We start from the raw sequence: 230,686 nt of genomic DNA, 5'->3' as shown, positions 1-230,686 counted from the left end.
GCCACCCGGCGATGATCCGACCGCTGGTCGCCCCGATGTCAGTCGGCGCCGCCGAACGTGATCTCCCCGAAGAGGCTCTGAGCTCGCCACGCTTCAAGGCCCTGAGCCAGCGCATACGCGTTCTGAATGCCGTCAGCGAGAACTTCGGCAACTTCTTCAGTCAGCTGATCTTCGTGGCTTCCGGCGGGTTGTTGCTGATCAAGAGCGTGCTCGACAAGAGCGGCGCCAGCGTCAGCCTGGCCGACATGGCGCTGTATGCCATTCCTACCGCGCTGGTGTCGCTGGTGGTGGTCTTCGTGCTCTGCCGCCGGCTGGACGCGCGCATTCGCCGTGAACATCAACTGCTGCGCGAGGAATACCCTCAGCCCTCCGGCCAGGCCAACGCGACACCGGGCAAGGATACCTTCACCACTTCTGCGACGGAGAGCCACTCATGAACGGTATCGACGCTCTCTACCTGATTACCGGCTTCGCCATCATGGCCTTTGCCGTCCTGACGCTCACCGATCGTGATCATCCGCGCCGACTCGGCACCAGTGCCTTCTGGATGATCTTCGGCATCAGCCTGGCATTTGGCCAGTGGCTACCCGATGTCGTGGTCGGTATTGCCATGCTGGCGCTGGCTCTGCTGGCCGCCACCGGCCAGCTCGGGTTCGGCAACTACGGCCAGTTGAGCGATGAGGCGCGTCAGGCACGCCGCAAGCGTCTCGGGTCACGCCTGTTCATCCCCGCGCTGGTGATTCCGGTCGGTACCTTCCTTTACACCCTCACGACAGGCCAGAGTGCGCTGGTCGGCCTGGGCGTCGCGACGGTACTGGCCTTTGCTGTGGCATTGCTGCTGCTGCGCGAGAGCCCGGCGACCGGCATGCAGGAAGGTCGCCGTCTGGCAGATGCCATCGGCTGGGCCGCCATCCTGCCGCAATTCCTGGCCGCCCTTGGCCTGCTGTTCGATCAGGCCGGCGTCGGCCAGACCATCGCCGGGCTGGTCTCGAGCGTGGTGCCGGACACCAGCCTGATCGCCTGCGTGATTGCCTACTGCGTCGGCATGGCCGTGTTCACCATGCTGATGGGCAACGGCTTCGCGGCCTTTGCGGTCATCACCTCCGGCATCGGCTATCCGCTGGTCATCGCGCTGCATGGCGGCAATCCGGCCATCGTCGGCGTGCTGGGCATGCTGTCCGGCTACTGCGGCACGCTGATGACGCCCATGGCCGCCAACTTCAACATCGTGCCGGCCGCCCTGCTGGAACTGGATGACCGCTACCACATCATTCGCGCACAGATACTGCCTGCGCTGGTCATGCTGGCCGCCAACATCAGCCTGATGCTGCTGCTGGCCTTCTGATCTCCCACTCTTACCCGCGCATCGATCACCGCCAGCAGCGACCCGCGGAGATCGATGCCAGCCAAGGAATTTCATCATGCGTCGTCTGCTACTCTGCGGCTTCGAGCCCTTCGGCACGGATAGCGTCAATCCTGCCCTCAAGATCATCGAGCAACTGGATGGCCAGACACTGGCCATGCACGACCAGCCCGATGAGCGCTTCGAGATCATCACCTGCCGGGTGCCGGTGACACGCTACGCCGCGATTGACAGCGTCATCGAGGCCATCGGCCAGCACGCCCCTGACACCGTGATCATGCTCGGCCAGGCCAGTGGTCGCTGCGCCATCACCCCGGAGCGGGTCGCCATCAACCTGGATGACTATCGCATCAAGGACAACGGCGGCCACCAACCGGTGGATGAGCCCATCGAAGCTGGCGGACCGGATGGCTGCTTCACCACCCTGCCGATCAAGGCGATGGTCAACGACCTCCAGGCAGCGGGTCTTCCCGCCAGCGTCTCCTACACGGCAGGCACCTTCGTCTGCAACCATCTGTTCTATGGGGTGCAGCGTCATCTGGCGGATAGCCCCGTCCGCTCCGGCTTCGTGCATATCCCGGCGCTGCCCGAGCAGAGTGTCGATGGCCGCCTGCCGACCATGAGTCTTGAAAGCATGCTCGAAGGCGTACGGGTGATGTGCATCAGCGCCATGTCCCATCAGGAGGATGCGCGCATCGGCGGTGGCAATATCAGCTGAGCCCCCCCGCACATCGCGGCTGAACGCCCGACTTCGACAGCTCCCCTGCAAGCCGGCATGCGTTACAATGCCGGCTTTCCCATTTCTGGCAGGTGGATACGATGACTCCCGAGACGCACATCCTGGTGCTGTATACCGGCGGCACGCTGGGCATGGTGGAAAGTGAGCAAGGACTGGTACCTGCCGGTGACTTCGATGCACGCCTGCGCGCAGCATTGGAACAACTGCCCCCCAGCCGTCGTGGCCGCCTGCCCGCCTTCACCCTGCGCGAGTTTCCGCAGCTGATCGACTCCTCTTCCGCGACACCGGCGGACTGGCACACCATCGCCAGCCAGATCGCGGATGCCTACGACAGCTTCGATGGCTTCGTCGTGCTGCAGGGCACCGACACTCTGGCCTGGACGGCCTCCAGCCTCGCCTTCCAGCTCAAGGGCACCGCGCGTCCGGTGATCGTCAGTGGTGCACAGTTGCCGCTGGAAGCCGAGCACAGTGACGCGCTGGGCAATGTCGAGCTGGCGCTCACCGCCGCCGCCCAGCCGACCCTCAATGAAGTCGTGGTCGCCTTCGGCGGACAGTTGCTGCGTGGCGTGTGCACCCGCAAGTGGTACACCCAGGACCACCGCGGCTTCACCACGCCCAATGCGCCACTGCTGGGCGAATGGGTCGATGACCGTGTCGTGCTCTACCCCGGCCGCCTGATGGATGACCAAGGCCCCGCCTTCGAGCTGCCCGACTATGCCCGCCTCGGCAAGGACAGCATCATTCGCCTGCCGCTCTACCCCGGCATCAGCGCCGAGAGCGTGCGTGTGCAGTTGATGCGCCCGGAGGTCAAGGGCGCCGTGCTGGAGCTGTGGGGCAGCGGCAATCTGCCGGAAGACAGCGGGCTGTTGGAGGTATTGGCCGATGCACGCGGCGAAGGCAAGTTGCTGGCCGGTATCAGTCAATGTCCGCATGGGCCGGTCACTATCGGTCACTATGCGGCCGGTGCAGGACTGGCCACCGTGGGCGTGCTGTCAGGCGATGACATGACGCTGGAAGCGGCCTTCACCAAACTGCTGCATCTGGTGGCGCTCGATCAGGATGAGGACTGGCAGCGCGAACGCTTCCTGATGCCCCTGGTGGGCGAACGCGCCAGCGGCCTGCTGTGAGTCATGGCAGCCCCGCATGTCGCTGTACTCGTGTCACTGACGGCTGAACTCATGTCACTGACAGCTGAACTCTGATCGCTGATCAGCGCACACCCCTTAGTTGGCCAGAAGATAACAGAAAGCCCCGTCAGGCATGCCTGACGGGGCTTTCTAGTTTTAGCGATAGGCTCTGGCTAACCCTTCACACCAAGGCGCCAATCGACAGAGCCAGCCGGATCAACCGGTGTTGCGCAGACCGGCGGAGATACCGGCCATGGTCACCATCAGCGCGCGTGACAGCTCGGCGGAGATGGCACCATCGGCGTCGCGGTTACGCTGCAGCAGCTCGGCCTGCAGACCATGCAACGGGTCGATATAGGGGTTGCGCACATCGATGGCCTGACGGATCAACGGCATATGCTCAAGCAGTGCCTGCTGATCACGGATCTCCAGCACCACCTTCTCCAGGCGCTCGAGACGATCACGCAATGATTGTCCCAGCTCTTTCAGGGCCGGCTCATCGACCAGTCGCTGCTCGTAGTAGGCCGCCGTCGAGAGATCGGCCTTGGAGAGCAGCATTTCCAGCATGTCGACGTAGGTGGAGAAGAACGGCCAGTCATTCATCATCTCGCGCAGCACTTCCAGGCCGCCCTCTTCCTGCATGCGCGTGGCGAAGGCCTCGCCACTGCCCAGCCAGGCGGGCAGCATCAGACGAATCTGGGTCCAGGCGAAGATCCACGGGATCGCACGCAGCGTCTCGACGCCACCATCCTGACGACGCTTGGCGGGGCGCGAACCCAGCGGCAGGCGTGCCAGTGCGGTTTCCGGCGTTACCGAGCGGAAGTACGGCACGAAGTTCGGGTCTTCACGCACCACGCCCACATAGGCCTTGTGCGCGATACCGGCCAGGCGATCCATCTCGTCGCGCCATTGCTGCTTGGGCGCCGGCGGCGGCAGCATGCTGGCTTCCAGCACCGCGCAAACATAGATCTCCATCGAGCGACTGGCGATGTCCGGCAGGCCGAACTTGAAGCGAATCATCTCGCCCTGCTCGGTGACGCGCAGCGAGCCGGTCACCGAGCCCGGTGGCTGGGACAGGATCGCCGCATGCGCCGGGCCGCCGCCACGACCGACCGTACCACCGCGGCCATGGAACAGGGTCAGTTCGACACCGTGGCGCTTGGTGACTTCCACCAGCGTTTCCTGGGCGCGGTACTGTGCCCAGGCGGCCGCCAGCTGACCGGCGTCCTTGGCGGAGTCGGAGTAACCGATCATCACTTCCTGACGGTCACCGGCCTGCTCGCGATAGATCGGCATGCCCAGCAGCGTGTCGATGACCGGACCGGAGCGGTCCAGATCATCCAGCGTCTCGAACAGCGGCGCGATCGGCAGGCGCACATCACCGCCGATCTCCTTCATCAACAGTGCCACCGCCAGCACATCGGAGGCCTGACCGGCCATCGAGATGATGTAGGTGCCCAGCGCCTCGCGATGCTCGCGCGCGATGACCTTGAAGGTATCCAGCACCTCACGCGTGTCGGTGGAGCATTCCCAATGGCGCGGGATCAGCGGGCGACGGCCAGCCAACTCCTTGGTGAGGAAGTCACAGCGCTGCTGCTCGTCCCATTCGAAATAGCTGCCCAGCCCCAGCGTCTGGCTCAGTTCATCGAAGACCTGCGCGTGGCGCGTGCTTTCCTGACGGATATCGAGCTTGGTCAGGGTGACACCGAAACAGGCCACGCGACGCAGGGTGTCGAGCAGTGCACCATTGGCGATGGTGTCCAGCCCCACGTCGCACAGTGAGCGGTAGCAGGCCAGCAGCGGCGTATACAGCTGCTCACGAGTCTCGATGATGTCGACACCTTCGTGGCGCTTGCCGTCCAGGCCCGCCTTGGCCCAGTCACGGGTGCTTTCCATGCGCAGGATCAGGCGGCGCAGGATCTCGCGATAGGGCTCAGCCACATCGCCGGCCTCGGCACGCAGGGCGGCCGTGCACTTCCACATCGACAACTCCGACTTGAGCTGTTCGAGATCGCGCAGATAGAGGTCCGCTGCCATCCAGCGACCCAGCAGCAACACGGTCCGCGTCACGCTGGCGGTGACGTTGGGGTTGCCGTCGCGGTCACCCCCCATCCAGGAGGCGAAGCAGATCGGCGCAGCGTCCAGCGGCAGACGCTCACCGGCGGCGTCCAGCGTCATCTCGTCAAGCTGACGGTGGAAGTCCGGTACCGCTTGCCACAGCGAGTTCTCGATGGTGGCAAAGCCCCACTTGGCCTCATCCACCGGCGTAGGACGCTCGTGGCGAATCTCATCGGTGTGCCAGGCCTGACTGATCAGCTCGGTCAGGCGTGCACGCGCGAGGGTCGCCTGTTCCGGGCGATCACAGGCGCCTTCCATCTGGGTCAGACAGCCCTCGATGGCATCGTATTTCTGAATCAGGGTGCGGCGGATGACTTCCGTCGGGTGCGCCGTCAGCACCAGCTCGACACGCATCGCCGAGAGCTCCTCGACGATCTTCTGCGCGCTGAAGCCCCGCTCGCGAATGCGCGTGATCAGCTCGCCGAGGTCCGGCTGGCTGCCGGGACGATAATCCTCGACGCGCTTGAAGCGGCCACGATAGTGCTGCTCGGCGATGTTGGAAAGATTCAGAAACTGGTTGAACGCCCGGGTGACGGGCAGCAGATCGCCATCCGGCAGATCACGCAGATAGTCGATCAGCTCATGACGGGCGGCCTGATCGCCCTGCTGGCCCTGTTTGGCCAGGGCGCGGATGCGCTCGATGCGTGCGACGAAGTCATCGCCGAGGTCGGCCGCGATGGTCTGGCCGAGGTTGTCACCGAGAATACGCACATTATCGCGCAACGATTCATGCAAGTCGTGACTCATGAAACCCTCCTTGGGAGTGACGGTGCTGCCGCGGTCATCTTCCCCTGTCGCCAGGGGCACACAGTCAGATAGCTGACAACAGATTCCCTCATTGCGCAAAGACACCTGATGACAACCGGCTGAGGGAAGGCACCGGACTGGCGCTGGTGAAGACACTGGCGCAAAACGGAAAGACCCGCGGCGCAGCAGACCGGAAAGCAGGACAAGACTCGCGTCCTGATCGCTTCCCCTCAGCATACGACCGCGGGCCTCGGCTCCACAATCCGACTATCGCGTAAACTTACTACATTTTTCCAAATGCCCTTTGCCAAATACGCTGCGACGCTCCATCACCGAACCAGCGGCGTCACCGGGCGCGCGGCTGACAGCGCACCATTGCCCTGCCGCCCCTGCTCAGCCGCGCGCTCCTGGCGTTTGGCCTCATCCCAATGCGCATCCATCTCGGCAAGCGACGCCTCACCCAGTGTGCGCCCTTGCCCGGCGATCGCGGCTTCCACATGGCGGAAGCGTGATTCGAAGCGCGCATTGGTAGCGCGCAGCATCTGCTCCGGGTCCGCCTTGAGGGTACGCGCGAGATTGACCACCGCGAACAGCAGGTCCCCGACCTCCTCTCGCGCATGGGCCGTATCACCCTCGGCCAGCGCTTCCTCGACTTCGCCGAGCTCCTCACGGATCTTGGCCAGCACGCCACTCGTGTCCGGCCAGTCAAAGCCTGAACGCGCGGCCTTCTTCGAGAGCTTGGCCGCCCGCGTCAGCGCCGGCAGGCCAAGTGGCACGCCATCCAGCACGCTGTCGCCGGCAGTCTGGCTGGCAGGCGCTTCAGCGGACTCCTGCTGCTTGAGCGACTCCCACTGGGCATTGAGCGAGCCTTCATCGACCTCATGAGTGGCGATGCCCTCACGGCGCGACGCGAGGGTGCCACCCGGGAAGACATGAGGATGGCGGTGCAGCATCTTCTCGGTCAGCACATGGATCACGTCGTGGAAATCGAAGCGTTGCTGCTCACTGGCGATCTGGGCGTAGAAGACGCCCTGAAACAGCAGGTCACCCAGTTCAGCCGGCAGCTCCTCGAGCACGCTGGCATCGGCCGCGGCGCGCTCGATGACATCGGCGACCTCATAGGCCTCCTCCAGGGTGTGCGGCACCAGACTCGCGTAATCCTGGCGGCTGTCCCACGGGCAGCCGTACTGCGGGTCACGCAGCACGGCCATCAGGGTCAGCAGGTCATCGAGGGTGTAGCGCGTATCGGCGTGCCTGCCTGCAGCGACATCGACACTGGCATCAAATCGGCGACTCATGCCTTGTCGCCCCCGACCCGCAGCCGCTTGACGTCGATGATGTTGGGCAGCTGCTGGATTCGGGCGAATACGCGCCCCAGCACGTCGAGATTCTCGACTTCCAGCGTGATCTTGAGCGTGGCGATGTTGTCGAGCTGATCAGTGCGCGTGTTCACCGACAGCACATTGACCTTGTCACCGCTCAGCACGTTGGTGACATCACGCAGCAGGCCGGAGCGGTCCCAGGCCTGGATCTCGATATCCACCGGATATTGGTTGCGCGAACGTTGACCCCAGTCGACATCGACGATGCGACGCGGCTCATCCGAGCGCAGCTGGATCAGGTTCGGGCAGTCCTGACGGTGCACGGTCACGCCGCGCCCCTGGGTGATGAAACCGGCGATCTGATCGCCCGGTACCGGGTGACAGCAGTTGGCCATGGTGGTCTTCAGATTGCCGACCCCCAGAACCATGACGGCGTCAGGCTTTTCCTTGCCCTGCGGCTTGCGCTGGCGCAGCAGACGCTCGAGTTGCTCCTGATCATCGGTATCGCCGAACAGCTGCTGGGCCTGATGCAGTACCTGGCCGACGCGCAGATCGCCTGCGCCGATGGCGGCATACATGTCATCACGCGTCGGGTAATTGACGGCGTTGGCCAGCTTGTCACGGTCGAGATTCTCCAGCGCCAGCCGCGAGAATTCCTTCTCGAGCAGCGCCTTGCCCTCATCGACGTTCTGGTCACGTGCCTGCAGCTTGAACCAGGTCTGGATCTTGGCGCGGGCCCGCGAGGTGCGCACATAGCCCAGATTCGGGTTGAGCCAGTCACGGCTCGGGCCGCCCTTGGTGGCCGTCAGGATCTCGACCTGCTGGCCGGTCTTGAGCTTGTAGGTCAGCGGCACGATGCGACCGTCGACCTTGGCCCCCCGACAGCGATGGCCGACCTCGGTATGCACGCGGTAGGCGAAGTCGATCGGCGTGGCGATCTTGGGCAGGTCGATGACATGCCCCTCCGGTGTGAAGACGTAGATGCGGTCCGGCGCGACGTCGGAGCTAAGCCCCTGACGGATCGCCTCCTGGCCGCCGTTCTCGCCGACTTCGTCCTGCCATTCGAGCACCTGACGCAACCAGGCGATCTTGTCTTCGTAACTGCGACTCTTGTGACCGACATCGTGGCCCTTGTAACGCCAGTGGGCGCATACGCCCAGCTCCGCCTCCTCGTGCATGTCGAAGGTACGGATCTGGATCTCGATGACCTTGTTGCTCGGCCCCACCACCGCAGTGTGCAGCGACTGGTAGCCATTCTTCTTGGGGTTGGCGATATAGTCGTCAAACTCATGCGGCACGTGGTGCCAGCGCGAGTGGACGATCCCCAGCGCCGTGTAGCAATCGCTGACGGTGCCGACCAGAATCCGCACCGCGCGCACGTCATACACCTGGGAGAAGGCGATGCGCTTGATCTTCATCTTCCGCCAGATGGAGTAGATGTGCTTGGCGCGGCCCGCGACATCGAAGTGCTTGATGCCCTGCTCGCTCATCAGAGTGCGCAACTCGACCAGCAGATCGGCGATGTAGTGCTCACGCTCCAGGCGCTTCTCGGACAGCTGCCTGGCGATGGTCTTGTATTCATCCTCCTCGCGGTAGCGGAAGGACAGGTCCTCCAGCTCCCACTTGAGCTGACCGATGCCCAGACGGTGCGCCAGCGGCCCGTAGATGTCGAAGACTTCGCTGGCCACGCGCATGCGCTTCTCGCGCGGAGCATCCTTGACGTGACGCAGGGCAACGGTACGTTCGGCGATCTTGATCAGCGCGATGCGCACGTCATCGATCATCGACACCAGCATCTTGCGCAGGTTGTCCTGCTGGTCATGCTGCGCCATGCCATGACTCGGCGCCTGCAGCTGACTGATGGCGGCCATGTTGAGCACGCCATCGATCAGGCGGGCCACTTCCTTGCCGAAATGCTTCTCGATGGCCTCAAGCCCCAGATGCCCTTCACGTACCGCGCGATAGAGCACGGCCGCGACCAGCGCCGGTTGGTCAAGCTTGAGTTCCGACAGGATGTCGGCCATCTCGAGACTGAAACGGAAACTGCGCAGCGGCTCGCGCCACGGCTTGTCACCGCGGGCGTCCGCCTCGCGTGCCACCTTGAGCGCCACTTCACAGGCCTGCACCATGACCTCGGCATTCACCGACGGGACTTCCTCGCGCAGTCGCGCGACCCACACCGGGATGTCCACACCACCGCTATCGGTCAGCGGCTGATCTTCGCGCACCTTGACCATGACCCTATGTCCTTGAATATCTTGCTATCTTGATGACAGTGCCCGAGGGCACCGCCTCAGTCTTCCGCCCGTTCCAGCAGCAACATCGATTCCAGATGTGCCGTGTGAACGAACATGTCCGCCATCAGGGCACGCGTGACGCGATAACCGGCGTCCTGCAACAGCCGTGCATCACGCATCAGCGTGGTCGGGTCACAGGCGATGTACAGCACACGCTGCGGCACTCGGCTGACCCTCCCAGCATGCAGATCACGTGCCAGCTCCTCGCAGAGAGGCTGAGCGCCATCACGCGGCGGGTCTAGTACCAGAAGGTCGATACCCTCGAGTGATGGCAGGGCCTTGCTCAGGTCCGCTCGACGTGCGCTCACCTGAGCCAGTCCGTTGGCTTCAGCATTGACCCTCAGCTGATCGACCATGCCCTGACTGCCCTCGATGCCTGTCACCTCACTGGCGCCGGCCGCGGCAGCCGCCAGGGTCAGGTTGCCGACACCGGCGTAGAGATCCATCACCTCGAGACCACTGACATCGCCCAGCCATTTGAAGGCGGTGTCGATCAGACGCTGATTGAGCGCCGCGTTGACCTGCACGAAGTCGCCCGGCGAGAAGGCAAGGCGCAGCGTCGTTGCGCCGACACTCAGTGAATACAAGGCATTCGGCGTACCCGACAGCCACTCCAGCACCACCGGATCACGCCCGACCCGCCAGCCGACCACCAGGCCGTGCTGCTCGGCGAAGGCCTGCCAGCGCTCGGCATCACGCGGCACCGCCTTGAGCTGGCGCACCACCACGATGACCTGCCCTTCGGCAGCGGTCAGCTCCAGATGGCCCAGACGCTTGGGCGCCTCGAGGCTTTCGATCAGCTCACGCAGCGGCGCGAGCAGGCGGTCCAGCTCCGGTACCAGCACGCTGCAGGAGGTGATGTCGACCAGCTGGTTGCTGCCGCGCCCCCGGAAGCCGAACTGCAATTCGCCGGCATCGGTCACGCGAACGCCGATACGCGCGCGGCGGCGATAACGGCTCTCATCGTTGCCCAGCGGCTGAATCTCGGGCAGCGTCACGCCATTGCGTGTCGCATGTTCGCCCAGCACCTGCACCTTATGGGTGCGTTGGGCATCCAGCGCCATATGCTGCAGGTCACAGCCACCACAGCTGCCGAAATAGGCGCAGGGCGGCGTCACGCGACTGTCAGCCGCGTTGTCACGTGCACGCACATGCGCCTCATTGAAGCGCTTGTGCGTGCGGTGGATGGCCAGCGTCACACGCTCGCCGGGCAGGGCCTGATCGATGAACTGGGTCTTGCCGCTCTCGTCATGGGCAATGCCGCGCCCGTCATGGGCGAGGCGGTCGACCGTCAGCCACTGGCTGTCGGCGTCGCTGGCATTGCGAGTGCCACGACTGGCCACTTCCTTCTCGCGACGGGTCGGCTTGCGCGCCGGTCGCTTCTGTCCGAGCAGCGCCATCAGGAACACTCCCCTGCGACGGCTTCATTGTGGGGCGTGCCCTGCTGAGTCATGTCGTCGTCCTGGGTATAGAGGCCTGTCGAGAGATAGCGGTCTCCCCGGTCACAGACGATGAACACGATGACCGCATTCTCGACCTGCTCGGCAAGCTTGAGCGCGCCTGCCAGCGCACCACCGGAGGAGACACCGGCCAGAATGCCTTCTTCCCGTGCCAGACGACGCATGCAGACTTCGGCTTCGTGCTGACCGATATCCAGCGTGCGGTCGATGCGTGAGGCATCGAAGATCCGCGGCAGATATTCGGCAGGCCAGCGGCGGATACCCGCGATATTGGCGCCTTCGGCAGGCTGCAGGCCGACGATCTCGATGGTCGGATTCTGCTCCTTCAGATAGCGCGAGGTGCCCATGATGGTGCCGGTGGTGCCCATCGAGGACACGAAGTGCGTGATGCGTCCGTGGGTCTGCTGCCAGAGTTCCGGCCCGGTGGTGCGGTAATGCGACAGCGGATTGTCCTGGTTGGCGAACTGATCCAGCGCCTTGCCCTCGCCACGCGCGATCATCCCCTCGGCCAGGTCCCGCGCATGCTCCATGCCATCGGCTTCGATCAGCGTGGCCCCGTAGGCACCCATCGCCTGCTTGCGCTCGCTGGAGGCACTGGCCGGCATCACCAGCACCATGCGGTAGCCCTTGATGGCCGCCGTCATGGCCAGCGCGATGCCGGTATTGCCGGAGGTCGCTTCGATCAGGGTATCGCCGGGCGCGATCTCGCCGCGCGCTTCCGCCTCCTCGAACATGGAAAGCGCCGGACGATCCTTGACCGAGCCGGCGGGGTTGTGACCCTCCAGCTTGGCCAGCAGCACATTGTTGCGGCCCGCGGTGATGCGCGTCAGGCGCACCAGCGGCGTGTTGCCGACGACATCTGCAAGACTGGGATAATCGGACGCGCCAGGGATGGCGTCACCGGGGGTTTCACTGAGATGAGACATGAGAGGCAGACTCCAGAGACGCCGCGCCCGGACAGCCGAATGACAGCGGTCAGGCGCTGGCATCGGGACCAAGGACGAACGGGGGGCCGCGTCGGGGTGTAGATGATGCGCGCAGTATATCGCTCCCGCCCAGCCCTGTCAGGGCGCTCGCCATCGCTTCGCTCATGAGCGCGAGGTATGCTTGCCGCTGATGCTCGTTCGCCCTTTGACGATGGATTGCCATGCTGCTTCGTACCCGATTCCAGCTTGCCCTCTTGCTGCTGCCCCTCGCCACCAGCCTGATGTTCAGCCTGTATGCGGTGGACCGCGAGATCAGCGGTGAGCGCCTGGCCATGATGGAGCGCCTGCAGGCCAGCATGCAGGCCATCATGCCGGGCATGGCCAACGCCGCCCTCGCCGCTGACGACCAGCGTCTGCATGAGCAGGCCCAGATGCTGATCGACCAGCGCGACGTGCGCGCCCTGACGCTGCGCACCGCCAACGGCGGCGCCCTGTTGCATCTCGGCCCCAGCCAGCGCCCGGAAACCAGCGCGCTGGTCGAGAGTCAGACCTACCCCTCGGATCCGGACTCGCTGGTGATGGTGATGCCGGTCATCGACCCGTGGCGCGAGACACAACGCGGCGAGCAGATGTCGTGGCTGGTGCTGGAGGCCTCCGACACCCGCCTGGTGCTGCACCGCTACCAGCTGCTTGTCGGCTACGGGCTGGCCAACCTGGTCTTCGGACTGGCGCTGCTGCTGCTGGCCTTCCATGGCTCGCGCCGCATGCTGCAGCCGCTGCATGAGCTGGGCGAGGCCATGACCTGTCTGGCGCGCGGCGAGACTCACCGCCAGCTGCCGGTGGCAGGCAATGACGACCTCAGCGAGCTGGCCGAGAACTACAATCGCAGCGTCGAGCAGCTCAAGCGTGCCCGCGAGGACATGCAGGACCAGATCGAACAGACCACCCAGGACCTGCACGAATCAATGGAAACCGTCGAGATCAAGAACATCGAGCTCGACATGGCGCGCCGCAAGGCGTTGGAAGCCAACCGCATCAAGTCGGAATTCCTGGCCAACATGAGCCATGAGATCCGCACGCCGCTCAACGGCATCATCGGCTTCAGCAACCTGCTGGGGCGCAGTGATCTGGACAACCGCCAGCGCGACTGGCTGGGCCACATGCAGAATGCCTCCTCGAGCCTGATGTCATTGATCAATGACATTCTCGACTTCTCCAAGATCGAAGCCGGCAAGCTTGAGCTCGAGAAGGTACAGATGGACATCGAGCCGCTGATCGAGGAAGTGCTCGCCATGCACGCCCCGGAGGCTCATCGCAAGCATCTGCATCTGCTCGGGCTTGTCTATGACGACGTGCCGCAGCGCTTCGAGGGCGACCCGCTGCGCATCAAGCAGGTCGTGACGAATCTGGTCGCCAATGCCGTCAAGTTCACCGAGCGCGGCGAAGTCATCGTGCGCGTGATGGTGGACGACCTGTCCGGCAGCAACACCCGCCTCAAGATCGCGGTGGCAGACACCGGCATCGGCATGGATAGCGCCCAGCGCAATCGTCTGTTCCAGGCCTTCTCGCAGGGAGATCCTTCACGGGCACGCCAGTTCGGCGGCACAGGCCTCGGGCTGATGATCTCCAAGCGACTGGTCGAGCAGATGGGCGGCGAGATCCAGGTCGACAGCCTGCCCGGCCACGGCTCCACCTTCCTGTTCAGCGTCCCCGTAGCGGTCAGCAGCATCGAGGAGCGCCCGCGCGAAGTCGTGTTCGATCATCAACGCATCTGTCTGATCGAGCCACACTCGGCCACCCGTCGCGCCCTGAGTTACCTGCTGACCCGCTGGTCACTGACGCTGGTCGGCATCGAAGAGCAGCCGGACCTGGTGGTAGTCGCGCTGGAGAGCCGTGATCTCAAGCGGCTGGATGAATGGAGCGCGCGTCTCAAGCATCTGCCGTGTCGCGTGCTGGGCCTGTTGAATGCCCCTTTGCCCGCCGACGCCGAGAACCTGCAGCAGTACGGTATCGATGAGGTGGTCAGCAAGCCGGTCACACGCCTGCAGATGCGCCACAAGCTGGCCAATCTGCTGCATTCACCTCACCGCGACCCGACTCAGGCGCCGCGCAGCGACACCTTCACCTCCTTCGAGCCGACCACACGCGAGCAGAACTCAAGCACGGCGCAAGCCGCCAAGCCGACCGCCACGCCTGCCAAGACGCCACCGGCCGGCTCGGGGCCTGAGCTCACCGCACAGCCTGCGAGTCAGGGAACGTCCGCACAGCCTCGCAAGTGCGTGATGGTGGTCGATGACAACCCCTCCAACCGACTGTTGGCCGAGGAGCTGTTGACCGACATGGGGCTGGACACCCTGGCGGCCCAGAGTGGCGAAGAGGCGCTGGCCCTGGCTCAGGAGCAGGTCGTGGATGCCGTCCTGATGGATATCCAGATGCCGGGCATGAACGGACTGGAAGCCACCAAGGCACTGCGTCATCAACAGCGCGAGGGCAACCGTCACCTGCCGGTGATCGCCCTCACCGCCCATGCATTGGCACACGAGCGGCGAGAGCTGCTGGCGGAAGGCATGGATGACTACCTGATCAAGCCCATCGACGAGGGCCTGCTGGCCAACCTGCTCAGTCGTCATCTGGGCATTTCGCTGAACCCGCCACCGCAGGCAGCGCGCACGTCCAGCCAATCGCATAGCTCTGCCCGCAGCCAAACGCGCAGCCCTGCTCGCAGTCCGGCGACGTCTGCCTTGCCGCCGGGAGTGAAAGACGCTGCCAGCCAGGCCGAGCCCTCATCGTCGGTAGCGCCGCTGCCCCACTCTGCCGCAAAGCACCAGCTCAGCCTGGAACAGGACGCCGACCTGCCGGTGGTCGACATGGCACTGGGCGTGGAGATGGCCGGCGGCCGCGAGGCCCTGGCGCTGGAGATGCTGGGGCTGTTGATCGAGAGTCTGCCGGAGAGCGAGGCCAGGATCCGTCGCGCCTGGCAGGCGCGTGACAACGAGGCGATGATCGATGGCGTGCATTATCTCAACGGCGCCTGCCGCTACTGTGGCGTGCCGCGTCTGGCACTGCTGGTGGAAGCGCTGGAGACCCGCATCCGCGTCAGCGGCCTGTCGCGGCTGGAAGAGGATGTCGAGGCCCTGTTCGCGGCCATCGACAGCCTAATCCAGTGGTCACACAGCGATGAAGCCAAGGCCCTGCTCGCCGCGCCGCTTGAGCCGGCTAGCCCCGCGGGTGAGACGCCTGAGACGCCGACAGCGTCTCCTGTCGAGACCTCCCCCTCGTCCTCCTCCGCGCCCTCGAATGCACCCGCTGAGCCATCCGCCACAGGCTCGTCATCGGTAAACAATCCACAGACAAGCAAGCCACAGACAAGCGAGCCCCAGCCCAAAAACCAGCGCTGAAAAACCAGTCCTGCACAGACGACAACGCCACCCGCCGCCGCAAGGCAGGGGTGGCGTTGTCGTTGCGAGCGCCGTATTCAGAATAGGCGATTCAGCGCGAGAGCAATGAGGCTAACGCTCCAAGACCACGAAGGCGATGGCCTGATCACGCTCATCACTGATCGACAGGTGCAGATGGCGGATACCCGCCCGCGCGGTCAGGGCTTCCGCCTCGTCAGACAGCTTGAGCGAGGGCTTGCCCAGGGCGTCGTTGACCACCTGAATCTGGGTGAAGCGCATGCCCTGGCGCAGGCCGGTGCCCAGCGCCTTGACGAAGGCTTCCTTGGCCGCGAAACGCTTGGCCAGAAAGGCCGCCGGATGAGAGTGATCGGCAAAGCGCGCCAGCTCCTCTTCCCCCAGCAATCGGCGTGCAAAACGCTCGCCATGGCGTGCCATGCCTGCCTCGAAGCGCTCGATACGCGCGATGTCCGTGCCTATGCCGACGATCATCCGCAGCAGCCTGAGCCCTGCACATGCTCATGGTCATCACCGTGTTCGTGGTCATGGTCATGATCGTGCGCATCCAGCGCGGCCATCAGGCCCGCTTCCTGGCCTGCGATACACAGACGCTTCATCTCGATGACGGCCTCCTTCAGACCGACGAACATGGCGCGCGCGATGATCGCGTGACCGATGTTCAGCTCATTGAGCCCCGAGATACCCGCGATCGCCTCGACGTTGTGATAGTTGAGGCCGTGCCCGGCATTGACCACCAGCCCCAGCTCGTTGGCCAGCTCCGCGGCGGCCGCGATACGCTCGAACTCGACACGCGCCGTCTCGCCCATGGCATCGGCATAGGCACCGGTATGCAGCTCGATGACCGGCGCACCGGCCTCGAAGGCGGCACGGATCTGCTCAGGCTCCGGGTCGATGAACAGCGAGACTTCACAGCCCGCCGCTGCCAGACGCTCGCAAGCGGCGGTGATGCGCGCCAGATCACCGGCGACATCCAGCCCGCCTTCAGTGGTCAGCTCTTCGCGCTTTTCCGGCACCAGACACACATTGGCCGGCTGGACTTCCTCGGCCAGCGCCAGCATCTCTTCGCTGACGGCCATCTCGAGGTTCATGCGCGTGTTGAGCACCTCGGCCAGAATGCGCACGTCGCGCTCCTGGATGTGGCGACGATCTTCACGCAGGTGCACGGTGATGCCGTCGGCACCCGCCTCTTCCGCGACCAGCGCGGCCTGGACCGGGTCCGGATAGCGGGTACCACGCGCCTGACGCAGTGTGGCGATGTGGTCGATGTTGACCCCGAGCAGGATGCGCAGCGGATGCATGATCAGCTCCTAACGATGAACAAGAGAACAGGCATGGCGACGAAGGCCATGCCGAAGACATGTCGCGCAATACTATCATGCGTCACCCCGCAGCCGGACAGTGCCGGCACGCCTGATGGCATCAGTCGGACTCGCGACTCTGACGCCGCCTGGCCGTCAGCTGCATCATCAACTCGCGCGAACGCAGCGGACGATCCCCCAGCAGCGGCGCCAGCGCACGCCGCGCCAGCCACAGGCTCTCGCGGGCGAGTCCTGCGTGGCCCCAGTCTTCGCTGGCCAGCAACTTCAGGGCCCGCCCTTCGATGCCCGCGGCGCCTGGCGGCTGCGCCTGAAAGCGTCGTTCACTGACCACATAGTCATAGCGCACGTCCGGCATCAAGGGGCTGTCATCCAGAGCGCGAAACTGTGGCAGTTGCTCCAGCGCTTCCAGCAAGCTGTATTCCAGTCGCCTGAGCGCGGGCGCGCGCCTGGCGGGCAGAGCCACCTCGTCCAACGTCAACGAGTAGAGCGCGAACAGCTCCGGCACCGGCATTTCCACCGGCAGGGTGCGGGTCAAAAGCTCATTGGCGTAGAACCCGCACAGCAGCCCCTCGCCCGCCAGCAGGCTGGCGCTGCCGCCGGTCTCCATCAGGTTGAGGGTCTTGAGATCACTCTCGCCACGCCAGGTGACATGCAGAGGAGTGAACGGTTGAAGGCGCGCCCGCGCCTTGCTGCCCGGACGCTGAACGCCGCGCGCCACCGCGCGCACCCGTCCGTGTTCGAGGGTCAGCAATTCGATGATGGCACTGGTTTCACGGTAAGGCTTGCGATGCAGCAGGAAGGCCGGTTGCGGCGTCATCAGGCAGGCTCACGTCAGACGGTGGCTTGGCAAAAAAAGCTGGCAGAAGGACTGGCAGAGGGGCTGGCAAGAAACGAGACCGCCTGGACAGGGCCAGGCGGTGCGCGGCAGAGACCGCGAGGACATCGGATCAGCGGCGAGCGGCACACGGCAGTCGCGAACCTTCTGGATCGCCACCACCCGTACCGCTCGCGCGGCATCGTCAGTCCTTGTCGTGGGTGTAACCCAGACTCTTCAGGGCACGCTCGTCATCCGACCAGCCACGCTTGACCTTGACCCACAGGTTCAGCATGACCTTGGCGTCGAAGGCACGCTCCATCTCGAGGCGCGCTTCACGCCCGATGTTCTTGATGCGCTCACCGTTCTCGCCGATCAGGATCTTCTTCTGGCCCTGACGCTCGACCATCATCAGCGCGCTGATGTGCAGGGTGCCGCGCTGATCGGTCTTGAATTCCTCGATCTCGACGGTCATCTGGTAGGGCAGTTCGTCGCCCAGCTGACGCATCACCTTCTCGCGCACCAGCTCGGAGGCCAGGAAGCGAGAGCTCTTGTTGGTGATCTGGTCGTCCGCGAACATGTGCTCGCCCTGCGGCAGACGCTTCATCACGTTCTCGAGCAGCAGATCGATGTTGGTGCCGTTCTTGGCCGACATCGGAATGATGGCCGCGAAGTCGCGACGTTCCTGCAGGCTCTGCAGCCAGGGCGCGAGGGTGGTCTTGTCCTTGAGCCAATCGATCTTGTTGACCACCAGGATCACCGGCGCCTTCACGTGGGCCAGCTTCTCGAGCACGATCTGGTCTTCTTCCATCCAGCGGGTGCGGTCGACGATGAAGACGACGGCATCGACGTCACGCAGCGCCTGGGTGGCGGCCTGGTTCATGAAGCGATTGATCGCCTTGTTGCGATCGCGCTGCATGATGTGGATTCCCGGGGTGTCGACGAAGACACACTGGGTGCCCTCTTCGGTGTGGATACCCATCACCTGGTGACGCGTGGTCTGCGGGCGACGCGAGGTGATCGAGACCTTCTGGCCCAGGATGTGGTTCATCAGCGTCGACTTGCCGACATTCGGGCGACCGACGATGGCGACGAAGCCACAGCGGGTGTCCGGCAGCGGCTGATCGCTGACACCGGCGGCCGCCAGCATGCCCTCGAGCGCATCCGGCGTGCCGGCGCCGTTATCAGTGGAGTGATCAGGGGCGTCGCCGCTCGGGGTGACGTTGTCTTCTGGGGTATGGCTCATGAGCGGCCTCCGCGGGCAGGTTCGAGCAGTTGCAGCGCGAACTCGGCCGCCTGCTGTTCAGCATGACGACGGCTGGAGCCGACGCCTGTGGTCTTGGTGTCGATCATCTCGACGTGGCAATCGACGCTGAAGGTCTGCGAATGCGCTTCGCCTTCGACGCTGGTCACCTCATAACGCGGCAGTGCCGCCTGACGCGATTGCAGGAATTCCTGCAGACGCGTCTTGGGGTCTTTCTGGGTGTCCTGAAGATTCAGCGCTTCAAGACGGGTGGCGTACCAGCGCAGTACGTGTTCACGCGCCACCTGCATGCCGGCGTCCAGGTAGATGGCACCGATCACGGCTTCCACGGCATCGGCCAGAATGGACTCGCGACGGTGACCGCCGCTTTTCATCTCGCCGGAGCCAAGACGCAGGTTCTCGCCGAGATTGAATTCACGCGCCAGCTCCGCGAGGGTCTGACCCTTGACCAGGCGCGCACGCAGGCGTGACAGCTGGCCTTCGCGGGCCTGGGGGAAGCGCAGGAACAGCGCTTCGGCGATCACGAAGTTGACGATGGAATCGCCAAGGAATTCGAGACGCTCATTGTTCTGGCCACCATAGCTTCGATGGGTCAGAGCCAGTTCCAGCAGGCTCGCATCCTCGAAGGTGTGGCCGATACGCTTTACAAAGGCATTCAGCGGGCTACTCACAGGTCTCCCTACTCTCTTTTTGTCGCTGACGCCCGCGGGCGTCCTGTCGAATGGTGCATCAGTCATGCTGGCTGATGCCTGTCGTCTTCGACATGTCTCGCGATGCCCGAAGCCTACGCGGCTTGAGGAGTTGCCGATTGCCACCATCCCAATCCGATATTCGTCAGCCGCGCTGCCCGCAGGCTTGTGGCCGCGGGTCCGACATGATGAACAGCAGGTTGACATGGCAGGCACGACGCATCGTCCCATGTCGAAAATCCGCACTGATGAGGCCGGCGGACCAATGCGGCCCTGCCAGATACGACCGGGCCGCCTCTCGGCGGCCCGGTCAATGCACTGATCAATGAATCAGGCGTACCGAGGAAAAGTCAGGGAACCCTTCTTTCCAGTGCATCCACACCGCCACCGCCTTGCCGACGATGTTCTCTTCCGGCACGAAGCCCCAGTAGCGGCTGTCGTTGGAGTGATCACGATTGTCACCCATCACGAAGTACATGCCTTCCGGCACCCGGACCTCACGCATCTGCGGACCGGGGTCCTGAGGGTTATTGTAGATTTGATGCGCGTGTTTCCCCAGTGTCTCATCCAGCAGGTCTTCACCGGACTGTTCACTGGAGTTGCGCGCATTCAATGTCTTGTCGATGGCCTCACCATTCACGTAGAGCTGCTTGCCCTCATAGCGAATGGTATCGCCCGGCAGGCCGACGACGCGCTTGATGAAGTTGGTGGACGGATCTTCCGGGAAACGGAACACCATCACATCGCCACGCTCCGGCTCGCCGACTTCCAGCACCTTGGTGTCGACCACCGGCAGGCGCAGGCCATAGTCATACTTGTTGACCAGGATGAAGTCGCCGATCTTGAGCGTCGGCAGCATCGAGCCGGACGGGATCTGGAACGGCTCGAACGCGAAGGAGCGCACCACCAGCACCAGCAGCAGCACCGGAAAGAAGGACTTGGCATAGTCCACCGGCCACGGGTCACGAGCCAGCTTCTCACGCGTGCCAGCGTCCAGTTCTCCTTCGACGGAGGCCTCGGCCTTGGCCACACGCGCCTTGCGCGCACTGCGCAGGGCAACCAGGTCTATCAACCACACCACGCCGGCTACCGCTACGGCAATCACCAATACTAGCGAGAAATCCATCGTTGTCCCTGTCTGCCCTGGATCTTGGTGGCAAGCCGCCAGACGGCGGCCTGCCTCAGTCGTTCATCTTGAGCACGGCAAGGAAGGCGTCCTGGGGGATTTCCACCCGGCCGACCTGCTTCATGCGCTTCTTGCCCGCTTTCTGCTTCTCGAGCAGCTTCTTCTTGCGGCTGACGTCGCCGCCGTAACATTTGGCTGTCACGTTCTTGCGCAGCGCCTTGACGGTGGAGCGTGCCACGACCTGCCCACCGACGGCAGCCTGGATCGCCACATCGAACATCTGACGCGGAATCAGCTCTTTCATCTTCTCGACCAGCAGACGGCCGCGACCATGGGCGTGATCACGGTGGATGATCGCCGCCAGTGCATCGACGCGATCGCCGTTGATCAACACGTCCAGACGCACCAGCTTGGCCGCCTCGAAGCGCTCGAAACTGTAATCCAGTGACGCATAGCCCTTGGAAATGGACTTGAGGCGATCGAAGAAGTCCATCACCACTTCTGCCATCGGCAGTTCATAGATCAGCTGGATCTGGCTACCCAGGAACTGCATGTCGAGCTGAACGCCACGACGATTGACGCACTCGGTGATGACGTTGCCGACGTATTCCTGTGGCACGAGGATGGTAGCGCGGCAGATCGGCTCGCGCAGCTCATCGACGTTGGCCATGTCCGGAAGCTTGGAAGGGTTGGACACCGGCAGCACATCGCCGTTGTCCATCAGCACCTCATAGATCACCGTCGGCGCGGTGGTCAGCAGGTCGAGATTGTACTCGCGCTCCAGACGTTCCTGGATGATCTCCATGTGCAGGGTACCGAGGAAACCGACACGGAAACCGAAGCCCAGCGCGTCGGAGTTCTCCGGCTCGTAGTCCAGCGAGGCATCGTTGAGCGCCAGCTTCTGCAGCGCGTCACGGAAGTCCTCGTAGTCATCGGAGCTGATCGGGAACATGCCGGCATAGACCTGCGGCTTGACCTTCTGGAAGCCCGGCAGGCGCTCGACCTTGTCAGCCGTCTTGGTGTGCACGATGGTATCCCCCACCGGCGCGCCCAAGATGTCCTTGATACCGGCGACGATGAAGCCGACCTCGCCGGCGCGCAGCACGCCGGTCTCCTTGCGCTTGGGCGTGAAGATACCGATCGCGCCGGTCTCCCAGTCACGGCCAGTGGACTTCAGACGGATCTTCTCGCCCTTCTTCAGGGTGCCATCGAAGATACGCACCAGCGAGACGACGCCGAGGTAGTTGTCGAACCAGGAATCGATGATCAACGCCTGCAGCGGCGCTTCCGGATCTCCCTTGGGGGGCGGAATGTCACGCACCAGACGCTCGAGCAGCGCCTCCATGCCCATGCCGGACTTGGCGGACACCTGACAGGCATCCGTCGCGTCCAGACCGATGATCTCCTCGATCTCCTGGGAGACCTTCTCCGGGTCCGCCTGCGGCAGATCCATCTTGTTGAGGACCGGCAGCACCTCGAGGCCCTGCTCGATGGCGGTGTAGCAGTTGGCCACCGACTGGGCTTCGACACCCTGGCCGGCATCGACCACCAGCAACGCCCCTTCACAGGCATACAGCGAGCGCGAGACTTCATAGGAGAAGTCGACGTGCCCCGGTGTATCGATGAAGTTCAGCTGATAGGTGTTGCCATCGTCAGCGTGGTAGTCGAGGGTCACCGACTGCGCCTTGATGGTGATGCCGCGCTCACGCTCGATGTCCATCGAGTCAAGCACCTGCTCCTTGAGCTCACGGTCGCTCAAGCCTTCGCACAGCTGGATGATGCGGTCAGCCAGCGTGGACTTGCCGTGGTCGATGTGGGCGATGATTGAGAAGTTGCGGATATGCTTCAAGGACGGCGGCGTTACGCGTTCGGTCATGGATCACTGCTCTGTATTTGTGCCCGTCTCCGTGAAAATCACACGGCCAACACGGGAGACGACGGAAATCGAATTGCACGCATTGTACAGTCCGACCACAAGCGATGATAGAAGGCGTTGCCTTTTGCGCCCGTCCGAGTCCTATCACAGCTCGCCTGAACTCGGGTGAACGCAGGACCGCCCGGTAGCAGACGGGGCGCACAGTCGCCCGTACGCCCCGTCTGCTACCGGAGTGACCGCCTACATGCCGGTGGCGGTCACCTTCTGTTGCCTGCGCGCTCGTCAATCCAGTCCTCGTCACTATTCCCAGACGCTGGCTGGATCACTTGTCGCTGTCGGCACGCATGCGCAGTGCGATGTACAACGGGCGACCGTTGCGCACCAGGCGCAGCGAGACCGGACGGTTGGTCGGCAGCTTGGCGACCACATCGCGCAACGCCTGCACGCTGGTCAACGGCTGCTGGTTGAGCTCGACCAGCACATCGCCAGCGCTGATGCCTGCCTCGGCAGCCACGCCCTGCGGGTCGACTTCCATCACGCGCACCCCGTGATCGAGATTGAGCTCGTTCAAGCTGGCCTTGTCGAGCTCTGTCACCGCAACACCCAGCCCCTGCTTGTCATCACTGGCCTTGCCGGCATGCGCCTGCTCACTGCCCGGCCAATGGCCGACCTTGGCAGTCAACGTCTGACTCTTGCCATCGCGCAGGATCGAGAGCTTGAGCGAATCGCCCGGCGAGCTGGCACCGACCATGCGTGGCAGGTAAGCCGAGCTCTCGACCGCCTTGCCATCGACATCGGTGATGATGTCACCACTCTTGAGGCCAGCGGCGGCGGCAGGGCCATCCGGATCAAGATCGGCGATCAGCGCACCACGCGCACGGTCCAGCCCGAAGGATTCGGCCAGATCCTTGGAAACCGGCTGAATGACGACGCCCAGCCAGCCGCGGTCCACGCGCCCATCGGTCTTGAGCTTGTCGGCGACATCCATCGCCACATTGATCGGGATCGCGAAGCTCACGCCCATGAAGCCGCCGGAGCGGGTATAGATCTGGGAATTGATGCCCACCACATCGCCATCGAGATCGAACAGCGGCCCACCGGAGTTGCCCGGGTTGATCGCCACATCCGTCTGGATGAACGGCACATAGGCGTCCGACGGCAGGGTGCGATCGATGGCGCTGACGATGCCGGCGGTGACGGAATGGTCGAAGCCGAACGGTGAGCCGATCGCGGCCACCCATTCACCGACTTCCAGCGCATCGCTGTCGCCCATCGGCAAGGTCGGCAGGTCTTCCGCCTTGACCTTGAGCAGCGCGATATCGGTCTTCTTGTCCTCACCGACCACCTGCGCCTTGAGTTCGCGACGGTCATTGAGGCGCACCATCACCTCATCGGCACCGTCGATGACATGGGCATTGGTCATGATGTAGCCATCATCGGAGATGATGAAGCCAGACCCGAGACTGGAGCGCTTCTCGATACCCCCGCGGCCCGGTCCGGGCAGCTGATCACCGAAGAAGCGCTTGAAGAATTCGGGCATCTCTTCGCCATTGGGCCCTCGGAACACCGGCCCCGAGCTGCGCTGGATCTCGGTGGTGGTCGCGATATTGACCACCGCGGGCGCCGAGTCCTTGACCAGCTGGGTGAAGTCGGGCAATTCACGAGCCTGGACCAGCTGGGAGCCCATCAGGGCAGCCATGGCCAGAGCAGGTACCATCAGGCGGGAAAGGGATTTCATCAGTGCGGCTCCTGGTACGTCCTGTCATCACTTGTTATCAGGCGTGCAATCACGCAACTACTGACGATGGCAGCGTCACATCGCTGGCGGCGTCCTTCTCATTGACGTCGAAGCGTCGTTGAAGTTCAGCGATTGGTGCCGCGCTGGACGCAACCATGCGTCGCCAACATCCGACAGGTGCCGATGCCAGCCCGATGCAGGCTGACGACGCCACCTGCCGACTACGCAAGTCATTCCCCTATCTACCGGGAGAGTCGACTACCGCTATCACTTGAACACGTCATCACTTGAGCACGACGACTACAGCGCCTTGATCGCCATCGCATCCATGCCGAGACGACGCATCAAGCGCGGTCGATAGAGCGCCTGGCGCTCAGGGCGCGCGGCATGCCAGCGCACGGCCATCAGGCCCGCCGCCAACGAGAGCGCGAAGCCCAACGGCACCGCCAGGGTGCCGGCGCCCGCCAGCTGCTCGGCCACGATCCCCCCCAGCATGCCGCTGACCAGCGGCAGGCCATACAGCAGGCCCGCACTGCGCAGAAACGCCGACTCATCGATGCCGATCACCACCCGCTCGCCCACCATCGGCAAGTCTTCGCCTGCCGGCACATGGATCAGCACGCGATGCGGCTTGCGACGGGAAAACTGGCTCAACAGGCCGCTGCCACAGCTACTGCGTGCATTGCAGGCACCACAGGTGGAGCGACGCTGGGTCTCGACCCAGACGCCTTCCTTGCCATGCCCCGTGACCTGCCCCTCTTCCTGCATCATCTTGCTGACTCCTGCAAAAACTCGCCGCGCACTGGCGACACATACGCGTAGAATAGCGTCATTCACGGCGGCACTTCACGCGCCTCAGGCCCGACAAGCGCCCACGATACCAACAACAGGAGCCCGCATGAGCGACGCACCCCCATCCACTTCCCGCCTGGACCCGCTGCACGGCGTCACCCTCAAGGCACTGCTGACCTGGCTGGTGGACCACTACGGCTTCGAGACCCTGGGCGAGCTGATTCCCATCAACTGCTTCCTCAGCGACCCGAGCATCAACTCGAGCCTCAAGTTCCTGCGCCGCACGCCCTGGGCACGCGCCAAGGTCGAGGCGCTCTACATCCAGACGGCAGATCGCTATCTGCATGACTGAGGCCGATCGTGGTCACACCGGCGAGTGACGGCGCTGGCCGGACGCGACCAGCTCATGTGGGCGCAACTAGGATATACAGACAAGAAAAGAGGGGCAGCCAATGGCTGCCCCTCTTTTCTTGTCCATCCCTGCTGCTTTCCTCTGGCTTGGCAATGACGCCAGCGCAAGCCAGTCATCCAGAAAATGTTACTGGGCAACATCCTGCAGGCTGATCCACTCACTGCGCTCCGGCACCGGGCCACGCGAGGAATGCTGGCTCAGGTAGGCCTCGAGCAGACGACGCTGGGCGAGATCCGCCGCGGCGACATTGCTGGACGACATGCCGGAGTCGTAGCTGCCATTCTGCGGCGCCATGAACATCGGGCGCGAGCTGGAGGGCGTCACGCCGACCTGCATCAAGCCGCTGTTGGTGCCGGGCTGTACCCACTGAGACGCCTCGGCATTCACCGACGGCTGGCTGACCTGACGTACGGTACCGCCCTGGATGGCTGAACCGCCCTGATTGGCGGAAGAACCACTGGCAAGCTCTGCACCGCTGTTCACGCCGCCGGGCACCCCATTGTCACCGCCATTGAAGACCTGCACGCCGGTGATCACCATCACCGCCACGCCTGCCGCGATGGCCGCGGAACCGGCAAAGGAGAACAGGCTGCGACGCTCGGCCACGGGCGGTGCGCTCGCAGGAGCCTCGCGAGAGATCAGCTCTACCTCAGCGCTGACCGCCGACGCGATATCCAGAGTGAAGGTGCTTTCCCGCTCACGATGCATGGCACTGCGCGCAAGGTGATAGCGGCGCCAGGTGTCTGCAGCCTCAGGAGACTCATCGAGCCCCTTGAGGACACGACGCAGATCCAGCTCGTCACCCTCCGCATCCATCAGCGCGGACAGCGACTCCTTCACGGATTCGGTGGTCTTCAGATTCATGCGTAAATACCCTCACACTCGTCAGATTGAACGACGACTTCAATCTGCTCTCCTGGCAACAAATGGCGTCATTCACCATGGCGGCTGATGGCCCGAGCAGACCAACGGCAAACAGCGTTACTGCGCCGTGGAAGAGGGGCTTTCGTGCCCTGCCCCTCGCCACTCGCCTTCCAGCGCTCATGCACGCAGTCGCTGAGCTACATGACTACTGAACAATAAGAACACGCGCTGCACGGATTGTTCCGCCATTCATTCAGAAAACATTCACTTTAGATGCAAGATTTCGCCAAGCCACTGAGTTGATTGGATTTAATCAACAAGATTTTTGTGGCTCTTCTCTCACAGGGGCGACGCAGAACAGCGACGTCACTCGACGGCAGACGCCGCCGAGGCGGGACTGACCAGCCCCTGAATCGCCTTGTCGACCGCTTCACGTGCCCGGAAGATACGCGAACGTACCGTGCCCACCGGGCACTGCATCACTTCGGCGATATCCTCATAGGACAGACCATCGAATTCGCGCAGCGTGATGGCGGTGCGCAGATCTTCGGGCAGCTTCTCGATGGCCTCGAATACGACCCTCTCCAGCTCATCACGCGCCATGGCAGCTTCCGGCGTCTCGATGTCCGACAGGCGACCGGATTGATCAACCACCTCGGCATCGCCGACATCCATATCGGTGCCGGGCGGACGACGGCCACGCGAGACCAGATGATTCTTGGCCGTATTGATGGCGATCCGGTACATCCAGGTGTAGAAGGCGCTCTCGGCACGAAAGTTGGGCAACGCACGATAGGCCTTGATGAAGGCTTCCTGGGCGACATCCTGAACTTCTGAATGATCGTGTACGTAACGGCTGATCAGGCCGAGAATCTTGTGCTGATATTTCCTGACCAGCAGATCAAAGGCGCGGTTATCCCCTTTCTGGGCGCGCTCGACCAACTGCTGGTCCGTTTCATTGACACTCATTCACTCGCTCCCTCCGCGGGAGTGGAGGCACCGCTTGCGGACTCCACATCAGGAATCCCCGGGGCATCAGCACCTGACAGGAATTGCGACTCGCGCATGCGTTATCCGGCCCCTTTGATATTCGTTGTGATGGATGCGATGCCTGGCGCGGGGCGAAAAAGCGCCCGGCGGCCCGCTGACGCGACCAAAATCAACGCACAGTGTTCCTGTTTATCATTTGTACGGCAAGACGCCATGCCGTCAAAGCCTCAGGTTTTGCGTGTTCACTCCCGTCATGACAGCGTTTGGCGACGCTGACACGTCAAAGCGTAACGATTTCTTTACGATTTACGCTCATCTTGATTCACACGAGCCTCAAGTCAGCGCCAGTCAACTTGACAGTTGATTAAATTTGACCCAATGACGCTGACAAGCCGGCATGCAGCAGATACCATGGGCGTCATTCAGTACGCACAACACGGATGGCGGGCGCAAAGACGCCCGTCTGACTCTGCCAGCCGCCATGCAGACCGCACACCGCTCAGGACACTGTCATGTCAGAACAACACGTCAACAACCTCAACGTCCTGTCCCAGGACGTGCTGATCACCCCCGAAGCGCTCAAGCAGGACATCCCGCTGACCGCCAAGGCCGAAGAGACCGTCATCGAAGGCCGTCGCATCATCCAGCGCATTCTGGACGGTGAAGACCCGCGCCTGCTGGTCGTGGTCGGCCCCTGCTCCATCCATGACCTGGACGCCGCCCGTGATTACGCGCGCCGCCTGAAGGTGCTGGCCGAAGAAGTGAAGGACAGCCTCTATATCGTGATGCGCGTCTACTTCGAGAAGCCGCGTACCACCGTCGGCTGGAAAGGCCTGATCAACGACCCGCACCTCAATGACACCTTCGAGATCGAGGAAGGCCTGCACATCGCGCGCGGCCTGCTGGTCGAGCTGGCCGAGATGGGCCTGCCGCTGGCCACCGAAGCCCTCGACCCGATCTCTCCGCAGTACCTGCAGGACTGCATCAGCTGGTCCGCCATCGGCGCCCGCACCACCGAATCCCAGACCCACCGCGAGATGGCCTCTGGCCTGTCGTGCCCGGTCGGCTTCAAGAACGGCACCGATGGCTCGCTGGATGTCGCCGTCAATGCCCTGCAGTCCGTGTCCCACGGCCATAACTTCTTGGGCATCAACCAGGCCGGCCAGGTCGCGATCATCCGCACCCGTGGCAACGCCTACGGCCACGTCGTGCTGCGTGGCGGCAACGGCAAGCCGAACTACGACAGCGTCAGCGTCGCGCTGGCCGAGCAGGAACTGGCCAAGGCCGGCGTCACCGCCAACTTGATGGTCGACTGCTCCCACGCCAACTCCAACAAGGACCCGGGCCTGCAGCCGCTGGTGCTGGAGAACGTCACCCAGCAGATCCTCGAGGGCAATCGCTCCATCATGGGCCTGATGGTCGAGTCGCACATCAACTGGGGCGCACAGAAGATCAATGCCGACCGCAGCAAGATGGAATACGGCGTTTCCATCACCGATGCCTGCATCGACTGGGCGACCACCGAAGACACCTTCAAGACCATGGACGCCAAGCTCAAGGATGCACTGCGCGCTCGCCTCCAGCAGCCTGCCGAAGCCTGAGCCAGAAGTCTGAGCCAGAAACCTGAGGCCACTGGCTTCAGACTGGCAGCATTGGGTGTCTAGTCCTGAAAAAGCCCCGCCGATTGGCGGGGCTTTTTCATGGCTACTGCCTGGGCAGCTGACGAATCAGCTCTGAGCGTTCAGCCCTGATCCATCAGTTCTGGCCCATCAATTCTGGCGCACGCCATCGATCTCGCGCACGAAGGGCGGCAGCGCCTCGATCAACTGCTGACCGTAACGCTTGGTGAGGATGCGTCGATCCAGAATCGTGATACGCCCTTCATCGGCTTCCTTGCGGATCAGGCGCCCGCAGGCCTGCACCAGCTTGATGGAGACATCCGGCACCGCGATACGCATGAACGGGTTGCCGCCCCGCGACTCGATCCACTCCGCCAGCGTCGCACCGACCGGGTCATCCGGCACCGCGAACGGCAGCCGCGTGATTACCACGTGGGTCAGATACTTGCCGGGCAGGTCAATACCCTCGGCGAAGCTCGCCAGCCCGAAGATGATGCTGCCGCGCCCGCCATCCACCGCTTTGCGGTGCTGACTGAGCAGCTCGTGCTTGGGCAGACGACTCTGCGCCAGTACCCGCTTGCGGGTCTCGCCGTCCAGCGCCTTGTTGACCGCCGCCAGCTGCTTGCGCGAACTGAACAGCACCAGCACCGCCTCGCGTACATCCAGCGCATTGACGAAGTTGACGATCGCCTGCTCGTGCGGGCCGGGCGGCGACGGCTCCACCGCCTCACGCGGAATGGCCAGTACCGCCTTGCCATAATCGAACGGGCTGGGCAGACGCTGATAGCGATAGCGATTGGCCAGGCCTGCGCGCTCCTGCAGGCGCTCGAAACGATTGAGCGCCGTCAGGGTCGCCGACGTCAGCACCGCGCCGAAACAGGCGCCCCACAGATGGCGTGCCAGCGTTTCCGCGGCCGACACCGGGCTTGCCGAGACGGTCATCTCCGGCTCGCCATTGAAGCGCTCGAAGGTCAGCCAGCGCGCATGCGGCGGCCCATCGGCAGGATCACTCAGGCCGATGGCCTCCCACAGCGCATGGGCTTCCAGCGCACGTCCGTGCAGCAGGGCCACCAGCGGCAGCCAGTCCTCGGCATTCTCCTTGGGCAAGCCGGTGGCCTTCTCCGGGTCCAGGCTCTCACGCAGGATGTCGGCGATCTGCTCCAGCGCCCGCGACAGCTCCGCGAAGCCCTTGAGCAGGTTGTGGCCCAGCTCCTTGAGCGCCTCCGGTGCCTGACCGCGCTCGAAGCGATGATTGGTGACGTCCTCGCCGGCCCCATTGGGCAGATCCGCCAGCTGATGCCCCAGCCCGAACACCTCGCCCAGACGCGGTTCGATATCCGCCAGCAACTCGGGCATGCGTGCCAGCAGGCGGCCGATGGTCGGCTGACTGCCCAGCGCCGCATTCAGCTCGGTGAGCGACTTCTTGAGGTTGCCCAGCCAGCGCAGCGTCTGATTGATCGGCGTGCGATGATGGAAATGATCCAGCGCCTTGTCGGGCAGATGGTGTGCTTCGTCGAAGACGTAGATGCAGTCGCTGGGCGATGGCAATACCAGGCCGCCGCCCAGCGAGAGGTCCGCCAGCACCAGGTCATGGTTGGCGACGATGATGTCGGCCTGCTCCAGCTGACGACGCGCACGGAAGAAGGCACACGCCGAGAAGTGGCTGCAGCGGCGGTTGGTACACTGACGATGGTCAGTGGTCAGACGCGCCCAGTCGCGGTCCTCGACCTGCAACGGCCAGCTGTCGCGGTCCCCCGCCCACTCGCCGCTGGCATAGTCCTCGGCCATCTTGCCGGCCAGCTCCACGAAGCCGCCGCCATCACTGGCAATCATGTCGCGCTCGAACAGCGCCATGGTCGGGTTGTCCTCGACACCTTCCAGCGCCTGATCCAGCTTCTGCACGCACAGATAACGGCGACGGCCCTTGGCCAGCGCATAGTCGAAGTTCAGCCCCGAATGCTTCTTGAGCGCCGGCAGGTCTTGATGCATGACCTGTTCCTGCAGCGCGATGGTCGCGGTCGAGACCACCAGCCGCTTGCCGCGCGCCTTGGCCACCGGCAGCGCGGAGAGCAGATAGGCCAGCGTCTTGCCGGTACCGGTACCGGCCTCCAGCACGCAGACATGCTCGTTGCCGAGGCGATAGCCTTCCGGATTCTGCTCGATGTTGCCCAGGGTGCGCGCGATCTCGGCGATCATCAGCCGCTGCCCATAGCGCGGCGTCAGCTCAAGACCCTCGAGCAACTTGCGATAGGCGCCCTGAATCTCGCCCTTGAGGCTATCTTCCAGCATTGCGTGTCTCTCTCCTCAACTGGCCATCCCCCCCTGCCCCACGACAGCCGGTCACGGTCAACAACAACTGGCGACTGGCCGCTTGCCAGAAGATCACTTGCCGTCAGCTCGCTTCTCGTCAACTCGGTGGGTCATGGAGCGCAAGACGGCGAACAGCCTGAGCTGTCCGCCGTCTTTGCGTGCTACTGCCATCTACCTCGACTGCCGTGCGCGACCGGCCACCTTCTCGCTACCGGCCAGGTGCAAGCAGGTGTTACAGCAGGCCCTGAGGCGGCTGCTGACGCGGAAGCGTTTCCTGCAGGTAGTCCTCGATCTCCGGCAGTGAGAAGACATCTTCCTCACCGACGAAGCTGATCAAGGTCACTTCGCTGAAGCTTGCACGGTGAACGTAGTCTTCCGGCACTTCCGGCAGCGTGAAGTTGATCGCATGGGTCGCGTCTTCGAGTGCGAAGCCACGCCCGGCGACATCGCTGACCACCAGCACCTTGAGCTTGCCGTTGCGGAAGGCCTCATGGGCTTCCAGGCGCTCGGTCTGGGTCTCGGCGCCGGACATCACCGCCGATTCGATACCGGCCTCCTTGAGCGCGGCGTTGATCTTGCGCACCAGCCCACGACTGTTGCCGAAGACCACGGAGCGCTCCATCTCACCCTGATTCACCAGATTGATCAACAGACGCAGCTTGTCATCATCGCTCACGGTGTAGGTCTGCACGGCGTCGTTGTCCGCCGCGATGGCAGCCGTCGCTTCGTGCTCGACCGCGACCTGAGTCGCCTCATGCGTCCACTGCTCAGCCAGCCCCAGCACATCGGAAGACAACTCGGCGGAGAACAGCAGCGTCTGGCGCTCTTCGGGACGTGGCGTGGCGCGGATGATGCGCTTGACGTCAGGAATGAAGCCCATCGACAGCATGCGGTCCGCTTCGTCGACCACCAGCACCTCGGTCTCGGAGAGATCGACATCGCGCTTGGTGTGGAAATCGAGCAGTCGGCCTGGCGTTGCAACCAGCAGGTCGACCTTGCGCTCGAGGCGTTCACGCTGCTTCTGGTAGTCCATGCCACCCACCACGCAGGCCACCGAGATGCGCGCGAATTCGGAGAACGCCTTGGCGTCCTTCTCTATCTGCAGCGCAAGCTCACGGGTCGGCGCGATGATGACGGCACGCGGTGCACCCGGCTTCTGGCCTTCCGGCGCCTTCTCTTCCAGGAAGTAGGCCAGGGTGGCGATCAGGAAGGCGGCGGTCTTGCCGCTGCCAGTCTGGGCACGGCCGACCACGTCACCCCCTAGCAGTGCCTTCTCGAAGGTCTGGGCCTGGATCGGGGTGCAGTATTCAAAACCGGCCTTCTGGATGGCACGCATCAGCGGCAGCGGCAGATCGAAATCATGGAAGCGCCACTGACCGGCGACCGGCGCGACCGGAAACTGATCGAGGTTCCACTTGGACTGGGAGCGACGCGGCTTGCGACGACGACGCTTGGGCTTTCTCGGCTTCTGGTTCGGGTCCTGCGGCTCTTGCTGAGTCTGCTCAGCGGCTGGCTGGGTCTGATCCGTCTCGCTCATGTAATCCGTTCTTTTCAAGGGTTCATATGCGACAGGCGCGGGTCGTTCTCGGAATCTCGCCGTGACAGGCCACACCCGGCTGGTTCGTCATGCCCAGTCGTCTCACCTGGTTCGCCTGACTCGCGCCTGATGCGCGGTAGTCTCGGGCTGCATGCGCCTTTACCGGATTGGGAGCCATTCCCTGCACTTCTGCGGCAACCCCCCCTGGGTGTGCGTCTTCGAGGCCACGCAGGCCTCGGGTGCAGAAGGGCACGAATGCTCTCGCCTGTTCTTGACGGATTCACGCATCCAGCACTCCCCTGCCCGAATGTTCGGCAAGGGACTGGAGCGGACGTCTGCCATGAGGGTCTGCTCACGTTGCACCGGTCATGTCATCGCCGGGCTCACGCAACGGACAGGCTCATGGGTCGCCACAAGGACGGCCGATACTGCGTGTCGGTCGAAAGGGCTTCTTCATCGGGCAGGCATCGGGTTGCCGGGCAACCTTGGCCACGCCACGCGACAGTTCGCCGTCGCCCGTCTGTCTTACTGTGTGGGCCGGGGCAGCGTACCTGCCAGAGTCATTCAGGTAACACTCATATGTTGCATGTCGCTGGCACGGGCAATGGCAGCAAGACTGGCGCATCCGGCAAGCCGTTGTCTCTGACATGCGTGAGGGGAAGCGCGCCCCGAGGGGCAGGCGACCCGCCATCGTGCATGAGGCACAAGGCGCCGGTTCAAGCGGCCAGCCACGCACCTCACCTGCGGGCAGCGACGATAACGCCGACATATTGTACCAGCCCGCCGGCGTCTTCGCGCCCCTGCATCATGACGCACTCGATACGAGACAACCTCGTGTGCACGACACGCGATGCTTCTCACCACGACGCCCCTCATGGCACCCGCCCCACGCAGGCTGGTAGAATGACCGTCAACTGATGCGGTTGCCCGCGTGCCGCGGCCTTGCCGTGCGACTCAAGGCTGGCGACTGCCGACACCGAACAGGAAAGCCCGAAGATGACACGTAGAAAGAAGAGCCGTTCCATCGCCGACAAGGTGCAGATTCGTACCGGCCGCCGCAAGGACTTCAAGAAGTGGCGCGCCGAGAACCCGGACCAGGTGCATTCCGGCCCGCGTTACGTGGCCAAGAAGAAGGACCAGCGCAAGTCCCAGGCTGCCGCCAAGCTGGAGCGCATGAACGCCGCGCCGCTGTTGCCGCTGCACCCTGAGACACCGGCAAAGGAAGACAGCTCCTCCAAGGATGATGGTGGAGGCCAAGCGTGATGCGTCTGATTTCCTTCAACATCAACGGCATCCGTGCCCGCCCGCATCAGCTGGAAGCGCTGATAGAAGCGCACCAGCCGGAAGTCATTGGCCTGCAGGAAACCAAGGTGCAGGACAGTGAATTTCCCCACGCGCACATCGAGGCGCTGGGCTATCACGTGGTGTGGCACGGCCAGAAGGGCCACTACGGCGTCGCGATGCTGACACGTCAGGTGCCGAAGAAGGTGCACTACGGCATGCCGGATGACGGCGAGGATGCCCAGAAGCGCATGATCGGCGTCGAGATCGACGGCCCGAACGGCGAGCCGCTGATCGTCTACAACGGCTACTTCCCCCAGGGCGAGAATATCGAGCACCCGGTGAAGTTCCCCTACAAGACGCGCTTCTATCAACAGCTGTTCCGCCTGCTGGAAGAAGACCACCAGCCCGAGCAGCATGTGGTGGTGATGGGCGACTACAACATCTCGGCCACCGACCGCGACATCGGCATCGGCGAGCCCAACCGCAAGCGCTGGCTGCGCGAAGGCAAGACCAGTTTCCAGCCCATCGAGCGCGAGTGGATGGAGCGCCTCTACGCCTGGGGGCTGACCGACAGCTTCCGCCACGTGCACCCGGAAGTCGACGACCAGTTCAGCTGGTTCGACTACCGCTCACGCGGCTTCGAGCGTGAGCCCAGGCGCGGCCTGCGCATCGACCTGATCATGACCAGCCCCGGCCTGACCCCGCTGATCAAGGATTCCGGTATCGACTACGCGCTGCGCGGCATGGAAAAGCCGTCAGATCACGCCCCAGTGTGGACCGATATCGGCTGATACGCTGAGCGACACCAGCGCGAACGCGATCGCCAGACACGCAAACGCCGCCTTTCCCGTCTCAGGACGATCAGGAAAGGCGGCGTTTTCGTTGCAGTGATGCTCAGACAGCGCTGGATCGCCAGCGCCTCACGTCATCAGCGTTGCGCGACGGACTTCAGCCAGGCATCGGCTCCTTCGGCGCCACGCGCCTGAGCCTTCTTGAAGGCTTCACGCGCAGGGTCGAACTGCTCCAGCTGACTGGCGACCACGCCGGAGAGCAGCCAATGACGCGCCGAGTCATCGCCACGCTCACCGGCCGCGGCCAGCGCCTGCTGGGCCGTTTCCCAGCGGCCCCAATCATAGGCAAGCTCGGCATACTGCCGGGCATCCTCGAGTGACTGACTCTGCTGCGAGACGGCTGCCCATGCCTTGAGCGCATGCTCGACATCGCGCGCCGCCGTCCAGGCCTGCGCCAGCTGGCGACGCAGCGCCGGGGTATCGTCAAGCAGCGGCTGCCCCTCGGGTGTCGCGGATTTCGAGAGCCCCGCCTCGATCAGCTCCGCCGCCCGCGCCGGCGCACCGGCCGCAAGCTGGAGGTCGATCCGCTGCTGGTAGGCGTCGCTGCCGCTGACGATCCCCGCCGCCCACGCCGCTTCCCAGGTACTGGCGGCGCGGGTGTTCTGGTTGAGGCGCTGATAGAGCGCCACGGCACGCTGCCAGTCCTGTGGGTCACGTGACTCGCCCAGTCCCTGCTCGACCAGCGCCACCGCCGCGCCATGGCGGCCGGTCTGCTGATAGACACTGACGGCCAGCTTCAGGCGATCACCGCTCGGCGCACTCGCCTTGCTGGCACGCTCAAGCCAGTCCTCGGCGCGCGCCCAGTCACCTCGATTGGCTTCAAGACTGACTGCGAGCCACAGGTCCTCGGCACTTGCCGAGCCGCCGTGCAGATATTCCGCCAGGCGAGCGATACCGCTATCGCGCTCCCCGGCGCGCAGGCGCAGCATCGCTTCACGACGCAGCCACTCGCGAGCCTGGGAGGCATTGACGCCCGGCAGGCGACGCGCCTCGGCATACAGACGCGCCGCCTGGGCCTGATCGCCCTGGCGCGCTCGCGCACTGGCCGCCAATGACAGATACAGCGCACGCACCTCGCCGCGCTGGCGCTTGGCCTCACGTTCGGCGCGCTCGCCAACCGCGTCATAATCGCCTTCATCCAGCCGTGACTGCAGCGTGCGCAACTGCCCCGCCACTTCGGCGGAAACGCGGGTCGCCGCATGGGCCGCACTGATGCCACCGACTTCCATCATCAGCATCAGGCAGGTCGAGACCAGCGTCACGCGGGTGAGTCGGCGCCCGCCGCGTGCCAGCAGCTGGCGCGCCCGCGCCATCAGGCCTCGCGATCGCTCAGCACTGTCGGCGTCCTGCGGCGGTGTGGATTTCGCTACCATGAGTCTTTCCTCTTGCGTTCATCCGCTGCCATGACTCGGCGCATTGCCGATAAGTCCACGGCATCAGAGATGACGACATATGACACACATCAGACACCCGATGAAAGCCCGCGCCATGGGGTCATGGGTTGCCTCAACGCAACTGGAACTCGAGCCGCTGGCGCGCCTGGCGCGCATTGCCCGCGGCCGGGAATTCCCAGCGCGCGATCGCCTTCATCGCCGCCCTGTCAAACACGCCCGACGGCTCGGCACGCACCACCCGCAGCGAGCCGCCATCGACATTGCCGTCCGGGCGAATCACGAACGCCACCTCGACGAAGCCCTCGATGCCGCGGCGACGCGCACGACTCGGATATTCGGGAGCAGTGCGCACGGTGGGTCGCGGTGAACCACCCTGTGCCGCCGGGGCTGCCTTGGGCTTTGACGGCTTCGCCGCGGCCTGTGATGACGTGTCAGACGCCGACTGCGCCGATGAAGAGGCCTCGGCCTGCCTGGCGACCGCCTTGGGTTCTGGCTTGGCCTTGGGTGCTGGCTTGGGCGTCGGTTTCGGCTTGGGGGTCGGTTTGGGCGGACGCTCGACTTCCAGCGGCGGCAGGCTGTCATCCATGGTCAGCTCTGGCGTCGGCGGCAATGGCGTCTTGACCTCGGGAATCGCCACCGGGCTTGTCGCCTTGGGTGCCGGCATCGGCGCTGCCTTGGGTGGCGGTGGTGGCTCGGCCGGCGGCGTGGGCAGACTTTCACTCGCCGCCGGTGCAGGCTCCGGTGCCTCTTCAGGCGCCTGAACGGTGGAGACCGATAGCGGCTCCGGTGGCGGCGTGTCGTTCACCGGCGGCGCGACCAGCAGCGCCAGCGCATAGAACAGCACCAGCGCCAGCAAGGCGCCGCCGACAAGCCCGACGAGTCGATTGGCATACAGGCGTCGCGTCATGTCATTCGCCCTTCGAGGCGGCGACCGCGATGTCCTGCACACCCGCGTTGCGCAGCGCATCCATCGTCTCGACCAGTAGGCCGGTCTGTGAGCGACTATCAGCCTGGATCACCACCGGCTGACCATCGGCAAGATCGGCCACGGCGTCGCCGACACGATGGGCATCCACCGGCTTGCCATCGACCCACACCGCGCCCTCGGCGGTGATGGCGACCATGACCGCCGCGTCAGGGCGCGCCGTGGCGTTGGAGGCTTCCGGACGCTGGATCTCGACCCCGGACTCCTTGACGAAGCTGGTGGTGACGATGAAGAAGATCAACATGATGAAGACGACATCCAGCATCGGCGTCAGATTGATCTCGCCGCTGTCTTCCGCGGCCTCCATGCGACGTCTACGCATGTGGTGTCTCGCTTGTATCAGAGGAGGAATCAAAGCCGTTCGCAGCGGACATGCCGGAACGTGCATCGTCGACGGCGCGCGCCAGACGGTCGTGCAGGCGCTGGTCTTCACGACGCACCACGCGCTCGAAGCGCGTGACGAACATCAGGCCCACCACCGCGACCGCCATGCCGGCCAGCGTCGGCAGCGTGGCGCGAGCCACACCGTCGGCCATGGCACGCGCCTGGCCGGTGCCGGCGATCGCCAACGAATCAAAGACATGGATCATGCCGGTCACGGTGCCCAACAGGCCGGCCAGCGGGCAGATCAGCACCAGCAGCTTTAGCCACGGCAGCGGCGCGCGCAGACGTGACAGCAGCTCACGGGTCAGCACTTCGCGATGGGTGAGCGCCGACCAGCTGTGGTGCTCGCTGCGCGCCACCCAGTCGTGGATCAACTGCTGACGCGCCGGACGATGCACGAGCCGCCAGTAGAGGCCGCGCTCCAGCGCCAGCCCGAACAGCACCATGGCGATCAGGCAGATCACCACGATCAGCGGGCCACCGCTTTCCACCAGCCGCATCACTGGCGCGAAGCCACCGCTCAGCAGGGAAGAGGCAGCCAACGAATCAGGCATGCTCGGTATCCCGCTGACGCGCCGCCGCGCTGGCAGCCTTGCTCGGAGCGCGCTTCTCGAGGTGGTCGGCCAGACGGGCACTGGCGCGGCCCTCGAGGCGGCCCATCAGGCCCTTGGACAGGCTGGAAAGCCCGGTCTGGGCAAACAGCAGCGGCACGGCGGTCACCAGACCCAGCACGGTGGTCACCAGCGCCTGGGAGATACCGCCGGCCATCAATTTGGGGTCGCCGGTACCGAAGACGGTGATCGACTGGAAGGTGCCGATCATGCCGGTCACGGTACCCAGCAGACCCAGCAGCGGCGCGATGGCAGCCAGCAGCTTGACCAGCGCCTGCCCACGCTCGAGCCTGGGCTGCTCGGCCAGCAACGCCTCGTCGAGACGGGCTTCGAGCGCTTCAGGCTCGTGATCATGGCGCATGCCTTCAAAGCGATGCAGCACACGGCCCAGCGGGTTGTCGTCACTGAGCTGGCTCAGGTCGGCCTCCTGACGCTTGACCGCCCGACGGGTCAGCGACAGACGCACCAGCTGGATCAACGCGATGATAAGGCCCAGCACACCAAGACCGACGATGACATAACCGACGGCGCCGCCTTGCTTGAGGCGCTCACCGAGACGCGGCGCCCGCGCCAGTGCCTGGGTGACATCGCCACCGGTGGGGTCGAAGCTCAGGCGATCACTGTCGCCGGCATCGAAGGCCGCCAGCTGCTTGCGAATGCGCATCGGCGTGGTACCCGCAAGGCCGAGGGTGTCCAGCGCCGAGGGGCCATCCACGGCCTTGTCTTCCGACAGCGGCGCCAGCAGGTGACGACCACTGAAGGCCATCTGCTCGCCGACGCGCACGATCTCACGCGGCTTGATGCTGCCATCAGGCCCGGCCAGCGGTGCCTGGAAGCGCAGTGCGCGACCGCTTTCGGTGGCGATGCTGCGGATGTCCGCGGTCAGGGCGGCGAGTCGCTCGCGGCCCGGCACCTCGTCGCGCGGTCCCAGGTCCGGCAGACGCGCCTGGCCGCCGACCAGCAGCCAGTTGCCCGCCAGTGCTTCACGCGTCTCACGTGCATGCTTGCGCGCCACCTCGAACACCTGGCCGAGATCGCCCTGCTGGGCCTGGCGCTCTTCGTCCAGACCGCTGAGAGTCGCCTGTTGCTCCTGCGCTTCGGCCTCGAGGGTCGCGCGCGTCTCGCGCAGGCTGTCACGCCGCGCCTCGGCCTCGCTGACCGCCGCTTGCAGCGCCTCGCGATCCGACAACAGGGTGTCAAGACGCGCCTGATCGCGGCCTTCGGCCTGACTGGCGGCCTGTTCGAACTGCTCGACGCTCAATGACTGCTCGGCACTGCCGGTCGCCGCCAGCACGGCGGGAGACGACAACGTCAGCAGCCCCAGGGTGCCGGCCGTCAGCAGCAGGCGTGACAGAGACGCACGTGGCGCTTGTGAATTCGTCGCCATCAGCTGGACTCCTGCGCGGTACGGGTAGTGGTAGTGCGTGTGCTGGTGACTGCCGCGGCAGCCTGATCGGCGCTCTTGAGCGCGGACTGTGACAGGCGCCCCTTCGGGGCCAACTCGACGTCCTCGACCGGCACCGACAGCGGCAGGGTCACCAGTGACGGTGCCTGCTGGTCACGCGCCATGCTGATGCCCTTGCGCAGCGCCTCCAGGCCGCTGTCATCCAGCACCTGCCAGCTGCCATTTCTGGCCTGCCAGGCGCCACCATGCTGACCGTCCAGCGCCAGGTAATAGAGACCGACGCGGCCGACACGCAGATACTGCACCTCGGTGTCTTCCCCGCCGACAAGCCCTGCGCGCCAGGTATCGAAGCCCTGACCGTAACTCAGCTCCTGCTGCCAGGCGTTGAGCAGCTGATCGAGGCGCTCATCATTGCTCAGGCTGGCATTGGAGAGGTTGTCACGCAGACGCTGGACGCGCGCGAGACGCTCGTCCTTGAGAAACGGCAGATCCTGCTCGATGAAGTCCTCAAGCTCCTCGACCTGCTGACGCAGCAGACCCGGCAGCGACTCGCGCGTGGCCTCGAGATTCTCCAGCGCCCTACGCTGGCGCTCGATTCGCGCCGCGCGGTCAGCATTCAGCGGCGTCAGTTCCGCGGTGTAGCTTTCCAGACGCGCGGCTTCCTGACGCGCTTCGCGCAGGCGCACCAGCAGCGCACGCGTCTCGTCATCGGCGGCGTCGATGCGCGCCTGCAGCTCACGCTGGGTTTCCTGATGAGTGGCGGCACTGTCACGCAGTGTCTCGGCATGCGCCGGCAATGCGGTAGCTGTCAGCGGTGCAAGCAGCACCAGCGCCGGGAGCAGGCCGCCAAGGGCTCGCACGCACGGGAAGGGGAAAGAAGTCGAACGCCGCACGGACATCTCCTGAAGAACTAGGCTTGGTTGCATCCTCGGTCGCCTGCCAGGCCGATAGTGGCTTCCGAGTGGAAATGCAAATCACTGGCATGGACGGTATTACAAACAAGAACAATTATCAATTGATCTTGACTCGCTCTACTCCCTCAGCAGGCCCTGATACCTGCAATGCCGCGTTGCGCTTCTCTCTTCAAGCGCACATTCCTGACCTGCCCCGACCCTTGCCCGCAGACACAAAAAAACGCGACCCGCCGAAGCGGGTCGCGTTGGTTGGCCAGGGCACCTTGCGGTGTCTCGGGCTCAGCCTTGCGGGGCGTGGCTCAGAGCTTGCCTTCCAGCTCCGGCAGCACCTCGAACAGATCGCCGACCAGGCCGTAATCCGCGACCTGGAAGATCGGCGCTTCATCGTCCTTGTTGATCGCGACGATGACCTTGGAGTCCTTCATCCCCGCCAGGTGCTGGATCGCCCCGGAGATGCCGACGGCGATGTAGAGATCCGGCGCGACGATCTTGCCGGTCTGGCCGACCTGCATGTCGTTGGGCACGAAGCCGGCATCGACGGCAGCGCGAGAGGCACCGATGGCGGCGCCCAGCTTGTCGGCGATACCGTTGAGCAGCGCGAAGTTCTCACCGTTGCCCATGCCGCGGCCACCGGAGATCACCACCTTGGCGGAGCCAAGCTCAGGGCGCTCGCTTTCGGCCAGGGTTTCCTCGACGAAGCTCGAGACGCCTGCCTCCTCGACCACATCCACGGCCTCGATGGCCGCCTGTCCGTCGAGCGCGACCGGATCGAAGCCGGTGGCACGCACGGTGATGACCTTGAGCACATCGTCGCTCTTGACGGTGGCGATGGCGTTGCCGGCGTAGATCGGGCGCTGGAAGGTATCGGCGCTCTCGACGGCGATGATCTCGGAGATCTGCGCCACGTCCTTCAGTGCCGCGACACGCGGCATGAAGTTCTTGGCGGTGGTGGAGGCGCTGGACAGTACGTGGCTGTAGTCATCAGCCAGCACCACGACCAGTGCCGACAGATTCTCGGCCAGCTGATGGGCGTAGACGGCATTGTCGGCGACACGGACACGCGCGATACCGGCAAGCCTGGCGGCCTGCTCGGCGACGGCGCCTACGCCCTCACCGGCGACCAGCACGTCGATATCGCCACCGATGGCGGTTGCAGCTGCCACGACACTCGCGGTGCTGCTGGTCAGCTGGCCATCATGATGATCGGCAATGACGAGAATGCTCATGAGATCACCTTTGCTTCATTCTTGAGTTTGTCCACCAGCTCATCGACGGAGCCGACCTTGATGCCGCCCTGACGCTCGGCCGGCGGCGTGACCTTGACCAGCGACACCTTGGAGGCCGTGGAGACACCCAGCTCTTCCGGCGTCTTGACGTCCAGCGGCTTCTTCTTGGCCTTCATGATGTCCGGCAGCTTGGCGTAGCGCGGCTCGTTGAGGCGCAGGTCAGTGGTGACCACCGCCGGCAGGTTCAGCTTGACGGTCTGCAGACCACCATCGATCTCGCGGGTGACGTTGACGCTCTCACCATCGACCACCACCTCGGAGGCGAAGGTGCCCTGCCCCATGCCGGTGAGTGCCGCCAGCATCTGGCCGGTCTGGTTGTTGTCGGCATCGATGGACTGCTTGCCGAGAATCACCAGCCCGGGCTGTTCCTCCTCGACCACCTTGGCCAGCAGCTTGGCCACGGCCAGCGAGTCGACGGCATCATCGGTCATCACCTGCACGGCGCGATCGGCGCCCAGCGCCAGCGCGGTACGCAGCTGCTCCTGGGCGGCCTTCGGGCCGATGGTGACGGCCACGACTTCGGTCGCCACGCCCTTTTCCTTCAGGCGTACCGCTTCTTCCACGGCGATCTCGCAGAAGGGGTTCATGGCCATCTTGACGTTGGTCAGATCGACGTCAGACTGGTCAGCCTTGACGCGAATCTTGACGTTGTAATCGATGACGCGTTTCACCGCGACGAGTACTTTCATGGTGTCCTCGCTGATTTCTCATGGAGTACCAGTGACCGTGAGGCCGCCAGCACTCGATTCATGCAAGCGTTTGATAGGTGAATATCTTTCACAGATGACCGTGGTGACAAGTGTCTCGCCACGATATCCGCTGGCACCCGAAGGATGAAGTCAGCCAGATCGGCGTGGTTTTCACTGTCCGGGAGCCGCCATTCTCATGCGGGCATCTTGCGCAGAATTGGCTGCCGGGGTCAAACCTGACAATCACTCTCAACACGCCCGGGCGTGAAACCCATCGGGCGATTCCCTGCAACGCCCCCGGTGGCTATTACGTCAGACCCAAGCATAATAAACAAACGGTCGTTTTAAATGCTACTGTTGCGGCATGCTATGCGGCTGCTTCGCGCCAGCGCCTCGTGTCGAGCGGCCAAACGTCCGTGCAGGACATGGCGCGCCAGCGTGAGTCGCCCCCTATTTTCACTCCGGCGAGCCGTGCCCTGACGCACGCCACGTCGGAGGTTCACTGCCCAGCGAACGGCCATGGTCGTTCGTGACACGCCCGCCCCGCCGGATCCGCGGGGCCCTGACGGCGCAAAGATTGAGGAGACGGGTCATGGAACGCGAATTCATGGATTTCGACGTGGTCATCGTCGGTGCCGGCCTTTCCGGCCTGGCGGCGGCCTGCCGACTGATGCAGCAGGCCAACGCGGCCGAGAAGGAGCTGACAGTCTGCGTGGTCGAGAAAGGCTCTGAAGTCGGCGCACACATCCTGTCCGGCGCCGTGCTCGAACCGCGCGCACTGACCGAGCTGTTCCCCGACTGGGCCGAGCGCGGCGCCCCGCTCAAGACGGCCGTCACCCGTGACGAGGTCGTGCTGCTCAAGGATGACCAGAAAGCGCAGGTCATCCCCAATGCACTGGTCCCCAGGACCATGCACAACGACGGCAACTACATCATCAGCGCCGGCAACCTGACGCGCTGGCTGGGCGAGCAGGCCGAGGAGCTGGGCGTCGAGATCTTCCCGGGCTTCGCCGCCCAGGAAGTGCTGCATGGTGAGGATGGCACGGTGCGCGGCATCGTGGTCGGTGACATGGGCGTGGCTGCCGATGGCAGCGAAAAGGATGGCCACATGCCGGGCATGGAGCTGCGCGGCAAGTACACCCTGTTCGCCGAGGGCTGCCGTGGCCACCTGGGCAAGCAGCTGATCTCGCGCTTCTCGCTCGATAGCGAAGCGGATGCCCAGCATTACGGCATCGGCCTGAAGGAGCTGTGGGATGTGCCCGCCGAACAGCACCAGCCGGGGCTGGTGGTGCATGGCAGCGGCTGGCCGCTCAAGGGCAACGCCGAAGGCGGCTTCTTCCTCTATCACACCGATGACCAGCAGGTGGTGGTGGGCCTGATCGTCGATCTCGCCTACGACAATCCGTACCTGTCGCCCTTCGATGAATTCCAGCGCATGAAGCAGCACCCGACCCTGGCCCGCCATCTCGAGGGCGGCAAGCGGGTCTCCTACGGGGCGCGCGCCATCGCCAAGGGCGGCCTCAACTGTCTGCCGAAGATGAGCTTCCCGGGTGGTCTGCTGATCGGCTGTGACGCCGGTACCCTCAACTTCGCCAAGATCAAGGGTCTGCATACCGCGATGAAGTCCGGCATGCTGGCGGCGGAAAGCGTGTTCGACGCCATCAAGGGGGGAGACGAAGGCGGTGAAGACCTGGTCGACTTCGGCAAGCGCTTCAAGGACAGCTGGGCCTATGAGGAGCTGGATGCCTCGCGCAGCTTCGGCCCGGCCATGCACAAGTACGGCACCTTCCTCGGTGGCGCCTACAACTTCCTCGACCAGCTGACGGGTGGCCGCCTGCCGACCCTGCATGACACCACGCCGGACTACGCACGCATGCGCCCGGCGGCTGAGTGCACGAAGATCGAGTACCCCAAGCCGGACGGCAAGCTGTCCTTCGACAAGCTGTCCTCGGTGTTCCTCTCCAACACCAATCACGAGGAAGACCAGCCGTGTCACCTGCGCCTGTCCGACCCGGAACTGCCGGTGCGTGACAACCTGCCGCGCTACGCCGAGCCCGCCCAGCGCTACTGCCCGGCCGGGGTTTACGAGATCATCGAGGAGGCCGGAGAGCCGCAGTTCCAGATCAACTTCCAGAACTGCGTGCACTGCAAGACCTGTGACATCAAGGACCCGGCGCAGAACATCACCTGGATCGCGCCGGAAGGCGGCGGTGGCCCCAACTACCCCAACATGTAAGCCTCTGCTGCCCGCCAGCTGACAACGCCGCCGCGGCCCTGCCGTGGCGGCGTTGTCGTGTCTGGCCCTCAATATCTCCCAGCGCCGCGGGCGCGAACGCCTTTCACTCCTTAAGCGCTTCTTGTGTTATTCCAAAACATTCTCAAAGCGATTGTTGATATAACAGCTTCCCGGTAGCACATTAGCCTTCCTCGAATTCAGACTCATGCCATCGCTTCGGAGCCATCATGTCCGTCACACGCCAGATACTGCTCGCCCTGGGGCTGGGCATTCTCAGCGGCCTTGCCCTGAACGCCGGGGCAGGCGCTCTGCCCGAGGGCAGCGTTGCCTGGCTCGACAGCCACCTGCTGACACCGGTGGGCCAGATCTTCCTGCGCCTGCTGCAATTCGTGGTGGTGCCGATGGTGTTCGGCGCCCTGATCATGAGCCTGACCAACCGCGAAGGCGGCGCCGATGTCGGTCGCCATGCCGGGCGCCTGCTGGGCAGCTATGTGGTCACCAGCGCCGTGGCGCTGACGCTGGGCATGCTGGTTGCGCATTGGCTGACGCCGGGCAGCGGCGCCGAGAGTCTGGTGGATTCGGCGCCTGAAGGCCGCAACGCTGACAGCATCGCCCAGTGGCTGGTGGGCCTGGTGCCCAACAACCCCTTCACCGCGCTGGGTGGCGGCGGCCTGCTGCAGGTCATCTTCGCGGCCGCCCTGATCGGGCTGGCAATGCGCGCCCTGCCAGAGGAAAGCGCGCCGCTGCATCGCGTGATCGAGAGCGGTTACACCGTCAGCCTCAAGGTACTGTCCTTCGTGCTCAAGCTGGCGCCGGTGGGGGTCTTCGCACTGATCACCTCGGTGATCGCCACCCAGGGGCTGGACCTGCTGATGCGCTTGGGCATGTACGTGATCGGCCTGATCATCGCGCTTACGCTGATGGCGCTGCTCTATCTGGTGCTGCTGGCCGTCACCGGTGCCCGCCCGTTGGCCTTCGTGCGCCACTTCGGCCAGAGCCTGGGCTTCGCCTTCGGTACCGCAAGCTCCGGCGCGACCCTGCCGCTGGCGCTGGGCAATGCCCGTGATTACGGCATGAATGAATCCCTGGCCAGCTTCGCGCTGCCCTTCGGGACTGCCCTCAAGCGCGATGGTGCCGCCGTGCTGCAGGGCTTCAATGCGCTGTTCGTGGCGCAGCTGTTCGGCATCGATGTCACCACCTCGCTGGTGATCACCGTGTTCACCACCGGCCTGCTGGTCAGCTTCTCGACGGCTGGCGTGCCGGGTGCGGGTCTGGTCGCGATGACCACCGTGCTGGGTGCGGCAGGTCTGCCGCTGGAAGGCGTGGCCGTGGTCGCCGGGGTGGACCGCTTCACCGATGGCCTGCGCACCGCCCTCAACGTGATGGGCAACTGCGCCAACGCCGCCCTGCTGGAGCGCTTCGATTCACGCAAGCCCACCGCCGAGCCCAAGACGCAAGCGTAAGCACGCACGCGAAGAGTCAGACAAAGCGCCCCACGAACGACAACGCCCGCCAGAGAAACCTCTGGCGGGCGTTGTCATGTCTGAGCAGCCCTCATCGCGCTGGCGCTTGCGACTACTTCTCGCTGGCCTCACCGGTGGCAACCGGACGTGCGGGATCACTGGTCCAGTCACTCCAGGAGCCGGCATACAGGCGCGGCAGCGGCAGCCCCGCAATCGCGAAGGCCAGGATGTTCTGACAGGCACTGATGCCGGAACCACAGTAGGCGATCACCCCACTCTCTGCCGGCAACAGGCTGCGCAATTCACGCACCAGGCTCATGCGGTCCTTGAAGCGACCATTGGCCTCGAGATTGCTGGGGGTCGGTCGGCAGAATGCGCCGGGAATGTGGCCTGCCACCGGATCGACCGGCTCCTGCTCACCGCGAAAACGCGCCTCGCCTCGGGCGTCCAGCAAGCTGTCATCCGTGGCGGCCACCTCCTGGGCGCTGACCAGCAGGCTGTCATCAAAGCTCGGCTGCCAGTCGCTCGGTGTGGGGGCCACCGGTTGGGCAGGCGCACGTTTGAGCTCGCCCATGGCCTGATTCCAGGCCTGGATGCCGCCATCCAGCACCCGCACATCCGGATGCCCTGCCCAGGTCAGCATCCACCACAGCCGCGCCGCCGCCATCTGCCCGCCCATGTCGTCATAGACCACCACCTGTTGCTCGGGCGTGATGCCGAGGCGGCGGAACAGCTCGGCCGTCGCCTGATGTGACGGCAGCGGATGCCGCCCGCCCACGCCGTCCTCGCGCACAGCGGCCGACAGATCGCGGTCCATATCGACATGGATGGCACCCGGCAGATGGCCTTCACGCCACAGACGCTCGCCGGCTTCCCCATCGTCGAGACGCGCACGGCAATCCAGCACCACGGGGGACTTGAGGCCCGCCATCGCCAGCTGGGTCACCAGCTGGCTGGCATCGATCAGGGGCGCCTGGCGCTGGTCCGGCACCAGCAGCGATGAGGCGGAGACGGAGGCTGCCGCCAATGCGGCAGGATCAGGATACTGAGCCATGGGAACTCCTTTTCGGGCAGACGAAGATACGCTGCAGGCATGATGGTGCTCGGCGCAAGGCTTGGCAATCGCGCGGCCTTGTCGCCCGAGTCTCAAGTCCATTGTCACAAGGGACACAAGGGTCACAAGGCTGTCAGCGGGGCACGCGTGGCGATCAGGCGGCGCTTGTTGCCATCGTCGAAGCGCACCTCGATCAGTGGATTGGCCTCATTGCCGGAGACCTCTTCGATCACCCCCTCACCGAAGCTCTCGTGACGCAAGCGCTGACCGACTTCCCAATCACCGACGCGTCGCAGCACCGCCGGCTCGCCGCGTGGAGAGCGATTACTCTGACGAGCCCCGCGAGCATGGGTGCCGCCCGAGCTGGACTGGCCTTGCGCAGTCGACTTGCTGGCCGACCTGCCCGGGGACCTGGCGACCTTCTTCGGCAGCGCTTCCAGCGTCGGCGGCGTGATGCCGTGACGTGCCAGAGGCAGCCGCGCCAGATAGGCCTCGCCAAGCGCCGGCGCCGCCACACGCAGGCGCTCGTCGCTTCCGGTCGCTGACTCGCGGGCGGCCTCATCACCACCCTCGGCCTGCTGACGGGCGAGCCTGGCGCGCTTGCCGGCACCGTGAATCCAGTCGCCGAGGCGGGTGCAGTCCTCCACACACAGCTCCGCCAGGAAGCGGCTTGGCGTATGCGTGCCACCGTCGCGCCACAGGTGCAGCTGCTCGCGGGCACGCGTCACGCCGACGTAGCACAGCCGACGCTCCTCCTCGAGGCGCTCCGGCGACAGCGGGTTGTCGCGCGAGTAGGCCGGGAAGTCTTCCTCGTTCATGCCCCACAGCCCCACCAGCGGCCACTCCAGCCCCTTGGCCCCGTGCACCGTGGTGATCAGCACGCCGTCGGCGGCGTCCTCGACCGGGTTGCGCAAAAGATTGATGAAGGCATCGGGGTCATTGGCAAGCTCCCCTGCCTGCTCGATCAGCACATCCAGCAGGCGCACATCCTCCTCGCCCTTGTCACGCCGGGCCGCGGCGCGGCGCAGCACCTTGTCGGCCTCCAGCTCATCGACCACATGACGCAGCAGCCGCGCGGGCGCCCAGTCACCCAGCGAAGGCAGATCACACAACAGCTTCCAGCGCTTGTGCAGGTTGCGGCGTTGCAGCGGCTTGAGCCCCTCGAGAATAGGGTCTTCCTTGCGTGGCCAGCGCTGGCTGTCGGCCAGTTGCTGGCACAGGCGCTCGAGGCGCTCGCGCGCGACGAAGGCGGTGGGCTGGGTGAACAGCAGCAGCAGGTGCGCCGGGTCGCGCAGACGCGTGGCATCACGTGCCAGCTCCAGATAACCCGCCAGCGCCCGCACCAGCGGCAGACGGAACACGAAGCGATCCCCCTGCCCCAGCCGGAAGGGAATGCCGGCCTTGAGCAGCTGCAACTGCACCGGCACCGACAGCGCCCAACTGCGCACCAGCACGGCGGCCTCGGCGCCACTGCGCCCTGACTCTCGCCAGGCCGTGAGCGCCGCGACCAAACTGGCTGCGCCCTGACCTTCGAACAAGCGCGTCGCCGGCGTACCGGGCGCAGCCAGGCACAGCTGGTCCGGGCGGCGCGCATTGGCGGCGATGGCGTGATTGGCCGCCAGCGCCAGACGATGACCGTGACGGAAGGTGTAGCTGAGCGGGAAATCCAGCGGCGCGGCAAAGCTCTCGGCAAAGCGCGTCAGCATGTAGTCAGGCCGCGCGCCACGCCACTCGTAGATGCACTGGTTGGCATCCCCCACGGCCATGACTTCTGCCATGGCGCCGGAGGCTGCGGGCGACGCTTCGCCGGGCGAGGAAGCTTCGTCGGGCGACGCCTCGCCGGACGACGACTTGCTGGACGGTACACCCGCCAGCAGCGCCAGCATGCGCTGCTGCGCCTCATTGATGTCCTGATACTCATCGATGATCACGTGCTGCAGGTGCCCCTGGATGCGCGCGCGGGTCTCGGGCTCCCTCTCCAGCTGACGCAGCGGACGGTAGAGCAGGTCGGCATAGGTCATCTGGCCGTACTGCTCGAGCAGCTGTTCAAGCTGGGTAAAGGACTCGACAAAGTGGCCGGTGTGCTCGCCGAGGTTCATGCGCTCGTACAGCAGCGTCGGCTCGCACATCTCGGCCTTGACCAGATCACAGAACTGGGCGAGCGCTTCGAGGCGCTCGCCTTCCAGCGCTGCCTCACGATCGGCGCGATCGGCATCGCCCAGCGCACGCTGGGCGGCCTGCTTGAGCAGACGCTCCAGCGCCCAGTCCTGCTGGATGAGCTCGCGCGGCTCGAGGCTGCCCCAGCGTACCAGAGTGGTGGTCAGGCGATGGCCGATAGAGTGGAAGGTGCGGATATCGGGCAGCCGTGTGCCCGGCGGGGCCGACTGCGCCAGCTTGGCGACGAAGTCCTCGCGCGCCGAGCGGTTGAACATCAGCACCAGAATCCGCTGCGCCGGAATGTCTGCCGCCAGCAGGCTCAGCACCCGCGCCACCAGCGTCGTGGTCTTGCCGGAGCCCGCCACCGCCGCCACCCGCGCATGCCTCCCACGATGCGCCACCACGGCGCGCTGCTGATCCGTCAGCCGTTGCGTCAGCTGATCGACGGCCAGCGCCAGTGGCGATGCTGCAACGTCTGGCCCGGAGGTTGCGGTGCTGTCGGGCTCGATGGGAGGAAGTGGTGACGACATGAAGACCTGCAATGGCTGACGGCGAGAGAAAAGGGACGAAGCAGAACGTGAGGGGCATACGGAAGAGAGAGCAGAAGGCGGCAGGCTCAAACAAGTTCAGACAAGCTCAGACAGGTTCAGGCCTCGACCTCATCGGCCGCCAGCTGTCCCAGAATCTGGAAGCGCCCGCCGCTCATGAAGCCGAGTGTCAGGCTGCCGTCTTCCTGCTCGTGCGTCTCGGCGCTCTCGAGCAGCCGATAGTAGAGATTGCGGTGCAGGCGCGCGGCAAGGCCGAAGCGCACCGGCACTTCCGGCAACCACAGGCCGTCCGGCGTCTCGCTCAACGTCAGGCAGGCCTCCCCTTCCAGTCGTACGACATCGCCCTGATCGGTGACCAGTTGCCAGACGTCCGGCTGAGGCTCTGTCTGTCCAAGCTCAGTCTGTCCAAGCCCAGTCTGTCCAAGCCCAGTCTGTCCAAGCCCAGTCTGTCCAAGCCCAGTCTGTCCAAGCTCAGTCTGCACAGAATCACTCTCGGCCCGGGAGCAGTCCACCGCCAGGAAGGGGCGGTCCTCGACCTGGATGGTGACCTTCTCCGCCGGCGTGACCAGGCAGTAGCTGCCATCGGGCTCGCGGCGCAGGACACGTGACAGCATGTGCACCAGTCGCGCACGGCCGATGGGCGTGCCCTCGTGCATCCAGCGCCCATCGGCGCAGATGACGAGGTCCATCTCGCCACAATGCGCCGGGTGCCATTGATCCACCGGCGGCAATGCCTTGCCGCTGGTGGCCTTGTCGCCCAGCTGGGTGAGGATGGCGGCTGGATTCATGACATTCCCTCCCTGGTGGTCAGATCATGCGGGATACCACGCTCAATCGATGAGCATACCGCTGCTGGCCAGCGCTTCGCGAACGTTGTCCGGCGCTTCCGGCGCAGCGGCACGGAACAGGCGATAGAAGTTGGCGGTGGTCTGCATCGCCAGCTCATCGACGGTGATGCCGCGCTCGGCGGCGATGCATTCGGCGACCTCGACCACATTGCCCGGCACATTGGAGGTACCACGGTACGGTACCGGTGCCAGATAGGGGCTGTCGGTCTCGATCAGCAGGCGGTCCAGCGGGATGGCGCGCGCCAGCTCGCGGACGTGTTCGGCGTTGCGGAAGGTGACGATACCGGAGATGGAGACCATGAAACCGTGGCCCACCGCGATGCGCGCCATGTCGAGATCTTCGGTGAAGCAGTGCAGCACGCCACCGACAGCGGGGTCCGTGTGCTGCTTGATCAGCGCCAGGGTGTCTTCCCGCGCCTCACGGGTGTGGATGATCACCGGCAGCTCGAGCTCACGCGCGGCGATCAGATGGCGCGTGAAGCGCTCGTACTGCAGTTCGCGGCTGACGCTCTCGTAGTGATAGTCGAGGCCGGTCTCGCCGATGGCCACCGCGCCGAAGCGCTCGGCGCACTTCTTGATGTCCTCGACCGTGGGTTCCGGGTCGACCTGATGCAGCGGATGCACACCGGCGGAAATCACCACATCTTCATGCTGCTGGGCGATGGCCGAGATCTCGGGCACATCGTCAAGCGTGACGGCAATGGCGAGAAACTGGTGCACGTGACGGGCGCGCGCGGCGTCCAGCACGGCATCGAGGCTGCCGCCATGCTCTTCCAGTTTCAGACGATCAAGGTGGCAATGCGAATCGACAAACATCCGGAAACTCTCACTACTGATGGCCACGCGGAGCGCGGCGAAAAACGTGCTCGACCGGCGGGCGCCCATGGCACTGCCGGTCGAGATGATGAAACGACGCTGCACTCGCGCTACAGCGTATAGGTCGCGTGCCCCTTGCCGAGCATGCCGGCCAGGTGGTTCTCGATATGATCGCGCACCTGGCGGTCCTCTTCACTGAAGTGGATGCCGATCCCGGCAGTGCGCCGGCCACTGACGCCCTGCGGGGAGATCCATACCACGCGCCCGGTGACCGGAATGCGCTCGGATTCCTCAGGCAGGGTCAGCAGCAGATAGACCTCCTGGCCCATGGTGTAGCGCTCGGTGGTCGGCACGAAGATGCCGCCGCGCACGAGGGTCGACATGTAGGCGGCCAGCAGGGTCTTCTGATCACGAATGGTCAGCGAGAGCGCCTTCTGGCCTTGCTGTGGAGCGGTATTCATCCTTCACCTCCGGCCGGTTTCCCGGCACATGCAGTCCCGTGACGAGCGTCAACGCCCACATGAGGGCTCACGCTGCGAATCAATGCGTATTCTTCGGCCATTGCCTGCTGTCATCTGACGCAAGGCGAGCAAGCGGCCTGTCGGCTTCAGTCTAGCCTGCCCGCCTTGCCTCACGCAGCCTCGTGGTTTTCCACGCGGGCCTTTGCTCAGCCCCTTCCTCAGCTCTTCGCTCCGACCCTCACTCGGGCCTTCACGCCAGAAGCTCAGACCTTCATTCGGGCCTTTACGCCAGAATAAAGCCAGCTGCGCATTCAGGAGCGCAGCAAGGCGGCCCAACGCACCAGCCAGGCCTCCAGCACCAGCTGAGGGTTGGGGTTGCCGCCCGCGGCCAGCAGGCGGCGCTGCTCGCGCGCGAAATCCAGCAGCTTGAACCAGTCCTGGGTGCGCCCATTCTTGACCGCCTGTCTCAGCAGCGGCTCGAGACTGGGGTCACGCAGGTCGCCGGCATTGCCGGACAGGCCCATGCGAATCAGGTCTTCCAGCCAGGCAATACCGTACCACAGCACCTGCGCCAGCGGTTGGCGCTCCAGGCGCCACGCCTCGGCCACCGGCTCGCCGCCGCGCACCAGCGCATCGAACAGCTCGCGCAAGGCCTGACGCAGCTGACGCTGCTCCGCCTCGCCAAGACGCACCGCCAGCTGCGGCAGACCGCCTGCCATGCGCAGCAGGGCCTGAGCATCCTCGCCCAGCTGCTGCGTGAGCCATGGCAGGCTCTCTTCGGCCGGCGGTATCACCAGCGGCCATTGCTGACAGCGCGAGCGGATGGTCGGCAGCACCCGCGACGGCATGTCACTGAGCAGAATGAACAGCGTATTGGCGCCGGGTTCCTCGAGGCTCTTGAGCAAGGCGTTGGCCGAGGCGATGTTCATCGACTCCGCCGGTTGCAGACGAATGACGCGGTAGCCGCCCTGCTGGGCCGTCTGGGAGACGAAGCGGTTGACCTCACGGATCGGGTCGATGCGGATCATCTTGCCGACATCCTGCGGCGCGACCGCCATCAGATCAGGGTGATGCCCGGCCGCCAGCATATGGCAGCCATGACATTCACCGCAGGCCGCTGCGCCGGGCTTGCCCTGGGCGGTACGACACAGCACCCGAGCGATCATCGCATCGGCCAGCTCATGCTTGCCAAGCCCCGACGGCCCACTGAGCATCACCGCATGCGGCAGGCGACCGTTGTCATGCACCGCGGTGAAGTGTTGCCACAGCGAGTGCTGCCACGGCAGCGGCGAGAAGCTCGAAAGCGTGACACCATTGCTGACGTCTGAAGCACTCATGGCTGCACATCCTTGGGAGTGTCCGCCTGCCAGGCCGCCACGCGAGCCGCCAGCACCGCCGCGATATCGGCCTGCACGGCTTCAAGCGACTGACCGGCATCGATGGTGGCAAAGCGCTCGGGGTCGGCGTCACGACGCATGTGATAGCCGACACGCACCGCCTCGAAGAACTGCTCAGCTTCCTGCTCGATGCGGTCGGCGCCTTCGCCGGTCTCGGCGCGGCGAGCGGCCAGACGGCCACGTGCCGCCTCGACCGGCATGTCCAGCAGCAGGGTCAGGTCCGGCTGCAAGCCTTTCTGCACCAGGGATTCCAACGTCGAGATATCCGCCAGCGGCAGGTTGCGGCCACCGCCCTGGTAGGCAAAGGTCGCGTCGGTGAAACGATCACACACCACCCAGGCTCCGCGCGCCAACGCCGGGCGAATGGTCGCGGCCAGATGCTGGGCACGCGCGGCGAACATCAACAGCAGTTCGGCATCATCACTCAGCGACTCGGCCGGTACCGGGTCCAGCAGCAACTGGCGAATGGCTTCCGCTCGCTCGCTGCCACCCGGCTCACGCGTGCGCACGACCTCGAGGCCATGCGCCTCTAGCTCGGCGACCACGAAGGCGACATTGGTGCTCTTGCCGACGCCTTCACCGCCTTCCAAGGTGATGAAGCGACCTGCAGGCGAAGCCTGGGTGGCCGCCGCGCTGGCGGCGCGGCGAGAAGACGTCGTGCTTGATGCGCTCGGACGTGAAGACATGATGTTTCCTGATTCAGACAGCAGATGACTCGCGACGACAGCCCCGTGCAGCGCATGGCAGACCTGTTCGCCACACGGGTTTCAGCTCATTCGCCACGCATTACCGATTGAGAATATAACGGCGCACGGCATTGTTGTGCTCGCGCAGCGTGCGCGAGAAATGATGCTTGCCCTCACCCTTGGCGACGAAGTAGTAGGTATCGCCCTCCTTGGGATGCACCGCCGCTTCCAGCGCGGCGCGCCCGGGCATCGCGATCGGCGTCGGCGGCAGGCCGGTGATCACGTAGGTATTCCAGGGCGTCGGCTTGCGCAGGTCGGCGCGCGACAGCGAGCCGTCATAGTCCTTGCCCAGGCCATAGATGACGGTCGGGTCGGTCTGCAGGCGCATGCCGCGCTCCATGCGACGCTTGAAGACGCCGGCGATCTCGTCGCGCTCTTCCGGCGCGCCGGTCTCGCGCTCGATCAGTGACGCCATGATCAGCGCCTCGTAGGCGCTGGTGATCGGCAGGTCGTCGTCTCGCCCGGCCCAGACTTCCTCCAGCGTCCTGTTCATGCGGGCATAGGCCTGCTTGTAGAGCGAGAGGTCGCTGACGCCCTTGTGATAGCGGTAGGTGTCCGGGAAGAAGCGCCCTTCCGGCTTCTCGCCCTCTGCACCGACAGCCGCCATCAGCTCTTCATCACTCATGTCGCGAGTCGTGTGCTCAAGCTTGGGCGAGGCATCCATGGCAGTGCGCATCTGGGCGAAGGTCCAGCCCTCCGGCACGGTCAAGGTATAGCTGACCACATCGTCACTGGACAGCAGCGCCACCAGCTCACGACCGTTCAAGCCCGGCGTGAGACGGAATTCACCGGCGCGCAGACCATTGACGGCCTCAGGCTCGAGGCGCGACCATACCTTGTACGGCCAGCTCGCTTCGATGATGCCCTGTGACTCGAGCTCGCCCACGACCCTGGTCAGACTGGCGCCCTTGGGCACCTCGAACAGCTGTTCCTTCTCGATCGCCAACGGTGACAGCAACTGCGCCTGCCAATAACGAAAGCCCACCACACCCGCAGCCACGGCCAGCACTACCAGCATCAGGAGGATCTTGAACACTCGCATAATCAGGTTTCCAGTCTTCATGGCGAAGGCGACGACCGCACAGGCATGCCTGCTGACACTCGTCGTCTTCCGTCAGTTCGCGGGCTCGCCCAGCAAGCGCGCGACAGTGTGATTCAACTCGTCCAGCGCCGGATGCGCCGCATCCTTCCACTCAGCCAGAATCGCGCCATCGGGCTTGAGCAAGGTGCGCAGCGGCCAGACGCCCTGCACGGAATTCATGACGACGACCTGCTCGGCCCATGCGAGTGACTCAAGCCCCTCACGGACTCGCACGAAAGTCATCTCGGCCTCAAGCGCCGCCAGCAGCGTGCCCTCGACACCGGCACGATCAAGACACGGCGTGAACCAGCGCCCGTCATGATACCAGGCCAGATTCATGCTGGTGGCTTCAACCAGCTCGCCCTGCGCATTGAGCAACAGGCCTTCGCTGATGGCCGTGTCACTCCACTCGCGGCGCGCCAGCACGTTCTCGAGCCGGTTGAGGTGCTTGAGCCCGGCCAGTGCCGGTTGCTCGGCCACACGCAGCTCGCAGACCCGCGCCGTGATACCACGCCGCGCCTGCTGATTGACCGCAAAAGGCGTCGCGCGTGCCCGCAAGCGTGCCTCCGGTGACTCAGGTGCTCTGTAGCCCCGCCCACCGGAGCCGCCGGTGACAATCAGCTTGAGCACTTCCAGCCCCTCGCCCTGACAGACCGCCAGACAGCTCGCCAGCTCAGCTGACGAAGGCGCCGCAATTCCCAGACGCTGACAACCGCGCGTCAGGCGCGCCTCATGCCAGGACCACAACTGCGGTTGGCCATCACGCACCAGAATCGTCTCGAACACGCCCTCGCCATAGGCGAGGCCGCGGTCATCACTGGGCAGATCGGCAGCTAGCGCCGCAAGGGAGTGCTTGTCGTCAGCGCTTTTTTCATCAGAGGCCCGGTCATCTGAGCTCTCGTTGCCAGAGGCATCAGTCGTCATCGATACAGCCCTCCAGAGAACGGTTGCGGACACGACACGCAAGGCAGAGGTGACGCCCCACAGACAAACGCGCCCCCGGATGGGAGCGCGTCTGAGGAGAGAGAACACGAAAGCGTGTGATCAGTCCTTGAGCTTGCCGAACACCAGCGAGCCGTTGGTGCCACCGAAACCGAACGAGTTGGACAGGGTGTACTCGATCTTCATGTCACGTGCGACGTTCGGCACGTAATCGAGATTGCAGCCCTCGGCCGGGTTGTCCAGGTTGATGGTCGGCGGCGCGATCTGGTCACGCATCGCCAGCACGCAGAACACGGCCTCGACCGCACCGGCAGCACCCAGCAGGTGACCGATCATCGACTTGGTGGAGCTGACCGCCACATCACGTGCCGCATCACCCAGTACCGATTCGACGGCGAGACTTTCTGCCTTGTCGCCGGCATTGGTGGAGGTGCCATGGGCATTGATGTAGTCGATCTGGCTCGGCTCGAGCTTGGCGTCACGGATGGCGTTGCGCATCGACGCGGCCGCACCACGGCCGTCTTCGGGCGGCGCCGTCATGTGGTGAGCGTCATCGGACATGCCGAACCCGAGCACCTCGGCGTAGATGGTCGCACCACGTGCCTTGGCATGCTCGTACTCTTCCAGCACGACGACACCGGCGCCGTCGGACAGCACGAAGCCATCGCGGTCGCGGTCCCACGGACGGCTGGCCGCCTGCGGATCATCGTTGCGGGTCGACAGCGCACGCGCCGCGGAGAAGCCACCCAGGCCCAGCGGCGTGGTCGCCATCTCGGCACCACCGGCCACCATCACGTCGGCATCACCATAGGCGATGGTGCGTGCGCTGTAACCGATGTTGTGCGTCCCGGTGGTACAGGCGGTGGTGATCGCGATGTTCGGACCACGATAACCGAACTGGATCGCCAGATTGCCGGAGATCATGTTGATGATGGAGCCCGGCACGAAGAACGGCGAGATGCGACGCGCACCGCCCTTCTCCAGCGCCTTGTGGTTGTGCTCGATCATCGGCAGGCCGCCGATACCGGAACCGATGGCGACACCGATACGCTCGGCGTTGTCTTCGGTGCATTCAATGCCGGAGTCGGTGATGGCCTGGTGGGCCGCCGCGATACCGTATTGGATGAAGAGGTCCATCTTGCGGGCCTCTTTCGGGTTCAGGTACTGACTCACATCGAAGTCCTTGATGGAGCCACCGAAACGGGTATTGAAACCGCTGACATCGAAATGCTCGATGGCCGCGATGCCACTCTTGCCCGCCTTGATGTTGCTCCAGCTTTCCTCGACGGTATTCCCGACCGGGGTCACCAGGCCAAGACCTGTTACCACTACCCTTCTGCGAGGCATCGTGTCTCCTCCAAAACTATCGAATTGGCACGCCAGGGCCATGGACGCCCGGACGGTAATTGAGCGCATTATACAGAAACCTGGCCATGCGTGGGCAGTCGGTTTTCAAGCGCTTTTCTGGCCACTTTCACGAAGGAATTCCGACACTTGCCACAAGGGGGCATTTGTCACGAAGCCCACCGCCTACCACCATGCAATTCACGCTCTTTCGGCGCGGTATTGCGCAGCATACCCCTGAATGACAAGAGCCGCACTGAGGAACAGTGCGGCTCTTGAACGTACAGACAATTGCATCACGACCATGAGCAACAGGTTGCTCCGTGATCGCTTCAACACACCTTACTGGTGGTTGACGATGTAATCGATAGCTTCCTGCACGGTGGTGATCTTCTCTGCTTCTTCGTCAGGAATTTCAGTATCGAATTCCTCTTCCAGAGCCATCACCAGCTCGACGGTGTCCAGGGAATCGGCGCCCAGGTCTTCAGTGAAAGAGGAAGAGTTCTGGATTTCTTCTTCTTTGGCGTTCAGGCGCTCAGCCACAACCTTCTTGACGCGTTCTTCAATGGTGCTCATTTAACAATCACTCCTAGTGGTACGGAATCCGCAGCTCGAAAAAGCTGGGCGTAGTTTATAGGCCACCCCAAAAGGACGCAACCACGTCCCTGAGTGGGGTTCAGCGCATGTTCATGCCACCGTTCACCTGCAACGTCTCACCGGTAATGTAGCCTGCTGCATCACTGGTCAGGAAGCCGACTGCCGCAGCAATCTCTTCCGGCTGGCCAAGGCGCGCCAGCGGGATGTTGCCGAGCAACGCTTCGTGCTGCGCCTCCGGCAATGCTTCAGTCATGTCAGTGGCAATGAAGCCCGGCGCCACTGAGTTGACGGTAATATTGCGTGACGCGACTTCGCGCGCCAGCGAGCGGGCAAAGCCTTCCATGCCTGCCTTGGCGGCAGCATAGTTGACCTGACCGAGATTGCCCATGGTCGCGACCACGGACGAGATGTTGACGATGCGGCCGAAGCGCGCCTTGGTCATGCCGCGCAGGCAGCTCTTGCTGACACGGAAGACCGACTTGAGATTGGTGTCGAGCACCGCGTCCCAATCGTCTTCCTTCAAACGCATCAACAGGTTGTCACGCGTGATGCCGGCATTGTTGACCAGAATGGTCGGGGCGCCGAAGCGCTCGCCGATTTCCTTGATCACGGCGTCGACGCTGTCCTGATCGGTGACGTTGAGCAGCATGCCCGCGCCTTCGATACCGTGCGCCTCGAGGTCAGCGCCAATGGCCGCTGCTCCTTTCTCGCTGGTGGCGGTACCGATCACGATACGGCCCTGACGGCCGAGTTCACGGGAGATGGCTTGGCCGATGCCACGACTGGCACCGGTCACCAGTGCGATTCTGCGTTCGCTCGTCATCTTGAGTCCTGAGTTGGCTGATCCAAGTCACATGGCCGGCCTGATGGGCCAGCCACGAGCTTACTGATTCTGTTCGGCAGCGGTCTCGCGGGCAAGTTCCAGCGCCGCTTCCAGGCTATCCGGATCATTCACGGCCAGGCCACGTGCCTGACGCTGAATGCGCTTGCCAAGGCCGGTCAACACCTTGCCCGGGCCGCATTCGATGAAGCTGCGCGCGCCACTGTCGAACATGGCATTGACGCAGTCAGTCCAGCGCACCGGCTGATAGAGCTGCTCGATCAGACGCTGACGCAGTGTCTCGACATCGTCATGCGCCTTGGCATCGACGTTCTGGATGACGGTATAGCGCGGCGCACGGAAATCGATGGCATTCATCGCCTCTGCCAGCTTGTCGGCCGCCGGACGCATCAGATCACAATGCGATGGCACTGACACCGGCAGCGGCATGGCGCGCTTGGCCCCCGCTTCCTGACATGCCGCGATGGCACGCTCGACGGCAGCAGTACCACCGGCGATGACGACCTGTCCCGGCGCATTGTAGTTGACTGCCGCGACCACTTCACCCTGCGCTGCGCTGGCACAGGCGGCTTCGACCTGGGCATTCTCGAGACCGAGAATAGCCGCCATCGCGCCCTGGCCCTGCGGCACGGCAGTCTGCATGGCTTCGCCGCGCAGATTGACCAGCTTGACGCCCTCGGCGAAGCCGATCACGCCAGCGCAGACCATGGCGCTGTATTCACCCAGGGAGTGACCTGCCATGCGCGCCGGGCGCGGGCCTTCCAGCTCCTGCCAGACACGCCAGATGGCGACACTGGCGGTCAGAAGCGCCGGCTGGGTCAGCTCGGTACGATTGAGCTCCTCCGCCGGGCCTTCCTGTGTCAGGTGCCAGAGATCGCGCTCCAGCGCGTCAGAGGCTTCCTCGAAGGTGGTGCGGACCACGCTATAGCGCTCCGCCAGCTCCCGCAGCATGCCGACCTGCTGGGAGCCCTGTCCCGGGAAGATGAGGGCCAGGGAATCTGTCATTGCTGTCACCATTTCCATCTGTTCAGGTGGGACTGACACGGGTCAAGAAACCCGATTTCCACTGGCTCGCAAGCGAGACGATCACTGCCGTGTCTCACGCTTCTGCCAGGGGAAAGCCTGCTTCCTGTCATTTACATCATGCTGCTGTCCTGCGGAGGGCTTCCTGTGCGGGCTGCCTGCCCCTGATTCCCGTCCGCCTTCACCGCCCGGCCGCGAAGCGCTGGCATTGTCGCACCGTGTGCGCCGAAGCTCGACCCCAACAGGAACAAATCAGACCAATTTACTCATTCAGCGTGAGTATGTGCCTTCCAGGGCCTGCGCCAGGCGGGAGGGCAACTGCTCGCGAGCCTCGCTGGCCGCGCGCGTGACGGCAAAGGCAAAGCCTTCCGCCGCCGCGCCGCCGTGGCTTTTCACCACCACGTTCGCCAGGCCCAGCAGGCTGGCGCCGTTGTAGCGCACCGGATCAAGCTCACGCGAGAGTCGTGTCAGCGCCGGACGCGCCAGCCAAGCCATCAGGCGCGTGCGCCAGCTGGCCGCCAGGGTCGCCCCCAGCTGTGCCGACAGCATCTGCGCAAGTCCTTCACTGCTCTTGAGCACGACATTGCCGACGAAGCCGTCACAGACCACCACATCCACCTCGCCGGAGAAGAGGTCGCCGCCCTCGACAAAGCCAAGGTAGTCGAAATCCGACTCACTGCCAGCCAGCAGGGCGTGCGCTTCCTGCACCTGCGCAGTCCCCTTGACCGACTCGACTCCCACGTTGAGCAGCCCCACTCGTGGACACTCGACCGCGTCGATGAGGCGACTGCGCATCGCTCCCATGCGGGCGAACGTCAGCAGGTGGTGCGGTGCGACATCGACATTGGCGCCGAGATCCAGCAGGCTGCAGGCGCGCGGGCCACGCGTGGGCACCGCGGCACAGATGGCAGGTCGCTCCACCCCTTTCACTCTTCCCACTTCACGCATGCCCAGCGCCATCAGGGCGCCGGTATTGCCGGCACTGACACAGGCATCCGCCTGGCCCTTCGCCACCAGGCCCAGGGCCTGAGACATGCTGCTGGGCTCGCGGCTGCGCAAGACGCGGGACGGGCGAGCATCAGACGCGACAATACCGTCGACAGCGAGTGTCTGAAGGCGATCACGAACACGGGAGAGTGAAGCAGGGAGGGAGTCTAACTCGGCATCCAGTAGATGCTGCGGGCCGACCAGGATGGCGCTGAGTTGCGAGTCTCGCAACAGCGCACTGGCCGTGCCCCGTAACGTAGCGCGGGGACCGAAGTCCCCGCCCATCGTATCGATGGCGATACGCACGGCGTTACGCCGCGCGCTGCATCAATGCCTTATGCATCAACGACTTTGCGGCCACGGTAGAAACCGTCGGCAGAGACGTGGTGACGCAGGTGAACTGTACCGGTTTCCTTGTCCTGGGACAGGGTCGGTGCAGTCAGGGCATCGTGGCTACGACGCATGCCACGCTTGGAACGAGTTTTGCGGTTCTGCTGAACTGCCATGGGGATTACTCCAATCTTGTCGACAAATTGAGTTCAGTGCTTGTCCTTCAGGGTGCGAAGCACACTGAATGGATTCACAGCGGGTGCGTCCGAGGCCTCGGGTTCCACACCGCTGGCCAGCTGGTCGCGAGAGACGGCACAATCGGCCTCCTCGTGGTAGACCACCTGCGGCAGGACCAGGAGCACTTCATCCTCGATCACTGTCAGGAGATCCAGCTGTTCGTTTTCCACCACTACCGGCTCGTACTCACCGGGCAGCTGCGCCGCCAGCGCATCGCTGGTCACCAGACCCAACAGAAACTCGCTGGAAAGCGGCTCCGGCTCGGTGGGTCCCAGACAACGTTGGCATAGCAGACTTGCCTCGAAGGCGATGGAGCCTTCGATGAAGCTGCGACGTTGAGTGTCGATATCAAAGGTCATGGAGACGCTGACATCCCCTTCCTGAGCACCGATGGCCTCAACAACACGGGGCATGTTCGCCAGTGGAATCACGCCTTCAAGGCGTTTACCCGCTGACGCCAGCCGGTAGGGCTCGACCTTGGTCGGCAGTCTTGTGGTCAACATAGGCGCGCCATAATAGGGATTCCCCCTCCCGGTGTCAAAATGCATGAGCAACTTGTTGCTTTTGCCAGCCCCCTCACCATCACGCTTTCACGTCGATATGCGGCAACTGACACTGGGCTACACGTCCAGCGCGCGATTGTACGCGCCTGACGCTTCAATGCCGAGAGGATTTACGGCATCCTGCCACCCTTGTTTTTCAAATACTTGCCGCGCGCCGCCCAGCCAATGCTCGCAACGCGCCCCGACGGGAGAGCCATGATGACTCCACTGGTCCTGGCGTCCAGCTCACGCTGGCGTCATGAACTGCTTGAACGCCTCGGGCTGCCCTTCACCTGGACAGCCCCCAGCATCGATGAGACGCCGCGCCACGGAGAAAGTGCCGAGACACTGGTCCATCGCCTGGCACTCGGCAAGGCCGACGCCGTGGCGGATGCCTACTCCCATCACCTGATCATCGGCAGTGACCAGGTCGCCGTCTTCGAAGGCGAGATACTGGGCAAGCCGGCGGACCTGTCAGCCGCACGCGCCCAGCTGGCGCGCTTTTCCGGACGTCGCGTGCGCTTCGTGACCGGCCTCGCCCTGATCGACACGCACTCCGCGCGTCACTGGGTCTGTCATGACGACTACGAAGTCGTCTTCCGCTCCCTGACCAGCGCCGAGATCGAGCGCTACGTCGAGCGCGAACGTCCCCTCGACAGCGCCGGCAGCTTCCGCATGGAAGGCCTGGGCATCACGCTCTTCGAGCGTCTCGAGGGGCGTGACCCCAACAGCCTGATCGGACTGCCGCTGATTCGCCTGTGCGAACTGCTGCGTGAAGCCGGCGTCAACCCTCTGCTGGATGCGCCGCGCCCCTGAGAGACACCGCAGCCCCGACCGACGAGGGCTGCGGCCCTGGCTCGCCTACCAGGGCAGGCGGTAACTGACCGGCGATACCGTCGTCTCGAGCCCCATCGCACTGGCCATCACACCGGCGAAGCGCCGCGTGAAGCGCTCGAAGGGGTCCTGACGCGGCGTGTAATCGTGCAATTCCGCCTCTGGCGTCAGCTCAGTCGCCAGCTCTTCCAGCGTACCGGTACGATCGACCAGCCCCAGCCCCCGGGCCTGCTCGCCGGTCCAGATCAGCCCCGAGAACAGTTCGGGGTCATCCTTGAGGCGCTCACCACGCCCGGCCTTGACCGCTGCGATGAACTGCTGATGCGTCGTGGCCAGCACGCTCTGCCAGAAGGCACGCTGGTCCGGCGAGATTTCCGAGAACGGATCAAGAAACGCCTTGTTGTCTCCCGCCGTGAACACGCGACGCTCGATATCCAGCTTCTCCATCGGCCCCTTGAGCCCGAAGCTTGAGGAAATCACGCCGATCGAGCCCACCAGGCTCGAGGGTGCCGCGATGATCTCGCCGGCGCCGGCCGCCATGTAATAGGCACCACTGGCGCCGAGGTCTTCAATCACCGCGATCACCGGCTTGTCGCCCCGCTCTCGCAACCGCATCAGCTCGTCATAGACGCGCTGGGACTGCACCGGACTGCCACCGGGCGAGTTGATGTCGAGCACCACCGCCACGGAGGCCGGTGACTCCCAGGCCGCACGCAGCCCCTTGATGATGCGTTCGGCATTGGCTTCACCGTCCGCTTCGATCACGCCCTTCAGGCGCACCACGCCAAGATGCTGCTCGCCGGGCAGCGCCGCTGGCTGGCTGCCGAGCGTGAACAGAGTCACCGAGGTCGCGATCGAGGCGATGAACAGCAAGGCGAACAGGAAGCGGAAGAACAGCTTCCAGCGCCGCGAACGACGCTGCTCGGTGACCACGCCCTGCACCCAGCGGTCGATCATCTCGAGCTGCGCGGTGCGCTCGCGCGCCTGCCAGTCCACCTCTCGCTCGGGGGCGGCAGCCGCGCTCTGTCCACTCATGCCCTGCCCACTCATGCCCTGCCCGCTCAAGCCCGCTTCGCTCTCGTCCTTGCCACCCGCGCCTTCACGCCAGGGATCATGCGGCCTGTCACTCATCGATTGCTGCTCCTGTGCTGGGCGATCGCGACCATTACCTGGCCACGTACAGCCAATCCATCAATTCGTCGAAATGCGAGACGATGCGCTGCGGCGCACAGGCCTCAAGACGCGGCACACTGTGTACGCCGTAGTCGACACCGACACTGTGCATGCCAAGGGCACGCGCCATTTCCAGATCATATTCGGTATCGCCGACCATCAGCGCCTCATGCGCCTCAACGTTCAGCTCGGCCAGCAATTCCTCGAGCATGCGGGGATGCGGCTTGGACAGCGTCAGGTCCGCGGTGCGCGAGGCATGGAACCAGTCACCACAGTCATGGGCCGTGAACATGCGGTCCAGCCCGCGGCGGCTCTTGCCCGTCGCGACGGCCAGTAGCTGCTCGGGATGGCGACGCAGACGCTGGATGCCGGCCTCGACACCGGGGAAGAAATCCAGCGGCGTGGTATCGACCGCCACGAAATGCGCCTTGTAAGCCGCCACCAGCGCCTCGCACTGCTCGGCCGTCGCCCCCGGGAACAGGCGTTCCATGGCTTCGGGAAGCCCGAGACCGATGATGTCGCGCGCGGCATGGGCAGGCAGCTCACCCATGCCCGTCGCCAATGAGGCCGCCTGCAGGCAGTCGACGATACGCGCCTCGGAATCCATCAGGGTGCCATCCCAATCGAAGATGACCAGGCGATAGCGCGGTTGCGGCAGTCCTGCCGTGAGATCAGTCATGACGAGCTCCCAGCTCTCTGGCAGTGGCAAGAACGCGCTTCATCCGCTTGTCCAGTGGTGCGCACACGGTGACGGTTCGCCCGTCGATCGGGTCAGGAAAGCTGAGCTGGGCGGCATGCAGGAACAGACGTTCCAGCCCGACCTTCTTCGCCAGGGCATTGCCGCGCTCGGTGCCGTACTTGGTATCACCGAGCAGCGGATGCCCGGCATGCACCGAGTGCACGCGGATCTGGTGGGTACGCCCGGTGATCGGCTCGGCCTCGACCAGCGTCATGCTCGGATAGGCTTCACGCACCGCGTAACGGGTGCTGGCCGTCTTGCCGGACTCATCGACGCGCACCCGACGCTCACCATTGCCGCCGTCATAGCGCTCCAGCGGCGCATTGACGTAATCGCGACGTGAATCCCAGCGCCCCTCGACCAGCGCCAGATACAGCTTGGTCATCTTGTGGGCCTTGAGGTCGGCATTGAGCTGCAACAGCGCAGCCCGCGACTTGGCCAGCAGAATGCAGCCGGAGGTATCACGGTCCAGGCGGTGCACCAGCTCCAGGAACGGCAGGTCGGCGCGAATCTGGCGCATGGCCTCGATAAGGCCGATCTTGACGCCACTGCCGCCGTGCACGGCAAGCCCCGAGGGCTTGTTGATGACCATGAAGTCATCCGTCTCGTGCACGATGCAGCCCGCCAGCACCTCGCGCAGATTGTCACTGACTTCCTGCACGGCGGCTTCCGGCGATAGGCGCAGCGGTGGTACCCGCACCAGGTCTCCCGCCTGCAGGCGGTAATCGACCTTGATGCGCTTCTTGTTCACGCGCACTTCACCCTTGCGCACGATGCGATAGATCAACGCCTTGGGTGCGCCCTTGAGGCGGGTTCGCAGAAAGTTGTCGATGCGCTGCCCGGCCAATTCCGGGGCAACCTCGATCCACTGGACTGATTGGCCTTCGGCCATGTCGCACTCCTTTCCGGCCCCGCCTTCGCGCGGCCTGCTCATCTTGTTGCCGTGCGCCTGGGCGCACTCAGACCGGCCATTCTACGGTGTCATGCGACCAATGGGGAATCATCGTGCCACATGCTGCTCTCATCCGCGGCTCGCCGGGCCTCGTATCTCGGGCGATGTAGCGAAGCGTTTGATCTGGCAGCTGAATTGCTGGTACATACCTTTACTGGTATATTCGAGCTCAGTGAGATGGGCCTTCTCTATATGCCCGATCATCGTCTCCGCAGCCCTGTCACAGCGGCCGGAAAAACGGCGCACCCGGCACTTCAACAAGGTGCTTCACGCCGGCGGAGAGGGTCAGATGGCCCGCAATGAAGCAACGCGCACCGACATCAGCACCGTGCAGGTCACGCAAGCACCCTGTTGTCATCTACCCTGTCGGTAGCGTGCTGTCCCGCGCATCGCACCTGTCAATCACAGGCAGCGAAGGCAGCCCCAAGGACAGTCATTCGCGGCCAATGGCCGGACCAACAGCTGACGCAAAACATCGATGTCGCTCAGGTCTCACAGGACCTGATGACGATATCAGCGGGCGCGGAACGCATGACGCCGCGCGCCGCAGCGCAATCGCCCTTCGAGCCTTCGTTGCAGACTCCACGAGATGATGTCGCGAGAGCCCGAAAGCCGCCTGCGCAGGCAAGACAGCAAGATGCCCAGTCATTCATGGGCCAACGACACAAGACCGCTCGGGCATGAAGCCCGGGTAATCATTCGATATCCGTGCCGAAGGCCGGCGTCGATGAATCGGCAAATGCCAGGTGTTAGGGAAGAGACCGCAGGGCCGGAGGAGTACAAATCCCCGCAACACGTCCTGCCTCTTCCAAGTACTCAACATGATCATGCCGCATGTGGCCCGTCACGGACTTGCCTGCATGCGAAAAACGCATTCCACGACATGCGCTGAGCACAACACGAAGCGGAAAACGGTTCCTCGTCGCCGACGCACAATGCGGCTGCCCTTCGGCACGCCCAGTCTAGCGAGACGACATGAAACGGATGCTCATCAACGCGACCCAGCCGGAAGAGCTGCGCGTCGCACTGGTCGACGGACAACGCCTTTACGATCTCGACATCGAGTCCGGCGCCCGCGAACAGAAGAAAGCCAATATCTACCGCGGCAAGATCACCCGCATCGAGCCCAGCCTCGAAGCCTGCTTCGTCGACTTCGGCGCCGAACGCCACGGTTTCCTGCCGCTCAAGGAAATCTCCCGCGAGTACTTCTCCAAGGACCCCGGTCAGGGCCGCCCCAACATTCGTGAAGTACTCAAGGAAGGCCAGGAAGTCATCGTCCAGGTCGACAAGGAAGAACGTGGCAACAAGGGCGCCGCCCTGACCACCTTCATCAGTCTGGCCGGCCGCTTCCTCGTGCTGATGCCCAACAACCCGCGTGCCGGTGGTATCTCCCGCCGCATCGAGGGCGAAGAGCGCGCTCAGCTGAAGGAAGCGATGAACAGCCTGACCCTGCCGGACAAGATGGGCGTCATCGTGCGCACCGCCGGCATCGGCAAGAGCGCCGAAGAACTGCAGTGGGACCTCGACTACCTGGCCCAGGTGTGGGACGCGGTGACCAAGGCCGCCTCCAGTCGCCCTGCCCCCTTCCTGATCTACCGTGAATCCAACGTCATCATCCGTGCCATGCGCGATTACCTGCGCAATGACATCGGTGAGGTGCTGATCGACTCTCCGGAAGTCCAGGAGGAAGCGCTGTCTTTCGTGCGTCAGGTCATGCCGAGCTATCAGCAGAAGATCAAGCTCTACGAAGACGACGTGCCGCTGTTCTCGCGCTTCCAGATCGAATCCCAGATCGAGACCGCCTACCAGCGTGAAGTGAAGCTGCCCTCCGGTGGCGCCATCGTCATCGACCACACCGAAGCCCTCGTTTCCATCGACATCAACTCCGCTCGCGCCACCCGCGGCAGTGATATCGAGGAAACCGCGCTGCAGACCAACCTGGAGGCCTCCGACGAGATCGCCCGCCAGCTGCGTCTGCGCGATATCGGCGGCCTGGTGGTGATCGATTTCATCGACATGACGCCGGCACGCAACCAGCGTGAAGTCGAGAATCGTGTGCGCGACGCACTCAAGATCGACCGCGCTCGTGTCCAGATCGGTCGCATCTCACGTTTCGGCCTGATGGAAATGTCGCGCCAGCGCCTGCGTCCGTCACTGGGCGAGACCAGCGGCGTGGTCTGCCCGCGCTGTGACGGCCAGGGCACCATCCGTGACGTGCGCTCCATGGCGCTCTCCATCATGCGCCTGATCGAAGAAGAGGCCATGAAGGAGCGCAGCTCGCAGATCCGCGCCATCCTGCCGGTGCCGGTCGCGACCTACCTGCTCAACGAGAAGCGCGCCACGCTGTTCGACATCGAACGTCGTCAGGGCGTGAATGTCGTGCTGCTGCCGAACCCGGAGCTCGACACGCCGCACTACGAAGTCGTGCGTCTGCGTGATGACCACGTCGATGAAGACGGTGCCGACAAGTCCAGCTTCGAGCTGTCCGTCGAGACCGAAGTCGGCAAGGAACCGGATCCTAACTTCGACAAGCCGCCAGCACGCACTGAAGCAGCAGTCAAGAGCGTGTCCCACACCACGCCTGCCCCGGTTGCCGCACCGGAAGCGCCTGCCGCAGTGGCCGAGACTGCTGACAGCAGCAATGACAGCGATAGCCGCAACGGCAACGGCAAGAACAACGGCAATCGTCGTCGCAACGGCAACGGCAGCAGCAACGGCCGCAACCGCCAGGAGTCTCGTAACGACACTCGCAGCGAAGGCCGCAACGACAGCCGTCAGAGCTCGCGCAATGACAACCGTCAGGACAACCGTTCGAGCCAGGGCAATGACACCCGCGCTCAGGCCAGCAAGCAGGAATTCGTGGCGCAATCTTCAGCCCAGACTCCCGCCAGGACTGCCGCTCCGGCCACCGGTGGCGGCCTGCTGTCGCGCCTGGCCCGAGGCTTCAGCCGCCTGCTGGGCAATGACAGCGACACCGCCGTGCCGGCCAAGTCCAGCGAAGCCCGCAAGGCACTGGAAAAGGCCCGCGAGCGTCGCGAGACCGTCAGTGAAGCCAGCGCTCCGGCAGCGGCTCGCAACGATTCCCGCAATGGCCGTAACGCTGAACGTAGCGATGATCGCAAAAATGATCGTAACAACGACCGCAGCAATGACGGCCGTGGCAACGAGCGTGATGACAACCGCAAGGACTCCCGTCGTCGCAATGACAACGCGTCACGCAGCAACGACGCTGACAGCAGCAGCCAGAGCGATGGCCGCAACAACAAGCGCCGCCAGCGCAACGACCGTAACAACCGCCGCAAGTCCAACGAGTCGCGTCAGGATAGCCAGCAGGAAATCGTCACCAACGACAGCAAGCCGCAGGCCGAGCCGGAACAGACGTCGCAGGCTGACAACAGCCCGAAAGCCGAAGCCAGGAGCAGCGACAGCCAGAACGCCAAGGCCGACAACGCCAGCAAGCGCGATTCCGGCAAGCGCAGCGACAAGCCGGCACGTGGTGAAAAGCCGGCCAAGACCGACAAGGCCGAACAGGTCGACAGCAAGCAGGCACGCGAGTCCATCAAGGCAGCCGAACAGGCCGAGCAAGAGGAACAGCAGGTCAGCAGTGAAGGCCAGCAGACACGCAACAACCCGCGTGTGCGCAGCCGCCAGCACGCTCTGAACCCGCAGGCGGTCGAAGAGCAGAAATCGCTCAAGGCCATGACGCTGGCAGGCCCGCAGGCAGCCGCCACTCCGGTAGCCGCTGCTTCGGCAGCCGCTGCGGTACCGGCCATTGCCGAGGAAGGTGCCGAAGTCGTCAACGCCACTACCGCTGCTCCGCAGGGCGAAGGCAATGCACCGCAAGGCAACGACAGCGCTCCGCAGGCTGACACCAGTGCTTCGCAGGGTGAAGACAGCACCGCGACACAGGACGCACCGACCACCGCCGAGCAGTCTGCCAGCGAAGACCTCACGGCAGTCACCGCAGCGGAAGTCAGCGAGCCGAGCAACGAGACGCTGAAAGAGACGGTAGCCCCTGAGTCAGCGGCATCCGACGCGCAAGCGTCTGAGCCTGAGCCAGCGGAAGTGGTCGAGCCGGTCGCCGAAGCGCCGATCGAAGCACCTGTCGAAGAGGCGTCCGAAGCGCCTGCCACTGGCGCTCACCAGGCGCAGAAGACTGAGCAGCACGCCGCCCAGCGCACTGAGCAACACGCCGTCCAGCAGCCAAGCGTGCACCAGCCGCAGGCCAGCGCAGCTGACGACGCCGTCGACACGCCGGCCGTCACCGCTGCAGAAGTCGCACCGGAAGCCGCAGCCGATGAGCAGTCGCTGAAGGAAAGCGTGACCAGCGAAGCCGCTATGCCTGAAGCACCAGCCGTCGCCGAACAAAGCGTTCAGGCACCGGCCGCCGAAGCACAAGCTGCCGAGCAGACCGCAGCTCAGGCACCTGTTGCTGAAGCAGAGGAAGCGGTCGCCGCTGAAGCCGACACTGCCAGCCAGCCTGCGCAGCCTGTGGTGGAAGAACCTGCCGTGGAAGCAGCCGCCGCTGAACAGCCTGTACAGGAGGCCGCGCGCGAAGAGGCTCCTCAGCAGACTGAGACCAGCGAGGCGAAGGTGACGCAAAACGCTGACGTGGCCAGCCCTGAGACTGAGCCTGCCGTCAGCACTGAGCGCACCGCAGATACTGTCGCTGAAGCTGCTGAAGGCACTCAATCAGCTGAAGGCTCTGCAAACGCTGAGGGCTCTCTATCAGCTGACGGCTCTGCAAACGCTGACGGCTCTACTGATGCTGCTGAAGGTGCCGAAAGCGCCGTCAACGTCAGCGCCAGCGTCGAGAACGCCCCGGCCAAGGCAGCGTTCGCGACTGCCGAGCGTCACGACAATGTCGCCGTGGCGCAAGCCGTGAGCGACGACACCTCCACGGTGGAAGTCGCTGATAGCGAGCAGAAGCAGGCACCGAGCGAGCAAGGCGAGACAGCAGCGGCAGAAGGCGTGCAGCAGGACAGCACGCAGCCAGCCACCGAGACCCGCCGTCGCCGTGGCGAACGCGCCTACAACGATCCGCGCGAAGTGCGTCGTCGTGAGCGTGAAGCTGCCGAGCGTGCTGCTGCACAACAGGCCAGCGCAGAGACTCAGGACACGACCGCTCAGGATGACAGCAACACGTCACACTGAGACCTGAGGCTGGCGCCCTGCCCCTGCCGTCACTCTGCTGCCCCTTTCAGCCACAAGCGCTGAAGGGGGCGCCAGAAAGGCAGCAAGACAGGGTCTAGTACTGAAAACAAGAACGCCCCGCAGGCAAGCCTGCGGGGCGTTCTTGTTTTCGGCGTATAGCGCAGTGTACACGATGCTGGGCCTCAGTCCTCGGGCATCACCCTTCAGGCATCATCCCCAGCTCGCGCGGCTCCTGCTCGAGCCAGATCCCGAAGCGGGTGTGGACGGCCTCGCGCACCTCCTGCGCCAGTGCCAGCAGCTCCGTGACGGCCCCCTCGCCGAAGTGCACCAGCACCAGCGCCTGCTGAGCATGCACGCCGACATGGCCTCTGCGCGCGCCCTTGAGACCACATTGATCGATCAGCCAGCCTGCTGCCAGCTTGATGCTGCCATCGGCCTGCGGGTAATGCGGCAAGCTCGGGAAGCGAGACAACAACACCTGGGCCTCAGACTGGGGAAGCTGCGGATTCTTGAAGAAACTGCCGGCATTGCCCAGTTGCGCGGGGTCGGGCAACTTCTCACTGCGCGTGGCAATCACCGCCCGGGCGACCTGCAACGGCGTCACCTCCTCCCCTTGTGGCAGCGCCGCACTGACGCGCTGGGCGAGGTCGCCATAGCCGAGCCGGGGCGCCGCCTGGCACGATACCTTCAACTCCAGACGCGTGATCAGCACGCGATGCTCAAGCGCGCGCTTGAAGATGCTGTCGCGATAACCGAACTCGCATTCCTCACGATTCATCCAGCGGCAACTGCCATCTTCCAGCGACATGACTTCCAGGCGCAGCAAGTGGTCTGCCAGCTCGACGCCATAGGCGCCGATATTCTGGATAGGCGCCGCACCGCAGCAACCGGGAATCAGCGCCAGATTTTCATAGCTCCACCAGCCGGCGGCGGCCAGCTCCATCACCAGGGCATGCCAGCGCTTGCCGGCCTCGACGCAGACCGTGGCCGTCAGGCCGTCTTCTGCCGGCGTGATGGTGACCTCGTCAAAGGCCGGGCGCATGACATGGGCATCCAGCCACGGCAGCAATACCAGGTTGCTGCCGCCGCCGATCACCACCAGACGCTCACCAGCCCGCCGGGAGGCCAGCACCTGTGCCCTTGCAGCCTCGATGGTGTGTGGCTCGCTCAGGGCACGTGCACGCGCCGAGAAGCCCAGCGTATTGCAGCCATCCAGCGCCACACCCTCACGTTGCGAAGTGTTGTCGCCTGCGCCCTGATTACTCGATACCTGAGTCATGAGCGTGCCCGCGCCGTGGTCGCCGCAGGCAGTGCCGCGATGAGCGCCTCGCAGGCCACATCGATCAGATCCAGCACACGCTCGAAGGCATCGGGGCCCCCGGTGTAGGGGTCCGGTACCTCACGCCTGCCCGCTGCCAACGCAGGCAGCGGAGTCGGCAGCAGGTCCAGCAGGCGACCGATCAGCGCTTGATCGCCACTGCTGCTGCGCTCGGCCACGGCACGGGTATCGGCAAGATTGGCGTCATCCATCACCAGAATCAGGTCGAAGTCGTGAAAGTCCTGCTCGCACAACTGACGGGCACGCAGCGCGCTGATGTCGTGTCCGCGCCTGGCCGCATGGGCAATGGCCCGCGAATCAGGCTGACCGCCGACATGCCAGTCACTGGTACCACAGCTGTCCACCGTGACAATCTGCTCCAGGCCATGGCGCGTCAGCGCGGCACGCAACACGCCTTCGGCACTGGGCGAGCGGCAGATATTGCCCAGGCACACCATCAGGATGCGCTCCAATGGCGCCTGACGCCGGGCCAGTTGCTCAAGAAGCTCGCTCATCAGGCCTCTCCGCTCTCGCTGCCTGCCGCTGCTTGCGCCAACCAGTCACGCACGCGCTCGAGATCCTCAGGCGTATCGACACCGGCTGGATGCGCCGTGCAGGCAATGGCCACCTGGATGGCATGGCCATGATGCAGCGCGCGCAACTGCTCGAGCTGTTCGAGCTGCTCCAGCGGGGCCGGCAGCCAGTCGACGTAATCGGTCAGGAAGCTGGCACGATAGGCGTAGAGACCGATATGGCGCAGCCAGGAATCGGTGGCCAGCATGTCCGGCGGCGTGGTGAAGTGCTCGCGGTCCCACGGGACAGGCGCGCGCGAGAAGTACAGGGCACGCCCACGCAAGTCACGTACCACCTTGACCACATTGGGATTGAACAGGCTGTCGACGCTGGCGATCGACTCCGCCAGCGTGGCGATCGAGGCACCCGCGTCTTCCTCGAGACGTACCGCCACCTGATCGATCAGCGCCGCCGGCAGCAACGGCTCATCGCCCTGGACGTTGACCACCAGGGTCTCGGGGGCCAGCGCCAGCAGCGTGACCACCTCGGCAAGGCGGTCCGTCCCGCTGGGATGATCGGCACGCGTCATCACCACCTCGGCCCCGAAGCCTTCACAGGCCTCACGGATGCGCTCGTCATCGGTGGCGATCACGACCCGGCTGGCCTGACTGGCGCAGGCATTGCGCCAGACGTGCTCGATCATCGGCTGGCCATGAATGTCCGCCAGGGGCTTGCCCGGCAGGCGTGAGGAGTTGAAGCGCGCCGGAATCACGACCACAAAGCCGGATTCGCCCTCTGAACGGCTGTCGTCTGCCTGCCCCTGCTGCAGAAGGTCACTCATCAGCCGCGGCTCCCCTTGAGCTTCTCATCGGCATCCATCTGGCGCGCTTCTTCTTCCAGCATGACGGGAATGCCGTCGCGTACCGGATAGGCGAGGCCATCGTAGAAGCACTTGAGCTCGGCATTCGCCGCATCATAGGTCAGCTTGGCCTGACACAGCGGGCAAACCAGTAGCGCGAGCAGTTCCTTGTCCATCGAGACATCTCCGGAATAACAGCAGAAAAGAAAGAAAATTCAGCGATCAAGCACTCAGAGCGCCTCAAGGCGTTTGGCGAGCCAGTCCACCAGCGCCTGGTCCGGACGCGCCTCGACATCCAGCGCCCAGCAGCGCTCATTGGCGAAGCTGCGACACTTGACGGCGTCCTTGGCGGTCATCACCACGGGCAGATTGTCGGAAAAACGCAGATCCGTCGGCGTGAAACGATGGTGGTCCGCCAGCGGGCGCGGCAGATGCTCGACACCGAGATTGGTCAGGGTGCGGAAGAAGCGCTGCGGATTGCCGATACCGGCCAACGCATGCACCTGACCGCTGAACGGCAGCTGGTGGGCAGGATAGCGCACGTCGTCGATCAGGTGGCGCCAATGGACCGGCGTCAGCTTCATGCAATGCGATTCCACCGGCAGACGCGAGCAGTCGATGACCCCGTTGGAGATCACCGCATCGACACTGGCGAGACGCGATAATGGCTCACGCAGCGGCCCGGCGGGCAGGCAGCGCTGATTGCCGAAGGCACGCTCACCGTCCACGACCACCAGCTCGATATCGCGCCCCAGCGCATGGTGCTGAAGGCCATCATCGGAGAGCAGGATGTCGCAGCCCGCGGCAATCAGGCGCCGCGCCGCGCTCGGGCGATCCGGGTCGACCGCCACCGGCAGGCCGGTCTGCTGGGCCAGCATCACCGGCTCATCGCCAGCATGCTGAGGGTCGGTATCGGCCTGCACGTAGAGGGGATAGCGCGGCGAATGCCCGCCGTAGCCGCGCGAGATGATGCCCGGGCGCCAGCCCTGCTCGCTCAACCAGCGCCCCAGCCAGGCGACCAGCGGCGACTTGCCGGTGCCACCGACGGTGATGTTGCCGATCACGATCACCGGCACCGGCGCCTTCCAGACCTCACGCTTGCCGGTGAGATAGGCGTTGCGCTTGCGCGCCACCACATTCCTGTAGACATGTTCCAGCGGGCGCAACAGGTGCAGCCAGCCGGCGCCGCGATACCAGGCGTCTACCAGTCGTTCACTCATGCGTCCGCCGTCTCCCGGAACTGGATGCGATGCAGCGCGGCATAAGCACCTTCCTGAGCAATCAATGATTCGTGGGTGCCGTCTTCGATGATCTCTCCATCATCCATCACCAGGATGCGGTCCGCCTTCTCGATGGTGGACAGACGGTGAGCGATCACGAAGGTCGTCCGGCCCTGACACACTTCTTCCAGCGCGCGCTGGATATAGCGTTCGGATTCGGTATCCAGCGCCGAGGTGGCCTCATCCAGCACCAGAATCGGTGAGTCCTTGTAGATGGCACGTGCGATGGCGATACGCTGACGCTGACCACCGGAGAGCATCACGCCATTGTCGCCGACGATGGTGTCGTAGCCTTCACTCATGCGCTCGATGAATTCGTGGGCATAGGCCGCACGCGCCGCCTCTTCCACCCGCGCCTTGTCGACCTCATCGGTGCCATAGGCGATGTTGGCGGTCAGGTCGGCATTGAACAGGGTGACGTTCTGCGAGACCAGCGCGATCTGCTGACGCATCGGACGCAGCTTGTAGTCCTCGATGGCGACATCGTCGATCAGGAGGCGGCCGGTGGTCGGCGCATAGAAGCGCGGCAACAGGCTCATCAATGTCGACTTGCCCGACCCCGAGCGCCCGACGATGGCGACCATCTGTCCCGGCTTCACCTCCAGATCGATGCCCTTGAGCACCTCCGGCTGATGATCTGCATAGCGGAAGTGGACATTGTCGAAGCGTACACGGCCCTCGAGACGCCCCTCGGGCACCAGGGTGCCGTTGTCCGGCTCTGCCGGCGTATCCAGCAGACCGAACAGTTCTTCCGAGGCCGCCATGCCCTTCTGGATCTCGCCGTTGACTTCGGTCAACTGGCGAACCGGCTTGGCCATCATCGAAGCGGCGGTGATGAAGCCGACGAACTCGCCGGCGCTCATGCCGGCCATCAGTTCCGGCGCCATCGCCAGCCATACCAGCGTGGCAAGCGCCACGGCGATCAACAGCTGGATGACCGGCGTGGCGGTGGCCTTGGTCAGCGCTTCCTTCATCTTCTGCTCGCGGTTGTAATCACTGACCGCCGCGAAGCGTGCCTTCTCGTAATCCTCGGCACCGTGGGTACGCACGACACGATGACCGGACAGCGCCTCGGAGGCCACGTGGGTCACCTCGCCCATCGAGCCTTGGATACGCTTGGAGAGCTTGCGAAAGCGCTTGCTGGCATAGCTGACCACCCAGCCGATCAGCGGCGTGACCGCGATGAACACCAGTGTCAGCTTCCAGTTGGTCCAGAACAGATAACCCAGCAGGCCGAGCACGAAGAAGCCTTCGCGCATGATGATGGTCAGCGCCTTGGTGGCCGCGCCGGTGATCTGCTCGACATGGTAGGTGACGCGAGTGATGAGATGGCCGGTGGAGTTCTCGTCGAAATAGCGCCCCGGCAGGTGCAGCATGTGGTTGAACACCGTGGTACGCAGGGTGTGCACCACGTTGCGTGCCACATCACTCATGCAGTAGGTGCCCAGGAAGGTGCCGACACCGCGCACGGCGAACATGCCGATCACGAACAGCGGCAGGAACAACCTGAACTGGGCATCAGGATTCTGGATGCCGTCGATCAGACGCTTCATCATCTCGGCCAGCGCCGTACTCGAGGCACCGTAGATGATATAGCCGACGATAGCGGCCAGAAACATCTTCCAGTACGGGCGAACATAGCCGAGCAAGCGGCGGTAATGAATCCAGGTGGAGTCGCGACTCACGGGGTCTCCATAGACTTGGGCGGCGCCCTCATGGGGCATCCGGTGATGATGATTCCGTCCCGATACGCGTACTGATGCGCACACGGGTGATACCCACTTCAGCGGCGGCGTCCAGCGCCGTGACCACCTTGGCGTGGGGCGTGCGGCCATCGGCTTCGAGGATCAACCCGAAGCGATCTGCCTGGTCCTTGTACTGCGCAAGTTGCGCTCCCAGTTCATCCTCGCCGAGGCTTGCCTCGCCGAGCGTAAAATCGCCTGCCGCCCCGATGCTCAGGATCAAGGGCGCCTGCTCTACCGTGCTGGCCTGACTGGACTGCGGCAGGATGAGGTCCAGCGCTCGACGGCTATCGAAGGTGGTCGAGACCATGAAGAAGATCAGCAGCAGGAACACCACGTCGATCAGCGGGGTGAGATTGACCTCCACTGACTCACGCTGGCGACGCGGAAACCTCATGACGGCCTCCCGGCACCTGCCCCCTTGCCATCATCGCCACCATAGGGGTCATCGGCGTCACGACGCATGTAGGCCGGCAGGTCTTCCGGCAGTCGCTCATGGGGCTCCGGCACCTGGCCGGGGCGCTGGCCCGGGCGACGGTCGATGCCGTCATGGCTCTCGGCCAGCCCGAGCTCGCCCTGGTGGTGCGAGATATACTCCACCACCTGCCCTGCCTGCTCCTCCATGTTGACGGTGATGTCCTCGACACAGCGCTGGAAATAGCGATGGAACATCAGTGCCGGAATCGCCACCGTCAAACCGGACGCCGTCGTCACCAGCGCCTGGGATATCCCGCCGGCCAGCTCCTGGGCTCGCTCGGCGCTACCTGCATCGACGATCACGGCAAAGACGTCGATCATGCCGACCACCGTGCCCAAGAGCCCCAAAAGCGGCGTGATGGCGGCGATGGTGCCCAGCGGACTCAGGAAGCGCTCCATGTCATGGATGACGGCCACGGCCGACTCCTGCATGCGCGCGCGGACCTGCTCATTGCCCAGGCGCGCATTGCGCAGCCCCGCCGCCAGCACGTTGCCCAGCGGCGAATGACTCTCCAGCCAATAGACATTGACCTGCCCCTGGCTGATCAGTTCACACACTTGCTGTCCCAGCCCCTTCGGCGCGATGCGTCGACGACGCAGCGTCCACAGGCGCTCGAGGATGATGGCCAGTGCCACGACGGAACATCCGAGGATGGGGAGCATCAAGACTCCCCCTGCGTACAAGGCTTCCAGCATGTGACCTCTCCCTTGGTCTCGATGCCTCTTCGGGCACCATTGTTGTCGTGTCAGATGTCACGCGCCATCCCTGTCGCGCAGGCCGTTTGAAACCGCCATGCATCTGATCATTCAGCGGATTTTACCCCAAGGCACCTCACTCCGATACCGCCAGCCCTGCGCGCTGGTTGCAGCCGCTCCCCCTGCGGCGACCACTCCCAGTACAAGGCGCCATCCAGCCCGACATGCCAGAGGCACTCGACATGACGCGCCAGACGCTCCACCACGTCCGGATGCGGGTGGCCATGCGGATTGTAGCGACCGGCGCTGACAATCGCGTGACGTGCCGCCAGGCTTTCAAGCCAGGCATCACCACTGCTGGTGCGGCTGCCGTGATGTGCGACCACCAGCAACGGCAAGCCGCGCCCGGCCAGGCGCTGGCGCAGCGTCTCCTGCAACTCGCGCTCCTGCTGCTGGCCGATATCGCCGGTCAGCAACGCCAGTGGGCGCGCGCCATGTGCTATCAAGACCACGCAGGAGTGCGCGTTGTCACGTCGAGTCGTCAACCCTGGTGGCGGCCACAGCATCTCGAGACGTACGGGGCGGCCCTGCAGCTGACCGAGGGTGATGCTGCGCCCGGCGACACACTCCCGCATCGCCACCTCATCGAGCCAGCTTACCTGACGCTCCAGTCGCGCCCGCTGCCCGGCCGGCACCCACAGGGCGGCGATCTCCTCGGCAGACAAGGCCTGCAGACCGCCGGCGTGATCGCCATCCCCGTGACTCATGATCACGCCGATGGGTTCTCCCGCCACGAATGGCGCCCCCGGCAAGCGGGCGCCGGTATTGCGCGACGCCGCCCCCAGGTCATAACGCCAGTACTTCGGCATCTGCCGTGACCCACCTGTCGACTCGCTTGCGCTCGGCGCCAGATGACTGCGCAGCGACAGTGCCAGCCCCTGCCCGACATCGTGTACCGTCAGACTGAGCGCGGGCGCCCGGGGCGAGACCGAAGCGGCTTCTGTCGCGCGCGTGACGGTGGCCAACGCAGGCGGTGACCACGGCGAGGCCAGCGCCGCCAGCGTCAGCCCCCAGCAGAGCGCCACGCTGCCACACAGGCGTTTCAGACGGCCATCCAGGCCCGGCACACCCTCCGCCAGCCAGGCACCCAGCAGGGCCATGACCGCGAGCGTCTGAATCAAGGCCGAGGGAGTAGTGTCTGTCTGGCCCGCCGCCATAGGCACCTGTGGCCAGCGCCCTTGCGTCGATGCCAGCGAGGACAATACCTCCATCGTCTGCGCCATGCCCTGCGCCAGCAGCTGCCATAGACGACTGCTGAATACACCGTCGGCGAGCATCGCCGCGAGCCATGACGGGACAAGTCCCGTGAACAGCAACAGCTGCTCGAGCCCCGCAAGCCCCCAGCCCAGCATGCCAATCGGCACGATCAATAGCGTCACCAGGGGCGCCATCACCAGATTCATCGGCAGCGAAAGCCAGGACAACTGGCCGCGTGACAGCAACAGGGCCGCCCCCATGACCAGCGTCAGCAGCCACTGGCTGCGCAACGTGGCCAGACACCAGCCGCGCAATCCCAGCGGACGCGAGCGGCCCTGCCAGGCCAGCAGCAACACCGCCACGGCGATGAATGACAACCAGGTGCCCGGGCGCCATAGCGCCAGCGGGTCCAGACCCAGCACCAGAATCAGCGCCAGCATCCAGACCTGCCAGACACCCAGGCCGCTGCGACCACTGGCCATCCAGAGCCCGACCGTCACCATCAAGGCGGCACGCAGGGCCGGAGGCGCCAGGCCTGCCAGCAAGGCGAAACTCCAGGCCGCCAGACAGGCAAGCCACCAGGGCGCGACGCTGAATCGCCACCCGCCCGGGCGCCAGAGGCGCAGCACGCCGAAACTCAGCCCCAGCACCAGGCTGGCCATCAGGCCGACATGCAGCCCCGACACCACCACCAGATGCGTCAGTCCCGTGGCGTTCAGCGTGTCCCAGTCGTCATGGGTCAGCGCCGAGACCTTGCCCAGCGTCAATGCCGCCAGCCATCGACAGGGCGAGTCCGGCCAGTCGACCAGCGCCCCGCCTTCGCCGCAGCGCTGCCACAGAGCCTGCTCGGCATGAAGGCGCAGTGCTGCCAGCCCGCCTGGCGGCGCCAGGCGCTGCGCAAGGGACAGTTGGCGCACGTAACCCGTCGCAACGATACCTTCACGCCATAGCCAGGCGACACGGTCAAACTCCGCTGGGCTCGCTGAGCGCCCGAAGGCAGGGTTGCTGGCACCATGAGGCGGCACCAGACGCACGACCATGCGCCAACGCTCACCGGCCTGCCAGGGAGTCGCCAGCGCCTCGCGTGTCGCGACATTGCGGGGCAGCTTGCGTGGCCAGTAACGTCGAAGCTGGACCCGCTGATCCACCAGCCGCTGACAGGCTGCCTGACGCCCGGCATCAGCGGCGGGCTCCCCCGTCGGCTGGAAGAGACCACAGCGCGAGACACGCAACACCAGGCGCACCGAGTCATCAGGCGTCGGCAGTGCGCGATTGACCTGTTCGACCTGGCCTTCCAGCCACAGCTCCTGCCGTGTAAGCGCCTCAGCCATCACCAGCGGCTGCTGATGAAGGCCAATCACCAGTCCGAACCCCAGCGCTGCCGACAGTCGCAGTCTCAAGACTCCGAGCCGAGAGCGGCGTGACTCGGCACCGGGAGCTGGATGCGGAAAAGCACGAGTGAGCGTGGCTGCCAAGGCCCCGGCTACCATCAGCCAGCAGAGCAGCAAGGCGAGCAACAGCAGGTTGTCGCTCAGCGTCATGAAGGCGGCCCAGCCGTGCGCCCCGCCCTCTTGCGCGCCGAACCCTGCCGATGAGCGTGATTGCCAATCCGCGCCCCACTCACCCTGACGTGACAGCCAGATCCCCGCCACCAGTCCCGCCAGCTGCTGGGCCAGCGAGGCCGGTGACAGCCACAATCGAGCGGGATGGGACGATTTATTCACGGTGGCGCCTGACATGTTTCTGGCCTCTTGCAAGGTCACCCATGGCTCAGCCCGTCAGGCATGGCGCGGGCTTTGCTGCGCTCAGTGTCGAATCGAGACACGCGGGTTGCAGATCACGAACCGGATAACTGCGCAGTCAGCATGGCAGTCCTGCAGCCATGTATGGATAATGGCCGGCGTTGAATGCCAAATGGCCAAGTCATGCCTCGTCGTCTACTCAAGCGGCTCCTGCCGGAACCGGATGCGCTCAAGCGCAAGAAGTCGCTGCGCTTCATGCATCACCTGATCGCCGATCCCGCACTGTGGGCGTTGTCGCGACGCACCGTGGCCAATGCCTGCATGGTGGGGCTGTTCTGTGCGCTGCTGCCGATTCCCTTCCAGATGGTGGTGGCCGCCTTCGGCGCCTGGGCACTGCGCTGCAATCTCGCGCTGTCGGTGGGGCTGGTATGGGTGACCAACCCGCTGACCATGCCGGTGGTCTACTACGCCACCTACCGCGTGGGCGCCTGGATGCTCGACACGCCCGCACGCGTGATGCCGGAGCAGGTCTCCGCGGCCTGGTTCGCCAACCAGCTGGAAGACATCCTGCCCGCCCTGGCGCTGGGCTCGCTGGTCAGCGCCGTCGTCCTCGCACTGCTGGCCAACATGCTGGTCCGCCTCTTGTGGCGCTATCAGGTAGTCCGCAACTGGCGCAGCCGCCGCAAGGCGCGCCTGGCCGCCAGGCGTTGCAACAAGGAGCAGTCGTCACGCCAGAACGCTGCGCAGGACACGGATAAGCTCTGAACGCTGCCGACAGACACGCATGAAAAACGCCCCGCCATCGAGAGATGGCGGGGCGTTTGGCTTTCTGGCTAGCGTGAATCAGGCAGCGGCTCGATTCAGCCCTCGTGCAGCTTGCCGCCGTCCAGGCGCAGCACACGGTGCTGGTGCGCGGCCAGACCGTTGTCGTGGGTCACGATGATGAAGGCCGCCTGCGCTTCACGCGCGATGTCATCCATCAGCTCGAGAATGCGCGCCGCCGTGGTCTGATCCAGGTTGCCGGTCGGCTCATCCATCAGCACCAGACTCGGATCCGTCACCAGCGCACGCGCGATGGCGACGCGCTGGCGCTCCCCCCCGGACAGCTCGCCCGGCTTGTGATCGGCGCGCGGCGCCATGCCGACCCGCTCCAGCAGCTTGCGCGCCTTGACGGCAGCGTCGGAACGCTTGTGGCCACGGATGATCAACGGCATCGCCACGTTCTCTTCGGCACTGAATTCCGCCAGCAGATGGTGGAACTGATACACGAAGCCGATGTGCTGATTGCGGAAGCTGCCCAGCGCCGACTCGCTGAGTTCGGACAGGCGCTGGCCGGCCACCTTCACGATACCCTGGGTGGGATGGTCCAGTCCACCGAGCAGATTGAGCAGCGTGGTCTTGCCGGAGCCGGAGCTGCCGACCACGGCGACTCGCTCACCGGCATGCACGCGCAGCTCCAGCTCGTCGAGGACCTGCACCTCTCGCGGGCCCTCATCGTAACTGCGGCTCAGGCGCTCACAGATCAGCATCGGCTTGCCGTGGGCCTGACCCGGCGCGTGAGTGTCAGAAGCCGGCGTCGGCATGGCGGTGTCTCCAGCAGCGGAACGGATGGATGCATCAGACGGTGTCGACGGATTACTCATAGCGCAGCACCTCCGCCGGCTGGATGCGCGAGGCGCGCCAGGCCGGATACAGCGTCGACAGGAAGCTCAGCACCAGCGCGGAGCCGATGATGATGCCCATGTCGCTCATCTCGAGGCGCGATGGCAGATAGCTGATGAAGTAGACGTTGGGGTCCAGGAACTGGATACCGAAGGTCGACTGCACCCAGGCGATGATGTCGGAGACGCTCAGCGCCAGCGCCACCCCGGCGATGGCGCCGATGATGATGCCCAACACGCCGATGGTCAGCCCCTGCACGATGAAGATGCCCATGATGGAACCGGGCCTGGCCCCGAGGGTACGCAGGATGGCGATGTCGGCGTGCTTGTCCGTCACCATCATCACCAGTGTCGAGACGATGTTGAAGGCCGCGACGGCGACGATCACCATCAGCAGCAGGCCGATCATGTTCTTCTCCATCTGGATGGCGGCGAACAGGTTGCCGTGGGTACGCTTCCAGTCCATGCCGCGATACTGCGGCCCCAGCTGGCTGACGATGTCACGCGTGACCTGATCGGCGCTGAACAGGTCATCGAGCTTCAGGCGCACCCCCTGGACGTCACCCTCATTGAAGCGTGCCAGCTTGGCCATGTCCGAGATATCGGTGTAGGCAAGGCTGGCATCGACGTCCGCACCGACCTTGAAGATACCGGTCACCGTGAAGCGCTTGAGACGCGGGAAGATGCCTCCCGGCGTGATGGAGGCCTCGGGCACCAAGAGCGTGACGCGATCCCCCACGCCGACGCCCAGATTGCGCGCCAGCAGCTCGCCCATCACGATGCCCCAGCTGCCGGGCGTGAGATCCGCCAGGCTGCCCTGCACCATGTGCTCGCTGATGATAGAGACCTGGTCCTCCGCGGACGGATCGATACCGGTGACCAACGCGCCCTTGTTGCGGCCGTTGGTGGTGAACATGCCCTGCTGCTCGATATAGGGTGCCGCACCGACGACATGCGGCTTCTCGCGCAGCTTGCCGGCCAGCGTCTCCCAGTCGGTGACGCTGTCACGCGCCTCGACGCGCACATGCGGCACCATGCCCAGCACGCGGGTTCGCAGCTCATGGTCGAAGCCGTTCATCACCGACAGCACCAGAATCAGCACGGCGACGCCCAGCGACAGCCCCAGCATCGAGGTCAAGGAGATGAAGGAAATGAAATGGTTACGGCGCTTGGCGCGGGTATAGCGCAGGCCGATCAGAAAGGGTAGGCGATCCAGCAGCATCGAAGTCGATTCCTTGGGTCAGGGTCGCGGGCCATGATACGCATTCCGCAGGCTTGGCGCATGGAGCCATATTCGAACGCAGTTTGCCAGCCTTCGTCTGTGGCCAACATGAACCGCCATCATGGCAAGACATGTGCACGTCAGGCACCACAGGGCTAGCGTCGGCGCATGGCTCTGCTATCATCGCGCGCCGAGTCCGCGGCATTGCGGCTTGCGCCTTTATCGTTACCTCTTCATCAGGGAGATGCCCATGGCCACCCGTCTGCTCGCCGAATGGCACCCGCAGGACGCCATCCAGCTCAGCTGGCCCAGCCCGCACAGTGACTGGAGCGAGATGCTCGAGAGCATCGAAGCCACCTGCGAGGCCATGGTGATCGCCATCAGCCGCTATCAGCACGTGATGATCAGCGTCAGCGATGACGCCACCCGCGAGCGCCTTGCCGCACGCTTCGCCGGTTTCGGCGTACCCGCCGAGCGCCTGCATCTTTACGTGGCGCCGTTGGATGACACCTGGACGCGCGACCATGGCCCCATCACCGTCGAACGTGATGGCCAGCCGGTGCTGCTCGACTACACCTTCACCGGCTGGGGCGGCAAGTTCGAGGCCGCCCGCGACAATGCCCTGACCCGAGCGCTGGCCGCTCAAGGGGCTTACGCAAGCCTGGTGGAAAGCCGCGGCTTCATTCTGGAAGGCGGCGGCATCGAGAGCGACGGCCAGGGCACCCTGCTGACCACCGAAGCCTGCCTGCTCAACGACAACCGCAATGCCGGCCTGAGCCGCGCCCAGGTCGAGGCGCAACTCAAGGCCGATTTCGGGGTCAAACGCGTGCTGTGGCTCGCCAATGGTCACCTGGAAGGCGATGACACCGACAGCCATGTCGACACCCTGGCGCGCTTCTGCGACCCGCGCACCATCGCCTATGTCCGCTGCGATGATCGCGACGACCCGCATTACCCTGCACTCAAGGCGATGGAAGCCGAACTTGAAGCACTGCGCGATGCCAATGGCGACCCGTACTTCCTGGTACCGCTGCCGTGGCCAGATGCCTGCTTCGATCCGGACGACGGCCATCGTCTGCCGGCGACCTACGCCAACTTCCTGATCATCAATGGGGCCGTGCTGGTGCCGACCTACGCCGATCGTCACGACATGATCGCTCTCAAGGCCCTCGCCAGCGCCTTCCCCAAGCGTGACATCATTCCGGTCGATTGCCGCGCCGTGATTCGCCAGCATGGCAGCCTGCACTGCATGACCATGCAACTGCCCAAGGGCACGCTGGCCACCTCGAACACCTCTCAAGGAGCACTGTGATGACTGCTTCCCGCCGTACACTCAAGGTCGGTGTCGTCCAGCAACAGGGCTGGCCCGACAAGGATACAAGTCTGGCGGCCAGCGAAGCCGCCATTCGTCGCCTTGCCGCCGATGGCGCTGAGCTTGTGATGCTGCAGGAGCTGCATGCCAGCCACTACTTCTGCCAGACCGAAGACACCGAGATCTTCGATCTCGCCGAGCCCCTCGACGGCCCGACCACCCAGCGTCTTGCCGGGCTGGCCGCCGAACTCGGCCTGGTGATCGTCGGCTCCATCTTCGAGCGCCGCGCGGCGGGCGTGTATCACAACACCGCCGTGGTGCTCGACAAGGCCGCTGGCCTGGTCGGCACCTTCCGCAAGATGCACATTCCGGATGACCCCGGCTTCTACGAGAAGTTCTACTTCACGCCGGGCGATGCGCCCAGCGCACAGGCCCCGCGCCGCGGCTTCGAGCCCATCGACACCTCGGTCGGCCGTCTGGGCGTGCAGGTCTGCTGGGACCAGTGGTATCCCGAAGGCGCACGCCTGATGGCGCTGGCCGGTGCCGAGATGCTGCTCTACCCCACCGCCATCGGCTGGGACCCGCGCGACGATGAAGCCGAACAGACACGCCAGAAGGATGCCTGGACCCTGATCCAGCGCAGCCACGGCGTCGCCAATGGCGTGCCGGTGATCGTCGCCAACCGCGTCGGTCATGAAGTGGACCCGACGCCCGCCAGCGAAGGCATCCAGTTCTGGGGCGGCAGCTTCATCTGCGGCCCCCAGGGCGAGCTGCTGGCGCATGGCGGCACCGAGCCCGAGGAGCTGCTGGTCGAGCTGGACCTGGCGCGCGGCGAAGACGTGCGCCGCATCTGGCCTTACCTGCGCGATCGTCGCATCGATGCCTATGGTGATCTCACCGAGCGCTATCGCGACCGCTGAGCCCATCGGGCTTTGCCGGCCTGACAACAACGCGCTGTCGAGATCATACAGACCCGCAGAGACAGGAGGGCGCCCAGCGAGGCGCCCTCTTCTGTTTCGATCTGTCGGCGTAGCCGGCCTCTTCCGCCACGCCACCCCGGGTGATTCAGTCTCTCGGAGACCTCTACTGGTCCCCGCATGCCGCCGTGGCCTGACTTGCCATCCCGGTCACGCTAGGCTAAACAAGATAACGCGATAAAAAATCACGTCTCCCTTGCTGCAATCAGGACGCAGAGCATGCCCGAATACCAGTTGATGGCCAGAATAGAAGCGGCCTTCGATACGCAGATCAGCGCCGCCGATCAGGTCATCACCGCGGTCAGAGAAGAGAATTCGACACTCTGGCGACTGGATGGCGTCAGTGCCGATAGCGAATGGCTCAGCCAGGCGTTGCAGGACGTATGGTATCAGGATGGCCAGGACGGCCGAGTCACCCGCCCTTACCTGGGCGTGGTCGCCGCAGGCCCGACGGTGATCGAGCGCGTCGCGGCACTCAACGCGGCCAAGGAGCAACTGGCGGAGCTCTTCGCCGAGCTGCGCGAGAAATATCCCGACCAACTGGCCGAACTGAAGGCGATACTGCCCTTCCGCCACCCGGGACTGAATCAGCACCTGAGGGGCGATGGCCTGGCGCGACTGCATCTCAAGCAGTGCTGGCGGCGGGTGCCGGTGGCAGAAGCGCCGGTGGCGCGGGTGCGCTTCGCCTGGTACAGCTCCGGACGCTCGATCCAGCGCGTCAGCGTGGCGGAGTGTGAAGCCTTGCTGCTGAAACTGGATACCGAGGCCGAGCACGTACGCCTGCAGCTCAAGCTGCTGGCTGGCCTGCCATCGGACGAAATTCTGGCCCGCATCCAGCCCCAGGCACCGCTGATGCGAGCCAACCTGTTCTATCGTGAGCCGGTGATGCGCGAAGACGGCGAGCTACGTACGCGCCGCGCGCTGAACGTCTCTCTGCCGCTGTTCCTGCCGCATGATGACCTGCGTCTGCCTGCGCTCAATCAGCCAAGCCCGACGCCGCCCACCGAGCGCACACGCGCCCGCCGCGGTGACGTGCGCATCGAGGACACGCCCTTCCTCAAGAGTCTGCGCGTGCATCGCTATCGCTGATCCCTGGAGCAAGAGAGCCGGAGAGACAGCCAAGCCATGAAGACGCCCGCTAGAGGTCCAGCGCCGATTCGGGCATCCGCTTGAGGTGCATGCGGCGCGCCAGGCGAATCACCGGCTTGAGCGTCAGCTGCAGCGAGCCGATCACGAACAGCCAGATGCCCAGCGTCATCCATTCTTCCCAGAAGAAACACACGCTGCCGATCGTGAACAGCAGGCCCAGCACCAGCTCATTGATGATGCTGGCCAGCTCATAACGGCGATGGATGATCAACTCCTCATGGCCAAGCCGCAGCGTCAGGTCCGAGGTCGGATCATCCTGCAGTGTCTCGCGTGACTGCGTGCCCGACTGCCGAGTGTCGTGTTGCCGTGAATCATCCTGCATGCGTCATTTCCTCAAGGCTCATCAACAAGGTTTCTCAATTGGGAGCCCGACAACCACAAGGCCCCGACATCAATGATGTCGGGGCCTTGTGGTATGCCTTCAAGTCAGCGGGCGCGAGGCCCGCGCCGCTCAGAACAGACGGTTGAGTCCGTTCATGGCCGCGACCCGGTAGGCTTCCGCCATGGTCGGGTAGTTGAAGGTGGTGTTGACGAAGTACTTGAGCGTATTCGCCTCCCCCTTCTGCTGCATGATGGCCTGACCGATGTGCACGATCTCGGAGGCCTGGTCACCGAAGCAGTGGATGCCGAGAATTTCCAGCGTATCGCGATGGAACAGGATCTTGAGCATGCCGACGGTATCGCCGGTGATCTGGGCGCGGGCGGTGTCCTTGAAGAACGCCTGCCCCACTTCGTAGGGGATGCGCGCCTCGGTCAGTTCGGACTCGCCACGCCCCACCGAGCTGATCTCGGGGATGGTGTAGATGCCGGTCGGCACCTCATTGACGAACTTGAACTCTTCCCCCAGCAGGTTGGCCGACGCGAAGCGGCCCTGATCGTAGGCGGCAGATGCCAGGCTCGGCCAGCCGATCACATCGCCCACCGCATAGACGTGGTCCAGCTCGGTGCGGTACTGATCATCGACGGTCAGCTGACCGCGGCCGTTGGCCTGCAGCCCGACATTCTCGAGACCGAGGCTGTCGGTGTTGCCGGTACGACCGTTGGCCCACAGGAAGGCGTCTGCACGCAGCTTCTTGCCGGACTTGAGGTGTACGACCACGCCGGACTCGTCGCCCTCGATGCGATCGTATTCCTCGTTGTGACGCACCAGCACGCCGTTGTTGCGCAGGTGATAGGACAACGCGTCGGAAATCTCGTTATCCAGGAAGGACAGCAGACGATCACGCGTATCGATCAGGTCGACCTTGACGCCAAGGCCGGAGAAGATCGAGGCGTATTCGGAGCCGATGACACCGGCGCCATAGATGATCAGCGTGCGCGGTGTGTGCGACAGGCCCAGGATGGTATCGGAGCAGTAGATGCGCGGGTGGCGGAAGTTGACGTCCGCCGGGCGGTAAGGACGTGAGCCGGTGGCGATCACGACCTTCTCCGCATGCAGCTCCTCGACCCCTTCATGGGCATCGCGCACCACGACGGTGTGCTCGTCCTTGAAGCGGGCGGTACCGAAGAAAACATCGATGCGATTGCGGGCGTAGAAGCGCGTACGCATCTCGACCTGCTGCTCGATGGTGCGGCGTGAACGCTCCAGTACCTTGGGGAAGGAGAACCAGCGCGGCTCGCCGATATCGCGGAACATGCGATTGGTGTTGAACTCGATGATCTGCTTGACCGCGTGGCGCAGCGCCTTGGAAGGGATAGTGCCCTTGTGGGTACAGTTGCCGCCCACGGAAGACTGAGCCTCGATCACGGCGACACGCTTGCCATGCTTGGCCGCGTTGACTGCCGCGCTTTCCCCTGCCGGGCCGGTACCGATCACGACGACATCGTAGTTATAGACTGCCATGAGACTCGCTTTGCTCCTTGATTGTTCGTAGACCGGCCCTGACACGTACGGTCTCACCTCGCGGTGACACTGCCATGTCAGGGCCGGTAGCAGGCCTTGCGGCCGGCGGGCTCTGAGCCATCAGAGCAGAAATCAGCGACGTGCGGCGTCGTAGGCCAGATCGCTGGCCGGCTTGCCGCCACTCTCTGCCATCAGACGCTGGCGATCCTGCTCCTTCTCGCATTCCTCGTCCTTGCCGCCACAGATGTCACAGCCATCCTTGAGGCCGAGGTTGTTGAGACCACCGCAGGAGCCGGCGATCGGCTTGCGGCCCATCAGGACACCGACGGCCATCACGCCAATCAGCAGCAACATCGCGGCGAATACCAGTAACCAGATCGTCATGTCATTCCTCCCGGGGCATGGCCCCATTGTGAACCTCTCGAGCGGGTCAGCACAGAGCAGCTTGCACCCTGTCGATCCTGTGGATCATTCAGGACAGCACCCAGAAGATGCCATGCAATCCGAGCGACCGACCCTGTCGGAGGCGTGTCTCGCCAGATGGCAGATGAAAAAGCCCGACCGGCTGCCTCTCGGCAGACCGGCTCTCGGTACCAGAGTCAGGCACCGGCTTCATCTGCGGGCTTCGTGTCGCCTGTCGCCGGCGCGTCCTTCAGGTAGGGCGCGAATGCCGGACTCCAGGACTGTTTGAAGCCATCATCCGTTTTGACAATGAAATAGGCGGCAATGTTCTCACGATCTGCGATCGTCATTGCCTTCTCGGCACCCAGCACGTTGAGTGCCGTGGCCCAGGCGTCCGCACTCGCGCAATCCGGCGTGATCACGGTGACCGAGGCCAGACTGTGCTGGATCGGTCGCCCGGTACGTGGATCGATCGTGTGCGAGTAACGTACGCCGTCCTGCTCGAAATAGTTGCGGTAATCACCGGAGGTGGCAACCGCAGCGTTGCCGGGATCGATGATCCGCTGCACCGAGCGCTCGAAGGACTTCGGCGCTTCGATGGCGATTCGCCACGGCTTGTGGCCGGGTTTCTCACCCTTGACGCGGATCTCGCCCCCGACTTCGACCAGATAGTTCTCGATGCCATTGGCCTCGAGCACATCGGCGACCCGGTCCACTCCATAGCCCTTGGCGATACCCGACAGGTCGGCATACACCGGCTTGCGCTTGATCACCGTATTGCCATCGAGCTCCAGCGCCAGATGATCGACCTTCTCGAGCGCCTGCGCGATCTGTTCATCGCTCGGTGCCTTGTCAAGACGCTCATCCGGACCGAAGCCCCACAGATTGACGGCCGGGCCGACGGTGATATCGAAGGCCCCGTCGGAGCGCTTGCCGATATCCTGCGACTCGGCCAGCACCTGCGCCAGGCCATCCGATAGCGTGACCGGCGTATCCAGCGGCGCCTGATTCAGCTTCGAGAGCTCCGAGGCGTCCTTGTAGGTCGACATCTGCCAGTCGACCTTGTCGAGCGCCTCGAGGCTCGCCTGCTTGAGCGATGCCACCTCATCGGCGTCCAGGTCCGCCGCCACCGTGACATGGAACCCGGTGCCGAAGATGGGGCCGGCGAAGCGATGCAACTCAGGGTTGCTGGAATTTTCACAGCCTGCAACCAGCAGGGCCAGCCCCATGAGGGCCGGCCCTGCCAGTCGTCTTGCGACGCGTGACATCATCGATCAACCACCGAAGTCATCGAGCAGGATGTTCTCCGGCTCTACACCCATGTCGGTGAGCATCTTGACGACGGCGGCGTTCATCATGGGCGGCCCGCACATGTAGTACTCGCAATCCTCAGGCGCCGGATGGTCCTTGAGGTAGTTTTCGTACAGGACGTTGTGGATGAAGCCTGTCGGGCCTTCCCAGTTGTCCTCAGGCTGCGGATCGGACAGCGCCAGGTGCCATTCGAAGTTCTCGTTCTCTTCGGCCAGCTTGTCGTATTCCTCGTTGTAGAACGACTCGCGCATGGAGCGCGCACCGTACCAGAACGACATCTTGCGCTTGGAATTCAGACGCTTGAGCTGATCGAAGATATGGCTACGCATCGGCGCCATGCCGGCACCACCACCGATGAAGACCATCTCGGCGTCGGTGTCCTTGGCGAAGAACTCACCGAACGGCCCCATCACGGTCACCTTGTCACCCGGCTTCAGCGAGAAGACGTAGGTGGACATCAGACCCGGCGGATGCTGGGAATTCGGCGGCGGAGTGGCGATACGGATGTTGAACTTCAGGATGCCGTACTCTTCCGGATAGTTCGCCATGGAGTAAGCGCGGATGACCGGCTCTTCGTTCTTGTGCTGAACGTTGAACAGACCGAACTTCTCCCAGTCACCACGATACTCTTCTTCGATGTCGAAGTCGGAGAACTTGATGTCGTAGGCCGGCGCTTCCAGCTGCACGTAACCACCGGCGCGGAAGTTGACTTCCTCGCCTTCCGGCAGCTGCAGATTCAGCTCCTTGATGAAGGTCGCGACGTTCGGGTTGGCGGTGACGGTGGTCTCCCACTTCTTCACGCCGAAGATCTCTTCCGGCACTTCGATCTTCATGTCCTGCTTGACCGGGACCTGGCACGACAGGCGCCAGCCTTCCTTCTTCTCACCCATGGTGAAGTGGGACTCTTCAGTCGGCAGGATGGAACCGCCGCCTTCCGAGATCCGGCACTTGCACTGAGCACAGGATCCACCACCACCACAGGCGGAGGACAGGAAGATGCCATTGGCGGCCAGGGTCTGCAGCAACTTGCCGCCGGCCTGGGTCGTCAGGGTGTTGGCGGGGTCGTTGTTGATCTCGATCTGGACGTCACCACTCGAGACCAGCTTGCTGCGTGCCGCGAGAATCACGAGCACCAGGCCGATAACGACCACGGTGAACATGACGACGCCGAGCACGATGATGGAGGTATCTACCATTTCGATTTCCTTATGCTCGGTTGCGTTACAGCTGGACGCCGGAGAAGGACATGAAGCCCAGTGACATCAGGCCAACGGTGATGAAGGTGATGCCCAGGCCCTGCAGGCCAGCCGGCACGTCAGAGTACTTGAGCTTCTCGCGAATACCGGCCAGTGCAGCGATGGCCAGTGCCCAACCGAAGCCGGCACCCACGCCATAGATGACGGACTCACCGAAGGTGTAGTCACGCTGTACCATGAACAGGGCCGCACCGAGGATTGCGCAGTTGACCGTGATCAACGGCAGGAACACGCCCAGCGCGTTGTAGAGCGCCGGCACGAACTTGTCGAGGAACATCTCGAGGATCTGGACGATCGCCGCGATGACACCGATGTAGGACAGGTAGCCCAGGAAGGACAGGTCGATGTTCTCCGCCCCTTCCAGCCCCGTCCAGGTCAGCGCGCCTTCACGCAGCAGATAGTTCAGGATCAGGTTGTTGACCGGAACGGTCACCGCCAGCACGACGATGACGGCCACGCCCAGACCGATCGCGGACTGGATCTTCTTGGACACCGCCAGGAAGGTACACATGCCCAGGAAGAAGGCCAGTGCCATGTTCTCGACGAACACGGCCTTGATGAACAGGCTCAGATAGTGTTCGAACATGTTACACAGCCTCCTTGATCTTGGTGTTGGCGGTAATCTTGTACTCCGCCTTCTCGACCTGCTCCGGGTAGATGCTGCGCAGCACCCAGATGAACAGACCGATGACGAAGAACGCGGACGGCGGCAGCAGCATCAGGCCGTTCGGGATGTACCAGCCACCGTCGTTGACGGTCTGCAGGATGGTCACGCCGAACAGGGAGCCGGAACCGAACAGCTCACGCACGAAGCCGACCACCAGCAGGATCACGGTGTAGCCGAGACCGTTGCCGATACCGTCGATGAAGCTCATCGTCGGGCCATTCTGCATGGCGTAGGCTTCAGCGCGACCCATCACGATGCAGTTGGTGATGATCAGGCCGACGAAGACCGACAGCTGCTTGGACGTCTCGAAGGCGAAGGCCTTCAGCGACTGGTCGACCACGATAACCAGCGAGGCAATGATCGTCATCTGCACGATGATACGGATGGACGACGGGATGTGATTGCGGATCAACGAGATGAACATGCTGGAGAACGCTGTCACCAGGCACACCGCGATACCCATGATCAGGGCGGTGTTCATCGAGTTGGTCACCGCCAGCGCGGAGCAGATACCAAGGATCTGCAGCGCGATGGGATTGTTCTTGAAGATCGGCGTCGTCAGGACACCTTTAGGAGTTTCGGCTGCCATCATTACGCTCCTTTGACGTCACGGAACTGGGTCAGGTACTTGGCGAAGCCATTCTCACCCATCCAGAACTGCAACAGGTTGGTCACGCCGTTGCTGGTCAGGGTAGCCCCTGACAGCGCATCGACCTGGTACTTGGCATCCGGAGAAGACGGATTCACGCCGCCCTTCTTCAGGTGCACTTCCGGGTCCATGCTGCCTTCGGGATAGATCTTCTTGCCATCCCACTGGGCCTTCCACTTCGGATTGTCGACTTCGCCGCCAAGCCCCGGAGTTTCGCCCTGCTGGTAGAAGGAGAGACCGACCACGGTGTTGCCATCACCCTTCAGTGCCAGATAGCCGTACATCATTGACCACAGGCCGTTGCCGCGCACCGGAACGATGATCTCGTCCGGCTGCTCGACATCGCCGACCAGATAGACCACGGAGTACTGCTCACGACGCTTGATGCCCGGCAGGTCTTCGTCACCGGACAGGGTGCGTGAGGTGGCCGGGTCCTTGGACATCTTGGCCTGGTCGTACTTCTCCGGGTCGATGTCGTCGACGTATTCACCGGTATCCAGGTCCACCACCTTGGCGGTGACCTTGTCACGGAACTGCTGACCGATGTCCTCACCCGGTTGCAGCAGCTCGGCGACCGCGAGGATGTTGCTCTTGCGGTCCAGCTCGGCATTGGTCATCTGCATCGGGCGCAGCACGACCGCTGCGGTGGAAACCACCACCGAGCAGACGATGCACAGCCCGAGCGCGACGCCGAGGGTTTTCTTGATGGAGTTGTTGCTGGCCATGTCAGACGGTCTCCTCGTTCGCGATGCCGGCAGTCTCGCGCTTGACGCGGCGCTTGATGTTGGCCTGCACGACGAAGTGGTCGATCAGCGGAGCGAACAGATTGGCGAACAGGATCGCCAGCATGATGCCCTCCGGGAAGGCCGGGTTGGCGACACGGATCAGCACGGTCATCACGCCGATCAGTGCACCGAATACCAGCTTGCCCTTGTTGGTCATGGACGCGGAGACCGGGTCGGTGGCCATGAAGACCATACCGAAGGCGAAGCCGCCGATGACCATGTGCCAGTACCACGGCATCTCGAACATGGCATTGGTGTCGCTGCCGATGGCATTGAACAGCGCCGAGGTCGCGATCATGCCCAGCAGGACGCCCAGCATGATTCGCCACGAGGCGATGCGCGTCCACAGCAGCACTGCAGCACCGAGGAAGATCGCCAGTGTGGAGACCTCACCCACCGAGCCCGGAATGAAGCCGAGGAAGGCGTCGGTCCAGCTCATCTGCTGCATCAGGGCACCCATGCCGTCCTGCGCGGCAGTGGAGAGCGCGGTCGCACCGGTGAAGCCGTCTGCCGGTACCCATACCGCGTCGCCGGAAATGCTGGCCGGGTAGGCGAAGTACAGGAAGGCACGACCGGACAGTGCCGGGTTGAGGAAGTTCTTGCCGGTACCACCGAAGACTTCCTTGCCGATCACCACACCGAAGGTGATACCGAGCGCGACCTGCCACAGCGGAATAGTCGCCGGCAGTGTCAGGGCGAACAGCACCGAGGTGACGAAGAAGCCTTCGTTGACCTCGTGGCCGCGACGCATCGCGAACAGCACTTCCCAGAACCCGCCAACCGCGAAGGTCACCAGATAGATGGGCAGGAAGTAGGTGGCGCCCAGGATGAAGTTGGCCCACACGCTGCCGGCATCGTGGCTGCCCGCCAGCAGCATGACGATGGCTTCACGCCAGCCGCCCAGCGCGCTGTACCCGCCAGCGATGGCCTCGTTGGCCTGCAGACCGGCGTTGTACATGCCGAAGAACATGGCCGGGAAGGTACACATCCAGACCGTGATCATGATGCGCTTCAGGTCGATGCCATCGCGCACGTGGGTGGTGCTGCGCGTGACGCTCGCCGGCGCATAGAAAATGGTGTCCACGGCTTCGTAGAGCGCGTAGAACTTCTCGTACTTGCCACCTTTGTGGAAGTGCGGCTCCAGGTTATCCAGAGTCTGTCGAATGCCCATCATCAGACCTCTTTCTCGATCGTGGTGAGGTTGTCACGCAGGATGGGACCGTACTCGTACTTGCCCGGGCACACGTAGGTGCACAGCGCGAGGTCCTCTTCATCAAGCTCCAGGCAGCCAAGCTGCATGCCGGTCTCGATATCACCCACGATCAGCGAACGCAGCAGCTGCGTCGGCAGAATGTCCAGCGGCATGACCGCCTCGTACGCGCCCACCGGCACCATGGCACGCTCGGAGCCGTTGGTGGAGGTGTTCGGGCGGTAATCGGTCAGACCGGTCAGCTTCGACAGGTAGATACCCAGCACCGAGTGACGCTTGGCGCCCATCGACAGCCAGCCCATGAAGGCACGCTTGTTGCCTTCCTCGAGCAGGCTCACCTGATTGTGGTAGCGGCTGACGAAACGCAGCGCCCCTTCGCAGGTCAGGCCGGAGAACACCGAACCGGAGATGACACGCGTGTCTTCCGGCTGTTCGACTTCGCCCTTGAGCAGCTCTTCGGTGCTGGCGCCCAGACGGGTGCGCAGCAGACGCGGCTTGGTGGCACGCGGGCCACCGACGGCGATGACGCGTGTGGTGTCCAGGCGACCTTCCGCCAGCAGCGTACCGATGGCGACCACATCCTGATAACCGACATGCCAGACCTGACGTTGCAGGCTGACCGGTGCGAGGTAGTGGATGTGCGTGCCCGGCAGGCCTGCCGGGTGCGGACCCTTGAAGGACTCGCTGACCACACCGGAAACGTCGCCACCCGGAATATCAGCACCCGGTGCCTGGCACAGGAACACCTTGCCTTCGGTCAGACGCGTCAGTGCGACGAGGCCCTGACGGAAAGCGGCTTCCTGGCCCTTGAGCACCACGGCCGGATCCGCGGACAGCGGATGGGTATCGATGGCGGTGACGAAGATGGCTGCCGGCTTGGCATCCAGTGCCGGCACGCGCGAGAACGGGCGGGTACGCAGCGCCGTCCACAGGCCGGACTCGACCAGCTGGTCGACCACGACCTGACGTTCGAGACCTGCAATGGCGGCGTCGCCATGTGCAGTGAATTCCACAGCTTCGCCCTGCGCGTCGATCTCGATGACCACGGACAGAAGCTTGCGCTTCTCGCCACGATTGATCTCGACCACAGTGCCGGCAGCAGGCGCGGTGTAACGGACGCCCGGGGTCTTCTTGTCGGTGAACAGGAGTTGCCCCTGCTTCACCTTGTCCCCTTCGCGGACTTCCATCGTCGGCTTCATGCCGACGTAGTCAACACCCAGGATCGCTACGCGACGAACGGGCTGCGCATCCTCGATACGCTGCTCCGGCGCCCCGGCGATGGGGAGATCCAGGCCACGTTTGACTTCGATCATAGACTCGCCCAATTGTCGGATCTGATGTTGTTCAGGAAAGATCACCCATCGTAGATACGCCTCGAGGCCGATAATTGACCAGGCAACCTCGCTATTTTCGCGTATCAGGCAATGTGAATGCTTTTCTTATCAGACGGTTGGAGGTGTAGCCCAGAGATTGGACCGGCCCAAAAAAATCCGGCTCATTATAAAGATGCGAGGCCGGAAAGACCATACGACACTAAAGTGGAGCACACGCCAAAAGCGCCAACGCCCCCGCCATCAGTGAGGGCGGGGGCGTTGTAACAGCAGGTATTTATTTCAATTTTCCGTCAGTCACGCCACAGACGCGGCGCATTGACTCAGCGCGTCGGAAAGTAGCTGAAACGCACGTTGGACATGTGCTGCAGAATACGCACCACCTGACAGCTGTAACCGAACTCGTTGTCGTACCACACGTACACGACGGCCTGCTTGTCGGTGACGATGGTCGCCTGGCCGTCGACGATGCCGGAATGGCGGTTGCCGACGAAGTCCGACGACACCACTTCACAGGAATCGACGTAGTCGATCTGCTTCTGCAGCGAGGAATGCAGCGAGGCGGTGCGCAGGAAGTCGTTCATGCGCTCGGCGTCGCTTGCGGTGTTCAGCGTCAGGTTGAGGATCGCCATCGAGACATTGGGCGTCGGCACGCGGATCGCGTTGCCGGTCAACTTGCCGGAAAGTTCCGGCAGCGCCTTGGCGACGGCCTTGGCGGCACCGGTCTCGGTCAACACCATGTTGAGCGCCGCGGCACGGCCACGACGATCACCACTGTGGAAGTTGTCGATCAGGTTCTGGTCGTTGGTGTAGGAGTGCACCGTCTCGACGTGGCCCTGGCTGACGCCGTACTCGTCGTGCAGCACCTTCAGCACCGGTACGATGGCGTTGGTGGTACAGGAAGCCGCGGAGATGATGCGGTCATCATCGCTGATGTCGGTATGGTTGACGCCGTAGACGATGTTCTTCAGATCGCCCTTGCCCGGTGCCGTCAGCAGCACCTTGGCCACGCCCTTGCACTCCAGGTGCTGACCCAGGCCCGCTTCATCGCGCCACTTGCCGGTGTTGTCGACCACGATGGCGTTGTCGATGCCGTGCGCGGTGTAATCGATCTCGGTGGGCGAATTGGCGTAGATGATCTTGATGTAGTTGCCGTTGACGATCAGCGCCGAGTTTTCCTCATCGACGGTGATGCTGCCCTCGAAAGGACCGTGCACCGAGTCGCGACGCAGCAGGCTGGCCCGCTTTTCCAGATCATCCTTGCTGCCACGCACCACGATGGCACGCAGACGCAGCAGGTTACCGCCGCCGGCCTTCTCGATCATGATGCGCGCCAACAGACGACCGATGCGCCCGAAGCCATACAGGACGACATCCTTCGGATCGCCGCCCATGCCGCCCTCGACATAGCCACCGACGATGTCGGCCAGCTCACGCTTGAGGAAGGCGGTGATGTCCGTCTCGTCAGAGCGCTTGAAGGCGACGGCCAGCTTGCCGATATCGACGTGGGCCGGGCCCAGGTTGAGCTCGATCATCGCGCGCACCAGCGGGAAGGTGTCTTCCACTGACAGCTCGACGCCTTCGGCCTTGCGGACCCAACGGTGGTTCTTGAGGATGCGCACCATCGAACGATTGATCAGCGAACGCCCGTAGATGGAGGGCACGACATTGAAGCGGCGGTAGAGATCTCCCAGTAGCGGGATCATCTGCTCCGCGAGGGCTTCATTGTCCTGCCACTGCTTGAAACAGGCTTCGAGATTCTCTTGGCTCACGGGTGCATCCTCTCACGTGCGGGCAAATAATGATGGTCGTCACCGATCGTCTGGCGACGCCGGACAAGGCCAGCTGAGTATGCGTAACGCGGCTATGCACCACAATGAAAGGATGGTCGCACGCAGGGTAGTAGTGCTACAGAATCAACGATTTGACTACAAAAGCCCTCCCCCATCCCGCGCTCGGCCATCGGTGTCCACGGTGCTGAAAAGAGGATCACTTGCCCCCATGTAGCGACTGACTTGCTATGATCAAGCGCGACTCCTTTCATGGCGAGGAATGACGCTTCAGCGCCTTGCGCTGCGACAGCTTGCGGTGAAGCTCGCCTGCAAGCCGAGGCATCGCGCCTGCCTTGTCGCTCTCTTGAGCGTGTCGTGCACTCATGTGCGCGCCGTGTGCTCACCGGTGTGCCATGCACTCGAGAGACTACCTTGCGTCCATGAGTCGCTCAGCGTCATCTGCCTGCGTGGGCCGCTCACCGTGAGCGACTGACCCAGCACCTTATTCACTCGGGCCCTGCCCGTGACGTCATCCCGTGCCGTGAACGCCACAAGGCGTTGCGCCCAAGCCCAGGACACAAGACACCAGAGCCCATGTTCGAGACCCCGCTGACGCCCCCGTTGCCGCGCTCGCGCCGCGAAACCACCTTCTGGATGCTCAATGACCCCAGCGCCGCGGCGCTGGCGCTGGCGCGCCTGGCCGATGCCGATGAAGCGCCGCTGATGGTCATCACACCGGACACTGCCAGCGCCCAGCGCCTGGAAGCCGACCTGCGCTTCTATACGCGCCATCCCGAGCGCCTGCTGCCCTTCCCCGATTGGGAAACGCTGCCCTACGACAGCTTCTCGCCGCACCAGGACATCGTCTCGGAGCGTCTGCGCACCCTGCGCACGCTGCAGACCAGCCGCCGCGCCATCGTGCCGGTACCGGTCAACACCCTGATGCAGCGCCTCGCGCCGGTGGATTACATCGCAGGCCAGGTCTTCAGTCTCGCCAAGGGCGACATCCTCAATCGCGAAGACTTCCGCTCACGCCTGTCGCGGGCCGGGTATCGTGCAGTGGAGACGGTCTATGAGCCAGGCGAATACGCCCTGCGCGGCGCGTTGATCGACCTGTTCCCCATGGGCAGCGAGCAACCACTGCGCATCGATCTGTTCGATGACGAGATCGACACCCTGCGGGCCTTCGACCCTGACACCCAGCGCAGTGGCAACAAGGTCGAGGCGATCGAGATTCTGCCCGCGCATGAATACCCGCTGACGCGTGGCGCCATTGCCTGCTTCCGCGAGGGCTTCGAGACGCTGTTCGATGTCGACCCTCGCCAGTGCATTCTCTACAACGACGCCATCAAGGGCATCCCCTCGCCGGGGCTCGAGCAGTATCTGCCACTGTTCTTCGACGAGACCGCGACGCTGTTCGATCACATGGGCGATGAATTGCGCATCGCCATGCTGCCCGGGGTACGCGAGGCGGCCGAGAGCCACTGGGACGCCATCACTACCCGCTACGCCAATCTGGGCGTCGATCCGACACGCCCGCTGCTGCCTCCGCACCGCGCCTTCGTGCCGGTCAATGAGCTGCTGGGCCAGATCAAGCAGCATGAACGCATCGAGCTGGTACGCGAGCCCAATGCCCACGCCATCGAATTCGGCCATCAGGCACTGCCGAGCCTGGCCATCGATGCGCGCAGCGCCGACCCGACTCAGGCCCTGGCCAGCTTCCTGAAGCAACGCCTGAACGGCAGACATGCCCAGCGCGTGCTGTTCGTCGCCGAGACCCAGGGTCGCCGCGAAGTCGTCGAGGAGCAGCTCACCCCGCTGCTGCGTGGCTTCGGGCTGCGTAGCCTGGATGACTTCGCAAGTTTCGAGCACTTCGTGGACAGTCCAGCCGCCGTCGGCCTGACCGTCGGTGGCCTGACGCATGGCACCTGGGTGGCCAGTGCGCAGACAGAAGATGCCCTGTCCAGCGATGATACCGACAGCCACAAGGGGCTGGTGGTCATCACCGAGACCGAGCTCTACGGCGAAGTGGTACGGCAGAGCCGCCGCCAGGCGCGCGCCACCGATGACAACGAGCTGGCCGTGCGCCACCTCTCGGAGCTGCGTGAAGGCGCACCGGTGGTTCACCACACCCATGGCGTCGGCCGCTATCTGGGACTGGAAACCATCAACGCCGGTGGTCAGGAGGCCGAGTTCCTCGCGCTCGAATACGCCGATGGCGCCAAGCTCTACGTGCCGGTGGACAGCCTGCATCTGATCTCGCGCTATTCCGGCGCCAGTGACGAGCTGGCGCCGCTGCACAAGCTGGGCTCCGAGCAGTGGGAGAAGGCCAAGCGCAAGGCGGCCGAGAAGATTCGCGATACCGCCGCCGAGCTGCTGGACGTCTATGCACGCCGCGAGGCGCGTGTCGGCCATGCCTGCGACTTCCCCGCCGAGGACTACGCACGCTTCGCGGCCAGCTTCCCCTTTGAGGAAACCCCGGACCAGGCACAGACCATCGGCGCGGTGATCCAGGACATGTGCGCACCCCAGCCGATGGACCGCGTGGTATGTGGCGATGTCGGCTTCGGCAAGACCGAGGTCGCGATGCGTGCCGCCTTCCTGGCCGTCAACTCCGGCCGTCAGGTAGTGGTGCTGGTGCCCACCACTCTGCTCGCCCAGCAGCACTACGACAACTTCCGCGATCGCTTCGCCGACACCGCGGTGGAGATCTCCCTGCTGTCGCGCTTCACCAGCGGCAAGGGCCAGGAAACCTCTCTCGAGCGCATCAAGAGCGGCCAGACCGATATCGTGATCGGCACCCACAAGCTGCTTTCCAAGTCGCTGGAACTGCCCAACATGGGGCTGCTGATCATCGATGAGGAGCACCGCTTCGGCGTCTCCCAGAAGGAACGCCTCAAGAGCCTGCGCGCCGAGGTCGACATCCTGACCCTGACCGCCACGCCGATACCACGCACGCTGAACATGGCAATGAGCGGCATTCGCGACCTGTCCATCATCGCCACGCCACCGGCGCGCCGCCTGTCGGTGAAGACCTTCGTCCAGCAGCGCAACGACGGTGTGGTAAAGGAAGCCATCCTGCGTGAGCTGTTGCGCGGCGGGCAGGTCTACGTGCTGCACAATGAGGTCAAGACCATCGAGGAGAGCGCCGCCCGCATCGCGGAGCTGGTGCCTGAGGCCAATGTCGGCGTCGCCCACGGCCAGCTGCCGGAGCGCAGCCTGGAGCGGCGCATGTCGGACTTCTATCACAAACGCTTCAACGTGCTGGTGTGCTCGACCATCATCGAGACCGGCATCGACATTCCGAGCGCCAACACCATCATCATCGAGCGCGCCGACAAGTTCGGCCTGGCCCAGCTGCACCAGCTGCGCGGCCGAGTCGGACGCTCGCATCACCAGGCCTATGCCTACCTGCTGACCCCGCATCCCAAGGCGATGACTCGCGATGCGGTCAAGCGTCTGGAGGCGATCAGCGAATCCCAGGACCTCGGTGCCGGCTTCACGCTGGCCTCCCATGACATGGAGATCCGCGGCGCGGGTGAGCTGTTGGGTGACGAGCAGTCCGGGCAGATGGAAACCATCGGCTACTCGCTGTACATGGAGATGCTGGATCGCGCCGTGAAGGCCATCAAGGCGGGCAAGACGCCCAATATCGAGTCGCCGCTGGATGAAGGCGTCGAGGTCAGCCTGAACCTGCCGGCACTGATTCCGGCCGATTATCTGCACGACGTCCAGCAGCGCCTGATGATGTACAAGCGCATCAGCAATGCCGAGAACGCAAGCGACCTGCGCGAGCTGCAGGTCGAGATGATCGACCGCTTCGGCCTGCTACCGGAACCGGTCAAGACCCTGTTCCGCCAGACCCAGCTGCGCCAGCGCGCCCAGGCGCTGGGCATCATCAAGCTGGAGGCCGGCGCCGGGCGTGGTCGCATCATCTTCGGCGCCCAGACGCCGGTCGATCCGCTGACACTGGTCAACCTGATCCAGCGCCAGTCAGACGTCTACAAGCTGGAAGGCGCCGACACGCTGCGCTTCGCCACCGACATGGATGACGCCGAGAAGCGCTTCAGCTTCTGCGAGACCTTGCTGGACCTGCTCAACGCCAAGACCAAGGCGGCCTGACGCGCCCTGCGCTGTCAGGCGCCTGGGCATGCACGTGAGCGTGAGCTAGAGCTTGAACGAAAAATGAAAACGGCCTGCATCGCGAATGCAGGCCGTTATTTCGTGCAAGCATACCCACTACCTGCTCTAAACCCTCTTCACTCCCCTACCTGAACCACCGCATCCCCCACGCTCCTCCTGAGGTCAAATAGCTCAGGCACGGCGCGCCAACAGCGCTGCCAGCAAGCACTGCACCCTCGGCATGCCGGCCACGATCACGGATTCCGTGCCCGCACGGGTCGGCTCCTCTTCGCCGACACCCGCGGCATGGCTGATCACCAGACACAGGCTGGCGTATTCCATCTCGAGTTCGCGTGCCAGCACGGCCTCGGGCATGCCCGTCATACCGACCAGGGTATTGCCATCGCGGGCCATCAGGCGGATCTCGGCGGCCGTTTCCAGCCGCGGCCCCTGCACCACGCCCAGCACCCCGCCAGCCGTGAGAGGCAGGCCCGCATCGGCCGCCGCCGCATGCAGCTCCTCACGCCAGCCCCGGTGGTACGGCCAGGCGAACGACACATGCTGGAACGGCTTGAAACGCCCATCGAAGAACGACCCCTCGCGGCCGGTGGTGTAATCGATCAACTGGTCCGGCACCACCAGTGTGCCCGGGGCCAGCGTCGGGTCGATGCCGGACACACAGTTGACCCCCACCACGTGGGTCGCACCCGCCTGCTTGAGCGCCCATAGATTGGCGCGATAGTTGATGCGGTGCGGCGGCACCTTGTGTGGTTGACCATGACGCGCCAGAAACAGCAGCGATTGCCCATTCAGACGCCCTTCCACGACGCCACAGGATGCCGCCCCGAGAGGCGTTTCCTGCCCGCCGCGCTTTAGCACTTCCATGTCTGACCAACTACCGAACCCCGTGCCACCGATCACCGCCAGCATCGCCCGCCTCCTTGCCACCCATGTGCAGGAATCTCCCGGGACCGGACACTCCGATCCTCAGCGAACGCTACTCCGAGCCGACCGACAACGACAAGCACAATCGTCATGCTCTGCACCAGGAGAACAGAAAAGGCCCCGGAAACGACACCACCCGCCGCGGTTGCCCGGGCGGGTGGTGAAGAGTGCCAGCGGTGGCGATGGCTAGTGCAAGTGATGGCGATGACAGCAGGCGATGGCGACTGCCACCCGGTGACTCATGTCACAGACACTTGGCTTACAGCCCCTGGGTTACAGCCCCTTGGGCGCATAGATGCCCGGTGCGTTACGCCAGTAGCCCTTGTAGTCCATACCGAAGCCGAACAGGAAGCGGTCTTCGACGTCGAGACCACAGAAGTCGGCCTTGAAGCCCGGGTAGGCCTTGCGGTCATGCTTCTTGTCGACCAGCACACAGCTGGACACGCTGCGCGCACCGGCTTCACGGCAGTACTCGAGGATCGCGGCCAGGGTGCCGCCTTCATCGAGAATGTCATCGACGATCACCACGTCGCGACCGGCCATCGGCAGCTCCGGGTTGACGCGCCAGAACAGCTCGCCGCCGCGCATCGCGCCACGGTAGCGAGTGGCGTGCAGATAATCGACTTCCAGCGGGAAGTCGAGGCGGGTCAACAGCTGGCCGGCGGTGATCAGCCCGCCGTTCATCACGCAATAGAAGATCGGCATGCGATCGCCGAGGCGTTCCGTCAGCTCAACGGCCATGCGGTCGAGTGCCACTTCAAGGTCAGCTTGCGGGATCAGGCAATCGGCATTGTCCATCACCTCACGCATTTCGTCATGCAGGGCGGTGAGGGTCTCAGGCGTCGGAGTCAGCATCGGGAGTTTCCTGGGTGTCACTGGCCTCATCTCCACGCCGGACGGGCGCAGAGGAGGATGTAGCAGCGGCGGTTGAATCAGAACGGCGGCGGGACCCGCGCGTCTGCGTGTCTGATGACGCCGCGGCATGCTCTGCCTCGGCGTCGTGTTCATGGTTGTGCCCTTCGAAGGACAGCACATCGGCAAAATGCAGACGCTGGCCAGGCAGCGCCACCTGGGCATCATGCTCACGGATGATGTCGTGCACCTTGAGCAGGACATCCTGCTTGATCGCGTGGTACTTCACCCAGTCGGTGGTGCGCGTGAAGACATAGACGAAGAAATTCAGCGAGTGCTCACCGTAGGTGGTGAAGTTCACGATCTGGGTGCGCGTCTGGTCGATCTCGTCATGGCCTTCCAGCATCTCGCGTACCGCGGCAACGATGGGGCCGATCTGGGCGGCATCCTCATAGCGCAGCCCCACGGTCTCGAAGATGCGGCGATTGTACATGCGTGACGGATTCTCCACCGAGATGCTGGTGAAGATGGCGTTCGGCACGTAGAGGGGCCGCATGTCGAAGGTGCGGATGCGCGTCAGGCGCCAACCGATATCCTCGACGGTGCCCTCGATCTCGCGGTCCGGTGATCGGATCCAGTCGCCGACCTTGAAGGGCCGGTCGAGATGGATCATCAGGGCGCCGAAGAAGTTGGCCAGCAGATCCCGCGCCGCAAAGCCGACCGCGATACCGCCGACACCGCCGAAGGCCAGCACCCCGGACAGCGAGACGCCGAGATTCTGCAGGATGGCCAGCCCCACCAGCACGACCACGACCGCACGCAGCAGCTTGCTGATCGCCGAGGCCGTGGTGGCATCCATGGCGTTGACGTTGGTGCCGGGCGGCGGCATGGTGCGCAGCGCCTCGAAGCGCTTGACCATGCGGATCAACGCCCAGGCCAGCGCCAGCAGGGTCACGATCTGGCGCGCCGTGCCCAGGTACTTCTCGGCCTCGCCGAGGCTGAACTGGCCGGCGATGATGCCGAGCGCCAGCAACCCCCCCATGCTGTAGAGCCAGAATGACAAGGGATGACGCAGGCCATGTACCAAGGCGTCATCCCACAGGTTGCGACTCTTCTCGGCATGCGCCGCCAGACGGGTGAGCACCACTCGCTCGATGAGGTGCAGCAACAGCACCGCCAGCAGCAGCAGAGCGAGATTGATGCCCCACAGCGGCAGGCCAAAGGTCTGCTCGACCCATTGCCGCAGCGGCTCGACCCATTGATTGATCATCTCTTCGGCAGGCGCTGCCAGTTTGTCGGCAGCAGCCTCGGTGGCGGATTGCTCAGCCATGGGAATTCCTTGCCAGTCTTCGACTCGAAAAAGGCACCGCGTGCCTGATTATTGCGCGTTACCGGACTCAGAGGCCGACCGTGCGTCAGACGCCTCGGTGCTGCCTAGCGTGCCCGAAGGCATGGCGACCTGCTGTGATGCCTGACTGGCCGCCATCGATTCGAGCCGCGCGTGGGTGCGCCGCCAGCGTGACAGCCCCACCAGACCATCCAGCGTCGGGCGAGCCCGTGCATAGCGCAGTCGCGCCTGGCGCTTGCCTCGGTGGCGCTGCTCATCATCATCGAGGCTGTCGAGCACTTCGCGCGCGGCGGCAGGGTCATTGCAGACCAGCGCCATGTCGCAGCCAGCGTCCAGCGCCAGGCGCGCACGCTCTGCCGGGCTGCCTTCCGCGACGGCCGCCGCCATGCCGAGATCATCGGAGAAGATGGCGCCCTTGAAGCCGAACTCTTCGCGCAGCAGGCCCAACCAGCTGGGCGAGAAGCCCGCGGGACGTGCATCGAAATCCGGATAGATCACATGCGCCGGCATCACGCCGCCCAGGCGCTCGGCGAGGGCCGCGAAGGGCTTGAGATCATGCTCGCGCAGCTCGCGGAACGGACGCGGGTCGACCACGCGTTCCAGGTGGGTATCTGCCGAGATGCCACCATGCCCCGGGTAGTGCTTGCCGACGGCGGACATGCCCGCCTCCTGCAGCCCGTCGATGAAGGCGCCGCCCACCGCGATGACGTCTTCCGGCGTGGCGCCGAAGCTGCGATCGCCAATGATGGTCGAGCCAGCCACATCGATATCCAGTACCGGCGCAAAGGTGATATCACAGCCGATGGCTGCCATTTCCATGCCCAGCAGCCAGCCGGCATCGCGTGCCAGACCCAGGCCTGCGGCCTGGGCGTCTTCGCCGCAGCCATCACAGTCACGCCCGAGACAGCATTGCGCCAGGCTGCGCATCGACGGCAGGCGTGTCACGCCCTCGCGCAGGCGCTGGACGCGCCCGCCTTCCTGATCGATGGCGATCAGCAGGTGGGGATTGACGCTGCGAATCTCGCGGCTCAGCTCCAGTACCTGCTCGGGAGAGGCACAGTTGCGCGCAAACAGGATGACGCCCCCGACGGCAGGGCGTGCCAGCAGTTCACGTTCGTCGCGGGCGAGGGTCAGCCCCGCAACATCGACCATTACGGAGCCCAGTGGCTGTGTCATGTCATCCTTCCTGTCCATGGCCTGCGGCAGTGATATCCCGTGAAGAGAGGATTCACAACCGCCGGGACTTCATGTCTTTTACGGGGCTCGGCAGCCTGGAAGAAACACGATGAATCAGGCTGCCAGCGCGAGGAAAGGCGCAATTCTAGCCGACTGAACCCCTATCGAACAGTCGCGGCCAGCTGCGCCCCGGCAAGGGGCTGTCACCCAGGTTCCGGCGGCAGCTCATGGAGGGTATCAGACTCGTACACCAACGCCTTCAGGGATGCAGCAGCACCGGAGTGCCTGGCACAGCCTCGGCAAAGAGTCGCAGCAGGTCATCATCGCGCAAGCGAATGCAGCCGTGGGACGCCGCTATCCCCATGGGCTCCGTGCTGGGCGTGCCATGAAAATAGATGTAGCGGCGCAGGCTATCGACCCGCTCACCGCGGGCATTGCGACCGCGATTGATGCCCGGCTCGCGGCCACTGAGCCATAGAATGCGCGTCAGGATCCAGTCACGCTCTGGATGCTCCTCGGCAAGCTCGGGGGTGAATACCTCGCCCGTGAAGCGCCGTCCGCGATAGACGGCGCCACGCGGATTGCCCGCCCCGATGGCGGCACGAATCACATGCCAGCCGGTTGGCGTGCAACCGCTGCCATCGAGCTCGCCGATACCGTTGAGGCCGCTGGAGATCGCGCAGGCGTGCACCAGCGCGTCAGGGGCAGCCGCGCAGGGCGGCGCATCACGACTGCCACTCGGCGCGTCATTGCGTATCTCAAGGCTCTGGCGCGAGAGATCCACCGCTACCCAGCAGGCCATCAGCTGGCCGCCTGGGTGACCGCCTCACCATCCCCGAGCGAGGCCGGCAACGGCGCTGCCATCGCCGCGACCACCACCGGACGCATGTGCTGGATCAGCTCACGCACCGTGGTGTGATGGCCATACTCGGCCTCCTCGATATCCCGCAGTGCATCCAGGCCCGAGAAGGTGAAGATCACGCTACCGAGCATGAAGTGCAGGCGCCAGAAGCGCTCGTTGTCCGGCAGATCAGGGGTCGCAAGCTTCAGAAGCTCGGCGAAGCGGCTGAAGACCGTGCCGTAATGCTCGCGGATATAGCGCCGCATATGGCCCTGACCCTGAGTGTAGGCAAGCCCGAGCAGGCGCATGAAGGTGCGCAGGCTGTTGCGCTCGGCCGGCACCTCCAGCACGGTACGCGCCATCACCTCCAGCAGGACCTCAAGCGGCACCTGACGCCCGGCGTATTGCTGCTCGACACTGTCGAGCGCCGCGTGGAAACGCTCGCTGAATGGATCGAGATAGCGCGCGAAGACCGCCTGGATCAGCGATTTCTTGGACCCGAAGTGGTAGTTCACCGCCGCCAGATTGACCTTGGCCTTGCTGGTGATGTTGCGCAGTGAGGTCTCGGCGAAACCACGCTCGGCGAACAGCACCTCGGCAGTATCGAGGATGCGGGTAACGGTATCGGTCTGGGCCATGGGCGGAACCCTTGTCAGGTAGAAGAGGACTGGAGTCGTAGGTCACGACGCAAGCGCCGCGCGGCGACTCTCTCATGAGGTGGTGCAGGTTCACCGGAAGGCCACGTACGATATCGGCTCGTTTGACCACGGCACACGTGAGCACGACACATCCGAACACTGCCATCGGCGAACATTCGTTTGAAACACTTTGATTCTAGCGCGCCATGTCACGACTGACAATTCTCTCGCGTTTCAAACGCCAAAGGTTTAGTCGAGCCTGATATTCCTTCAATGCAGACCGTTCCGATTCAAGGACTCGCCGTGCTCGGTGACAGACCACCCCGCAGGGCCACACCGGATTGCCCTCTCGACAGCTTGCCTTGGATATCGACAAGCCAAGTCGGCAGACAGCGATATCTCGACGACTACCTGCCCTTTGAGGCCTCCACACAAGCCACGATGCCTTGCATGACTGCCATGACTGGATACAATGACAGTTGTATGGATGCACACCCCGTGCCGTCAGCTCAAGATGCCGCCCAGGCCAAAGGCAATGCCATGACCCAGCCGCTTACTCCGCGCCAGCAGGATGTCTTCGACTTCATCATCAAGACCATCAAGTCCTCTGGCTACCCGCCGACGCGGGCCGAAATCGCCCAGGCGCTGGGCTTCCGCTCGCCGAATGCCGCCGAGGAGCATCTGCGTGCCCTCAAGCGCAAGGGCGCCATCGAGATGGTGCCGGGCACCTCACGCGGCATTCGCGTGCCGTCGCTGGCTGACGTCGACGAGAGCGCCAACGATGGTCTGCCGGTGATCGGGGAAGTGGCCGCCGGCAGCCCGATTCTTGCCAGCGAGCATATCGACCGTCACTGCCCGCTGCCGAGCGACTACTTCTCGCCGGCTGCCGACTACCTGCTGCGTGTGCGCGGCGTGTCGATGAAGGATGTGGGAATTCTGGAAGGCGACCTGCTGGCCGTGCACCGCACCACCAGCGTGCGTGACGGGCAGATCGTGGTGGCACGCCTGGGAGATGAAGTCACCGTCAAGCGCTTCCGTCGTGACGGGCACTACGTGTGGCTGGAAGCCGAAAACGAGGACTTCTCACCGATCAAGGTCGACCTGCGCACGGACAGCCTGGAGATCGAGGGTCTCGGGGTAGGCGTCATCCGCGATGGTGGCCTGCACTGAGTCCTTGACCAGCTGCGCTTTAAGCAACAGAAAAGCCGCACGCATTGCACAAAAAAACCCGCCTCGAGGCGGGTTTTTTTGTGCGCGAAGCGCGAGCGATGCATCAGTGCACGATGCCTTCTGACTGCTCATCCTCGTCTTCTTCGCCATCCCAGAGGCGAGTCCGGGTGATGGCGTGGTCGATCATCTCACGCGCGACCTCGAAACGATTGTCACGCAGCAGATCAGCGGCCTCGTCTGAAATGCGAATGCTGAGCAGCGGCTCACCTTCGCTTTCCGCGGCGCGCAGAATCACTTCACCATCTTCCATTTGCACAATTTCAAGTACGGCGGGATCGGACACGTCATTCCTCCTGCACGGCACCTCGTGAGATACCGGCGTCGTTGTAATCGTCAGCGCGACGGCTGGCAAGCCCGGCACCGCGTTGCCATCAGCGACGCAGAAAAAAGTACGACCACAGCCAGAGCCATGGTCGTACCGGAGAGTGCAGGGCTTGCCACAATGCGATCAGTCTAGCACCCGTGAAGGCGAAACGTCACCCGATCGCCATGCGCCAGTCATCACCAGCGTGCAGCGCCATATCAGCGCCTTGACCTACCACTCGACGCTCGATTCGCGCAGCTGCGGCAGCAGCGCCTTGAATGCCGTGATGGCGGCGCTGAGACGCTCGGCCAGCGAGTCGCTCGAGGCTGCCGCGATGATCAGACCATCACCCCGCGAACGCGATTCCTCGCGGCGAGCGACGCCACCCTCTTCATGCAGACGAGTCACATCCGCGATCAGCTCAGACAACCAGCTGTCAGGACGTTCCAGCAGGCTGCGCAGCTGCTCGACCTCGGCAATGGGCGTCGGTGGTGTGGCCAAGCGCTCGCGCCAGCTCCCCTGCGGCCAGCGCGCCGTCACGGCACACTCTTCCAGCAATGAGGCCAGCGCCAGCTCCAGCAGGGCGAGCGCGCCCTCTTCACCGGCCATGCGACGCGCCACGGCATGCTCATCGTCGCCAGAGACCGCTGACTGGGCCAGCAGCAACTCGGCCTGATACAGCAGCTGATTGGTACGGGCACGCTGGCTCATCAGCTCTTGGCTCCCTTGCGCTTGTCCTCGACGACCCAGCGGCCGTTGTCGTAGGTCGCCTTCCAGCCGGTCGCCTTGCCATCTTCATCGGTCATGACGTACTGAGCCTTGACCTTGCGCGAGAAGCGAATCTGTGCCGGACGTCCATCCGGGTCCTGATCCGGGGCCTCGAGAATGAAGTGATACTTCTCCGGCAACTCGTCGGCGTGCGCCTTGAGCTCCTTGACCAGCGGCGGGCGCGTCTCGCGATTCTTGGGGAACTGGCTGGCCGCCAGGAACAGGCCACTGGCGCCGTCGCGCAGCACGTAGTGGTCCTCGACCTTGACGCAGGCAAGTTCCGGCATCGGAATCGGGTCCATCTTCGGCGGCGCCACTTCACCGGACTTGAGCAGCTTGCGGGTATTCTTGCAATTCTCGTTGGTGCAGCCGAAGTACTTGCCGAAACGCCCGGTCTTGAGCTGCATGTCGGAACCGCACTTGTCGCACTCGATCACCGGGCCATCGTAGCCCTTGATGCGGAACTGACCTTCCTCGACCTCGTGACCGACACAGTCCGGGCTATTGCCGCAGACGTGCAGCTTGCGCTGCTCATCGATCAGGTAGCTGTCCATCGCGGTGGCACAGATCGGGCAGCGACGCTTGGCGCGCAGCGCATCCGTCTCGGCATCTTCACCGGCATCGGCCGCCACGGCCTCATCGCCCGGCAGCAGATCGATGGTGGTCTTGCAGCGCTCCTTGGGCGGCAGGTTGTAGCCGGAACAGCCCAGGAAGACCCCGGTCGAGGCGGTACGGATCTGCATCTCACGCCCGCAGGTCGGGCAGGCGATGTCCGTCGGCACCGGCTGGTTCGGACGCATGCCCTCTTCGGACTGGGCGTGGTCCAGCTCGGCCTTGAACTCGGCGTAGAAGGTGTCCAGCAGCTCGCGCCAGTTGCGCCCACCGTTGGCCACCTCATCGAGGTAGTCTTCCATGCGCGCCGTGAAGCCGAAGTCCATCAGATCCTTGAAGGACTCGCTGAGGCGATCGGTGACGATGTCGCCCAGTTTCTCGGCATAGAAGCGACGGTTTTCCAGCGCCACGTAGCCACGGTCCTGGATGGTGGAGATGATGGCGGCATAGGTGGACGGACGACCGATACCACGCTTTTCCAGCTCCTTGACCAGGCTGGCCTCGGTGTAACGCGCCGTGGGCTTGGTGAAGTGCTGCAGCGGCTGCAGCTCGACCAGGTCCAGCTTCTCGCCGATGGCAAGATCCGGCAGCGACTGGTCCTCTTCCTTCTTGCCCATCGGCTTCATGACACGCGTGTAGCCGTCGAACTTGAGCACACGGCCCTTGGCGCGCAGCTCATAGCCATCCACTTCGATGGTCAGCGTGGACGACAGGTATTCGGCCGGCAGCATCTGACAGGCCACGAACTGGCGCCAGATCAGCTCATACAGACGCTCGGCGTCACGCTCCATGCCGGCGAGATCCGTCGCACGGCGCGACACTTCGGAAGGACGAATCGCTTCGTGCGCTTCCTGGGCGCCTTCCTTGCTGGAGTAGACGTTGGCCGTTTCGGGAAGGTAGTTGCTGCCGTATTCTTCGCTGATGAAGTCGCGCGCCGTGGCCACCGCGTCCGCCGACAGATTGGTCGAGTCAGTACGCATGTAGGTGATGTAACCCGCCTCGTAGAGACGCTGGGCCATCATCATGGTCTTCTTGACCGAGAAGCCGAGACGACCACTGGCCGCCTGCTGCAGGGTGGAGGTGATGAACGGCGCGTTCGGCTTGGAGCGCGTCGGCTTGTCTTCACGATTGGTGATCGCGAGTCTGGCCGTGCGCAGCGCCGCGATGCGATCCATCGTCTCCTTCTCGCTGGTCGGACGGAAGGCCTTGCCATCTTGACGTGCCAGCTCGAAACGGATCGCCTCACCACTGGCGGCGGCCAGCTCAGCGTGGACATCCCAGAACTCTTCGGGGATGAAGGCGCGGATCTCGCGCTCGCGCTCGACGATCAGACGCACGGCGACCGACTGCACACGACCGGCGGACAGACCACGGGCGACCTTGGCCCACAGCAGCGGCGAGACCATGAAGCCCACGACGCGATCCAGATAGCGGCGCGCCTGCTGGGCATGCACGCGGTCCATCTTCAGCTCGCCCGGCTCATCGAAGGCTGCCGTGATCGCCTTCTTGGTGATCTCGTTGAACACCACGCGCTTGTAACGCGAATCGTCGCCACCGATGGTCTCGCGCAGGTGCCAGGCAATCGCCTCACCTTCGCGGTCAAGATCCGTCGCGAGATAGATGGTGTCGGCCTTCTCGGCCAGACGCGTCAGCTCGGAAACGACCTTCTCCTTGCCGGGCAAGATCTCGTAATGCGCCTCCCAGCCATTCTCCGGGTCGACCCCCATGCGGCGGATCAACTGGGTCTTGGCCTTCTGTGCCTTGTGAGCCGCCTTGGCCTCGGGCGACATCTTGCGAGTCTCCGCCGCCTGACGGGCACGTTCCTTGGGGTCGGTGGCCTGCTTGCCGCTACCGCTGGTCGGCAGGTCGCGGATGTGCCCGACACTCGACTTCACCACGAAGTCGTTGCCGAGATACTTGTTGATGGTCTTGGCCTTGGCAGGCGACTCGACGATCACCAGTGACTTGCCCATGGTTGCTCGCATCTCCTGGCCGGCGCTGATTGCGCCGGCGAATGACTCGTCGCGCTGGGTTTTGTCCCAGCCGAAAAATGCGCCTACCCTACCCCAGCATTTCAGCGCTGACCAGCAATGTTGAGACTGACGCCTCGACGGGACGGCTCGACAGGGTGCCTCTGCGACAGCCTCGAGACATGCCCTGCCACCCGCCACGTCAGCATGCGGCTTGCGCCGAATGACATCGACAGCCGTCAGGCATGTGGTCGCGGGCAATCCGGCCTCCGAGCCGGGTTTGAGCATAGGTCACCAGCACATGACCGCGGTCAACGGGTCCGGTACAGGGGCCTGCGCTGGGCCGATGAGCGGAAATTTCGCTCAGCAGGGTATTGCCACTATATAGGTAGCACTGGAATGGCTGTCAGTGAAAGCCAGCCAGCGGACATTGGCGTGACGGGGCGGTCACCACGACGCTGCCGCAGAGCCTGCGACGCCTGGCTGTCAGGCGTCGAAATGGCGGGCCGCCCCGCATGACGTAGCGCGACAGACCCTCAGGCCCCAGCCCGTGTCCGCGTACCCACGGCAACGTATTCGCAACAATCTCTCGGCAGACTTCACGCCCCCCCTTGCAGTCCCGATCGTGATCACGAGAATGGACAACGACAGCCGACGATACTCGACAGGCTCCCTTTCAGCCTTCAATGTAGTAAAATGACAACAACCTGGTTTGCGTTATCAGCCAGTCCATCACGCCAGTGTTCAAGGAGTATGCTTTCATGCCGCACGCGTTCAACGGCCCGATCCGCCGCACCAAGATTGTCGCCACTCTCGGCCCTGCCAGTGACAAGCCGGGTGTGCTCGACGCGATGATTCGTGCCGGAGTCGATGTGGTACGCCTCAACTTCTCCCACGGTAGCCCCGAAGATCACCGCATGCGCGCCGAGGCCGTACGCCAGGCCGCCGCCGCCCAGGGCCGCAGCGTCGCCGTGCTGGGCGACCTGCAGGGTCCGAAGATCCGCATCGCGCGCTTCAAGGATACCGCCGTCAAGCTGAGCGAAGGCCAGTCGTTCATCCTCGATATCGGCCTGGGCCGAGATGAAGGCACCGCCGAGCGCGTCGGCTGTGACTACCAGGAACTGGCCGATGACGTTGCCGCGGGCGACGTGCTACTGCTCGACGATGGCCGTGTGGTGCTCGAGGTCAATGAGCTCAAGGGCAACGAGATCCACACCACCGTCAAGGTCGGCGGCAAGCTGTCCAACAACAAGGGCATCAACAAGCAAGGCGGTGGCCTGTCTGCCGAAGCCCTGACCGACAAGGACAAGGCTGATCTGAAGACCGCCATCGATATCGGTGTCGACTATCTGGCCGTGTCCTTCCCGCGCAGCGGCGCCGACATGCAGCTGGCACGTGAACTGCTGGGCGAGGAAGGCCGTGACATCGGCCTGATCGCCAAGGTCGAGCGCGCCGAAGCCGTCGCCGACGACGCCGTGCTGGATGGCATCATCCTCGCCAGTGAAGGCGTGATGGTGGCGCGTGGCGATCTGGGCGTCGAGATTGGCGATGCTCAGCTGATCGGCGTGCAGAAGCGCATGATCCGCCGCGCGCGCAGCCTCAACCGCGTGGTCATCACGGCCACCCAGATGATGGAATCCATGATCAGCGCGCCGCTGCCGACCCGCGCCGAAGTCTTCGACGTCGCCAATGCCGTGCTCGACGGCACCGACGCCGTGATGCTGTCGGCCGAGACCGCCGCCGGCGACTTCCCGGTCGAGACCATCGAGACCATGGATCGCGTCTGCCTGGGCGCCGAACGTGAGCGTGCCGCGCAGGAATCCCAGCACCGCATCCACGAAGGCTTCAGCAAGACCGACGAGACCATCGCGCTGTCCGCGATGTATGCCGCCAACCACCTGACCGGTGTCGTGGCCATCGTGTGCATGACGGAATCCGGCTATACCCCGCTGATCGCCTCGCGCATCCGCTCCGGCCTGCCAATCGTCGGCCTGGCACAGGATCAGAAGACCCAGCGTCGCATGGCGCTCTACCGTGGCGTGGTGTCACTGCCCTTCGATTCCAGCGAATTGCCGGCGGCGGAAATCAACCGCCGCGCCATCGCGGAACTGGAAGCTCGCGGCATCGCGACTCGCGGTGACCTGGTGATCCTGACCCGTGGCGACCAGATGAACGCACATGGCGGCACCAACACCATGAAGATCGTCACTGTCGGCAGCACCATCGACTGATCGGCCTCGCTGGCCTCCCGCCCCGGGCCTTTCGGGGCGCGAGGCCAGCGACATTGCCCCATCCTCAGGAGGCCAGGGAATGAGCGAACAACGACCCAAGCGCCAGGCACGGCGCACCCTGCCAGCACGCAAGCGCATTGCGCTGGTGGCGCACGATGGCAAGAAGGATGAAATACTGGCGTGGGCCAATCGCTGGCGCGATGAGCTGTCCCGTCACCAGCTGCTGGGCACGGGCACGACTGCCCGCCGCATCAGCAAGGAGCTGGGCCTCGAGGTCGAGGGCCTGCTGAGCGGCCCGCTGGGCGGTGATCAGCAGATCGGCGCGCGTATCGCCGAAGGCAATCTGGACCTGCTGGTCTTCCTGTGGGACCCCTTCGCGCCGATGCCGCACGATCCTGACGTCAAGGCGCTGCTGCGCCTGGCGGCATTGTGGAACGTGCCGGTCGCCAGCAATGCGGCCAGCGCGGACTTCCTCTTCCACTCGAAGTTGATCTCCGAGGAAGTCGAAGTGGCCGTGCCGGACGCCAATGACTGGGTCAGCACCCGCGCCTGAATGACGCTGGCTGTCGCCCCATGAAAACGCCGCCTGCTCGCAAGAGAGGCGGCGTTTTCATGGCCAGATGTTGTAATCAAACTACCTTTTGCGCAGACGGGCGGTATCGCCTGCGCGACATGTGGCGAAATTTCGCCTTCCTGGCGTCGCCCTCCTCTCTCTTCAATATCTCTCTATTCGCCTACCCTTCTATTCGTCTATTCCTCTGTGCGGCGACACTTTTCGAGAGATGCGGCTCACCCCATGACAGCAGCCCACGACATCTGCTCAAGAGGTCAGCTCAAGCTGACTGGCGATGACCGCACCGCGCGACGCCATGCAGTAAAGCCCGATGTGATGACTGTCTGCCTGGGGATGCGTCGCCGTATCGGGAAGCCCCAGCTGCTCAACCACTTGGGCCGGTAGGTCGTAGGTGGCACAGCCGGGCTCCAGCACCATGATGTCACGCACCTTGCCCAGCAGGCCGTGATTGCGCGCCGACAGCAACGTCAATACCAGGTCCATCACGCAGATATCGGTGCAGATGCCTACCACGACCAGGGTTTCCAGCCCTTCGTCGCTCACCCAATCCTGCAGCGCATTGACCTGGGTATGGGGATCAATCGCGCCGACATAGCCATTGATGCAGTCCTTGCGCACCAGCGTGGCCTGCGGCTCCTCCTCCAGCCAGGCAAGTTCCGCCACCAGCTCATCCTCGCCGCTGCCCTGCTCACAATGGGCGGGATAAGGCGGCTCCGGCTTACCCGGCGCGTGGGAATCGATGAAGGCCAGCATGGGGCGTCTGCGCTCACTGAAGGTCCGCGCCAGCGTATCGCTGAGGGCGATCATCCTGCTGACCTGAGCATTGGGCGCCTGAGGCGCCAGAGCACCTCCTGCGACCTGACAGAAGCCATTGATCTCATCGACGATGATCAGCCCGGCCGTCGACAGCGAGACCGGCACCACGGCCGGCCGCACCGGCAGGCGGGCATCAAGTTCACCGGGGGTGATCCACTCGGCGGGAGTGGCAGGAATGCGTTGCACCACGCAGGACGCCGCGACATCGGATGAAGCCACGGCGCCCTGCGTCTCTGATATAGAGGATGCGGAGGATACGGAGGGAGCGGATGAGCGTTGGTCGGAAGACACCATGCAAAGGCCTCTGATGACGAATGGCCTTCAGCATAACGGAACTCAGGGCCGAGCGGCGACCCTCACCCGGTAGGCTCGCTGGCCCCGGACAGCATGGCGTTGCCCTGCCCTTCATCCACCGTGGTCTCACAGGAAAAGCACTGGCCGCGCACCCGTGCGTGATCACGCCTCAGTACCGCGAATTGCGCGACTCGCCCGGGATCATCCTCGATGCGCTGCGCGAGGCACACAAGCCCCGGGCGGCGCGCCAGTGATGGCGGCGCGATGGCCAGCGTATCGCTGCGACCTTCTGCCATGTCCAGTGCATCCGCCATGTGCAGACACTCCACCCGCTCGACCTCCGGCAGGTTCTGCTGCAGCCAGGCATCGCACTCTTCAAACAGGGCCTCACGCGCCACGATACGCCTCACTGCTGACGGTGAAGCCCCGGGCGGCCCCAGCAGACTGAGACTGATGGCACGGAAGACGCGCCGCTCGACGCAGATGCCCGTCCAGAATGCCAGCGCCTGATGCGTGGTGCGCACCGGACGCTGATGCCCACGCGACCAGGGCACCACGGCGGTATCGATCTCGCCTTCCGCCAGCGCCCTGATGACTTCGTCGATGCCTGCGTAAGCCTTGAGCTGGGCGTCGTTGGCATAGAGCTTGAGCGCGCACTCGCGCGAGTACCCCCCAAGGTGCCCGGGATAGCCCACGCGCAAACCATCGGGAGCCGGGATCACGCCCTGCGGCGAGATATCGCCGTGGACTTCGCTAGCTGTCACCTTCATACCAGCCCCTCATGCCAATGTCTGAACAAACCTCATCCTGACAACAGCATAGCCGCAAACATGGGCGGTGTTAGGCAAAACCCACCTCAGCGACCTCAGGCAAAGCCGCCATTGGCACCGATGACCTGGCCACTCACCCAGCCGGCATCTTCACTGGCAAGCCAGGCCACCACGGCTGCGACATCCTGCGGGTCCGCAATGCGCCCCAGCGCCGCCATGCCCTTGAGGCGCTCGATGGTCTCTTCACTCTTGCCATGACGAAACAGGCCGGTGTCCGTCGGGCCCGGCGCCACGGCATTGACCGTGATGCCTCGCTCGCCGACTTCCTTCGCCAGCACCCGCGTCAGCTGGTCCACTGCGGCCTTGGAAGCCGCATAGGGGCCATAGGTCGCGAACATCTGCCGCGTCACCGAAGTGGACATGTTGATCACGCGCCCGCCATCACGCAGATGCCGCGCCGCCTCACGCATCAGATTGAAGGAACCGGTCAGATTGGCCTGCATCAGGTTGGCGAAGTCGTCATCCGTGAAATCGGCGATGGGCTTGTAGATGCTCATGCCGGCATTGTTGACCAGGATGTCCACCCCGCCGTACACGCGCTGGGCTTCGGTGAACAATTGTGCCGCGTCGTTGCTGACACCGACATCGGCCTGAACGGCGACCGCCTTGCCGCCCCGCGACTCGATATCCGTCACGACCTGCAAGGCACCATCACTGTCGCTGCGATAGTTGACGATGACGTGAGCGCCGTCCGCCGCCAGGCGCTGCGCGATCCCGGCGCCGATCCCGCGTGAAGCCCCACTGACTACCGCCACCTTGCCGCTCAACCGCTGTGCATTCTCCGACATGGCTATCTCCTCTTTCATCATGGGCGATCGACCTCAAGGGCCATCAATAATGAGCGCCTTGCGAGTGTCAGTCAGACACTATCATTGCAGCAAGCGAGTGCCGCCGATACCCCTGCAACGCGGGGTGTCGGATGAACGAAAAACCGCCACCCCGGGCATGCCGGTGGTGGCGGTTGTTTACAGCGGCCGCCTGCCTCAGGCTTCGCCGTTGGCCTGACGCTCGAAGGTATCGGCGCGCAGGATCTCGATCCAGTAGCCATCGGGGTCCTTCACGAAGGCCAGACCCTTCATCTTGCCATCGTCGGGGCGCTTGACGAACTCGACGCCCAGCGACTCGAAACGCTCGGCAGCCGCGTAGACATCCGGCACGCTGACCCCGATATGGCCGAAGCCCTGCGGCTGGGCGTTGCCGTCATGGTAGGCAAAGTCCGGGTCATTCTCGGTGCCCCAGTTATGGGTCAGCTCCAGCATCGCCTCACGCCCGAAGGTGTAGGTGGTGCGCTTCAGATCATCACTGGGCACTTCACTGGCCTGGTCGTCATCCAGATAGGCGAGGAAATAGAGGCTGAACTGCATTTCCGGGAAGTCGAGCTTGCGCACCAGACGCATGCCCAGCACGCGGGTGTAGAAATCCAGGCTGCGCTCGGGGTCCTTGATGCGCAACATGGTCTGGTTGAAGACGTAGCCACGGGTGGCCGGGTCGATCTGCTCACTCAGGCCGGGGACCTGCTCGAAATGTGTTGTCATGTTGGTCCTTGCAAAGGAAAGGACGGCAGAGCCTCGAAGGTGCCCGGCCGCCCTTGGTGATCGTATAGCTGTCAGATGGTGACGGCGGCCAGATATTGCAACCTAGCCGCCGCTGGCATCACGCGATCTCGATCAGCACTTCCCCCGGCGTGACACGATCGCCACGCGCGACATGAATGGCCTTGACGGTACCGTCGACACGCGCGGCGATCTCGGTCTCCATCTTCATCGCCTCACTGATCAGCACCGACTGGCCCGCGGTGACGCTGTCACCGACCGCGACCAGCACCTCGACGATGTTGCCCGGCATCGCGGTGGTGACATGGCCCGGCGCCGAGGCGCTGGCACGTCCGCCGCTCTGGCCGCCCGCCACGTAATCGTCCTTGGCCTCGAACACCACCTCTTCCGGCATGCCGTCCAGGGTCAGATAGACGTGACGCTTGCTGCCTTTGGCGCCGCCGACGCCGGTGATCTGCACCGCGTAGGACTCGCCGTGCACGTCGATGACGAATTCGGTCGGCACGCCAGAGGTCACCGGGCGCTCCGCCTCGCCCTGGGGGATGATTTCCGGTGTGAGCGTGCCGGCGCGGCGCTCGTTGAGGAAGTCACGTCCCAGCTCCGGGAACATGGCGAAGGTCAGCACGTCCTCGGGGGACTCGGCCAGCTCGCCCAGCTCCTCGGTGAGACGCGTCATCTCCGGGGAGAGCAGGTCGGCCGGGCGCCCGACTTCCACCGGCGCATTACCGATGGCACGCGAGCGGACCTCTTCGTTGACCGGTGCCGGCGCCTGACCATAGCCGCCCTGCAGATAACGCTTCACCTCGTTGGTGATGCTCTTGTAGCGCTCGCCGGTCAGCACGTTGAGTACCGCCTGGGTGCCGACGATCTGCGAGGTCGGGGTAACCAGCGGCGGATAGCCGAGATCGGCACGCACACGCGGGATCTCATCGAAGACCTCGCGGATGCGCTCCAGGGCGTTCTGCTCCTTCAGCTGGCTGGCCAGGTTGGACATCATGCCGCCGGGGATCTGACTGATCTGGACCGAGACATCCTCGCGGGTGAATTCGCTCTCGAAGGCTGAGTACTTGCTGCGCACCTCGTGGAAGTAATCACCGATCTCACGCAGCGACTCCAGCTCAAGGCCGGTATCCCATTGGGTGCCGCGCAGCGAGGCCACGAAGGATTCGGTGGCCGGATGGCTGGTGCCGCCGGCGAAGGCCGAGATGCAGGTGTCGATGTGACGACAGCCCGCCTCGACAGCCTTGATCTGGCACTGCGGCGCCAGGCCCGCCGTGGCGTGGCTGTGCAGGTGGATCGGCACCTCGACCGCCTCGACCAGCGCGCTGACCAGATCATAGGTGGCGTACGGCGTCAGCAGGCCGGCCATGTCCTTGATGGCGATGGAGTCGGCCCCCATCGCGACCAGCTTGCGCGCCTGCTCGACATACATTTCCAGCGTATGCACCGGGCTCACGGTGTAGCAGATGGTGCCCTGGGCGTGCTTGCCGGCTTTCTTGACCGCGCGCATGGCGGTTTCCATGTTGCGCAGGTCATTCAAGGCATCGAAGACTCGGAAGATATCGATGCCACCTGCCGCAGCGCGCTCGACGAAGGCCTCCACCACATCATCGGCGTAGTGACGATAGCCGAGCAGGTTCTGGCCGCGCAGCAGCATCTGCAGCGGGGTATTGGGCATGGCTTCCTTGAGCGCCTTCAGACGCGCCCAGGGGTCTTCCTTCAAAAAACGCACACAGGCATCGAAGGTCGCGCCGCCCCACACTTCGAGACTGTAGAAGCCGGCCTGATCGAGACGCGCGGCGATCGGCAGCATGTCCTCGGTGCGCATGCGGGTCGCGATCAACGACTGGTGGCCGTCGCGCAGCACGACTTCGGTGACCTTGACGCGATCAAAGTGATCGATGGCGCTGGTGTTGGGAGTTGCAGCTGTCATGTCTGGGGTCCTTCTAATTGTTGGCTACGTGAACCGGGTGAAGATCAGGGAAGATTCACGGCATCAGGAGCATCAGGTGTGCATCAGAGTCCGGCGTGGGCCGCGATGGCCGCCGCGATCGCCAGCGCCGTCTGTTCCGGCAGGCGCTTGACCGAGTACTGGGTCAATTCCGGGTGGGCGGCCACGAAGCCGGTATCGAAGTGTGCGTTGCGGAAATCAGGGTGCTTGAGGATTTCCTGATAGTAAGGCGCCGTGGTCTTGACGCCCTGCAGACGCATGTCATTGAGGGCACGTGAGCCACGATTGATGACCTCTTCCCAGGTCAGCCCCCACACGATGAGCTTCAGACACATGGAATCGAAATACGGCGGGATGGTGTAGCCGGTATAGATCGCGGTATCGGTACGCACGCCAGGCCCGCCCGGCGCGTAGTAGCGAGTGATGCGCCCGAAACTTGGCAGGAAGTCGTTCTTGGGGTCCTCGGCATTGATGCGGAACTGGATCGCATAGCCGTGATGGCGAATGTCTTCCTGACGGAAGGCCAGCTTGTGGCCCCAGGCGATGCGGATCTGCTCGCGCACGATGTCCACGCCGGTGATGGCCTCGCTGATGGTGTGCTCCACCTGCACGCGAGTGTTCATCTCCATGAAGTAGATCTCGTTGCCCTTGACCAGAAACTCCACGGTACCGGCGTTGCGATAGCCGACGGCGCGGGCGGCACGTACTGCCATCTCGCCGACGTAGGAGCGCTGCTCCGGTGTCAGCTGCGGACTGGGGGCGATCTCGATCAGCTTCTGGTTGCGACGCTGGATGGAGCAGTCACGCTCGAACAGATGAATCACGTTGTCGTGATTGTCAGCGAGGATCTGCACCTCGATATGCAGCGGGTCGACCACGCAGCGCTCGAGGAACACATCGGCACTGCCGAAGGCCTTGGTGGCTTCCGAGATCACGCGCCCCCAGGCCTGCTCGAGCTGATGAGCATCATCACAACGCCGGATACCGCGTCCCCCACCGCCTGAGGTAGCCTTGAGCATGACGGGGTAGCCGACCTGCTCGGCGACACTCAGCGCCTCCTCGACATCGGCCAGATTGCCGGCCGAGCCCGGTGTCACCGGCACGCCGGCCGCCTTCATGGCATCGCGGGCCTGTGTCTTGTCGCCCATGCGAGCGATGACACTGCTGGCCGGCCCTACGAAGGCGATTCCCGCCGCTTCACAGATGGCCGCGAATTCGGCGTTCTCCGACAGGAATCCATAGCCCGGATGGATGGCGTCACAGCCGGTCTCGCGCGCGAGATCGACCAGGCGGCGGGCATCCAGATAGCCGGCCAGCGGGTCTTCGCCGATGAAATGCGCTTCATCGGCGCGTTTGACGTGCAAGGAGAAACGGTCAGGTTCGGTGTAGACAGCGACTGAGCGGATGTCCATCTCGGCACAGGCGCGTACAATGCGCACTGCGATTTCCCCTCGGTTGGCAATCAGCAACTTGCGAAACATGGTGACTCTCCCGGACGTGACGCGTGATCTTGTTGTGGTGCTCTGGTCGTGCGCTTGTCATTGACCGCCAGACGCGACAACGGCGCTGACAGACACGAGGTAGCATGCGTTCCACGCTACCCAGCGAGAGACCAATAGAAAAGTTGATATTTTTTTGCCAATCTATAAGTAAAACCTTATGACTGGGTGTGTCATGTCGCGTCCAAACTTGTTGAATCGCTTAACTTTCAGACAGTTACAGGTGTTCCAAGCGGTTCATCGCCAGCAGTCCTACTCCCGTGCGGCCGAGCAACTTGGCCTGACGCAACCCGCCGTCAGTGCCCAGATTCGTCAATTGGAGCAGGCACTCGAGCAATCGCTGTTCAAATATGCCGGCAAGACGCTGCATATCCTGCCGGCGGCTGACGCCCTGGCAAACTCGGTGCAGTCGATCTTCGGCGAGGTCTCGAGCCTGCAGATGGAGCTGTCGGAGATCGCCGGCACCATCCGCGGCGAGCTCAACCTGGCGGCCGTGTCCACCGCACAGTACGTGGTGCCGCATATTCTGGCGCGCTTTCGGGCGCGGTATCCGGAAGTCTCGGTGCGCCTGCGCGTCTGCAATCGCGGTCAAGCGCTCGAGCGTCTCGCCGAGCGGCGCGATGACCTGGTGATCATGGGCATGGTGCCGGATGACGCCAATCTGGCCTTCATGCCGATTCTCGACAACGAGCTGATCCCCGTCGTCTGGCCCGGTCATCCGCTGCTGGAGGTCAAGGGCATCACCCTGGAAGACCTCGCGCAGTACTACATGCTGATGCGTGAACCCGGTTCGGGCACGCGCACCGCCTTCGAGGAGTTCGCCGCACGCGAGCGTGTCTCGCTGCGTCATACGCTGGAGTTGGGCTCCAATGAGGCCATCAAGCAAGGCGTGATGGCGCACCTGGGCGTGGCGATCCTGCCGCGACTGTCGGTTCAGCTCGAGCTGGCCTCAGGCCTGCTGGCCTCCCCCTCGCTGCCGGGCTTCCCGCTCAGGCGCAGCTGGTGCACCGTCTATCCCAAGGACCGCTACCCCACGCCGGTCACCGAGCTGTTCCTGCGCTTCGTGCGCGAGCTGCTGCCGGAGCTCAATGCTCACTTCAGCGCGCCGATGGAGCCCATCCCCGGGCACAGCGTGGCCTGCCTGCCGCTGGCAACCGAGCAATGAACATAGCGTCCTGATGGCGCAGGCCACATGAAAAAACCGCCATGGAGACAAGCTCCATGGCGGTTTTTTCGTTCAGACAACTGACGGCATGTCAGCAGTGCGACTTACTTCACTTCCACACCGTGCGCCTGCTTGTCGGCGTGGTAGGAAGAGCGCACCAGCGGGCCGGAGGCGACATGCGAGAAGCCCATCTCGCGCGCCTTCTGGCCGAGCCAATCGAAGGTGTCCGGGTGCACCCAGCGGTCGATGGGTAGGTGGTTGCGCGACGGCTGCATGTACTGACCCAGGGTCAGCATGTCGACACCGTGGTTGCGCAGGTCCTGCATGACTTCGAGCACCTGCTCGTCAGTCTCGCCTACCCCCAGCATCAGACCGGACTTGGTCTTCACTTCCGGACGACGCTCCTTGTAGCCCTTGAGCAGATCAAGTGACCACTGGTAGTCGGCGCCCGGACGCACGCGACGGTAAAGGCTCGGCACGGTTTCCAGGTTGTGGTTGAAGACGTCCGGCGGCGTCTGCTCGAGCACATCCAGCGCGACCTGCATGCGACCACGGAAGTCAGGCACCAGCACTTCGATCTCGGTGCCGTCGCACTTCTCGCGGATCTCGCGGATACACTCGGCGATGTGGTTGGAGCCACCATCGCGCAGGTCATCACGGTCGACGGAGGTCACGACGACGTAATTCAGGCGCATCTCGGCGATGGCTTCGGCCAGCTCGCGCGGCTCGTCGGCGTTCAATGCGTTGGGACGACCGTGCGCCACATCACAGAACGGGCAACGACGGGTGCAGATATCCCCCATGATCATGAAGGTGGCGGTACCGCCGCTGAAGCACTCACCCAGGTTCGGGCAGGAGGCTTCCTCACAGACCGTATGCAGACCGTGCTTGCGCAGCGTCTGCTTGATGCGGGTGACTTCCGGCGAGGCCGGCATGCGCACACGCAGCCAGTCCGGCTTCTTGGGCAAGGTCTCGGTGGGAATCACCTTGACCGGAATGCGGGCAACCTTCTCGGCGCCGCGCAGCTTCACGCCACGCTCCTTACGGGCAGGAGCAGCGGAGGGAGCGGGCTTCGTGGTAGCGATGGTCTCGGTCATCAGTTCTGTCCTGCTGTTCGAGAAATGTCAGCCAGTGCCGCGGGCAGGCCGCTCACCGGAGTCAGGGTCACATCGCCCAGGCTTGCGCCCAGACAACGCACCAGGCGGTCACGCTCGCTGGCGAGATCCACCGGTGCGCGAACGAGATCGCGCAGCTGGGTCATCGCCATGCCGGCATAGCCGCAGGGATTGATGCGCCCGAAGGGCGCGAGGTCCATGTCCAGATTGATCGCCACGCCGTGGAAGCTGCAACCACGCCGGATGCGCAGTCCCAGCGAGGCGATCTTGGCCTCTTCCATCGAACGACGCGGGTCATCACCACGCTGCGCCGCCTTCTTCACATAGACGCCTGGCGCGTCCGGACGCGGATAGGCCTCGATGCCATGCTCGGCCATCGCTGCCACTACCGTTTCTTCCAGCGCCGTCACCAGCTGGCGAACGCCGATGCCGCCTCGCTTGACGTTGAGCAGCGGGTAGAGCACCAGCTGGCCGGGCCCATGATAGGTCACCTGGCCGCCACGGTCGGTCTGCACCACCGGAATGTCGCCCGGCATCAACAGATGCTCCGGCTTGCCCGCCTGGCCCTGGGTAAAGACCGGCGGGTGCTCCACCACCCACAGCTCGTCCGGCGCATCGGCCGCACGCGTATCGGTGAAGTGGCGCATGGCCGACCACACCTCATCATAGGCCTTGAGGCCGAGGTGGTAGACGTGAATCGTGTTCATGCATGCGCTCCTGTCATCAAGGCGCAAGACAAGGAAATCCAGCGTTTCATGCCTGGATCACAGCACCATGTGGATGCGACCGGTGGCCTTGAGGTCACGGTGCAGCGCATCCAGCTGATCGGTACCGGTGGCACGGATCACCACTCGGATGCTGCGGTAGTTGCCGTTCTTGCTGTCCTGCCAGGTGATGGCCGTCGCATCGAAGCCCGGCGCATGCACTTCCAGGATATTGCAGACCACCTCGACGAGATCTTCTGCGGCGGTGCCGACGATCTTGAGGGAGAAATCACACGGGAATTCAATCTTCGGGGGCGTCTGCCCACCAGCTGCTGGCGTCTTGGCCATGGGGATAGCCCTTCAGGTAACTCTATTTCCGACCATTCTACTCAACAAAGGGCGATCCGTCAGCCGGATCGCCCTTTGTTGAGTACACGACCGCGATATTCAGGGGCGCGCGCCTGGCACCGCCAGCACGCGCGCCCCACTGCCATCACTGAATCATGCCTTCGGCTGCGTCACGTCACACAGCCAAGAACTGACTCAGTTGAACAGGCCGTGGAAGAACAGCATCAGGGCATCCCACAGACGCTTGAACAGGCCGCCCTGCTCCACCGGTTCCAGTGCGACCAGCGGTTCTTCGGCCAGCACCTTGTCGTCCAGCTTGATCTGCAGGGTACCGTACTGCTCGCCGGCCTGGACCGGAGCCTTGATGGTGTCCTTGAGATCAAGACGCGCGGTCAGCTTGTCAGCCTGGCCACTCGGTACGGTCAGGAAGACGTCCTGAGCCATGCCCAGACGCACCTGGTCCTTCTCGCCACCCCAGACACGCGCCTGATTGAGCACCGCGCCCTTGTCATAGAGCTTCTTGCTCTCGAAGTAGCGGAAGCCATAGGTCAGAAGCTTCTGGGATTCCTGCGCACGCGCCTCTTCGGACTTGGTGCCCATCACGACACTGATCAGGCGAGTATCTTCCTTCCTGGCGGATGCCACCAGGCAGTAGCCGGCTTCTTCGGTGTGGCCGGTCTTCAGGCCATCGACATCCTTGTCACGCCACAGCAGCTTGTTGCGGTTCGGCTGCTTGATACCATTCCAGGTGAAGTACTTCTGGGAGTAGATCTCGTAGTGATCCGGGTAGTCCTTGATGATGCGGCGCGCCAGAATCGCCAGGTCGTGGGCCGTGGAGTAATGCTCCGCGTGCGGAAGGCCAGTGGCGTTCATGTAGTGGGTGTTCTTCATGCCCAGACGCTTGGCGTGCTGGTTCATCAGGTCGGCGAAGGAACCTTCGCTGCCGCCGATGCGCTCGGCCAGCGCGACGCTGGCGTCGTTGCCGGACTGGATGATGACACCGTGAAGCAGGTCATCGACGGTAACGCTGGTGCCTTCGCGGATGAACATGCGCGAGCCGCCCGTCTTCCAGGCATTGACGCTGATGCGGACCTTCTCGTCCGGGCTCAGCTTGCCGTCGTCCATCTCGCTCTCGACCAGGTAGGCCGTCATCATCTTGGTCAGGCTGGCCGGCGGCAGGCGCTTGTCGGCGTTGTGCTCGACCAGGATGCGCCCGGAATTGGCGTCCATCAGGATCCAGGAAGACGCCGCCAGCTGCGGCGCCGCCGGAATCAGGGTATCCGTCTCGATGGCATGGGCCGGGGTGGCGGCAACGCCTGCGAACAGCGCAATGCCGCTGGCCGCCATCAGCGCGGAGAATCGACGCCGAAGAGGAAGAAGTCGGGCTTTCAGGGACATGTTGGAATCTCTTTGACACTCATGCATAAGCCGAGGCTTGCGCCTCGGCCATGTTGCGCCTCTTCACGAAGCGCATGATGGATGAAAACGGGCCTGCGGCCCTTATCGCTCTGCCGTGACGCTGAAGGCCCCGGCATAGCCAGCATCGGCCAGCGCCGACTTGAGCGATTCAATACGGACACTGTCTTCCAGCGGACCGACCTGAACCTTGTAGAGGTCGCCGCTACCCAGCACGCGAGTCGGTCGCCCCAGACGGGAGCTGACACTGGCACGAATGCTGTCGGCCTTGCTCAGATCACTGACCGCCGCGACCTGCAGGAAGGTGGCTTCCCCGCTCGCCACTGAGGGCGTGCTGCTCGGCGCAGCAGAGGCTACCACGGGCTTGGCGGCAACGCTCGAGCCGGAAGCGCTCGAGGCCACGGAACCGCCGGTTGCCTCCATCGCGTCAAGTCCGGCAATGCCCTGTTCGCGGCGTACCGCCTGGCTGCGCGCCAGCAGACGCTCGGACTCTGCCGTGCCCTGGGTCGGGCTCGGGCCCGGCTTCCAGGTCGTGGCATCGAGGGTCTCGACACGCACGTGCCCAGTGCCATGACCCAGCATGTCCAGGCGCCACGCCGCGCTGTAGGACAGATCGATCAGACGATCTTCATGGAAGGGGCCACGGTCGTTGACCTTGACGATGACCTGCTTGCCGTTGTCCAGATTGGTGACACGCGCATAGGTCGGCAATGGCAGCGACTTGTGAGCCGCCGTCATGGTGTACATGTCATAGATCTCGCCACTGGCGGTGGCGTAGCCATGAAACTTCTTGCCATACCAGGAAGCAGTGCCCTCGGCCACGTAACCGCGCGGGTCATCCATCACGCGATAGGTCTTGCCCCATACCTCATACTCGCTGCGATTGCCGCTGCGGGTATAGGGTTCGACACGTGGTACCTCATCGGGCACCGCCGAGACATCCGGCGCATCATCGGGATAGGCATCGCTGTCCAACTCGTAGCGGCTGTTCTTGCCCGCCTTCTTGCCGGTGCTCGCCGAGGCACCATCACTGACCTGGGTGCCGCCCCCACTGCTGGCACAGCCAGCCAGCAGGGCAAGCGCGAGGGTCAGCGGTAGCGCGCGTGACCAGCTCATCCCGCACCTCCGTCCTCGAGACGACGCTTGATCGCACGGGAGAGCTCATCCACGGCCATCGCGTACATGTGACTGTGGTTGTAGCGCGTGATGACGTAGAAGTTGTCGTAGCCGACGGCGTAGCGGTAGCCCTGTCTCAGATCCAGCGCCAACGGGATCACCTGGGTATTGCCGGCCACGTCGTCTGCCACCTGGACGCCGGCCGCCTCGAGCGCGGAAACGCTCATGTACGGCTTTTTCGTCTTGTTGAAGGTGACGGAGGACGGTGGCGTCCCGGGGCCGTCCGCGGCGCTGACCACCGGCGCACCGGCCTTCCAGCCATGACGCGCGAAGTAGTTGCCGACGCTGCCGATGGCATCGACCGGGTTATGCCACAGATCACGCACGCCATCGCCATCGAAATCGACCGCATAGGCCTGATAGCTGGTCGGGATGAACTGCGGATAGCCCATCGCACCAGCGTAGGAGCCCTTGATGGAGAGCGGGTCGATGCCCTGCTCTATCGTCAGCTGCAGGAAGGCTGCCAGCTCGCCACGGAAGAACTTGCCGCGACGCGGGTGATCGAAGGCCAGCGTGGACAGTGAATCGATCACGCGGTGAGTCCCGGTGTGCTTGCCGAAGAAGGTCTCGACACCGATGATGGCGGCGATGACTTCCGGCGGCACACCATACTCGGCTTGGGCACGATCGAAGGTCTCACGATGCTCGGCGATGAACTTCACACCGGCTTCGATGCGCGATTGCTTCATGAAGATGGCGCGGTACTGGTCCCAGCGCAGATGACCTTCCGCCGGACGCGACATGGCATCCAGCACTTTCTGGCTGTAATCGGCCTGATTCATCAGCTCGGTCACACGATCGCGATCCAGCCCCTTGGCCACCAGCTCGTCGACCAGCCTGGCCGTTTCCGGGTGAGTCGCCGGGGCGAAGCCATCAGGCGCCGCCTTGGCCACGCCTGACATTCCCAGCAGCGGTGCCACCATCACCAGGGCTGCGCCCCAGTGCTTGAGACGTCGCCCACACGCATTGATCACCGTCATCGACTCTCTCCTTGCCTGTCTGCGAGCTTGGGCTCGCGAATGTCCTTGCCACTCGGCAACTGGCCGTCACGTCATCGCGACAATAGGCGCCGGTGGGTATGAATGCTCATGAGAATACCGAAGCCTGCCAGCAAGGTCACGCTGGAGGTCCCACCATAACTGACCAGCGGCAACGGGACGCCAACGACCGGCAAGATACCCGATACCATGCCGATGTTGACGAAGACGTAGACGAAGAACGTCAGGATGATCGCGCCCCCCGTCAGCCGTGCAAAACTGTCCTGGCCATTGTTGGACATCACCAGCCCGCGCAGCACGATCAGCACATAGAGCCCCAGGAAGAAACTCATGCCGATCAGCCCGAACTCCTCCCCGATGACCGCGACGATGAAGTCGGTATGGCGCTCCGGCAGAAACTCGAGCTGGGACTGGGTCCCCAGGGTATAGCCCTTGCCGAAGATGCCGCCCGAGCCGATGGCCGTCTTGGACTGGATGATGTTCCAGCCCGCGCCAAGCGGGTCAGACTCCGGATTGAGGAATGTCAGCACACGGCGGCGTTGATAGTCGTGCATCACCATCCACAGAAGCGGCAATGCCGAGGCGATCAAGGCACCGAAGAAGGCGATCAGCTTCCAGGAAAGCCCCGCCAGCAGGATCACGAATACCCCCGCCGCAGCAACCAGCAACGAGGTGCCGAGGTCCGGCTGGCGCGCGATCAGCAGCACCGGCGCGACGATGATCACGGCGCAGATGACCAGATCTCGCCAGCGTGGAGGCAACGGGCGCTGCCCGAGCCAGCAGGCCACCATCATCGGCATCGCCAGCTTCATCAGCTCAGAGGGCTGAAAACGCACCACCCCTGGGATGACCAGCCAGCGCTGGGCGCCCATGCCGACATCCCCCAGCACCTCCACCGCCACCAGCATCAGGAAGCCAGCGCCATAGGCGACCGGCGCCCAACGGTAAAGCGTCGCGGGTGACAACTGGGCGAGCCCGATCATGATCACCAGCGCCAGCGCCTGGCGTGAGGCCTGGCGCAGCGTGAAATCGATATCCTGACCGCTGGCGCTATAGAGCACGATCAGCCCGCAGCCGAGCACGGCCAACAGCAGCAGCAGCAGCCAGGGGTCGAGGTGGATACGCTCCCATAGACTGGTGCGGCGGCGATGACTGAGATCCCCACCTACACCACGCATCGAGCGCTGATAATCAGTCGGCATCGTTCTCTCCTTGCTCACCCTCGCCCGCCGGTGCCTCCGGCGGTGCCAGAGCGGCAGCCAGCGTGAGCGCCGCCTCACGCGCTTCGGGGTCAATGCGCGGCAACAGCCAGTAATCGGTGACGGCGCGTGCCATCGGACCCGCCACGGAGCTGCCGCCCTGGCCGTTCTCGATCACCACGGAGACGGCTATCTCCGGGTGCTCGACCGGCGCAAAGGCGGCGAACAGGGCGTGGTCACGCAGACGCTCCGCGAGCTCCTTGCCGTTGTATTTCTGGTCCTGCCCGAGGGTGAAGACCTGGGCGGTACCGGACTTGCCGGCCATGCGGTACTTGAGACCGGGCCCGACATACTTGCGCGCCGTGCCTTCTCGCCCGCTGACCACGTCCTCGAGCGCGGCGATGACATCGTCCCACCACGCCGGATTGTCCAGCACCACATCCGGTTTTTCCTCGCTTCTGGGCAGCAATACCGTCTCGTCGCCGATGCGCTTGGCCAGGTGAGGCGTCACGTGCCTGCCGCGATTGGCCAGCACGGCCTCCGCCGAGGCGAGCTGCAACGGTGTGGCAAGCCAGTAGCCCTGACCGATACCGATGGAGATGGTCTCGCCGGGGTACCAGGGCTTGTCGTAGCGATTGCGCTTCCATTCCTTGGACGGCATCAGACCGGGCAGCGCGCCCTGCACGTCCAGCGCCGTCTGCTCACCGAAACCGAACTTGTGCATGTACTCGCTGATGCGGTCGATCCCCAGGCGATAGGCAACGTTGTAGAAGAAGGTGTCATTGGAGACCGCGATGCCACGCCGCATGTTGACGCGCCCATGCCCCCAGCGCAGCCAGTTGCGGTACTTGTGGCTGTCATTGGGCAGCTGGAAATAGCCGGGATCGTAGAAAGAAGTGCTGGTGGTGATGACACCGTTCTCCAGCCCCGCCAGCGACATGAAAGGCTTCACGGTCGAGGCCGGCGGGTACTGGCCGCGAATGGCACGGTTGAACAGCGGCAGGTCGATATCATTCTGCAGCGCGCGATAACTCTTGACGCTGATGCCGGTGACGAACTCATTGGAGTTGAAACCCGGCACGGAGGCCATCGCCAGGATGTCACCCGTCTCGGGCTCGATGGCCACGATGGCACCACGCCGCCCCTTGAGCAGCCGATAGGCGAGATCCTGCAGGCCGCGGTCGATGGTCAGCGTCAGGTCCTTGCCCGGCACCGGGTCGATCCGCGACAGCTCACGCAGCACGCGACCCCGCGCATTGGTTTCCACCTTGCGCAGGCCGGCCTGGCCGTGCAGCTCCTCTTCATAGAAGCGCTCGATACCGGTCTTGCCGATGAAGTGGGTGCCCGAATAGTTGCCCTTGTCGAGAGTCTTGAGCTCGGCCTGATTGATGCGCCCCACGTACCCCAGGGTATGCGACAGCGGCTTGGCGTCCGGGTAGTAGCGCAGCAGCTGCGCCTCGACCTCGACGCCGGGCAGGCGATAGCGATTGACGGCCAGACGCGCTATCTGCTCCTGGCTCAATTCACTCATCAACAGGGCAGGCTGATAGGGACGTTGACGCTGACGCGAGCGTTCCTTGAAGTCTTCGACCTCATCGGGCGGCAGATCGAGAATCTCGACCAGGCGTTCAAGCGTCGTCTCGAGATCACCGGCGCGTTCGCGCACGATGGTGAGATTGTAGTTGGGGCGGTTTTCGGCGAGCAGCTGACCATTGCGGTCATAGATCAAGCCACGCGTAGGCGGCAAGGGCTCGACACGCACGCGGTTCTTGTCCGAGCGCGTCGTATAGATGTCGTGTTCCACGACCTGCAGGAAGAGCAGCCGCGCCAGCAGACATCCGGCCAGCACCAGCACGAGGCCGGCAGCCACGATGCTGCGAAGGCGAAAGATCCGCACTTCCTGTTGAGGATTCTTTATCGTCGCCCGGCGTTGGCGCATGGCGGGTCTCGCAACCAGTGTCGTGTCGCAAGCGGCAGGCGCTTACCGGTGATAGGGGTGCCCGACCAGCAATGTCCAGGCGCGGTAAAGCTGTTCCGCCAGCACGATGCGCACCAGAGGGTGCGGCAGCGTCAGTGCCGAGAGCGACCAGCGCTGATCGGCACGTGCCAGCAGACGTGGGTCGAGCCCATCCGGGCCACCGATGAGGATGGCCACGTCTCGCCCTCCCAGCCGCCAATCATCGGCATGCTGGGCAAGCTGCTCGGTGCTCCAAGCCTGACCTAGGACATCAAGGGCGACAACATGTTCATTTCCCTTGAGTTTTTCAAGCATCCGATCGCCTTCACTGGCCATGGCACGGGCGATGTCCGCATTCTTGCCGCGATTGCCGGGCGCCAGTTCGATGAACTCAAGCGAAAAATCCCGCGGCATGCGCTTGAGATATTCCCGGCTACCCTTCTCCACCCAGTCCGGCATCTTCTGCCCGACCGCCAAAACTCGGATCTTCATGTCCTGTCCCGTGCTGTGTCAGAACGACCGGCGAACCCGCAGTCCTTCCATCGGATACTCCCTGCCCGCGACATCGCGACCGGCAAGGACGTAACGCGCGGTTGGCGTGCCCCGACGAGCAACCCGTCGGGTCAGGCTGGCAGGATCAGTGGCTCTGCTCGTACTCTTCACGCGTTTCGCGGGGCAGATCGCTCCACAGACGCTCGAGGTCGTACAGGGCACGGGTTTCGGCCAGCATGACGTGGACGACGACATCGCCCAGATCCAGCAGCACCCAGTCGGAGCCGTTGTCGCCTTCACAGCCCAACGGCTTGACGCCGGCTTCTTTCACGGTGACCTGCACGTTGTTGGCCAGCGCGGAGATATGGCGGCTGGACGTACCGGTCGCGATCACCATCACATCGGTGACGCTGGTCAGCTTGGAGACATTGATCTCGCTGATTTCCTGGGCCTTGAGTTCTTCAAGGGCGTCGACAACCAGGTTTTTAAGAGCTTCGGTCTGCATGATTCCTCGGGAGTTTGTTCGGCAGGGGGCGCATTCTACCCGTTGGCGATGCGCGCGCCTATGGGCATCGTCATTTACTCGCCAAAGGGGCGCCACGCACGGCGATGCGGGATCGCGGCAGTGACGCCCCTCTCATGATGCCACGCTCGCACGCGACAGGACGTTCAGAGCCACAACGCTCAGCTCGATGATGGGCTCAGCTCGATGACGGACAGTAGAGGCCATGCGCCTCGATATGACGGATCACCGCTTCCGGCAGCAGGTAGCGCACGCTGTCACCCAGCGCGAGACGCTCGCGCACGAAGGTGGCGCTGATGGCCATGCGTGTCGGCAGCGACAGGCGCAACAGGTGGCCACCCGGGCGCGCCATCAAGGCCGCCACCGAGTCGACCTCGCGCCCCTGGATCAACGCTTCGAGCGCCCGGGGCAGCGGTGCATCATGGTCCGGCCGCTCGATCACCACCACATGGGCGTCATCGAACAGACGATCGGCGGCATGCCACTCCCCGAGCTTGAGGAAGGCGTCATGGCCGATGGCCATCACCAGCCGCGCCTGCGGGCCGTATTCGGCGCGTAGACTGGCCAGGGTGTCGGCACTGTAGGAAGGCCCATCGCGCAGCAGCTCACGCCCATCGGCCTTGAGGCCTGGCTCTGCCTCTATCGCGGCTTCCAGCATCGCCAGCCGCTGGTCACTGCTGACGCCGGGCGCGGCGCGATGCGGCGGCTGATGCGAAGGCACCAGCAGCACATGGTCCAGCCCCAACGCTTCGCGCAGCTCGATGGCACTGCGCAGATGGCCGTGATGGATGGGATCGAAGGTACCACCGAGCATGGCGACACGCGGTACCGGGCCGAGGCAGCCCTCGAAGCCCGGCTCCGCTGATGCATCAGTCCTTGAGCGCGAGTCATGTGACGACTCGGTGCCGTGATGCACGGCCTCACGCTCCTGCGCGAGACCATCAGCGTTCAAGGGACGCTGGGTGTCCTCCAGCGCCTCGGGCGACAGGGCCTTCTCGTTCGTCAAGGTCTGCTCGGGCGTGACCTGATCATCGGCGGGTGAGACCTGACCCTTCACTGGCGAATCTGCCCATCACCGAACACGATGTACTTGCGGGTCGTCAGGCCCTCAAGCCCGACCGGGCCACGCGCATGCAGCTTGTCGGTGGAGATGCCGATCTCGGCACCCAGGCCATATTCGAAGCCATCGGCGAAGCGGGTGGAGGCGTTGACCATCACCGAGCTGGAATCGACCTCCGCCATGAAGCGGCGCGCCAGCGCATAGTTCTCGGTGATGATGGCCTCGGTGTGCCCGGAGCTGTGACGCTCGATATGCGCCATCGCCTCGTCGACGCCATCCACGACGCGAACCGCCAGAATCGGCGCGAGATATTCGGTATCCCAGTCTTCTGCATTGGCAGCCACGGCCTGCGGCAGCACTTCGCAAGTACGCTCGCAACCGCGAATCTCGACCTCATGTGCCGCCAGACGCTCGGCGATACGCGGCAGGACCTCGGCGGCAACCGGCGCATCGACCAGCAGGGTCTCCATGGTGTTGCAGGTGCCATAGCGATGGGTCTTGGCGTTCTCGGCGATCCGGACCGCCATCGCCAGGTCTGCCGTGGCATCGATATAGACGTGGCAGATGCCATCGAGGTGCTTGATGACTGGCACGCGTGCATCACGCGAGATACGCGAGATGAGGCTCTTGCCACCGCGCGGGATGATCACATCGACGAATTCCGGCATCGCGATCAGCTCGCCGACCGCGGCGCGGTCCGTGGTGGCGACGACCTGCACTGCCGTGGCCGGCAGCTCGGAGAGCACCAACGCCTCGCTGATGATCTCGCTCAACGCACGGTTGCTGGACGCGGCCTCGGAGCCACCGCGCAGAATGCAGGCATTGCCGGACTTCAGGCACAGGCTGGCTGCCTCGATGGTCACATTGGGGCGTGACTCGAAGATGATGCCGATAACGCCCAGCGGCACGCGCATGTGACCGACCTGAATGCCGCTCGGACGCGAGCGCAGGCCATCGACCTCGCCGACCGGGTCCGGCAGCGCCGCGACCTGCTCGAGCCCTTCGATCATGCCGTCGATACGCGCAGGCGTCAGCGCAAGACGATCGACCATCGCCTCCGAGAGCCCATTGGCGCGTGCACGCGTCAGGTCCTCGGCATTGGCCTCTGCCAGTGCCTCGCGACGCTCATCGATCAGACGCGCCATGGTCTGCAGAGCACGATTCTTGATGCCGCTGTCGACGCGACGCATCACGACGCTTGCCGCGCGCGCTGCGTGCCCCAGACGATTCATGTACGCCACGACGTCCGTGGTGTCGTGCTTGCCCTGCTCACTCATGTGCCTAATCTCGCTGGTTGTCAGTGTCCACGCACTCATTCCATCATCGCTCGGGCCCCGCGAGGGCATTCCCCTGAGAAGCCCTGACATGAAGACCTGATGTGAAAGCCTGAGAGGCGTAGACACTTTTGTCACTCGCCGTTTGGGGTATGCTGCCATTATTGCAGACGACGTTGCATGATCGGAGCACCGTCGCATCCTGCAAACGTGCAGGCAATGCCCACGTCATAGACCGTTCGGCCAGGGAATTCGGCCGATTTCGCGCCATCCACGGCAAAGGTGCCAATATAAGTCACCATGGAGATCAAGTTCAAAGTCCGTCTCAGTCAGTTCGTCTGTCTGCTCGGCTCTGTATTGCTGCTGCTGGAAGCGGCACGACAGATCAGTATCGGCCTGACGCTCACTGCCCTGTTGCTGGCGGTGGGCGGCACGATGTTGCTGGTGGTCTCTCTCGCCCACGAGCTGTTCACCCTGCGCTGGTTCCGTACGCTGGTGATGCTCAACGTCGCGCTGATCATGAGTGCACTGGTGCTGCTGGCCCCGCAACAGCACCTGATGTGGCTGTGGGGCTTTGCCGTCCTGCTGCTTTATCCGCGCCCACGCTGGCTGGCACCGGCCTGCACACTGATCGGGCTGGTCACCACCTGGCTGGCGCTCAGCCAGCTGGGCAGCGACTGGCTGAGCCTGGGCATCGGTATCACCGCGACCCTGATGGCGCTCGGTGCCATCGGTGGGCGACGCCAGCAGCAGGTCTGGATGCAGCTGGAGCGTCGTGGTCGGCGTGATTCCAGCCGCGCGATCTGGTCACAGTACCAGCTGATGCGAGACCTGCCGCGGGAAATTGCCCGTGCCGATCGCGAGGAAATCCATATCGAATTGATCCTGCTCGCACCGGTCAAGACCGGCCGCCTGGCCAACCGTCGCCTGATGAATACCCTCGACAGCGCCGCATTGCCGCATGAAACCCGCTACCAGCTCGATGACGGGGCACTGGCCGTCTTGCTGGTCACCCGCGGCGAGCGCATGGCCAGTCTGCGCCGTCGCCAGTTGATCGAGCATCTCGCGATGCCGGTCCGCGCCCGGGTACAGCCTCTCAACGACAGTGATCCCGGCGCGCTGGACCTCAAGCGCCTCAGTGCCCACTTGAGCGATGAACCGCAGCCGATCACCCTGCTGCCGCCTCTGTCTCGCAAGCCTGCCGATGCTGATGCTTTTTCTGACGAAGCCCGGTCAGACGACGGACAAGACACCCTGAAACAGGCCAGCGCGGCAGACAGGGTCGCCGTAGCACCATCGCGGGGGGAATGATCACTGATGTCTCCTCTACACAGTCTGGCGCATAGCGAGCGTCGGGAACTCGCCAATCGCAAGACACTGATCATGCTGCTGGCCGCCGCGGTGATCGCCACCTACGCCCTGTGGCGCTACCTGGTGGGCGATTTCGAGCATATCCTGACGCCGGTGCTGGCCACCATGCTGATGGCGATTGCCGCCGGCCTCAATCACCTCGATGATGAGCAGCCGCTGCCTTCCTATCTGACGCTGATCGCCAGCTATCTGATGCTGGCACTCGAGGCGCCGGGCACCTATCCGGGCATGTCACTGTGGCTGGGGCTACCCAGCGTGCTGACATTGCTGCTATTGCCCCTGGCGCCGGCAATGTTGCTCAATCTGGTGCTGGCACCGCTGTGGCTATGGCTATTGGGCCAGCAGGAAGACAACTTCGGCGAGATACTGCGCTACCTGTGTCTGCTGCTGGTGGCCAGCCAGCCGTTCGTCATCAACAGCCTGCAGGCGGGTGTCATGAGCCTGACCGCCAGCGAGGAAACCGAGTGCAATGCCTTCAATGCCCGCACCGGCCAGCAGCGACTGATCAGTGAGGCGGCACGTGCGCGGGCGCTGGACCAACCGCTCAGCATTCTGGTCGTCTATCTGCCGCAACTGGACATGCTCGGCGAGCAGTTCGGCGAATACAGGCGCGTCGAATGCCTGGCGATGGCCTGCGACGTGATGCAGGAGGTCTCGCGCCAGGGCGACCTGCTGTGCCGCAGCGACAAGTCCTCCTTCTGGCTGATGCTGCCCAATACCGGCGAGGCGGGAGCACTGATCATGCGCGAGCGCCTGACCGCGGCGCTGGCAGCGGCCACACAGCCGGAAACCGGCTCCATCATTGCCCGCGCGCGCCTGGTGACGTACAAGGCCGATGACACCACCCAGAAACTCGAGCAACGCCTGCTGGCCAGCCAGCTTGCCCTGATGGATCTCAATGAATGAGCGACACCCTTGCGTCACTGCTGCATTGGCTGAACCCCAGTGTGATGATCGATATCCTGATGACCACGCTGAGCGATCACCCGGCAGCCCTTGTCGCCGTCATCGGCCTGGTCTCACTGCTTGAATCTCTCGCCATCATCGGCCTGCTGGTGCCGGGCGTGGTCATTCTCACCGCTGGCGCCTCACTGGCCGGCCACCTCGAACTCTCGCTACCGATATTGCTGGCTGTCGGTGCGCTGGGCGCCATCATCGGCGATGGCGTGAGCTTCTGGCTGGGCATCCGCTATCGCGATCAACTGCCCGGCCGCTGGCCCTTCTCGCGCCATCCCGAGTGGATCGAGCATGGTCAGCAGTTCTTTCATCGACACGGCAGCTGGTCGATCGCCTTCGGACGCTTCGTCGGCCCGGTGCGCCCGATCATCCCGCTGGTCGCCGGCATGCTCGACATGCCGCCGGCGCGCTTCTTCCTGGTCAATGGCCTCTCGGCACTGGCCTGGGCACCGGCCTACCTGCTGCCGGGCTATCTGCTGGGCCAGACCTGGCAGTCACTGTTCACCTTGCCGGAAGGGGCCGATGGCCTGCTGGTCGGCCTGGCCAGCGGACTGATCGCCTGTGCCTTCGCCTTCTCCTTCCTGCGCCGCCAGCTGGGCCGTGAGGGCCGCCTCTATCATTGGCTGGCGCGTCGCATGCGTCGCAGCCCTTCCGGGCGGCGTCTGTGGTGGCAGCTGCGTCACCCCGACCCCGAGGGCGAATTCCCGCTCGCCTCGATGGCACTGCTGATCTTCGCGGTGATCAGCGTGCCCGCCATGAGTCTGGCGGTGCTGGCCCATCCCGAGCCGTGGTGGATCGACCGCGTGGCAGCCTCACTGGCCGCTAGCCTCTCCTCACTGTTGCCCCAGGACTGGCTGCGCGAGGCAAGCCTCGGGCTGTCTCGCCTCGCAGATGGCACCGGTCTGGCGGCGCTCGTGGCTCCGTGGCTGGTATGGCTGCTGCTCAAGGGTCGCCACGCGGTATGGTTGCATCTGACGGCGGCCTGGCTGGGCATCGCCAGCGCCAATACCGTGCTCAAGCACCTGATCCAGCGCCCGCGTCCGGACACCCCCGCCTTCCTGGAAGGGTCGATGTCATTCCCAAGCGCCCACGCCGCCGGCAGCGTGGCAGTATTCGGATTGGCCGCCGCCTTCATCGCCGAGCGCCAGCCCTCCTCGCGACGCCGCTGGATCTACTGGGCAGCCATCGCCGCCTGTACGCTGGTCGGCCTGTCGCGCATCACGCTTGGCGTCCATTACCTCAGCGATGTGCTGGGCGGCGCCTGCCTGGGTCTGCTGGTCTGTGCGCTGGTGCGCATCAGCTACCCCGCCTTCGTGCGCCAGACCTCGGCACCCCTCGACTCGCCGGCCCCGCTGCTGTGGTTGAGCATGGCGAGCCTGTTGCTGTTGGCGGCACGCTTCGTCTGGCTGCCGCTCTAGGCTGTCGCGATCAGACTGCTGCCACTCAGGCCGTCGCGATACCGTTGCCGTGATAACGATGTAAACCGATGAGCTGCCTGCGATGGCGGCTTTATCACTACCCCCTGATGACGAGGAACCACATGCCCGGCCCTGCTGCCCCTCCCGCCAACCAGCCCCAGGCGCTGATGTCGATTCATCTCGGCATCGCGCTGCTCGGCGGTACGGCGCTGTTCTCGAAAGGCGTGCCTCTCTCGGCGCTCGACATCACCACCTGGCGCAGCCTGCTGGCAGGATTGTTCCTGTTGTGGCTGGCGCGTCTCAAGTGGCATGTCTCGCTGCGCCTGAGCGGACGCGACTGGCTCTTGCTGGGCATCGCCGCCGCGTTGATGGCCGCACACTGGGTGAGCTACTTTCATTCGATGCAGGTGTCTTCCGTAGCCACCGGCATGCTGGCGCTGTTCACCTATCCCATCTTCATCGTGCTGCTGGAGCCCTGGGTGGAAGGCACACGCCTGAAAGCGAAGGACCTGGCGGCAGCGGGGCTGGTCTGTATCGGCGTCTGGCTGCTCGTTCCCGGCGGCGACAGCAGCGCGCAGGGCGACAGCCTGGCGGGAGTGTCATGGGGCGTGTTCTCGGGCCTGTTGTTCGCGGCACGCAATCTACTGGTGCGCTACCGTCTCAGCCATCTCAATCCGGTACTGTCGATGAGCCTGCAGGCGCTGGGGGTCGTGGTGCTGACACTGCCGTTCGTCTCCAGTGAGATCATGGATGCCAGCCCCTCGACGGGGATCGCCATGCTGGTGCTGGCCATCGTCTTCACGGCTGCGCCGCATGCGCTGATGACCTTCGCCCTCGGTGGACTCAAGGCCAAGACCGTCGGCATGATCGGCTGCCTGCAACCCGTCTACGGCGTATTGCTTGCGTGGTTGATTCTTGGCGAGGTGCCCACCTGGCTGACACTGGTCGGCGGCAGCTTCATCGTGGCGGCGGCAGCACTTGAGACCCTGCGTCGCAGCTGAATCAGCGTCGCAGCTGAACCGAAGTCACAGCTGACTCGAAGTGGCTGCTGAATCAACGGCGCCCCTGGACACACCAAGGCCCGCCATTGGCGGGCCTTGGTGTGTTCACAAGATGAAATTCTTCGCTCGGTCATGCCGACATCAACCGGTCGCGAGCCAGACTCCCACGCCGATCATCAGCGTGCCCGCCACGCGGTTCATCAGGCGCACACGCGAGCCACGCCCCAGCCAACGCGCCAGGCTGCTGCCACCGCCGGCATAGAGCAGCAGGCAGGTGAATTCCAGCGTCAGGATGATGCCGACCAGCGCGATCAGCTGCGGCGCCAGCGGCAGGCTGGCATCCAGAAACGGCGGCAACAGCGCAATGAAGAACGCCCATCCCTTGGGATTGGCGATCGCGGTGACGAAGCCCTGTGCCGCCAGCGCGCGGCGCGAGGCGCGCGGTGCCTCCGCACCCTCCCCAGCTACCCCCAGGGCCAGGCGGCCACGCGAGCGCCACATCTGGATCCCCAGCCAGGCCAGGTAAGCACCACCCGCCAGCTTGAAGGCCGAGAACACCATCGGATAGCGCAGCATGATGGTCGCGACGCCGATCACCGCCGACACCGCCACCAACCCGACACCCAGCAGCTCGCCCATCATCATCCACAGCGTGCGCTTGACGCCCTGGGTCATTCCCAGGGTCATCGCCAGCGTCATGCACATGCCCGGCGTCAGCGAGACCAGAAAGAACGTCGGCACGAACACCGACAACAATGACCAATTCAGCATTCCCTGCTCTCCTTGCTCAGCCTGATGCAGTGCCAGAGGGATGCCTCTGACAAGCTCTCACTCGGACGGATCGACTGACCGCCCTTCAATCGCCGCTGACATGCCCCTCGCCCCAGCGCGGTATCAGCGCATGCGAGATCCCCAGCTGGTTGAGAATGCGTGCGACGATGAAATCGATCATGTCATCGAGGGTCTGCGGGCGATGATAGAAGCCGGGTGCGGCGGGCAGGATGACGGCGCCCATGCGCGTCAGACTCAGCATGTGTTCGAGATGGATGGCCGAGAACGGCGTCTCGCGCGGCACCAGAATCAGCGTGCGGCGTTCCTTGAGGGCCACGTCGGCCGCGCGTTCGATCAGGTTGTTGCTGGCCCCGGTCGCGATCGCGGACAGTGAGCCCGTGGAACACGGGCACACCACCATGGCGCTCGGCGCGCCGGAACCGGAGGCCACCGGGGCCATCCAGTCCTCGCGCCCGAAGCAGCGAATCTGGCCGGGCCTGGCGGCGTAGCGCTGCGTGAGCACCTCGGTGAGACGCGCCGGACGCGCCGGCAGCTCCTCATCGGTCTCGGTGGCGATCACCATGTGCGCCGCCTTGGAGACCATCACCATCACTTCATGACCGGCCGCGACCAGGCACTCGATCAGGCGCAGGCCGTACTGGGCGCCGGAGGCCCCGGTCAGCGCGACGGTGACCGCCGACTTGAACTCGCCCTCCGGGGCTGTCGCTTGCGCTTTCATGCTTCACCTTCGCGTGCTGCCAGCGCCGCAAGAAGGCGCTCGTGGATACCGCCGAAGCCGCCATTGGACATCACGACCACCCAATCGCCGGCGCGGGATTGATTGGCGATCTTCGCGATCAGGGCGTCGAGGTCCTGCTCGACCTCCGCCTCCACGCCGAGCGCACGGCACTCGCTGACCGTCTCCTCCAACGACCAGCCGAGGCTGGGGCCCGCGAACCAGCTGACGCGATCTGCCGCGGTCACTGAAGCCGGCAGACGCGCCTTCATGGTGCCGAGCTTCATGGTGTTGGAGCGCGGTTCGATCACCGCCCACAGGCGACCGCCCTGCCCTTCGGCCGCAACGCCGGGCGCCAGGCCCTCGAGCGTGGTGGCGATGGCGGTCGGATGGTGCGCAAAGTCATCGATGACCTTGACGCCTGCCACCTCACCGCGCAGCTCCTGCCGACGCCTGGGCGGCGCGAAACGCGCGAGCGCCTCCAGTGTCACCGCAAGACTCACGCCGCATTCGACGGCCGCGGCCACGGCGGCGCAGGCATTGGCCACGTTGTGGCGTCCGCGCATCGCCCACTGGCACTCGACGAAGCGGTCCGCCTCGCCTGCGTCACCAGACGGCGGTGCCAGCGCGAAGTGGCTGCCGTCGGCACTGATCAGGCGATAGCGCCAGTCGCCACCGGCATTCTCGATACCGCTCTCAGCGCCGAAGCGCGTCACCGGCGTCCAGCAGCCTTGATCCAGCACGCGCTCCAGTGCCTGGGCACCGGCGACGGCGTCCGCCGCGACCACCAGCTTGCCGCCAGCCGGCACGGTGCGCACCAGGTGGTGGAACTGGCGCTCGATGGCGGCGAGATCCGGGAAGATGTCGGCGTGATCGAACTCGAGATTGTTGAGCACGGCAATGCGCGGCCGGTAATGCACGAACTTGGAACGCTTGTCGAAGAAGGCCGTGTCGTATTCATCGGCCTCGACCACAAAGGGCGCTTGAGGATCGCCGATACGCGCGGAATCGCCCAACTGTGGCGGCACGCCACCGATCAGATAGCCCGGTGCGAGGCCCGCACATTCGAGAATCCAGGCGGTCATGGTCGCGGTGGTGGTCTTGCCGTGGGTGCCGGCGATGGCGATCACCGGGCGGCCGGTCAGCACCTCGTCACACAGCCATTGCGGGCCGGAGGTATAGGCCAGCCCGCGCTCGAGCAGCGCCTCGACTTCGGGGTTGCCGCGCGAGACGGCATTGCCGACCACCGTGAGGTCAGGCGCGGGGACGAGATTGTCGGCCGCATAGCCTTCCATCAGGGTGATACCGGCCTCGGCCAGCTGTGTGCTCATGGGCGGATAGACGTTGGCATCGCTCCCCGTGACGCGATGACCGCGCGCGCGCGCCAGAAGCGCCAGAGAGCCCATGAAGGTACCGCAAATACCGATGACGTGAAGGTGCATCTGTTTCTCCAATCCGGAAGCCCGAGCAGCCTAGCATGCCCGTCAGGCGGCGAGTAGCACGCGACCTGTCAGGGATGGACGACACCCCCGGTGGCATTCGGGCGTCGTGCAGGGGTCATGTCTTTCGGATATGATGCGGCGGGTAAGCGCCAGCCCGTTCAAGACCATGACAAGGAAGCAGAGACGAGAAGCCCATGCCCCAGCACAATGCCTTCTACGCCCAGTCCGGTGGCGTTACCGCCGTCATCAACGCCAGTGCCTGTGGCGTCATTGAAGCCGCTCGTGAAAACGGCGACCAGATCGGCAAGCTGTATGCCGGTCACAACGGCATCATCGGTGCCCTGACCGAAGACCTGATCGACGTCAGCCAGGAAAGCGACGAGAACATCGCCGCGCTGCGCCACACGCCGGGCGGTGCCTTCGGCTCCTGCCGCTACAAGCTCAAGAGCATCGAGGACCACCGTACCCAGTACGAGCGTCTGATCGAGGTGTTCAAGGCCCACGACATCCGTTACTTCTTCTACAACGGTGGCGGCGACAGCGCCGATACCTGCCTGAAGGTCTCCCAGCTGGCCGAGACCATGGGCTACCCGATCCAGGCCATCCACGTGCCGAAGACCGTGGACAACGACCTGCCGATCACCGACAACTCGCCGGGCTTCGGCAGCGTGGCCAAGTACATCGCCACCTCCACCCGCGAGGCCGGCCTCGACATCGCCTCCATGTGCGCCACCTCCACCAAGGTGTTCATTCTGGAAGTCATGGGCCGTCACGCCGGCTGGATCGCCGCTGCCGGCGCCCTGGCCGGTGAAGATGCCACCCAGCCGCCGCACATCGTCGTCTTCCCGGAAGTCGCCTTCCACCGCAAGGAATTCATGGCGCGCGTCGATGCCTGCGTCAAGGAACACGGCTATTGCGTGGTGGTGGTCTCCGAAGGTGCGCGTTACGAAGATGGCACCTTCCTGGCCGATGCCGGCAACACCGACGCCTTCGGCCACCGCCAGCTGGGCGGCGTCGCGCCGACACTGGCCGGCATGGTCAAGCAGGACCTGGGCTACAAGTACCACTGGGCGGTGGCCGATTACCTGCAGCGCGCAGCGCGTCACATCGCCTCGAAGACCGACGTCGAGCAGGCCTACGCCACGGGTCGTGCCGCCGTCGAGATGGCCCTGGCCGGCAAGAACGCCGTGATGCCGGCGATCCGTCGCCTCGGCGATGGCGCTGACTACGCCTGGGATATCATCGAGGCGCCGCTGGAGAAGATCGCCAACCATGAGAAGTTCATGCCGCTGGAATTCATCAGCGAAGATGGCTTCTACATCACCGACGCCTGCCGCGAATATCTATCGCCGCTGATCCAGGGCGAGGACTTCCCGCCGTTCATCAATGGCCTGCCGGCGGTCGCCAGGCTCACGCTGGCCAAGGTCGAGAAGAAGCTGACACCGTTCACGGTCTGATCGCCTGGCGTTGACGCGTCTGAGCGATCCGTCGCTGACAGTGAAGCGAGTGTAAAAAAGCCCCGCACAGGCGACTGTGCGGGGCTTTTTGATGACTGTCAGTTGTCATGCGGGGGAACGGGGGAACACCTCCTCCAGCCGGTACACCGCATGCGCCTGCTGCTGACGCTGGCTGACCTCGACCATACGCGCCGCTACCTGAGCGCCACGGATCGGCCGGTAGCGCTGCAAGCCCGGCAAGCGGGTAAGCGCCGGCAACAGATGGCGCGCCAACGTCTCGCCCAGACGGAACTCGCTGCGCTCCCCCACCAGCAATGACGGCTGGAAGACACTGATACGCGCAAAGGGCAGCGCCTTGATGGCCACTTCCAGCTCGCCCTTCATCCTGAGATAGCCATTGCGGCTCGCGTGATTGGCGCCGCTGGAGGAGACCAGCAGGTAGTGCGCCACTCCCTGGGCGGCCGCCAGCCGAGCGGCACTCAGTTGATGATCGATGTCGACACGCCGCTGCGCCTCGAGCGACCCCGCCTGCTTGAGCGTGGTGCCCAGGCACGAGAACAGCAGATCCGCCTGGAAACAGTGGGCCCAGTCTTCCAGTCGCGCGAAGTCGACCACATGGTTCTCGACCTTGTCAGAGTCGCAAGGCACCGGCCGGCGCGTCAGCGTGACGACTCTGGCGATGGCCTCGCACGCGATGAGTTCAGTCACCACCTCGTGCCCGACCACGCCGGTCGCCCCTATCACGATCGCGGTCTGGCCCATGCACCTATTCCTCCCGCCATGGCCTTGCCCCCCATCGGACTCCGCGCTCACTTGAGCAACCAGGACAGCACCAGCAGCAACAACAGGATGCCGGCGACGCCCTGCCAGAAATTGGCCGGTTCACGTATCGCCTCCGAGGGCGTCAGCGCCTTGCCGGGGTCCTGCTGCGGCAGCCGCAGCGCGTAGAGCAGCTCAGACAGACGGCGATAGCGCAGGGTGCGTTGCGGATCCAGGGCGCGCCTGAGGGCATCGTCCAGTATCTGTGGCACCTGGGGATTGCGCATGCGGGCTGGCTGATATTCCAGCAGTTCGAGGTCGGTATGGGTGCGCAGCTGCTCCATCGACTGGGCGTAGGGCTGCATGCCGGTCAGCAACCAGTAGATCACCGAAGCCAGGCCGTATTGATCGCTGCGCCGACTGACATCGGCGCCAAGGGCATATTCCGGCGCGCTGTGCTCGGTCAGGCCGACCTGGCGCGCCAGCGGACCGGCGCTCTCATGGCCATCCCCCTCACGCAGATGGCAGGCGCCGAAATCGACCAGCACCACCTTGCCATGCCGGTCGATCATCACGTTGTCGGGGTGAATCAGCTGGTGCAGCACCTCACGACGATTGAGGGCATGCACGGCCTTGCCAAGCTGACGCGCGATGTCGAGACGCTGCTCGAGATTGGCCTGTGGATGCATGCGTGCCCATTCGGTCAATGTCTGCGCCTCAAGGTGCTCGAGCAGGTAGTAGAGGTGATCACGCGGGCGTGACGGCTCCACCACCTTGACCACGAAGGGCGAGCTGACGCGGTCCACCACCCACTGCTGGAGCAGGAAGTGCTCGAGATAGGCGTTCTTGAGCGACAGTTCCGGGCTGGGCGCCTTCATCACCATCACGCGCCGGCTCTTGAGGTCACGCACCTTGTAGACGCGTACCCGCGCGCTGCGCGACATGACTTCCAGCACTTCCAGACCATCGATGCGGTCGCCCGGCTCCAGCTCACGCGGCACCGGAAGGTCGCCATAGACACGCCCCGGCGTATCGTCAGAGGCAGTCGCCAGGCGGTCAATGCGCACCAGCTGGAAGCAGAACTGGTCAGCCGTGTAGCCACGCTCATCGGCGCGGTCCGCCGCGGCATGGGCCAGGCGCTCACTGGCGGCGTCGAGATCCGAGACGTCATCGCGGATCAGTGACACGAAATCGGAAGGCAGCAGAGTGCCGCGCACCGCCTGGGTGGTGAACAGGAAGATATCACCCTGCTTGAGCGGCAGCTCGATATAGTCGATGTCGAGGCTGACATCCATGCCCAGCGCCCGCGACGGATAACGATAGCCGCCGAGATCGGTGACATGATCACGCGAGATCTGCTCGAATTCGCCGCCACGCAGCCGGAAGACCACCGTGTCACCGGCATGGAACAGATGCGCCGACTGGCCCCGGAAGACGACTGCGGAAATCGAGGTCACGTAACTGCCGCCCCGCACGAAGCGACTCTGGCTGTAACACCAGCTGTTCAATGCCCGCAGCACGCGGGTCGCGGAATACTTGACGCTCCAGTTGTCAGGCGTGGCGAAGTAGTCGGCCAGAAAGCCACGCACGGCAAGGTCGCCGGCCTGCTTGGCAATCGCGTTCTTGCTGGTGGTGTCGGCGATCAGCGCGCAGCCACCCTTGGCCGCCAGCGGGCCGCGCTCCAGCGGTATCTCCAGCGACATCGAGCTGCGATGACGCTTGCGGTCGGGAGCCACGAAGGCCTGACCGTAACTGAGTGAAAGCTCTGCATCCGCCAAGGCGGTCTCCTTGCGTCTCGATCCTGCCGTTACGTTTCATGCATGCGGTGGTGACGCAGCGTCAGCCCGACGCTGATACGTGCAATCGCCGTTGCGCCGCGCTGGGCGGCCCCAAGTGTTACCCGAGTCAGCCTGCAGTGCCACCACTCGTTGGTGCAACGCAAGGCGATCGAGCGTGGCATAATGGCAAAACGGTCTGCCAGTTCGTATAATTCAGCGGAATTTTGACCCGCAGGCCTTCAACCCGCAAACCCAAGGACTCGACAATGAGTTTCGACAAGATCCCCGCTGGCAAGGAATTGCCGAACGACGTCTACGTAGCGATCGAGATTCCGGCCAATCACGCGCCGATCAAGTACGAGATCGACAAGGACATCGATGCGCTCATGGTGGATCGTTTCATGGCCACCCCGATGTTCTACCCGGCCAACTACGGCTACATCCCGAATACCCTGGCCGACGATGGCGATGCCCTCGACGCGCTGGTCGTGACCCCGTATCCGGTCGCACCGGGCAGCGTCATTCGTGCGCGTCCGGTCGGCGTGCTCAACATGAGCGACGAAGCCGGTGAAGACGCCAAGCTGGTCTGCGTCCCGCACCAGAAGCTGACCTCCCTGTACGACGACGTCCAGGAAGTCACTGATCTGCCGGAACTGCTGCGTCAGCAGATCGCGCACTTCTTCGAGAACTACAAGGATCTCGAGAAAGGCAAGTGGGTCAAGATCGATTCCTGGGACGGTGCTGATGCCGCCCGTGCCGCGATCGAGAAGGCAGCCGCTGCCTACCAGAAGGACTGAGTCCTTTCGAAGTGATGCGCGATTCAGGCATCACGATGCGAAAAAGCCCCCGTCATTGACGGGGGCTTTTTTCGTTTCCGGCTCACGCCCGGCACCGGTGAGGAGAACCGTCAGCCGGCATCGGACGTCACGGGATCAGCCCTTCTCGAGCAGACTGCGCAGGTCACTGATCGCGGAGTTGGCACGCGCGACGTAGTTGGCCATCACCAGCGAATGGTTGGCGAAGAAGCCGAAGCCGGAGCCATTGAGGATGATCGGGCTGCCGATGTCGGTCTGGGTCGCTTCCAGCTCACGGATGATCTGGTCGATGGAGGTCAGCGCGTTCTTGTCTTCCAGCACGCCCTGGAAGTCATGACGCACTGCCTTGAGCAGATGGATCAGCGCCCAGGAGGTGCCGCGTGCCTGATAGAAGACATCGTCGATCTCGAGCCACGGCGTCTTGATCTCTTCTTCCGCCTGGGTACTCTTGGCCGAGGTGGCGCTCTTGTCGCCGGCCAGGCTCAGGTTGAGCTGCGACTTGCCGACACTGGCCGACAGGCGCTGGGACAGGGAACCGAGGCGATTCTCGACATCCGACAGCCAGGCCACCAGGTTGTCGGCACGCGCGTAGAACTGGCCGTTGTTCTGGGTGTCATCGCTCAGACGCTTGAGGTAGTCGCCCAGCTCACGGTTGGCGTCAGCATATTCGTGCTCGGCTTCCGGCAGCATCCAGGCATTGGCATCGATGAACAGCAGGGATTCGGCCTTGCCCAGCGCCTTGTCATCGCTGGACTGGGACTGCGAGCGGCTGAATTCCTTGCGCAGCTCACGCGTCATGTCACGCACCTGCACCAGCACGCCATATTCCCAGTTGGGCATGTTGTCGAGCATCAGACCCGGCGGCGCCACATCATTCTTGAGATAACCGCCCGGCTTGTGCAGCAGGGTGTCGTTGAGTGTCATCAGGGTGGCGACGGTCGCGGTGCCTGTCGGCAGGGTCTCGAAAGCCGGTGCCGGCTCTTCGCCCTCGACCTTGGCCACCGGTGCGGCCAGACCATGCACGCGAGCCAGTTCGGTGCGCGTGGCCTGATCGATGTTGAACTCGTCCGGTTCACTGCTCCAGTAGATCCCAAGGCCAACGCAGACCAGCAGGTAAATGACGAACAGCCCGATCAGTGGTTTCCAGATCCAGCCATACTGAGGCGTTTCCAGCACATCGCGATTGGCGCCGCGCTTACTGCCTTTACCGAATAGGGCCATGCGTTCTTCCTTGTATGAAGCCTTGTAGAAAAAGCCGTGTGAGAGACGAGTCAGACCTGCCTGAACGGATGTGAGCCGCGCCGATGCATCCAGCGCCGGTACTCATGACGTACGTCCTATCCTATCATGCGCCCCTGCACGTGCCAGTCGCACTCGGTGAAGTGCCGGTTCTGTGGCAAGGTGCGATGCGCTCCGGATTGCGGGCCGGGCCACGGGCCTGGTCGTGGACCGAGCCGCGTTACGGGGCGAGGATCGGACTGCCGCCCGCACAGGCGGCTTCATTACTCGATCCCGGTGCGCTTTCACATGCCCTCACACGAACGGGGATGTCTGCTACATGGTGGCACATTCATCCGCGTGCAAGTCGTGCGCGGCGATGATGGGCTTGCTCACGATCCGGCACTCGCCCCCGAGCAGGATGATGGCGGCGCGACACTGCGGAGCCTTGAGGCCTGCAGGATGTTCTTTCGGCACTGTATAAGGATGCTTTCGTGCTTCGTTCGTTCTTGAAAGTCCGCATGGCGCTGCCAACGGGCCGCGCACGCCCCTCCGCGTTCTCGCGCCTGCTGGGCCCTGCATTTCTGGCAACCCTGCTGGCAATCGCTCTGGTTGTCGCGCAGGCGATGACGGCGCTGCCCGCCAATGCCGGTCTGTTCAGCTCAGGCTCAAATTCAAACGCCGGCAGCGGCTCCAGCAGCAGTGCGGCGTCCAGCCTGTTCGGCGACGGCAATCAGGGCGATTTCCTGCCGGTCAGTGAAGCCTTCCAGCCGCGCAGCTGGCGCGAGGGCGACACCCTGTATGTCGGCTTCACCAGCGCGGAAGGCTATTACCTCTATCGTCACCAATTCAGCTTCTCGACCACCAGCGACCAGGTCGTGCTGGGCGACGCCGACCTGCCGCCGGGAGAGCTGAAGAACGACCCCTACATGGGCGAGGTGCATGTCTTCCACGATACGCTGGTCATTCGCATTCCGCTGACCAGCGCCTCCTCGAGCAAGGCAGTGCGTGACGACACACCGGCCAGCGGCCCGGTCCCACTCTCCATCACCTTCCAGGGCTGCGCCGATGCCGGGCTCTGCTATCCGCCGGAGACCGTCACTCTACAGGCCGGTGAGCAGAGTGCCCCTGCCCCCTTCGCGCAGCTGATGCCGACCGCCGGCCAGTCGAGCGAGACTGCGGCGTCGACAGCAAGCCGCACCACTAAAGCCCCGATCAGCGGCACCGATGCCGGCTTCAGCACACTGTTCGCGGATGCCAGTCTGCTGACGGCTCTGGGGCTGTTCTTCCTCGCCGGACTCGGCCTGACCTTCACGCCCTGCGTGCTGCCGATGATTCCGATCCTGAGCTCGATCATCGTCGGCCAGCGCCCCAGCCGCCCGCGCGCCTTGCTGCTGTCCACGAGTTACGCCCTGGGCATGGCCCTGACCTACGCCGCGGCCGGCACCTTGATGGGCCTGTCCGGCGCGGGGCTCAACCTGCAGGCGCATCTGCAGATGCCGGCCGTACTGATTCCCTTCGCTGCCTTGTTCGTGCTGTTCGCGCTGGCCATGTTCGGCGCCTTCACTCTGCGACTGCCAAGCGGCATGCACTCACGACTCGACACACTGCAAGGGCGCCTGATGAACGCCGGCCCCGGCGGACTGGCGCTTGCGGGCGCGTTATCGGTACTCGTGGTATCGCCCTGCGTCTCGGCACCTCTGGCCGGTGCGCTGGTCTATCTTTCCGCCAGTGGCGATGCCATGACCGGCGGGCTGGCACTCTTCGCTTTGGGGCTGGGCATGGGCGTGCCGTTGATTCTGGTCGGCACCTTCGGCGCCAGCCTGCTGCCCAGGGCCGGCGGCTGGATGGAGGGCATCAAGCAGGCCTTCGGTATCCTGCTGCTGGGGGTGGCGCTATGGCTGGTAGAGCGCTTGCTGCCGGCCTCGCTGGCAGTACTGGGATGGGCCATTCTGGCCATCGGCACGGGCGTGGCGCTGGGGGCGCTCAGCGCACAGAGCCGAGGCTGGGCGCGTGCCCGTCAGGCCCTGGGGCTGGTCGCGCTGGGCTGGGGCATGGTCAGCCTGCTGGGTGTGGCAGGCGGCGCAAGCGACCCGCTGCGCCCGCTGGCCCCCTTCACTGGCGGCACATCACCCGGGCAGGCCGCCGAGACATCACTGGACTTCATCACCGTCAGCGACATGAGCGAGCTCGAGCGAGAACTGGCACTGGCCGCCAGCCGCGGCCAGCCGGTCTTCGTCGACTACTACGCCGACTGGTGCATCTCGTGCAAGGTGATGGAGCGCGAGGTCTTCCCCAGGGTCGCCAGCCAGTTGCGCCAGTTCCACCTGATTCGCGCCGACGTCACCAGTCCCGGGGCCGCGACCCAGGCGCTGCTCAAGCAATTCGGCCTGTTCGGCCCCCCCAGCCTGCTGTTCTTCGCCGATGAACGCGAACTCAAGGAGGCGCGTATCCAGGGGGAAGTCGATGCCAGCCAGCTCGGCCAGCACCTGACATCAGTACTGGATCAGCTGCGCGGCCCGTCACGGCGCGCCAACTGAAAAGCGTGTTTGCCACACGCCCGTCGCAGCGCAGCTGCTGCCGAGATGCATGTGAGGGCGAAGAATGCGGCAAAATCTTCGGTTCAGTGCCAAACTGGACAGCGTTCGAGAATTTCGGCAGAATCCGCGTCACTACGGCAACAGCCTACGCTCAATAGGTAAACGTCGTGGATAGTGACGGTATCTTTGCATTTTCTTCATGGGTTAACAGCTCAATGAGCCTGGTGCTCGAGCACGGCTGACACAAGGGACTTTCATGGCGCGCATCCTGGTACTCAACGGCCCCAATCTCAATCTGCTGGGGACCCGTGAACCCGAGGTGTATGGCACCACCACGCTGGAGGATATCCACCAGCGTCTGGTCCAGCGCGCCAGCGCGGCCGGCCATCAACTGGACTGGCTGCAGTCCAACGCCGAGCATGTGCTGATCGAGCGTATCCACCTTGCCCGTGAAGATGGCACCGCCATCATCCTGATCAATCCGGCGGCCTTTACCCATACCAGCGTTGCGCTGCGCGATGCGCTACTCGGCGTCGCACTTCCGTTCATCGAGTTGCACCTTTCCAACACCCATGCCCGCGAGCCGTTCCGCCACCATTCGTATCTTTCCGATGTGGCGCGCGGCGTGATCATGGGCTTTGGCGCTCGAAGCTATGACATGGCGCTTGACGCCGCCCTGGACGATCTCGCGCAGTAGGGGCTCGCCCAGAGCGGTGTTCACGCACCGCCATCAGGCGCCATCACCGCCTGATACCAGGATTCACCGGCCATCGCCATGGTCGGGACAGCCGTCGGGGCTGTCGCCCGTAGCCGCCGCTATCACGGCTGCACACCCCCATTTCCAGCCACATTTACATCGGGATTAATTTCATGGATATCCGCAAGGTCAAGAAGCTGATCGAGCTGCTCGAAGAGTCCAACATCAGCGAAATCGAGATCCAGGAAGGCGAAGAGTCCGTTCGCATCAGCCGCCATCCGCAGGGCTTCGCCCAGCAGCCGATGATGCAGGCCCCGATGATGATGCAGCAGCAGCCGATGCAGCAGTCCGCTCCGGCAGCCGCTGGCGCCGCTGAAGCACCGGCCGCTCCGGCAGCACCGGCTGCACCGCAGGGTCACACCATCAACTCTCCGATGGTCGGCTCCTTCTACCGTTCTCCGGCGCCGGGCTCCAAGGCCTTCATCGAAGTCGGCCAGAGCGTCAAGAAAGGTGATACCGTCTGCATCGTCGAGGCCATGAAGATGATGAACCAGATCGAAGCCGACAAGGATGGCGTCGTCGAAGCCATTCTGATCGAAGACGGCGAGCCGGTTGAATTCGACCAGCCCATGATCGTCATTTCCTGATCCCAACGGACACGTCACCATGCTCGACAAGGTACTGATTGCCAACCGCGGCGAGATCGCCCTTCGCATCCTTCGCGCCTGCAAGGAACTGGGCATCAAGACGGTAGCGGTGCACTCCAAGGCCGACCGCGACCTGATGCACGTCCGCCTGGCGGATGAAGCTGTGTGTATCGGCCCGGCCTCCTCTGCCAAATCCTATCTTCACATCCCGGCACTGATCGCAGCTGCCGAGGTGACAGATGCCGACGCCATCCACCCGGGCTACGGCTTCCTGTCGGAAAATGCCAACTTCGCCGAACAGGTCGAACGTTCCGGCTTCGCCTTCATCGGTCCGCGCGCTGACACCATCCGCATGATGGGTGACAAGGTCGCGGCCATCGAGGCGATGAAGCTGGCCGGCGTTCCGACCGTGCCGGGTTCCGACGGCCCCGTGCCGGAAGACGAAGACGAGATGTACGCCATCGCCGAGCGGATCGGCTATCCGGTGATCATCAAGGCTGCCGCTGGCGGCGGTGGTCGCGGCATGCGCGTGGTGCACTCCAAGGCCAGCCTGCTGTCCTCGGTGAGCATCACTCAGGGTGAAGCAGCCGCGGCCTTCGGCGACGGCACGGTGTACATGGAGAAATTCCTCCAGAACCCGCGTCACGTCGAAGTCCAGGTACTGGCCGATGGCCAGGGCAACGCCATCCATCTGTATGACCGCGACTGTTCCCTGCAGCGTCGTCACCAGAAGGTGCTGGAAGAAGCACCGGCGCCGCAGCTGGACGAAGAAGCGCGTGCCAAGGTACTCAAGGCGTGCACCGATGCCTGCATCGAGATCGGCTACCGTGGCGCCGGCACCTTCGAGTTCCTGTACGAGAACGGCGGCTTCTACTTCATCGAGATGAACACTCGTGTTCAGGTCGAGCACCCGGTGACCGAGATGGTCACTGGCATCGATATCGTCAAGGAGCAGCTGCGCATCGCCTCCGGCCTGCCGCTGTCCGTGAAGCAGGAAGATATCGAGCTGCGCGGTCACGCCTTCGAGTGCCGTATCAATGCCGAGGATTCGCGCACCTTCATGCCGTCTCCGGGCAAGGTCGAGCTCTATCACGCACCGGGCGGTCTGGGCGTGCGCATGGACTCGCACCTGTATTCCGGCTACACCGTTCCGCCGCATTACGACTCCCTGATCGGCAAGCTGATCACCTGGGGCGAGAGCCGCGAGATCGCACTGACGCGCATGCGCAATGCTCTCGATGAGCTGCTGGTGGAAGGTATCAAGACCAACACTGACCTGCAGAAGGATCTGGTGCGTGATGCCGGCTTCCAGGAAGGTGGCGTCAACATCCATTATCTGGAGAAGAAGCTGGGCCTGTAAGACGCTCCGCTTGAGATCGGTAACGCGTGTTGCCGATGGACGCACGACAGAAGGGTGGCCTCGGCTGCCCTTCTGTCGTCTGTGCCCTCCTCCCCTTTCTTATCGCCCATCGACAGGAGTCATCATGTCCTGGCTGCAACTCAAGGCGCGTATCGCCCCCGACCACGCCGAGATTCTCGAGCATCTGCTGATGGAAGAAGGCGCCTGCGCCATCACGCTGCAGGATGCTGAAGACCAACCGCTGTTCGAACCGGACCTCGGCAGCACACCGCTGTGGAGCGAGACAGTCCTCACCGGCCTGTGGGATGGCACCGAAGGCATCGAGGCCATGCGCGAGCGGGTCAAGGCCGGCTGGGCGGCGCTGATTCCCGACGAGCCCTGCCCGGAAATCGAGGTCGAGATCCTCGAGGACCGTGACTGGGCCCGTGAATGGATGGATGGCTTCGAGCCGCTCAAGATGGGCCAGCGCCTGTGGATCGTGCCCAGCTGGCACGATGCGCCGGAGCAGGACGCCGTCAACCTGATGCTCGACCCGGGCCTGGCCTTCGGCACCGGCACCCATCCGACCACCGCCCTGTGCCTGGAATGGCTCGATGGGCTGGCCGTCGATGGCAAGCTCGCCCAGCATAGCGTGCTCGACTTCGGTTGCGGCTCCGGCATTCTCGCCATCGCCGCGCTCAAGCTTGGCGCGGTGGATGCGCTGGGTACCGATATCGATCCGCAGGCACTGCAGGCCTCGCGTGAGAACGCCCAGCGCAATGAGGTCAGTGACCAGTTGACCCTGTGCTACCCGGACCGCCTGCCGGACGCAGGCTATCAGATCGTGGTCGCCAACATCCTGGCCGGCCCGCTGGTCGAACTGGCTCCGCAGATCGCTGCCAGTGTCGCCCCGGGCGGCCTGCTGGCGCTCTCCGGCATTCTCGCGCCCCAGGCGGGAGAGGTGCTCGACGCCTATCGTGAGGCTGGCCTGATCATGGAAGAGCCCACCGAGCGCGATGGCTGGGTACGCCTCAATGGTCAGCGTCCGCTGATGGGCTGAACCTCGCCATAAGACACGCCATAAGACACGCCATGAGCCACACCATGAGCGCCGCAGCCGCGCAGGGAGAACGCATCCAGGACGCATCGTGGATGAAATAGCCCTTCAAACCCTGCGGCGCTCTAGGTATCATGACGCCCCCGCGAAACCCTGACACGACAGCGGCTCGCGCGCCTGACACCACTCGCATGACACGAGACCCATGACCGATACCCCGCTTCTCGCCGACCTGCCCCGCATCGGCGTACATCAGCTTCCCAATCGCGTGATTCTGGCCCCGATGGCCGGTGTCACCGATCGCCCGTTCCGACAGCAATGTCGTGAGCTGGGCGCCGGGCTGGTGGTATCGGAGATGGTGACCAGTGACAAGCGGCTGTGGAATACCGTCAAGTCACGCACGCGCATGAACCATGCCGGCGAACCCGGACCGCGTGCCGTGCAGATCGCCGGCGGTGATGCCGCCATGCTGGCCGAGGCCGCGGCGCTCAACGCCGAGATGGGCGCCGAGATCATCGACATCAACATGGGCTGCCCGGCCAAGAAGGTCTGCAACAAGGCCGCCGGCTCTGCCCTGATGCGCGACGAGAAGCTCGTCGGCGAGATTCTCGATGCCGTGGTGCGCGCCGTGGACGTGCCAGTCACGCTCAAGATGCGCACCGGCTGGTGCGAAGAGACACGCAACGCCATCACCATCGCGCGCATGGCCGAGAGTGCCGGCATCCAGGCGCTGTCCGTGCATGGTCGCACTCGCCAGCAGAAATATACCGGCGAGGCCGAATACGACACCATCGCCGCCGTGAAGGCCGCGGTGTCGATTCCGGTCTTCGCCAATGGCGATATCGACAGCGGCGAGAAGGCGCGACATGTGCTTGACTATACGGGCGCCGACGCCGTGATGATCGGCCGTGCCGCCCAGGGAAACCCCTGGATCTTCCGCGAGATCAATCACTATCTGGCCACCGGCCAGGTAGCCTGTGGCCCGAGCGATGCGGAGCGCGCCCTCGTGATGCGCGCCCACCTCGAGGCCCTGTACGAATTCTACGGTGACTACATGGGAACGCGCATCGCGCGCAAGCATGTGGGCTGGTACCTGGCAACACGGGAGGATGGCAGTGAGCTCAAGCGCCACTTCAATCCCCTCGAGGAGCCGGAAGAACAGCGCCAGTTCCTGACCCGCCTGTTCGGCGAGCCGGAAAGCATCGCCCGCACCGAGACGCAAGGAAGTCACGCAGCATGACCAGCAGGCACCCTCTTTCACCCGACGACGCAAGCCAGGCCACCCTGATGACGCCCGTGCGGCACCATCAGACCCTGCGCGAGGCGGTCGAGCACTCCATGGCGCGCTACTTCGCCCACCTGGATGGCGAGCAGGTCACCGACCTGCATGCCATGGTGATGGCCGAGGTCGAGGCGCCGCTGCTGGAGGCGGTGATGGCCCACGCACAGGGCAACCAGACCCGCGCCGCCGACATGCTGGGCCTCAACCGAGGCACACTGCGCAAGAAGCTCAAGCAATTTGATCTGATCTGACCCCGCCGGGGCACCTTTACAGGTGCCCCGGCGTCTTTTTGTTGATCCACGAGTGGAGCATCATGCAAGCCAAGCCCCAAGCCATCCGTCGCGCCCTCCTGAGTGTTTCCGACAAGACCGGAATCGTCGAATTCGCTCGTGCCCTGGACGCCCGCGGCGTCGCCCTGCTGTCCACTGGCGGTACCTTCCGCCTGCTCAAGGACAACGGCCTTGCCGTGACGGAAGTGTCCGAGCACACCGGTTTCCCGGAAATGATGGATGGCCGGGTCAAGACCCTGCACCCGAAGATCCACGGCGGCATCCTCGGTCGTCGCGGCCAGGATGATGCGGTGATGGCCGAGCACGGCATCGACCCCATCGACATGGTCATCGTCAATCTGTATCCGTTCGCCGCTACCGTGGCCAACCCGGATTGCTCGCTGGAAGACGCCATCGAGAACATCGATATCGGCGGCCCGACCATGGTACGCTCCTGCGCCAAGAACCACGCCCACACCACCATCGTCGTCAACGCCTCGGATTATGACCGCGTGATCGCCGAGATGGATGCCAATGACAACGCCGTCAGCGATGGCGCGCGCTTCGACCTCGCCGTGGCCGCCTTCGAGCACACCGCGGCCTACGATGGCGCCATCGCCAACTGGCTGGGCCAGCGCGTCGAAGGCGGCAGCGAAGGTCTGCCGCGTCAGTACAACGTCAGCCTGAGCAAGAAGCAGGACATGCGTTACGGCGAGAACCCGCACCAGAAGGCGGCCTTCTACGTCGAGGACGGTGCCACCGAGGCCAGCGTCGCCACGGCCGTGCAGGTGCAGGGCAAGGCGTTGTCCTACAACAACGTCGCCGATACCGATGCCGCTTTCGAGTGTGTCAAGGCCTTCGACGAGACCGCCTGTGTCATCGTCAAGCACGCCAACCCGTGTGGCGTCGCCATTGGCGAGTCTGCCCTGGCCGCCTACGAGCGCGCCTATCAGACCGACCCGACCAGCGCCTTCGGTGGCATCATCGCCTTCAACGTGCCGCTGGATGCCGAGACCGCGCAGGCGATCGTCTCGCGTCAGTTCGTCGAGGTGATCATCGCCCCGGGCATCAGTGAAGAGGCGGCGGCCATCGTCGCCACCAAGGCCAATGTGCGCCTGCTCGACGTCGCGGATGCCTGGGCCGCCGAGCGTACCGGCGGCCATGACTTCAAGCGTGTCACCGGTGGCCTGCTGGTCCAGGACCGCGACCAGGGCATGGTCGGCCGTGATGAGCTCAAGGTCGTCACCGAGCGTGCGCCGAGCGAGCAGGAACTCAACGACCTGACCTTCGCCTGGAAAGTGGCCAAGTTCGTCAAGTCCAACGCCATCGTCTACATCAAGGATGGCCAGACCATCGGTGTGGGCGCCGGCCAGATGAGCCGTGTGTACTCCGCCAAGATCGCCGGCATCAAGGCCGCCGATGAAGGTCTGGAAGTGCCGGGCTCCGTGATGGCCTCCGATGCCTTCTTCCCGTTCCGCGACGGTATCGACGCCGCCGCGGCAGCCGGCATCACTGCCGTCATCCAGCCGGGTGGCTCCATGCGCGATCAGGAAGTCATCGATGCGGCCAACGAAGCCGGCATCGCCATGGTCTTCACCGGCATGCGTCACTTCCGTCACTGATCAGATGTCAGTACTTCAGTGGCATGCACGAGCACGGTGACTTGCACGAGCGTATAGACTAGCGCTCACGCAAAAGCCCCCGTCAGCGAATAATCGCTGGCGGGGGCTTTTTCATGCGCAGACGGCAAGGAACGAGGTCATTCGACCGGCAGATTGACCCAGCGCAGGAAGTTGTCGCGCGCAACATTGCGCGCCGCCTGTGGCGACAGCGCATCGAGGAAGGGCGTATAGCTGGCGAGGATATCGCCCACCGAGCCGAAGCGCCCGACCACATCACTGCCGAGCACGAAGCGCTGTGGGAAGCGCTCGACCAGCTTGACCCAGCGCGAGCGCGGCTGCCCCTCATCGTCCAGCAGGTAGGGTTCCAGCACTGACCAGGACAGGTCGATATTCAGGTTGGGATAGGTTTCCAGCATGCGCTCGATCTCGCCGTGTAGCCAGGTCATGCGCCCCAGACGGCGATTGAGCTCGGCACTGGTCCCGGCGTGCGCCCAGATGAAGGTCGTGTTCGGATTATCGCGCACCGCACTCTCGAATTCCTCGAGGTACAGGCCCTCGTGCCCTTCCCGTTTGCTGGTGATATTGGAATGGATCATCACCGGCAGGCCTTTCTCTGCCGCCAGCGCATAGACCTTCATCAAGGCCGGATGATTGGCGCGCGGCGTCTCGCCTTCGGTCAGACGCGTCAGATCATCATGGCGCGTGAAGACCTCCCCGATGCCCTTCCAGAAGCCGGGATAGATCGCCAACAGCTGACGAATCTCGTCGGCGGCATTCAGGTCGGTGGGGTTGAAGCCGGTGATGAACGGCGAGAAACGCGCCTGTACCGGCTCGGGCGCGCGAGTCAGCGCCTCGGCCAGGATGTAATCGGTACCGGAATACCAGTAGACCGGCGCATCATCGCCCATGTAGTAACGTGGCTTCTTGGGTGCGTCCTGCTGCCATTTCTTGGCGACGCCGATGCCCGTGACCAGGGCGTGATCGACCTGCGCCTGGTCCATGGCATCCAGCAAGGCCCCCAGACCGTCGCCCTGCTGGAAGAAGTCCACGAAGTGCAGATGGGCGTCACTGTAGTGATAATCGCGCGTCTCGTCGGCTGACACGGCCTCGAGAGCAGTCAGGCTGCCGGCAAGCCCCAGCAGCAACGCCAACGCCCCCTGGACGAGAGGACGTTGGCGGGCGCGGGCAGGACAAGATGGCTGGGCAGGACAAGAGGCCCTGGCAGGAAGAGAGGAACGGGCGGTGCGAGGGGCAAGCTTCAGCATGGGGAGCTCCGGGAAAAGGTCGCTCGATTCTGCGGCGCATCCTCGCCACGCGCAAGCGGCCTCAGCCCGCCAGCGCCGCCCCGCTCATGGAGTTTCGCGAGTTTGCCTCGCGCTCAGCAGCCTGCTGGCGGCGCGCGGTGACGCGGTTCCAGACCTTCTCGTGGAAGAAGAAGGCGACGGTGTTGACCGCCGGCTCGACGATGGCGACCAGGCCGCCGACCACGATATCGCCGGTCAGCAGGTAGGTGACACCGAAGGCGATGGAGAAGTGCATGCTGGCAAAGGTCAATGTCTTGATCATGTTGGCTGCCCTCCGGGCGGTCTACTCAGCGCGTCGCATGTCATGGGGTCAGGCAGCTGCGTGCTGCCTTGATGAACCAATAATAACGATTCTCAACTGCATGTAGAAATCACTTTGCACTACCTGGCTGATAAGCGTCAACTATCACGCGATTGAGCCGGCCTGAGGGCAGGAACTGCCAGGGGCATCGGGCGCGCCAGCTGCGGTCATATCCGCTAGAATGCTCTGCCGGTCCCTGGCGCCATTATCGGCCTGTCACCCGATGGCGCCGTTGTCACGATGGCCCGGCCAGCTTCACGCCCTTTTCCCTCTACCGCTGCTTCAAGGTTGCCATGACGCCGCCACTCGACCCCGATGCTCTCCAGACACTGCTCGAACGCCTGTCCGATGATGCCAGCCGCTGCTTCAACGAGGGCAAGGTCGCGGACTATATCCCGGCACTGGCGCAGGTCGACCCTGACCAGTTCGGCATCGCCGTCTGCCATGTCGATGGACGTGTCCAGTACGCCGGCAGCGCGCATACCCGCTTCTCGATCCAGTCGATCTCCAAGGTGCATGCGCTGGTACTGGCGATGCAGCGCCTGGAGAGCGACGAGATCTGGACGCGCGTCGGCCGTGAACCCTCCGGTCAGGCCTTCAATTCGATCATGCAGCTGGAGGTCGAGAACGGCATTCCGCGCAATCCCTTCATCAATGCCGGTGCCCTGCTGATCACCGACCTGCTGGTGTCGCGCATCGTCTCGATCCAGAACACCCTGCGTGAGCAGCTCAGACGCCTGTCCGGCAGCGACGATATCGGCTTCGATGAGAAGGTCGCGCGCTCGGAAATGGACCACAAGGCACGCAATGCCTCGCTCGCCTACCTGATGCAGGCCTACGGCAATGTGCATTCCGATGTGGATGACCTGCTGGACACCTACTTCCACAGCTGCTCGGTGTCGATGAACTGCGTGGAACTGGCGCGCAGCTTCGCCTTCCTTGCCAATCGCGGCATCAACCCACTGGATGGCAAGGAAGTGGTCTCGCCGCTGGAGACACGCCAGCTCAATGCGTTGTTGCTGACCTGCGGGCTTTACGATGCGGCGGGTGACTTCGCCTGGCGGGTGGGCCTGCCGGGCAAGAGTGGCGTCGGCGGTGGCATCATCGCCATCCTGCCGGGACAGATGAGCATCTGCGTCTGGTCACCCCGCCTGGACGGCTATGGCAATTCGATTGCCGGGCGACATGCACTGGAAGGCCTGGTGGCGGGGATGGGGCTTTCGCCATTGGGGTGAGACGTGAGGGTTGAGGCACGATAGCCGAGCTCCGGCCATAAAAAAGGGCGAGTCGCGTCCGCCACGCCACTCGCCCTGTCTTCAATCCTTGAAGACTATCACCACAGGTCCCGCTCTTTGACTGTAGCGTAAATAAGCATATCCACAAGTAAGAGAATGCCGACAAAGCACAGCTGTCTTTGGCCCTGATCTGCGCGAAAAGGCCGCGATATACCGCTTTGGTCTGACACGCGCAGCGCGAGACACTCCATCTCTACGACCAATGGCTCATGCGCCTCTTGACGCGAGATTGCCCTCCTCTCGCCCATGCCGCTCTTTCATCAGCAGCGAAAGGTCGCTCTCATCAGCAGAGAAGATTCCACGGGCAAGTTGCAGGCGCACTCGGCGCAGACAGGTGGGATAAATGCATGGCATGAAAAAGCCCGCCCGGTTTCCCGAGCGGGCTTTTTGCCAGCTGATGGCGTATCCGATCATTGCCTTGAGAGCTGGCCATCAATCAGCGATGCAAAGCTCAAAGATGCAAGGCTCATGCAGGGATCGACAGCGCAGATCCATTGGCGATAGATCAGCCAAGCGAGAGACACAGATACTTGGTTTCCATGTATTCCTCGAGGCCATACTTGGAGCCTTCACGGCCCAGCCCCGATGCCTTGGTGCCACCGAAGGGCGCCGCGGCGTTGGAGATCAGCCCGGTATTGATGCCGACCATGCCGTAATCCAGACCTTCCGAGACGCGCCAGACACGCTTGAGATCCGTGCTGTAGAAATAGCTGGCCAGACCGAACTCGGTGTCGTTGGCCATCTCGATGGCCTCTTCCTCGCTCTCGAAGGGGAAGATCGCTGCCAGCGGACCGAAGGTTTCCTCACGGGCGACCTTCATCTCTGGCGTCACCTGCGAGATCAGGGTCGGCGTGAAGAAGCTGCCCCCCAGCGGATGCGGATGGCCGCCCAGCAGCAGTTCGGCGCCCTTGTCGAGGGCATCCTGCACGTGCTCGGTGACCTTCTCGACGGCGTCGCCATCGATCAACGGGCCGACCTTGACACCCTCTTCCAGGCCATTGCCCACGGTCAGCTCGGTGTTCATCGCGGCAGCCAGCTTCTCGCTGAAGGCGTTGACCACGCTGGACTGCACCAGGAAGCGATTGGTGCAGACGCAGGTCTGACCGGCATTGCGGAACTTGGCTGCCATCGCGCCTTCCACCGCCGCATCGAGATCGGCGTCTTCGAACACCAGGAAGGGCGCGTTGCCGCCAAGCTCCAGCGAGATCTTCTGGATATGCTGGGCGGCATTTGCCATCAGGCCACGCCCGACTTCCGTGGAGCCGGTGAAAGTCACCTTGCGCACGATGCTGGAATCGGTCATCGCCTTGGCGATGTCCCTGGCCGAGCCCGGCACGACGTTGAAAACGCCGCGCGGCACGCCAGCGCGTTCCGCCAGCACCGCCAGCGCCAACGCAGAGAACGGCGTCTGGCTGGCCGGCTTGACCACGATCGGGCAGCCTGCGGCCAGCGCGGCACCCGCCTTGCGGGTAATCATCGAGGCCGGGAAGTTCCACGGCGTGATCGCCCCCACCACCCCGACCGGCTGCTTGAGCACCAGGATACGCTGGTCACGCTTGGCGGCCGGAATGGTATCGCCATACACGCGCTGACCTTCCTCGGCGAACCAGCGCAGGAAGCTGGCCGCGTACTGGATTTCACCGGCGGCTTCAGCGAGAGGCTTGCCCTGCTCCAAGGTCATGATCTGCGCCAGGTCATCCTTGTGCTCCAGCATCAAGGCGTACCACTTCATCAGGATGTCAGCGCGCTCCAGCGCCGGCGTCTCCTTCCAGTCCGCGAAGGAGTGCTGCGCAGCCTCGATGGCCCGTTCGGTCTCGGCGTAACCCAGCCGAGGCACGCGGCCGATGATTTCGCCGGTGGCAGGATTGTCGACCTCGATCTGCTCGCCGGAATCCGCGGCTACCCAGCCACCGTCGATATAGGCAAATGGACGAAACAGACTGGTATCGTTGAGATGTTCCATGAAGACTCCCGAGGCGTGCTTGTGGGTCAAGGCAGTGATTCCCGGCTAACCGAGACTACTCAAGACTAACCTGATATAGCCTAGATGCGGGCGTGGCGCTAGATCCACAACCCTGCCAGTACTAGTACCACGATGGCCAGCCCGGCGAGCCACCAGCGCTTGCGCATTGCCAGCCTAGCGGCGTCAGCCTTGCCCCCGGGGGCCTCGCCGACCTCGCTCTCGGGCGGCATCGAGACGACTCGCCTTGCCTTCTGCTGCTTGATTCGCGCATTGAAGACCTGCACTGCACGCCCGTCGCGAAGCTCGAAGTCCACCGCCAGCCCCGGCCCCGGCAAGCCACGCCCGCGCCAGCCGACCAGATCGAAGACGTGCTCACCGCCCTTCTCGTCCCGAATGGTGCCCTGCTGTTCTGCATCATCGAAATGGATGATTTCCCCGATCACATCATGTCTCCCGACTCTTCAGGCTTCTGCGCCTGATCTTCTCGACATCTGAGCTTCTCGATATGTGAGCTTCTCAACGCCTGCCCCGGCCGACTAGTCATGCGCTTCGCGACTGTCCGACAGGGTGACGGACACCGAGTCCGAGAAGCGCAAGGCATGCGGCTTGTCGATCTCGACCTGCGCCGTCAGCACCTGTTCGTGCGCCATCACGATATCCAGCACCTCACGGGTCATGCGCTCGAGCAGCGCGAAGCGTCCTTCCTCGACATGACGGATCAACTGCTTGGTGATGGTGCGGTAATTGAGCGCTTCACTGATGTGGTTGAACTGCACGGCGCGTGCCGCGCGATAGCGGATCACCACGTTGATCACGACATCCTGGCGATTCTGGATCTCGTCTTCGTTGATCCCGATATAGGTTCTCAGACGCAGATTCTTGATGCGAATGGTGGCGAGGTCGTGATCGAGATGTTCATCGTGCAAGGCATGCATCGGCATCGGCATCGGCAGGGACTCCTGATCAAGGGAAACGCGCGAGATGACTCCCAGACAAGAACGCCGCCTCGAAAGGCGGCGTCTTCACTCTGCTGTCAGCTGATCAGCGTCAGGAATTCCTGACGGGTCGGCTGATTGTCGCGGAAGGCGCCCAGCATCACGGACGTCTTCATGCTGGAATTCTGCTTTTCCACCCCACGCATCATCATGCACATGTGGCGCGCTTCGACCACGACGGCCACACCACGTGCACCGGTGACCTGCTGAACGGCCTCGGCGATCTGCCTGGTGAGGTTTTCCTGGATCTGCATGCGACGCGAATACATGTCGACGATACGCGCGAACTTGGACAGACCAAGCACCTTGCCGGACGGCAGATAGGCGATGTGGCACTTGCCGATGAACGGCAGCAGGTGATGCTCGCACATCGAATAAAGCTCGATGTCCTTGACCAGTACCATCTCGTCCGTATCGGAGGTGAAGACAGCGCCGTTGACGATCTCCTCCAACGACTGTTGATAGCCATGAGTCAGGTACTGCATGGCCTTGGCCGCGCGCTTGGGCGTATCCAGCAGGCCCTCACGCTCTGGATCCTCACCCAACGCGGTGATGATCTGGCGGTAGTGGTTGGCAATCTCTTCGGTCATCCGTCTGCCTATGGTATCGGTCAGGGGCGCGCACTAGCGCACGCATAGCAGGGGTAAAGCACAAAAGTCATACACAAGCGATCAGATGGCAAGAAATCGTATAACTTCGTGTTCAATGTCAGGGGCAGATTCTACCTCAGGCATGTCGTCAACGCAGGTCTGTTCACGCGATTGTCGTATCCGTGCAACAAAGGCGCCCCCATCGTGGAGCGGTGGGGGCGCATCGAGAGACGATCTTCAAGCCATGCCACGACGATCTTCAAGTCAGGCCATAACGATCTTCAGACCAGGCCATGACGATCTTCAAACCTTTCCACGACGATCTTCAGACCAGGCCGCGATCGCTAGGCCAGCCAGTTCGGCGCAGACAACGCGACGCGCTGCTGTTCCAGACTGCGGATATGCTCATCCCAGTAGCCCTGACCAGCCATGTGCGAGAAGGCCTGCGGGAAGGCGGGGTCCGACCAGCGGCGTACCACCCAGGCACTGTGGCGTACCATGCGCAGGGTGCGCAGGGTCTCGATCCACTTGAGCTCGCCGCGATTGAAATCGCAATGCTGCTCGTAGCCCTCCAGCACCTCGGACAGCTGCATGTGCAGCTCCGGGTCGCTCTGACCGGTCAACAGCATCCACAGGTCCTGCACTGCCGGGGCACTCAGGCAATCATCGAAGTCGACCAACGCGAAGCTGTCATCACGCCCCAGCATGTTGCCGATGTGGCAATCGCCATGGGTGCGGATCAAGGCGCTTTCCGGCCAGCTCTGCTCCGCGACCAACGGGCGCAGTGCCTCGATGACACGCTGGTAGCTGTCGCGCTGGCGCTCACTCAGCCAGTCGGAGGCCAGCACGCTGGCGCAGCTTTCTTCCAGAATTCGCAGCGGCGAGAGCGTCTCCCGCTCGCGAAACGCGCTCTTGCGCCCCACCGCATGCACGCGGCCGATCAGCTCGCCCAGCTGATAGAGGTGCTCGGCAGATTCAAGCTCTGGCGCGCGCCCCACCACATGCGGGAAGAGCGCGAAGTCGAAGCCCTCGAACCGATGCAGCGTCTCGCCGGCCTCGTTCGCCCACGCAGGGGCGCCCGGAACACCGGCCTCATCCAGCTCGGCCAGGAAGGCGTGCTCCTCGAGAATCTGGGCACGGCTCCAGCGCTCGGGGCGATAGAACTTGGCCACCCAGCGGCGTCGGTCATCATCGGCGAGATGGTAGACACGATTCTCGTAACTGTTCAGCGCGAACGGCTCGCCGGGCAACCAGAAGCCCAGCGATTCGACAGCGGCCACGACACGGTCCGGCGCGAGAGCATCGAAGGGATGAAAACGCGTGTCTCCATGGCACTCTGACGCATATGTCGTCGACCAGGTGTTGCCATTGGAGCGCACATCCAACTCGCGCGAAGTGCCGGAAGATTGCGTGTCATCGGGGGAAACAGGATCAATAGGCATGGCAATTCCTCGGGCGTGGACCAGCAAACGGCTGCCGGACCTTGCATGCTATGAGATTAGACCCTCTGCACGCCAGTCTTCTCCCTGACTGACCCCGCCTGCCCGCTGAGCTCAACGCCCGTTTCGCGGCTGAGCCCTGTCGGCATGTGTCGGGCGGCTCGGTCGCAAGGCTCGGCAGGAGGGACCCTGCGTGTCGCGATTGCGGGTCACTGCGCACCGCGCAGGGCCAGGGGAGTCCGCGCCAGCACGCAGGCATCGACCTCACGGGCACCGGCTCGCAGACAGGCCTGAGCAAGACTGTCGAGCGTCGCGCCGCTGGTCATGACGTCATCGATCAGCAGCACGTGCTCGGGCAATAGGCCCTCGATGTCATAACGCCCACGCTGGGCCTTCAGACGCCCGCGCCGGTCCCGCAGGCGCTGATCCGGCGCTGCCCTGGCCTCCGCGACTGACGCCTCTTGCGGCATGCGTCTGTCTCGCACCCGCGCTCTATCCCGCGGATAGCCAGCAATGGCGGGGCTCAGCCCGCGACACAGTTCCGCCAGCGCATCATGGCCGCGCTGGCGACGACGATAGGCATCTGCCGGTACCAGCAGCACTGCGCCGTGAGGATGCGCCTGGCGCCACTCGCGGCAGAAGTGCGCAAGCTCCCGCTGCATGAGTTGGCGCAGCAGTCGCCCGGCGCGGCGCTGATGCTGGTCCTTGTAGCGCTGGAACAGCCCCGCCAGCAACCCCTCATAACGCAGCGGTGCAAAGCAGCGTGCAAAGGCGGGCGGTGATGACAGGCAGCGAGCACAGGCCTGCTGACTCAAGGCCAGTGAGGCGACAGGCTCAGCACAGCGCGGGCAGGCATGCTGATTGCGCGCGATTCTCGCCTCGCAGGCATCACACCACTCGCGGCGCGATGACAGCTCTCGCTCACGACGCAAGTGAGTCGGTGACAAAGGCAATGAACGGGGAGGTGAAGCTGAAGCGCTCTGTCGTTCGGTCACGCCAGGCATGGCTGTCGTCAGCTGACGCTGACAGAAGGCACAGGGTCGCGACAACTGCCAGTGGTCAACCAGCAGACTCCTCATCGTTGACAGCATCCGCGGAAACTCTATCATCTCAGTTAACCTGACTTTATTCGATGCGTTGACTGGCCACTTGCCAGCTCGGCTGCCGACTCCCGGACTCACTCACGGATGAGCGGCTCAGCGCGCTCTCGCTCTGCCCGTCTGATGAAGGACCTCAAGCTCATGACCGTAGAAGCCTCCCGCGTGACCACACAAGCCACGAATATCCCTGCGCCTGCCGATGACAGCGTGGTACGCCATGACTGGAGTGTCGCGGAAATCGAGGCGCTGTTCGCCCTGCCCTTCAATGACCTGCTGTTCCGTGCCCAGCAGGTGCACCGCCAGCACTTCGACCCGAATGCGGTGCAGGTCTCCACCCTGCTGTCGATCAAGACCGGCGCCTGCCCGGAAGACTGCAAGTACTGCCCGCAGTCCGGTCACTACAACACCGGCCTCGGCAAGGAAAAGCTGATGGAGATCGAGAAGGTGGTCGAGCAGGCGCGTGCCGCCAAGGATGCCGGCGCCAGCCGCTTCTGCATGGGCGCAGCCTGGAAGAGCCCACGTGAGCGCGACCTCGAGGTGGTCACCGAGATGGTGCGTCAGGTGAAATCGCTGGGACTCGAGACCTGCATGACGCTGGGGATGGTCGATACCGATCAGGCCAAGAAGCTCGCGGATGCCGGCCTCGACTACTACAACCACAATCTGGACACCTCACCGGAGTATTACGGCGAGATCATCACCACGCGCAGCTACAGCGAGCGCCTGGACACCCTGGCCAGCGTGCGCGAAGCCGGCATGAAGGTGTGCTCCGGCGGCATTCTCGGCATGGGTGAGACCACCACCGACCGTGCCGGCCTGCTGCGTCAGCTGGCCAATCTGGAGCCGCAGCCGGAATCGGTGCCGATCAACATGCTGGTCAAGGTGGCGGGCACGCCGTTGGAGAATGTCGATGACCTCGATCCCATCGAGTTCATCCGCACCATCGCCGTGGCACGCATCATGATGCCGAAGAGTCATGTGCGCCTGTCCGCCGGCCGCGAGCAGATGGACGATTCCACCCAGGCACTGGCCTTCCTCGCCGGTGCCAACTCCATCTTCTATGGCGAGCGTCTGCTGACCACCGGCAACCCGCAGGCCAACCGTGACCGCGAGCTGTTCGAGCGCCTCGGCCTGCACCCGGAGACCCGCCAGGAAGTCGCCAGTGACGAAGTGCGCGAGGCCGCCCTGAAGGCCGCCATGGAAGAAAAGGCACGCGCCAATGTCGAGGGCAGCCTGTTCTATGACGCCACGCGCGAGGCAACGCCCGCCAGCAGCGAAGGCCAGGTTCGCGAACGCAAGCCCTGCGGCCTGGTGGTCTGATCGCTCGTGGCCACCGACACGCCCGCCAGCGCGCGCTTCAGCCCTCAGTCCAGCGCCAGCTTCACGCATCTGGAGGACCTGCTCACTCAGCGTGAGCGGGTCGGCCGCTATCGCCGGCGCCTGACGCTGGACTCCCCACAAGGGCCCCACGTCAGCCTCGCCGGGCAGGTAGCCGATGCAGAGGCGCGCCGGCTGCTCAACTTTACCGCCAACGACTATCTGGGGCTGGCCAACCACCCGGCACTGGTCGAAGCCGGCTGTCGCGCGGCGCGTGAATTCGGTGTCGGCAGCGGCAGCGCTCACCTGGTCAATGGCCACCAGAGCGCTCACCACCAGCTGGAGGCTCGCCTGGCCGAGCTGACCGGGCGGCCGCGCGCGCTGCTGTTCTCTACCGGCTTCATGGCCAATCTGGGCGTGATCGATGCGCTGGCGAGTGCTTCGCGCGAGGCCGGTTGCAGCCTCGAGATCTTCCATGATCGCCTCAATCACGCCAGCCTCCTCGACGGCGCGCGCCTGGCGTCCTCCGGCACCACTGCCGTACGCTCGCGTCGCTTCCACCATCGCGATCTTGAAGACCTCGAGCGTCAGCTGGCGCGCTCCCGCTCCAACGACAAGCTGGTGATCAGCGATGGCGTGTTCAGCATGGATGGCGACTGCGCCGATATCGCGGGCCTGAGCCAGGCCTGCGCCCGACACGGCGCCTGGCTGATGATCGACGATGCCCACGGACTGGGCGTGCTGGGCGAGCATGGCGAAGGCCTGGTCGGGCGCGCTACCCCGCTGGCTGACGTACCGATATTGGTCGGCACCCTGGGCAAGGCGCTCGGCAGCAGCGGCGCCTTCGTCGCCGGCAGCGATGCGCTGATCGAAAGTCTGATCCAGCTGGCACGCCCCTACATCTACACGACCGCGCAACCGCCGCATGTCGCCGCCGCTACCCTGGCGGCGCTGGAAATCGTCGCGCGCGAGCCGCAGCGCCGTGAGCAGTTGCAGGCTCGCGTGCAGCAGTTCCGTGAGGGTTGTACGCATCTGCTGGCGGGCAGTGGGCTCGCGCTCGGGCTGACGCCAGCCGACACGAACATTTCATCCTCCGCCCCGCTGACCCCGATTCAGCCACTGATTCTGGGCAGCGAAACGCGGGCATTGGCCTGGAGCACGGCGCTGCGCAAGCGCGGCGTGCTGGTCTCGGCCATCCGCCCGCCCACGGTGCCCTCAGGCAGCTCGCGCCTTCGCTTTACCTTCTCCGCCGAGCACACTGTTGAGGATATCGCGGCACTGCTTGAGGCTCTCGAAGCGGTACTGGCAACGGAAAAGGCCCAGCCCCGCTCGGTTTCCCCAACCATCAGCTCAGAAGGAGTCACGCCATGACGCTGACTCGTCTGGTGCTGTTCAGCGGCTGGGGCATTGATGCACGCATCTGGCAGCCCTTGATCACCTGCCTGCATGCACGCCTCGCTCACGTCACTGAGACGGATGATGAAACTGAAAGGCACCCGCTGGAAATCATCGCGCCGGATTGGCCAGAAGAAGGCCCGCAAGCCGAGTCACGGGCAGGCGCAGAACCGTCCGTCTCGCACGCCTCACTGGGCGGCGCCGACACCCTGTGGCTGGGCTGGTCGCTTGGCGCCCTGCGGGCCGAGGCGCTGGCGAAGGAGCAGGCGCCGGCCGCCCTTGTCTCGCTGTCCATGGGGCCAAGCTTCATCGATCAGGCCGCAGCTGAGCAGATGATTCCCGCCCTGGCACCAGAGGTGCTGGAGGACTTCCGTAAAGCCTACGCGCGCAACCCCGCGGCCAGCTGGCAACACTTTCTGCGCTGGCAGGCCAGTGGTGAGACCTCTGCACGTGACTGCCTCAGACAGTTGCGCGAACTGATCGGACGCCACCCCGTCAGTTGCGAAGCAGTGCTGGCGGCAGGACTATCGGAACTAGCCAGTCGCCAGATGTCGCTGGCGCCTCCATCAGAGTTACCGCTCGAGTTCTGGCTCGGCAAGCAGGACCCGCTACTGGCGCCGGGCCTGAGTGCAGCGCTGCGCGCGCAGGGCCAGGTGGTTGCCGAATTCGAGGGGGGCCACTGCCTGCCATTGAGCGCGACCGAGGCACTTGCCGATGCCCTGCTCGCGCGCATGGGCCTCGCCACACACGCCACGCACATCAGCGAGGAGGCCTGAGATGTCGATAGCCGTCAGCGTGCCGCCTACTGAACCTGCAACGCCCCCGCTCACGCCTGCACTTGCGCCTACCCCGAGCCGCCAGCAGATTGCCCGCGCCTTTGACCGCGGCGCTGCCGACTACCTCACTCTGGCGCAGGCGCAGCACGCCATGGCGGCCACCCTGTTCGCGTCGCTCCCTGAGCAGCTGCCGCCCGCCGCCCGTGTGCTCGACCTCGGTTGTGGGCCCGGGCATTGGACCCTCGAACTGGCGCAGCGCTACTCTGAGGCTTGCTGTATGGGACTGGATCTTTCGCTTGAGATGCTGCGTGAAGCCGCACGCCAGACAAGCGAGCTTGCGAGTGGCAGCCCTGAACGTCTGCACTGGCTGCGCGCAGATGCCGAGCGCCTGCCACTGGCCGATGCGAGTCTGGACCTGGTGTTCTCGAGCCTGGCCGTGCAATGGTGCGATAGCCCTCGGCAATGGCTCGTCGAACTGTCACGTACCTTGAAACCCGGCGCTCGAGCGCACATCAACACCTTGGGGCCCGGCACTCTCAAGGAAGTACGCCACGCCTGGCAGCGCGCAGATGAATCCGTGCGTCACTTCCCCAGCGCCGCCCACCTTGCACGCCATGCCCAAGCCGCCGGGTTGCGCTGCCACTGGCAGTTACGCCCGCGGGTATTTCACTATCCCGATGTCGCCGCGGTCATGGCCTCGATCAAGGGCATCGGGGCGCAGACCGCCACTGGCCGGCGCCTGACACGTGCCGAGGTGCAGCAGGCCAAGGCGCGACATGAAACGCTACGTACCGCAAAGGGGTTGCCTGTAAGCTATCAAGTCATTGAACTTGTGCTCGAAAAACCGCTCAGAATTGCGTGCGGATAACACTGATACTTTGCTTGAAGGCAATTACCTGCCTCGCTCGGATACAATGAAAACTGATATGAAAACCGCGGACAGCTCGACACGGGACACTGCTTTGCCTGCACGAGGCGAACATGGCATCGCCGCCTTCGTGACCGGCACCGATACCGAAATCGGCAAGACCTTCATCGCCAGCGCCCTGCTGGCACGTGCTCGCCTGCGCGGCCTGACCACGCTGGGCCTCAAGCCCGTGGCCTCTGACTGCTTCGAGAATCACGACGGCCTGGTCAACGCCGATGCCCTGTCATTGCAGGCACAGTGCGAACCGGAAGCCGATTATGAAAGCATCAACCCCTGGCGCTTCGCGCCAGCCATCGCGCCGCATATCGCCGCGCGTCAGGTGGGCATCAAGCTCGAGGTGGCGAAAATCGCGGCGCATGTGCGAGGCCAGCGGACGAGTGCACCGCGCGACCTGTTGCTGGTGGAAGGTGCTGGCGGCTGGCGGGTACCGCTGAACGATGATGAGGATTTCTCGGACCTGGCCATCGAACTGGGCTTGCCGGTGATTCTGGTCGTCGGCCTACGCCTGGGCTGCATCAATCATGCGCGCCTGACACTTGAAGCCATCGAGCGCGATGGGCTGGAGATCGCCGGCTACGTCATCAACCATCTGGAAGCGGATATCGAGGTCAGCGAAGACAACATGGCAACCTTGTCACGCACGCTGCGGGCTCCCTGCCTGGGGGTCGTGCCGTGGATGTGCGATGAAGACCTCTCCAATACACGCCACGCCGCCGAGCGCGCCGCCAGCTATCTGCAACTGCCCTGCGGGCTGGAATCACGTAGCGAGCATGTCATGGCGAAGTGAAGCGCTGAAGGCGCGGCGCAAGACGGGAAAATTCCGGTGATAATCGATACAAGCGATTGACTTGAAAGGCATCACGGGTAAAATGCAGGCCTGCTTCTCGCGGAAGTGGTGGAATTGGTAGACACGCCAGATTTAGGTTCTGGTGCCGCAAGGTGTGGGGGTTCGAGTCCCCCCTTCCGCACCATCAGCATACTCTGCTGATGTTCCCCAGCTGCCTCGCGCAGTCAGCAAGTTCTCCCGCTTTTGTCTATTGTGCATGCGTCGTGTCATCTGATGCCTTCTGCACCCATCATCCTTGTCAGTACCTTCCCGTCGGTTGCCATATCCGCTTCGCGCCCGCGCTCTGCGTCAGCCTGCCTTGCACACAACCTGCTCTACTCTCTCCTGCTTTGCGTCCTCTGCCTTGCGCCCTCCGGACAATCCGCGGTGCGGCATTCGTGCGTTTCGACGAACCTCAGCGTCGTCTTAGGCTCTCCTGCAGGTTGGCCAGACTGACACGCGCCTGATCCATCAACAGCTGGCGCTCTTCACGGTCATGATGCGCGGCATGCGCCGCGGCGAGTTGCAGGTTCACGTATTCGATTCCGCTGGTGACGCGATAGAACTCGCGACGCGAGGCCACCTGGCGAAAAGCATCGAGCAGCGAGGGATCAAGCGCCAACCACTCACCACGCGCAACGTCTGGCTCCGCCTCCACCAATGCCGATAGCAGTGGTTGCACGGCCTGATTCCATTCCTCTCTGCGCGGCCGCCAGCGACCGAGCCAGAAGCCGATTAAACCGCCGATGCCAAGGCCGCCCAGCCCCCATAACCATTCCCACTGCATGCTGGTGCCTCACTGCGTCAGATCGAATCCCGAGGGTCATTGCCTCATCCTGGCGCAGTATACCCAACAATGAGCGCTCTCATGCTCAACGACCGACTTATTTAATAAAATCCTAATAAAAAAGACATCTACGCTCATTGCGCACGGGCGCCCAGCACGATGATGGCGCTGCCCGCCAGGCAGACCAGTGTTCCCAGCAGGTCCCAGCGACTGGGCAATTGCTGCTCGACCAGCCACAACCACGCCACGGACGCGGCGATATAGACACCGCCATAGACGGCAAAGGCGCGCCCGGCGTGACTGACGTCGACCAGTGAAAGCAGCCAGGCGAACAGCGCCAGGCTGAGCATGCCGGGAATCAGCCAGGCGGGGCTGCGTTCCAGTTTCCACCAGGCCCAGAAACTGAAGCAGCCAGCGATCTCGGCGAGCGCCGCCAGCGGATATATCCAGAGAATCGACATCGATGAGTCTCGTGTGAGAGTGGCAGCCTTGGGTGACAGCGCCATGAAAGTTGTCGGCATCAGACGACTCCCGCACCCCGTCAAAAGCCGCTAGGATTAATTAGCGGACAATCCATGGACAATCACGGCCGATGGATTTCCTGTCCGTCTCTCCATATTGACCAAGCCAGGATTGGCGCCGTCTTGCTGCGCATGATATCGCGCAGTGACTCGATAACAAGGAACCCCACGATGACTCGGCAACGACTGATCATCAACCGCCTGGACGCTGACCGCCTCCAGCGCCTGATCGACGCTCAGCAACACGATGATGAGCTGTCCCTTCGCCTCGAAAGCCGCCTGATCCAGGCAGAGATCGTGCCCCCCGATGACTTCCCCGAAGACCGCGTCAGCATGCGTAGCCGCCTGCGTCTCAAGGGGTCGCGCTCCGGCGATAGCGAGCTGACACTGCACTATCCGACCCCGGAGGATGGTGAGTGCATGCCCCTGCGCAGCCACCTGCCACAACCTGAAGAGCAAGAGACCTCACTGGCACTGTGCATCATGTCGCCGCTGGGCATCGCGCTGCTGGGAATGGCGGTTGGCGAGCAGATCACGCTACCCCGGGAAGATGGCCAGAGTGACGTCATCCGCCTGGAAGCCATCCTGCATCAGCCGGAAGCCTGCGGTCAGTTTCACCTCTGAAGGGCCAGGGCCACTTGTTTCACGCCTGAAAAACGCCGGACTCGATAGTCAGCTCCGTGTTGACACAGGCTGGCAGCTTGGCAATACGCTACGCTGACAGGAGTCAGCAGGGTTGCCGGACCCTGCTGGCTCACGCCATTGCTCCTTGACATAACACGCCATCGTTCCCGCTGCGCACTTGCGCATGCGGGCATTTTCAATGTCTGTCTGGAGAATGCCTCATGAGTATATTATCGCACCCTCATGTCAAGACAGCCGCTCACCGGCGTCTGCATGAAGCACTCGAGCACTACGCGGCCAGCCATCAGCATCGTGAAAACATCCGTATGCACCTTGTCTGCGTGCCTGTCATCTTCACTGCCAGCTTGATTCTGCTGTGGAGACTGCTCGGGGGGCAGGGGCTATCGAGCGAACCGGGGCTGGGTCTATGGATACTGCCCGGTGGCGTGGTCACTCTGGCGGTCCTGGCCGTCTATGCGCGCTTCTCTCTCAGGGTGCTTGGCGTGATGGTCGCCTGGACTCTGGCAAGCCTGGCGCTGATGTTCGTGATGCTCGGGCTCAACTGGCCGGTGACACCCATGATGCTGGCAGCCTTCGTGGTCGCTTGGATCGGTCAGGTCGTCGGCCATCGTATCGAGGGCCGCAAACCGGCCTTCCTCGATGACCTGCGTCAGCTGCTGATCGGCCCGCTGTTCGTGCTGGTCGAGCTGTTCCCCGCCATGCGTGACTGGCTGCTGAAGCAGGATGAGCCCACCGAGCGGTCATGAGCGGCCAGTGGGCATGCAAGCTTGCCGACACGGCCCGATGGACAGGGATTCCGACAACACAAAAAGCCCAGCGACCTGACACGGTCGCTGGGCTTTTCATATGACGCTACTGACGGTCACGGTGGCTTGTGACTTGTGGCTTGCGTCATTGCTCCGGCGCGAAATCCTCGAGGCTGAAGGCCATCAATGGCGCGGCGCCAGCACTGATCTGGGCTTCCAGGGCGACGGCGCGCGGGAGCACGCGTGCCACGAAGTACTCCCCGAGCGCCAGCTTGCGGCGATAGAAGCCCTCACCACTGGCCCCCGCTTGCGCCAGTCCACGCGCCGCAGCACGCGCCATGCGTAACCACAGGTAGCTGTAGACACACAGCCCCGCCAGATTGAGGAAGTCACAGGCCGCCGCGCCCAGCTCTTCCGGATTGTCATCGGCGCGGGCCAGCAACTGCTCGGATACTCGCTCCAGACGCGCAAGCTCCGTCTCGCAGGCCTCGGCGAACGGGCGGGACTGGGCATCGTCGGCCTGCTGATCAAGCTCGGCTCGCACCAGGGCGGCAAAGCTCGCCACATGAGCGCCACGATTGCGGTAGAGCTTGCGCCCGACCAGATCCATCGCCTGAATGCCGTTGGTACCTTCGTAGATCATCGCGATGCGTGCATCGCGCACGTACTGCTCGGCGCCCCACTCCACGCAGTAGCCATTGCCACCATAGAGCTGCTGCGCCATGACGGTGGCATCGAAGCCACGGTCGGTCAGCAGCGCCTTGGCGATCGGCGTCATGAATTGCACCAGCGCATCCGCGTCGGCCTTCACCGCGCCATCGGCGTGATATTTGACGCGGTCCAGCTGCTGGCCCACGAAGACGGCAAAGGCGCGCCCGGTCTCGTTCCAGACGCGCACCTCAAGCGCCATGCGGCGCACGTCAGGATGCACCAGAATCGGGTCGGCCGGCTTGTCGGGCGCCTTGGCGCCTGTCGGTGCCCGGCTCTGCAGGCGCTCGGCGGCGAAGTCCATCGCGCTCTGATAGGCCACCTCGCCCAGCCCCAGCCCCTGCAGACCGATGGAGAGGCGCTCGTAGTTCATCATGGTGAACATCGCCGCCAGCCCCTGATGCGGCTCGCCGATCAGTACGCCTTCGGCGCCGTCGAAGTTCATCACGCAGGTCGCGCTGCCCTTGATGCCCATCTTGTGCTCGATGGAACCACAGCTGAGCGCATTCGGTGTCGCCGGCTGGCCGTCGGCATCAAGCAGGTGCTTGGAGACCAGAAACAACGAGATGCCACGCGTGCCCGGCGGCGCATCCGGCAACTTGGCCAGCACCAGATGCACGATGTTGTCGACCATGTCGTGCTCGCCGCCGGTGATCCAGATCTTGGTGCCGGTGAGACGATAGCGCGGCAGCCCCAGCAGCGGGTCATCGCCCTCGAGAGGTTCGGCACGGGTGCGAATCAGGCCGAGATCCGTGCCGCAATGCGGCTCGGTCAGACACATGGTGCCCAGCCAGTCGCCGGCATACATGCGCGGCAGAAACACCTGCTTGACGGTCTCCGGGGCGTGACTGTCCACCGCCAGACAGGCACCGGCATTGAGCGCCGGATAGAGCGCGAAACTGGTATTGGTGGCGTAGAGCATCTCTTCAAAGGCCACGGTGAGCATCTTGGGCATGCCCTGACCACCGTATTCAGGATTGCCGCCCAGCCCCATCCAGCCGCCTTCGGCGAGCACCCGATAGGCCTCCTTGAAGCCCTTGGGTGTCGTGACGTGGCCGTTCTCGAAGCGCGCGCCCTCGGCATCACCGCTCAGGTTGAGCGGCAGCAGCTCGGCCTGGGTCACGCGCGCACCTTCCTCGAGAATCGCCTCGGCCAGCTCGACATTCACCTCTTCGGTGGCTGCCATGCTCGCCCATTCCCGCTCGGCGGCGAACACCTCATCGAGAATGAAGCGTGCATCCTTGAGTGGCGCCTGATACTTGGCCATATCACTGTCCTCACTGACTCATGTGCTTAGGGCTTTCGCGAAAGACTTGCCTCTCACCCCGTGATGAACGACGGGTTTCGCTCAGCAGAATTCAAACGATTGCTTGAAACAATAGGCGCAATCAGATGCCACGTCATCTCGACCTTGGCCCAAGAGCCGCCCGGCAATGCGCCAGCACGATGATCAGGCCCGCGATCACCAGCCCAACAACGCAAGACGCCGCCCCGGGGTTACCGAGGCGGCGTCTGGTCACTGCTCATGTCGCTGCTTTCAGCGCTTTCGCTACGGTCGCTCTAGATCGATACCACATTGGCCAGCGGCGTCGGGTGCTTGCCATCTTCCCATCCCAGGCTGCTGTTGGCATTCGGCGAGAACCACTTGAGCGAATCGTGCAGCTTGACCACATTCCCGACGATGATCAGCGTCGGCGGCTTGAGGCCCTGACCGGCGATCTGCGCCGGCATGTCGGCCAGCGTTGCCACATGCACACGCTGACGCGCGGTAGTGCCCTGCTCGACCAGCGCGATCGGCGTGGACGCCGCCAGACCATTGGCGATCAACTGCTCGCAGATCAGACCCAGGCTGCCAAGCCCCATGTAGAAGACCAGCGTCTGGGCCGGACGCGACAGCGCCTCCCAATCCAGGTCACAGCTGCCATCCTTCAAATGGCCGGTGACGAAGCGTACCGACTGGGCGTGGTCGCGATGGGTCAGCGGGATACCCGCGTAAGCCGCGCAACCGGAAGCCGCCGTGATACCCGGTACCACCTCGAAACTGATGCCGGCGCCGGCCAGGGTCTCGAGCTCTTCCCCGCCGCGTCCGAAGATGAAGGCGTCACCGCCCTTCAAGCGCACCACGCGATGCCCGGCGCGGGCGTAATCCACCAGCGCCTGATTGATGCCTTCCTGGGGCACGCTGTGATCGCTGCGCGCCTTGCCGACGTACAGGCGACGCGCCTGTGGCTTGGCCAGCGCCAGAATCTCATGACTGACCAGGCGATCGTGAATGATGACATCGGCCTGCTGCAGATGGCGCAGCGCCTTGAGCGTCAGCAGCTCTGGATCGCCCGGCCCCGCGCTGACCAACGCCACCTGGCCATGCGTGCCCGTGAAGCGGTCCTCCTCCTTCACGGGCAACACCGCCTCGCCTGCCACCAGGCGCGGCGGCAGGCGAACGCTGGAGTCCCGGGGGTGGCTAGGCGCGAACACCATCACGTGCTGCTCGCGCGCATGACGCAGGATGCCGCGATCGCGCCCTTCGCTGCCGGTGGCGACCAGCCATAGCTGGCCGGGGGCCGGCACGGGCAACAGGGTATCGGCAACCTCCCAACCTTCACGACCACACAGGGTCTCCAGCATCGGCATGCGGGCATCACCGTAGACACACAGGTCCGCACCGAGGCCGGCGAAACGCTCAGCCAGCGCGACAGCCTCCTGGCCGCCACCGATCAGGCACAACTGGAGTCGTGAGGGGTCACAGGAGAGATTGAGAAATTCCATGGGGCACATCCACAAACGCGGCGAGGCTGGGGAGCAGCCTTCGATGGGTCGCATTTTAGAGCATAAAAACCACTCTCTAAAATAACCAATAAGAATAACAACCCTGATGCTACGTTGTAGTCACGCAGAGGGGGCAATGAGTGGTGTGATCGGGCAAGGACGCTATCTCCGCGATAAACGAAGGCCCCCGCTTTCATGGGAAAGCGGGGGCCTTGTCGCGAGAATCCACCACGGCGATTCACGCACCTCAGACGTTGATGATTTCCACTCCACCCATGTAGCCACGCAGCGCCTGCGGCACGCTGATGGAGCCATCGGCGTTCTGATGGTTCTCCAGCACGGCGACCAGGCAACGGCCCACGGCCAGGCCGGACCCATTCAGGGTATGCACCAGCTGCGGCTTCTTCTGCCCTTCGACACGCACACGCGCCTGCATGCGGCGCGCCTGAAAGTCACGGCAGTTGGAGATGGAGGAGATCTCGCGGTAGGTCGCCTGGCTCGGCAGCCAGACTTCCAGGTCGTAGGTCTTGGCGGCGGCAAAGCCCATGTCGCCGGTGCACAGGGTCACGGCACGGTACGGCAGTTCCAGCGCCTGCAAGATAGCTTCGGCGTGGCCACGCATCTCTTCGAGAGCTTCGTCGCTCTTCTCCGCCGCGACGACCTGTACCATCTCGACCTTGTCGAACTGGTGCTGGCGAATCATGCCGCGGGTATCACGGCCATAGGCACCGGCTTCACTGCGGAAGCACGGGGTATGGGCGGTGAACTTGAGCGGCAGACTGCCGGCGTCGATGATCTCGTCACGCACCATGTTGGTCAGCGGCACTTCGGCGGTCGGGATCAGGAAGAAATCACGATCGTCGTTGAGCTTGAACAGGTCTTCCTCGAACTTGGGCAGCTGGCTGGTGCCCATCAGGGAGTCGCGGTTGACGATATAGGGTACGTAATATTCTTCGTAGCCATGCTCCAGCGTCTGCTTGTCGAGCATGAACTGCACCAGCGCACGGTGCAGGCGCGCGATGGAGCCATGCATCACGGCGAAGCGTGAACCGGTGATCTTGACCGCCAGCTCGAAGTCCAGCTGGCCCTTGAGCTCACCGAGGTCGACGTGATCGCGCACGTCGAAGTCGAATTCACGCGGCGTGCCCCAGCGGTGCAGCTCGACGTTGTCGCTTTCATCAGCGCCTTCCGGCACTTCGGCGTCCGGCAGGTTCGGCAGGCTGGCCGCCATGGCGTCGGCCTTGGCCTGCAGCTCATTGAGCTCGGACTTGGCGGCGTCGAGACGCTCGCCCAGATCACTGACTTCTGCCAGCAGCGGCGCGATGTCTTCGCCGCGTGCCTTGGCATTACCGATGGACTTGGAGCGGGTGTTGCGCTCGTTCTGCAGGGATTCCGTCTCGACCTGCAGGTCACGGCGGCGCGCTTCCAGCGCGGCAAAGGCTTCGGTATCCAGCTGATAGCCACGACGTGCGAGGCGCTCGGCAGTCGCTTCAAGATCAGCGCGCAGAAGTTTCGGGTCCAGCATGTGGGAAGGCTCTCTCGTCGGATCACTCAGGCCGCATCGCGGCGCGGAAAGGTTATGCGCAATAGTCTACCTCAGCCAGGCCCTGCTTCGCAGCCGCCCAGGCGACAGGATTGGCGCGCGCAGCGACGGGAATCACAGCAGGACGCGTGCGATCTTCATGCCCAGCGCGACCATGCCCAGACACGCCACCACACTGACGGCGACATAGACCAGCCCCGCCAGCATGCGTCCACTCATCATCAGATTGAGCGCCTCGAGGGCAAAGGTGGAGAAGGTGGTGAAGGCACCGGTGAAGCCGGCCACCATGATCGCCTGCCAGACGGGGGCCAGCTTGAGTTCCTGGGTCACCCAGATGAACAGGAAACCCATCAGGCAGCTGCCGATCAGATTGACACCAAGGGTCCCCCACGGGAAACCACGCCCGGCGGCGCCGACGATCCAGCCACTGACAAGATACCGGCCCAGCGCCCCGATGGCACCGCCCGTTGCTACTGCCAACCAGGTTCCCATGTTTCGCATCTGCCTCATGTCATGAGCCGCCAACGGCTCATCTAGCTGTCCATAAAAAGATCATGCCTCAGGCACACCGCCATATCCGAGGCATGTCATGAACTGCCAGTGTAAGAAAATCACGGCATGCGGGGAACTCGGGACATGGGAAAGGCGAGTTCAACAAAACATGACTCGCTGCCCGAGATGATCGACAGCGCTGGAATCAGTTCAATTCGCTTCTCAGCCCCTCCAGCACTTGCTGCCATTGACGATGAGCACCTTCCTTGCCCCCTAGTTGCTCAAGTCCGCGTGCCGTCCAGGTGCCAGGTGTGCCGATGCGCGAGGCAAGCTCACCCGGCGGGGTATCGGGGTGGGCTTCCATCAGCGCAAGGGCATCACGCATCTGGGTCATCAACAACTGGCGGGCCTGAGGCCCGGTGATGCCCGGGACAGTCTGGAACCAATCAAGCAACGCCTGCTGTTGGGCCAGCTGCCAGGCATTCATGCAGACTGCCAGCATGCTGGCCTCGAAGGCGGCCTCTTCATTGAAGGCAACCGCTTGCCGGACTGCCGGACCGAGCAGATCTCGCGTGAGTGAGTCTTCCGGGTACAACGTGAGAGCACTCTGCCCCTCGGACACTGCCAGCCCCGTCATCACCCGTACGACTCTGGCCGGTGCAAACCAACGCTGCAGGTCAGTTAGTGAAACTCCGGCCGCCATCACCATCAGGTGATGATCCTTGCTCAGAGCGCGATTTTCACGCAGTTCCATGGCCAGCGCTTCCAGTTGCTGCGGCCGCACGCCGACCAGCACGCACAGGCTGGCTTCGCACACCGCAACATTGCTTACGTGCCGGATGGCACCGAAGCGCCAGCCCAGTCGGTGACTGCGCACGTCATTGCGTGGCGAGAGATGAAATTCCAGTTCATGCCGCGAACGTCCTTCACGCTGACAACCGCGCGCCAACGCGACCAGCAATGACTCCGCCAACTCCCCCACCCCCAGCACTCCCAATCGCGTGGGCGGCTGGCGAGACTCGCGATGACAGGTGGAGGTCGAGGAATAGGTGGACGATGTCATGAGCTAACTCCTGATGACTCAGCGGAAGGGGGAAGACAGCTTCAAGGAAAGAAGCAGAGGGGATGTGGCGTGACAGTCTGCCTTGCGATGCCAACGGTACCACTGAAGCGGCGACTGACGCCTGACAATCGCCCGCAGCATGTGCACATCGCCCCCCCTTGTGGCTTGGATTCTGACGCACACACCTTGATTTTATGACTCCTCACAGCGTAGTCATTCCTCACTCCTTTCACCTGAATTCCCGTCTCGCGAGTGATGCAATGCCGCGCTGGGCTGGGGCCACACGCCCAGCTCAGGTAAGCTTAGGCCCATTGGCCCTGGATGCCTGCCTGACGCGACTCACTGCCCGAGCGAGATCATGACCGAACGCCTGCTGGATATGCCCGCCCCCGTCGATTCCCTCTATCTGGACTTCCTGGCCGCCCTGCGAGATGCAGGCTTTGCCGGTGACATCAGTCCGGACTACGCCAACCGCACCGTGTTGTCGACCGACAACTCGCTCTATCAGGTGCTGCCTCAGGCCGTGGTCTACCCGCGCCATGCCGAGGATGTCCAGCGCATCGCGCGCCTCTCCCACGAGCCACGCTTTTCGGGCGTCACCCTCGCGCCACGCGGCGGCGGTACCGGTACCAATGGCCAGTCACTCAATGACGGCGTGCTGGTGGATGTCTCGCGGCACATGAACCGCATTCTCGAGATCGATGTCGAGAACCGTCGCGTGCGCGTCGAGGCCGGCGTGGTGAAGGACCAGCTGAATGCCGCGCTCAAGCCGCATGGCCTGTTCTTCGCGCCGGAACTCTCGACCTCCAACCGCGCCACCATTGGCGGCATGATCAATACCGATGCCTCCGGTCAGGGCAGCTGCGAATACGGCAAGACGCGTGACCACGTGCTGGCGCTCGACAGCGTCCTGCTCGACGGGACACGACTGACGAGCCATGCCATCGACGGCGCCGAGCTCGAGACACTGTGCGCGCGTGAGGATCGCGTCGGTGAGGTCTACCGCACCGCACGTGCCATCGCCGACGAGCGCGCCGAGGAAATCGCCGACATCTTCCCGCCGCTCAACCGCTGCCTGACGGGCTACGACCTCGCCCACCTGCGCGAGGCCGATGGTCGCTTCAACCTCAACAGCCTGCTGTGCGGCGCCGAGGGCACGCTGGGCTTCGTGGTCGAGGCCGAGCTGAATGCGCTGCCCATCGCACCCTGCTCGACGCTGATCAACCTGCGCTATGCAAGCTTCATGGACGCACTGCGCGACGCCAAGGCGCTGATGGCGGTCGAGGGCAATCGCCCGACTTCCATCGAGACGGTGGATGACACCGTGCTCAACCTCGCCATGCAGGACTTCGTGTGGGACAGCGTCGAGGAATTCTTCCCGGCCAGCGCCGAGGGTACACCGGCCATCGGCGGCATCAACCTGATCGAATTCAATGCCGACAGCGAAGAGGTACTGGATGCCAAGGTCCGCGCCTTCAGCGAGCACCTGGCCAGCGATATCAGCGTCGAGCGTCTCGGCTTCACCGAAGCCCGCGGTCGCGCGCAGATCGGTCGTGTCTATGGCATGCGCAAGCGCTCGGTGGGCCTGCTGGGCAATGTCGACGGCGAAGCCCGCCCGCTGCCCTTCGTCGAGGACACCGCCGTTCCGCCGGAGCATCTGGCCGATTACATCGCCGAATTCCGCGCCGCGCTGGATGCCCGTGGCCTGCGCTATGGCATGTTCGGGCATGTCGATGCCGGCGTGCTGCACGTGCGCCCGGCGCTGGACATGAAGGACCCCGCCCAGCAGGCGATGATCCGCGAGATCTCCGATGAGGTCGCCGCCCTCACCCACAAGTACGGTGGCCTGCTGTGGGGCGAGCACGGCAAGGGTGTGCGCTCAGAGTACTCGCCACGCTTCTTCGGCAGCCTCTACGGTGCGCTGCAGGATGTGAAGGCGGCCTTTGACCCGCACAATCAGCTCAACCCGGGCAAGATCGCCTCCCCGCGCCTGCCAGTGGCGCTGGTCGACAACGCTGGCAAGCGTGACGCTGGGGCCAGCGAAGGGAGCAGCGAAGAGAGCAGTGAGAGCGACAAGCGTGATCACGCTGACAGCGCCGTCGAGGCCTTCGACCCCCGCTTGATGCGTATCGATGACGTGACCATGCGCGGCGATCTCGACCGCCAGATCGATGAGCGCGTGTGGCAGGAATACGCCAGCGCCGTCTACTGCAACGGCAACGGCGCCTGCTATAACTACGACCCCAATGACGCCATGTGCCCGTCGTGGAAGGCGACCCGCCAGCGCATCCACTCACCCAAGGGACGAGCCAGCCTGATGCGTGAGTGGCTGCGCCTGGAAGGCAACGCCGGACGCGACGTGATCGCCGAGGCCCAGGCTGCGCGTACGCCAGGCTTCAAGGGCACCGGCATGTGGCTGGCACGTCTGCCGGCGCGCCTCAGCGCCTCGCTCAAGGCGCGGCGTACCGGCACCGCACAGGCTGAGGGTCAGTCTGACGCCAACTTCGATCAGCAGGTCTACGAAGCGATGTCCGGCTGCCTGGCGTGCAAGTCCTGCGCGGGCCAGTGCCCGATCAAGGTCAACGTGCCCGATTTCCGCAGTCGCTTCCTTGAGGTCTATCACCATCGTTACCAGCGCCCACTGCGCGATTACCTGATCGGCAGCCTCGAATTCGTGCTGCCGTGGGCCGAGCGCGTCACACCGCTGTATAACGGCCTGCTGTCCAATCGCCTGGTCAGTCGTCTGCTGGAAGGCCCGATCGGTATGGTCGATGCGCCGCGCCTGTCACGCGCCAGCCTGCGCAGACAGCTCAAGAGCTGGGGTGTGTCCGAGGCGACACCTACCCAGCTGGGCCGTCTGACCGAATCTCAGAAGGCCAGAAGCGTGATCCTGGTGCAGGATGCCTTCACCAGCCACTTCGAGGCCCAGCTGGTGATCGACATCATCGAGCTGCTGTCGCGACTCGACATCCATGTCTTCGTCGCGCCCTTTGCCCCCAACGGCAAGCCGCTGCAGGTACAGGGCTTCACCGGCGCCTTCCAGCGTACCGCGCGTGCCCAGGCCGAGCGTCTCAAGGCGATCGCCGACTTCGGCGTGCCGCTGGTCGGCATCGACCCGGCGATGACCCTGACCTACCGTCAGGAGTACGTGAAGACCCTCGGCCCGGACGCCGTGCCCGACGTCCTGCTGCTGCAGGAATGGCTGATCAGCCTGCGCAAGCTGCTGCCGGTCGGCGTCACCAAGACGGTGCTGGGCAAGATGGACCCGGGCATGAAGCTTCTGAGCCACTGTACCGAGAGCACCAATGCTCCGGGCTCGGCCAAGGCCTGGCAGCAGGTCTACTCAGCCTTCGGCCTCAAGCTCGAGACCATCGCCACCGGCTGCTGCGGCATGTCCGGCACCTACGGCCACGAAGCGCGCAATCTCGAGACCTCGCGTGCCATCTATGACCTGTCGTGGAAGTCCGTGGTCGAAGACGACGCCAATCAGGGCAAGCTGGTCGCCAGTGGCTATTCGTGCCGCAGTCAGAGCAAGCGTTTCTCGGGCAGTCAGTTGCCGCATCCGCTGCAGGCATTGCTGCCGCTGCTGCGTCGCGCCCAATGAGTGATGGCATCTGCCCGATGCCATCACGTGGGTACGATAGAGGAAGGAAATGAGGAGAGCGCGATAAGGCAACGCGACGTTGCATACCACGGAATCAATCGCTAGGCTGCGCCCTTTCGGCCTGCCACGCGGCACCTGAGTGGCGCCTGCCCCCTGCTTCAAGCCTGTGCAGACAAGCAGAAGCAAGGGCCACTGACAGACGGCTGAGACACAACGAAACGATGAGCGGTGACCGCAACAGTGGCACCGCTCATTTTCGCTGACTCCAAGGAAGACACTCGATGACCGAACCTGCTCTGGCCCTGACCCTGATCGGTCTGATGGCCCTCGGCTGCCAGTGGCTGGCCTGGCGCATGCGTCTGCCCGCCATCCTGCCGCTGTTGATCGTCGGCATCCTCGCTGGCCCCGTCACGGGCTGGCTGAAGCCGGATGAGCTGCTCGGCGACCTTCTGTTCCCGCTGGTCTCGCTGGCGGTGGCGGTCATCCTGTTCGAGGGCAGCCTGACGCTGGACTTCAAGGACCTGCGCGGCCATGGCCATATCGTCAGACGACTGGTCACCACCGGCGTGGTGATCACCGGCGTGATCGGCACCGTGGCCGCCCACTATCTGCTCGACATGCGCTGGGAGATGGCCGCCGTGCTCGGCGCCCTGCTGGTGGTGACAGGCCCGACGGTAGTGATGCCGCTGCTGCAGACGCTGCGCGCGCGCGGCAACCTGACCCAGATCCTGCGCTGGGAAGGCATCATGATCGACCCGGTCGGCGCGCTGCTGGCGGTACTGGTCTACGAGTACGTCGCGCTCGGCATGACCGGCAATGCGGCCTCGCACACCCTGTTGCTGTTCGCCCAGACAGTGGGCCTTGGGCTCGGCATGGGGGCACTGGGTGGCTGGTGCTGGGGGCTGGTGCTGCGTCATTTCTGGCTGCCGCAGAAGCTGCACAACTTCGGCACCCTGATGGTGATGCTGGGGCTGTTCGCCATCTCCAACACCCTGTTCCATGAATCCGGCCTGCTGACCGTCACCGTGATGGGCGTGTGGCTGGCCAACATGCGCGGTGTACCGACCCAGCAGATCATCGAGTTCAAGGAAACCTTGACGGTTCTGCTGATCTCGGGACTGTTCCTGCTGCTGGCGGGGCGCCTGACCGTCGAGCAGCTGTCCCTGCTGTCGTGGCCGGCGTGGATCTTCCTGGCGGTGTTGATGTGGGTCGCACGCCCCCTGACGGTCTGGCTGTGTACCCTGGGCAGTGGGCTGACGCTACGCGAGAAGGCCCTGCTGGCCTGGCTCTCGCCGCGCGGCATCGTCGCGGCAGCGGTCGCTTCGCTCTTCGCCCTCAAGCTCGAATCCCAGGGCATCGAGGGCGCCGAGATGCTGGTACCGATGACCTTCCTGGTCATCATCGGCACGGTGGTGGTCCAGAGTCTGTTGTCGCGCCCCATCGTCAAGGTGCTGGGCGTCGGCGAGCCACCGCCCTCGGGGTTCCTGATCCTGGGCGCCAACTCGGTATCACGCCAGGTCGCCCGTGAACTGGTCGACGCCGGCTTCTCGGTGCGCCTGACCGATACCAACTGGGACGCGGTGCAGGAAGCGCGCATGGCGGGTCTGCCGGTCTACTACGGCAACCCGCTGTCTGAACATGCCGCCCAGCATCTCGAGCTGACCGGTATCGGCCACTTGATGCCGCTGTCGCCCTATCGCGAACTCAATAGCCTGGCCGCGCTGCACTTCGAGCACATCCTGGGCCACGGGCGTGTCTTCCGACTCGCCGAGGACAATGGCAAGAATGCCAAGCGCCAGCAGGACCAGGCGCTGGGGCATCTGCCGCTGCTGTTCGATGGCAAGATCACCTATGCCAAGCTGGCGAGCCTGCTGTCTCAGGGTGCACAGTTCCGACGCGCCCGCATCACCGAGAGCTTCAGCCTCGAGGATTACCGCAGGATTCATGAAGAGCGCCTGCTGCCGCTGTTCTGCATCAGCAGTCAGGGCCGCATCCGGATCGCCAACACGGCCGTGGCACTGGAGCCAAAGGCTGGCGAGACGCTGATCAGCCTGATCCATGCCGACTCGCCGGAGCTGAACAAGTCTTCCCAGCCCAGGACCGACAATACGGAGACTCCCCAGGCCGACAAGGACACGGCCGGCAAGTCATCACAGACTTCACGGACGCCGCCGGACTCGGGGTCTGGCCCTCTGCCGGCCAGTCGACTGCCGGGCGCCGGCACCTGACAGGGGGATAGACTCAGCATCACGTCGGAATATCACGACGGTACCAAGGGGAAAGCACGAGGCTCGCTCATGGCGGGCCTCGTGCGTGTTGACGCAGGCACGCCTCGCACGATTCACAAAAAATGCGTCAAACGTTAGTGGCAGACTCCGACAGAGGGCAAAAATACTGGTAGAGTACGCGCCAGTTTTGGCCATACGTCCTGTGGCCAGCGCTATTGCCTTGTCCTCAACGTAACACCTACGCATTCAGGAGCTGCTTGATGCAGATCGTCATGGGCCTGGTGGGCATCTTAGCCCTGCTGGGGATTGCCTTCCTTCTCTCTGAAAACCGACGCGCCATCAGTCTGCGCACCGTGCTGGGTGCCTTTGCCATCCAGGCGATGCTGGGGATCTTCGTGCTCTACGTGCCTGCTGGCAAGAGCATGCTGCTTGGGCTCAGCGAAGGTGTACAGGCCGTAATGTCCAGTGCCAACGTCGGCATGGACTTCCTGTTCGGCGGCCTGGTCAGCGACAAGATGTTCGAAGTCTTCGGCGGCGGCGGCTTCGTGTTCGCGCTGCGCGTACTGCCGATCATCGTGTTCTTCTCGTCACTGATCGCGGTGCTCTATCACCTGCGCGTGATGAACGTCGTGATCAGCGTACTCGGCGGCGGTCTGTCGAAGGTGCTCGGCACCAGCCGTCCGGAGTCCCTGTCCGCGGCCGCCAACATCTTCGTCGGCCAGACCGAAGCCCCGCTGGTCGTGCGCCCGTTCATTGCCGGCATGACCCGCTCGGAGCTGTTCGCCGTGATGACCGGTGGCCTGGCCTCGGTAGCCGGTTCCGTACTGGTGGGCTATGCCTCACTGGGCATCGACCTCAAGTACCTGCTGGCAGCCTCCTTCATGGCGGCGCCGGGTGGCTTGCTGATGGCCAAGATGCTGATCCCGGAGACCGAAACCAAGACCCAGAGCGTCGAAGAAGCACTGGGCAAGGACATCGATCGCCCGACCAACGTCATCGATGCCGCCGCCTCCGGCGCGGCCTCCGGCGTGCAGCTGGCGATCAATGTCGGCGGCATGCTGCTGGCCTTCATCGCGTTGATCGCGCTGGGCAACATCATCGTCGGCTGGGTCAGCGGCCTATTCGGCTATGAAGACATCACGCTGCAGCTGCTGCTGGGCTATGCCTTTGCCCCGGTGGCCTGGGTCATCGGCGTGCCGTGGCACGAAGCCATCCAGGCGGGTAGCTTCATCGGTCAGAAGCTGGTGCTCAACGAGTTCGTCGCCTTCGCCGATCTCGCCAGCCACCAGATCAAGCTGTCCGAGCACTCTGAAGCCATCATCATCTTCGCGCTGTGCGGCTTCGCCAACCTGTCCTCCGTCGCCATCCTGATGGGCGGCCTGGGGCTGATGGCGCCGAACCGTCGCGGTGATATCGCACAGATGGGCATGAAGGCGATTCTCGCCGGCACCCTCTCCAACCTGATGTCAGCGAGTCTCGCCGGTCTGTTCCTGTCTCTCTAGAGATGATCGCTTGTGAGCCAGTTGCCAGAGAACACGCGACTGTAGAGCAAGCTTTTGCAAGCGAGCTTCCATGGAGCGGACACCGCCATCTGGACAGACTGGCATCTCGACAACGCCCGCCCCGTGCGGGCGTTGTCGTATCTGGCACCCTATGACTTAGCCTCTGCTTACTCTCTGCTCGCCCTCTGACTTCTCACCCTGCATGGCTGCGACTGAGCGGCCCTGGGTGGCAGCCAGCGCAACGCCGGTTTGCCGATTGACTCCCTCACCCCCGCCCCAGACAATGGTTCACGTTGAAGCCAGGGTGTTCGGGAAACGGGTGAAAACCCCGTACTGCCCCCGCAACGGTGATCGCAACGCTCATGCAGGTCGACCACGATCGACAAGATCGACACGGCCAGCCACTGCCTCCGGGAGGACCTGTCATGCAGGCCTCCCCCAAGGGAAGGAGGTGGGAAGGCGCATGAGGGGGTGAGACTCCTGCCATTGGAGTCCACCAGGCGTCAGTCCGGAGACCGGCCCTCGCTTCCACACTGGTTGATGCGGAGGGCCTCACCAGTGGCAAGTCTCCCGCGACGGGCCTGATTGATCAGGGCGCGTGCGGGGGCGTGTGCTCGCGCACCCTGTCACGCCTGTCCTCCTCATTGCGTCTGACGCCTGAGGATCATTCATGAAACACAACAACACTCGTGGTCGCGCATCCGCGCAGGCCAGCTTCACTCTCGTCGGTAGCCTGCTGCTGCTGACCCCGCCCGCCGTCGCTGCTGATACGCTGACCACCGATTCATCCGAGGACCTGGATACCGTTCAGGTCACCGCCAATCGCATTCCACAGCTGCAGAATGATGTCCTGGCCAGCACGGAAGTCATCACGCGTGACGAGATCGATCGCCTGCAGGCCAGTTCGCTGGTCGATCTGCTGCAGTCACGCAATGGCATCGAGGTCGCTCGCAGCGGCCCGATGGGCAGCCAGACCAGCCTCTTCATGCGCGGTACCGAGTCCGACCACACCTTGATTCTGGTCAATGGTCAGCGCGTCGCCAACAGTGCCGATGGCCTGGCGCATTTCGAATTCCTGCCACTCGCTGCCGTCGAGCGTGTCGAGATCGTGCGTGGCCCGCGCGCCAGCGTCTACGGCGCCGATGCCATCGGCGGTGTGATCAACCTGATCACGCGTGGCGGCAGCGAAGTCGGTCAGCATGCAGAAGTCACCCTGCGTGCCGGCAGCGACGGCACCTTCCGCCAGAACGCCCAGTTCAGCTCAGTGGAAGACGACACGCGCCTCTCGGCCAATCTCCATCATGATGAGAGCGATGGCTTCTCGGCCCGCGATACCGGCAGTGAAGATGATGGCTACGAGGCCACGGGCGCCGAACTGCGTCTTGGCCACGACTTCGGTCAGCAGGCCACGCTCAGCCTCGGCGTCGCCAACACCGAGACCGATTACGACTATGACGACTGCTACGACAGCAGCTTCAGTGCCTCGGAAGACTGCCACGGCGAAGGCAGCCAGATGGTATTGGATGCCAGCCTGCTGACGCACCTGAACCCGAACTGGGACATGACGGTCAGCGTGGCACGCACGCGGGACGAGTACGAGAACACCGAAGCCGGCAGCGATGCCGGGCGTGTCGCCAGCACCCGCAACGAGGTCGGCCTGCGCCACGACTTCTACACCGACCTCGGCACGCTCAGTCTGGGGGTGGACCATCGCGAGGAAAGCCTGGATGCCGATGGCCCCTACTTCACCGCCGAGGGCTACAGCGTCGATAGCCGCTATGCCACCGGCGTCTACGGCAGCTGGCATCTTCAGCAACAGCGTCACCACGTCACGACCAGCCTGCGTTACGACGACGACAATCGATATGGCCATCAGATGACGGGCGGCTCCAGCTACGCCTATGATCTGACGGCCGCGCAACAGCTCGGTGCCAGCTATTCCAGCGCATTCAAGGCACCGAACCTGATCGACCTCTACAGCCCCTACGGCTCCGGCAACCCGGATCTCGATGCCGAGACCTCCACGACGGCCGAACTCTTCTGGCGTCTGCAGGAGCAGCGGTGGCACGTAGGCGTCAATGCTTTCCAGACGGATATCGACAATCTGATCAGCTACGAAGGTGCCGATTTCATGCCGATCAATATCGATCGTTCACGCATCCGTGGCATCGAACTGAGCAGTGGCTGGCAAGGTGATGCGCTCAGCGTGAACCTTGCCATGACCTGGCAGGACCCGGAGGACCGCGATACCGGTGAGCAATTGAAGCGCCGAGCACAACGCTTTGCGCGTCTGGACGCCGATTACGCCCTCGACGACTGGAGCTTCGGCGCTACGCTTCGAGGCAGCGCCAGCCGCAGCGATACTGACGCAGACACCTACACCGACACGCGCACTGCCGGCTATGGCGTGGTCGACCTGCGCACCAGCTGGCAGGTGATGCCGAACGTCAAGCTGAGCGCCAAGCTGGATAACGTCTTCGATCGCGAATATCAGCTGGTCAATGGCTACAACACCCAGGGCCGTTATGTGGAAGGCGGCGTCACCTTCTTCTTCTGATCGGCTTTCCCGGGGCACCTCTTTCGAAGAGCCTCGGACGATAGCCAGCCACACATGGCACAGCACCGATCAGGGCACCGCCCCCGGGTCGATGCTGTGCCTTTGACTCACGGAGCATACGCATGACGGACCGCAATACCCGCCACAAGGTCGCGATGGAAAAGCTCAAGTCGCATGTCGATGACAAGGTGGCGCAGGCCACTGAGGAGCGCGGCCAGCTGCTGGTGTTCACCGGCAACGGCAAGGGCAAGACGACCGCCGCCTGGGGCACCATCACCCGCGCGCTGGGCTATGGCTACAAGGTCGGGGTCATCCAGTTCATCAAGGGGCTGTGGGAATGCGGCGAGCGCGAACGGCTCGCCGAGGATGCCAATCTCGAAGTGCATGCCATGACCACCGGCTTCACCTGGGATACCCAGAATCGTGAAGCCGATACCGCTGCCTGTCAGGCCGTGTGGCAGCAAGCGCAGCGCCTGATGCGCGATGACAGCGTCTATCTGGTGGTGCTCGACGAGCTGACCTACATGGTCAAGTTCGGCTATCTGCCGCTGGAGGAGGTGATGACGGCACTCGAGAATCGCCCAGCAGAACAGACCGTGATCATCACCGGGCGCAATGCCAATCGTGAAATCGTTGCCTGTGCCGATACCGTCACCGAGATGACCGAGATTCGCCACGGCTTCAATCATGGTCTCAAGGCACGGCGCGGCATCGATTTCTGAGCATCCAGCATTCCAGCCGCTCTTGCTCCGACGCGCTTGCTCTGACGCCTTCAGTCCGACGCCTGCACCTTCTCGATGGCAGCGCAGACCTCTGCCATCGCCTCGACACTGCGCGGGCCGGGACGACTGATCAGGTCAGGAGTCAGACCCGCCAGTGCCACCTCGGAAAGCGGCCCTTCACTCGCGCGCCAGGCGGCAACCCACTCCTCGCGCGCGGGCCCCTTCGCGATCGGATGCAGAATCAGGCGCGGCCTGGCCAGCCACAAGGCTTCCCGGTTGATCTGCGGCACCACGGCGGGTGAGTCCGTCAGTAGCGGCTCACCGCCGCAGCGCCGAATCAGCTCATTGACCAGATGGTTGCCGCCCAGCGTCGTCATCGGGCTTTCCCCCAGCTGGAAGAAGACCGGCAAGGGGGCACTGTCGCGGGCGCGCCCCAGCTGCTCGATTCGCGCTGCGAGCGTCGCCACATGCTTATCCGCAATGTCGCGGGTACCCAGCAAGGTGCCAAGCCGGGTGATATTGGACAGCACATCGTCGAGTGAGGCGGGCTCGCTGACGAAGACAGGCATCCCCAACGCTGTCAGACGCTCATGCATCTCATCGGAAAGCCCGCTGCCCCATGCCACGACCAGATCAGGCCGTGCACTGAGCAGTGCCTCCAGGTTGGGGCCGTGATAACTGGCCAGGCGCGGCAGCTCACTGACCGCAAGGGGGAAATCACTGCCCTGGCTCACGCCGATCAAGGCCGGCAAGCCTCCTGCCGCTGATACCAGCTCGGCCGCGTGCGGGGCCAGCGTGACCACCTGCTGCGCTGGCTGTGACAGCGTCACGACATCGCCTGCATCGTCGATCACCTCACGCCCTGCGGCCAGGGCAGGCGACGCCATCAGCAATGTCATGACGAGCGCCAGCACTGCCTGTGCAGCGCCTCGTATCCAGCGCAGTCTCTCGTATACCTTCACGCATCGCCCTCATTGCTGATACTTTCAAGCCTATCGCGCCCGCATTCATGCCCCTCACCAAGCGCCAAGCGACAATGTTGCCACTTTACTCAAGGGATTTCCCATGCTGATGAACCACGCCACCAGAGGCCCCGCCCCCCTCGCCCAGCGCCTGCGTCGTACCGCCATGCTGTGCGGCCTGGCGCTCTGCACCGCCAGCGCCACACACCTGGCCCGCGCCGACCAGACGCCCGCACCGGCACTGGTGCATGTCAGCGCCAGTGCCAGCCTGGAGGCAGCGCCCGACAAGGCAACCATCCAGGCTCGCCTGTGGGAGAAGACGCCCGCTCGCAAGGTGGATGACAAGGCTCCCGACAGCGAGGCCGAGGGCCAGGCGGCCCGCAAGGCGCGCGAGTCACTGGAATCACGCATGACGACACTGATTCAGGCACTGGAGAAAGCGGGCATCGACAGCCGTCAGATCAGCGCCGGCAGCCTCAACCTGCGTCCTGAGCAGTACTACGAGCGCAACAATGGTCAGCAGCAGCCCCAGCAATGGCGTCGTACGCACCTCGAACGCCCGATCAGCCTCGCTCTCGATGACCTGGACAAGGTGCCGGAAGTCATCGACCTGCTGTTGGGCGCTGGTGTCAATCAACTGGCCGGTGTGCAGTATCAGATCAGTGAACGGGACGCCCTGGAAGACAAGGTGTTGAAGGAGGCCTTGACCAAGGCACGCCACAAGGCACAGCTGATGGCCGAGACCCTCGGCGCGACCCTGGGCAACGTGCAGTCGATCAATGAGTCCTCTCACAGCCCGCGCCCGCAGATGATGGCGATGCGTGCCGACATGGCGGAGGCCAAGAGCAGCGGCAGCGAATACCGCCCGGGCGAGCTGAGCCTCGAGAGCAGCGTTCAGGTCAGCTGGCATATCAAGCCTGCCGATTGAGGTCGTCGCGTAAAACGTGAGCGAGTGATCAGCAGCAGTGATCACTGCCATGAAAAAGACGCCAGTCGCAGAGTCTGCGACTGGCGTCTTTTTTTATGCCCATGAGGCAGACAATCAGCCGATCAGGCGCCCAGCTCCTGCTCGATCAGCGCCAGCGCCGCCAGCGGATCCTGCGCCTGGGTGACAGGACGCCCGATCACCAGATGGGTGCTACCGGCCGCCATGGCTTCACCGGGCGTCATGGTGCGCCGCTGATCACCGGCCTGCGCGAAGCTCGGGCGAATACCCGGCGTCACCTTGAGAAACTCTGGGCCACACAGCGCCTTGAGGCTCGGGGTCTCACGTGCGGAGCACACCACACCGTGCATGCCACTCTGCTGGGCGAGGGCCGCCAGCCGCTCCACCTGCGCAAGCGGCGTGACATCCAGCCCGATACCGGCCAGATCGGCCTGTTCCATGCTGGTCAGCACCGTGACGGCGATCAACTGGGTGTCGAGGCCGCGAGTCGAAAGGGCTTCAGCGGCGGCCTGCATCATGCGCGCACCACCAGAGGCGTGGACATTGGTCATCCACACGCCGTGCTCCGCTGCCGCCAGCACGGCCTGAGCGGTGGTGTTGGGGATGTCATGGAATTTGAGATCGAGAAAGACCTCGAAGCCGCGTTGATGCAATGCCTTGAGAATCTCGGGACCCACACGCGTGAACAGCTCCTTGCCCACCTTGACGCGACAGCGCGCAGGATCCAGCTGGTCTGCCATGGCAAGCGCAGCACTCATGTCCGGGTAATCGAGGGCGATGATCAGGGGGGAAGTCGTGGCAGGCATCCGGGCTCCAGGCGATGTGGCAGGCGCAATGACAGGAGGTCATGGGCTCGGGGCAACATTATAGCGCTCGGCTCTGTGGTTGTATGCCCAGGGAAAGACGAATCGAATCAGCAGGCTAACGCCTCTTAGCGCTTTCTTGCGTTGAGCGCAGAAAGCGGCGTAAGGATGAGAAACCGTTTAAATCTAAATGACTACAAACCTAATACCTGAGCCAGAGTATTTCTCGCGCAGGGCCTCGGGTGGTGGCTCCGCGCACACCCAATCGACCACCCTGATGTGAGCATAGGAAGCGACCATGAAAACTCTATTAGGAACACTGCTCGTGACCAGCCTGTTGGTACTGTCACCGGCCAGCCAGGCCGCAGACATGAACATCAACACCGCCACTGCCGCACAACTGACCGAGCTCAAGGGCATCGGTGGCAAGAAGGCCCAGGCCATCGTCGAGTGGCGCAAGGCGAACGGCCCCTTCACCGACGTGTCACAGTTGACGGAAATCAAGGGAATCGGCCCCAATACGCTCAAGCGCATGAACACGACATTGACGCTGGGCGAGCCGGGCAAGACGACCTCGGGCATCAACACGAAGAGCCCGTCGGTCAAGCAAGACGAGGCTATCCAGAAGAACCAGGCTGTCAAGAAAGGCCAGAGCGTCGACTCCCACAAGGAAGTCGAGAGTCTCAAGACTGCCAGCAACAATAGTTGAGCCGCCTCACCAATCAGGCAACCTCGTGTCAGTCGCGGGGTTGCCTGCCCATCGACTCTCTTCCTCCCAGAGAACTGCAAAAAATTTCAAGTAGCGCACCGGCAAGCCAGCGTCATGCAAACGCGGTGCTAGCCATTCCCCCTATGCACCCCACAACCAAAAAAGCCGACCCGAAGGTCGGCTAGCGGGGTTTCCCCCTCCCCTGACGGCGAATCGGCACCTGCAAAAAAGCCCGATTCTGACAGCGGCCATCCTGGCCTGCCCCTTCCCCAAGGGGCTCCCTCAATGCCAGCCTCTGTCGGCAGCTGACACCTCTGCTTCTGACATCGGTAGCTTTGATATCAGTAGCTCTGATATCGCTAGCTCTTCCGCCTGTGTCGGCCTGCTGCGGCCTCGACAGGGACACTCTACCCCGCCCCGCCCCGCACGAATCTGATCTGCATCAAGTCCTGAAGGCTTCATGGATCGATCTTGGCGACTGGCGCGCAGACGACTGATCCATATCAATTTTCTCCATCGCCATAGGCCCCAACAACAGACAGCCCCGCTGCCGAGGATTCCGGCAGCGGGGCTGTCTGTTGTTGAAGAGGGGCTGCAACGAGGAGCTTGAGCGATACCCCCTTTTGCAATGCCTACTTCAGCGACGCACCTTCTTGTCTTCGATCTCGGTATGACTGACATCGAGACCGAGCGGATGACCGGCCGAGAGCTCGGCACGCGTGGCATCGCGCACTTCCAGCACCTCGACTTCCCAGCTAAGCGCCTGACCTGCCAGCGGATGATTGGCATCGACCTTGACCTGCTGCTCACCGACTTCCAGCACCGTGACCGACCGCTGGCCTTCCGGGGTGCGGGCCTGAAAGCGCATCCCGGCGTTGATCTCGCCCGGACCGAAGGCATCACGCCCGAAGTACTGCACCAGGCCTTCATCCCGCTCACCGAAACCTTCGGCAGGCGTCAGATTGACGATCTTGCGGTCGCCGACACCGCAGCCTTCAAGTGCGCTCTCCAGCGCTGCCAGAATATTGTCGTGGCCATGCAGGTAGTCCATCGGCTCACGCTCAAGGGAGCTATCCAGCACAGTGCCATCAGCGGTGCGCAGGGTGTAATGCAGGCTGACGACCTGCTGGGAAGTAATCGCCATGGGAACCACTCCAGAAGAAAGGTGCAATGCGGTCTCGCGGATCAAGTCGGATGAGACAGGTCGGCAACTCAGCTTTCGCTGCGTCGCAGCTGACGACTGGACAGCTCGACACGCTGTTGCTGATTGATCAGATTGAGCAGCACGATGACGCGCTCATCGCCCTTCGCGCTCTCGAAGACGCCACTGAGCGAACTCAAGGGGCCATCGATGATCTCGACCTGCTCGCCGGCCCGGAAATAGACATTCTCCGGCGGTTGCTCCTGGCGTTGCTCACCGCTGGCGATCAGGGCTTCCACCAGAGATGTCGGCACCGCCGTTGGCGTATTGCCGAAGCTGACCAGCTTGAGCACGCCACGGGTCGAGCGAATCGGACGCCAGTTGTCATCCATCTGATCAAGGCGTATGAACAGGTAATAGGGGAAGAGCGGCTCTTCGACCCAACGCAGCTTGCCGCCGCGCTTCCTTTCCACCTCCAACAGGGGGTGGAAGACGTGAAATCCCTGATTGGTGAGGTTCTCCGCCGCACGGAAGGACTCCCCGCCCTTGCACTGGATCAGATACCAATGCGCCTTGGCAGCTTCTCGGGCTTCACTCATGATGACCTCTCATTGCCTGCCTGCCCCACTCATGCGTGTCTCGACCTGCATCATGCCTGTCAGCTGACCGGCAGGACAATGCATGGCTCTTGCCCTCAGGCAGTGCGACAATCCGGCCATGAATGACGCAAGCGGCAGATAGCCGCTCACCGTGCGTGTGACACGCGCGGCCACACCCTCTGCATGGACAGGCAAGGCTTTGACTTCAAAGGATTTACGCTTACTCGCTGGCCGTCATGGTATCACGTTCCTGATGGGCTTCGCCTCCGGGCTGCCACTGCTGCTGACCGGTAGCGTGCTGCAGGCCTGGATGACGGATGCCGGAGTATCACTGGACGCCGTGGGCCTGCTCGCGCTCGTCGGCCTGCCCTATACCCTCAAGTTTCTGTGGGCGCCATTGCTGGACCGCATCATGCCGCCGGTGCTCGGCCGGCGCCGTGGCTGGCTGATGATCGCCCAGCTGGCCCTGACCGCCCTCATCGCGCTGCTTGCCTTGCAGGACCCGCACATGTCGCCGCTGACCATGGGCGCCATCGCGCTGGCGGTCAGCTTCTTCAGCGCCACCCAGGACATCGTGATCGATGCCTATCGGCGCGAGCATCTGCCGGACAACGAGTTGGGGCTGGGCTCCAGCTTCTATGTCTATGGCTACCGCATCGGCATGCTGATGGCCTCGGCCGGCGGCCTGGTGCTGGCCGACATGATCGGCTTCCGCGTGACCTACCTGATCATGGCCGCGACTCTTGGCGCCTGCATGCTGGTGACCCTGCTGGCACCGGAGCCCGAGGCACAGGCCGCGCCGCGCGCCCATCATCTGCATGAGATCCTGTGGGACCCCATCCGCCACTTCATGAAGCGCGACGGTGCCATCTGGCTGCTGCTGTTCATCCTGCTCTACAAGCTGGGCGATTCCGTGGCGGGCAATCTGACCACGCCCTTCTACAAGGACATCGGCTTCAGCAACTCCCAGATCGGCGCGACCGTGAAGCTGTTCGGTCTTTGGCCGTTGCTGGCCGGCACCTTCTTCGGCGGCCTGATGATCATGCGCATCGGTATCTATCGGGCGCTCTGGTGGTTCGGCATCCTGCAGATGGTGTCGACTGCCGGCTTCGTGTGGCTGCATCACGTCGGTGATTCGTTGCCGTGGCTCGCGGCTGTGGTCGCCTTCGAAAACCTGGCGGCCGGCATGGGCAGCGCCGCCTTCATCGCCTTCATGGGCGCGCTGACCGACAAGCGCTTCACCGCCGGCCAGTACGCGATGCTCTCCTCGATCATGGGCCTGCCGCGCGTGGTGATTGCCGCGCCCTCCGGCTATCTGGCCGATGCGGCCGGCTGGGACAGCTTCTTCTGGATCTGCACGCTGGCCGCCATACCGGGCCTGTTGCTGTTGCTGCGCTTTCGCCACTGGGGCACGATGCTGGCCACGCCGCACAAGTCACCCGCCATGTCGGGCGAGTGACAACGCCGCGAAGGCATCCTCGAAAACCTGAAAACAGCAAGAGAGCCCGAGAACAGCGGGCAGAACCACAAAACCCAGCAGGAAAGAATGAGGCAAGTCAGTCGGCGCCGTTGACACTGTAACAGCAGGTAAACGATGCTTATGCGGCATAGTGCATAAAGATAACAAGCTGCACTGCAGGCCCAGCTGGGGCCAGGCGGTGACATCAAGCACAGGGAGCCCGTCATGCCCATCACCACCCGGATGCAAGAAGGCATCATGATCACGCCGCCTGCCCAGCTGACAGGCGAGCTCGCGCGCTATTTCCGCCAGGAGATGCTGGCGATGATTCCTGAGCACACCGGCACGCTGGCGGTGGATCTCAGCCATGTCGAAGCCATCGATGCCGATGGTCTTTCGGTGCTGGTCAGCTTGCATGATGCGCTGTCCCCGGCGGCGCTGGTGGTGGTCGAACCCTCGCCGGTCATGCAGGCAGAGCTGGAGCGCGTGCGCCTGTTCGAGCTCTTCGATATCTACTATCAGCGCGACCCACTGCTGGAGTCGAGCGGTGACACGCGGACAGGGCCTTCTCGTGAGGTAGCCTGATGAAACGCGACCTGACTCGGCCCACCTCCCTTGCCTGCTCTCTTCGACGCCTGCTGGGCGTCGCGGTCACGGCCGGCCTGATGGGCGGCTGTACGCCGATCATGCTGGACGACACTCCCGCCGAGGACCACTGGCAACAGGCGACCCACTGGCCACTGGAGCTGCCTGCCCCTCATGCCGATGATCGCTTCATGCAACTGCCCGCGGGCGATGACCAGCGGCTGGCGGCGGGTGATCGTCTGAGCGTCAGGGTCGCCGGCAGCGAACTCTTCGATGGCAGCTACGAGGTGGATCATGACGGACGTCTGCGCCTGCCGTGGCTCTCGCCGGTCGAGGCCTCCAACAAGACCATCGACGACCTGGCGGATGAGGTCACCCGGCGTCTGGTGCAGGAAGAGCTGATTCGCCCGGGCCTGGCACATGTCAGCATCCGGCTCGAGGAATGGGCGCCGCTGGCCGTCGCGGTGTCCGGCGCGGTGTTCTTCCCGGGGGAGGCGGTCATCAATACCCGCCTGCCGGAAGAGCGCATGGTGCGCCGCGATTTCGCTGGCGGCGATGCCAGTCAACAACGCCGTCTATCGGCGGCCTTGACCACGGCCGGTGGCATCCGCCCCGATGCGGACCTGAGCCATATCGAGCTGATTCGCGACGGCCAGACACAGATTCTCGACATGCGAGGCCTGATCGACGGCGAGTATGCCGCCAATCCCTGGCTGCGTGTGGGTGACCGCATCCACGTGCCTTCCAGCGGCGCCTTCCAGGCCGCGCTGATGCGCCCCTCGCCTCTCACCGCGCCGGGCATCGTCATCTATGCCTCCAACCTGACCACCCCTGCCAACAACAACAACGTCAGCAATTACACGGTGTTGCGCTCGCAGGTGCCCTACGGCGTGCGCATGCTGCAGGGCGTGATCAATGCCAACTGCGTCGGCGGCATCCAGGCGACCTCCGGTTCACGTCGCGCGGTGCTGATCAGCACCAACCCGATGACGCATCAGCCGGTCGTGGTCGATCGCGGTATCGATGCCCTGCTGGCCAATCCGGCGGATGTGGGCGTCAATCCCTACCTGATGCCCGAAGATGTGGTCGGCTGCTATGACTCCGGTGTCACCAACATCCGTGATATCGCCCGCACGCTGACTGACCTGCTCACGCCGGCCACTCTGCTGTAACCCATCGCCTGTCCGTTGATGGAATGCGACTGATCACTACCACGCGACAAGGATGTGCATGACAGAGTCCCGCTCACCCGATACACCACAAGACGCAGCCAAGCCCTCACTGGGACGACGACTTCTGGGCGTCCTGCTGGGCTGGGCGGCGCGTGGCTCCAGCATGCGCCCGCGCACCCGCCGCGCGGCCTACCTGCTGCTGGCGACCGCCATCATGAGTGTCATCTGGGGGGTGACCATCACTTTCATCGCCGTGGCACCTGTCACCTACACCACCAGCTGGACGATGATCCTGCCGGGTACCGGCTCCGGCCTGTCGGTGAACTTCGAGAGCATCGGCCAGGCCAGCACCAGCGCCAACTCTTCCTATTCCAGCTCCTCGCTGGACCCCAAGGTCAACTACCGCGCCATCGCCGAGAGTCCCGCCGTGCTCGAGCGTGCTGCCAGCATGGTCGACATGCATCCCGACGATTACGGCAAGCCCAAGATCAAGCTGACCGACCAGACCGCCCTGATCGCCTTCCAGACCAGCGCGCCGAGCGCCAGGGCCGCGCTCGCACGTGCCAATGCGCACATCGATGCCTTCAATGAAGTGATCGAACAGCTGCGCGATGATGAACAGGCGCGCCGCGAAGCCGTCATCCGCCGCTCGCTGGAGACCTACGACCGCACGCTCAAGGAAACCCAGCGCAAGCTGCTCGAGTTCCAGTCCACCTCCGGGCTGGTCTCCATGGAGCAGTTCAAGGAATTGACGCTGAGTGTCGAGGCGCTCAAGGACACACTCGAGACGCGTGATGGCGAGCTGTCGGCTCTGGATGCCCGGCTCGCCACCCTGTCCAGTCGCCTGGGGCTGGATGCCGGCCAGGCCGGTGGCGTGATCGCCCTGCAGCGCGATGCCCGCTATCAGGCGCTGCTGACGCAGGCAGCGGAGCAGGCGGCCAGTCTCGATGAAGCACGCGGCAAATGGGGCGAGCGCAATCCGGAAGTCATCAACCTGGCCGCGGGACTTGATTCTCTCGAGCGTTCGCTGGCCTCACGCATGCGCCAGCTGCTTCCCCGCCAGTCCTCGCGCAACCAGAGTGCCCTGCGTGCCGCGTCCGGCCATGCCAATCAGGACACTCTGGTCGGCGAACTGATCACCCTGGATACCCAGCGGCGCGGCGTGATCAGCGAGCTTGCCACCGGGCGGGCCAATCTGGCGGCCCGCCAGCAACGGCTGGACAACAGTGTCGCCAAGGCCGCCCAACTGCAGGACCTGCTGCGCGAGCAGCAGGTCGCCACGGCGGTCTACACCACGGCGCTGGCCAAGATCGACATCGGCCAGATCGACCCCTTCGCCAGCTACCCGATGCTGCAGATTCTGGACCCACCGCCACTGCCCGAGAAGGCGGATTCGCTGGGCATCAAGCTGGCCATCGTCGGCGCGCTGGCCGCCAGCGTCTTCAGCATCATCGGCCTGATCCTGCTGTGGATCAGGAAACCCTACCTGCTGCGCCTGCAGCAAAGCGTGTGAGCCGCCGATGTTTTCCCTGAAGGCCGGACCGGAGGCGGATGTCCGCCCCGAGACCCCGGAAGAGCGCATCATCTGGTTCTCGATCACCGCCACCTATCTGTTCTATCTGGTCGGCGGCCTCTATGTGCTGGCACCGGTGCTGGCATGGTCATTGGTGATGCGTGCCGCCTGGTTGCACCTCAAGGGCCGCCAGCGTTTTCCGCGCCTGCCCTGGCCGCTATGGGTGTGGATCATCGGCATGATCGTGATGGAGTTCTCGCTGCTGGCCGGCCATCTGATCGAGAACCTCGGCACCGGCAAGCTGATCAAGTCCTCCATCGGCTGGGCCAAGGGCTGGGCGCTGCTGGCAGTCTTCCCGGTCATCGGCTGCCTGGCGATCCGTCCGGCGGTGATCATTCGCGCGGCCATGCATGTCTGCCTGCATACCATGCTGTTGCTGCCGGTATTCGTCGGCGCCTGGCTGGCGGGGCTGCCCCAGGTACCCTTTGTCTCGCCACTACAGGCTATCGGTGGGCCGGGGCCGGAATTCTTCGCCGTCTCGCTCTACGAGATCGATCCCGGCAGCGGCATGCCGCGCTGGCGACTGTTCACGCCCTGGGCCCCGGCGGTGGGCTTTGTCGCCAGCATCTATTTCGCCTGTGCCCTGCTGGAGAAGCATCCGCTATGGAAGGCGATCGGCATCGGCGGCAGCGTGCTGATGATCCTGATGTCCGGTTCACGAATGGCACTGGTGTCGCTGGTATTGATCAGCGCCGGGATGTTCCTGCTCAAGCGCCTGCACAAGCCGTGGCTGTGGTTCAGCTTCTCCGGCCTCAGCCTGATCGCCGGCTTTCTCGGCGCACCGATTCTGGAAGCCATCGACAACTTCATCGCCGCCTTCAAGGGCTCGCGAGCGGACTCGACCCGTGTGCGTGCCGCGCTGGGGCGTATCGCGGTGGATCGCTGGCGCAATGAGGCACCATGGTTCGGCCACGGCATCGTCGAGCGCGGACCGCACCTGGTGGAGTACATGCCGATCGGCTCTCACCACAGCTGGTATGGACTCCTGTTCGTCAAGGGCATCTTCGGGCTTTTCGCGCTGCTGATCCCGATGCTGGCCAGCCTGCTGCATCTGCTGCGCTTCGTGGTCGGCCGCCCTGTCGTGCAGCTGGGCCTGATCATGGTCGGCCTGCTGTTCGTCTACTCCTTCGGCGAGAACCTGGAGATTCTGGCCTATCTGATCTGGCCGGGACTGATCCTGATCGGCAAGGCGCACCAATTGGCGGGCCTGCCCGCCAGCGAAGGGCATATCCACAACATGGGACCGGTGGATGTGGAAAAGCCGCTTTCAAGGGCAGCGCCCGCCTCCGCCGATGCCGGCAGCAGCGACACGGCAACCTAGTCCGATCACGGGATAGTGGAACAAGGCTGCGCCAGATCACGCCAATTCATCAGTACATTGCGCTAGAGTGGCTACACCAGCCGTTCAAAAGCATGACTGACAAGACCAGATGCCTGGAAAGGCACGACAAGCCAGGGAGCCAGGCGATGGGGGTGATCACGCGACTCAAGACACGTCTGACAGGTGGTGGAGACGGTGGCAATGGCCGCCTGATCCGCAATCTGGCCTGGATGGGCATGTCGCAAGGGGTGCACCGCATCGCGCGTCTGGGCGCGACCCTGGTGGCGGCGCGCATGATCGCGCCGGAGTCCTTCGGTATCGCCGCCATCGTGCTCACCGCGCACGAGATCATGCACGCCATCTCCAATGCCGCCGTGGTACCCGCTCTGGTGCAGGCCGGTCGCGAGGGATATGAACGCCTGTGCCGCGATGCCTACTGGTTCAATTGGGTGGTGTGTCTTGGCCTGATGGTGCTACAGATGGCACTGGCCCCGCTGCTGGCCTACCTCTATGACGCTCCCGATCTGACCCTGCCACTGATGGCGCTGGCGCTGATCTTTCCGATGTTGCCCCCCGCCGCCATCAACGCGGCGCGAATTCTGCGCAGCAACCGCCTGCACATCACGGCGCGCATCGAGATGGGCCAGAGCATCGGCGAAGCCATCGGTGTGATGCTGCTGGCCGCCATGGGCGCCGGGTTCTGGGCCTTGATCCTGCCCAAGCTGATCGTGACGCCCATCTGGACCCTGACCTACCGCTGGTGCGAGTCATGGCGCATAGATGAGCGCCCCTCCACGCTTTGGTCGCGTCCGCTGATGAGCTTCGCGCGCCCGATGATGGGCGTCGAGGTGGTCTCGGTACTGCGTCAGCAGATGGATTACCTGCTGGTCGGCGCCCTGTTCGCCATGGACGTGCTCGGCGTCTACTTCTTTGCCTTCAATGCCGGACTCGGCATCAGCCTTGGCCTCTTGCGCGCCTACTCCACCGCCATCTTCCCGCAGCTGTGCGGCGACATGACGTCTCGCGAACGACTGGCACGCATGCACCACGGCATGCGCCTGTTCGCGCTGGTCGCCGTGCCCGCCATCATCGCCCAGAGCCTGCTGGCGCCCTGGTATGTACCGATCCTGTTCGGGGAAGCCTGGGTCGAGCGTGGCGCCCTGCCGATCCTGATCCTGATCTGCCTCTCGGCCCTGCCGCGCATCCTGCTCGACAGCTGCGGTCAGTTGCTGCGTGCCCAGGGCATGCCCGGGGCAGACCTCAAGCTGCAGATCTTCATGACGCTGATGCTCGGCGTCGGCATGTTCGCCGGCGTGCCCTTCGGCATCAATGGCGTCGCGGCCGGCATTCTGGTCGGCATCAGCCTGGCCGCCCTGCCCGGCTATCTGTGGACACGCCGGCTGATCCTCGCTCAGGACGGCTTGGTGGCAGATGCGCCGCCACCAGACACACCAGACACACCTCACGCAGCATCCACCGCATCGCTTTCCCCAGACAGGGACGTCCAGGAGGCCAGACCATGACCCCGACCTTTTCGGTCATCATGCCGATCTACAACGTCGAACGTTTCGTCGCGGCCGCCATCGACAGCGTGCTGGCGCAGAAAGACGGCGACTTCGAACTGCTCATCATCGATGACTGCTCCCCCGATGGCAGCCGGGCGATTTGCGAGGCCTACGACGACCCGCGTGTCACGCTGATCACGCATCCGGTCAATCGCGGCCTGGCCGGGGCCCGTAACACCGGCGTGCGTGCCGCTCAGGGCCGCTATCTGGCCTTTCTGGACTCCGATGACATCTGGGAGCCCGCGAAACTTGCGCGCCACCGCGAGCACCTCGAGGCACGCCCCGAGGTAGGCCTGTCCTTCTCGCGCTCGGCCTTCATCGATGCCGACGGCGAGCCGCTGGACTACTTTCAGATGCCGAGCCTGACCGACATCACGCCGGGGCTTCTGTTCTGTCGCAACCCGGTGGGCAATGGCTCGGCACCGGTCATCCGCCGCGAGATTCTCGAGGCCATCGCCTTCGACTGTGAGGTCAAGGGGGGCGGCGTGCTGCCCTGTTACTTCGATGAGAGCCTGCGCCAGAGCGAAGACATCGAATGCTGGACACGCATCGCCCTCAAGACCGGCACCACGGTGGAAGGCATTCCCGAGCCGCTGACCCGCTACCGTCTCAATGAAGGCGGGCTTTCGGCACAACTGGAGCGCCAGTACCAGAGCTGGCTTGCGATCGTCGAGCTGACGCGCGCCTACGCGCCTGACTTCATCGAACAATGGTATCCCCGCGCCCAGGCCTATCAACTGCGCTACCTGTCTCGTCAGGCGATTCGCCTGCGTGACGGGGAGGCTGCCTGGGCGTATTGCCGCCGCGCCATCAAGGCATGGCCGGGCGTCTGGAAGGCGGAATTCGGGCGCACCGCTGCCACGGCAGGGGCCGCCCTGATGTTGCGCGTGATGCCCAGGAGTCTCTATCTACGCTGTGAAGGGCTCGCCCAGGGGGTCATCGGCAAGGCGCAGAAGAAGAAGATCGACAATGCGCCGCGCCCGCAGTCGGCCAGACCGAATCAACAGCAGGACGCTCATGAAGTGGAGTCGCCATGATGAGCCAGCCATTGGATCAAGCCCTCTTCGCCACAGAGCGCGTCAAGACGCTGCCTCACGTCAAGGTGCTGGGGGTGCCCTTCGTCAACACCAGTCTCGACACCTGCCTGAGCCTGCTCAAGAGCTGGATCAGCGACCCGCAGCCGCGCACCGTCAACTTCGTCAATGCGCACTGCCTGAACGTGGCCCAGGTCGATCGCTACTACATGCAGGTGCTGCATGACAGCGACCTGCTGCTGCCCGATGGCAGCGGCGTCAAGATGGCCTGCCGCATGCTCGGCCAGGAGCTCGAAGCCAACCTCAATGGCACCGATCTGCTGCCCCACCTGTGCGACATGCTGGTGGCGGAAAACAAGCGCCTGTTCCTGCTCGGCGCCGCCCCGGGCGTGGCCGACAGGATGGCTGACAAGCTCCGCGAGCAATGGCCGACGCTCGAGATCAGTGGTGTACATCACGGTTTCATCGGCCCGGAAATCATCGACGACGTGCTGGCGCAGATCAATCAGGGCACCGACCTGTTGCTGGTGGCGATGGGCGTACCGACGCAGGAGAAGTGGATCTCGACCTATCGTGAGCGACTCGAGGTGCCAGTGGTCATGGGCGTCGGCGGTCTTTTCGACTTCTATTCCCAGCGCATTCCACGTGCGCCGGGCGTCGTGCGCAGACTGGGCATGGAATGGGCCTGGCGATTGCTGATAGAGCCACGCCGCATGTTCAAGCGCTACGTACTTGGCAACCCGAGCTTTCTGATGAGCGTACGTAAATATGGGGAAGAGGCGATCCCCGGACGCGGCCTGTGGATGAAATCACGCTCCAACTGGCGCCACTTTCGATGGCGAGTGAGCAACTGGCTGACCCCGCGCGCGCGCCGCGCCATGGATATCGTCGGTGCCAGCGGTGTGCTGCTGGTGCTGTCGCCACTGCTGCTGGGCACCGTGCTGGCCATCCGCCTGGAATCGCCAGGCCCAGTGCTGTTCGGCCAGGAGCGTATCGGGCGCCATGGCAGGCCGTTCAAGCTGTGGAAGTTCCGTTCGATGTACATCGACGCCGAAGAGCGTCTGCGCGAACTGCAGGCCGCCAATGAGAGCGAGGGTGGGGTGCTGTTCAAGATGAAGCAGGACCCGCGCATCACGCGGGTGGGCCGTATCATCCGCAAGCTGTCCATCGATGAATTGCCGCAGCTGTGGAATGTGCTGCGCGGCGAGATGGCACTGGTCGGGCCTCGCCCGGCGCTGGCCCGCGAGGTGGCGCTCTACGAGGCGCGCGCGCGCATGCGTCTGGATGCCACCCCGGGGCTGACCGGGCTGTGGCAGGTGTCGGGCCGCTCGGACCTGTCCTTCGAGCAGCAGATCCACCTGGATCTCTTCTACCTGCATCGTCAGGGAATCAAGGAAGACATCAAGCTGCTGTTGCGCACGATTCCTGCCGTTCTGACCAGCCGTGGAGCCTACTGATGCGCGAGACTTCTCTCATTCGTGCTGCGCTGCACCAGTGTCATGATTCATGCCAAGGAGGTGTGCAATGCATGTGATCCTGTTGGCGGACCGCCTCGGCCAGGAAGTCGCGCCGATTGACCGCCGTTACTCGCCGGCGCTGCTGCCGATCGCCGGACGCAGCGTGCTGGAGCGCAACCTCGACCTGCTGGTCGGACGAGGCGTGACGCACATCAGCCTGATCATCGCCCGTGACCCCGAGTGGTTCCGCGCGCGTATCGCCGATGGCTCACGCTGGGGCATTGATCTCGACATACTGCCGATGCCCGGCGAGCGAGACCCGCGCGAGCAGATCAAGCGGCTCGGCGCCATGGCCGCCCTGCCTGCCCCGGTGCTGCGCGCCGATGTGCTGCTGATGCCGGAGTGGTTCCAGGATGACAGCCTCGCGATCAGCGAGCAGGCCATGGCGTCAGGCGCGCCGGTCTGCCAGCCAGCCAGCGTGGCAGACCCGTCTCTCACTCGCCTGCACTGGCCGGAGTTGCGCGACAACCCCCGGCTGGGGCCGGCCCTGCTGGCCTCGCTGTCGCACTATCACACCCTGGTGATGCAGGCACTCGATGCCGATGACTCAGGCCTGACACCGCACGGTGAGCGTGGGGTATTGCCCGGCGAGCAGGACCTGCACCACGTCTACTACGCCGCCGGCGCAACCCGCCTGGATGAATCGCGCCTCACTGGTGGCTTCGCCGGCATCACCACCCATGTGGAGCCCGGCGTGCTGCTCAAGGGATACTGCTGCCTCGAACAGGGCAGCTACGTGGAAGAAGGCGCCATGCTCGAGGACTGCGTCATCCTGCCCTTCACCCGCGTACACGGTGGCCAGCAGGTCAACGCCGGCATCCTGTTCGAGGGCGAGGCACTCGACAGTACGGCCCCGCACTGGCTCAAGGACCGCCGTCAGGCAGGCGCCGCCTCGCAACGCGGCGTCGCCTACCGCAACCCGGCACGCCCTGAATGGCAAGAACGGGTTCTGGCGGCCCTGATTTCCCTGGCCACACGCCCCTTCGGCTCACGCTACAAGGAGCTTCGCCATCGCCTTCGCCAGGTGCAGGACAGCCGCATGCGGCTCTTCGGGGCACTGCCCGAGCGCTCGCCACCGCCTCTGGACAGGGTCGGCATCAGCAGTGCAGGCGCCATCCAGCCCCCGGATTGGCGCGCCACACCGGATGCCTTCGCTGCGACGCTGGAGGCCATCCAGGTCGGCCAGACGCCGGGGCTTCGCAGCGCCCTTCGCGAAGCCTGGCGTCTGCGCCAGCAAGGCAAGCAGCAGTGATCGCGCCCGTTCATGCTTCCCCCTGAACTCGCCTCGCGCTACAGGACGAGACACAAAAAAACCGCAGTGCCGTGGCACTGCGGTTTTTTTCATACGGACTTCGTCATACGAGCGCTTGCGATCACTCGCCAGGTAGCATGAGCGGTCTTTGACACCGACTCAGCGATGCTTGGCCAGCCAGGCAAGCGCGCCCTCGCTGCGCTTCCACTGGTCCCGCATCAGGGTGCGGTACTGCCAGGCCTCGCCACGCGTGCCGGGTTCCGGCGCTTCCACCGCCAGACTCACTGGCCGCGGATGCTCCGCCAGCAGCAGGCTGATCAGATGCGAATTGGCTTCCCGCACGATCTCGAGTGCCTGCTCGGCATCCTTGTCGCGCCCCAGTCGGTAGAGCGCCAGCACCTGGCCCATCAGGATGCCCAACAACGGCATTTCCTCATCGACGGCACGTCGCTCGATATCATGCTCGGCGAGGGTCACGGCCTCGTCGTTGCGGCCTTCGCGCAGCAACTGATCCAATACCAGCTCACGCAGGCCGAGGCTGTCTTCCTCGTCGAGCTTGAGCAGGCGCTCCGCCAGCTGGCGCGAACGCTCGCGCTCACCGCGCTCCATGCCGATCACCAGCCCCAGTCCACAGCGCAGCAACTGGGCGTTGTCGCCATCTTCCCAGCGCAACAGGCCGCCGGCCTGTTCGATCTGATCGAGCCAGCGATCGAAGCGCTGCGCCAGCGGCACGAAGAAGGTGTCCGACATCCACGGCAGGCTACCGAAGCGACTGGCCAGCGCCAGGATCAGCCCCTGACACACCGACGGAACGTCCAGCCACTCGGGGCTGGCGCACAGCTGCTGCAGCCATTCGTTGGGGTCCTGGACATCCCAGGGATCGATATCCAGCGCCAGTGCCGCCTCTTCCTCGATACGCGCCGGGAAGACCGCCTCCCAGAGCCCGAGTGTCACGGCCTGCTCCGCATTCTGACGGAACAGCAGACTGCCATCTTCCTGCGTTTCCAGCGCCAGACGCGGCGGATGCTCGATCACCTCGAACAACGCCTGCAGGGCGGCCAGTGAATCCGACAGGGACTCATCGGAATTGACCATCTGCTCGGCGAGCGTGGCACGCGGGTTTTCGGCCAGATCCGCCAGGAATTCCAGCTGACCGGGCTCGATGTCCTTCTGCTTGGACAGACGACGCCACCAGAAGCGCGCACGATCCTGCGCCTCTTCCGGCTGGCCCTCGTGCAGCAGCAGCATGGCTTCGATATAGGCAAGCGTCGGCGAATCGGGCAGCGTCTGCTGGGCACGAATGAAGGCGGCGCGCGCCGAGCCGAGATCATCGCTGTCCAGATGCAGCAGACATTGGTGCTCCAAGGCGACGCCGCGCAGGAAGGCAGGGCCACGCTCCAGCACCTCATCGAGCAGCAGCGCCTTCTTGCGGGTGAAGCCGCGCTCCTGATAGAGATCCAGCAGCAGCTCGAAGCCAGGCTCGGCCTGCTCGGGCAGGCGCGACCAGTCGCTGGTATCGAACAGCGCCTCCATGATCTGCTGAGCCCGACCGCGATTGCCGCTCTCGGCGCTGATCAACCCCGCCTCGAGCAGCGCCTGCGCCGGCGCGAGACCGGAGGCCAGCGCCGCCTTGAGCTGTTCGCCCTTGAACTCGCGCAGCGACAGCATCCACATCAGATGGTCCGGAATCGCCGGCAGCTGCACCTTGTCGCAGCACTGCTTGTACTTGCGACCCGAGTCACACCAGCAAGGCTCGTTGCGCCCGGGCGGTGCCAACGACTCGCGCGCGAAGTCGAGTCGCACCAGCGGAGTCTGGCTCCACAGCACCGGCGCCAGCGCTACCGCCAGCGCTTCGTCGCCACCGCTGTAGTTCACGCCCTCCGAATGCGCCCACTGCATGAAGGCAGGAAAGGATTCATCGGCGCGGATGGCATCAAGTGCCCCACTGGCGTAACTCAAGAGCCGTTCGACCCACTCGGCAAGCATGGCATCTCCCTAGAAAAGCGTTTCACAGCCCTGCAGGCACCGCATTCTGGTCGCCACCTCGGCGTTTCCTCAGGCGCGGTGCCCGTCAGAACCTGCGAATCAAGGGGCGAAGTCTATCACGAGGAAGCCTCGCCCCTCATCGTTCACTCACTCAAGCGGCTGACGCAGCGATAACCTGCTGACCTGAGCTGTTCGGCCAGACAGGCGATATGCGCCGGGCCCACCTCGCAGCAACCGCCGACGATACGAATGCCGGCATTGACCCACCCCAGCGCATGCGCTGCGTACTGCTCCGGCCCCAGGTCTTCGCGCGCCTTGAGGTCCTTGACGGTGCCGCCGGGGGTGAGTTCCGCAATGGAGGTGAAGCCATTGGCATAGGCGCCGGTCGGCAGCGGGCTGGCCAGCAGATTTTCCAGACTACCCTGAATGGCTTCCGGCGCGCTGCAATTGATCAGGACGGCGTCCACACCCATCTCCTGGAGCATGATGATCGCGTCTGCCAGCGGCTCACCGCTGCGCAGGGTCGCGGTCAGATCATCCTTCACCGTCAGCGAGACCCACACCGGCAAGCCGCTCTCGAGTGCGGCGGTGGCAGCGGCGCGAGCCTCGACGCAGGAAGACAGCGCCTCACACAGCAGGACATCGACCAGCGGCGCCTGCAATTCCACCAGGCGGCGATAGCTGGCAAGGGATTCGTCAGCACTCGGCGCGACATCGGGGCGATAGGTGGCGACCAACGGCGGCAGGCAACCCGCCACGCGCACGTTCGCCTCGCCACTCAGGGCGATGGCATCCCGCGCGGCCTTGCCAGCCGCGGCATGAATCGCCGCGATCGACTCGCCGACACCCGCCAGGCCCAGACGCTGCGGCGTGGCCGTGTAGGTATTGAGCGTGATGACACGCGCGCCGGCACGAATGAAATCCAGGTGCAGGTCACGCACCAGCTCAGGCTGGTCCAGCATCACCTGAGACGACCACAGCGGCGTCGGCTCACGACCGCTACGGCGCACCAGTTCCTGACCCATGCCGCCGTCCAGCAGCACGACTTCAGCCCCGTCGCCTGCCCCCTTTCCTGCTTCCAAGACTCGTTCCACACAACCTCCAGAGCTTTTTGATGTCCTAGCGTGAGCCTGACGACCTGGCGAGACCCACTGGCCAGTCAGTGGCGGGCGAAATTCTACCACGCTCGACCCGCTTGCGGCCCTTGCTCACTGGAGCCAAAAGGCTGCCCAATGCTACTGTTGACGGCATTCTTTGCCCCGCGCTGCGCTCGAGGCTCGTGCTCACGAACCTCTCGGCAGCCCATGTCGCGCCAGATGCCCCACCCCGTTCAATCAAGGAAGCCTGCCTTGCTGTTGCCGAGCCCCTTTCGTCCCCGAGCCAACACTGCCAATGACGCGCCCCAGGTACGTCTGGAGCGTGAGGGCCGCGACGAGATTCGCCGCATTACCCAGGCCGTGGAGCGTGTGCCCTGGTCGGTGAGCCTGATGCAGATCCTGTGGACCGCAGGCCCGGTGACGCTGATCGGCGCCTGGGGCGGCTATCTGCTCGGTTACGGCAAGGAACCGACCTTCGAGAACTACATCTTCTTCATCTCCTACACCGTCATCACCGGTGTCGCGGGCATCGTGGCCAATATCGCCCACAATCTGACCAGCTCACGGCGCTATGACCGCACCGAAGCCAAGATCGAGCGCGTGATCGACACCGTGCCGGAGCTGATCCTCGCCACGCGCAACCTGATCGTCGAGAGCCTCGAAGGCGATGCCCGCCGGCGTGAAGCGGCGGCCATGCTGCTGCGCAAGCAGGACCTGGCGCCGGAGGGGGTCGAGCTGGCGGCGCTGGAGCTGCTCGATGACCGTGATGCCGCGCGCATCATCAGCCAGATCGACGTCTACCGTCGCGTGGGCCTGCATGCGCGTATCCGCGACATGAACAGCCTCAACCGTGAATGGCTCGAACCCCAGTTCAATGAGCTGGCCGAGCTGGCCCCCGAGGCCATCGGCCTGCTGCGTGAGCGCTTCGAAGGGCGCGCGCCCGACCTGCACAGTGGCGTGCCGCGTGACGAGAACTTCATCGAGCGTGTGCTGGCCGCCATCGAGCAGGACAACGACCTGCTGATGACCCTGCAGGACGTGGAGGAAATGCTGATTCTGGCCTTCGAGCTGATCAGCGGGCGCAAGATTCCGCTGCTGACTTTCGAATACCGTGGCCGCTGGAAGCTGGCGCGCGCACTGGACAACCTCGAGCATGCCCGCTCGCGTTATCGCATTCGTCAGGCCACCGGCCTGTCACGCCTCAAGGCGCTGACGGTCTATCTGGCCGAGCAGTCCGGCACCCTGGTGGAGGATGCCGCCTCCGGCCTGCGCGCCGAGGTACTGCTGGAGCGCTCCACCCAGGCGATGGACGCCCTTGCCGAGCAGGTGACGCATCTGGCGATCGCGGTCAATGAGGGCGATCGTGAACACCGCGCCGCGCTGCGCTCGCGCGCCGACATACTGACCAACGCCATCCGTCTCTACAAGACGGTGACCAATGCCTACGAGCAGGTCGGGCGCAGCCACGCCGTCTTCCTCAAGATGTCCAAGCGCTGGGAAAACATCGCCTCGCAGATGTCCGATGACGCCACCCGCCTGCGGGTCGGCCCTGGCCGCCGCGGTCTACGCATCCAGGAAAAGACCATCGCGCTGGACGATGAAGCCAAGGCGGAGGTCTGCAAGCATCTGGCCGATCACTTGAACGAGAGCCGCATCAAGCGCGTCGACAGCGAGATCGCCTACCAGGCCCGCGAGACGGTGCTGCGGGTCGGTGTCGACAAGGCCAAGGCGATGGCGGTCGAGATCGCCCTCGCACTGGAGCCCCACATACACCTGTCACGCCCGGCCGTGCAGCGCGCCATCAATGGCTCCAACGCCGCCTATTTCGGCCAGCTGGAGCCCAATCAGTCCGCGGCAGCCAAGGCGGCCCTGGGCAGCGCCATGGTGCGCGAGATCGACGATGACCTGTCACGCACCGCCGAATCACTGGCCATCGCGCTGGTGCGCCACTACCGCGTCGAGCTGGAGCCGCTGGCCATCGAGTTCCTGCGCGACACCTTCGGCGCCCGTGAAGCGACACTCAACATGCTCAGCAACTATCAGCCCACCGACCACCACCCGGTCAGCTATCTCTCCAATCGCCCACCGCTGATCCAGACCGCCAATCGCGACTGGTATCGCGCCCTCGTCCAGGCACGTCGTGCGCTCGACGACGATTGATCCCTGCCTCGGGCCAACGGCATACTGTATGGATCATCATATCGACAGCCTTTGACCGCAGGATGCCCGATGCGTCTGATCATCGCCGAAAAGCCCAGCCTCGCCCGCGCCATTGCCGAGGCGCTGCCCGGACGCTCAAGCAAGCGCGACGGCTATATCGATGCCGGTGACACCCGTGTCACCTGGTGCATCGGCCACCTGCTGGAGCAGGCCCCGCCGGATGACTACGACGAGCGCTTCAAGCGCTGGTCGCTGGATCATCTGCCGATCATCCCCGAGCAATGGAAACTCAAGCCGCGCAGCCAGGCGCGCGGTCAGCTCAAGACCATCCGCGAGCAGCTCAAGCTGGCCGATGAGGTCGTGCATGCCGGTGACCCTGACCGTGAAGGCCAGCTGCTGGTGCAGGAAGTACTGGAGCACATGCGCTGGCGCGGGCCGGTCAAGCGTCTGCTGATCAGTGACATGAACCGCCCCGCCGTCAGCCGTGCCCTCAACAAGCTGGACGACAATCAGCGCTGGCAGCCGCTCTATGAAGCCGCGCTGGCGCGACAGCGCGCCGACTGGCTATATGGCATGAACCTGACCCGCGCCTGGACATTGACCGGGCGCCAGGCTGGCCACGACGGTGTCCTGTCGGTGGGTCGTGTGCAGACGCCGCTGCTGGGGCTGGTCGTGCGCCGTGACGAGGAAATCGAGGCCTTCGAGCCCCGCGCCTTCTTTCCGCTGTGGATCGAGGCTGGTGTGGCGGCGGGCAGCTTCAAGGCCTGGTGGCATGCGCCCAGCTCGCCCTGGTTGCAACGCCTGGCGGACAAGGGCACCCCACTACCGCTGGATGACAAGGGTCGCCTGCTGGATAGCCGCCCCGCCGAGCGCCTCGCCCGCCATCTCGCGACCTTGACCACCCTCGGCGATGGCCATGTCGAAAGTGTCGAGGCCAGCGACAAGTCTCAACCCGCACCGCTGCCCTACTCGCTCTCGGCGCTGCAGGTCGATGCTGCGCGCCGCTTTCGCCTGCCGGCCCAGAAGGTACTCGACACCTGCCAGGCGCTCTATGAGCGTCACCAGCTGATCACCTACCCGCGCTCCGATTGCCGTTATCTGCCGCGCGAACATCACGCCGGAATGGCCAATCTGATGATCAGCGCCTGCGTGGGCGACCGCGAGCTTGAGCGCTTCAGTGGCGGCGCCGATTTCAGTCTGCGCTCGCGTGCCTTCAATGACAGCAAGGTCAGCGCACACCACGCCTTGGCGCCGACCGGGCGTGAACCGGACTATGCGCGCCTCTCTCGCGATGAAGCCAACCTCTATCGCATGATCACGCGCAACGTGCTGGCCCAGTTCTATCCGGCCTATCGCTATCGCGAGGTCAAGGTCGAACTGCGCTTCGCCAAGGAGCCCTTCCGCGCCAGTGGCCGCAGCGTCATCGACGAGGGCTGGAAGGTGCTGTTCCAGCGCACGGCGGAGACCAGGGAGGCAGCTGACAGGAACGCAGCCGCCGATGACAAGACCCCGCCGCCACTGCCCGCCCTGACGGCAGGCGAACCGGCCTGCGTGCTCGACTGCGGTATCGAGGAAAAGGAGACCCGCCCGCCGGAGCCCTTCAATGACGCCAGCCTGATCCAGGCGATGATGAACATCGCACGCTACGTCGAGGATGAAGCGGTGCGGCGCACGCTGCGCGATGTGGATGGCCTGGGCACCGAGGCGACACGCGCCGGCATGCTCGAGACCCTGATCAATCGCGGCTATCTGGTGCGCGAGGGCCAGGCGATGCGCTCGACGCGTATCGGCCGCGCGCTGATTCATGCCCTGCCGCCCGCCGTGTCGCGCCCGGAGCGCACCGCACAATGGGAGCAACGCCTGAGCATGATCCACGAGCAAGGCGACCCGGCGGCGCCCTTCTTGAGCGATCTGATCGTGGATCTGCGTGCGCTGCTCGCCGATAGCTCCGCCAGTCGTCTGAGCACGGCATTGGCCAGCGTCGGCGGTGCGACACCCGCGCCGCGCAAGGGCGGTGGCAAGGGCGGTTCGCGTCGCAAGGCCACGTCCTACAAGAAGCGCGTGTCTGGCAGTGCGTCAGGAAAGGCTGCTGCTGGCAGCACTACGGACGGTGCTTCTCGTAAAAGTGCCTCATCCAGAAGCCCCCGCAAGCGAGCGACTACCTCACGGCGCAAGACCGATAGCTGACAGCGGGTCAGGTGGAGTACAACCGGCCTCCTCCTGCGGGCAGGGGTATTGCTATTCTCTTTTCCAACCAGCACTGCTCATCTCTCCGATGACAGATGGCAGATGGCAGATGACACGAGGATGGATACGCACACAATGATTGATCCGGAAGACAACTGGCTGTGGATCATCGGCCCGGGTGCCATCGGGCGCCTGTTGGCGGCTTCGCTGATGGCAGCACGCCAGCGAGAGCTTCGGGAGCAGGGAACATCCGAGCTACCGCGTGTCTTGCTGCTGGGACGCCAAGCGATGCCGGGGCAGGCGGTCGCGCTCGAGATGACTACACCTGAAGCACTATGTGTTATCGAAAAGATAATCTATTCAACAATTGACACACTACAAGGCCTGCCATCCAGAAAGCCCTCTGCCATCTGGCTGACGACCAAGGCCCACGGCGTACCCGCCGTGTGGCAGCAACTGACACCACATATCACGCCCGAGACACCCGTGACCTGCTGGCAGAATGGCCTGAGCGCTCAGCCGTGGCTGGCCGAACGCCACGCCAACCTGCTATGCGCCAGCACCACCGAAGGCGCCTGGCTGCCAGCCGAGACTGGCGCCAGCGCGACGCCTGACACTGACCCAACAACGGATGACCTCCAGCACCTTGGCGTGCAACACGCCGGGCGCGGCCACACCTGGTTGGGCGCATGGCAAAGTGACGGCGACGGCGACCCCGGCCGCCAGTCCCATCAGGCCGCTCTCTTGCAATGTGACTGGCTCAGAGCAGCAGGGTTTGCATGTGAACAGACATCGGACATCCAGACTCGTCTGTGGCACAAGCTGGCGATCAATGCGGCGATCAATCCCCTGGTGGCACGCTACCGCATTCGCAATGGCCAGCTGCGCGACCAGCCCTTTGCGCCAATGGTGCGCCAGGCTGTCGAGGAGATCAGCACGGTACTGGATAGCGAAGGCATCCCTGCTCCGGGGGGAGGCTGGCAGGCGCTGGTCGAACAGGTCATCCGCGCGACCGCCAACAATCGCGCCTCGATGCTGCAGGATGTGCTGGCCGGTCGCCCTACCGAGGTCGAGGCGATCCTTGGCCCGTTGCGCAGCACTGCCTCCCGACATGGCCTGGCCCTGCCCTTGCTGAATGACCTCTACCACCAGCTGAGCACGCCGCAGCGCTGAAACCGGCATCACGACCAGCCCACCTGACTCGACAGCCTGCCAGATGACACGCACAAAAAAAGACCCGCCTCGCGAGAGACGGGTCACAAGCAACAGCCAAGCTGTCGAGAGAGAGCAATACTGGCAGCCTGTCAGCCTCAAGCACGACGTACATGACGTTGACAGGCAACCGCTGGATCAGTGGCCAGGACTCAGTGCTCGCGTAGTTGCCTGCGCAGCGGCTCGCGAGCGCTGAGTCGAAAGAGCACTCATCCAGATATCAGGCTTCAGCGGTGGAAACGCTCTGAGGCTTCACGCGCCAGCGCGCGGATACCATCCCAGTCACCCGCATCGATCAGCTTCTGCGGCGCGACCCAGCTACCACCGACACACATCACGTTCTTGAGCGCGAGATAGTCAGCGGCATTGCTCAGAGAAATGCCACCCGTCGGGCAGAAGCGTGCTTCACTGATCGGGCCACCGAAGGACTTGATCGCATTGACGCCGCCCGAAGCTTCCGCCGGGAAGAACTTGAAGCGACGGTAACCGTACTGCCAGCCCGTCATCAGCTCCGAGACGGTCGCGACACCCGGCAGCATCGGCACGCTGCTGGTCACGCCGTACTGGTACAGCGCTTCGGTGGTGCCCGGCGTGACGATGAAGTCGACGCCCAGCTCTTCCACCTGGCGATACTGTTCCGGCGTCAACACGGTGCCGGCACCGATGCTGGCATTGGGCAGCGCTTCACGCATCAGACGGATGGCTTCCAGCGCGCAGTCGGTACGCAGCGTGACTTCCAGTACGGTCAGGCCACCTTCGTAGAGGGCCTTGCCCAGCGGTACGGCGTCCTCGATGCGCTCGACGGCGATCACCGGCAGCACGGAGGCCTTCTGGCAGATGCTGTCGATCTCGGTGGTGCGAGTCGACGGAAGCTGTTTTTCAAAGCTCATGGCGTTCTCCTTGTGCCGCGGCCAGCCGCCCTTGTGGCTGGCCGCGGCCGATGTGATCAGGGGGCCCAGTAAAGCGCCAGCGGCGCGGACAGGAAGGCACGAATCGGCAGTTCACTGACCGCTTCGACATCGCTCAGCGCACGCGACAACACGGCCTGCTTGTCGGTCCCCGTGAGGTGAAGCACGGTACGACGCGTCTGGCGCAGACGCTCGAGGGACAGCGTGATACGCGCTTGTGGCACGCTGGGTGCTCGCATCGGCACACAGCAATCCGCACTGGTCAGCGCTTCCTGCAGGCGGTCGCCATCCGGGAACAGCGAGGCCGTGTGGCCATCGCCGCCCATGCCGAGAATCAGCGCGGAAGCCGGCCAGGGGAGCGCCGCGATGCGAGCGCTCACTTCTGCGCAACCGTCCTCTGGCTCTGCCTCGGCGTTGGTCAGCGGATGGAAGGTGGCGGCACTGGCCGCGCCGCTCAGCAGGTGCTCACGCACGAAACGTGCATTGCTGTCATCGGCGTCTTCGCTCACCCAGCGCTCATCGGCGAGGGTGATATCGACCCGCGACCAGTCCAGCGGCTTGTCGCGCAGCGCGGCAAACAGCGGCTTGGGCGTGGAGCCGCCGGAAACCACCAGCAGCGCACGCGCTGACGGATCAACGTCAAGATCAGCCCGCAAGGCGGCGGCCAGATACTCGGCGAGAGAGTGTGCAGTCTGACCGCGCGGGTCCTGCTCAGTCACGGTGGCGCTCATCTCAATACTCCTCATACCAGCTGCGACCATCGCGCGTGATCATCGCGATCGAGGAGACGGGCCCCCAGGAGCCAGCCGGATAACGGCGTGGCGTGGCGGCGCGAGATTCCCAGCCATCGATGAGGGTATCGACCCAGCGCCAGGCGTGTTCGATCTCGTCACGACGCACGAACAGATACTGCTGGCCCTTGATGACCTCCAGCAGCAGACGTTCGTAAGCTTCCGGAATACGGCGCTTGGGGAAGGCGCTGTTGAAGTCGAGATCCAGCGGGCCCGGGCGCAGACGCATGCCCTTGTCGAGACCGGAATCCTTGGTCAGCACCTGCAGGGAGATGCCTTCGGACGGCTGAAGACGGATGATCAGCTTGTTGGCCGCCAGCGAGCGCTGGTCCGGATCGAAGATATAGTGCGGCTGCTGACGGAAGTGGATCACGATCTGTGACAGCTTCTCCGGCATGCGCTTGCCGGTCCGCAGGTAGAACGGCACACCGGCCCAGCGCCAGTTGGAGACTTCGGTCTTGAAGGCCACGAAGGTCTCGGTCTGGGATTCGGTGTTGGCACCCTCTTCCTCGAGATAGCCCGGCACGTGCTGGCCGTCGACGGCACCCGCGATGTACTGGCCACGCACCAGATCCGTGTTGAGACGCTCGCCGGTGATCGGGCGCAGCGCCTTGAGCACCTTGACCTTCTCGTCACGAATGGCGTCTGCGTCCAGGTTGGACGGCGGATCCATCGCGATCAGGCATAGCAGCTGCAGCAGGTGGTTCTGCACCATGTCACGCAGCTGACCGGCCTGATCGAAGTAACCCCAGCGACCTTCGATGCCGACCTTTTCCGCCACGGTGATCTCGACGTGGGAAATCTGGTTCTGATTCCACTGATTGCCGAACATCGGATTGGCGAAGCGCAGCGCGATCAGGTTCTGGACGGTTTCCTTGCCCAGGTAATGATCGATGCGATAGATCTGGGATTCGTGGAAGACGGCACCGATCGCGTCGTTGACGACGCGCGAGCTCTCCAGATCAGAACCGATCGGCTTCTCGACCACGACACGCGAGTGCTCGTCGAGGCAGCCCGCAGCCTGCAGATTGCTGCTGATATCGCCGTAGATACGCGACGGTACGGAAAGATAGATCATCAGCGGGCGCGGTGATGGCTTGCCCTTGTCATCCACTCGCCAATCGGCGATCGCGGAATAGCCTTCCACGGTGCTGAAGTCCAGCGCCGCGTAACTGATACGAGAAAGGAAGCGCTCGATGCATTCCTTCTCGAGGTGCTCCGGCTTGACGCGCTCCTTGAGCGCCGCCTGCACGGTGTCCTTGAAGGATTCGAGGCTGACATCCTGACGCGCCAGACCGATCAGGCGGGTTGCCTTCTCGAGCAGGCCGTCACGGTCGAGGTGATAGAGGGCTGGATACAGCTTGCGCTTGGCGAGGTCGCCCAAGGCGCCGAACAGGGCAATATCCACGCCCGGAATGATGTCGGAACTCATGCCGCCGATTTCTCCCGTCGAAACTGCCCTGTATGCCGAAATGACCGACAAGGTGGGCGACATCGAACCCGCTTCCTGAAAGCTGCGCAGGCTGGCGCGGCGAGGAGAGGCTCGAGTGACACACGGCACCGGGAAGGCGTTGGCGATACATGGCTGGTTATATTAACAACAAATGTAGCGATAACGCCGCTGTCACTCAAGACAATTCGCCCCACAAATAGGTAAACTTACCTAAAAGTGGTAGTCAGCGGCGCTTTCGCCTCCACCTCGTCCTTCGCGCCCCTGGATCAGCAAGTGACCCAAAGAGATGCTTGGCCTACCAGACGAGTGAGGCTAGGATGCCCAGATTACGTAGTTATTTCACTACACAATGGCAGGGTAACAGGCGAATGGCAGTACACGACCTCATCAATCGCATCCGTGAACGTCTCGACGAGCTCAACCGCTCCGAGCGCAAGGTCGCCGACGTCATTCTGGCGGACCCGGCTGCGGCCACCGGCATGAGCATCGCGGCGCTCGCTCAGGCCTCGCTGGTCAGCGAGCCCACCGTCAACCGCTTCTGTCGCAACTTCGATGCCAAGGGCTTCCCCGACTTCAAGATCAAGCTGGCCCAGAGCCTTGCCGGCGGCACGCCCTACGTGTCGCGCAGTGTCGAACAGAACGATGATGCCGCGTCCTATGGCGACAAGATTCTCGGCGCCACCGTGGCGGCGCTGGACGATGCCCGACGCGCACTGGATCCCAGACGCATCGAACGCGCCGTCGACTACCTGAGCCAGGCCAAGCAGATCTGCTTCTTCGGCCTTGGCGCCTCAGGCCCGGTGGCGGCGGATGCCCAGCACAAGTTCTTCCGCTTCAACCTGCCGGTCATGGCCTATGAAGACGTGCTCATGCAGCGCATGGTGGCCGCCGCCTGCCATACCGGCGACGTGATAGTGATCATCTCCTACACTGGACGCACCCGCGAGCTGGTCGATATCGCCAAGCTCGCACGCAGCAATGGCGCCGCGGTACTGGGCATCACCGCACCGGACTCTCCGCTGGCGCGCGAGTGCACCGAAGTACTGGAAGTCATGGCACCGGAAGACACCGATATCTATATGCCGATGACCTCACGCATGATCCACCTGGCCTTGATCGACGTGCTGGCCACCGGCGTGACGCTGCGCCGTGGGGAAGACTTCCAGCAGCACCTCAAGAAGATCAAGGACAGCTTGAAGGACACCCGCTTCCCACCGGAATCTTGAGCACCTGTCTGGACGCCATGAGCACTTTCTGAAAATCACCAGCACCAGGCTCGGCGTCATCAGTCCCAGCCAGAGCAGATGAGCGCTTCCTGCGAGGCCATTCGGCGCGTTGCTGACCCTTCCGCGTCACTTGAGCGATCCTTCAGGGATGGCGCGGGGCTTGCACCCGCGTGATCAAGACACAACAATACGCGCCATACTCCCTGACATGCGGTGTTCGCCGCATGATGTCTCATGTCGTGAATGCTGAGGATGCTTCCCATGCGCTGGCTGGCCACTGCTGCTCTGACCCTGATATCCGCCCTTCCCGTGACGATGAGTCTGGCTCAGGCCGACACCTTCAAGTTCACGGCGATTCCGGATGAAGACGAGTCACGCCTGGTCGAGCGCTTCGACAAGGTCGCCGACTATCTGGAAGAGAAGCTCGGCGTCGATGTCGAGTACGTGCCGGTCAAATCCTACAGCGCCGCCGTCAGCGCCTTCCGCAATGATCAGATCCAGATGGCCTGGTTCGGCGGCCTGACCGGCGTTCAGGCGCGTCAGATGGTACCGGGCTCCGTCGCCATCGCGCAGGGCGTGGAAGACGCCGCCTTCCGCAGCTATTTCATCGCGCGTCGCGACCTCAAGCTGGCCGGCGATGCCGCCGAGCCGCTGGATACCCTGCCCGACACCATCGAAGGCCACTCCTTCACCTTCGGCGCCAAGACCTCCACTTCGGGTCGCCTGATGCCGGAATACTATCTGCGCGAGCAGTTCCAGCAGGCGCCGGACGCCCTGTTCAGCCGCGTCGGCTTCTCCGGCGACCACTCCCGCACCATCGCGCTGGTCGCCGCCGGTACCTACGATGTGGGCGCGGTCAACTTCGCGGTCTGGGATGCGGCCGTCAAGGACGGCAAGGTCGACCCGAGCAAGGTGCAGGTGCTGTGGCAGACACCGGCCTACCCGGATTATCAGTGGACGATTCGTGGCGATGCCGACAGCCACTTCGGCGCGGACTTCACCGCCCACGTCACCCGGGCGCTGCTGGACATGAAGGCCCCGGACCTGCTCGAGAGCTTCCCGCGCTCCGGCTTCATCCCGGCCAGCAACGATGACTACGCGCCGATCAAGACCGTCGGTGAACAGCTCGGTCTGCTGCGCTGAGCTCATGACTCAGGAAACACCCTCTCCACTGCTGCACCTGACGCAGGACCACCTCGGCCATGGCGCCGAGGTGGTCCTGCGTGATCTGGATATCCGCCTGATGCCGGGCGAGCGCGTCGCCCTGCTCGGTGCCAGCGGTGCGGGCAAGTCCACGCTGCTGGAAGCTCTGCGTGCCGCGCTGCAACAGCGCGGTGTCGCGGCCGCCTGGTGCCCTCAACGTCAGGGACTGGTGCCGCAGTTGTCGGTCTATCACAACATCTTCATGGGCAGGTTGGACCAGCACTCACGGCTGACCAATCTGTGCAACCTGCTGCGCCCGAAACCGGCTCACTGGCAGGCGGTCGCCGCCCTGTGCGAGCCGCTGGGTATCGCCGGGCTGATGGAGCGCTCCGTCGAGGCGCTTTCCGGCGGTCAGCGCCAGCGCGTCGCCATCGCACGCGCGCTCTATCAGGGCCATGACCTGTTTCTGGGGGATGAACCCGTCGCCAGCGTGGACCCGTATCAGGCCAGTCAGCTGATCCAGCTGATTCATGCCCGTCACGCCACCAGCGTGGTGGCGCTTCATCAGCGCGAGCTGGCACTCACTCACTTCACAAGGGTGATCGGGCTTGGCAAGCAGACTGAAGGCATGGATCGTCGTCATGGTCAGGTGCTGCTGGATGTCGCGACCGACGGACTGGCTCCCGCCGACCTGGACTTCCTGTACCCCGCTGCGGCGACCCACGAGTCATCCGATGCCAGCTGAATCTTCCAGCGTGACAGCAGAGCGACTTCGCCCTCCTCGCTGGTGGCAGGCACGCAGTGACGGCGCGCGCCTGTTGCGCCTCGGTGGCGGTCTGGTCATCGCGATGCTGGTGCTGGCGCCCTTCGCCGATCTCTCCGTCACCTCGCGTGACCCCTGGCAGGAGCTGGGCCGCATGCTGGCGGGTCTGGCGTCGCCTGCGCCCGGTGAGCTGGAGTCCCCGTTGCACGCTCTGGTCCTGACCATCGCCTTCGCGCTGTGGGGTACGCTACTGGGCGCGCTGATCGGACTGCCATTGGCGCTGGTCTACTCACGCTCGCGCCTGCTACGGGGCATCTGCGCCGGGCTGCGTGCGGTGCATGAGCTGTTCTGGGCGCTGCTGCTGCTGCAGGTGTTCGGGCTATCGGCCGCCACGGCGCTGGCCGCGATCACGATTCCCTATGCGGCGACCTTCGCCAAGGTCTATGCCGAGATTCTCGAACAGCTGCCGCAGGCGCCACTAAAGGCGCTGCCCTGGGCCAGCTCGCGCGCGATGCGCTTTGTGTATGCAGAGCTACCGATGGCGTGGCGGCGCATGGCCAGCTACACCCGTTATCGCTTCGAATGCGGACTGCGCGCCAGCGTGCTGCTCGGCTTCGTCGGCTTGCCCACGCTCGGGTTCTATCTGGAAAGCGCCTTTCGCGAGGGCCGTTACGCCGAGGCGGGCGCCCTGCTGTGGATCTTCTATCTGCTGATCGCCACGCTTCCCTGGTGGGGGCACCGCCGGGCGTTGCCGATACTGGCCATCGCCAGCCTCTGGTGGCTGGGGCCATGGCCCGATGTCAGCCCGACCCTGCTGTGGCGCTTCATCAACCATGACATCTGGCCGGCACCGCTGGTCAATGCATCCTTCGAGTCACTGATCTCGGGCGAGCTCGTCACAGGCCTGCTGCAGTGGGCAAGCCATCTGCCCGACCTGCTGCCCGCCATCGGCAACACCCTGCTGCTTGGCCTGCTGGGCACCGCCGGCAGTCTGTTGATCGCCATGCTGCTATGGCCGCTGGCCAGCCGCCATGTGGGCAATCGTCTCTCACGGCACTCGACCAACGGCCTGCTGATCTTCCTGCGTACCACGCCGGAGCTGATTCTGGCCTTCATCCTGCTGTTGCTGCTGGGGCCATCGCTGCTGCCCGCCTGGCTGGCATTGGCGCTGCACAATGGGGCGATCATCGCCTTCCTGTGTGCGCGTCACGCCGACCAGATTCAGCTGCCGCCCAGTCGCCCGCAGGGCAAATTCGAATGCTGGCTCTATGAGCTCAACCCGCGTGTCGCCCCCGGCATGTTCGCATTGCTGCTCTACCGCGCCGAGACCATCATTCGCGAGACAGCGATTCTCGGCATGCTGGGGGTGGTGACGCTAGGCTTTCATATCGACTCGAGCTTCGAATACCTGATGTTCGATCAGGCATTTGCCTTGCTGGTGCTCACCGCCATGCTCAATATCGGCGTTGACAGTCTCGCGCGGCGCCTGCGCCCGAGCGGCGAGATCTCGGAAGACAGCTGCGTGCGCTGACTCTTACCCTACACAGGAGTAGGCGCTGACTTCATGACGCACCCGACTCCCCTTTGAACGAGCCTTGCCATGTCACCCTCCATGCCACCCTCCATGCCACCTTCCATGCCGCCATCGTCATCCACGGAGTCTGCCAGCTCGGCAAGCGCCAAGCGTGAAGCGCAGCGCATCACCTTGATCGGCGCAGCGCTGGACGGCGTGCTGGGCGTCGCCAAGCTCGTGATCGGCAAGCTGGTCGGCTCGCAGGCGCTGATCGCCGATGGCATCCATTCCCTGTCAGACCTGGTGACGGATGCCTTCGTGTTGGTGGCGACTCACTTCGGCCGCCAGGCACCGGACCGCTCACACCCCTGGGGGCATGAGCGCATCGAGACACTCGGCACCCTGGTGCTCGGCAGCCTGCTGTTGGCCGTGGCAGGCGCGATAGGCTGGGAAGGTATCCTGCGTAGCTGGGAGCTGATGTTCGGCGCGCTGACCATCCCGCTGCCCGGTGCGCTGGGCATCGGCATCGCGATCATCTCGCTGCTCGGCAAGGAAGGTATCTTTCGCGCCACGCTGAAGGTCGCACGCAGGCAGAACTCCAAGCTGCTGGAAGCCAATGCCTGGCACTCGCGCAGCGATGCGCTCTCCACGGTGGCGGTATTGGTAGGGCTGATCGGCACCCAGCTGGGGGCCAGCTGGCTGGATGGCATCGCGGCGGTCATCGTCGGGGTGATGGTCGGCAAGATCGGCGCCTCACTGGCCTGGGAGGCCTCCCGCGAACTGATCGACACCGCCCTGCCGCGTGAACAGCAACACGCCATGCGTGAGTGCCTGCTGTCACTGCCGGAGGTACGCGGGGCGCATGACCTGCGCAGCCGCACGCTGGCCGGCCGTATCGTGCTGGAAGTCCACATGCTGGTCGCGCCACGCATCAGCGTCTCGGAAGGCCACGCCATCGGCCATCACGCCGTGGCTCGTCTCAAGGCCCAATTCCCTCAGCTCAGCGATGTGCTCTATCACATCGATCCGGAAGACGATTCGCAGCATGCCCAGGCGAGCCTGGCGCAGCCCACGCGGCAGCAGCCACTGCCTTTACGTCACGACATCATCGCCGCGCTTGATCAGTGCTGGCAGCAGTCACCTCTCTGGCAGGCGCGCAGCGGGCTTACCCTGCATTACGTCCACCATGCCACTGAATCCGCCGAAAGCGTCCCGTCAGCTCCGCATGTGGATATCCAGTTGGAACTGCCAAGTCGTACTACGGAAACTGCTCTGCAATGTTACCGAGACGCTGACGCGCGCAACGCATCAATCGCCGAAATGGAACGCCTTGCAGCGGATCTTGAATGGTTCGGCAGACTATCGATTGGCGTGACATCCCATATCCACCAGCAGTGAAGTGTGGGTTACACTGCAGGCAAAGACAGACATCCACCAGACAAGGAGCACGCCATGAGCAACGCATCCGGCGAAATGCACAAGACACGCATCATCAGTGAGCTGAAAGGCTTCATCCGCAAGCTGCTGCAGGACCCGAAGATTCTCGAGCAGTCGCTGGTCGTGGCGCGAGCGCGCCTCAAGGAAGGGGCAGCACAAGGAAAGAATGAGCAGGCGGTGCTGGCTATCATCGCCAACGAGATCTCTGACACTACCAGCATCCATATCCCGGAAGATCCCGCAGAACACTCCGATGCGGACAAGCTGTTCCTGGAACTACTGAAGGATGTGGTCGAGGAAGAAGAAGCGCTTTATTGAACGCAATAAAAACCGCCCTAAGGGCGGTTTTTATTAAATATCTTTATTAATTTTCGACTTACTCAGAACCATCGTCACGGCATGTAGTGGGCACCCACGCTGGATCCATTTTGCCACCGTAAGTACATTCCCAAGTAATAGCCCCAGAACCATCCGCAGGAGTTAAAACAACAGTAGCATCGGCAGCAACTTTAGAATTGTAAGTTACAGTGATTGCTGTAACAGCGTCGCCACCACCAGAGATAGCAATCTTACTCACTGAGTTACCCGGATTAGCCCCTGATTCAGTTTCACTTGCGCCTTCTTTATCTTCAATAGCAATCCCCATATCAGTTAACTTTTTAGGCCAAGCACCTTCGGAGGAATAGTATTCAGTAATACCTGTTTTGTATGGAGCCGCGAGCGTCAAACCTTCAGAAACGTGGGCACGCTTCGTATAATCTTGATAACGCGGAATCGCGATGGCCGCCAGAATACCGATAATCGCCACAACGATCATCAGCTCGATCAATGTAAAACCAGCTTGTTGCTTGCGTGTCATGGTGTGACTCCCTTGCCTTTGCGTAGTGAGATCAGGTCGTACGTCCTGAAACCCCGGTTACCTTCCCTGACCAGCAGGATGTTACAGAAGCATGTCGGTATGGGCGTTTGATTCTAATATTCCCAACAACATCTTCTACCGCATAACATCTTGATATCACGGGGTGTCGACCGGACGGGACGAGTGATACCACAGCCACAGTTCAGGTGCCATTGCCATGTCGCAAGACGCTTTCCTGGCGGCGCTGACGGCTGCTTGGTTGTTACAATAGATTACACTCAGTGACATTGCAAGCAACGAATACAAAAATCTTGTGATCTGGATGCCGGCGCATTTCAACGTTTCTGCCAACCTGGAAGATTCTGGCAGTCGGGACTTACATGGCCTCCACACATTCATGTGAACGGTACGCCATTCCTAGCGACAGGCAATCCAGCTACACTCTTCCCCAATATGGCGTTTGTCATATGCTGACTTATCGCACCTTGGCTCACCCGCAATACGCCAGTCCGTGCTTCATGCGTGAAGCACTCCGGGTAGACTCATTGGCCACTGCAACAGGAAGAGTGTCATGCCCCAGCCAGAACACACGCTAAAAGGATTTGCCGCTCGACTGGTCGACTCTGGCCTGCTCGAGCCACAGGCAGCGCAGCTGGCGGAACAGGAAGCCAATGAGGCCGGGGAAAGCCTGTTGCTGCACCTCATCGCCCATGGTTTGGTGCCGGCACGTGAGGCGACGTTGGCGGCGGCCTGGGAATATGGCCTGCCGTATGTGGATCTCGATGCCATTCGCATCGATTCACTGCCTTCCATTGATGAACTGCCCGAGAAGGTACTGCGCAAGCTGGGTGTCTTGCCACTCTATCGCCGTGAGCATCGCTTGACCGTCGGGGTGCCCTCCCCCTCGACACTGACGCATCTTGATGAGCTGCAGTTTGCCACCGGCCTGTCGATCGAGAGTGTCCTGGTCGCTGCCGATCAGCTGACACCGGCACTGGAACAGTACCTGGAAGCCGGCGAAGAAAGCGCCATGGATATACTTGGCGAAGATGGTGAAGCGCTCGACGGCCTGGAATTCGAGGGCGAGGAAGACAATAGCCACGACATGGCGATCACGGCCAGCAGTGACGATGCGCCAGTCGTGCGCTTCGTTCACAAGGTACTGCTGGATGCCATCAAGCGCGGTGCCTCGGATATCCACTTCGAGCCCTACGAATCCACCTACCGCATTCGTTTTCGTATCGATGGCATGCTGATCGAGAACACTCGGCCACCCTTCAACATGCGCAACCGGATCTCGGCACGCCTGAAGGTCATGTCGCGCATGGATATCTCCGAGCGCCGCTTGCCGCAGGATGGCGCGATCAAGTTGCGGCTGTCCAAGTCTCGCTCCATCGATTTCCGCGTCAATACACTGCCGACCGTGTATGGCGAGAAGATCG

The 230,686-nt window shown here is 63.9% G+C and carries 195 protein-coding genes, 1 tRNA gene and 1 riboswitch (2 of these 197 cut by a window edge); of the genes, 71 read left to right on the top strand and 125 right to left on the bottom strand.

Features of this window, described 5'->3' with window-relative positions; all coding sequences use genetic code 11:
- From MKZ40_RS05955 to MKZ40_RS05940, 4 genes are all read left to right on the top strand, one after another.
- On the top strand, positions 1-437 hold the 3' portion of the coding sequence (locus MKZ40_RS05955; protein ID WP_166019316.1) for a DUF969 domain-containing protein. The gene continues 337 nt to the left of window position 1, outside the view; 437 of the gene's 774 nt are visible here — the last part of the coding sequence; the start codon falls outside the window, past its left edge; it ends in the stop codon at positions 435-437.
- Entirely contained in the window at positions 434-1,345 is a 912-nt protein-coding gene (locus MKZ40_RS05950; RefSeq protein WP_175088164.1) for a DUF979 domain-containing protein, read from the top strand. The genes MKZ40_RS05955 and MKZ40_RS05950 overlap by 4 nt, the downstream gene beginning before the upstream one ends.
- A gap of 76 nt (positions 1,346-1,421) precedes the next feature.
- On the top strand, positions 1,422-2,081 hold the full coding sequence (gene pcp, locus MKZ40_RS05945) for a pyroglutamyl-peptidase I (RefSeq protein ID WP_175088165.1): 660 nt from the start codon (positions 1,422-1,424) through the stop codon (positions 2,079-2,081).
- Between the two features lie 101 nt (positions 2,082-2,182).
- Complete coding sequence (locus MKZ40_RS05940; protein ID WP_175088166.1) at positions 2,183-3,229, top strand: asparaginase; 1,047 nt, start codon at positions 2,183-2,185, stop codon at positions 3,227-3,229.
- A gap of 216 nt (positions 3,230-3,445) precedes the next feature.
- Here the strand turns inward: MKZ40_RS05940 and ppc are convergent, their stop codons facing one another.
- From ppc to cysM, 5 genes are all read right to left on the bottom strand, one after another.
- Positions 3,446-6,094 (bottom strand): phosphoenolpyruvate carboxylase, encoded by a 2,649-nt coding sequence (gene ppc, locus MKZ40_RS05935; RefSeq protein ID WP_175088167.1) that lies wholly within the window; start codon positions 6,092-6,094, stop codon positions 3,446-3,448.
- Positions 6,095-6,423: 329 nt separating this feature from the next.
- Entirely contained in the window at positions 6,424-7,392 is a 969-nt protein-coding gene (gene mazG, locus MKZ40_RS05930; protein ID WP_175088168.1) for a nucleoside triphosphate pyrophosphohydrolase, read from the bottom strand.
- Complete coding sequence (gene relA / locus MKZ40_RS05925; protein ID WP_175088169.1) at positions 7,389-9,653, bottom strand: GTP diphosphokinase; 2,265 nt, start codon at positions 9,651-9,653, stop codon at positions 7,389-7,391. The genes mazG and relA overlap by 4 nt, the downstream gene beginning before the upstream one ends.
- Before the next feature lie 56 nt (positions 9,654-9,709).
- Positions 9,710-11,113 carry a 23S rRNA (uracil(1939)-C(5))-methyltransferase RlmD gene (gene rlmD / locus MKZ40_RS05920; RefSeq protein WP_175088170.1) on the bottom strand — a complete coding sequence of 468 codons (1,404 nt, stop codon included), beginning with the start codon at positions 11,111-11,113 and terminating at the stop codon, positions 9,710-9,712.
- Complete coding sequence (gene cysM, locus MKZ40_RS05915; protein ID WP_175088171.1) at positions 11,113-12,099, bottom strand: cysteine synthase CysM; 987 nt, start codon at positions 12,097-12,099, stop codon at positions 11,113-11,115. The genes rlmD and cysM overlap by 1 nt, the downstream gene beginning before the upstream one ends.
- A 221-nt stretch (positions 12,100-12,320) precedes the next feature.
- Between cysM and MKZ40_RS05910 the strand changes: the two genes are divergently transcribed.
- Positions 12,321-15,497 carry a hybrid sensor histidine kinase/response regulator gene (locus MKZ40_RS05910; protein ID WP_217485769.1) on the top strand — a complete coding sequence of 1,059 codons (3,177 nt, stop codon included), beginning with the start codon at positions 12,321-12,323 and terminating at the stop codon, positions 15,495-15,497.
- 111 nt (positions 15,498-15,608) lie between these two features.
- Here the strand turns inward: MKZ40_RS05910 and acpS are convergent, their stop codons facing one another.
- The 9 genes from acpS to MKZ40_RS05865 form a co-directional block, all read right to left on the bottom strand.
- Entirely contained in the window at positions 15,609-15,986 is a 378-nt protein-coding gene (gene acpS / locus MKZ40_RS05905) for a holo-ACP synthase (RefSeq protein ID WP_175088172.1), read from the bottom strand.
- A complete protein-coding gene (gene pdxJ, locus MKZ40_RS05900; protein WP_175088173.1) occupies positions 15,983-16,813 on the bottom strand; it encodes a pyridoxine 5'-phosphate synthase in 831 nt (276 codons plus the stop codon). Before pdxJ ends, acpS begins: the two co-directional genes overlap by 4 nt.
- A gap of 121 nt (positions 16,814-16,934) precedes the next feature.
- Entirely contained in the window at positions 16,935-17,651 is a 717-nt protein-coding gene (recO, locus tag MKZ40_RS05895; protein ID WP_175088174.1) for a DNA repair protein RecO, read from the bottom strand.
- A gap of 202 nt (positions 17,652-17,853) precedes the next feature.
- Positions 17,854-18,798, bottom strand: coding sequence for a GTPase Era (gene era, locus MKZ40_RS05890; RefSeq protein WP_052384345.1), 945 nt, complete (start codon positions 18,796-18,798; stop codon positions 17,854-17,856).
- 92 nt (positions 18,799-18,890) lie between these two features.
- Positions 18,891-19,583 (bottom strand): ribonuclease III, encoded by a 693-nt coding sequence (gene rnc, locus MKZ40_RS05885; protein WP_043331866.1) that lies wholly within the window; start codon positions 19,581-19,583, stop codon positions 18,891-18,893.
- A 340-nt stretch (positions 19,584-19,923) separates the two neighbouring features.
- The gene (gene lepB, locus MKZ40_RS05880) at positions 19,924-20,727 is read right to left on the bottom strand and encodes a signal peptidase I (protein ID WP_175088175.1); all 804 of its coding nucleotides are present in this window, start codon (positions 20,725-20,727) and stop codon (positions 19,924-19,926) included.
- Positions 20,728-20,782: 55 nt separating this feature from the next.
- Positions 20,783-22,603, bottom strand: a complete 1,821-nt coding sequence (lepA, locus tag MKZ40_RS05875) for a translation elongation factor 4 (protein ID WP_175088176.1) — start codon at positions 22,601-22,603, stop codon at positions 20,783-20,785.
- A 322-nt stretch (positions 22,604-22,925) separates the two neighbouring features.
- Positions 22,926-24,341: a DegQ family serine endoprotease gene (locus MKZ40_RS05870; protein WP_175088177.1), complete on the bottom strand. Its 1,416-nt coding sequence runs from the start codon at positions 24,339-24,341 to the stop codon at positions 22,926-22,928.
- A gap of 300 nt (positions 24,342-24,641) precedes the next feature.
- A complete protein-coding gene (locus MKZ40_RS05865) occupies positions 24,642-25,112 on the bottom strand; it encodes a SoxR reducing system RseC family protein (RefSeq protein WP_052384327.1) in 471 nt (156 codons plus the stop codon).
- Positions 25,113-25,239: 127 nt separating this feature from the next.
- On the opposite strand from MKZ40_RS05865, the gene MKZ40_RS05860 reads away from it, so the two are divergent.
- Positions 25,240-25,485 carry a VF530 family protein gene (locus MKZ40_RS05860; RefSeq protein ID WP_043331871.1) on the top strand — a complete coding sequence of 82 codons (246 nt, stop codon included), beginning with the start codon at positions 25,240-25,242 and terminating at the stop codon, positions 25,483-25,485.
- Positions 25,486-25,671: 186 nt separating this feature from the next.
- On the opposite strand, the gene MKZ40_RS05855 is transcribed toward MKZ40_RS05860, so the two are convergent.
- Complete coding sequence (locus MKZ40_RS05855; protein ID WP_175088178.1) at positions 25,672-26,409, bottom strand: sigma-E factor negative regulatory protein; 738 nt, start codon at positions 26,407-26,409, stop codon at positions 25,672-25,674.
- 366 nt (positions 26,410-26,775) lie between these two features.
- Positions 26,776-27,378: an RNA polymerase sigma factor RpoE gene (gene rpoE / locus MKZ40_RS05850; protein ID WP_175088179.1), complete on the bottom strand. Its 603-nt coding sequence runs from the start codon at positions 27,376-27,378 to the stop codon at positions 26,776-26,778.
- Between the two features lie 533 nt (positions 27,379-27,911).
- Between rpoE and MKZ40_RS05845 the strand changes: the two genes are divergently transcribed.
- A complete protein-coding gene (locus MKZ40_RS05845; RefSeq protein WP_175088180.1) occupies positions 27,912-29,000 on the top strand; it encodes a 3-deoxy-7-phosphoheptulonate synthase in 1,089 nt (362 codons plus the stop codon).
- Positions 29,001-29,168: 168 nt separating this feature from the next.
- On the opposite strand, the gene dinG is transcribed toward MKZ40_RS05845, so the two are convergent.
- Both dinG and MKZ40_RS05835 read right to left on the bottom strand, forming a co-directional pair.
- Positions 29,169-31,307: an ATP-dependent DNA helicase DinG gene (gene dinG / locus MKZ40_RS05840; RefSeq protein WP_175088181.1), complete on the bottom strand. Its 2,139-nt coding sequence runs from the start codon at positions 31,305-31,307 to the stop codon at positions 29,169-29,171.
- 253 nt (positions 31,308-31,560) lie between these two features.
- Positions 31,561-32,865, bottom strand: a complete 1,305-nt coding sequence (locus MKZ40_RS05835) for a DEAD/DEAH box helicase (protein ID WP_175088182.1) — start codon at positions 32,863-32,865, stop codon at positions 31,561-31,563.
- Between the two features lie 996 nt (positions 32,866-33,861).
- Here MKZ40_RS05835 and MKZ40_RS05830 point away from each other — a divergent pair.
- Positions 33,862-34,128 (top strand): hypothetical protein, encoded by a 267-nt coding sequence (locus tag MKZ40_RS05830; protein WP_175088183.1) that lies wholly within the window; start codon positions 33,862-33,864, stop codon positions 34,126-34,128.
- Positions 34,128-34,940, top strand: coding sequence for an exodeoxyribonuclease III (gene xthA / locus MKZ40_RS05825; RefSeq protein WP_175088184.1), 813 nt, complete (start codon positions 34,128-34,130; stop codon positions 34,938-34,940). The genes MKZ40_RS05830 and xthA overlap by 1 nt, the downstream gene beginning before the upstream one ends.
- Before the next feature lie 137 nt (positions 34,941-35,077).
- On the opposite strand, the gene MKZ40_RS05820 is transcribed toward xthA, so the two are convergent.
- The 8 genes from MKZ40_RS05820 to MKZ40_RS05785 form a co-directional block, all read right to left on the bottom strand.
- Entirely contained in the window at positions 35,078-36,373 is a 1,296-nt protein-coding gene (locus MKZ40_RS05820; protein ID WP_175088185.1) for a hypothetical protein, read from the bottom strand.
- 133 nt (positions 36,374-36,506) lie between these two features.
- Positions 36,507-37,301: an energy transducer TonB gene (locus MKZ40_RS05815; RefSeq protein ID WP_175088186.1), complete on the bottom strand. Its 795-nt coding sequence runs from the start codon at positions 37,299-37,301 to the stop codon at positions 36,507-36,509.
- Position 37,302: 1 nt separating this feature from the next.
- Positions 37,303-37,701 carry a biopolymer transporter ExbD gene (locus MKZ40_RS05810; protein WP_043331884.1) on the bottom strand — a complete coding sequence of 133 codons (399 nt, stop codon included), beginning with the start codon at positions 37,699-37,701 and terminating at the stop codon, positions 37,303-37,305.
- Complete coding sequence (locus MKZ40_RS05805; protein ID WP_082388107.1) at positions 37,694-38,317, bottom strand: MotA/TolQ/ExbB proton channel family protein; 624 nt, start codon at positions 38,315-38,317, stop codon at positions 37,694-37,696. Before MKZ40_RS05805 ends, MKZ40_RS05810 begins: the two co-directional genes overlap by 8 nt.
- Positions 38,310-39,761 (bottom strand): MotA/TolQ/ExbB proton channel family protein, encoded by a 1,452-nt coding sequence (locus MKZ40_RS05800; protein ID WP_175088187.1) that lies wholly within the window; start codon positions 39,759-39,761, stop codon positions 38,310-38,312. Before MKZ40_RS05800 ends, MKZ40_RS05805 begins: the two co-directional genes overlap by 8 nt.
- The gene (locus MKZ40_RS05795; RefSeq protein WP_282627808.1) at positions 39,761-40,672 is read right to left on the bottom strand and encodes a DUF3450 domain-containing protein; all 912 of its coding nucleotides are present in this window, start codon (positions 40,670-40,672) and stop codon (positions 39,761-39,763) included. The genes MKZ40_RS05800 and MKZ40_RS05795 overlap by 1 nt, the downstream gene beginning before the upstream one ends.
- A 320-nt stretch (positions 40,673-40,992) precedes the next feature.
- A complete protein-coding gene (locus MKZ40_RS05790; RefSeq protein WP_175088188.1) occupies positions 40,993-41,919 on the bottom strand; it encodes an FAD-binding protein in 927 nt (308 codons plus the stop codon).
- A complete protein-coding gene (locus MKZ40_RS05785; protein ID WP_107335326.1) occupies positions 41,916-42,668 on the bottom strand; it encodes an electron transfer flavoprotein subunit beta/FixA family protein in 753 nt (250 codons plus the stop codon). Before MKZ40_RS05785 ends, MKZ40_RS05790 begins: the two co-directional genes overlap by 4 nt.
- A gap of 592 nt (positions 42,669-43,260) precedes the next feature.
- On the opposite strand from MKZ40_RS05785, the gene MKZ40_RS05780 reads away from it, so the two are divergent.
- Positions 43,261-44,904, top strand: a complete 1,644-nt coding sequence (locus MKZ40_RS05780) for an electron transfer flavoprotein-ubiquinone oxidoreductase (RefSeq protein ID WP_175088189.1) — start codon at positions 43,261-43,263, stop codon at positions 44,902-44,904.
- Between the two features lie 227 nt (positions 44,905-45,131).
- Positions 45,132-46,367 carry a dicarboxylate/amino acid:cation symporter gene (locus MKZ40_RS05775; RefSeq protein WP_175088190.1) on the top strand — a complete coding sequence of 412 codons (1,236 nt, stop codon included), beginning with the start codon at positions 45,132-45,134 and terminating at the stop codon, positions 46,365-46,367.
- Positions 46,368-46,479: 112 nt separating this feature from the next.
- On the opposite strand, the gene MKZ40_RS05770 is transcribed toward MKZ40_RS05775, so the two are convergent.
- The 16 genes from MKZ40_RS05770 to MKZ40_RS05695 form a co-directional block, all read right to left on the bottom strand.
- On the bottom strand, positions 46,480-47,421 hold the full coding sequence (locus MKZ40_RS05770) for a sulfurtransferase (RefSeq protein ID WP_254626938.1): 942 nt from the start codon (positions 47,419-47,421) through the stop codon (positions 46,480-46,482).
- A gap of 122 nt (positions 47,422-47,543) precedes the next feature.
- The gene (locus MKZ40_RS05765; protein WP_175088191.1) at positions 47,544-50,108 is read right to left on the bottom strand and encodes an ATP-dependent helicase; all 2,565 of its coding nucleotides are present in this window, start codon (positions 50,106-50,108) and stop codon (positions 47,544-47,546) included.
- Between the two features lie 116 nt (positions 50,109-50,224).
- A complete protein-coding gene (locus MKZ40_RS05760) occupies positions 50,225-50,914 on the bottom strand; it encodes a DUF1285 domain-containing protein (RefSeq protein ID WP_175088192.1) in 690 nt (229 codons plus the stop codon).
- Positions 50,915-50,956: 42 nt separating this feature from the next.
- Positions 50,957-51,790 (bottom strand): TatD family hydrolase, encoded by an 834-nt coding sequence (locus MKZ40_RS05755; RefSeq protein ID WP_175088193.1) that lies wholly within the window; start codon positions 51,788-51,790, stop codon positions 50,957-50,959.
- 110 nt (positions 51,791-51,900) lie between these two features.
- Positions 51,901-52,251 (bottom strand): PilZ domain-containing protein, encoded by a 351-nt coding sequence (locus MKZ40_RS05750; RefSeq protein WP_175088194.1) that lies wholly within the window; start codon positions 52,249-52,251, stop codon positions 51,901-51,903.
- Positions 52,252-52,562: 311 nt separating this feature from the next.
- Complete coding sequence (locus MKZ40_RS05745) at positions 52,563-53,588, bottom strand: DNA polymerase III subunit delta' (protein WP_175088195.1); 1,026 nt, start codon at positions 53,586-53,588, stop codon at positions 52,563-52,565.
- A complete protein-coding gene (gene tmk, locus MKZ40_RS05740; protein WP_175088196.1) occupies positions 53,585-54,334 on the bottom strand; it encodes a dTMP kinase in 750 nt (249 codons plus the stop codon). Before tmk ends, MKZ40_RS05745 begins: the two co-directional genes overlap by 4 nt.
- Before the next feature lie 100 nt (positions 54,335-54,434).
- Entirely contained in the window at positions 54,435-55,436 is a 1,002-nt protein-coding gene (gene mltG / locus MKZ40_RS05735) for an endolytic transglycosylase MltG (protein WP_175088197.1), read from the bottom strand.
- A gap of 72 nt (positions 55,437-55,508) precedes the next feature.
- Positions 55,509-56,399: an aminodeoxychorismate lyase gene (gene pabC, locus MKZ40_RS05730; protein ID WP_175088198.1), complete on the bottom strand. Its 891-nt coding sequence runs from the start codon at positions 56,397-56,399 to the stop codon at positions 55,509-55,511.
- 120 nt (positions 56,400-56,519) lie between these two features.
- Positions 56,520-57,764, bottom strand: a complete 1,245-nt coding sequence (gene fabF, locus MKZ40_RS05725) for a beta-ketoacyl-ACP synthase II (protein WP_175088199.1) — start codon at positions 57,762-57,764, stop codon at positions 56,520-56,522.
- Between the two features lie 339 nt (positions 57,765-58,103).
- Entirely contained in the window at positions 58,104-58,337 is a 234-nt protein-coding gene (gene acpP, locus MKZ40_RS05720; RefSeq protein WP_024950601.1) for an acyl carrier protein, read from the bottom strand.
- A 100-nt stretch (positions 58,338-58,437) separates the two neighbouring features.
- Positions 58,438-59,181 carry a 3-oxoacyl-ACP reductase FabG gene (fabG, locus tag MKZ40_RS05715; protein ID WP_175088200.1) on the bottom strand — a complete coding sequence of 248 codons (744 nt, stop codon included), beginning with the start codon at positions 59,179-59,181 and terminating at the stop codon, positions 58,438-58,440.
- 60 nt (positions 59,182-59,241) lie between these two features.
- Positions 59,242-60,204 carry an ACP S-malonyltransferase gene (gene fabD / locus MKZ40_RS05710; RefSeq protein WP_175088201.1) on the bottom strand — a complete coding sequence of 321 codons (963 nt, stop codon included), beginning with the start codon at positions 60,202-60,204 and terminating at the stop codon, positions 59,242-59,244.
- A 288-nt stretch (positions 60,205-60,492) separates the two neighbouring features.
- On the bottom strand, positions 60,493-61,515 hold the full coding sequence (gene plsX / locus MKZ40_RS05705) for a phosphate acyltransferase PlsX (protein ID WP_175088202.1): 1,023 nt from the start codon (positions 61,513-61,515) through the stop codon (positions 60,493-60,495).
- A gap of 29 nt (positions 61,516-61,544) precedes the next feature.
- Entirely contained in the window at positions 61,545-61,715 is a 171-nt protein-coding gene (gene rpmF / locus MKZ40_RS05700; RefSeq protein WP_065392644.1) for a 50S ribosomal protein L32, read from the bottom strand.
- A gap of 33 nt (positions 61,716-61,748) precedes the next feature.
- Positions 61,749-62,279, bottom strand: coding sequence for a YceD family protein (locus MKZ40_RS05695; RefSeq protein WP_107335333.1), 531 nt, complete (start codon positions 62,277-62,279; stop codon positions 61,749-61,751).
- 258 nt (positions 62,280-62,537) lie between these two features.
- Here MKZ40_RS05695 and MKZ40_RS05690 point away from each other — a divergent pair, with 258 nt between their 5' ends.
- Positions 62,538-63,134 (top strand): Maf family protein, encoded by a 597-nt coding sequence (locus MKZ40_RS05690; protein WP_175088203.1) that lies wholly within the window; start codon positions 62,538-62,540, stop codon positions 63,132-63,134.
- Between the two features lie 45 nt (positions 63,135-63,179).
- On the opposite strand, the gene MKZ40_RS05685 is transcribed toward MKZ40_RS05690, so the two are convergent.
- Genes MKZ40_RS05685 through rluC form a run of 3 tightly spaced genes read right to left on the bottom strand, consistent with a single transcriptional unit; the run spans position 63,180 to position 65,956 of the window.
- Positions 63,180-64,283 (bottom strand): S49 family peptidase, encoded by a 1,104-nt coding sequence (locus MKZ40_RS05685; RefSeq protein WP_175088204.1) that lies wholly within the window; start codon positions 64,281-64,283, stop codon positions 63,180-63,182.
- 34 nt (positions 64,284-64,317) lie between these two features.
- Complete coding sequence (locus MKZ40_RS05680) at positions 64,318-65,004, bottom strand: HAD-IA family hydrolase (RefSeq protein WP_054555006.1); 687 nt, start codon at positions 65,002-65,004, stop codon at positions 64,318-64,320.
- Complete coding sequence (rluC, locus tag MKZ40_RS05675) at positions 64,997-65,956, bottom strand: 23S rRNA pseudouridine(955/2504/2580) synthase RluC (RefSeq protein ID WP_175088205.1); 960 nt, start codon at positions 65,954-65,956, stop codon at positions 64,997-64,999. The genes MKZ40_RS05680 and rluC overlap by 8 nt, the downstream gene beginning before the upstream one ends.
- Positions 65,957-66,991: 1,035 nt before the next feature.
- Here rluC and rne point away from each other — a divergent pair.
- Positions 66,992-71,170, top strand: a complete 4,179-nt coding sequence (rne, locus tag MKZ40_RS05670) for a ribonuclease E (protein WP_175088206.1) — start codon at positions 66,992-66,994, stop codon at positions 71,168-71,170.
- Positions 71,171-71,366: 196 nt separating this feature from the next.
- On the opposite strand, the gene murB is transcribed toward rne, so the two are convergent.
- The 9 genes from murB to MKZ40_RS05625 form a co-directional block, all read right to left on the bottom strand.
- Positions 71,367-72,449 carry a UDP-N-acetylmuramate dehydrogenase gene (murB, locus tag MKZ40_RS05665; RefSeq protein ID WP_175088207.1) on the bottom strand — a complete coding sequence of 361 codons (1,083 nt, stop codon included), beginning with the start codon at positions 72,447-72,449 and terminating at the stop codon, positions 71,367-71,369.
- Positions 72,446-73,003 carry a low molecular weight protein-tyrosine-phosphatase gene (locus tag MKZ40_RS05660; protein ID WP_175088208.1) on the bottom strand — a complete coding sequence of 186 codons (558 nt, stop codon included), beginning with the start codon at positions 73,001-73,003 and terminating at the stop codon, positions 72,446-72,448. Before MKZ40_RS05660 ends, murB begins: the two co-directional genes overlap by 4 nt.
- Positions 73,003-73,842 (bottom strand): 3-deoxy-manno-octulosonate cytidylyltransferase, encoded by an 840-nt coding sequence (kdsB, locus tag MKZ40_RS05655; RefSeq protein WP_175088209.1) that lies wholly within the window; start codon positions 73,840-73,842, stop codon positions 73,003-73,005. The genes MKZ40_RS05660 and kdsB overlap by 1 nt, the downstream gene beginning before the upstream one ends.
- On the bottom strand, positions 73,842-74,036 hold the full coding sequence (locus MKZ40_RS05650) for a Trm112 family protein (RefSeq protein WP_043331901.1): 195 nt from the start codon (positions 74,034-74,036) through the stop codon (positions 73,842-73,844). The genes kdsB and MKZ40_RS05650 overlap by 1 nt, the downstream gene beginning before the upstream one ends.
- Before the next feature lie 54 nt (positions 74,037-74,090).
- Positions 74,091-75,080, bottom strand: coding sequence for a tetraacyldisaccharide 4'-kinase (gene lpxK / locus MKZ40_RS05645; RefSeq protein WP_175088210.1), 990 nt, complete (start codon positions 75,078-75,080; stop codon positions 74,091-74,093).
- Positions 75,077-76,825, bottom strand: coding sequence for a lipid A export permease/ATP-binding protein MsbA (gene msbA / locus MKZ40_RS05640; RefSeq protein ID WP_282627807.1), 1,749 nt, complete (start codon positions 76,823-76,825; stop codon positions 75,077-75,079). The genes lpxK and msbA overlap by 4 nt, the downstream gene beginning before the upstream one ends.
- 28 nt (positions 76,826-76,853) lie before the next feature.
- Entirely contained in the window at positions 76,854-77,279 is a 426-nt protein-coding gene (locus tag MKZ40_RS05635; RefSeq protein WP_175088212.1) for a biopolymer transporter ExbD, read from the bottom strand.
- On the bottom strand, positions 77,276-78,055 hold the full coding sequence (locus MKZ40_RS05630) for a MotA/TolQ/ExbB proton channel family protein (RefSeq protein WP_082388116.1): 780 nt from the start codon (positions 78,053-78,055) through the stop codon (positions 77,276-77,278). Before MKZ40_RS05630 ends, MKZ40_RS05635 begins: the two co-directional genes overlap by 4 nt.
- Positions 78,056-78,162: 107 nt before the next feature.
- Positions 78,163-81,051: a ComEC/Rec2 family competence protein gene (locus MKZ40_RS05625; protein WP_282627806.1), complete on the bottom strand. Its 2,889-nt coding sequence runs from the start codon at positions 81,049-81,051 to the stop codon at positions 78,163-78,165.
- Positions 81,052-81,237: 186 nt separating this feature from the next.
- Here MKZ40_RS05625 and MKZ40_RS05620 point away from each other — a divergent pair, with 186 nt between their 5' ends.
- Complete coding sequence (locus MKZ40_RS05620; RefSeq protein ID WP_175088214.1) at positions 81,238-81,819, top strand: DUF2062 domain-containing protein; 582 nt, start codon at positions 81,238-81,240, stop codon at positions 81,817-81,819.
- A gap of 95 nt (positions 81,820-81,914) precedes the next feature.
- Here the strand turns inward: MKZ40_RS05620 and MKZ40_RS05615 are convergent, their stop codons facing one another.
- Positions 81,915-82,637 carry an ATP-binding cassette domain-containing protein gene (locus MKZ40_RS05615; protein ID WP_217485770.1) on the bottom strand — a complete coding sequence of 241 codons (723 nt, stop codon included), beginning with the start codon at positions 82,635-82,637 and terminating at the stop codon, positions 81,915-81,917.
- Positions 82,638-82,689: 52 nt separating this feature from the next.
- Positions 82,690-83,934 carry a lipoprotein-releasing ABC transporter permease subunit gene (locus tag MKZ40_RS05610; protein ID WP_175088376.1) on the bottom strand — a complete coding sequence of 415 codons (1,245 nt, stop codon included), beginning with the start codon at positions 83,932-83,934 and terminating at the stop codon, positions 82,690-82,692.
- 253 nt (positions 83,935-84,187) lie between these two features.
- Between MKZ40_RS05610 and MKZ40_RS05605 the strand changes: the two genes are divergently transcribed.
- From MKZ40_RS05605 to MKZ40_RS05595, 3 genes are all read left to right on the top strand, one after another.
- Positions 84,188-85,249, top strand: coding sequence for an agmatine deiminase family protein (locus tag MKZ40_RS05605; protein ID WP_175088216.1), 1,062 nt, complete (start codon positions 84,188-84,190; stop codon positions 85,247-85,249).
- Positions 85,249-86,169 carry a carbon-nitrogen hydrolase gene (locus MKZ40_RS05600; protein WP_175088217.1) on the top strand — a complete coding sequence of 307 codons (921 nt, stop codon included), beginning with the start codon at positions 85,249-85,251 and terminating at the stop codon, positions 86,167-86,169. Before MKZ40_RS05605 ends, MKZ40_RS05600 begins: the two co-directional genes overlap by 1 nt.
- Before the next feature lie 276 nt (positions 86,170-86,445).
- Positions 86,446-87,315 (top strand): DNA replication terminus site-binding protein, encoded by an 870-nt coding sequence (locus MKZ40_RS05595; protein WP_175088218.1) that lies wholly within the window; start codon positions 86,446-86,448, stop codon positions 87,313-87,315.
- Positions 87,316-87,364: 49 nt separating this feature from the next.
- On the opposite strand, the gene MKZ40_RS05590 is transcribed toward MKZ40_RS05595, so the two are convergent.
- The 11 genes from MKZ40_RS05590 to MKZ40_RS05540 form a co-directional block, all read right to left on the bottom strand.
- On the bottom strand, positions 87,365-87,697 hold the full coding sequence (locus tag MKZ40_RS05590) for a YrhK family protein (RefSeq protein WP_175088219.1): 333 nt from the start codon (positions 87,695-87,697) through the stop codon (positions 87,365-87,367).
- 129 nt (positions 87,698-87,826) lie between these two features.
- On the bottom strand, positions 87,827-89,218 hold the full coding sequence (sthA, locus tag MKZ40_RS05585; RefSeq protein ID WP_043331912.1) for a Si-specific NAD(P)(+) transhydrogenase: 1,392 nt from the start codon (positions 89,216-89,218) through the stop codon (positions 87,827-87,829).
- A 132-nt stretch (positions 89,219-89,350) separates the two neighbouring features.
- Positions 89,351-89,602: a (Na+)-NQR maturation NqrM gene (gene nqrM, locus MKZ40_RS05580; protein WP_043331913.1), complete on the bottom strand. Its 252-nt coding sequence runs from the start codon at positions 89,600-89,602 to the stop codon at positions 89,351-89,353.
- Positions 89,603-89,817: 215 nt separating this feature from the next.
- A complete protein-coding gene (locus MKZ40_RS05575; RefSeq protein ID WP_254626939.1) occupies positions 89,818-90,891 on the bottom strand; it encodes an FAD:protein FMN transferase in 1,074 nt (357 codons plus the stop codon).
- Between the two features lie 3 nt (positions 90,892-90,894).
- A complete protein-coding gene (gene nqrF, locus MKZ40_RS05570; protein WP_043331915.1) occupies positions 90,895-92,127 on the bottom strand; it encodes an NADH:ubiquinone reductase (Na(+)-transporting) subunit F in 1,233 nt (410 codons plus the stop codon).
- A gap of 25 nt (positions 92,128-92,152) precedes the next feature.
- Positions 92,153-92,773, bottom strand: coding sequence for an NADH:ubiquinone reductase (Na(+)-transporting) subunit E (gene nqrE, locus MKZ40_RS05565; RefSeq protein ID WP_175088220.1), 621 nt, complete (start codon positions 92,771-92,773; stop codon positions 92,153-92,155).
- A 1-nt stretch (position 92,774) separates the two neighbouring features.
- Positions 92,775-93,443: an NADH:ubiquinone reductase (Na(+)-transporting) subunit D gene (locus tag MKZ40_RS05560; RefSeq protein ID WP_043331917.1), complete on the bottom strand. Its 669-nt coding sequence runs from the start codon at positions 93,441-93,443 to the stop codon at positions 92,775-92,777.
- A 2-nt stretch (positions 93,444-93,445) separates the two neighbouring features.
- A complete protein-coding gene (locus tag MKZ40_RS05555) occupies positions 93,446-94,228 on the bottom strand; it encodes a Na(+)-translocating NADH-quinone reductase subunit C (protein ID WP_175088221.1) in 783 nt (260 codons plus the stop codon).
- Position 94,229: 1 nt separating this feature from the next.
- Positions 94,230-95,462: an NADH:ubiquinone reductase (Na(+)-transporting) subunit B gene (locus MKZ40_RS05550; RefSeq protein ID WP_043331920.1), complete on the bottom strand. Its 1,233-nt coding sequence runs from the start codon at positions 95,460-95,462 to the stop codon at positions 94,230-94,232.
- Entirely contained in the window at positions 95,462-96,811 is a 1,350-nt protein-coding gene (locus tag MKZ40_RS05545) for a Na(+)-translocating NADH-quinone reductase subunit A (RefSeq protein WP_175088222.1), read from the bottom strand. Before MKZ40_RS05545 ends, MKZ40_RS05550 begins: the two co-directional genes overlap by 1 nt.
- Before the next feature lie 341 nt (positions 96,812-97,152).
- Positions 97,153-98,601: a glyceraldehyde-3-phosphate dehydrogenase gene (locus tag MKZ40_RS05540; RefSeq protein ID WP_043331922.1), complete on the bottom strand. Its 1,449-nt coding sequence runs from the start codon at positions 98,599-98,601 to the stop codon at positions 97,153-97,155.
- A gap of 594 nt (positions 98,602-99,195) precedes the next feature.
- Between MKZ40_RS05540 and mfd the strand changes: the two genes are divergently transcribed.
- Positions 99,196-102,723, top strand: coding sequence for a transcription-repair coupling factor (mfd, locus tag MKZ40_RS05535; protein WP_175088223.1), 3,528 nt, complete (start codon positions 99,196-99,198; stop codon positions 102,721-102,723).
- A gap of 192 nt (positions 102,724-102,915) precedes the next feature.
- Here mfd and MKZ40_RS05530 read toward each other — a convergent pair whose 3' ends face one another.
- The 6 genes from MKZ40_RS05530 to MKZ40_RS05505 form a co-directional block, all read right to left on the bottom strand.
- Positions 102,916-103,653, bottom strand: a complete 738-nt coding sequence (locus MKZ40_RS05530; protein WP_175088224.1) for an S-methyl-5'-thioinosine phosphorylase — start codon at positions 103,651-103,653, stop codon at positions 102,916-102,918.
- Between the two features lie 288 nt (positions 103,654-103,941).
- A complete protein-coding gene (locus MKZ40_RS05525) occupies positions 103,942-104,523 on the bottom strand; it encodes a hypoxanthine-guanine phosphoribosyltransferase (RefSeq protein ID WP_043331927.1) in 582 nt (193 codons plus the stop codon).
- On the bottom strand, positions 104,504-105,850 hold the full coding sequence (locus tag MKZ40_RS05520; RefSeq protein ID WP_254626940.1) for a mechanosensitive ion channel family protein: 1,347 nt from the start codon (positions 105,848-105,850) through the stop codon (positions 104,504-104,506). Before MKZ40_RS05520 ends, MKZ40_RS05525 begins: the two co-directional genes overlap by 20 nt.
- Positions 105,851-105,898: 48 nt before the next feature.
- A complete protein-coding gene (gene nagZ / locus MKZ40_RS05515) occupies positions 105,899-107,044 on the bottom strand; it encodes a beta-N-acetylhexosaminidase (protein WP_175088225.1) in 1,146 nt (381 codons plus the stop codon).
- Between the two features lie 259 nt (positions 107,045-107,303).
- Positions 107,304-107,846 (bottom strand): L,D-transpeptidase, encoded by a 543-nt coding sequence (locus MKZ40_RS05510; RefSeq protein WP_175088226.1) that lies wholly within the window; start codon positions 107,844-107,846, stop codon positions 107,304-107,306.
- Entirely contained in the window at positions 107,846-108,523 is a 678-nt protein-coding gene (locus MKZ40_RS05505) for a TetR/AcrR family transcriptional regulator (RefSeq protein ID WP_043331928.1), read from the bottom strand. Before MKZ40_RS05505 ends, MKZ40_RS05510 begins: the two co-directional genes overlap by 1 nt.
- A gap of 540 nt (positions 108,524-109,063) precedes the next feature.
- Here MKZ40_RS05505 and lexA point away from each other — a divergent pair.
- Positions 109,064-109,693 (top strand): transcriptional repressor LexA, encoded by a 630-nt coding sequence (gene lexA / locus MKZ40_RS05500; protein ID WP_175088227.1) that lies wholly within the window; start codon positions 109,064-109,066, stop codon positions 109,691-109,693.
- 103 nt (positions 109,694-109,796) lie between these two features.
- Here lexA and MKZ40_RS05495 read toward each other — a convergent pair whose 3' ends face one another.
- The 3 genes from MKZ40_RS05495 to topA form a co-directional block, all read right to left on the bottom strand.
- The gene (locus MKZ40_RS05495) at positions 109,797-110,036 is read right to left on the bottom strand and encodes a hypothetical protein (RefSeq protein WP_052384340.1); all 240 of its coding nucleotides are present in this window, start codon (positions 110,034-110,036) and stop codon (positions 109,797-109,799) included.
- Between the two features lie 252 nt (positions 110,037-110,288).
- The gene (locus MKZ40_RS05490) at positions 110,289-110,768 is read right to left on the bottom strand and encodes a DUF6586 family protein (protein WP_175088228.1); all 480 of its coding nucleotides are present in this window, start codon (positions 110,766-110,768) and stop codon (positions 110,289-110,291) included.
- Positions 110,768-113,410 carry a type I DNA topoisomerase gene (gene topA, locus MKZ40_RS05485; RefSeq protein WP_175088229.1) on the bottom strand — a complete coding sequence of 881 codons (2,643 nt, stop codon included), beginning with the start codon at positions 113,408-113,410 and terminating at the stop codon, positions 110,768-110,770. Before topA ends, MKZ40_RS05490 begins: the two co-directional genes overlap by 1 nt.
- A 758-nt stretch (positions 113,411-114,168) precedes the next feature.
- On the opposite strand from topA, the gene pyk reads away from it, so the two are divergent.
- Positions 114,169-115,638, top strand: a complete 1,470-nt coding sequence (gene pyk / locus MKZ40_RS05480) for a pyruvate kinase (protein ID WP_175088230.1) — start codon at positions 114,169-114,171, stop codon at positions 115,636-115,638.
- Positions 115,639-115,717: 79 nt separating this feature from the next.
- Positions 115,718-116,191 carry a methylglyoxal synthase gene (locus tag MKZ40_RS05475; RefSeq protein ID WP_175088231.1) on the top strand — a complete coding sequence of 158 codons (474 nt, stop codon included), beginning with the start codon at positions 115,718-115,720 and terminating at the stop codon, positions 116,189-116,191.
- Positions 116,192-116,458: 267 nt separating this feature from the next.
- Here the strand turns inward: MKZ40_RS05475 and MKZ40_RS05470 are convergent, their stop codons facing one another.
- The 6 genes from MKZ40_RS05470 to MKZ40_RS05445 form a co-directional block, all read right to left on the bottom strand.
- Positions 116,459-117,247: an isochorismatase family protein gene (locus MKZ40_RS05470; protein WP_217485771.1), complete on the bottom strand. Its 789-nt coding sequence runs from the start codon at positions 117,245-117,247 to the stop codon at positions 116,459-116,461.
- Between the two features lie 137 nt (positions 117,248-117,384).
- The gene (locus MKZ40_RS05465) at positions 117,385-118,092 is read right to left on the bottom strand and encodes a prephenate dehydratase domain-containing protein (RefSeq protein ID WP_175088233.1); all 708 of its coding nucleotides are present in this window, start codon (positions 118,090-118,092) and stop codon (positions 117,385-117,387) included.
- Between the two features lie 95 nt (positions 118,093-118,187).
- Complete coding sequence (locus tag MKZ40_RS05460; protein WP_175088234.1) at positions 118,188-118,940, bottom strand: SDR family oxidoreductase; 753 nt, start codon at positions 118,938-118,940, stop codon at positions 118,188-118,190.
- A 195-nt stretch (positions 118,941-119,135) separates the two neighbouring features.
- Entirely contained in the window at positions 119,136-119,687 is a 552-nt protein-coding gene (gloA, locus tag MKZ40_RS05455) for a lactoylglutathione lyase (protein ID WP_175088235.1), read from the bottom strand.
- A gap of 118 nt (positions 119,688-119,805) precedes the next feature.
- On the bottom strand, positions 119,806-121,638 hold the full coding sequence (gene oadA, locus MKZ40_RS05450; RefSeq protein ID WP_175088236.1) for a sodium-extruding oxaloacetate decarboxylase subunit alpha: 1,833 nt from the start codon (positions 121,636-121,638) through the stop codon (positions 119,806-119,808).
- 83 nt (positions 121,639-121,721) lie between these two features.
- Positions 121,722-123,137, bottom strand: a complete 1,416-nt coding sequence (locus MKZ40_RS05445) for an acetyl-CoA carboxylase biotin carboxylase subunit (RefSeq protein WP_043331944.1) — start codon at positions 123,135-123,137, stop codon at positions 121,722-121,724.
- Positions 123,138-123,330: 193 nt separating this feature from the next.
- On the opposite strand from MKZ40_RS05445, the gene MKZ40_RS05440 reads away from it, so the two are divergent.
- Entirely contained in the window at positions 123,331-124,320 is a 990-nt protein-coding gene (locus tag MKZ40_RS05440) for a LysR family transcriptional regulator (RefSeq protein WP_043331946.1), read from the top strand.
- Between the two features lie 104 nt (positions 124,321-124,424).
- Here MKZ40_RS05440 and lipA read toward each other — a convergent pair whose 3' ends face one another.
- The 12 genes from lipA to MKZ40_RS05380 form a co-directional block, all read right to left on the bottom strand.
- Positions 124,425-125,417: a lipoyl synthase gene (gene lipA / locus MKZ40_RS05435; RefSeq protein WP_052384342.1), complete on the bottom strand. Its 993-nt coding sequence runs from the start codon at positions 125,415-125,417 to the stop codon at positions 124,425-124,427.
- On the bottom strand, positions 125,417-126,142 hold the full coding sequence (gene lipB, locus MKZ40_RS05430) for a lipoyl(octanoyl) transferase LipB (RefSeq protein WP_175088237.1): 726 nt from the start codon (positions 126,140-126,142) through the stop codon (positions 125,417-125,419). The genes lipA and lipB overlap by 1 nt, the downstream gene beginning before the upstream one ends.
- Before the next feature lie 57 nt (positions 126,143-126,199).
- On the bottom strand, positions 126,200-126,487 hold the full coding sequence (locus tag MKZ40_RS05425; RefSeq protein ID WP_043331948.1) for a DUF493 domain-containing protein: 288 nt from the start codon (positions 126,485-126,487) through the stop codon (positions 126,200-126,202).
- A 195-nt stretch (positions 126,488-126,682) separates the two neighbouring features.
- Positions 126,683-127,885: a D-alanyl-D-alanine carboxypeptidase family protein gene (locus tag MKZ40_RS05420; protein ID WP_254626941.1), complete on the bottom strand. Its 1,203-nt coding sequence runs from the start codon at positions 127,883-127,885 to the stop codon at positions 126,683-126,685.
- A gap of 102 nt (positions 127,886-127,987) precedes the next feature.
- The gene (locus tag MKZ40_RS05415) at positions 127,988-129,019 is read right to left on the bottom strand and encodes a septal ring lytic transglycosylase RlpA family protein (RefSeq protein WP_175088238.1); all 1,032 of its coding nucleotides are present in this window, start codon (positions 129,017-129,019) and stop codon (positions 127,988-127,990) included.
- Complete coding sequence (gene mltB / locus MKZ40_RS05410) at positions 129,016-130,059, bottom strand: lytic murein transglycosylase B (protein ID WP_175088239.1); 1,044 nt, start codon at positions 130,057-130,059, stop codon at positions 129,016-129,018. Before mltB ends, MKZ40_RS05415 begins: the two co-directional genes overlap by 4 nt.
- Before the next feature lie 71 nt (positions 130,060-130,130).
- Positions 130,131-131,279, bottom strand: a complete 1,149-nt coding sequence (gene rodA / locus MKZ40_RS05405; RefSeq protein ID WP_175088240.1) for a rod shape-determining protein RodA — start codon at positions 131,277-131,279, stop codon at positions 130,131-130,133.
- Positions 131,269-133,215 carry a penicillin-binding protein 2 gene (gene mrdA / locus MKZ40_RS05400; RefSeq protein WP_175088241.1) on the bottom strand — a complete coding sequence of 649 codons (1,947 nt, stop codon included), beginning with the start codon at positions 133,213-133,215 and terminating at the stop codon, positions 131,269-131,271. The genes rodA and mrdA overlap by 11 nt, the downstream gene beginning before the upstream one ends.
- A gap of 42 nt (positions 133,216-133,257) precedes the next feature.
- The gene (gene rlmH, locus MKZ40_RS05395; protein ID WP_175088242.1) at positions 133,258-133,725 is read right to left on the bottom strand and encodes a 23S rRNA (pseudouridine(1915)-N(3))-methyltransferase RlmH; all 468 of its coding nucleotides are present in this window, start codon (positions 133,723-133,725) and stop codon (positions 133,258-133,260) included.
- Positions 133,726-133,870: 145 nt separating this feature from the next.
- The gene (gene rsfS / locus MKZ40_RS05390) at positions 133,871-134,230 is read right to left on the bottom strand and encodes a ribosome silencing factor (RefSeq protein ID WP_043331961.1); all 360 of its coding nucleotides are present in this window, start codon (positions 134,228-134,230) and stop codon (positions 133,871-133,873) included.
- A 196-nt stretch (positions 134,231-134,426) separates the two neighbouring features.
- Positions 134,427-135,062, bottom strand: a complete 636-nt coding sequence (gene nadD / locus MKZ40_RS05385) for a nicotinate-nucleotide adenylyltransferase (RefSeq protein WP_175088380.1) — start codon at positions 135,060-135,062, stop codon at positions 134,427-134,429.
- Between the two features lie 239 nt (positions 135,063-135,301).
- Positions 135,302-136,585, bottom strand: coding sequence for a glutamate-5-semialdehyde dehydrogenase (locus MKZ40_RS05380; protein ID WP_175088243.1), 1,284 nt, complete (start codon positions 136,583-136,585; stop codon positions 135,302-135,304).
- A 297-nt stretch (positions 136,586-136,882) separates the two neighbouring features.
- Here MKZ40_RS05380 and MKZ40_RS05375 point away from each other — a divergent pair, with 297 nt between their 5' ends.
- The 4 genes from MKZ40_RS05375 (at position 136,883) to MKZ40_RS05360 (ending at position 141,329) form a co-directional block, all read left to right on the top strand.
- Positions 136,883-137,893, top strand: coding sequence for a hypothetical protein (locus tag MKZ40_RS05375; protein ID WP_175088244.1), 1,011 nt, complete (start codon positions 136,883-136,885; stop codon positions 137,891-137,893).
- A 6-nt stretch (positions 137,894-137,899) separates the two neighbouring features.
- On the top strand, positions 137,900-138,859 hold the full coding sequence (locus MKZ40_RS05370) for a diguanylate cyclase (RefSeq protein WP_175088245.1): 960 nt from the start codon (positions 137,900-137,902) through the stop codon (positions 138,857-138,859).
- On the top strand, positions 138,856-140,328 hold the full coding sequence (locus MKZ40_RS05365) for a bifunctional DedA family/phosphatase PAP2 family protein (protein ID WP_254626942.1): 1,473 nt from the start codon (positions 138,856-138,858) through the stop codon (positions 140,326-140,328). Before MKZ40_RS05370 ends, MKZ40_RS05365 begins: the two co-directional genes overlap by 4 nt.
- Before the next feature lie 122 nt (positions 140,329-140,450).
- Entirely contained in the window at positions 140,451-141,329 is an 879-nt protein-coding gene (locus tag MKZ40_RS05360) for a DMT family transporter (protein ID WP_175088246.1), read from the top strand.
- 141 nt (positions 141,330-141,470) lie between these two features.
- Here the strand turns inward: MKZ40_RS05360 and MKZ40_RS05355 are convergent, their stop codons facing one another.
- The 3 genes from MKZ40_RS05355 to mpl form a co-directional block, all read right to left on the bottom strand.
- Positions 141,471-142,100, bottom strand: coding sequence for a LysE family translocator (locus tag MKZ40_RS05355; protein WP_175088247.1), 630 nt, complete (start codon positions 142,098-142,100; stop codon positions 141,471-141,473).
- A gap of 85 nt (positions 142,101-142,185) precedes the next feature.
- Positions 142,186-142,839: a flavin prenyltransferase UbiX gene (locus MKZ40_RS05350; protein ID WP_175088248.1), complete on the bottom strand. Its 654-nt coding sequence runs from the start codon at positions 142,837-142,839 to the stop codon at positions 142,186-142,188.
- Positions 142,836-144,278: a UDP-N-acetylmuramate:L-alanyl-gamma-D-glutamyl-meso-diaminopimelate ligase gene (mpl, locus tag MKZ40_RS05345; RefSeq protein WP_175088249.1), complete on the bottom strand. Its 1,443-nt coding sequence runs from the start codon at positions 144,276-144,278 to the stop codon at positions 142,836-142,838. Before mpl ends, MKZ40_RS05350 begins: the two co-directional genes overlap by 4 nt.
- A 194-nt stretch (positions 144,279-144,472) precedes the next feature.
- Here mpl and MKZ40_RS05340 point away from each other — a divergent pair, with 194 nt between their 5' ends.
- A complete protein-coding gene (locus MKZ40_RS05340; RefSeq protein WP_175088250.1) occupies positions 144,473-145,735 on the top strand; it encodes a 6-phosphofructokinase in 1,263 nt (420 codons plus the stop codon).
- A 105-nt stretch (positions 145,736-145,840) separates the two neighbouring features.
- On the opposite strand, the gene MKZ40_RS05335 is transcribed toward MKZ40_RS05340, so the two are convergent.
- Together MKZ40_RS05335 and MKZ40_RS05330 are read right to left on the bottom strand one after the other, a co-directional pair.
- The gene (locus MKZ40_RS05335; protein WP_175088251.1) at positions 145,841-146,497 is read right to left on the bottom strand and encodes an NAD-dependent epimerase/dehydratase family protein; all 657 of its coding nucleotides are present in this window, start codon (positions 146,495-146,497) and stop codon (positions 145,841-145,843) included.
- Positions 146,498-146,544: 47 nt separating this feature from the next.
- Entirely contained in the window at positions 146,545-148,272 is a 1,728-nt protein-coding gene (locus MKZ40_RS05330) for a bifunctional protein-serine/threonine kinase/phosphatase (protein ID WP_175088252.1), read from the bottom strand.
- A gap of 266 nt (positions 148,273-148,538) precedes the next feature.
- On the opposite strand from MKZ40_RS05330, the gene ppa reads away from it, so the two are divergent.
- A complete protein-coding gene (ppa, locus tag MKZ40_RS05325) occupies positions 148,539-149,069 on the top strand; it encodes an inorganic diphosphatase (RefSeq protein ID WP_043331979.1) in 531 nt (176 codons plus the stop codon).
- Between the two features lie 135 nt (positions 149,070-149,204).
- Here ppa and MKZ40_RS05320 read toward each other — a convergent pair whose 3' ends face one another.
- Positions 149,205-150,308 carry a DUF2333 family protein gene (locus MKZ40_RS05320; RefSeq protein WP_175088253.1) on the bottom strand — a complete coding sequence of 368 codons (1,104 nt, stop codon included), beginning with the start codon at positions 150,306-150,308 and terminating at the stop codon, positions 149,205-149,207.
- A gap of 518 nt (positions 150,309-150,826) precedes the next feature.
- Here MKZ40_RS05320 and dsbD point away from each other — a divergent pair.
- The 8 genes from dsbD to purH all read left to right on the top strand — a co-directional run bounded on the left by dsbD (position 150,827) and on the right by purH (position 159,758).
- Positions 150,827-152,845, top strand: a complete 2,019-nt coding sequence (gene dsbD / locus MKZ40_RS05315) for a protein-disulfide reductase DsbD (protein WP_254626943.1) — start codon at positions 150,827-150,829, stop codon at positions 152,843-152,845.
- Between the two features lie 256 nt (positions 152,846-153,101).
- Positions 153,102-153,542 (top strand): type II 3-dehydroquinate dehydratase, encoded by a 441-nt coding sequence (gene aroQ / locus MKZ40_RS05310; protein WP_043331983.1) that lies wholly within the window; start codon positions 153,102-153,104, stop codon positions 153,540-153,542.
- 173 nt (positions 153,543-153,715) lie between these two features.
- A complete protein-coding gene (gene accB / locus MKZ40_RS05305) occupies positions 153,716-154,189 on the top strand; it encodes an acetyl-CoA carboxylase biotin carboxyl carrier protein (RefSeq protein WP_175088254.1) in 474 nt (157 codons plus the stop codon).
- Between the two features lie 19 nt (positions 154,190-154,208).
- On the top strand, positions 154,209-155,549 hold the full coding sequence (accC, locus tag MKZ40_RS05300; protein WP_175088255.1) for an acetyl-CoA carboxylase biotin carboxylase subunit: 1,341 nt from the start codon (positions 154,209-154,211) through the stop codon (positions 155,547-155,549).
- 124 nt (positions 155,550-155,673) lie between these two features.
- A complete protein-coding gene (prmA, locus tag MKZ40_RS05295; protein ID WP_175088256.1) occupies positions 155,674-156,588 on the top strand; it encodes a 50S ribosomal protein L11 methyltransferase in 915 nt (304 codons plus the stop codon).
- A gap of 202 nt (positions 156,589-156,790) precedes the next feature.
- The gene (gene dusB, locus MKZ40_RS05290; protein WP_175088257.1) at positions 156,791-157,825 is read left to right on the top strand and encodes a tRNA dihydrouridine synthase DusB; all 1,035 of its coding nucleotides are present in this window, start codon (positions 156,791-156,793) and stop codon (positions 157,823-157,825) included.
- A 47-nt stretch (positions 157,826-157,872) separates the two neighbouring features.
- Entirely contained in the window at positions 157,873-158,118 is a 246-nt protein-coding gene (fis, locus tag MKZ40_RS05285; RefSeq protein WP_225348107.1) for a DNA-binding transcriptional regulator Fis, read from the top strand.
- A gap of 62 nt (positions 158,119-158,180) precedes the next feature.
- The gene (gene purH / locus MKZ40_RS05280) at positions 158,181-159,758 is read left to right on the top strand and encodes a bifunctional phosphoribosylaminoimidazolecarboxamide formyltransferase/IMP cyclohydrolase (RefSeq protein WP_175088258.1); all 1,578 of its coding nucleotides are present in this window, start codon (positions 158,181-158,183) and stop codon (positions 159,756-159,758) included.
- A 137-nt stretch (positions 159,759-159,895) separates the two neighbouring features.
- On the opposite strand, the gene MKZ40_RS05275 is transcribed toward purH, so the two are convergent.
- Both MKZ40_RS05275 and MKZ40_RS05270 read right to left on the bottom strand, forming a co-directional pair.
- Positions 159,896-161,023: an amidohydrolase family protein gene (locus tag MKZ40_RS05275; protein ID WP_175088259.1), complete on the bottom strand. Its 1,128-nt coding sequence runs from the start codon at positions 161,021-161,023 to the stop codon at positions 159,896-159,898.
- A 61-nt stretch (positions 161,024-161,084) separates the two neighbouring features.
- Positions 161,085-161,324: a DUF2061 domain-containing protein gene (locus MKZ40_RS05270; RefSeq protein ID WP_175088260.1), complete on the bottom strand. Its 240-nt coding sequence runs from the start codon at positions 161,322-161,324 to the stop codon at positions 161,085-161,087.
- 332 nt (positions 161,325-161,656) lie between these two features.
- Between MKZ40_RS05270 and glsB the strand changes: the two genes are divergently transcribed.
- On the top strand, positions 161,657-162,598 hold the full coding sequence (gene glsB / locus MKZ40_RS05265; RefSeq protein ID WP_175088261.1) for a glutaminase B: 942 nt from the start codon (positions 161,657-161,659) through the stop codon (positions 162,596-162,598).
- Between the two features lie 565 nt (positions 162,599-163,163).
- Here glsB and MKZ40_RS05260 read toward each other — a convergent pair.
- From MKZ40_RS05260 to MKZ40_RS05235, 6 genes are all read right to left on the bottom strand, one after another.
- A complete protein-coding gene (locus MKZ40_RS05260; RefSeq protein WP_175088262.1) occupies positions 163,164-164,621 on the bottom strand; it encodes an NAD-dependent succinate-semialdehyde dehydrogenase in 1,458 nt (485 codons plus the stop codon).
- Between the two features lie 98 nt (positions 164,622-164,719).
- The gene (locus MKZ40_RS05255; protein ID WP_175088263.1) at positions 164,720-165,064 is read right to left on the bottom strand and encodes a hypothetical protein; all 345 of its coding nucleotides are present in this window, start codon (positions 165,062-165,064) and stop codon (positions 164,720-164,722) included.
- A 93-nt stretch (positions 165,065-165,157) separates the two neighbouring features.
- On the bottom strand, positions 165,158-165,562 hold the full coding sequence (gene folX, locus MKZ40_RS05250) for a dihydroneopterin triphosphate 2'-epimerase (RefSeq protein WP_175088383.1): 405 nt from the start codon (positions 165,560-165,562) through the stop codon (positions 165,158-165,160).
- 92 nt (positions 165,563-165,654) lie between these two features.
- Positions 165,655-166,206, bottom strand: coding sequence for a GTP cyclohydrolase I FolE (folE, locus tag MKZ40_RS05245; protein ID WP_175088264.1), 552 nt, complete (start codon positions 166,204-166,206; stop codon positions 165,655-165,657).
- A 344-nt stretch (positions 166,207-166,550) separates the two neighbouring features.
- The gene (locus tag MKZ40_RS05240; RefSeq protein WP_175088265.1) at positions 166,551-167,648 is read right to left on the bottom strand and encodes a serine/threonine protein kinase; all 1,098 of its coding nucleotides are present in this window, start codon (positions 167,646-167,648) and stop codon (positions 166,551-166,553) included.
- Between the two features lie 206 nt (positions 167,649-167,854).
- Complete coding sequence (locus MKZ40_RS05235; protein ID WP_175088266.1) at positions 167,855-168,577, bottom strand: ComF family protein; 723 nt, start codon at positions 168,575-168,577, stop codon at positions 167,855-167,857.
- A gap of 309 nt (positions 168,578-168,886) precedes the next feature.
- Here MKZ40_RS05235 and bioB point away from each other — a divergent pair, with 309 nt between their 5' ends.
- From bioB to MKZ40_RS05205, 6 genes are all read left to right on the top strand, one after another.
- Positions 168,887-170,065, top strand: a complete 1,179-nt coding sequence (bioB, locus tag MKZ40_RS05230; protein ID WP_175088267.1) for a biotin synthase BioB — start codon at positions 168,887-168,889, stop codon at positions 170,063-170,065.
- Positions 170,066-170,257: 192 nt separating this feature from the next.
- Positions 170,258-171,433, top strand: coding sequence for an 8-amino-7-oxononanoate synthase (locus MKZ40_RS05225; RefSeq protein ID WP_254626964.1), 1,176 nt, complete (start codon positions 170,258-170,260; stop codon positions 171,431-171,433).
- Positions 171,430-172,233: an alpha/beta fold hydrolase gene (locus MKZ40_RS05220; RefSeq protein ID WP_175088268.1), complete on the top strand. Its 804-nt coding sequence runs from the start codon at positions 171,430-171,432 to the stop codon at positions 172,231-172,233. The genes MKZ40_RS05225 and MKZ40_RS05220 overlap by 4 nt, the downstream gene beginning before the upstream one ends.
- Before the next feature lies 1 nt (position 172,234).
- The gene (locus MKZ40_RS05215; RefSeq protein ID WP_175088269.1) at positions 172,235-173,101 is read left to right on the top strand and encodes a methyltransferase domain-containing protein; all 867 of its coding nucleotides are present in this window, start codon (positions 172,235-172,237) and stop codon (positions 173,099-173,101) included.
- Between the two features lie 58 nt (positions 173,102-173,159).
- Positions 173,160-173,948: a dethiobiotin synthase gene (gene bioD / locus MKZ40_RS05210; RefSeq protein WP_175088270.1), complete on the top strand. Its 789-nt coding sequence runs from the start codon at positions 173,160-173,162 to the stop codon at positions 173,946-173,948.
- A gap of 99 nt (positions 173,949-174,047) precedes the next feature.
- Positions 174,048-174,132 (top strand) — tRNA-Leu (locus tag MKZ40_RS05205).
- Between the two features lie 270 nt (positions 174,133-174,402).
- Here the strand turns inward: MKZ40_RS05205 and MKZ40_RS05200 are convergent.
- Together MKZ40_RS05200 and MKZ40_RS05195 are read right to left on the bottom strand one after the other, a co-directional pair.
- Positions 174,403-174,774 (bottom strand): hypothetical protein, encoded by a 372-nt coding sequence (locus MKZ40_RS05200; RefSeq protein WP_175088271.1) that lies wholly within the window; start codon positions 174,772-174,774, stop codon positions 174,403-174,405.
- A gap of 134 nt (positions 174,775-174,908) precedes the next feature.
- Positions 174,909-175,295: a YnfA family protein gene (locus tag MKZ40_RS05195; protein WP_348994686.1), complete on the bottom strand. Its 387-nt coding sequence runs from the start codon at positions 175,293-175,295 to the stop codon at positions 174,909-174,911.
- A 171-nt stretch (positions 175,296-175,466) separates the two neighbouring features.
- Between MKZ40_RS05195 and MKZ40_RS05190 the strand changes: the two genes are divergently transcribed.
- Both MKZ40_RS05190 and MKZ40_RS05185 read left to right on the top strand, forming a co-directional pair.
- A complete protein-coding gene (locus tag MKZ40_RS05190; protein ID WP_175088272.1) occupies positions 175,467-175,919 on the top strand; it encodes a nucleoside diphosphate kinase regulator in 453 nt (150 codons plus the stop codon).
- 221 nt (positions 175,920-176,140) lie between these two features.
- Positions 176,141-176,686, top strand: coding sequence for an Mpo1-like protein (locus tag MKZ40_RS05185; protein WP_175088273.1), 546 nt, complete (start codon positions 176,141-176,143; stop codon positions 176,684-176,686).
- 145 nt (positions 176,687-176,831) lie between these two features.
- Here MKZ40_RS05185 and MKZ40_RS05180 read toward each other — a convergent pair whose 3' ends face one another.
- The 5 genes from MKZ40_RS05180 to MKZ40_RS05160 form a co-directional block, all read right to left on the bottom strand.
- Positions 176,832-178,661, bottom strand: coding sequence for an acyl-CoA dehydrogenase C-terminal domain-containing protein (locus MKZ40_RS05180; protein WP_175088274.1), 1,830 nt, complete (start codon positions 178,659-178,661; stop codon positions 176,832-176,834).
- Positions 178,662-178,954: 293 nt separating this feature from the next.
- Positions 178,955-180,160, bottom strand: a complete 1,206-nt coding sequence (gene cobA, locus MKZ40_RS05175; RefSeq protein WP_348994685.1) for a uroporphyrinogen-III C-methyltransferase — start codon at positions 180,158-180,160, stop codon at positions 178,955-178,957.
- Positions 180,161-180,407: 247 nt separating this feature from the next.
- Positions 180,408-181,685 (bottom strand): serine--tRNA ligase, encoded by a 1,278-nt coding sequence (gene serS, locus MKZ40_RS05170; RefSeq protein WP_175088276.1) that lies wholly within the window; start codon positions 181,683-181,685, stop codon positions 180,408-180,410.
- Positions 181,686-181,817: 132 nt separating this feature from the next.
- Positions 181,818-182,204: a fluoride efflux transporter CrcB gene (crcB, locus tag MKZ40_RS05165; RefSeq protein ID WP_217485772.1), complete on the bottom strand. Its 387-nt coding sequence runs from the start codon at positions 182,202-182,204 to the stop codon at positions 181,818-181,820.
- Positions 182,205-182,400: 196 nt separating this feature from the next.
- Positions 182,401-183,258, bottom strand: coding sequence for a hypothetical protein (locus tag MKZ40_RS05160; RefSeq protein ID WP_175088277.1), 858 nt, complete (start codon positions 183,256-183,258; stop codon positions 182,401-182,403).
- Positions 183,259-183,616: 358 nt separating this feature from the next.
- Between MKZ40_RS05160 and MKZ40_RS05155 the strand changes: the two genes are divergently transcribed.
- The 5 genes from MKZ40_RS05155 (at position 183,617) to cobO (ending at position 193,871) form a co-directional block, all read left to right on the top strand.
- On the top strand, positions 183,617-186,862 hold the full coding sequence (locus tag MKZ40_RS05155) for an FAD-binding and (Fe-S)-binding domain-containing protein (protein ID WP_175088278.1): 3,246 nt from the start codon (positions 183,617-183,619) through the stop codon (positions 186,860-186,862).
- Between the two features lie 281 nt (positions 186,863-187,143).
- On the top strand, positions 187,144-189,090 hold the full coding sequence (locus tag MKZ40_RS05150; protein ID WP_175088279.1) for a sodium:proton antiporter: 1,947 nt from the start codon (positions 187,144-187,146) through the stop codon (positions 189,088-189,090).
- A 260-nt stretch (positions 189,091-189,350) separates the two neighbouring features.
- Entirely contained in the window at positions 189,351-190,592 is a 1,242-nt protein-coding gene (locus tag MKZ40_RS05145) for a NupC/NupG family nucleoside CNT transporter (RefSeq protein WP_175088280.1), read from the top strand.
- A gap of 267 nt (positions 190,593-190,859) precedes the next feature.
- Positions 190,860-191,131, top strand: a riboswitch (cobalamin riboswitch).
- Between the two features lie 131 nt (positions 191,132-191,262).
- Complete coding sequence (locus MKZ40_RS05140) at positions 191,263-193,149, top strand: TonB-dependent receptor (protein ID WP_175088281.1); 1,887 nt, start codon at positions 191,263-191,265, stop codon at positions 193,147-193,149.
- A 122-nt stretch (positions 193,150-193,271) separates the two neighbouring features.
- Entirely contained in the window at positions 193,272-193,871 is a 600-nt protein-coding gene (cobO, locus tag MKZ40_RS05135) for a cob(I)yrinic acid a,c-diamide adenosyltransferase (protein WP_175088282.1), read from the top strand.
- Between the two features lie 50 nt (positions 193,872-193,921).
- Here cobO and MKZ40_RS05130 read toward each other — a convergent pair whose 3' ends face one another.
- Positions 193,922-194,758: a helical backbone metal receptor gene (locus tag MKZ40_RS05130; protein ID WP_175088283.1), complete on the bottom strand. Its 837-nt coding sequence runs from the start codon at positions 194,756-194,758 to the stop codon at positions 193,922-193,924.
- Positions 194,759-194,936: 178 nt separating this feature from the next.
- On the opposite strand from MKZ40_RS05130, the gene MKZ40_RS05125 reads away from it, so the two are divergent.
- Positions 194,937-195,761, top strand: a complete 825-nt coding sequence (locus tag MKZ40_RS05125) for an SIMPL domain-containing protein (RefSeq protein ID WP_175088284.1) — start codon at positions 194,937-194,939, stop codon at positions 195,759-195,761.
- Between the two features lie 122 nt (positions 195,762-195,883).
- Here the strand turns inward: MKZ40_RS05125 and pyrF are convergent, their stop codons facing one another.
- Positions 195,884-196,585: an orotidine-5'-phosphate decarboxylase gene (gene pyrF / locus MKZ40_RS05120; RefSeq protein ID WP_175088285.1), complete on the bottom strand. Its 702-nt coding sequence runs from the start codon at positions 196,583-196,585 to the stop codon at positions 195,884-195,886.
- Positions 196,586-196,880: 295 nt separating this feature from the next.
- On the opposite strand from pyrF, the gene MKZ40_RS05115 reads away from it, so the two are divergent.
- On the top strand, positions 196,881-197,291 hold the full coding sequence (locus MKZ40_RS05115; RefSeq protein ID WP_175088286.1) for a helix-hairpin-helix domain-containing protein: 411 nt from the start codon (positions 196,881-196,883) through the stop codon (positions 197,289-197,291).
- A 637-nt stretch (positions 197,292-197,928) separates the two neighbouring features.
- Here MKZ40_RS05115 and MKZ40_RS05110 read toward each other — a convergent pair.
- Both MKZ40_RS05110 and rfaH read right to left on the bottom strand, forming a co-directional pair.
- A complete protein-coding gene (locus MKZ40_RS05110; protein ID WP_175088287.1) occupies positions 197,929-198,435 on the bottom strand; it encodes a peptidylprolyl isomerase in 507 nt (168 codons plus the stop codon).
- A 68-nt stretch (positions 198,436-198,503) separates the two neighbouring features.
- Positions 198,504-199,031 (bottom strand): transcription/translation regulatory transformer protein RfaH, encoded by a 528-nt coding sequence (rfaH, locus tag MKZ40_RS05105; protein ID WP_175088288.1) that lies wholly within the window; start codon positions 199,029-199,031, stop codon positions 198,504-198,506.
- Between the two features lie 253 nt (positions 199,032-199,284).
- Between rfaH and MKZ40_RS05100 the strand changes: the two genes are divergently transcribed.
- The 9 genes from MKZ40_RS05100 (at position 199,285) to MKZ40_RS05060 (ending at position 210,509) form a co-directional block, all read left to right on the top strand.
- Positions 199,285-200,490 (top strand): AmpG family muropeptide MFS transporter, encoded by a 1,206-nt coding sequence (locus MKZ40_RS05100; RefSeq protein WP_175088289.1) that lies wholly within the window; start codon positions 199,285-199,287, stop codon positions 200,488-200,490.
- Between the two features lie 225 nt (positions 200,491-200,715).
- A complete protein-coding gene (locus MKZ40_RS05095) occupies positions 200,716-201,075 on the top strand; it encodes an STAS domain-containing protein (RefSeq protein WP_175088290.1) in 360 nt (119 codons plus the stop codon).
- Positions 201,075-202,247: a polysaccharide biosynthesis/export family protein gene (locus MKZ40_RS05090; protein WP_175088291.1), complete on the top strand. Its 1,173-nt coding sequence runs from the start codon at positions 201,075-201,077 to the stop codon at positions 202,245-202,247. Before MKZ40_RS05095 ends, MKZ40_RS05090 begins: the two co-directional genes overlap by 1 nt.
- Positions 202,248-202,305: 58 nt before the next feature.
- Complete coding sequence (locus MKZ40_RS05085; RefSeq protein WP_175088292.1) at positions 202,306-203,760, top strand: hypothetical protein; 1,455 nt, start codon at positions 202,306-202,308, stop codon at positions 203,758-203,760.
- A gap of 7 nt (positions 203,761-203,767) precedes the next feature.
- Complete coding sequence (locus tag MKZ40_RS05080; RefSeq protein WP_217485773.1) at positions 203,768-205,141, top strand: O-antigen ligase family protein; 1,374 nt, start codon at positions 203,768-203,770, stop codon at positions 205,139-205,141.
- 146 nt (positions 205,142-205,287) lie between these two features.
- Positions 205,288-206,664, top strand: a complete 1,377-nt coding sequence (locus MKZ40_RS05075; protein ID WP_175088293.1) for an oligosaccharide flippase family protein — start codon at positions 205,288-205,290, stop codon at positions 206,662-206,664.
- Positions 206,661-207,743 (top strand): glycosyltransferase family 2 protein, encoded by a 1,083-nt coding sequence (locus MKZ40_RS05070; RefSeq protein ID WP_175088294.1) that lies wholly within the window; start codon positions 206,661-206,663, stop codon positions 207,741-207,743. Before MKZ40_RS05075 ends, MKZ40_RS05070 begins: the two co-directional genes overlap by 4 nt.
- Positions 207,743-209,197 carry a WecB/TagA/CpsF family glycosyltransferase gene (locus tag MKZ40_RS05065; RefSeq protein WP_175088295.1) on the top strand — a complete coding sequence of 485 codons (1,455 nt, stop codon included), beginning with the start codon at positions 207,743-207,745 and terminating at the stop codon, positions 209,195-209,197. Before MKZ40_RS05070 ends, MKZ40_RS05065 begins: the two co-directional genes overlap by 1 nt.
- A gap of 67 nt (positions 209,198-209,264) precedes the next feature.
- Positions 209,265-210,509, top strand: a complete 1,245-nt coding sequence (locus tag MKZ40_RS05060) for a hypothetical protein (protein ID WP_175088296.1) — start codon at positions 209,265-209,267, stop codon at positions 210,507-210,509.
- A gap of 159 nt (positions 210,510-210,668) precedes the next feature.
- Here MKZ40_RS05060 and MKZ40_RS05055 read toward each other — a convergent pair whose 3' ends face one another.
- Together MKZ40_RS05055 and MKZ40_RS05050 are read right to left on the bottom strand one after the other, a co-directional pair.
- Entirely contained in the window at positions 210,669-212,495 is a 1,827-nt protein-coding gene (locus MKZ40_RS05055; RefSeq protein WP_175088297.1) for an SEC-C domain-containing protein, read from the bottom strand.
- A 143-nt stretch (positions 212,496-212,638) separates the two neighbouring features.
- Complete coding sequence (locus tag MKZ40_RS05050; protein ID WP_254626944.1) at positions 212,639-213,577, bottom strand: homocysteine S-methyltransferase family protein; 939 nt, start codon at positions 213,575-213,577, stop codon at positions 212,639-212,641.
- A 267-nt stretch (positions 213,578-213,844) separates the two neighbouring features.
- Here MKZ40_RS05050 and MKZ40_RS05045 point away from each other — a divergent pair, with 267 nt between their 5' ends.
- The 3 genes from MKZ40_RS05045 to MKZ40_RS05035 all read left to right on the top strand — a co-directional run bounded on the left by MKZ40_RS05045 (position 213,845) and on the right by MKZ40_RS05035 (position 219,112).
- The gene (locus MKZ40_RS05045; RefSeq protein ID WP_175088298.1) at positions 213,845-215,752 is read left to right on the top strand and encodes a hypothetical protein; all 1,908 of its coding nucleotides are present in this window, start codon (positions 213,845-213,847) and stop codon (positions 215,750-215,752) included.
- Between the two features lie 69 nt (positions 215,753-215,821).
- Positions 215,822-217,939: a DNA topoisomerase III gene (locus tag MKZ40_RS05040; RefSeq protein WP_175088299.1), complete on the top strand. Its 2,118-nt coding sequence runs from the start codon at positions 215,822-215,824 to the stop codon at positions 217,937-217,939.
- Between the two features lie 120 nt (positions 217,940-218,059).
- A complete protein-coding gene (locus tag MKZ40_RS05035; RefSeq protein WP_254626945.1) occupies positions 218,060-219,112 on the top strand; it encodes a 2-dehydropantoate 2-reductase in 1,053 nt (350 codons plus the stop codon).
- A 266-nt stretch (positions 219,113-219,378) separates the two neighbouring features.
- On the opposite strand, the gene MKZ40_RS05030 is transcribed toward MKZ40_RS05035, so the two are convergent.
- Genes MKZ40_RS05030 through zwf form a run of 3 tightly spaced genes read right to left on the bottom strand, consistent with a single transcriptional unit; the run spans position 219,379 to position 222,282 of the window.
- Complete coding sequence (locus MKZ40_RS05030) at positions 219,379-220,041, bottom strand: bifunctional 4-hydroxy-2-oxoglutarate aldolase/2-dehydro-3-deoxy-phosphogluconate aldolase (protein WP_175088300.1); 663 nt, start codon at positions 220,039-220,041, stop codon at positions 219,379-219,381.
- Between the two features lie 56 nt (positions 220,042-220,097).
- Entirely contained in the window at positions 220,098-220,790 is a 693-nt protein-coding gene (gene pgl, locus MKZ40_RS05025) for a 6-phosphogluconolactonase (protein ID WP_175088301.1), read from the bottom strand.
- 1 nt (position 220,791) lies between these two features.
- Positions 220,792-222,282, bottom strand: a complete 1,491-nt coding sequence (gene zwf, locus MKZ40_RS05020; RefSeq protein WP_175088302.1) for a glucose-6-phosphate dehydrogenase — start codon at positions 222,280-222,282, stop codon at positions 220,792-220,794.
- 389 nt (positions 222,283-222,671) lie between these two features.
- Between zwf and MKZ40_RS05015 the strand changes: the two genes are divergently transcribed.
- The 6 genes from MKZ40_RS05015 to MKZ40_RS04990 all read left to right on the top strand — a co-directional run bounded on the left by MKZ40_RS05015 (position 222,672) and on the right by MKZ40_RS04990 (position 228,703).
- Entirely contained in the window at positions 222,672-223,529 is an 858-nt protein-coding gene (locus MKZ40_RS05015; RefSeq protein ID WP_175088303.1) for a MurR/RpiR family transcriptional regulator, read from the top strand.
- A gap of 261 nt (positions 223,530-223,790) precedes the next feature.
- Entirely contained in the window at positions 223,791-224,672 is an 882-nt protein-coding gene (locus MKZ40_RS05010; RefSeq protein WP_175088304.1) for a putative selenate ABC transporter substrate-binding protein, read from the top strand.
- Positions 224,673-224,676: 4 nt separating this feature from the next.
- Positions 224,677-225,417: an ATP-binding cassette domain-containing protein gene (locus tag MKZ40_RS05005; protein WP_175088305.1), complete on the top strand. Its 741-nt coding sequence runs from the start codon at positions 224,677-224,679 to the stop codon at positions 225,415-225,417.
- Positions 225,407-226,966 carry an ABC transporter permease gene (locus MKZ40_RS05000; protein WP_254626946.1) on the top strand — a complete coding sequence of 520 codons (1,560 nt, stop codon included), beginning with the start codon at positions 225,407-225,409 and terminating at the stop codon, positions 226,964-226,966. Before MKZ40_RS05005 ends, MKZ40_RS05000 begins: the two co-directional genes overlap by 11 nt.
- A 69-nt stretch (positions 226,967-227,035) precedes the next feature.
- Positions 227,036-228,346, top strand: a complete 1,311-nt coding sequence (locus tag MKZ40_RS04995; protein WP_254626947.1) for a cation diffusion facilitator family transporter — start codon at positions 227,036-227,038, stop codon at positions 228,344-228,346.
- 54 nt (positions 228,347-228,400) lie between these two features.
- Positions 228,401-228,703 (top strand): hypothetical protein, encoded by a 303-nt coding sequence (locus MKZ40_RS04990; protein WP_175088306.1) that lies wholly within the window; start codon positions 228,401-228,403, stop codon positions 228,701-228,703.
- Between the two features lie 58 nt (positions 228,704-228,761).
- Here the strand turns inward: MKZ40_RS04990 and MKZ40_RS04985 are convergent, their stop codons facing one another.
- The gene (locus tag MKZ40_RS04985) at positions 228,762-229,244 is read right to left on the bottom strand and encodes a pilin (RefSeq protein WP_175088307.1); all 483 of its coding nucleotides are present in this window, start codon (positions 229,242-229,244) and stop codon (positions 228,762-228,764) included.
- A 571-nt stretch (positions 229,245-229,815) separates the two neighbouring features.
- Between MKZ40_RS04985 and pilB the strand changes: the two genes are divergently transcribed.
- Positions 229,816-230,686, top strand: the 5' portion of a protein-coding gene (pilB, locus tag MKZ40_RS04980) for a type IV-A pilus assembly ATPase PilB (RefSeq protein ID WP_175088308.1). Its footprint extends 866 nt past the window's final position; 871 of the gene's 1,737 nt are visible here — the first part of the coding sequence; the start codon lies at positions 229,816-229,818; its stop codon lies off the right edge, out of view.

This window comes from Cobetia sp. BMC6, assembly GCF_029991385.1.
GTDB lineage: Bacteria > Pseudomonadota > Gammaproteobacteria > Pseudomonadales > Halomonadaceae > Cobetia.
Note: the sequence above shows the minus strand (reverse complement) of the source record. Positions and strands in the feature narration are given on the sequence as shown.

Coding starts and splice junctions, on each gene's coding strand:
- MKZ40_RS05950 (WP_175088164.1), top strand. CDS start 434: ATGAACGGTATCGACGCTCTCTACCTGATTACCGGCTTCGCCATCATG.
- pcp (WP_175088165.1), top strand. CDS start 1,422: ATGCGTCGTCTGCTACTCTGCGGCTTCGAGCCCTTCGGCACGGATAGC.
- MKZ40_RS05940 (WP_175088166.1), top strand. CDS start 2,183: ATGACTCCCGAGACGCACATCCTGGTGCTGTATACCGGCGGCACGCTG.
- ppc (WP_175088167.1), bottom strand. CDS start 6,094: ATGAGTCACGACTTGCATGAATCGTTGCGCGATAATGTGCGTATTCTC.
- mazG (WP_175088168.1), bottom strand. CDS start 7,392: ATGAGTCGCCGATTTGATGCCAGTGTCGATGTCGCTGCAGGCAGGCAC.
- relA (WP_175088169.1), bottom strand. CDS start 9,653: ATGGTCAAGGTGCGCGAAGATCAGCCGCTGACCGATAGCGGTGGTGTG.
- rlmD (WP_175088170.1), bottom strand. CDS start 11,113: ATGGCGCTGCTCGGACAGAAGCGACCGGCGCGCAAGCCGACCCGTCGC.
- cysM (WP_175088171.1), bottom strand. CDS start 12,099: ATGTCTCATCTCAGTGAAACCCCCGGTGACGCCATCCCTGGCGCGTCC.
- MKZ40_RS05910 (WP_217485769.1), top strand. CDS start 12,321: ATGCTGCTTCGTACCCGATTCCAGCTTGCCCTCTTGCTGCTGCCCCTC.
- acpS (WP_175088172.1), bottom strand. CDS start 15,986: ATGATCGTCGGCATAGGCACGGACATCGCGCGTATCGAGCGCTTCGAG.
- pdxJ (WP_175088173.1), bottom strand. CDS start 16,813: ATGCATCCGCTGCGCATCCTGCTCGGGGTCAACATCGACCACATCGCC.
- recO (WP_175088174.1), bottom strand. CDS start 17,651: ATGACGCCGCAACCGGCCTTCCTGCTGCATCGCAAGCCTTACCGTGAA.
- era (WP_052384345.1), bottom strand. CDS start 18,798: ATGCTGGCGGCCGCCGGTGTCAGCGATCAGCCGCTGCCGGACACCCGC.
- lepB (WP_175088175.1), bottom strand. CDS start 20,727: ATGGATTTCTCGCTAGTATTGGTGATTGCCGTAGCGGTAGCCGGCGTG.
- lepA (WP_175088176.1), bottom strand. CDS start 22,603: ATGACCGAACGCGTAACGCCGCCGTCCTTGAAGCATATCCGCAACTTC.
- MKZ40_RS05870 (WP_175088177.1), bottom strand. CDS start 24,341: ATGAAATCCCTTTCCCGCCTGATGGTACCTGCTCTGGCCATGGCTGCC.
- MKZ40_RS05865 (WP_052384327.1), bottom strand. CDS start 25,112: ATGATGCAGGAAGAGGGGCAGGTCACGGGGCATGGCAAGGAAGGCGTC.
- MKZ40_RS05860 (WP_043331871.1), top strand. CDS start 25,240: ATGAGCGACGCACCCCCATCCACTTCCCGCCTGGACCCGCTGCACGGC.
- MKZ40_RS05855 (WP_175088178.1), bottom strand. CDS start 26,409: ATGAATCTGAAGACCACCGAATCCGTGAAGGAGTCGCTGTCCGCGCTG.
- rpoE (WP_175088179.1), bottom strand. CDS start 27,378: ATGAGTGTCAATGAAACGGACCAGCAGTTGGTCGAGCGCGCCCAGAAA.
- MKZ40_RS05845 (WP_175088180.1), top strand. CDS start 27,912: ATGTCAGAACAACACGTCAACAACCTCAACGTCCTGTCCCAGGACGTG.
- dinG (WP_175088181.1), bottom strand. CDS start 31,307: ATGCTGGAAGATAGCCTCAAGGGCGAGATTCAGGGCGCCTATCGCAAG.
- MKZ40_RS05835 (WP_175088182.1), bottom strand. CDS start 32,865: ATGAGCGAGACGGATCAGACCCAGCCAGCCGCTGAGCAGACTCAGCAA.
- MKZ40_RS05830 (WP_175088183.1), top strand. CDS start 33,862: ATGACACGTAGAAAGAAGAGCCGTTCCATCGCCGACAAGGTGCAGATT.
- xthA (WP_175088184.1), top strand. CDS start 34,128: ATGCGTCTGATTTCCTTCAACATCAACGGCATCCGTGCCCGCCCGCAT.
- MKZ40_RS05820 (WP_175088185.1), bottom strand. CDS start 36,373: ATGGTAGCGAAATCCACACCGCCGCAGGACGCCGACAGTGCTGAGCGA.
- MKZ40_RS05815 (WP_175088186.1), bottom strand. CDS start 37,301: ATGACGCGACGCCTGTATGCCAATCGACTCGTCGGGCTTGTCGGCGGC.
- MKZ40_RS05810 (WP_043331884.1), bottom strand. CDS start 37,701: ATGCGTAGACGTCGCATGGAGGCCGCGGAAGACAGCGGCGAGATCAAT.
- MKZ40_RS05805 (WP_082388107.1), bottom strand. CDS start 38,317: ATGCCTGATTCGTTGGCTGCCTCTTCCCTGCTGAGCGGTGGCTTCGCG.
- MKZ40_RS05800 (WP_175088187.1), bottom strand. CDS start 39,761: ATGGCGACGAATTCACAAGCGCCACGTGCGTCTCTGTCACGCCTGCTG.
- MKZ40_RS05790 (WP_175088188.1), bottom strand. CDS start 41,919: ATGAGCATTCTCGTCATTGCCGATCATCATGATGGCCAGCTGACCAGC.
- MKZ40_RS05785 (WP_107335326.1), bottom strand. CDS start 42,668: ATGAAAGTACTCGTCGCGGTGAAACGCGTCATCGATTACAACGTCAAG.
- MKZ40_RS05780 (WP_175088189.1), top strand. CDS start 43,261: ATGGAACGCGAATTCATGGATTTCGACGTGGTCATCGTCGGTGCCGGC.
- MKZ40_RS05775 (WP_175088190.1), top strand. CDS start 45,132: ATGTCCGTCACACGCCAGATACTGCTCGCCCTGGGGCTGGGCATTCTC.
- MKZ40_RS05770 (WP_254626938.1), bottom strand. CDS start 47,421: ATGGCTCAGTATCCTGATCCTGCCGCATTGGCGGCAGCCTCCGTCTCC.
- MKZ40_RS05765 (WP_175088191.1), bottom strand. CDS start 50,108: ATGTCGTCACCACTTCCTCCCATCGAGCCCGACAGCACCGCAACCTCC.
- MKZ40_RS05760 (WP_175088192.1), bottom strand. CDS start 50,914: ATGAATCCAGCCGCCATCCTCACCCAGCTGGGCGACAAGGCCACCAGC.
- MKZ40_RS05755 (WP_175088193.1), bottom strand. CDS start 51,790: ATGTTTGTCGATTCGCATTGCCACCTTGATCGTCTGAAACTGGAAGAG.
- MKZ40_RS05750 (WP_175088194.1), bottom strand. CDS start 52,251: ATGAATACCGCTCCACAGCAAGGCCAGAAGGCGCTCTCGCTGACCATT.
- MKZ40_RS05745 (WP_175088195.1), bottom strand. CDS start 53,588: ATGAGTGCTTCAGACGTCAGCAATGGTGTCACGCTTTCGAGCTTCTCG.
- tmk (WP_175088196.1), bottom strand. CDS start 54,334: ATGTCTTCACGTCCGAGCGCATCAAGCACGACGTCTTCTCGCCGCGCC.
- mltG (WP_175088197.1), bottom strand. CDS start 55,436: ATGCGAGTGTTCAAGATCCTCCTGATGCTGGTAGTGCTGGCCGTGGCT.
- pabC (WP_175088198.1), bottom strand. CDS start 56,399: ATGACGACTGATGCCTCTGGCAACGAGAGCTCAGATGACCGGGCCTCT.
- fabF (WP_175088199.1), bottom strand. CDS start 57,764: ATGCCTCGCAGAAGGGTAGTGGTAACAGGTCTTGGCCTGGTGACCCCG.
- acpP (WP_024950601.1), bottom strand. CDS start 58,337: ATGAGCACCATTGAAGAACGCGTCAAGAAGGTTGTGGCTGAGCGCCTG.
- fabG (WP_175088200.1), bottom strand. CDS start 59,181: ATGACGAGCGAACGCAGAATCGCACTGGTGACCGGTGCCAGTCGTGGC.
- fabD (WP_175088201.1), bottom strand. CDS start 60,204: ATGACAGATTCCCTGGCCCTCATCTTCCCGGGACAGGGCTCCCAGCAG.
- rpmF (WP_065392644.1), bottom strand. CDS start 61,715: ATGGCAGTTCAGCAGAACCGCAAAACTCGTTCCAAGCGTGGCATGCGT.
- MKZ40_RS05695 (WP_107335333.1), bottom strand. CDS start 62,279: ATGTTGACCACAAGACTGCCGACCAAGGTCGAGCCCTACCGGCTGGCG.
- MKZ40_RS05690 (WP_175088203.1), top strand. CDS start 62,538: ATGACTCCACTGGTCCTGGCGTCCAGCTCACGCTGGCGTCATGAACTG.
- MKZ40_RS05685 (WP_175088204.1), bottom strand. CDS start 64,283: ATGAGTGACAGGCCGCATGATCCCTGGCGTGAAGGCGCGGGTGGCAAG.
- MKZ40_RS05680 (WP_054555006.1), bottom strand. CDS start 65,004: ATGACTGATCTCACGGCAGGACTGCCGCAACCGCGCTATCGCCTGGTC.
- rluC (WP_175088205.1), bottom strand. CDS start 65,956: ATGGCCGAAGGCCAATCAGTCCAGTGGATCGAGGTTGCCCCGGAATTG.
- rne (WP_175088206.1), top strand. CDS start 66,992: ATGAAACGGATGCTCATCAACGCGACCCAGCCGGAAGAGCTGCGCGTC.
- murB (WP_175088207.1), bottom strand. CDS start 72,449: ATGACTCAGGTATCGAGTAATCAGGGCGCAGGCGACAACACTTCGCAA.
- MKZ40_RS05660 (WP_175088208.1), bottom strand. CDS start 73,003: ATGAGCGAGCTTCTTGAGCAACTGGCCCGGCGTCAGGCGCCATTGGAG.
- kdsB (WP_175088209.1), bottom strand. CDS start 73,842: ATGAGTGACCTTCTGCAGCAGGGGCAGGCAGACGACAGCCGTTCAGAG.
- MKZ40_RS05650 (WP_043331901.1), bottom strand. CDS start 74,036: ATGGACAAGGAACTGCTCGCGCTACTGGTTTGCCCGCTGTGTCAGGCC.
- lpxK (WP_175088210.1), bottom strand. CDS start 75,080: ATGAGTGAACGACTGGTAGACGCCTGGTATCGCGGCGCCGGCTGGCTG.
- MKZ40_RS05635 (WP_175088212.1), bottom strand. CDS start 77,279: ATGAGGTTTCCGCGTCGCCAGCGTGAGTCAGTGGAGGTCAATCTCACC.
- MKZ40_RS05630 (WP_082388116.1), bottom strand. CDS start 78,055: ATGCTGGAAGCCTTGTACGCAGGGGGAGTCTTGATGCTCCCCATCCTC.
- MKZ40_RS05625 (WP_282627806.1), bottom strand. CDS start 81,051: ATGTCAGGCGCCACCGTGAATAAATCGTCCCATCCCGCTCGATTGTGG.
- MKZ40_RS05620 (WP_175088214.1), top strand. CDS start 81,238: ATGCCTCGTCGTCTACTCAAGCGGCTCCTGCCGGAACCGGATGCGCTC.
- MKZ40_RS05615 (WP_217485770.1), bottom strand. CDS start 82,637: ATGCCGACGCCGGCTTCTGACACTCACGCGCCGGGTCAGGCCCACGGC.
- MKZ40_RS05605 (WP_175088216.1), top strand. CDS start 84,188: ATGGCCACCCGTCTGCTCGCCGAATGGCACCCGCAGGACGCCATCCAG.
- MKZ40_RS05600 (WP_175088217.1), top strand. CDS start 85,249: ATGACTGCTTCCCGCCGTACACTCAAGGTCGGTGTCGTCCAGCAACAG.
- MKZ40_RS05595 (WP_175088218.1), top strand. CDS start 86,446: ATGCCCGAATACCAGTTGATGGCCAGAATAGAAGCGGCCTTCGATACG.
- MKZ40_RS05590 (WP_175088219.1), bottom strand. CDS start 87,697: ATGCAGGATGATTCACGGCAACACGACACTCGGCAGTCGGGCACGCAG.
- sthA (WP_043331912.1), bottom strand. CDS start 89,218: ATGGCAGTCTATAACTACGATGTCGTCGTGATCGGTACCGGCCCGGCA.
- nqrM (WP_043331913.1), bottom strand. CDS start 89,602: ATGACGATCTGGTTACTGGTATTCGCCGCGATGTTGCTGCTGATTGGC.
- MKZ40_RS05575 (WP_254626939.1), bottom strand. CDS start 90,891: ATGATGTCACGCGTCGCAAGACGACTGGCAGGGCCGGCCCTCATGGGG.
- nqrF (WP_043331915.1), bottom strand. CDS start 92,127: ATGGTAGATACCTCCATCATCGTGCTCGGCGTCGTCATGTTCACCGTG.
- nqrE (WP_175088220.1), bottom strand. CDS start 92,773: ATGTTCGAACACTATCTGAGCCTGTTCATCAAGGCCGTGTTCGTCGAG.
- MKZ40_RS05560 (WP_043331917.1), bottom strand. CDS start 93,443: ATGGCAGCCGAAACTCCTAAAGGTGTCCTGACGACGCCGATCTTCAAG.
- MKZ40_RS05555 (WP_175088221.1), bottom strand. CDS start 94,228: ATGGCCAGCAACAACTCCATCAAGAAAACCCTCGGCGTCGCGCTCGGG.
- MKZ40_RS05550 (WP_043331920.1), bottom strand. CDS start 95,462: ATGATGGGCATTCGACAGACTCTGGATAACCTGGAGCCGCACTTCCAC.
- MKZ40_RS05545 (WP_175088222.1), bottom strand. CDS start 96,811: ATGATCGAAGTCAAACGTGGCCTGGATCTCCCCATCGCCGGGGCGCCG.
- mfd (WP_175088223.1), top strand. CDS start 99,196: ATGTTCGAGACCCCGCTGACGCCCCCGTTGCCGCGCTCGCGCCGCGAA.
- MKZ40_RS05530 (WP_175088224.1), bottom strand. CDS start 103,653: ATGCTGGCGGTGATCGGTGGCACGGGGTTCGGTAGTTGGTCAGACATG.
- MKZ40_RS05525 (WP_043331927.1), bottom strand. CDS start 104,523: ATGCTGACTCCGACGCCTGAGACCCTCACCGCCCTGCATGACGAAATG.
- MKZ40_RS05520 (WP_254626940.1), bottom strand. CDS start 105,850: ATGGCTGAGCAATCCGCCACCGAGGCTGCTGCCGACAAACTGGCAGCG.
- nagZ (WP_175088225.1), bottom strand. CDS start 107,044: ATGACACAGCCACTGGGCTCCGTAATGGTCGATGTTGCGGGGCTGACC.
- MKZ40_RS05510 (WP_175088226.1), bottom strand. CDS start 107,846: ATGGCCTGCTGGGTAGCGGTGGATCTCTCGCGCCAGAGCCTTGAGATA.
- MKZ40_RS05505 (WP_043331928.1), bottom strand. CDS start 108,523: ATGGCCCAGACCGATACCGTTACCCGCATCCTCGATACTGCCGAGGTG.
- lexA (WP_175088227.1), top strand. CDS start 109,064: ATGACCCAGCCGCTTACTCCGCGCCAGCAGGATGTCTTCGACTTCATC.
- MKZ40_RS05490 (WP_175088228.1), bottom strand. CDS start 110,768: ATGAGCCAGCGTGCCCGTACCAATCAGCTGCTGTATCAGGCCGAGTTG.
- topA (WP_175088229.1), bottom strand. CDS start 113,410: ATGGGCAAGTCACTGGTGATCGTCGAGTCGCCTGCCAAGGCCAAGACC.
- pyk (WP_175088230.1), top strand. CDS start 114,169: ATGCCGCACGCGTTCAACGGCCCGATCCGCCGCACCAAGATTGTCGCC.
- MKZ40_RS05475 (WP_175088231.1), top strand. CDS start 115,718: ATGAGCGAACAACGACCCAAGCGCCAGGCACGGCGCACCCTGCCAGCA.
- MKZ40_RS05465 (WP_175088233.1), bottom strand. CDS start 118,092: ATGAAGGTGACAGCTAGCGAAGTCCACGGCGATATCTCGCCGCAGGGC.
- MKZ40_RS05460 (WP_175088234.1), bottom strand. CDS start 118,940: ATGTCGGAGAATGCACAGCGGTTGAGCGGCAAGGTGGCGGTAGTCAGT.
- gloA (WP_175088235.1), bottom strand. CDS start 119,687: ATGACAACACATTTCGAGCAGGTCCCCGGCCTGAGTGAGCAGATCGAC.
- oadA (WP_175088236.1), bottom strand. CDS start 121,638: ATGACAGCTGCAACTCCCAACACCAGCGCCATCGATCACTTTGATCGC.
- MKZ40_RS05445 (WP_043331944.1), bottom strand. CDS start 123,137: ATGTTTCGCAAGTTGCTGATTGCCAACCGAGGGGAAATCGCAGTGCGC.
- MKZ40_RS05440 (WP_043331946.1), top strand. CDS start 123,331: ATGTCGCGTCCAAACTTGTTGAATCGCTTAACTTTCAGACAGTTACAG.
- lipA (WP_052384342.1), bottom strand. CDS start 125,417: ATGACCGAGACCATCGCTACCACGAAGCCCGCTCCCTCCGCTGCTCCT.
- lipB (WP_175088237.1), bottom strand. CDS start 126,142: ATGAACACGATTCACGTCTACCACCTCGGCCTCAAGGCCTATGATGAG.
- MKZ40_RS05425 (WP_043331948.1), bottom strand. CDS start 126,487: ATGGCCAAGACGCCAGCAGCTGGTGGGCAGACGCCCCCGAAGATTGAA.
- MKZ40_RS05420 (WP_254626941.1), bottom strand. CDS start 127,885: ATGTCCCTGAAAGCCCGACTTCTTCCTCTTCGGCGTCGATTCTCCGCG.
- MKZ40_RS05415 (WP_175088238.1), bottom strand. CDS start 129,019: ATGAGCTGGTCACGCGCGCTACCGCTGACCCTCGCGCTTGCCCTGCTG.
- mltB (WP_175088239.1), bottom strand. CDS start 130,059: ATGACGGTGATCAATGCGTGTGGGCGACGTCTCAAGCACTGGGGCGCA.
- rodA (WP_175088240.1), bottom strand. CDS start 131,279: ATGCCGACTGATTATCAGCGCTCGATGCGTGGTGTAGGTGGGGATCTC.
- mrdA (WP_175088241.1), bottom strand. CDS start 133,215: ATGCGCCAACGCCGGGCGACGATAAAGAATCCTCAACAGGAAGTGCGG.
- rlmH (WP_175088242.1), bottom strand. CDS start 133,725: ATGAAGATCCGAGTTTTGGCGGTCGGGCAGAAGATGCCGGACTGGGTG.
- rsfS (WP_043331961.1), bottom strand. CDS start 134,230: ATGCAGACCGAAGCTCTTAAAAACCTGGTTGTCGACGCCCTTGAAGAA.
- nadD (WP_175088380.1), bottom strand. CDS start 135,062: ATGCTCGGTGGTACCTTCGATCCCATCCATCACGGCCATCTGCGCAGT.
- MKZ40_RS05380 (WP_175088243.1), bottom strand. CDS start 136,585: ATGAGTGAGCAGGGCAAGCACGACACCACGGACGTCGTGGCGTACATG.
- MKZ40_RS05375 (WP_175088244.1), top strand. CDS start 136,883: ATGGAGATCAAGTTCAAAGTCCGTCTCAGTCAGTTCGTCTGTCTGCTC.
- MKZ40_RS05370 (WP_175088245.1), top strand. CDS start 137,900: ATGTCTCCTCTACACAGTCTGGCGCATAGCGAGCGTCGGGAACTCGCC.
- MKZ40_RS05365 (WP_254626942.1), top strand. CDS start 138,856: ATGAGCGACACCCTTGCGTCACTGCTGCATTGGCTGAACCCCAGTGTG.
- MKZ40_RS05360 (WP_175088246.1), top strand. CDS start 140,451: ATGCCCGGCCCTGCTGCCCCTCCCGCCAACCAGCCCCAGGCGCTGATG.
- MKZ40_RS05355 (WP_175088247.1), bottom strand. CDS start 142,100: ATGCTGAATTGGTCATTGTTGTCGGTGTTCGTGCCGACGTTCTTTCTG.
- MKZ40_RS05350 (WP_175088248.1), bottom strand. CDS start 142,839: ATGAAAGCGCAAGCGACAGCCCCGGAGGGCGAGTTCAAGTCGGCGGTC.
- mpl (WP_175088249.1), bottom strand. CDS start 144,278: ATGCACCTTCACGTCATCGGTATTTGCGGTACCTTCATGGGCTCTCTG.
- MKZ40_RS05340 (WP_175088250.1), top strand. CDS start 144,473: ATGCCCCAGCACAATGCCTTCTACGCCCAGTCCGGTGGCGTTACCGCC.
- MKZ40_RS05335 (WP_175088251.1), bottom strand. CDS start 146,497: ATGGGCCAGACCGCGATCGTGATAGGGGCGACCGGCGTGGTCGGGCAC.
- ppa (WP_043331979.1), top strand. CDS start 148,539: ATGAGTTTCGACAAGATCCCCGCTGGCAAGGAATTGCCGAACGACGTC.
- MKZ40_RS05320 (WP_175088253.1), bottom strand. CDS start 150,308: ATGGCCCTATTCGGTAAAGGCAGTAAGCGCGGCGCCAATCGCGATGTG.
- dsbD (WP_254626943.1), top strand. CDS start 150,827: ATGGCGCTGCCAACGGGCCGCGCACGCCCCTCCGCGTTCTCGCGCCTG.
- aroQ (WP_043331983.1), top strand. CDS start 153,102: ATGGCGCGCATCCTGGTACTCAACGGCCCCAATCTCAATCTGCTGGGG.
- accB (WP_175088254.1), top strand. CDS start 153,716: ATGGATATCCGCAAGGTCAAGAAGCTGATCGAGCTGCTCGAAGAGTCC.
- accC (WP_175088255.1), top strand. CDS start 154,209: ATGCTCGACAAGGTACTGATTGCCAACCGCGGCGAGATCGCCCTTCGC.
- prmA (WP_175088256.1), top strand. CDS start 155,674: ATGTCCTGGCTGCAACTCAAGGCGCGTATCGCCCCCGACCACGCCGAG.
- dusB (WP_175088257.1), top strand. CDS start 156,791: ATGACCGATACCCCGCTTCTCGCCGACCTGCCCCGCATCGGCGTACAT.
- fis (WP_225348107.1), top strand. CDS start 157,873: ATGACGCCCGTGCGGCACCATCAGACCCTGCGCGAGGCGGTCGAGCAC.
- purH (WP_175088258.1), top strand. CDS start 158,181: ATGCAAGCCAAGCCCCAAGCCATCCGTCGCGCCCTCCTGAGTGTTTCC.
- MKZ40_RS05275 (WP_175088259.1), bottom strand. CDS start 161,023: ATGCTGAAGCTTGCCCCTCGCACCGCCCGTTCCTCTCTTCCTGCCAGG.
- MKZ40_RS05270 (WP_175088260.1), bottom strand. CDS start 161,324: ATGATCAAGACATTGACCTTTGCCAGCATGCACTTCTCCATCGCCTTC.
- glsB (WP_175088261.1), top strand. CDS start 161,657: ATGACGCCGCCACTCGACCCCGATGCTCTCCAGACACTGCTCGAACGC.
- MKZ40_RS05260 (WP_175088262.1), bottom strand. CDS start 164,621: ATGGAACATCTCAACGATACCAGTCTGTTTCGTCCATTTGCCTATATC.
- folX (WP_175088383.1), bottom strand. CDS start 165,562: ATGCCGATGCATGCCTTGCACGATGAACATCTCGATCACGACCTCGCC.
- folE (WP_175088264.1), bottom strand. CDS start 166,206: ATGACCGAAGAGATTGCCAACCACTACCGCCAGATCATCACCGCGTTG.
- MKZ40_RS05240 (WP_175088265.1), bottom strand. CDS start 167,648: ATGCCTATTGATCCTGTTTCCCCCGATGACACGCAATCTTCCGGCACT.
- bioB (WP_175088267.1), top strand. CDS start 168,887: ATGACCGTAGAAGCCTCCCGCGTGACCACACAAGCCACGAATATCCCT.
- MKZ40_RS05220 (WP_175088268.1), top strand. CDS start 171,430: ATGACGCTGACTCGTCTGGTGCTGTTCAGCGGCTGGGGCATTGATGCA.
- MKZ40_RS05215 (WP_175088269.1), top strand. CDS start 172,235: ATGTCGATAGCCGTCAGCGTGCCGCCTACTGAACCTGCAACGCCCCCG.
- bioD (WP_175088270.1), top strand. CDS start 173,160: ATGAAAACCGCGGACAGCTCGACACGGGACACTGCTTTGCCTGCACGA.
- MKZ40_RS05200 (WP_175088271.1), bottom strand. CDS start 174,774: ATGCAGTGGGAATGGTTATGGGGGCTGGGCGGCCTTGGCATCGGCGGT.
- MKZ40_RS05195 (WP_348994686.1), bottom strand. CDS start 175,295: ATGCCGACAACTTTCATGGCGCTGTCACCCAAGGCTGCCACTCTCACA.
- MKZ40_RS05190 (WP_175088272.1), top strand. CDS start 175,467: ATGACTCGGCAACGACTGATCATCAACCGCCTGGACGCTGACCGCCTC.
- MKZ40_RS05185 (WP_175088273.1), top strand. CDS start 176,141: ATGAGTATATTATCGCACCCTCATGTCAAGACAGCCGCTCACCGGCGT.
- MKZ40_RS05180 (WP_175088274.1), bottom strand. CDS start 178,661: ATGGCCAAGTATCAGGCGCCACTCAAGGATGCACGCTTCATTCTCGAT.
- cobA (WP_348994685.1), bottom strand. CDS start 180,160: ATGGAATTTCTCAATCTCTCCTGTGACCCCTCACGACTCCAGTTGTGC.
- serS (WP_175088276.1), bottom strand. CDS start 181,685: ATGCTGGACCCGAAACTTCTGCGCGCTGATCTTGAAGCGACTGCCGAG.
- crcB (WP_217485772.1), bottom strand. CDS start 182,204: ATGCGAAACATGGGAACCTGGTTGGCAGTAGCAACGGGCGGTGCCATC.
- MKZ40_RS05160 (WP_175088277.1), bottom strand. CDS start 183,258: ATGACATCGTCCACCTATTCCTCGACCTCCACCTGTCATCGCGAGTCT.
- MKZ40_RS05155 (WP_175088278.1), top strand. CDS start 183,617: ATGACCGAACGCCTGCTGGATATGCCCGCCCCCGTCGATTCCCTCTAT.
- MKZ40_RS05150 (WP_175088279.1), top strand. CDS start 187,144: ATGACCGAACCTGCTCTGGCCCTGACCCTGATCGGTCTGATGGCCCTC.
- MKZ40_RS05145 (WP_175088280.1), top strand. CDS start 189,351: ATGCAGATCGTCATGGGCCTGGTGGGCATCTTAGCCCTGCTGGGGATT.
- MKZ40_RS05140 (WP_175088281.1), top strand. CDS start 191,263: ATGAAACACAACAACACTCGTGGTCGCGCATCCGCGCAGGCCAGCTTC.
- cobO (WP_175088282.1), top strand. CDS start 193,272: ATGACGGACCGCAATACCCGCCACAAGGTCGCGATGGAAAAGCTCAAG.
- MKZ40_RS05130 (WP_175088283.1), bottom strand. CDS start 194,758: ATGGCGTCGCCTGCCCTGGCCGCAGGGCGTGAGGTGATCGACGATGCA.
- MKZ40_RS05125 (WP_175088284.1), top strand. CDS start 194,937: ATGCTGATGAACCACGCCACCAGAGGCCCCGCCCCCCTCGCCCAGCGC.
- pyrF (WP_175088285.1), bottom strand. CDS start 196,585: ATGCCTGCCACGACTTCCCCCCTGATCATCGCCCTCGATTACCCGGAC.
- MKZ40_RS05115 (WP_175088286.1), top strand. CDS start 196,881: ATGAAAACTCTATTAGGAACACTGCTCGTGACCAGCCTGTTGGTACTG.
- MKZ40_RS05110 (WP_175088287.1), bottom strand. CDS start 198,435: ATGGCGATTACTTCCCAGCAGGTCGTCAGCCTGCATTACACCCTGCGC.
- rfaH (WP_175088288.1), bottom strand. CDS start 199,031: ATGAGTGAAGCCCGAGAAGCTGCCAAGGCGCATTGGTATCTGATCCAG.
- MKZ40_RS05100 (WP_175088289.1), top strand. CDS start 199,285: ATGGGCTTCGCCTCCGGGCTGCCACTGCTGCTGACCGGTAGCGTGCTG.
- MKZ40_RS05095 (WP_175088290.1), top strand. CDS start 200,716: ATGCCCATCACCACCCGGATGCAAGAAGGCATCATGATCACGCCGCCT.
- MKZ40_RS05090 (WP_175088291.1), top strand. CDS start 201,075: ATGAAACGCGACCTGACTCGGCCCACCTCCCTTGCCTGCTCTCTTCGA.
- MKZ40_RS05085 (WP_175088292.1), top strand. CDS start 202,306: ATGACAGAGTCCCGCTCACCCGATACACCACAAGACGCAGCCAAGCCC.
- MKZ40_RS05080 (WP_217485773.1), top strand. CDS start 203,768: ATGTTTTCCCTGAAGGCCGGACCGGAGGCGGATGTCCGCCCCGAGACC.
- MKZ40_RS05075 (WP_175088293.1), top strand. CDS start 205,288: ATGGGGGTGATCACGCGACTCAAGACACGTCTGACAGGTGGTGGAGAC.
- MKZ40_RS05070 (WP_175088294.1), top strand. CDS start 206,661: ATGACCCCGACCTTTTCGGTCATCATGCCGATCTACAACGTCGAACGT.
- MKZ40_RS05065 (WP_175088295.1), top strand. CDS start 207,743: ATGAGCCAGCCATTGGATCAAGCCCTCTTCGCCACAGAGCGCGTCAAG.
- MKZ40_RS05060 (WP_175088296.1), top strand. CDS start 209,265: ATGCATGTGATCCTGTTGGCGGACCGCCTCGGCCAGGAAGTCGCGCCG.
- MKZ40_RS05055 (WP_175088297.1), bottom strand. CDS start 212,495: ATGCTTGCCGAGTGGGTCGAACGGCTCTTGAGTTACGCCAGTGGGGCA.
- MKZ40_RS05040 (WP_175088299.1), top strand. CDS start 215,822: ATGCGTCTGATCATCGCCGAAAAGCCCAGCCTCGCCCGCGCCATTGCC.
- MKZ40_RS05035 (WP_254626945.1), top strand. CDS start 218,060: ATGGATACGCACACAATGATTGATCCGGAAGACAACTGGCTGTGGATC.
- MKZ40_RS05030 (WP_175088300.1), bottom strand. CDS start 220,041: ATGAGCTTTGAAAAACAGCTTCCGTCGACTCGCACCACCGAGATCGAC.
- pgl (WP_175088301.1), bottom strand. CDS start 220,790: ATGAGCGCCACCGTGACTGAGCAGGACCCGCGCGGTCAGACTGCACAC.
- zwf (WP_175088302.1), bottom strand. CDS start 222,282: ATGAGTTCCGACATCATTCCGGGCGTGGATATTGCCCTGTTCGGCGCC.
- MKZ40_RS05015 (WP_175088303.1), top strand. CDS start 222,672: ATGGCAGTACACGACCTCATCAATCGCATCCGTGAACGTCTCGACGAG.
- MKZ40_RS05010 (WP_175088304.1), top strand. CDS start 223,791: ATGCGCTGGCTGGCCACTGCTGCTCTGACCCTGATATCCGCCCTTCCC.
- MKZ40_RS05005 (WP_175088305.1), top strand. CDS start 224,677: ATGACTCAGGAAACACCCTCTCCACTGCTGCACCTGACGCAGGACCAC.
- MKZ40_RS05000 (WP_254626946.1), top strand. CDS start 225,407: ATGCCAGCTGAATCTTCCAGCGTGACAGCAGAGCGACTTCGCCCTCCT.
- MKZ40_RS04995 (WP_254626947.1), top strand. CDS start 227,036: ATGTCACCCTCCATGCCACCCTCCATGCCACCTTCCATGCCGCCATCG.
- MKZ40_RS04990 (WP_175088306.1), top strand. CDS start 228,401: ATGAGCAACGCATCCGGCGAAATGCACAAGACACGCATCATCAGTGAG.
- MKZ40_RS04985 (WP_175088307.1), bottom strand. CDS start 229,244: ATGACACGCAAGCAACAAGCTGGTTTTACATTGATCGAGCTGATGATC.